The sequence below is a fragment of the Pseudomonas sp. GL-RE-29 genome, from assembly GCF_019947275.1.
Taxonomy (GTDB): domain Bacteria; phylum Pseudomonadota; class Gammaproteobacteria; order Pseudomonadales; family Pseudomonadaceae; genus Aquipseudomonas; species Aquipseudomonas fluorescens_A.
In genome coordinates this window covers 1-177,400 of the sequence record NZ_JAGYGD010000008.1, presented here as the reverse complement: position 1 = coordinate 177,400, position 177,400 = coordinate 1, and the positions used below count along the sequence as shown (strand labels likewise).

Below are 177,400 nucleotides of genomic sequence, written 5' to 3'. Positions count from 1 at the left end.
GGCGATGGTGCTCTCATTGACGCCATCGCCAGCAAGCCGGCTCCTACCTAGCCGACACGACTGTGTTGCCTGGCAACGATCGCTGCCATTTCCGGTTCATCCAGATGATCCAGCGCCTGCTCCACCAACAAATGCACACCGTCGGCCATACGACTGAGCGCCAAGGCTACGGAACGGCGCGAGCCATCCACATCGTCGGCGAGGTCGGCGGCGATGGCGCTGATGGAGAGCAGGTCTTCGGAGGCGTTGGCGAGGAGGGCTTCGGTGTTGATGTCTGGGCAGACGCTGAAGAGTTGGCCGGTGCGTTTTGTTGGAGCGGGCTTGGGTGGGGCGAGATGGTGGTCGAGGGCGCGTTCAGCGGCTTCGTGGAGTTTCGTTGAATCGAAGGATTCGTAAGGGGTTGTTGCTGGGTTTTCCGGCGGGTTAGGCGTTGGCTTGATCATAGGTGCATCCCGATATGTGTATTGAAGGGGCTGACACCGTTTCGCTTGCATTCGAAATGATGGTGGCAGCCGTACGCGGGTGTGCAAGACCGGGCATATCGGACCCCGGCAGACCCCAAAGGGACCTCCCACGCACAGCTGCCATAAAAGCGATCCAAAAAGGATTTTAATGCTCTATAGGTTGCGAGGCATCTGCGCGGCGATATGTACCGGACTTGCACGTCCGTGTCACCGTTTTTTGCGGTGACGAGCAGAGGTTATCTGCCTATTTCCAAGGCGCCTAGTTCATGGATGCCCTACTTTTCGAAGGAAAAGTCTGAGAAGGCTGAGGGGTTTTGGTGCTAAATCGCACACCACTTAAACAGCCTTGTTCCCGAAAACGACGCTCATGTCACTGATGTTCAAGTCTTTGGCCGCGTTTCAGTTAACGGAAAGGTGAATGTAGCGGGTGCGTAACAAAACCGTTTCTTAACTCACCCCCATAACCGATGAATCCCACAAGGCATACGCCTGGAGCTTCCTGTGGATGGTCTTCGGTTCGTCAGTTAAAACCAGCCTTCGGTCGTTTTCAACATGAAGTCAAACGGCACGTCGTGTCTTACAGTTAACCCATTTTATGTGGGCCAACAGGTGTAATTGAAATCTGCCTTAAAGGTCTGAAAAACTGTAGGGCTGAAGCTCAGTGATTTGAGACAGCAAAATCAGATGCTCCACCGCTTTCACTTTTTCTAGATGTTCAAGAGTGTCCGGGCCGCCGAGCATAAATGCAGGAACAAAGCCGTACATCTCGTCGTGTCGCAAAATGCCGAGCTTTTTCTTCGCGGGCTTAAATAGGTCGCCATAATTGTTGGAGTCTACCTGTCTGGACAGCAGGAAGGATCGAAGTCCTTTATCCATTTGCTCCCCTGTATATATAGACGTGTGCGTTATATACCGAGAAAGAATACTGGTGATCTTGAGCGAGGCCCCCGTTTTTTCGCCCCAAAGGTACAGGTCGCCAAAGGCACTACGAGCAATTAGGTGGTAGGTGTCGAAAGTCTTAAATTTCGTTCCTTCAAGCCAGGACGCTACTACCCCCTCGTATTCTTGCGGGTTAACTATCCAGAAAATGCCGTCACCGTAGCCGCACCAACCGTGTTGGGCCCAGTATTCCAGCAACTGATTCGGCAGCTTGCCTCGGAAGCGTTCGATACTTGAAGCCGGTACTTCCTGCCGATCAACTGGCCCACCAAATGTATCTAGAAAAATGGAAAATATCTCATCCATTGCTTTTCCCCTTAACATTTACGAAGTTTGACATTGAGATATGTATGCTCGCGTAAAGACGTTGGTATTGTTTCCGCGGCCTTTTTCAAATTTTCAGTTTTTGGCCTCCATTGTGGACCAATGCTGGAGTTAACTTGTCGATCACCAAAGTCTGCAATTATATCTTTGCCTCCTGCGCTCAAATCAGGATTATGCAGCCCCGCGAGATTTGACATTGTCTCCTTGGCTTTTTCTATGCTCTCTGCTCTCGCCGATTTGGCGCTCATCGTTTGTAAAAGCTCTTCTTGAAAGCGCTCTTGCAATTTAGCTTGTAAATCGTCCCGCGCCTGCCTGGCAGCCTTTTGGCTACGTTTCACAGGATTAGCAATATTCTCCAGATACTCATCCACCGTCAGCCGATTCAGTCCATCCTCTTGACCCTTCAACTGCCGCTCGAACTCTCTGATTTTAGACGCCGGCATCTTGTCCGCTTTGAAGCATTCAACTTGATGAAGCGGCATGGCGTTCGGTTTGTCACGGGGGGAAACTTTGTCTTTTCCAGAAGGACGATGTGCTGGCGGCGCAGGTTCCTGCGGGCCGAGTGCCCCTCGGCGTGGCTCTGAGGTTTGCAGGTCTGGTCGTTTTTTCAGTGCGTCTTCATGCTTGAGCATCCATTCGCCTAACCTCGCTCCTTTGGGGCTTGCTCGCATTTCCTGGGCGAGGACATTGGCATTGCCTCGGCCGCGCGTAAGGTGAGCAACGATGGCGCCCAGCAGCAGGGCGACAACTTCGACATGCCCCAGAGCGATGTCATTGGCAGCCCTGCGCTGGGCGGAAGGGTCGTCCTGGCTGAACGGGTTCAACCCTTCCTCGCCACGCGGGCCTTCCCACGCGATGTTGATCCCCGTCAGGTAATACTCGCCAATGCGCGGTAAACCCTCGACGAAAAACTCAGCGATGGATGTCAGGCCGAGTATCCCCAATATCCAGGTGCTGACTTGCAACCCCATTGCGGCGCCAGCGGCACCCATGGGAATGGCGCCAGCCCCTCCGAGAAACGCGCCTGTACCCGCTCCGACGGCTCCTCCGATCAACGCACCGCCGGCAACGATCATTGCCATTTGAGTGACAACTTCGATCAATTCGTTGAGGACGCTGGAGATGTCGAGGTCAGCGAAGCGTTGCCTCAATAAGCGGCCCGCTTCCCACTCGGCCAGGTTGAACGCAGATCTGACGCTGTTGATACGACGGATGTTAAGAGCGACGGAGGGAGCACGCTCGTTCAGATGCGTGCGATAGCAGGCGCCTCCTTGGTACCCCATTTCACGGGTGATTCGGTTTTCTATCTCGTGCCACGTGGGCACCATGTGCCATAAAAACATTCGAGTGTCTCCCTGACAATTCGCCTGTTAGTGCACCGATAACCCGGTGTCCATTACCGAAATACGCTAACAAGGTATTGAAAGGGCTGATGTAGGAAGGATCGCTTATCGCGGTCGGAAACTTCCCGTATTTCAAAATGTTGCATCACGTGACAAGTGACTAGAGTCAAGTGAGTCGCTGAGAAGTGGTGACTGTGCATGAAGTAAATTTTCCTACTCCAAAATGTAATTAGTATGACGATGCATGCCTTTTAATCGTTGTGTGTGAGAACTTTCAGAAGCGTCCTACATTTTTAATGTTTTATTTTTGCCATGCTTTGTCACGTCGCCGGCTACAACGACTGGCGTCATTGAACTGCAATTAGCGAACGGCCGTAATTCTTAGAAGGCTATTGATGTCTTACTCAAGCAAACTTTCCACTCATTACCTAGAGCTCGCTAAAACCTCTATTTCCAAAGAGAGTTTTGTGGGTGAGGACATTCGCTTTTCGGGCGAATACGAGGCGTTGGAAAGCGAGCTGGGCAAAGCTCAATCCATGCACGAGCGTGGTCAGGTCGACTGGTTGAAAATCCGTGAAAGCAGCGAAAACATTCTGCGAACCCAGTCAAAGGATTTGCGCGTCGGCGTCTGGCTCACCTGGGCGCTCTATCAGCGCGAATCGCTCCAGGGTCTGGTGGCTGGCCTTGGGTTGATTCATTACCTGTGCGAAAACCATTGGGCCGGGATCTACCCGAAAAAGCCCCGTACCCGTTCCGCAGCCATTAGTTGGTTGGCAACGCGTCTTGAAGGGGTGCTGAACGAAAATGTGGCGGTCAAAGAGCAACTGCCCCTGTTCCGATGCCTGGTGGATCATCTGGAACGCCTCGATGCTATTTGCACGAGGCACTTGGGTAGCGATGCACCGCTGTTGCTGCCGATTTCCCGACGTTTGAAAAACATGGTGCAACGCGCCGTCGAACATCAGCCAGCGCCGGGTGTGGTGGAGTCCGCGGTGGCTCAGGTCAAACAGGTCGCTGCGCAGTTGCTCAATCCTGAGGCACCCATCGACAACGAGAAAGATGCCAGTAAGGCATTGCGTGCCCAGCAGGACAGTGCACGGTTGCTTTGCGCCTGGTGGCTAAAGCAAAAAGCTACGGATCCGCGCGCTTTACGCCTGAATCGTACGATGCTGTGGCTCTCCATCGACACGTTGCCCGAGCGTAATACCGAGCAGATTACCGCGCTGCGCGGGCTGCCTGTCGACAAGCTCAAGTCATATCAGGAACGCTACGAGCAGGCCAGGTACGCCGACCTATTGGTGGAGCTCGAAGCCAGTGTGGCCAAGGCGCCGTTCTGGTTCGATGGCCAGCGTATGGTCTGGGAATGCCTTCAAGGCCTGAACGCAGAAATGGCCATGCGCGAGGTGGAAGTCCATTTTTCACTATTGATTCAGCGCCTCCCCGTCATCCTCGAATTGCGTTTCCACGATGGCGCTCCTTTCGCCGACCCGGCCACCCGCTTGTGGGTTGATGCCCATGTCATGCCGCATGTGCAGAACCCTGATGCACCACGCTCCGTTGAAGTGCCGGAGATTCGGTCGGCGTGGGAACTGGCCCTGGAAGAAGTCCAGCCAATTCTGCGCAAGGACGGCCTCAAGGCCGCTGTGCAATTCCTGAAGCTTGGCCTGCAAGGTGCCCACGGCGCACGCGAGCGTTTTTTCTGGCAGTTCACCCTCGCACGTTTGTGCTTCATGGCCAAAAAGTTCGAACTGGCCAAAACCCAACTTGAAACCCTTGACCAGACATTGCAGGACGCTGGGCTGCACGCCTGGGAGCCGGACCTCGCGTTGCAAGTGCTGCAATTGCTGCACAGCTGCTGCGAGGCGCTGCCCCAGAACCATGCGGTGCGCGAATGCAAGGAAGAGATTTATCGCAGGCTGTGCCATCTCGATCTCGAAGTGGCGCTCGACTAGGCCCCCGGGCCGCAACCGCAAGGAAAAAAGCCATGGCCAAAGAAGGCTCGGTAGCCCCCAAGGAACGCATCAACGTAACTTTCAAGCCCGCCACCGGCGGTGCTCAGGAAGAGATTGAACTGCCATTGAAATTACTGGCTATCGGTGATTACACCCACCGTAAGGACGAACGCAAAGTCGAAGATCGCAAGCCGATCAGCATCGACAAGATGACCTTCGACGAAGTGCTGGCCAAACAAGAATTGCAGCTGACCTTGAGTGTTCCGAACCGGCTTCAGGAAGCCGGCAGCACTGAAGATCTGGCGATGCATCTGCGCGTCGACTCGATGAAAGACTTCACCCCGGCCCACCTGGTCGAGCAAGTGCCTGAGTTGAAAAAGTTGATGGAGCTGCGCAACGCACTGGTGGCTCTCAAGGGGCCGCTTGGTAACGCGCCGGCGTTCCGCAAAGCCATCGAAGGCGTTCTCGCCGACGACGAATCCCGCGGTCGCATTTTAGGTGAGCTGGGATTGTACGCCGTAGCCCAAGACGCCTGAGTCTCCATCAGCCAAGGAAGCCAATACTATGAGCAAGAGTGCAGCACAGCAAAAGAGTAACGAGAACAGCGAGTACAGCATTCTCGACAGCATCATTGCCGAAACCCGACTCACGCCCGATGACGAAGCGTACGACATCGCCAAGCGCGGCGTGTCGGCGTTCATAGAAGAGCTGCTCAAGCCGCAGAACAGCGGTGAGCCGGTCAAGAAAGCCCTGGTTGACCGCATGATTGCCGAGATTGATTCCAAGCTTGGCCGTCAGATGGATGAAATCCTGCATCACCCCGACTTCCAGTCTCTGGAATCCTCGTGGCGTGGTTTGCAGTTGCTGGTCGATCGCACTAACTTCCGTGAAAACATCAAGATCGAGATCCTGAACGTCTCCAAGGAAGATCTGCTGGACGACTTCGAAGATTCGCCGGAAGTGATGCAGGCTGGCTTGTACAAGCACGTCTACACCGCTGAATACGGTCAGTTCGGTGGTCAGCCGGTCGGCGCGATAATCGCTAATTACTTTCTGTCACCGAGCTCGCCGGACGTCAAGCTGATGCAGTACGTATCCAGCGTTGCCTGCATGTCCCACGCGCCGTTCATTGCGGCAGCCGGCCCGAAGTTTTTCGGTCTGGAAAGCTTCACCGGCCTGCCGGATATAAAAGATTTGAAGGACCACTTCGACGGTCCGCAATTCGCAAAATGGCAGAGCTTTCGTCAATCAGAAGACGCCCGTTACTTTGGCTTGACCGTACCGCGCTTTCTTCTGCGTAACCCGTATCACCCTCAAGAAAACCCGGTGAAATCGTTCATGTACAAGGAAACCGTCTCCAACAGCCACGAGCACTACCTGTGGGGTAATACGGCTTTCGCATTTGGCACCCGGCTTACTGACAGCTTCGCCAAATTTCGCTGGTGTCCGAACATCATTGGGCCGCAAAGCGGTGGAGCAGTTGAAGACCTGCCATTGCACCATTTCGAAAGCATGGGCGAAATTGAAACCAAAATTCCAACGGAAGTGCTGGTGTCCGACCGCCGTGAATACGAACTTTCTGAGGAGGGGTTCATTGCCCTGACGATGCGCAAGGGCAGCGATAACGCAGCATTTTTCTCCGCCAGCTCCGTGCAAAAGCCGAAAAATTTTGGCATCGGCGCTGAAGGCAAGGTTGCAGAGTTGAACTACAAACTCGGCACCCAATTGCCGTACATGATGATCGTCAATCGACTCGCCCACTATTTGAAAGTCCTGCAGCGCGAGCAACTGGGTTCGTGGAAAGAGCGCACCGACCTCGAGCTGGAACTCAACAAGTGGATTCGCCAATACGTAGCCGATCAGGAAAATCCGAGTGCCGAAGTCCGTGGTCGTCGGCCACTGCGCGCAGCCAAGATCATTGTCAGTGATGTAGACGGCGAGCCTGGCTGGTATCGCGTCAGCCTAAATGTGCGCCCCCATTTCAAGTACATGGGAGCTGACTTCACCTTGTCCCTGGTTGGCAAGCTGGACAAAGAGTAAACGGAGCTACTCATGACTGGATACGGCAGCCTGTTTGAACGCCTGGGCGGCGACGCGCAAAAACGTGTCGGCTGGAACCGCGAAAGCTCCGCCTCGGCGTCTGTGGCTGCCCATCTGTCCAAGATGCTCAGCACCCGCGCGGGCAGCGTGCAGACCTTGCCCGATTACGGATTACCCGATCTGAATGACATGCGCCTGAGCCTGCACGATTCCCTGAATCAGGCACGCCTGACCATCGAGAAGTTTATCGAGGCCTATGAGCCGCGCCTGAGCAACGTTCGTGTGTGTTCCCAGCCGCGTGACGACGATCCATTGCGCCTCTCTTTCAGCATCGAGGGCCTGCTGAGCATCGAAGGTATCAAGCATTCGGTCAGTTTCGTCGCGTACCTGCATGGTAGCGGTCAGGTCAGGGTGAGTTCATGACATCGGTAATCTTCCATGTCCTTTAACCACTACTACCTAAGTGAATTGACTGCACTTCGCGAGTTAGGCCGTCGGTTCGCCGAACGCAGTCCGGCATTGGCGCCGTTCCTGGGCCAGCCCGGACGTGATCCGGATGTAGAGCGATTGCTTGAAGGTTTCGCTTTCTTGACCGGGCGCTTACGGCAGAAGCTTGATGACGAATTGCCTGAGCTAAGCCATTCGTTGATGCAGTTACTTTGGCCCAACTACATGCGACCGCTACCCGCGTTCAGCATTTTGCAGTTCGCCCCGCTGATGCGTTCGGAACCTGCGTCAATAGTCGAACGTGATACACCAGTGGAAAGTATTCCGATTGAAGGCGTGCGCTGCCGTTTCCGCACCTGTTATGCAACTGAAGTGTCAGCACTGGATCTTGTTGCGCTGAACTATTCGGTCAAGGGCAATGGTTCGCTATTGAGCCTGCGGTTGGGGATGACCGCTGAAGGTCATTTTGGCGAGTTGGAATTGAAGCGTTTGCGCCTCCACTTCGCTGGCGAGCGTTACATCAGCCAGATGCTTTACCTTGGCCTTTTACGCAACCTGGACGGCATCGAACTGATCCCGCTGGACGGTGCGGGCAAGCCTGTCGTCGGGGTAAATGATGCGCCGTTGACGTTCAAGTTATCTGGCGATCACGTGCAACCGGTAGGGTTTGCTGAAGAAGAAGCGTTGATGCCCTATCCGCTGAACACTTTCCGTGGCTATCGCTACTTGCAGGAGTATTTCGCTTTTCAGGACAAGTTTCTGTTCGTCGATATCAATGGTATCGATCTGCTCAAAACCTTGCCCGAGAACATCCTCAAGGAAATCCGTGGCCTGGAGTTGCGCTTCGACATCAACAAGATTGGAGTCCAGCGACTGCGTCCGACACTGGACAACGTGAAGCTCCATTGCACACCAATCGTAAACCTGTTCAAGCATGACGCATTGCCAGTTCGCCTCGACGGAAAGCAGGATGAGCACCTGTTGCTACCGGCCCGGTACGACCTGGAAAACTGCGGCGTGTTCTCCGTGGAGTCTGTCACGGGCTGGAGACCGGGTGGCTTGGGTTATCGAAATTATGTGCCGTTCGAATCCTTTGAGCACGATCCGAGTTTTGATGTGCCCGTCAGCAGCCCCCACTACAGCGTTCGTCAACGCTCGTCGCTATTGCACGACGGCCTCGATACCTACCTCAGCTTCGGTTTTAGTGGCGAAGTTCAGGAAACCCTGTCGATAGAGCTGATCTGTACCAACCAGAATCTGCCGCGCAAGCTAAAACTCGGAGACATCAGTCAGGCCTGCGACCAGACGCCGGCCTACCTGAGCTTTCGCAACATCACTGCGGTCACATCGTGTTTTGCGCCCCCACTGAATCGTGACTTCCTTTGGAAGTTGATCAGCAACATGTCGCTTAACTACCTGTCCCTGGCTGACGTCAATGCGTTGAAGGTGATTCTCGAAACCTATGACCTTCCGCGTTTTTACGATCAGCACGCGGAAAAAGTCAGCAAGCGGCTGCTGGCCGGACTGAAGTCGATCAAGCATCAGCACGTCGACAGATTGCATCGCGGGTTACCGGTGCGCGGGTTGCGCACTGAGCTGATCATCGATCCGCAAGGCTACATCGGCGACGGCGACCTGTTCGTATTCGCTTCGGTACTCAACGAGTTTTTCGCGCTTTACGCCAGCCTCAATTCGTACCACGAGTTGCGGGTAATCAGCACACAGGGAGAGGTATACCAATGGACGCCCCGCATGGGTATGCAGCCCCTGCTTTAAGCGGGCTGAGTCAGGTAATACGTGAGTACTCACTGTTTCAGGCCGTGCTGCTTGTGGTTGAACGGCTTAGAGAGGCGCACCCGCTCCTGAGCGAAGACGATTTGTACGACCAGCTCGAGTTCCAGGCCAATCCATGTCTTGGGTTTCCCGGCTGCGACGTGGACCGCGTGGAGTTTTTTGAAGAGCACGGTCAGATGCGCGCGAGGCTGCGATTCAATCTGATTGGCCTGATCGGTTCCAGTTCACCGCTGCCAGCTTTCTACGGTGAACAAGCTTTGGGTGATAGCGAAGATGGCAACCGGACTCGTAACTTCCTCGACCTGTTTCACCATCGTCTGCAGAGGCTGATGTTGCCGATCTGGCGCAAGTATCGCTATCGCGCAGGCTTTCAGAGCGGTGCCCTTGACCCATTTTCCGCGCAGTTGTTCGCCTTGATCGGTCTCGGCGGCGAGGAGATACGCAAGGCCGGTGAGCTGAACTGGAAGCGTCTGTTTCCTTACCTCGGTTTGCTCAGCTTGCGGGCGCACTCAGCCGCGCTGATCGAGGCTGTATTGCGGTACTACTTCAAGCACGCCGAACTGAATATCGAGCAGTGCGTGGAACGTCGCGTCGACATTCTCGCTGAGCAGTGCAATCGGTTAGGCCGAGCCAACAGCAAGCTCGGTGACGATCTGGTGCTGGGCGAACACGTCCGCGATCGCAGTGGCAAGTTCCGGATTCACATCCGCGAACTCAACTGGCAACGCTTCCACGAGTTCCTGCCGATCGGTTTCGGTTATCAGCCGCTGTGTGCGCTTGTGCGGTTCACCCTGCGTGACCCGCTCGATTACGACATTCGCCTGGCCCTGCGTCACGAAGAAATCCGTGAACTGCGCATTGGTGAACACAACGCCTGTCGACTGGGTTGGACCAGTTGGCTTGGCCGCGAACGCGCCGACGGCGTGGTGACCCTGGGTAGCAAAATTCATCAAGGACGTGACCAATGATCAACGTAGACCTGCAACAACTTATCCAGGCGCTTGACGCCGAAACCCGTCGTGATCTGGAAAGTTCTGCCGAACGTTGTGTCGCCCGCGGTGGCAGCAAGGTCCTCGTCGAAGATCTGTTGCTCGCATTGCTGGAACGACCTCACGGTCTGCTCGGCCGCGCGTTGCTAGACGCTGAAGTCGAAGCGAGTGAACTGGCTGCCACGTTGCACTCGCCGATTGAGCATAGTGCTTCGCGAAATCCGGTGTTCGCTCAGGAATTGGTGCAGTGGCTGCAGGATGCCTTGCTCGTGGGAAACCTCGAATTGGGTCAAAGTGTGGTAGGTGAAGCCGCGTTGATCCTCGCGTTGCTGCGCAATCCGATGCGTTACGCCGGCAGTCATTACCAGCCATTGCTGGCCAAGCTGAACATTGACCGACTGAAAGAATTTGCATTATCCCGAACAGAGCTGTCGTCCGCTGGCCATTCTGCTGTCGCGGGTGAAACGCTGTTGGAGCGCTTCACTCACAACCTCAGCCAACAAGCTCGCGATGGCAGACTGGACCCGGTGTTGTGCCGAGACGGTGCCATCCGCCAGATGGTCGACATTCTCGCCCGTCGTCGAAAAAGCAACCCGATCGTGGTTGGTGACGCGGGTGTCGGCAAGACTGCCGTCGTTGAAGGACTCGCCTTGCGCATTGCTGCCGGGGAGGTTCCGCCCGTATTGCAAGGCGTGGAAATATTGTCCCTGGACATGGGGTTGTTGCAGGCCGGTGCCAGTGTCAAAGGAGAGTTCGAACGGCGCCTGAAAGGCGTGATCGATGAGATCAAGGCGTCACCGAAACTGATCATCCTGTTCATCGACGAAGCTCACACACTGATCGGCGCAGGAGGGACTGCAGGCGGATCCGACGCGGCCAATCTGCTCAAACCGGCTCTGGCCCGTGGCGAATTGCGAACCATCGCCGCCACCACGTGGACTGAGTACAAACGGTACTTCGAAAAAGACCCTGCCTTGGCTCGGCGTTTTCAGCCCGTGCAGTTACACGAACCCACTGTTAACGAAGCGGTGACCATACTTCGCGGTCTGGCTCCTGTGTACGAAAAGAGTCACGGCATCTACCTTCGTGACGACGCTGTGGTAGCGGCCGCTGAATTGTCCGCTCGATACCTTGCTGGTCGTCAGCTACCGGACAAGGCAATCGACGTCCTCGACACCGCATGTGCTCGCGTTCGAATCAGTCTGGCCGCGGCCCCACAGCGCCTGGAACATTTGCGCGGCGAGCTGGCTGAGGGGGAGCGGCAACGCCAGGCTCTGTACCGTGACGCCGATGCTGGTTTGCAAATTGACCACTTGGCCCTTGAGGATCTGAAATCTCGATTGCGCGACGCTGAGGAGAAAAGGTCGGCTCTGGAGGCGCAGTGGTCTGAGCAAATGGTCCTGGCCAAGCGCCTGCTGGACTTGCGCGAGAAATTGGCCCACGCCAGGGCTGTCGATGAAACGAACGCCAAGGCTGAAGTGGGTCGGGATGACATTGGGATCGATAGCTTCGACGGGCGAGATGCCACGGCCCGGCGCGTGGAAATCCTGGAGGGCTCTCTCAACGAAACTCACCGCGCCCTGGTCGATGCGCAAGCCAAGGAACGTCTGGTGAGTTTCGAAGTGTGTCCACGGCTGGTGGCTGAAGTGATCAGCGCCTGGACCGGTGTGCCGCTGACGCAACTGGCCCGTGAGCACAATGCCCGGGTCGCCAGTTTTGCCACTGACCTGCGCCATCGCATTCGCGGTCAAGAGGAGGCCATCCTGGCACTGGATCGCTCTATGCGCGCAACCGCAGCAGGCCTGAACAAACCCGATGCGCCAGCGGGGGTATTTTTGCTCGTTGGCCCGAGTGGTGTCGGCAAGACTGAAACCGCGCTGGCGCTCGCGGACTTGCTGTATGGCGGTGATCGTTTCATCACCACGATCAACATGTCCGAGTTTCAGGAAAGGCACACCGTTTCGCGCCTGATCGGTGCGCCTCCCGGGTACGTCGGGTACGGCGAAGGGGGCATGCTGACCGAGGCCGTGCGCAAGAAGCCGTATTCCGTGGTACTGCTTGATGAAGTCGAGAAGGCCGACCCGGACGTGCTCAACCTGTTCTATCAAATCTTCGACAAAGGTGTGGTGAACGATGGGGAAGGGCGCGAGATCGATTTTCGCAACACGCTGATCCTGATGACTTCGAATCTGGGTAGCACCCAGATCAATGCGCTATGCGATAAAACCGTGCGACCCAGCGCGCCTGCTCTGGAAGAATCTATCCGCCCGATTCTAACCCAGCACTTCAAACCAGCATTGCTGGCGCGTATGCGCGTAGTGCCTTATTACCCGGTCAGTGGAGTTGTGCTGCGTGAGCTGATTGAAGTCAAACTCGACCTTCTGGGCGAGCGCCTGCACCGTCGTCAGCTCGACTTTACATACTGTCAAAGTCTCGTCGATCACCTGGTCGAGCGCTGCGTACAGAGCGACAGCGGTGCCCGACTGATCGACCATCTGCTTGAAATGCATGTACTGCCTCGGGTGGCCGACCGGTTGATCGAGGCGATGGCAACCGGGCATACACTCAAGCGCGCTCACGCGACGTTGGACTCCGATGCTTGCGTCGTCTGTGAGTTCGGCTGAGATGGGTGTGATGTTGACTCAAGTGCCGCAACCACTGGATTACGCCGAAGCCTTACTGGCGCAGTTCGCTGGATTATCACAGGCGTCGGATGGTGCTGCACTGCTCGGGGAGTTCGTGCGTGGTGTGGCGCAACTTAGTGGCTGCGAGCTGACTCAGTTGTATCTGATGGACGCGGCCCACACCTGCCTCGGTCTGAATGCCGAGTACCTGAACGGCATCCTCCAGCCTCGAGACGCTGCACATTTGCCGGTGAACTACAACGCAGAACAACTGCTGCAATTCGCGTTTTGCGAGAACCGGGTGGTGTGTCTCAGCGGATTAAGTGGCAGCTTGCACGAGACTGGTTTTTTGCCGCCACAGATCACGCCCTGGCAATCGCTGCTGTGTGTGCCGCTGCTTAATCAGCGAAAAAGGGTCGAGGGGTTGATGATCTGCGCGAGCCGACGTCATAGCGACTTGCAGGGTTTTGCCGATTCCCTCGGACAGTTGGGTTCGTTCGTGCTTGGCCAATTGCGTTTGCTGCAACGACTGTGTCGGCCGACCGGCGATGCGCAACCTGTCCCGGTCAGCGTACCGAATGCCAGCGCTTATGGTCTGATCGGCAAAAGCGCAGCCATGCGCCAAACATACTCGCTGATCAGTAAGGTTCTGCACACCTCCTACACAGTGTTGTTACTCGGTGAGACTGGTACGGGCAAGGAACTGGTCGCGCAGGCGATTCACGACGGCGGTCCACGTCGATCTCAGGCGTTTATCGTGCAGAACTGCGCGGCGTTCGCCGAAAGCCTTCTGGAAAGTGAACTGTTCGGCTACCGAAAAGGTGCCTTTACCGGTGCCGACCGCGACCGTGTCGGGTTATTCGATGCTGCCAATGGCGGCACCCTGTTTCTTGATGAAATCGGCGATATGCCGTTGTCGCTTCAAGCCAAGTTACTGCGGGTATTACAGGAGGGGGAGATACGGCCGCTGGGTTCCAACGATACCCACAAGATCGACGTACGCATTATCGCGGCTACGCATCGTGATTTGGCGCTACTCGTCAGAGAGGGCAGATTCCGTGAGGATTTGTACTACCGTCTCGCGCAGTTTCCGATCGAGCTACCGGCCCTGCGTCAGCGCGAAGGTGACATTCTCGATCTCGCTCGGCATTTCTCTGACAAGGCCTGTTCATTCCTGCAACGGGATGCAGTGCGCTGGTCCGATGCCGCGCTGAGCCAACTGGCCAGCTATGCCTTTCCCGGCAATGTGCGTGAACTCAAGGGGTTGGTCGAGCGAGCGGTTTTGTTGTGCGAGGGCGGCGAATTGTTGGCCGGGCACTTTTCTATTCCCGTGAGCGCGATCGCTGAAGACAGCAGCCTGCATCTGCGCGAACGCCTTGAGCGGGTCGAGCGCAGTCTGGTGATCGATTGTCTGCGTAAAAACAACGGCAACCAGACACTTGCGGCCCGTGAACTCGGGCTACCTCGCCGCACGCTGCTGTATCGCCTCGGGCGCCTGAATATCAGCTCTGGTGATCTCGGTGAGTAACTTCGGACTGCAAAAATTCGGTCGAGGTACCTGCCTTAACGCTCGACTCACCTCATTCACTTTGTCCTCAGGAGACTCCGGATGAACGTTCGTCACTGGCAAGCCGCCTTGCTGGCCCTCATCACTCTATGGGGCGTTGGTGGATGCGGCGGTAACTACAAATTCAACGACAACACCTATCGCCCATTGGGTGATCCGCAGGCGGTCTATCGCGGCAAGTGACCGCAAGGAGCAGCAACATGGAACTGGTTTTCGAAATGCTGAGCAGCAAGCAGTTCGTGCCGACAGATTTGTGCCACAAGACCTTCACGCAGACCGGTGGCGTGATCGGCCGTGGCGAGGATTGCGACTGGATCATTCCTGACCGCAAGCGCCATCTCTCCAGCCGCCACGCGACAGTCAGCTTCCTCGACGGCGCATTTCTTCTGACTGATACCAGCAGCAACGGTATCCAGGATGGCGTAAGCGGCGGTCGCCTGATCAAGGGCGAAGCGGTGCGTATCGAGACGGGCAGTTTTTACGTACTGGGTGATTTCGAGATCCGTGCACGACTGAGTTATGGCTCATCGTCGACCGACGTCAAATCCTCTGGGTCACGAACGGCATTCAATATCATTCCCGACGATGTATTTCTCGAACTCGATCCATTGAGCGCGTTTGATCAACAGGAAATGGTGCACTGCGAGGTCGACGAATTGTCTGCCCTCGACACACCTTATCAGCAGCCCGTGCAACGTGCTGACTTCGCACGTATCGACATGGAAAACCTGAGGGTGCCGGTCCTGATCGATGTCCCGACGGAGTCCGCGCCAACAACGAGGCCAGAAGCTACCGAAGGCCAGAATGAAGAGTTCTGGGAACACTTTGGTGCCGCTCTGGGAGTGGATCTCAAAGACCTTGATCGTGCCTCCCGCGAAACATTGGCGCTGAGTGCCGCTCGTATGCTCAAGCAGAGCATCAGCGGTTTGCAGCAGAGTCTGCGTACCCGTAACGAGCTGAAAAACGAACTGCGATTAGCTCAGACAACCGTGCAAGGCTTCCAGACGAATCCATTCAAGTTTGCCGTCGATGCAGGTGAGGCGCTGGAATTACTGTTGCTGGCCAACAAGTCGGGTCAGTTGTCCGCTGACCAAGTGATCCCCCGAGCGTTCCGTGACTTGCAGGCGCATCAAGTCGCCTTGCTTACGGCCAGCCGCGCAGCGGTACGAGGGGCTCTGGAACACTTTTCGCCGCAACAGCTGACCCTGCGCTTCGAGCGAGATAACAAGTCGCTGCTCGCCACTTCCGGCAGCCGTTGGAGGGCCTATAGCCGTTATCACCATGCGCTGCTTCAGAATGACGACTGGAGCGAGCGTTTGCTGGCACGTGACTTCGTCCAGGCTTACGAAGAACAGATTCGCCTGATTTCGATCCTCCATGCCGACTACCCAGGATGAAGCACATGTCTCCCTGCTCGACTGTTTTTCTCAAGGCGTTGGCTGTCTTGGTAGCGATGGTTTCGTTGGCCGGTTGCTTTTCGATGTCGCCCTATTCCAGCCTGACCAAACTCAATCTGCAGCTGGCGGCCAGTGATCAACTGAACCCGGATCTGAACGGTCGCCCGTCACCGATCGTCGTTCGCCTGTTTGAGCTCAGGCATCCAGTTGCGTTCGAAAATGCTGATTTTTTCAGCCTTTACGAGCGCGCCAGGGAATCCCTGGCCCCGGACCTGGTGACAAGCGAGGAGCTGGAGCTGCGTCCCGGTGAAACCGTGAGTCTCAAACTCAGCGTGAAGGAAGGCAGTCGCTATGTTGGCATTCTCGCCGCTTACCGCGATCTGCCGGAAACCCGATGGCGCTACACCGTGCCACTCACGCCGGCGGGTATCACCAACATGGACCTGACGCTCGACCAGGCCGGCATTCGCAACAGCCGTGAAACGTTAGCCAAGGTGGATGAGTGACATGAACAGCCATAAAGTCATTTGGCAGGAAGGTATGTTGCTGCGTCCCCAACACTTCCAGCACAACGATCGATACCACGACCATCAACTGAAGACTCGCACGCAATTACTGGGCAGCTACACCTGGGGTTTCTTGAGCCTGGAAGTCGATATGCAGTTCCTCAATATGGGCAAACTGGTGATCAGCCAGGCGTCGGGGATTCTGCCGGACGGCAGCCTCTTTGAGCTCGGTGGCAGTACCAAGCCGTTGGCGCTGGATGTACCTGCGAATACCGGTAAAACACCGGTCTATCTGGCTTTGCCGCTTGTGACCGGCAACCATATTGAATCCCGTCGTCCGGAGCAGGGTGACGTATTGGCACGTTACATCGCTTATGAAATGGAGGTCGCCGACTCCAGCGCAGGTGACAGCTCTGCCAGCCAAATCAGCTGCGCCCGTCCGGACTTTCGCTTACTGCTGGGCGAGCAGCAAAGTGATCAGGTCTATGTGAAGCTGAAAGTTTGCGAAGTTCTCGACACCACGCCCGATGGCGTTATCACCCTCGACCCGGATTTCGTTCCGACTTACCTGCAAGCGCATTCATCCAACTATCTGCTTTCGTGTCTTAAAGAAGTGATCAGCATGCTCGGCCACCGAGGCGACACCATCGCAGAGCGGATTCGCTCCAATGGCAAAGTGGGGGGCGCGGAAGTTGGTGACTTCATGATGCTGCAGCTAATCAACCGTACCGAGCTGCTGCTACGTCACTACCTCACTCTGGAGCAGGTTCACCCGCAAGCGCTTTACTGCACGTTACTGACCCTGCTCGGCGAACTGGCAACGTTCTCCAGTGACAGCAAGCGTCCGCGTCTGGATAGCCGTTATGAACACAGCAATCAGGGCGCAAGTTTTCGCAAACTGATGGAAGCGATTCGCCAAGTGCTTTCGATGGTGCTCGAACAGCACGCCGTCGAACTGACGATGCAAGCGCGTCAGTACGGAATCATCGTCTCGCCGTTGCAGGATCATAATCTGTTGGGTTCAGCCTCGTTCGTGCTGGCTGCCAGTGCCAGTTGCGATGGCGAAGAACTGCGCCATCGATTGCCGGCACACCTCAAGGTCGGGCCAGTAGAAAGTATTCGCCAACTGGTCAACCTCCATCTGCCGGGCATCAAGATCAAGCCATTGGCGGTAGCACCGCGGCAAATCGCTTTCCACGCGAACAAGACCTATTTCATCCTCGAACTCAGTTCCGAGGACCTGGCACAGCTCCAGCGCTCCGGTGGTTTTGCTTTCCACGTTTCCGGTGAGTTTACCGAGCTCGAACTTAATTTTTGGGCCATCAGGAACTGACCGACGTGATCAAGGACATGGATTTTTCTCAGGACGACAAAACCGTCCTGCTCGACCGTCAGGGCCATGGCCCGGCGCAGGGACCATTGACAGACTCCACCGCTCCGCCGCGTTTCGAACAGCTTGAAGAGCGCATGATTTACTCGGCCCGGCGAGGCCCGGTGGAAGCCTTCAGTATCAGTCTCAATCCTCTGGTTGCAGCGGCGTCCCGTCTGCTGTCAGAAGTGGTGCGGCTCAAGCGAAACGCCGCCAGTGAAGACTTGCCAAGTCTTAACGGGCGATTGAGCCTCGCAGTGGAAAATTTTGCAGTAAGCGCTCAGCAAAAAAGTATCGAGACCAGCCAGATGTCCACAGCACGTTACGTGCTGTGCACGGTAGTGGACGAGGCGGTGGTGACCACCGCGTGGGGTAAAGAAAGCGAATGGTCTCAGATGAGCCTTTTGAGCAAATTTCACAATGAAACGTCTGGGGGCGAAAAGTTCTTCCTTCTACTTGAGCGTCTGTCAAAGAACCCGGTCAAGCACCTGCCTGTGCTGGAGCTGATGTACCTGTGTTTATCGCTGGGTTTCGAGGGCAAATATCGCATTCAGCCGCGTGGCCTGATGGAACTCGAAAATCTTCGCGATGCCCTTTATCGGCAAATTCGCCATCTGCGCCCGGATGTACCGCGTGAACTGTCACCTCACTTGGAAGGCATTCGCACCCATCGAAAAGACTGGGTGCGTATCGTTCCATGGTGGGCGGTAGTGCTGATAACGGCGGTGTGTATGGCCGTGATGTTCTCGGGTTTTTCCTGGGTATTGAGTGAGCAGCGCGCTACGGTCTTGCAGCCCTTCCAACAGTTTGGTCAGGCAGCGGTTGAGCTGCAGTTGCAGCGGTTGTACAGGGACGCTTCATGAAAAAATACTTCAAACAAACTGGCGCATTGCTGCGTAAGACATGGCTCTGGACGCTCCTGTTGGTGTTGTTCGTGGCGCTGCTTGTATGGTGCGCCGGCCCGCTCCTGGCAGTAGATGACTACAAGTTCTGGGAAAGCCCGACCTCACGTCTGCTAAGCATCAGTGTGCTGTTCCTGGTTTGGGGCCTGGTCATGGTTTTCGTGAGCTGGCGCGCTGGCGTACGCAAACAAGTGCTGGAAAGCACCGAAGACGGACAGGCCCGCCTGCTCCGAGTAAAGAAGATCGACGAAGAGAGGAGAGAGCTTCGATTCCGTTTCAAAGACGCGCTCAAAACCCTCAAGGTTTCGAGCCTTTATCCCGATCGTAGCCAGCATTGGCGCAATGATTTGCCGTGGTACTTGGTCATTGGCCCCGAGCGTAGCGGCAAAACTGGCTTGCTGGACTCGTCAGGCCTTGAGTTTCCGCTCAACAAGATCGACCAAAAACTGATGTGCAATTCAGGGGCTACTCAGTATTGCGATTGGTACTTCGCCGAACACGGCGTGCTGATCGATACGGCCGGACGATATCTGACCCAACCGGAAATCGACGTCGACGCCAGTGGCTGGAAAACGTTGCTGGATCTGCTTCACAAGCGACGTTGCAATCGCCCGCTCAATGGCGTGCTGGTGACCCTGCCTGTCCAAACGCTGCTCACTCACAATCAAGATGCGTTGAGCACCCTGGCGCACCTGGTGCGTGCACGCCTGCACGAGGTACAGCAAAAGTTGCATGTCGACCTGCCGGTTTATTTCGTATTAACCAAGACGGATGAACAGCCAGGCTTTGACGAGTTCTTCGACCAATTGACTCGCGACGAGCGTGATCAGGTGTTGGGCGCCAGCTTTGGTGACGTGTCGCGCAGGGTTGATACGGCTGTGGTTCGTGCTGAATTCGAAACACTGCTCCATCGCCTCAACAGTCAGATCATCATGCGCATGCATCAGGAGCGGGACCCGTTGTGTCGTGGTCGTATCCTCGACTTCCCACACCAACTTGAGTTGATTGGCGAAGGACTGTGTCACTTCATCGAAGCGGCCTTCATCGGCCATCGGTACCAGCGGGTGAGCCAATTACGCGGATTCTATTTCACCAGCGCGGCTCACTTGAACAAGCCACTAGATACCAACACCAACGCCAGCAGCGGTGTGAAGAGCGGTATGTCACCTGGCCGGGGCACCATTCACTCACGATTCATAAACCATATTTTCAGTCGGATCATCTTTCCCGAGGCCGATCTTGCCAGTCTGGACAAGCGTGAGCGCAGCCGCGTTCATTGGGGTCAGCGCGCGCTATACATTGGGGCGATGGCAGGATTAAGTTTATCCGCATTGGTGTGGGCCAGCGGTTATTCGGCCAATCACGAACGGCTTGAAAGGTTGCGCGCTTTAACACAAGTCTGGACGCAGCAGCGTTCGGCGTTGACGGCCCAGGGTGATTTGCTAACGGCGCTTCAGACGATCGACAACAGCTACGCAGCAACTCAGATATTCCCTGAAAAGGGTGATATCTCCTACCACGAGCGCGGTGGACTGAATCAGGGTGACGCTGCCAATCCCGTGATCAGAAGCGCTTACCAGCGTGAGCTTGATACGCACCTGTTGCCACGGGTCGCGACACTGTTGGAAGGGCAGATTCGCACCAACATGAAGGACCGTGAGCGCTTGCTCAACAGTCTGCGTGCGTATCTGATGCTGAGCATCCAGGATCGTCGTGATTCGGCGTGGTTGAAGGAATGGGTCGCTGCTGACTGGTCTTTGCGTTATACCGGCAACACGACTGCGCAAAACAGCTTGAACGCACACTTCGAGCGATTGCTGGTGCAGCCTTTCAGTTATCCACTCAATGATTCTCTGGTGGCGCAGGCGCGTCAGATTTTGCGGAATGAAACGTTGGCCAGCGTGGTTTACCGGATGCTGCGCGATCAGGCCCGCATTCTCCCGGTGTACCGTTTGAGCCAACACTTGGGACCTCAAGGTTCACTGTTTGTCGGCACCGACTACGTCATACCAGGGTTCTATACCAAGCAGGGTTATCAGCAGTATTTTTCGGTCCAGGGCATCGCACTGGTCAGCGAAATTCTGCGTGACAACTGGGTATTGGGTGAGGGCTCGGACATCAGCGGCATGGACTTGCATCGCTTGAAGGTCGAGCTGGAGCAATTGTATTTCCGTGACTACGCCAACCTCTGGGGCGATGCAATTGGTCAGGTTGCGCTGCAACCGATCAATGATGCCGGTGAAGGCGCCGAACAACTGGCGGGTCTGACGTCTGCCCATTCGCCCGTGTTGCAACTGCTGGCGCAAGTGCGCGAACACACCCGTTTCCCGACGATCGCGGAGGGTGCGGATGATGCGGGGGTAGTCGCCCAACAGCTCGCAGAGAAGGGCGGCAAGCTCGCCGCGTTCGCAGTGCAAAAGGCACCGGCCGCACTGGCCAAGCATTTACCGGATACGGCAAGAAATGCCCTGCAACGTCGCTTCGAACCGCTGCATCGTCTGCTGGACGACAACAGCGGCCCGGCTGCTGACCTGACACCGGCGCTGCAGGCAGTCAACGATCTACAGCTGCAATTGGCGAGCCTCGCCCGTGCCAGCGCACCGGATCAGGCGGCATTCGACATGGCCAAGGCCCGCATGGGTAGCCAGCGTGATGCCCTGAGCCATCTGCGCACGGCGTCCGGTCGCTTGCCGCGCCCGGTTGGTACCTGGTTTAACGTGCTGGCCGAAGATTCCTGGCGTCTGGTGCTCAGCGATGCTTACCAGTTCCTCAATCAGCGTTATCAGAATGAGCTTTACAGCTTCTACGGCAAAGCAATCAGCAAGCGGTATCCGTTCAGTGCACACAGCGCCAGCGATGTGGCGATCAACGACTTCCGCGAGTTCTTCAAAACCCATGGGGTCGTGGATCGCTTCTTCGACAATTACATGCGTCCATTTGTCAGCGGAGCTCCAGGCAACTACCGATTGCGCACTATCGACGGGTTGAGCCTGCCCGTATCCAGGGTGTACCTCGATCAGATGGCGACGGCGCATGTCATTCGGCAAAGCTTTTTCGCCGAGAACCCCGACGAGCCGCAGGTGCAGTTCAAGCTGGAACCGTACACTCTGGATCCGATGGTCAGCCGTTCCGAATTCCGCTTTGGCGACAGGAGCATGGAGTACCGTCATGGTCCGATCGTGGCGGCCTCCTTCAAGTGGCCAGTTGACGCTGAGGGCGGGCGGACCAGTCTGGTGCTCGACAAAATGGTCGGCCGCCCGATCGGTATCGAGAAGAACAGTGGACCTTGGTCATTGTTCCGCCTGCTCGATCTGATGCAAACCGAATACCTGTCCGGTCGTGATGTATTGGTGCTCAAAGCGGATTTGGGTGGGTTGCGAGCCAACTACTTGCTGACAAGCCAGCGCACGCCGAACCCATTTGACGTGGGCGCGCTACGTACCTTCCGCATGCCGGTCCAGCTCTGATGCCGATTGACGGTTCCTGGTGTAGCGCTGCGCATACAGATCCGGGCAAGGTTCGGGTGCGTAATGAAGATGCTTTTCTCGATTGTCCACAGAAGGGGTTGTGGGCGGTCGCTGACGGCTTGGGTGGTCACCAGAGTGGCGACATGGCCAGCCAGCTTATCGTTGCCAGCCTCGAGGATTTGCCGCTACCGGAGGACTTCGACGAGCGACTTAAAAGTGTGCGTCAGTGCCTGCACTGGCTCAACCGGCGTTTGAGCCAGGAACTAACCGTCATTGCGGAACACTGTGACGCAATCATCGGCAGCACGGTGGTGGTGTTATTGGTGGATGGCAGTCGCGCGGCCTGTGTCTGGGCCGGCGACAGTCGTTGTTATTTGTGGCGCGGGCAGCGCTTGTATCAGTTGACCAAAGACCATTCGTTGATGCAGCAATTAATAAACGAACAACAGATGAGCGTCAGTCAGGCTCGCGCGCACCCTCAGGCGCAGGCATTGACCCGGGCTGTGGGAGCCAGCGAACAGCTAGCCCTCGAAGTACTGGAGCTTGAGGTTCATCCGGGAGATGCGTTCCTGCTGTGTAGTGATGGCTTGTATCAAGGCTTGAATAGCAATGCATTAGGGAGCGCATTGAGCCTGTCTGTACCGAGTATGGCGCTGGCGCGTTTGTTCGATGGTGCGTTGAACGGTCCCGCCCGGGACAATCTGACCGCCGTAGTGATCCGCTAATGATTGAGCCTGCGTTAATGCTTGACCCGTTACCAATCAGCGAAGATGAGGTAGTTGACCTGACCTATTTCGCTTTCGCCAACCCTGCCGAACCATCGCGTGAAGTACCAGCGACATGCATTCGCATTGGCGATTTGCCGCAGGTATTGGGCGGGCGTTACTGCATCGAGCGTTTGCTAGGCGCTGGCGGTATGGGTGTGGTTTACCGCGCTCGGGATCTGCTATACGAGCAGTTCGGAGATCCCGAACCGTATGTCGCGCTGAAACTCCTCAGTGAAGACTTTGCCGATTCTCCGGACGCCAGCGCATTGCTCTATAGCGAGTTTGCCCTGACCCGGCGACTGCATCACCCCAACGTGCTGCGCTTGCACAATTTTGAAGTGGACACTCAGTGTCAGCGAGCCTTCTTCACCATGGAATTAATGCATGGTCGGACGCTGGATAAATTGCTCTGCGAACACCCTTTGGGATTACCGTGGCCGGACCTGCGTGATATCGCGCATGCGTTGCTTGATGCGCTGGCCTATTCCCACAGCCGCGGCGTACTCCACGGCGATCTGAAACCGAGCAACGTGATGATTGGCGAAGATGGCCTGCGGCTGTTCGATTTTGGTCTGGGCCAGGCCGAGAAGGGCGTCCTGCCGGGACTTGCGCAACTGAGCCGGAGTCGCTTCAAGGCGTGGACTCCGGGCTACGCTGCGCCGGAATTGCTGAACGGTACGCCGCTGACAACAAGAGCCGACGTCTTCGCGGCTGCCTGTGTGATCTATGAGCTGGCCAGTGGAACGAATCCTATGCGCGGTTTGTTTTCGACTCTGTCCAGTAATGAACACCTGAGTCTTGACCTGCAAATGCCCACGAACATGCCTAAACACTGCTGGCAAGCCTTGCGAACGGCATTGGCTTTCGATCCTGCAACCAGACATCTTACGGCGTCGCACTTGCGTGACATCTTGGGAGGCTCTTCCTCTTGGTGGAGCCAATGGTTTTATCGACGCTCTGAAAGTCATGCTTCGTCAATGACTTGGTAGTCATCAGTGTCAAAAAGTGCGTCATCTTCTTCTAACGCAACTCGATAGTGGCGTTCCTGTTCGAAGTCGCTACACTGCGCCGGCCGTTCATTCTTCCTTTGAGGCTTGCGCATGAAATTTCGTTTTCTGTTGTGGATGCTGGGTTTGTTGATGGGTAAGGCCAGTCGGACCAATCCTGCGTTTCAGCAGCAGTTGGGCGACAAGGAGTTGGTGTTTCAACTGCAAACGCTGGACGGAAAAGTGGCGCGACATTTCCGCGTGAAGGATCAGCGTATAACCAGCAAGGCGGGTGTGTACGCCGAGCCTGCGTTTGCCATTGCCTTTAAAGACGCCGCGTATGGCTTTGCCACGATGCAGGCGAAGAACAAGCAATTGGCGTTCATGACGGGGATTCAGGACAAGTCGATTCAGATCAAGGGCAACCCGGCGCTGGTGATCTGGTTCCAGGGGTTGACCAAGTATTTGAAGCCGAAGAAGGCCAAGCCAAAGGTTTGAGGTTTTTTCCGGCTGACCACAAGGATTCGTCTCCGGCCTTTAGCCTTACGACTCCTGCGGGTCTGATGTGTCGAGTGATCGTGCCCTGTAAGTCTTGTATATCTGCTGGACTTCCGGATTATCCAGGTTCTCGTAGGTGATGCCTTCCTTGTCCAGGCCATCCAGGCCGCGGATGCTGCTGATGGTCGCTGGCCACTCGTCTCGACTGGCGATATCGACTACGAACGGTTGCAGGTAGTGATCGAGATGCCTCCCGCGAGGTTCTCGAATTTCATCACTGAGCGCCCGCAGGTAGTCGTCCTTGGTGGTCTTTGACCAGTCGATGGCGAACCGGGCCCGATAGCAGAGCTCCATGAAGACCAACAGGATCGTGCGGCCGTTGCCGTCGAGAAAGGGGTGTGCGAACGCTAGTTGGCCCATTACTTCGCCAGGGCGATCTCTGAAACGTTTCTGGTTGGCTGCTAGCTCAAGCGCATAGTCGACAGACATCTTGATGGAGTTCGGATGCTCAAAGACGGTGCTTCGCGGATCGCCGTGCAAGCCCTTGAAGACAGCCAAGTGCGGGACAAGCTCGCACCGATCTTTTCCTGCCCAAGGATAGAAGCCGGAGAAAAGGATCTCGTGAACTTTGAGGACTGACTTGTAATCGATTGGCTTGGTCTTGGCCAAATAGGCAAGAGCGTCTTCGATGCTCAATTCGAACGAAAAATGCTCTGATTCTTTAACTTCAGTGGGATCTTTCAGGCACAGCGAGTTTTGAAGGTAGCCAGCCGTTTCGAAATCGCCGAACGGGTCAAAAGTCATGCGCTACGTTTCTTCGAGCGCCTCTCCTGAAGGTAACGCCCTTGGAGCACCAAGGCTTCTGATTTGCTCAATGCGCCTTTTTTCTTCAGATTGACGAGCAACTGTTCAACGCCATCCAGCACGACGATATCACCCGCCAGACAGGTAATGGTCACGGCCATACGGCTCATGCCGTCAGGCTCGGCAGTGATTTTGTGTTCCTTGGCAAGCTTGCGGACTTGACTTGCAACACTGCTAGCCGCTGTTTGGGTCATCGGAAAGCCCTCTATTTGCGCTCAAATCATAGCAGTGCGCTTGCTTTCTGTCGTTGCTGGCTCGTCGGCCAATGCATGCATGACGGGGATTCAGGACGACTCGATTCAGATCAAGGGCAACCCGGCGCTGGTGATCTGGTTCCAGGGGGTGACCAAGTATTTGAAGTCGAAAAAGGCCAAGCCTAAGGCTTGAGGGCGCTTTTGCTACTTGGGCAGATATTTGGACGGATCGCCGCCGGAACAACTTTGCCTCTACAGCCTCTTGATTGAGCCATCTGTTAGTTGAAGAAATAACAAACTATTCCAATTTTTGAATTTCTGGATCGATCTCTAGGCCGAAATAATCTATTTGAATGTCATTTGTGACAGGTCACAAAAGTCGATTTCGCGTGCTCCATAGCGTTGAGTGTCACTGAACGTGCCCTTTTTACTTCAATGGAGTGCGCAAATGAACAAGGTGAACGAAGTTGCGGCAGGAACTCTTGACTCGTCGTTTGGTGATATTGGTTAAGAAATAGCTATCGAGATATGCAGGTAACAAATGATAAGAAGCTTGCTCTTGTCGGGCAGGCGAGTTTGTTGCGATACCAGACGTGAGAAGTAGAGCAGAGCTCCGATGGGAGCGTGCTCAACTGGGATCGATATGTCTTGTAGGACTCATTAGGATCATTCAGAGACCACAATCATGAAGCAAGAATCCGGGTTAAAAAACGCAGGCACTCTCGACCCAGCCTTTCATGGCGATGGCATGATGGAAATGCCGACCAGTACGACTGCAGTGGCTGCTCTGCAAGATAAAAAATTACTGGTCGCTACTGGGTGGCTAGCCGGTTCAGGGCATACCGTTTCACGATTTACCGACAAAGGAGCGTTTGACCAGTCCTTTGGAAAGGACGGCACAGTTGTGATACCGGATAGAGGCGCAGTTGCAATGTCGCCAAGCGCTGTGATTCCCCGTTCAACTGGCGGATACCTTATCAGTGGCATACAACTAGTAAGGGCCGACAAACTGTATGTCTTTGGTTTGCTGGAAGACGGTCGATTAGATGAATCTTTCGGTGATGAGGGCATGGTTACGCTTTTAGCTTCCGAACTCGGGGCCGACGCCAGGTTTGTTGATAAGGACTCGACTATCGATGCGCAGTTCTTCAGCTCCGGTTGGATGGTTGTATCCCAGCTTGATGCAAAGATCTATTTGAGCCACTCCTTTTATACTTCCAGCGGCGTCTTCAAGGGTGTTGTGTACTGCCTTAATCCAGATGGTTCAAGGAACACGAGTTTCAATGGCGGCCATGTATTTATTGAGTCGCCAGTCGCCGGAATTGCCCTCGGAGGGTTGGCAGCCGACAGGGATGGTGTGTTGGTCGGAGGTACACTTTTCGCGCCTGTCGGCACTATGGGGGACGCTTTCGTAACTCGCTATAACCAAAATGGAGCTATCGATACTTCGTTCGGTAACGGTGGGAAAGTCATCATCCCCAACGGTGAAGAGGGGCGGATGTCCTTTCTGTCCTCCACGGTGTTACGCGCAGATGGTGCGATTTTGGTGACGGGGTTCTCAAACAAGGGAGAAGGCCTGATTACCGTCCTTAACGCTAGCGGCAGCTTCAATCTGATTTTCAACAAGGGAAGACCGCTGTATGACGATTTCCGTGAAGGATTGAATTTCGCGAAATGTGTCGCGCAGCCGGATGGAAGAATCGTGGTGACCGGTTGGACTAGCGACGGTTACTTGATGGTTTCGCGTTACCAGCTTGATGGCGCTCTTGACCCTGCGTTTGGAGGCAAGGGCTGGGTCCTCTTCCCCAGTAAGGCAGAAGCGAATACGCGGCACCTTGGGAGCGAACTCACATCGGATAACAAGATTGTCATTCTGGGCCACTCTTATCATCGCTATGCGGTGCGCTACCTGACCTGAAACCGGGCTGGTTTCATCGCGAGCAAGCTCCCACAGAGATTGTGATCCTGAGGGAGCGGGCCTGTTTGCGTTTAGGCCTGGCTGAACTGCGAAGCCAGTTCGCGTAGCAGCACTTCAGCTTCCAGCACTTTGCTGACCACATCTTCAGCCTTGGCGCGGGTCAGGCCAACGCGTTCGAGCAGGGCGTCGGGGATGTCTTCATCCGGGCCCGAACCGATGCCACGGCTGCGCAGCAGGCGTACGGACAGGCACACCAGGTTCGGGTACTCGGCGTAGGCGCCGTCGTAGGTGGGGTCGTGCTGGAAGCGCAGCGCGGTGGACAGTTCTTCGGGCATGTCCCAGTAGCGCATCAGCCAGGCGCCGATCTGTTCGCGGCTGATGCCCAGCAGGTGTTGCTCGATGTAGCTGTGGCACAGGTGCGGGTTGACCTCCAGGTGGCGGCAGATCAGCGAGAAGTGCGGCGGGAACACGTGGGCCAGCAGCAAGTAGCCGAAGTTGTGCAGCAGGCCGGCGAGGTAGGTCAGGCCGGCTTCCGGGCGTTGGGCGCGCGGCATGGCGCGGGTCAGGCCTTCGATGACGGCGGCGGTGTAGATCGATTGCTGCCAGTACGGCGTGGCGTGTTGCGGGTGGTCTTTGGGCAGGCTCAGGGTTTTGCCCAGGGCCAGGCCGAGTGCCAGGTTGATCACCAGGTCGAAACCCAGCACGCGGACGATGGCGTCTTCCACTGAACGAATCTTGCCCGGCGACGCGTAGTACGGCGACGCCGCCCAGCTCACCACTTGTGCCGCCAGTGCCGGGTCGGTTTCGACCACGCTGGTGATGTCGTCGATGGTGGCGTTGGGGTCGACGCGCAGTTTGATGATCTTCTGCGCGGTTTCGGCCAGTGGCGGAATTTCGATGGTCGCTTCCAGGCGTTGCTGGATACGCCGCGCGGTGAACGCCTGAACAGCTTGGGTAATTTCCTCGCGGTCATCGTCGGGGCGGTCGAGGTTCGGGCGGATGCTGGTCAGCGCTTCGCCGAAGTTGGCGGCACTGGCTTTGTTCAGCATCGATTTGAAGGCTTCGCTGGTGATTTCCAGCAGCACGCCCGGCTCGCCCGAGTTGACCAGCACCATCGGTTCGCGCAGCAGGCTTTCTTCGTACAGGCACGGCGAACTGGTGAGTGACGGCAGGCCGGGCAACAGGCTCAGGTTGTGCTTGCCGAGCATCTTTTCCAGGCGCTCGGTGGGTACGGCGGTGAGGCGGCGACCAGTGAGTTCGGTGAGGCGATTGAGGTCCAGCAATTGGCTTTGCGGGAACAACACCATCAGCGCGCCGACAGCATCATCGAGCAGAACGGCCTGGACCTTGCGCGCCGGATTCAAGCCGTGATGGTCAAGAACCTCTTCGTAGGCAATGCCCATTTTGTTCAGTAACAGCCGAATGACCGACGGCGCGTGCGGGGTAGCGGGTGCGAGGGCAACTTCGGTCATGTTCTGTATCCGTTCTAAAACAATTGCAGGAGTATAACCAGCTTGCTCAAAGCCATCGCCCACAAACTGCGACGGTGCTCACACTTGGCCGTATTGCTGCCCATGGCGCAACCAGCGATCAAGCAGCGGGCTGACATGGTCCGGCCAGCGTTCGAGCAAGGCTTGAGCGGCGTCGCGCACGGCGGGTAGCAGGTCGGCGTCGCGCATCAGGTCGGCGACTTTGAATTGAAGCAGACCGGTCTGCCGCGTGCCGAGCATTTCACCGGGGCCGCGCAGTTCGAGGTCTTTTTCGGCGATGACAAAGCCGTCGTTTGTTTCGCGCATGATACCCAGGCGCTGACGGCCGATCTGCGACAGCGGCGGATGGTAGAGCAGCACGCAATGGCTGGCGGCGCTGCCCCGACCCACACGACCGCGCAACTGGTGCAGTTGCGCGAGCCCAAGGCGTTCGGGGTTTTCGATGATCATCAGGCTGGCGTTGGGCACGTCCACGCCAACTTCGATCACGGTGGTGGCGACCAGCAGTTGCAAGTTGCCAGCCTTGAATTCGGCCATCACTGCGGCTTTCTCAACTGGCTTCATGCGGCCGTGAATCAACCCGACTTTCAACTCGCCGAGGGCGGCGGTGAGGTCCTCAAAGGTGGTTTCCGCGGCCTGGCAGGTCAGCTCTTCCGACTCTTCGATCAGCGTGCACACCCAATAGGCCTGACGCCCTTCGGCACAGGCGCCGCGCACCCGTTCGATGACTTCGACGCGCCGGGTGTCGGTGATCAGCACGGTGTTCACCGGGGTTCGGCCGGGTGGCAATTCGTCGAGGATCGAGGTGTCGAGGTCGGCGTAGGCGCTCATGGCCAGCGTGCGGGGGATCGGCGTGGCGGTCATGATCAACTGATGCGGGCACATCCGCCCGCCGACGCCTTTCTGCCGCAGCGCCAACCGCTGTTGCACGCCGAAACGGTGCTGTTCGTCGATGATCACCAGCGCCAGGTTCTTGAACTGTACTTCGTCCTGGAATAGCGCGTGGGTGCCGACCACCATCGGCGTGCCACTGGCGATTTGTTCCAGCGCAGCTACGCGGTTTTTGCCCTTGAGTTTGCCGGCCAGCCACGCGACTTCGATGCCCAGCGGTTCGAGCCAGCGCTTGAAGGTGATGAAGTGTTGTTCGGCGAGAATCTCTGTGGGCGCCATCAACGCCACTTGGTAACCGGCCTCCAGCGCCTGCAACGCAGCGAGGGCGGCGACCACGGTTTTACCCGCGCCAACGTCGCCCTGAATCAGCCGCAGCATGGGTTCGTGCTGACTCAGGTCGTAGGCGATTTCGTTGCCGACCCGCTGCTGTGCGCCAGTCGGCGAGAAGCCGAGGTTGGCGAGGTATTTGGCTGGCAGCTTCGTGGCTTTCGGCATCGCCGGTGCGCGCAGGGAACGCATGCTTTCGCGCAAACGTTGCTGGGACAGTTGATGGGTCAGCAGTTCTTCAAAGGCCAGGCGGTGTTGCGCCCAGTGATGACCGAGGGCGAGTTCATCGACGTCGGCATCGGCGGGCGGGTTATGGAGATAGCGAATTGCATCGGCCAGTGGTGCCAGTTGATAGTCCCGCGCCAGTTCGTTCGGCAGCCAATCGGGCAGGCTGCTCGGGCCGAGCAAGGTCAGGGTTTGCATGCACAGTTGGCGCAAGCGCTGTTGCGTCAGGCCTTCGGTGAGCGGGTACACCGGGGTCAGGGTTTCATCCACGGGAGGTGGTTCGTCGCCGGTGATGGCGCGGTATTCCGGGTGGTAGATTTCCAGCCCCGAGGCACCGGGCCGCGCTTCGCCGTAGCAGCGAATCCGCGTGCCACGCTTGAGGCCTTCCTTCTGTGCATTGCTGAAATGGTAGAAGCGCAGACTGAGCCCGCCGGTGCCGTCCTGCAGGCGCACCACCAGGCTGCGGCGTCGGCCCATGACCACATCGGCGCCGCTGACGGTGCCTTCGATTACGGCGTCCTGGCCCGGGCGCAGCGCGCCGATCGGCACCACGCGCGTGCGGTCCTGATAACGCAGGGGCAGGTGAAACAGCACGTCCTGGAGATTTTCCAGGCCGACCTTGGCCAGTTTCTCGGCCATGGCTTCGCCGACACCCTTGAGTGCCGTCACCGACACTTGCGACAACTCGGTCATGACGCTTGCTTAGCCCGCCACCACCGGCGCCGATGGCTTGGCCACCGAGCACAGGCGAATGGAGTCAGCGAGGATTTCAATCGCCTTCGGACGCGGGAAGCTCGCACGCCAGGCGATGGCCACAGTGCGAAACGGCACCGGTGCCGACAGTGGCCGAACTTCGATAATGCCGGGGGCGTAGTGATGGCTGTCAACCGCCGACAGCGGCAGGATCGAAATGCCCAGGCCGGACGCCACCATGTGGCGAATGGTTTCCAGCGAGCTGGATTCCACCGTGGTGTGCTTGGCGCCGTCGTTGCCTTTGGTCAGGGTCGGGCAGGCTTCCAGCACTTGATCACGGAAGCAGTGGCCTTCACCGAGCAGTAGCAAGCTCTTGTCGTTGAGCAGGCTGGCGTCGATGGATTCTTTTTGCGTCCACGGGTGCTGGGCCGGCATCAGGACGTAGAACGGCTCGTCGTAGAGTTGCAGGGTCAGTACATCGGCTTCGTTGAACGGCAGCGCAATGATGATCGCGTCGAGTTCACCGTTTCGCAGCTTGTCGCGCAACACGTGGGTGAAGTTTTCTTCGATGTACAACGGCATCTGCGGGGCGACCCGGTGCAGTTGCGGAATCAGGTGTGGGAACAGATACGGGCCAACGGTGTAGATCGCGCCGACTTTCAGCGGTGCGGTCAGTTGGTTCTTGCCGGCCTGGGCCAGTTCGCGAATGCCTTGGGCCTGTTCCAGGACCTTTTGCGCCTGAGCCACAATGCCTTCGCCGACCGGGGTCAGGCGCACGGCGCTTTTGCTGCGCTCGAAAATCAGCACACCGAGTTCGTCTTCAAGCTTTTTCACGCCTACCGACAGGGTCGGCTGGCTGACGTGGCAACGCTCGGCCGCGTGGCCGAAGTGCTGCTCTTGGGCGAGGGTAACGATGTAGCGTAATTCTGTGAGGGTCATAGCAAGCGTCCATGAAGTTGCGGGCCAAGCATAACGCCTGCAATCGATAGACGCACGTTATCAGAGTGAGCGTGTCGAGTGACACCGGGCAATGCAGGTTTGCCGCTGGCAGATATGCAAAAGGCACCGTTCGGTGCCTTTTTAGCTTGGAGCGCGACCTTCCTGCTGGCAAAAAACTCTGTGGGAGCTTGCTCGCGATAGCGGAGTAACAGTCAACGAATAAGTTGAATGTGAGGCCGTCATCGCGAGCAAGCTCGCTCCCACAGGGATTGCCGGTGTTATCAGCGCCGGCGTTTTTCCAGCGAGTAAACAAACGGCGCAACGATTTCGATCGAGCCGTTGGTCAACATGTCGGACGGTGGCTTGGGCAGCGGTTGGGCACGGCGGATCATGTCCAGGGTAGCCCGGTCCAGATCGGCAGTGCCGGAGGGGCTCACCAATTCAAACGACAGCACGTTGCCTTCACCATCCACGACAAAGCGCAGACGGTTCAAACCTTCCTTGCCCCGCGACTGTGCGCTGGCTGGGTACTTTTTGTACTTGGCCAAATGCGCGAGCAACGTGCCTTCCCAGCTGGCCTTTGCAGCGACTTGGGCGGCCGACGGACCAGGGGCTGGCTGGGCGGATTTCTCCGTCGGTGCCGGCGTCGGTGGTGCTTCGCTCGGTTTAGCCTCGGACGGTTTTTCCTTCGGCGGCTCGGGCTTTTTCTCCACAGGCTTGGGCGGTTGAGGCTTGGGCTTGGGTTTGACCGGTTTCGGTACTGCGATCTCGGCCTTCGGCGCTTCGGCGAGCTTCGGAATCGGCAGTTCTTCTACCGGAGCCGGTGGCTGCGGCGGTGTGACGACCTTCGGCGGTGCGGGCGGTGGCGGGGCAGGAATCGGCGCCAGCTCTACCATCATTGCCTGAGGCGGCAATTCGATGGGCGGGCGAGCCGTCCAGTTCAGTGCCAGCGCAATGGCCAGCGCGTGAACGCCCAGCACCACGGCCAGGCTACCGCCGTAACGCGTCAGCTTATGGCGCGTCTTGATCATTTCTTGACTGCCGTCTCGAGTCCGACCAGACCGACCTTCAGGTAGCCAGCGGAGCGCAGATTGTCCATTACGCTCATCAGGTCACCGTAATCCACGCCTTTGTCGGCCTGGAAGAAGATCGTCGTGTCTTTCTTGCCCTGGGTCTTGGCGTCGAGCGTGGCGCCGAGTGCTTCGGCCTTCACTTCGTCTTCGCCGAGGAACAGGCGTTGGTCAGCCTTGACGCTGAGGAACACCGGTTTTTCTGGCCGCGGCGCCGGTTTGGCGGTAGACGCGGGCAGGTCGACCTTGATGTCCACGGTAGCCAGCGGAGCAGCCACCATGAAGATGATCAACAGCACCAGCATCACGTCGATGAACGGCGTGACGTTGATTTCGTGGTTCTCGGCCAGATCGTCGTCTGCGCCTTCTTTCAAATGCAGGCCCATGGCCGATTACCCCACTTTCACCATGTGCGGTTGCGAGCTGCGCTCAGGCTGGTGGTCGAGGTCGCGGCTGACCAGCAGCAGGACTTCTGCCGACGCGTCGGACACCTGCGCCTTGTAACCGGCGATGGAGCGGGCAAACACGTTGTAGATCACTACTGCAGGGATCGCTGCTACCAGACCCAACGCGGTCGCCAGCAAGGCTTCGGCGATGCCGGGAGCGACGACGGCGAGGTTGGTGGTCTGGGTTTTGGCGATGCCGATGAAGCTGTTCATGATGCCCCATACGGTACCGAACAGGCCGACGAACGGCGCGGTGGAACCGATGGTGGCGAGGACGCCGGTGCCGCTGCTCATGTTGCGACCGCAGGCAGCCACCAGGCGCTCAAGGCGGAAGCTGACACGCTCCTTGATGCCTTCTTTTTCACGGCTGCTTGCCGACAGATGCATTTCTTCCAGGGCGTCATGAACCAACAGGTTGGCGAGGGTGCCTGGCTTGGCCGCCGTAGCGCTGGCTTCTTTGAGCGTGGCAGCTTTTTTCAGGTGGACGATTTCGTTACGCAGACGACGCTTGGCGCCCATCAGCTCAAAGCCCTTGGCGATCCAGATGGTCCAGGTGATGATCGACGCGATGGCCAGGCCGATCATCACGATTTTCACGATGATGTCGGCGTTCTGGTACATGCCCCATGGCGACAGGTCGTGGGCCATGCCCAGGCTGTTATCGGCTTCGAGGACTTGCGGAACGTCCTCACCGAGGGCTTCTGGAGCCGGTGCTGCCTGGGCCGGGGCGGTCGCGGCAGGAGCTGCAGCCGGAGCTGCTTGATCGGCCGGGGCGGATGCGGCGGCCGGAGTGGCTGGCGCTTGTGCGTCAGCGAATGCGGCGGTTGGGGCCAGCATCAGGCTGAGCAGCAGGGCGGCCACTGCGCTCCAGGCGCGAGGTCGTTTGGTTGGCGAAGCGGAGAGTTGATTGCGTGTCATGCTGGCCGGACCTGAGAGAAAAAAACGGGTTATGTTCTTCCAGGCCTCGAAGGGCCGAGAACAAAAGTGGCGCGTATTATTGCAAGTAATTCTTGTTAACAGAAGTAATAGAGTCTCTTTTTTTCCTGCATTGCTAGCCGCTCGTCCATTGCCAGCGCTAGTCTGTTCGTTTCCGAGGAGAGTTTTCTGATGTCCGCGCCTTCTGTTTTGATCGCCGGTTGCGGTGATGTCGGTAGTCGTCTGGCGACGCAACTGCTGGCTTTGGGTTGGGAAGTTCATGGCCTGCGGCGCGACGTTTCACGCTTGCCCGAGGGTGTGATTGGCGTTGCTGGCGACTTGTTCAACAAAGACTGTCCGCAGACCTGGCCAATCGGTGCGGTGGATTACCTGGTGTATTGCGCTGCCGCCACCGATCACGATGAAGCCGGTTACCGCGCGGCTTACGTGGAAGGTTTGCAGCATGTGCTGGAGTGGCTGAACGACTATGGGCAGGTGCCGAATCGCATTTTGTTCGTTTCCAGCAGCAGTGTTTACGGCCAGCAGGAGGGCGAGTGGGTCGACGAGACTTCACCCGCCGTGGCGGCAGGTTATTCCGGGCGTGTGATGCTCGAAGCCGAGCAGATTGCCCTCAATAGTGGCATCCCGGCCAGTATCGTGCGCTTGACCGGCATCTACGGCCCGGGCCGTGAGTGGTTGCTGACCCAAGTCCGTCGGGGTTATCGCGTGGTAGTCGATCCACCGTTGTACGCCAACCGGATTCATGCCGATGACGCCGCAGGGCTGATGGCCTGTCTGCTTGAGGCGGATCGCCAGGGAGTGGCGCTGGATGACGTCTATATCGGCGTTGATGACGCGCCGGCAGCGTTGGCGGATGTGGTGGGCTGGTTGCGCGAGTATCTGGGTGTGACCGAATGGGCGGATGACGCCAGCGTGCGTCGTACCGGAAGCAAGCGTTGCAGCAATGCGCGGGCGAAAGCGTTGGGCTGGACGCCAAGGTATCCGAGTTTCCGCGAAGGTTATGCCGCGATTATTGAGGGGCGCTGAAAGCAAAAGATCGCAGCGTTCCGCAGCTCCTTCAGGGAATGCGTACACCTGTAGGAGCTGCCGAAGGCTGCGATCTTTTCAGCGGGTTACTGTTTTTCCAGCAACCACTTGCGATCACCCGGCGTGAACTGAGGCATTTCGTCTGCTTGCGCCGTATTTACAGCTTGGAGAATCTCCAGTTCCTTGCCTTTGCGCATAAAGATCCAGGCGTTTCCTTGCCCGTTGAGTTGCAGCCACATGTTGTCGTTGCCGCCGCTCATCGATGCGCAATCACCCGCCAAACACAGGGCGTAGCGGTCGCTGCCCGGCAAACCGGTCACCTGGCCGTCAGCCTGAAACTGCACGGTATTGCCTTCGCCGGGGCCGCTGATGACTTTCCAGTTGCCGCCCATGTAGGCCGAATACAGCGCACGTTCGAAGCTGGCGCCGAGTGGCGCGCCGTCCGGCACCTGAACCGATGCACGGTCGAAGACCTGGGCGGGTTCGTTATCGAGCGCGGCCTGGCTCAGTTGCTTGCCGTCGCGCTTCAGTTCGCTGCCGGAACTGCCATAAAAGTCGACTTTCCAGGCGCCGGACTGTTCACCCAGCAGCTTGCCGTCGACATTTTCAAAACCATTGGTGTAGCGGGCCTGACCGGCCTTGGTGTTGACGTCCCATTCCAGGTTCGGACCATAGGCCTGGAGCGCTTCACGCAGGGGAGCGCCTTTGGATGCAGCATCAATCGCCGCCTGGTTGATCCAGGTGCCGCTGATATCACGGCTGGCAGGGTCGCTGGCACATCCGCCCAAAAGCAGGGCGAGCAGCGAGAGAGCAAGCGCTTTGCGCATGGTGGAATCCTTTCAAGCTTTCTTTACAGCAGAGCAGTCGGCGCAGCCTGAGCTGCGCCGGACGCATTACTCGATGACCAGGATGGCATCCATTTCAACCTGCGAACCCTTTGGCAGGGCGGCAACGCCGATGGCGGCGCGCGCTGGGTAAGGCTGGTCGAAGTACTTGCCCATGATCTCGTTGACCTTGGCGAAGTGGCTCAGGTCGGTGAGGAAGATGTTCAGCTTGACGATGTCCTTGAACGAACCGCCGGCAGCTTCAGCCACGGCCTTGAGGTTCTCGAACACCTGGACGGTCTGGGCTTCGAAGCCTTCAACCAGTTCCATGGTTTTTGGGTCCAGGGGGATTTGACCCGACATGTAAACGGTGTTGCCAGCCTTGATCGCCTGGGAGTAAGTACCGATGGCGGCCGGGGCCTTGTCGCTGGTGATAACAGTCTTGGTCATGAATGACTCCTTGTAAGGGGCTGGCTTAAGCGCGCATGCGGGTGATGCGAATTACTCCGGTCAAGGCGCGCAGTTTCTTGATCACGCGGGCCAGGTGCACACGGTCGTGTACGCTGACCACCAGTTGGACCACGCTGATGCGACCATCGCGTTCATCCATGCTGATTTTTTCGATATTGCCGTCGGCTGCGTTGACGCTGCTGGCCAGCAGGGCGATCAGGCCGCGCTGGTGTTCCAGCTCGACGCGTAGCTCGACGTTGAATTCGCCGGTGACATCCTTGGCCCACGAGAGCTGGATGCATTTTTCCGGGTTGTGGCGGATTTCGCTGATGTTGCGACAGTTGTCCAGGTGCACAACCATGCCTTTGCCCGCGGACAAGTGACCGACGATCGGGTCGCCCGGGATCGGCGTGCAGCACTTGGCGTAGCTGAGTACCAGGCCTTCGGTACCGCGAATCGCCAGCGGACCTTCCGGGCTCGGCAACTGTTCGCCTTCGCCGAGCAGACGGCGGGCGACAACGTAGGCCATGCGATTGCCCAGGCCGATGTCTTCCAGCAGGTCTTCGATGAGTTCGAGGCGATACTCGGTGAGCATGGCCTTGACGCGCTCTTGCGGGATTTTTTCCAGCGAGCTGTCGAAGCCGTTGAGGACCTTGTTCAGCAGGCGTTCGCCGAGGCTGATGGATTCGGAGCGGCGCTGCAGTTTCAGCGCATGGCGGATGTGCGTACGCGCCTTGCCGGTGACCACGAAGTTGAGCCATGCCGGGTTCGGCCGGGCGCCTGGAGCGCTAACGATCTCGACCGTGGAGCCGCTTTGCAACGGTTCGGACAGCGGTGCGAGACGGCGATTGATCCGACAGGCAATGCAGCTGTTGCCCACGTCGGTGTGCACCGCGTAAGCGAAGTCGACCGCCGTGGAGCCCTTGGGCAGCTCCATGATCCGGCCTTTGGGCGTGAACACGTAGACCTCGTCCGGGAACAGGTCGATCTTCACGCTCTCGATGAATTCCAGCGAGTTGCCGGCGCGTTGCTGCATTTCCAGCACGCCTTTGACCCATTGGCGGGCGCGGGCGTGAGTGCCTTTTGGCTGCTCGTCGCCGCTGGATTTGTACAGCCAATGGGCGGCGATGCCGTTGTTGGCCATCTCCTCCATTTCACGGGTGCGAATCTGGATCTCGATCGGAACGCCGTGCATGCCGAACAACGTGGTGTGCAGCGACTGATAGCCGTTGGCCTTGGGGATCGCGATGTAATCCTTGAAGCGCCCCGGCAACGGTTTGTACAAATTATGCACAGCACCCAGCACGCGGTAGCAGGTATCGACCTTGTCGACGATGATCCGGAACGCATAGACGTCCATGATTTCGTTGAAGGCCCGACGCTTGCCGCGCATTTTCTTGTAGATGCCGTAGAGGTGTTTCTGGCGACCGCTGACCTCGCCCTGAATGCCGTCGACGGCCAGGCAGTGGCTGAGGGATTCTTCGATCTTGTTGACGATTTCCTTGCGGTTGCCCCGGGCGCGTTTGACCGCCTGGTAGATCCGCGCGGAACGCATCGGGTGCATGGCCTTGAAGCCGAGGTCTTCGAATTCTATGCGGATGGCGTGCATGCCCAGCCGGTTGGCGATGGGTGCATAGATTTCCAGGGTTTCCTTGGCGATGCGTCGGCGTTTCTCGCCGGACAGCACTTCCAGCGTGCGCATGTTGTGCAGGCGGTCGGCCAGCTTGACCAGGATCACGCGAATGTCGCGCGCCATGGCCATGGCCATTTTCTGGAAGTTTTCGGCCTGGGCTTCGGCCTTGGTCTCGAAGTTCATCTGGGTCAGTTTGCTGACCCCGTCGACCAGTTCGGCCACGGTTTCGCCGAACTGCGCTTGTAGCGCTTCCTTGGCAATCCCGGTGTCTTCGATCACGTCATGCAGCATGGCGGCCATCAAGCTCTGATGGTCCATATGCATGTCGGCAAGAATATTCGCAACCGCGAGTGGGTGCGTGACGTACGCCTCACCGCTACGGCGGCGTTGGCCGTCGTGGGCTTGTTCGGCGTAGAAATACGCTCGGCGGACCAGGTTGACCTGGTCTTTGCCGAGGTAGGTCGATAAGCGATCGGCGAGGGCGTCTATGCTCGGCATGATGACTCCTGCCGTAAGCTTTTATCCCGCGCCGTGCTACGTCGACCAGGCATAGGCTTAGACGGCCTCGTTGGACTCGTCCTCGAATGCAGCAAAAAGCGGTTCATCTTCAACGATTTCGGCTTCGGCGATAGCTGCGTAGTCGATCAGGCCTTCAGCGATTTCACGCAGGGCGACGACGGTAGGCTTGTCGTTTTCCCATGCTACTTTCGGCTCTTTGCCGCCGGTGGCCAGTTGACGGGCACGCTTGGTAGAGAGCATGACCAGCTCAAAGCGGTTATCCACGTGTTCTAGGCAGTCTTCAACGGTTACGCGGGCCATGGTCTTCCTCGTAGCAAATGCAATATGCGCGCTGCCCGGATGGGCGAGCGGACTCAACAGTTTAAAAAATCACCAGCGATTAGGGAAGCGCTGATTTTTTGATCAAGCCCTTCAACGCGCTGCAAGCACCAATGTAAAGCCCTTGCAGCGGTTTTGGGAAGTGCAAATCAATCGAGCAATTCAGCCAGCAATTTGCCAAAACGTTGCTGTTGGCGTTTTTGTTGCAGCTGATTGGCGCGGAAAATCGCCTGCAGGTCGCGCAAAGCGTGGGCGAAATCGTCGTTGATGATCAGGTAATCGTAGTCGACGTAGTGGCTCATTTCGCTGACCGCTTCGCGCATCCGGCCGTCGATGATTTCGTCGCTGTCCTGGCCGCGGTTGGTCAGGCGTTGGTGCAAGGCTTCAAGCGACGGCGGCAGGATGAAGATCGAGCGGGCCTGAGGCATCAGCTTGCGCACTTGCTCGGCGCCTTGCCAGTCGATTTCCAGAATCAGGTCGTGGCCTTCGTCGAGAGTCTGCTGCAGGTGGCTTTGCGAGGTGCCGTAGAGATTGCCGAAGACTTCGGCGCGCTCGAGGAAATCGCCGTGCTCGATCATCTTCACGAACTCGTTGCGTTCGACGAAGTGGTAGTTCACGCCGTTCACTTCACCGGGGCGCATGGCGCGGGTGGTGTGGGAGACCGAGACGCGAATCTCCGGATCGGCGTCGGTCAGAGCCTTGACCAGGCTGCTTTTGCCCGCGCCCGAAGGGGCGGAAATGATGTACAGGGTGCCGGTGATGTGAGTCATGTCGGGTTTGCCTTACTCAATATTCTGCACTTGTTCGCGCATCTGCTCGATCAACACCTTGAGGTTGACCGCAGCCTGAGTGCTGCGCGGGTCGAAGGCTTTGGAGCCCAGTGTGTTGGCTTCGCGGTTGAGCTCCTGCATCAGGAAGTCCAGGCGCCGACCCGCAGCGCCGCCGGACTTGAGCACCCGGCGAACTTCGATGATGTGAGTGCTCAGGCGATCCAGTTCTTCGGCGACGTCGCTTTTTTGCGCGAGCATGACCATTTCCTGCTCCAGGCGCTGCGGGTCCATCTCGGCCTTCATGTCGGCGAAGCGGTCGAGGACTTTCTGGCGCTGGGTGGCGAGCATTTGCGGAACGAGTTCACGCAGGGTCACCACGTCTTCTTCAATGGAGGTCAGGCGATCATTGATCAGCCGCGCCAGCTCCGCGCCTTCGCGCTCGCGGCCGGCCTTGAGTTCTTTCAGGCCCTGATTGAACAGCGCCAGCGCTTCGGCGTTCAAGGCTTGCGGATCGGTAGCGTCGCCCACCAGTACGCCGGGCCAGGCCAGGACTTCGAGCGGGTTTAATGCCGCAGGATTTTTGATCAGGCTGGCGATCGTCTCGGCGGCAGCAACCAATTGCGCGGCGCGCTCCTGATCCACTTGCAGCGATTTGCCGGTGTTTTCTTCGGTGAAGCGCAGGGTGCATTCGAGCTTGCCGCGCGACACGCCCTGGCGCAGGGCTTCGCGGACGGCGCCTTCGAGGTCGCGAAAGGACTCCGGCAGGCGCAAGTGGGGTTCCAGGTAGCGGCTGTTGACCGAGCGCAGTTCCCAGCTCAGGGTGCCCTGTACTCCGGCGCTTTCGACGCGGGCGAAGGCGGTCATGCTGTGCACCATGGAGGTACCTCGCAATGCAGATCGGCGCGGAACTGGCATTCCGGCAATCCGATATCAATGAATTTAAGCCGACTGGCAGCAAAGGCGCAGGATTGTAGCGCAGTGGCGCCAATGCGCCCAAACACACGGTGTGACAAACGGCTGCAGGTCTTCGGCGACGGGCTGTTCAGAGCCTTCGGTCGTCGGAGGATTTTTTTAGAAGTGCCCAGCCGTGGCTGGCGGCTCTATAATGCTCCGCAGTTTTCCGTCCCCGTACAGGTATCCCTTATGAAACGTCCAAGTGGTCGCGCTGCCGATCAGCTCCGCTCGATCCGCATTACCCGCAACTACACCAAACACGCCGAGGGATCTGTACTGGTCGAATTCGGTGATACCAAAGTCATCTGCACCGTCAGCGTTGAAAATGGCGTGCCACGTTTCCTCAAAGGCCAGGGTCAAGGCTGGTTGACCGCCGAATACGGCATGCTGCCGCGCGCCACCGGTGAGCGTAACCAGCGTGAAGCGAGTCGTGGCAAGCAAGGCGGCCGCACCCTGGAAATCCAGCGTCTGATCGGTCGTTCCCTGCGTGCCTCGCTGGACATGTCGAAACTGGGTGACGTTACCCTGTATGTCGATTGCGACGTGATCCAGGCCGACGGCGGCACCCGCACCGCATCCATCACAGGTGCCATGGTTGCTCTGGTCGATGCCCTGAAAGTGATCAAGAAGCGCGGCGGCCTGAAAGGCGGCGACCCGCTCAAGCAAATGATCGCTGCCGTTTCGGTGGGTATGTACCAAGGCGAGCCTGTGCTCGACCTCGACTACCTGGAAGACTCGGCCGCCGAGACCGACCTGAACGTGGTGATGACCAGCACTGGCGGCTTCATCGAAGTCCAGGGCACGGCTGAAGGCGCGCCGTTCCAGCCGGAAGAGCTGAACGCCATGCTGGAGCTGGCGAAGAAAGGCATGAACGAAATCTTCGATCTGCAAAAAGCCGCACTGGCTGACTGATTGTTTCGACGTCTGGCAAGGAGAGCGCCATGAGTGACGAGCAGATGCTGCTTCCCACCCCGAGCCCCGAGGCTCGCCAGTGGGCGATGTTTTGTCACCTCTCGGCGTTTCTCGGTGTCTGGTTGCCGTTCGGTCACTTGATTGGGCCGCTGATACTCTGGCAATGGAAGCGTGACACCGATCCGTTCATCGATGCTCAAGGCAAAGAAGCGCTGAACTTTCAGATTACCGTGGCTCTGGTCTCGGGCATCTGTTACCTGTTGATGCTGATCTTGATCGGGTTTGCGTTGCTGCCGCTGGTGCTGATCGGGGCGATAGTGCTGTCCATTATTGCCGGGCTCAAGGCCAATGACGGGTTGCCTTATCGGTATCCGTTTACCTGGCGGTTGATCAAATAACGATCAACACAAGTCCCTTGTAGGGGCCGGCTTGCTGGCGAAGGTGTGACAGTTGACATCAATTTCGGCTGACACCCATCGCCAGCAAGCCGGCTCCTGCAGAAAGCAGATCATCGCGCACAAAAAAGCCGACCCTGAAGTCGGCTTTTTTGTATCTGCGAAACGACGCTTAGATCGTCAGCGTCCAATCGTAGTCCACGATCAGCGGTGCATGCTGCGAGAACCGCGGCTGTCGTGGCAGGCGTGCGCTGCGAACAAAGCGGCGTAGGCCCGGTGTCAGGATCTGGTAATCGAAGCGCCAGCCGAGATTAAGCATTTCGGCCTGTTCGTTATCCGGCCACCAGCTGTACTGGTCGCCTTCACGGCTGACTTCACGCAGGGCGTCTACATAGCCCATGTTGCCGACAATCTCGTCCATCCAGGCGCGTTCAGGCGCCAGGAAGCCCGGGGATTGCTGGCTGTCGCGCCAGTTCTTGATGTCCAGCTTCTGTTGCGCCACGTACAGCGAGCCACAATAAATGTACTCGCGGCGTTTGCGCCGTTGCTTGTCCAGGTACTTGGCGAAGTCGTCCATGAGCTTGAATTTCTGGTTCAAGTCTTCATCGCCGTTCATTCCGGATGGAAGCAACAAGGTTGCAATACTGACTTTGTCGAAATCGGCTTGCAGGTAGCGCCCGTAGCGGTCGGCCGTCTCGAAACCGAGACCGCTGATGACAGCCTTCGGTTGCAACCGCGAATACAAAGCCACACCACCTTGGGCGGGGACTTCGGCGTCGCAGGCATAAAGGAAGTATCCATCCAGTTGGAAGGCTGGATCGTCCAGTTCAAAGGCGGAGGCACGGGTGTCCTGCAGGCAGATGACGTCGGCATTCTGTGCCTGCAGCCAACTGAGCAAACCTCGCTCGACTGCAGCCTGAATACCATTGACGTTCACACTGATGATCCGCATAAATGGCCCCAAAAATCGCGTGCGTGTATGATACACGGCGTCAAGCTAATTAGCTAAATCCGTGGTATTTGGGGTTTTTTTCATGCAAGCGTATCAGCGCGATTTCATTCGTTTTGCCATCGATCGCGGCGTTTTGCGCTTCGGTGAGTTCACCCTGAAGTCCGGGCGCACCAGTCCTTACTTCTTCAATGCGGGCCTGTTCAACTCGGGTTCCGCCCTGGCGCAGCTGGGTCGTTTCTACGCCGCTGCCATTGCCGAAAGCGGCATTTCGTTCGATGTGCTGTTCGGTCCGGCCTACAAGGGCATCCCTTTGGCGGCAACCACTGCCGTGGCATTGGCCGAGCATCACAACCGTGACCTGCCATGGTGTTTCAACCGCAAGGAAGCCAAGGCCCACGGCGAAGGCGGGAGTCTGGTTGGCGCACCGCTGACCGGGGAAGTGCTGATTATCGACGACGTGATCACCGCCGGCACCGCAATCCGCGAAGTGATGCAGATCATCGCTTCCCAGGACGGCGCCAAGGCCGCCGGCGTGCTGATCGCCCTGAACCGCCAGGAACGCGGCAATGGCGAGTTGTCAGCGATCCAGGAAGTGGAGCGCGATTTCGGCATTCCGGTGATCAGCATTGTTTCGCTGAACCAGGTGCTGGAATTCCTGGCGGATGACCCGCAGCTCAAGCAGCATTTGCCGGCGGTTGAAGCCTACCGCGCCCAGTTCGGCGTCTAAACACAGCCCCCCTGTAGGAGCTGCCGAAGGCTGCGATCTTTTGACTTTGGTTTTTGAAGATCAAGATCAAAAGATCGCAGCCGCGGCAGCTCCTGCAGGGGGGGCGTGGTTTGCCTTCAGTGCAGTCTCCGCCATTTTCCGATCAGTTTTAGCGCCAATCGCAGATTGAACAGCGCGAACACCAGCAATGCCAGGACGACGCACACGTACAGCGTCCGATCCACATCGAATTCCCACAGATCGAGGCTGCTGCTACGCATGATTCGAACGGCGGACGGCAGGTTGACGTAAAAAAGTACTGCGAAGGCGCATGTCAGGGGTAGGGCGCAACCGAAAAAAGTGCCTGAAACCAGCTCGCGGCTACGTTTTCTGGCCAATGGACCGGGTTGTTTTTCATCCAGCGCCAGCGCTTCAACCAGCTTGGGCCATGCCAGGTTGAACATGAAGGTGGTCAGGGTCAGCAGCAAGCCACTGACCGCGACAATGTCACTGAACGGCATTCAGACCCAGTGTCTGGCACAGTAGCGCGTGGGAATCCTCGCTGATTTCGAACTGCCCGGCACTGCCTTTGCGTTTGGTAATGGGTTTGAACGTCGGCTGGTTCTGGGTGATCAGCATGTTCAGTTCATCGCGGATGACATCCGAACTGATCACCACCAGGTACACGGTCTGCGCGTGTTCCGCAGACTCGATCACGGTTCGCATGCTGTGCTGCAGGATCTCGTCCAATTGATTGCGAAAGCGTGAAACCGTGTTTTTCAGCAGGGTTTTGCTTTGGCTCTGGGTCAGTTGGAAAATCGTCGATATCTGCGATTCGGTCGGCAGCGTCTGCCCGAAGTAGCTTTGAATCAGGTACAGCAAGCGGTCCTGTTTCGCTTCATCCGCTCGGCTCGGCATGCCGCCTTCAACCAGCATTTTCAAATATTCGGTCAGGCTCGCCTTGGCGATTCGCTGTAAGGCATGAGCAATTTCCATGTCGGAAATCTTCAGGGTCTTTTTGACCGGTTCTTTCTGTTCCTGCTCGAAAGCCTGGGCGTCGATCGTGAACGAGATCTGCATGGCTCAGTGCCTCCGTGGCTATTTTTTGATCGCATGACTGGAGGTTTCGACTTGCTTGATCCCTGCGGGGGCGTTTTTTTCCGGATATGGATCAATCACCGCGTCGCCCTGACCGGTCAGAACCTTCCAGCCTTTACGTGTGTGGGTCGAATTTTGAAACTGAGGGCACGGCGGGATCGAGGTTTTTGCCTGGTTCGAATACTGATGTCCGCAGTCCACGCATTCAAAGGTACCTGAGGAAACATCGCTGCCGTAAGGAACGTAGTTTTTTTGCATGAGGTCATTCTCCTGTGGATACAGGGGAAGATCCTATGCGGACTTATGCTGGCGGGATGTCGGACGTTTCGCTACAACAAGTCAGACATTTCCTGCGCGCATAAAAAAGATCGCCGGCTTCGTCAGCTCCTACAGATCTTTCTCACATCCGAAATTCTGCTGTTGTAGGAGCTGCCGGAGGCTGCGATCTTTTGATCTTGTTCTTGAAAAACCAAAGTCAAAAGATTGCAGCTTGCGGCAGCTCCTACAGGGATTGCAGGCAAAAAAAGACCCCGCTCAGCCTGGCCGAGCGGGGTCTTTTTTGTTTGCGCTATCGCTTAGTGACGCTTGCGATTGCTGATCAAGGTGCCCACGCCGGTATCGGTGAAGATCTCCAGCAGGATCGCGTTCGGAACGCGACCATCGATGATCAACGAGCTGCCAACACCGCCCTGGACCGCTTCCAGCGCGCAGCGGATCTTCGGCAGCATGCCGCCGTAGATGGTGCCGTCAGCGATCAGATCGTCTACCTGTTGGGTGGTCAACCCGGTCAGGACTGTGCCCGACTTGTCCATCAGGCCGGCGATGTTGGTCAGCAGCATCAGCTTTTCGGCTTTCAGCGCTTCGGCGACTTTACCGGCCACCAGGTCAGCGTTGATGTTGTACGACTCGCCGTTGGCGCCGACGCCGATGGGTGCGATTACCGGAATGAAATCGCCTTTGACCAGCAGGTTCAGCAGGTCGGTGTTAATGCCGACCACTTCGCCGACGTGACCGATGTCGATGATTTCCGGTTGCGTCATCTCCGGGGTCTGACGGGTAACGGTGAGCTTCTTCGCACGAATCAACTCGGCGTCTTTACCGGTCAGGCCGATGGCGCTGCCACCGTGACGGTTGATCAGGTTGACGATGTCCTTGTTGACCTGGCCACCGAGGACCATTTCCACCACGTCCATGGTCGCGGCGTCAGTAACGCGCATGCCGTCGACAAAATGGCTCTCGATCGACAGGCGCTTGAGCAGGTCACCGATCTGCGGGCCGCCGCCGTGAACGACCACCGGGTTGATGCCCACGGCTTTCATTAGCACGATGTCGCGGGCGAAGCCGGTTTTCAGCTCCTCGCTTTCCATCGCGTTGCCGCCGTATTTGATCACCAGCGTCTTGCCGACATAGCGGCGAATGTAAGGCAGCGCTTCGGACAGGACCTTGGCGGTGTTGGCGGCGGCTTCGCGTTCGAGGGTCATTCAGGGCTCCGGTGCTTCAATGAATCAAAACGGTAGTTGGAGATCAGGTGCAACACGCTTCAACTGGGCGTGGAAAACGTCCTTGATGCGCTGCAATTCAGCCTCGTCATCGGCCTCGAAACGCAGTACCAGCACCGGTGTGGTGTTGGAGGCGCGAACCAGGCCCCAGCCTTTGGCATAGTCGACTCGCACGCCGTCGATGGTGGTCAGGTCAGCGCCTTCGCCCCATTTCGCGTCGTGCAGTGCATCAATGATGCTGAATTTGCTCTCTTCGGTCACATGGATATTGATTTCCGGCGTAGAAATATCGTTCGGGAAGGTCGCGAACAGCTCTTCGGCCGAGGATTTTTCCTTGCTGAGGATCTCCAGTAACCGCGCGGCGCTGTAAATGCCGTCGTCGAAACCGAACCAGCGTTCCTTGAAGAAGATGTGCCCGCTCATTTCGCCGGCCAACAGGGCGCCGGATTGTTTCATCTTCTTTTTGATCAACGAATGACCAGTCTTCCACATTAGCGGACGACCACCGTATTCCTTGATCAGCGGGATCAGGCGGCGGGTGCATTTGACGTCGAAGATGATTTCCGCATTCGGGTTGCGCGCCACGACATCGCGGGCGAACAGCATCAGCAGACGGTCCGGGAAGACGATGCTGCCGGTGTTGGTCACCACGCCCACGCGATCGCCGTCGCCGTCGAAGGCCAGGCCGATATCCGCGTTGGTTTCCTTGACCTTGGCGATCAGGTCGACGAGGTTTTCAGGCTTGCCCGGATCCGGGTGGTGGTTCGGGAAATTGCCGTCGACTTCGCAGAACAGCGGGATGACTTCGCAGTTCAGCGCTTCGATCAGTTGCGGGGCGATGACGCCGGCCGCGCCGTTGCCGCAGTCCACGACGACTTTGAGGCGACGGGCCAGTTTGATGTCCTGGACGATTTCGGTGCTGTAGCGGTCGAGGATTTCGACTTTGGTGATGCTGCCTTCGCCGCTGCTCAGGTTGTTGGTCTTGAGGCGGTCATGCAGGGCCTGGATCTGTTCGTTGGCCAGGGTGTCGCCGGCGATCACAATTTTGAAACCGTTGTAGTTCGACGGGTTGTGGCTGCCGGTCAGCATCACGCCGGATTTGCCAGCCAGTACGTTGGCGGCGTAATACAGCGCAGGAGTTGGCACCAGGCCGACATCGCTGACGTGGCAGCCGCTGTCGGCCAGGCCTTGAATCAATTGCTCAACCAGTTCCGGGCCGGACAGGCGACCGTCACGGCCAACAGAAACGTTGGGCTCATTCTGGGCCAGGCTTTGGGCACCGATGGCGCGACCGAGCCAGTAAGCCGTTTCTGCGTTCAGAAATTCCGGGACGGTGCCGCGAATGTCGTAGGCGCGGAAAATGCTGTCGGGGAACTTGGGGGCAATTTTGGCCGGGGTGCTCATCTGGGGGAATACTCCATCTCGAATGTGGCTGGACCTGCCTGCGAGTGACTCGGCAGGCTCAAACTGAAGGGTATGACGGCGTTTTCCGCAGAGAGTTCGTGGTGCGAAAAGGCCATCCCAGCAATGTCAGCGGCATTCTCACCGGTCAATGCCTCGATTTTGTGGCGAGGGAGCTTGCTCCCGCTTGAGTGCGAAGCGCTCACAAAATTATTGGGGCCGCTTCGCAGCCCAGCGGGAGCAAGCTCCCTCGCCACATTGAATCTCTAACGGCTCATCGAGTACCGGTATGGCCGAAACCGCCCGTGCCGCGCTCGGTTTCCACAAATTCTTCAACCATTTCGAAGTGAGCCTGCACCACTGGCACCAGCACCAATTGCGCCAGGCGCTCGCCGACCGGCATGGTGAATTCGGTCTGGCCGCGGTTCCAGCAGGAGACCATCAATGGCCCCTGGTAATCGGAGTCGATCAGGCCAACGAGGTTGCCGAGAACGATGCCGTGCTTATGGCCCATGCCCGAGCGCGGCAGGATCAGCGCAGCGAGGTTCGGGTCGCCAATGTAGACCGACAGGCCGGTAGGGATCAGCACGGTTTCACCCGGCTTGATCACGGTGTCCTGCTCCAGCATGGCGCGCAGGTCGAGGCCGGCGGAGCCTGGCGTGGCGTATTGCGGCAGCGGAAATTCGGTACCGATGCGGGGGTCGAGGATCTTGGCTTGCAAAGCGTGCATGTAAATTAAACCTGGTTCAGACGTTCGGCGATAAAAGTGATCAGCTGGCGAGCAATCTTGCTCTTGCTGGTCTGGGCGAAAAGTGTGGCGTGAAGCTCACGGTCGATCACGCTGCAGGCGTTTTCTTCGCTGTTGAAGCCAATGGTCGGGTTGGCGACGTCGTTGGCAACGATCAGATCGAGGTTCTTGTCTTTCAACTTGCGGGCAGCGTAATCGAGCAGGTGTTCGGTTTCGGCGGCGAAACCGACACTGAACGGACGGTCGGGGCGAGTGGCGATGCTGGCCAAAATGTCCGGGTTACGCACCATTTGCAGGACAAAACCGTCGCCGCTTGTAGGGTCTTTCTTGAGTTTTTGTGGGGCAACGACTTCCGGGCGGTAATCCGCGACCGCAGCCGAGGCGATGAAAATGTCGCACGGAATCGCGGCTTCGCAAGCGGCGAGCATGTCGCGGGCGCTGACCACGTCGATGCGCGTGACCCGGTCCGGTGTCGGCAGGTGCACGGGGCCGCTGATCAGGGTGACCCGGGCGCCGGCTTCTACCGCGGCCTCGGCCAGGGCGAAGCCCATTTTGCCGGAGCTGTGGTTGGTGATGTAGCGCACCGGGTCGATGTTTTCCTGGGTTGGGCCTGCGGTAATCACCACGTGTTTGCCGGTCAGCGCTTGACGCTGGAAGCAGTCGGCGGCGAGCAGTGCGAGGTCGGTGGCTTCGAGCATGCGCCCAAGGCCTACGTCGCCGCAGGCTTGGCTGCCGGAGGCCGGGCCGAAGACCTTGATCTCACGGCTTTCGAGGGTCTGCAGGTTGGCCTGGGTCGCAGGGTCGCGCCACATGGCCTGGTTCATCGCCGGAGCGACAGCGACCACCGCATCAGTGGCCAGCACCAGCGTGGTCAGCAGGTCGTCGGCAATGCCTTGGGCCAGACGGGCGATCAGGTCTGCGGTGGCAGGGGCGATCAGTACCAGATCGGCCCATTTCGCCAATTCGATGTGGCCCATCGCGGCTTCGGCCGCCGGGTCCAGCAAATCCAGGTGCACAGGGTGCCCGGACAGGGCCTGCATGGTCAGCGGGGTGATGAACTCGGCGCCGCCACGGGTCATGACCACGCGTACTTCGGCACCCTGGTCCATCAGGCGGCGAACCAGGTCGGCGCTCTTGTAGGCAGCGATACCGCCGCCGACGCCCAGAACAATGCGTTTCCGATACAGCCGCTGCATAGGCCTGCCTTTCAATTCGTTGATGACTGCGTTGCGAAACCCCCTCCCCAGGAGTGAATTCGCCCGCAAAAAAGATGGGCTACGATATCACAGCGACCGCTACGGAACAGCGGCGCCCACAGACAGGGAGGTGCTATGAGTATTCGCGATTGGCCGGCGGCGGAGCGGCCGCGGGAGAGGTTACTGACGCTGGGGGCGGCGAGTCTTTCGGACGCCGAGTTACTGGCGATTTTTTTACGAACCGGCGTATCCGGCAAAAGCGCAGTGGATCTGGCGCGTCATCTGCTGAGCCAGTTTGGCAGCCTGCGCTCATTACTCGAGGCTGATCAGGCCACCTTCAGCGGGCATTTGGGGCTTGGGCCCGCGAAATTCGCGCAATTGCAGGCGGCGCAGGAAATGAGTCGCCGGCATTTGGCGGAACGGGCTCGCCAAAAACCGACATTGGAAAACCCGCACGCGGTTCGTGAGTACCTGAAATCGATGCTGCGCCACGAGCCTCATGAGGTGTTCGGCTGCCTGTTTCTGGACTCCAGGCATCAGGTGCTGACTTTCGAGGCGCTGTTTCGTGGCTCTATCGACAACACCAGCGTGCATCCACGGGAGGTGGTCAAGCGTGCGCTGGCGCATAACGCGGCGGCGCTGATCCTCTGCCATAACCACCCGTCGGGCAACACCGACCCCAGTCAAGCTGACAGGGTGCTGACCAAGCGTCTGCAAAAGGCGCTGGAGCTGATCGATGTGCGGGTGCTCGACCATTTCATCATCGGCGACGGCGATCCGTTGTCGATGGCCGAGTATGGGTGGATGTAGGGCTGGGAGCAGGCTTCAGTGTCGAGGAAGCTTGCTCCCGCTTGAGTGCGCAGCGCTCACAAGATCTTGAGGGCCGCTGCGCAGCCCAGCGGGAGCAAGCTCCCTCGCCACAGAAAAGCATTCCTGCAGTGGTTTATTTGAGGTTGACCTTCGAGTAGTCCTGCCGGCCAAACGGGCTGACCGAATAACCTTCAACGTCTTTGCGTGTCAGGGCGAAAGCGGTCGGATGAGCAAGCGGCAGCCACAACGCTTGCTGCTGAATCTGCGCTTGTGCCTGTTCATAAAGCTTGGTGCGCACACCTTGTTCGCCGGTGGTTTTGCCTGCGCTGATCAGCTTGTCCAGATCCTGGTTGCAGTAGCGGGCGAAGTTGGTGCCGGATTTGACCGCGGCGCAGGAAAACTGCGGCGTGAGGAAGTTGTCCGGGTCGCCGTTATCGCCAGCCCAGCCCATGAACAGCAGGTCGTGTTCACCAGCCTTGGCGCGGCGAATCAATTCACCCCACTCGATTACGCGAATTTCGGCCTGAATGCCGATTTCCGCGAGATCGGATTGCAGCAGTTGCGCGCCGAGGCTTGGGTTCGGGTTCAGCAAGCTACCTGACGGACGGGTCCAGATGGTGGTCTGGAAACCGTCCTTGAGCCCAGCCTTGGCCATCAAAGCCTTGGCCTTCTCGATGTCATGCGGATAGCCCGGCAGGTTTTTCGCGTAGCTCCAGGTGTTAGGCGGATAAGGACCGTTGGCCGCTTCGGCGGTGTCCTCGAACACGGCTTTGACGTAGTTGGCCTTGTCGAAGGCGAGGTTGATCGCCTGTCGCACTTCTGGCTTGTCCAGAGGTGGATGCTGACTGTTGATGCCCACGAACGCGGTCATGAAGGCGTCAGTCTTTTCCACTTTCAGGGTCGGCTCTTTCAGCGCGGCCTGTACGTCCAGGGGCTTTGGCGACAGGGCAATCTGGCATTCGTTGCGGCGCAACTTCTGCAGGCGCACGTTGGCGTCCGGGGTGATGGCGAAGATCAGTGGGTCCACCGATGGCTTGCCCCCGAAGTAATCCGGGTTGGCCTTGTAGCGAACCGAGGCGTCTTTCTGGAATCGGGTGAAAACGAACGGCCCCGTACCGATTGGCTGGCTGTTGAGCTTCTCCGGGGTGCCCGCCTTGAGCAATTTATCGGCGTATTCAGCCGAATAAACCGAAGCGAACCCCATGCTCAGGGTCGCGAGGAAGGTCGAATCCGGGTGGTCCAGGCTGAAGCGCACGGTCAGCGGGTCGAGGGCGTCGATCTTCTTGATCAGCGCCGGCAATTGCATCGATTGCGCATGCGGGAAGCCGCTCTGGGCGACTTTGTGCCACGGGTTGGCCGGATCGAGCATGCGGTCGAAGCTGAATTTGACGTCTTCGGCGGTCAACTCCCGGGTCGGGCTGAAATAATCGGTGCGGTGGAATTTCACCTGCGGGTGCAGCTTGAAGACGTAAATCAGGCCATCGGGGCTGACTTCCCAACTGTCCGCGAGGCTGGCGACCACTTTGCCGCTGGCGGTGTCGAATTCTACCAGGCGGTTCATCAGCACATCGGCCGAGGCGTTGGTGGTGGTCAGCGAATTGTATTGCACCACGTCGAACCCTTCGGGGCTGGCCTCGGTGCAGACGCTCAGGGCGGCGGCCTGGGCCAGTGGGCTCAGCAACAGAGGGGCAAGCAACAGCGGTAGGGCAGCGAGGCGCATGGTCGGATTCCTTTACAGATCGAAGGCCCATCTGCAAGTGCAGTCTGGAAAAGGCCTACCCTAGTGGGCTCTTTTGCAAATGACTATCCCCTTTTTCATTTTGAGGGGACTATAGGCGCCTGATTTGAGTGAGCCTTGGCTGAGAAAACCTTGGGATTAGCGTGTCGGACGTTTCTCTGCGACGAGCGGTCGGAATCGACGACAGCCTTTATCCAAAGCGCCTGGCGCGCGAAAAGTGGGGTTTTTATCCATTCAAGGCACAGCGAATGTTGTTGCTCTCCAGTCTTTCTGGTATAAAGCAGCGCTCTTTTCTAGGGGCCCGGTTCCTTCACTGTAGGTGTAGCCGGTAAGACCTCTAAAGAAACGCGGCGCCTGGCGCCAAATGACTGAGAGATTAAGCGGCCAACCCATGCCGGGTTGGGCATGTGGTTTTAGAGGGCTGAGGCATGTCTAGAGTATGTCAAGTTACCGGTAAGGGTCCGGTAACTGGGAATAACATTTCCCACGCAAACAACAAAACCCGTCGTCGTTTCCTGCCGAACCTGCAGCATCACCGCTTCTGGGTTGAAGAAGAGAAACGTTTCGTGCGTCTGCGCGTATCTGCCAAAGGCATGCGTATCATCGACAAGCGTGGCATCACTGCCGTGCTGGCCGAAATCCGCAAAGCCGGCAAGATCTAAGGGAGCTAATCATGCGTGAATTGATTCGTTTGATTTCGAGCGCCGGTACTGGTCACTTCTACACTACCGACAAGAACAAGCGTACTACTCCGGACAAAATCGAGATCAAGAAATTTGATCCGGTTGTTCGCAAGCACGTGATCTACAAAGAAGGCAAAATCAAGTAATTGATTTTTCCCTCTTACGAAAAAGGCCCGTATCGCGAGATACGGGCCTTTTTTGTTGCCAGATGATTGAGTATGCCTGGTCGTCAACCGCAGTTCATTCGAGTGATCACGTTATCCCAATCGGTAGTGATTCGGAGGCGCTCGGGTTCATATTCCTGGCTGAGCGAGTTGACGGTAACCGTGGTCGCACGCGCCTCCACGCGAGCTTGCTCCCTGACTTCCCGTGTCAGGCGCTGGCCGATGAGGAAGTCTGCCCGCTGCGCATAACATCGCGGTGGCGGCTCTTCAGCGTACGCTGGCAACGCAAAGATGAGACCAGCCAGTAGGCCAGTGCCGAGTAATGTCTTCATGGTTTCACTTCCTTGTGAAGGGATTGCAAACGTGTCAAATCAACCGAAGTAGACGGAAATGATGATGTCGCTTTCGTTGACGTTCAGGTTGATGCGTTCTGCGCGTGAGTCGTAAGTCCCCACGTAATTGCCCCAGGGGCGTGTAGGGCGACCGGTCGTGTCTTCGACCTGTTGGCGCAGTGCTTCGGAGTACGGCGAGCCGACAACAGATTTGATCAGTTCGAGGACCTGTTCGTCGGTATAGGTGGTTGCGTTAGCCATGTTGCTTCCTTGCGATGAGTTCTTGACGAGGCGCTTCTTCGATCGAAGCGCCCGCCAATGATCTGCCAGCGCAGGCTACGCAGTGCGGTAATTATTTATCGTGGTCAGGCCTTTTGTTCGAATGCCACGTAAATCTTGCGGCACGGCTCCAGCACTTCCCAAGTGCCGCGGAAACCGGCCGGAATCACGAAGCGATCACCTGCGCGCACGGTTTTGCTGTTGCCGTCGTTGTCGCGCAGTACGGAGACACCCTGGACGATTTCGCAATATTCATGTTCGGTGAAATTCACCAGCCATTGGCCAACAGCACCTTCCCAGACGCCGGCATTCAATTGGCCGCAAGGGCTGTTGAAGTGGTTGTGCACCACTTGCTCGGGGTCGCCCTTGAGGACTTTGGCCGGGTCTGGTCGATAACGCTCGGGCTCGGTGGTGGCCTGGCTGAAGTCGACGATGTTCTGGATGCTCATTGTTGTAAATCCCCCGTGATTGCGACGCGAGTGGTTGAAAGTCCCAAAGTCTATGTTTATTAAATTGAACATCGCAAGGCCGTTTGCCGGCCTTATGTCAAATATATTGAAACATGAGGGGCGGCTGGTTTAGGGTGGCGGATGCCTTGGGCCGAAAAGCAGGCTGGCCGGGCAGAATTCCTGACAGCGCCCGCGAAGATCGCGGGTGTCGTATTCAATAAGAGGAGGACACTCGCATGACCACCCTGACCCGTGCCGACTGGGAACAACGCGCCAAAGACCTGAAAGTCGAAGGCCGCGCCTACATCAATGGCGAATACACCGACGCAGTCTCCGCCGAGACCTTCGAGTGCATCAGCCCGGTCGATGGTCGCCTGCTGGGCAAGATCGCCAGCTGTGACGCCGCCGACGCCCAGCGCGCTGTTGAAAACGCTCGCGCCACCTTCAATTCCGGCGTCTGGTCGCGCCTGGCGCCGACCAAGCGCAAAGCCACCATGATCCGTTTCGCCGGCCTGCTCAAACAGCACGCCGAAGAGCTGGCCCTGCTTGAAACCCTGGACATGGGCAAGCCGATCAGCGATTCCCTGTACATCGACGTTCCCGGCGCGGCGCAAGCCCTGAGCTGGAGCGGCGAAGCCATCGACAAGATCTACGACGAAGTGGCCGCTACCCCGCACGATCAGCTGGGCCTGGTTACACGCGAGCCAGTGGGTGTGGTTGGCGCCATCGTGCCGTGGAACTTCCCGCTGATGATGGCGTGCTGGAAACTCGGCCCGGCGCTGTCCACCGGTAACTCGGTGATCCTTAAACCGTCGGAAAAATCGCCTCTGACCGCCATCCGCATCGCGGCCCTGGCCGTCGAAGCCGGCATTCCGAAAGGCGTGTTGAACGTGTTGCCGGGTTACGGTCACACCGTTGGCAAGGCCCTGGCCCTGCATAACGATGTCGACACCCTGGTGTTCACCGGTTCGACCAAGATCGCCAAGCAACTGCTGATCTACTCCGGCGAATCGAACATGAAACGCGTCTGGCTTGAAGCCGGCGGCAAGAGCCCGAACATCGTGTTCGCCGATGCACCGAACCTGCAAGAGGCTGCCGAAGCCGCTGCCGGTGCCATCGCTTTCAACCAGGGCGAAGTCTGCACCGCCGGTTCGCGCCTGCTGGTGGAGCGTTCGATCAAGGACAAATTCCTGCCGCTGGTGATCGAGGCGCTGAAAACCTGGAAGCCGGGCAACCCGCTGGATCCGGCGACCAACGTCGGCGCGCTGGTGGATACCCAGCAGATGAACACCGTGCTGTCCTACATAGAGTCGGGTCACAGCGACGGCGCCAAACTGGTCGCGGGCGGCAAGCGCATCCTGCAGGAAACCGGTGGCACTTACGTTGAGCCGACGATTTTCGACGGTGTGAGCAACGCGATGAAAATTGCCCAGGAAGAAATCTTCGGGCCAGTGCTGTCGGTTATCACCTTCGACAGCGCCGAAGAAGCCGTCGCAATTGCCAACGACACGCCTTACGGCCTGGCCGCTGCGGTGTGGACTGCCGACATCTCCAAGGCTCACCTCACTGCCCGCGCCCTGCGTGCCGGTAGCGTGTGGGTCAACCAGTATGACGGTGGCGACATGACCGCACCGTTCGGTGGCTTCAAGCAATCCGGCAACGGTCGCGACAAGTCGCTGCACGCGTTCGACAAATACACCGAGCTGAAGGCGACCTGGATCAAGTTGTAAGTCAGTAAGGGAGGAGTAGCAGGCCTCCCGAACGACACCGATCCCTGTGGGAGCGAGCTTGCTCGCGATAGCGGTGTAACAGTCGACTTCAATGTTGAATGTTGCACCGCTATCGCGAGCAAGCTTGCTCCCACATTGTTTTGAGTGTCCTGAAAAAATAACAATCCACAGGAGCGTGGAACATGCGTTGGGCGACGTATTTCGCCGTGTTGGCGTCTGTCTTGAGTGTTGGCCTGGCCCTGGGCGTCAGCATGCCGCTGGTGTCGTTTCGCCTGGAGAGTTGGGGCTACGGCTCGTTTGCCATCGGTGTGATGGCGGCGATGCCGGCCATTGGCGTGCTGCTGGGGGCGAAGATTTCCAGTCATCTGGCGGCGCGTCTCGGCACGGCCAATCTGATGCGCCTGTGCCTGTGGGCCGGGGCGGTGTCCATCGGATTGCTGGCGCTGTTGCCGAGTTATCCGATCTGGCTGGTGCTGCGCTTGATGATCGGGGTGATCCTGACCCTCGTCTTCATCATTGGTGAAAGCTGGATCAATCAACTGGTGGTCGAGGAATGGCGCGGACGCCTGGTGGCGCTGTACGGCAGCAGCTATGCCCTGAGTCAACTGGCCGGGCCGGTGTTGCTGGGTTTCATTGGCACCGAGCACGATTACGGCTTTTGGGTCGGCGTCGGCTTGCTGATGGCTGCGCCGTTCCTGTTGCTGGGCCGCAGCGGTGCGCCGAGCAGCGAGGCAAGCAGCGTGACCTTCAGGGATCTGCTCGAGTTCTGCCGTGGCCTGCCTGCGATTGCCTGGGCGGTGTCGCTGTTTGCTGCGTTTGAAGCGATGATCCTGACATTGCTGCCGGTGTACTGCCTGCGCCAGGGCTTCACCACGGAAATCGCCCTGGCCATGGTCAGTACGGTGGTGGTCGGAGATGCAGTGCTGCAATTGCCGATCGGTGCGCTGGCGGATCGCCTGTCGCGGCGATCGTTGTTCACCGGTTGTGCGGTGGTGCTGCTGGTGTCGAGCCTGGCGATTCCGATTTTGATCGACACGCTGCTGATCTGGCCGTTGTGGGTATTGTTCGGCGCCAGTGCTGGCGGATTGTTTACCTTGTCGCTGATTCTGATCGGCGAGCGGTATCGCGATGACGCGCTGGTCCGGGCCAATGCGCATATCGCGCAATTGTGGGGGATTGGGTGTCTCGTCGGGCCGTTGCTTGCCGGTGCCGGGAGTCAGTGGGTGAGCGGGCATGCGTTGCCGTGGTTGATGGCGGCGGGGGCGTTGGGGGTGCTGATCGTTGTTTCGCGGCAGGGGGCGTTTGGCAGCGTTCAGCCGGCATAGGCCGTCCAAAGATCAAAAGATCGCAGCCTTCGGCAGCTCCTACTGGGATCGTAGGCTGCGATCTTTTAAAGCATCCGCTCCAATCCGACGGTATTGCTCAGCCACGCATTGAAGCGCCGCCACCAGCTACCAGGCTCCTTGGTCAGGGTGTGGATTTTCCCGTCGTCTTCGGTGACCCAGACGATCTGTTCATTTTCCAGTTTCACCTGATAACTCAGGGGCGGCGCCATGCCCTGCAGCGCCAGTTCGCGGACGCGGGCCGCGAGTTCCGGGCTGTCGACCAGCACCCCGACTTCGGTGTTCCACAGCACTGAGCGCGGGTCGAAGTTGAATGAGCCGATGAAGGATTTCTGTTGGTCGAAAACGATGGCCTTGCTGTGCAGGCTGGAATCGGAATCCCCATACGACTTGCTGGAAAACAGCCGAGGTCCGCTACCGCTGCTGTCGCCGGGCTGACGGCGCAGCTCGAAGAGTTGCACGCCGTGCTCCAGCAGCGCCTTGCGATACGGTGCATAGCCACCATGCACCGCTGGTACGTCTGTGGCTTCCAGGGCATTGGTCAGCAACCGGACAGACACACCGGCGTCAGCGCGCCCGGTCAGGTACACCAGCCCCGGCGGGCCGGGAATGAAATAGGCCGAGATCAACACCAGCTCTTTGTTGACGCCATTGAGTGCGGGCGCCAACTGAGTCGTCAGCAGCAACTGTGGGTCAGGCTCACCGTCGGCCAACACCTTGCTCGGCGCGTCCCACAGCGCCTGGCTCCAGGCCCAGATCAGCTCACTGCGCCAGATATCCAGGCGCGGTTGCGTGGCGAAAGTCATCAGCTGCTGATAGAGCGCGTGGTTCTGTTTGCGGGATTCTTCCAGGGATTGTTCCAGCCGGGTTCGGGTGTTTTGCAGATCCTCGGCCGTCGGTTTGCTGGATACGAATTCATCGATCGGCTTGCTCAGGGCGCTGTTCCAATACTGATCGAAACTGTGGCCCAGTTGCTCGGCGACCGGGCCGACGCCGAGCATGTCGATGTCGGTGAAATTGAGGTTGGGCTTGGCATCGAAATACTCGTCCCCCAGATTGCGCCCGCCGACGATGGCCATGCTGCTGTCGGCCAGCCACAACTTGTTGTGCATGCGCCGATGTTGCTGCGACAAGTTGAACAAGCGTCCCAGGGTGCGCGTCACGCCAGTGCTGCGGCCCAGGTTCAAGGGGTTGAACACGCGAATCTGGATCTGCGGATGCGCCGCCAGGGTGGCGATGGTTTGGTCCTGGCCATCGCTGGTGGTGTCGTCGAGCAGAATGCGTACGCGTACGCCGCGGTCGGCGGCCTTAAGTAGCTCCTGCACCAGCATCCGCGTGCTGACGCCGTCATGCACGATGTAGTACTGCAAGTCGAGGCTGCTTTGGGCGTTGCGGATCAGCTCGGCGCGAGCGGTGAACGCTTCGGTGCTGTCGGACAGCAGGCGAAAACCGGATTGCCCCTGGTGCGGTGCAGCCTGGGCTTGTACCGAACGGCCGAACGCCGAATCACTCGCTGGCAAGGCCTGGCTCGATCCGCGCTGCAAATCGAAATTGGCGCATCCACTCAGGAGCGAGGCAAGTATCACAAGAGCAAGCAGGGGCTGTCTGACTCTCACGTAGGATCGTTCCGATTGGCGGCAGGCGTTGGCATATGGACGCTGGGATCCCGAGAAAGGTCAGTCACTAAGTTGATCGTTTTCCGCCAACAGTCTGATGGCTTCGGCACCGACCTTGCGCACAGCGTCTTCGATCTGTGCTGTCGGTTTGGCAGCGTAGTTCATGCGCAGGCAATTGCGGTATTTGCCCGAGGGGGAAAAGATGCTGCCGACGGCAATCTGTACGCCCTGGTCGTGCAGGGCACGATTCAGTTTCAGGGTGTCGAAACTTTCCGGCAGTTCAACCCACAGCATAAAGCTGCCTTGCGGGCGGCTGGCGCGGGTGCCCGCCGGGAAGTAGCGGCTGACCCAATCGATCATCAAGTCACGATTACGCTGGTATTGCGTGCGCATCCGCCGCAAATGGGGTTCGAAGTGGCCGCCTTTGAGAAATTCCGCGATGGCAATCTGCGGCTGCGGCGCAGTAGAGCCGGTGCTTATGTATTTCATGTGCAGCACGCGTTCCAGATAGCGGCCCGGTGCGACCCAGCCGATGCGCAGGCCGGGGGCCAGGGTCTTGGAAAATGAACTGCAGAGCAGGACGCGGCCGTCTTCGTCGAAGGACTTGATCGTGCGCGGGCGTGGATAGCTGTAGGACAGTTCGCCATACACATCGTCCTCAATGATCGCCACGTCGAAGCGCTGTGCGAGCGTCAACAACGCGCGTTTGCGCGACTCCGGCATAATGTATCCCAGCGGGTTGTTGCAGTTGGGCGTCAACTGTATGGCCTTGATTGGCCACTGTTCCAAAGCCATTTCCAATGCATCCAGACTGATCCCGGTGAGTGGGTCGGTGGGGATTTCCAGGGCTTTCATGCCCAGGCCCTTGAGCGTCTGCATGGCGCCGTGAAAGCTTGGCGAGTCCACCGCGACGATGTCTCCCGGCTCGCATATCGAGCGGATGCTGGTGGACAGCGCCTCATGGCAACCGGTCGTCACCACCAGATCGCCGGGGCTCAGTTGGCAGCCGGAATCGAGCATGAGGCGGGCGATTTGTTCGCGCAGTTCGAGGTTGCCGTGGATGTTGTCGTAATACAGGCCGGGCATGTCTTGCCGTCGGCTCAATTGCGCCAGACCGCGCAGCAGCGGTTTGAGGGTCGGGGTGGTGATGTCCGGCATGCCGCGGCCCAGTTGCACCACATCCTTGCGCGGCACGGCGCGAATGAGCTCAAGCACCTGCTCCCATTGCGAAATCTCCACCGGACGCTGGGCCGGGCGGCTGATGGCCGGCAAATCCGGCAGGTCGCGACTGACCGGTACGAAATAGCCGGACTTGGGTTTTGGCATGGCCAGTCCGTTGTCTTCAAGCATGCGGTAGGCCTGCTGCACCGTGCTCAGACTGACGCCGTGTTCGACGCTCAGCGCCCGCACCGACGGTAGCCTATCACCCGGGCGATAGAAGCCCTGTTCGATACGTGTGCCGAGTAATTCGGCAAGGTTCACATAAAGGGTCATGGCACTGCCTCGGCGCGGGTGATTGGGTTGACCAGTACAGATGTGACAAAAAATGACAATTCAGAGCCTCGAACGGCAAATCTGTATGGAAATAATACAGTCGCGTTGAATCTGTAATGCTTTTTCTTGCCCGCGCATCATGGAATCTCTGGCTACCCAAGTAAACAGGAGCGATCAAAATGAACGGCTTGAGCGATGTGCGGTTGACGTTACACAGTCAGGAACTGGCGGCAGGGCAACAAAACGGCGCACGCGCTGCGGACATGCGCCCTGCATCGTCCGGCCTGAATCGCTGGGATCTGTTCTGGCGTCGTCTGCACACACGCAAGGCGTTGCTGGAGCTGACACCGGACCAGCTCAAGGACATCGGACTGACGCGTGAACAGGCGCGGGAGGAGGGGCTAAAACCTTTCTGGCATCTGTAAGACGAAACACTTTCCCCTGTAGGAGCTGCCGCAGGCTGCGATCTTTTGATTTTGTTTTTTAAAAATCAAAGTCAAAAGATCGCAGCCTTCGGCAGCTCCTACAGGGATTTATGATCAGATCAGCTCTTTAAGTCGATGCCACAACATCCCCAATGCCAACAACGGCGAGCGCAAATGCTTGCCGCCGGGGAAGGTGATGTGTGGCACCTGGGCGAACAGATCGAAGCCACCACTGTGTTGTCCGCTGATTGCTTCGGCCAGCAGCTTGCCGGCCAGATGCGTGGCATTCACCCCGTGTCCGGAATAGGCCTGGGCGTAATACACATTTGGTTGGTCCTTGAGCCGGCCGATCTGCGGCAAGCGATTAGCGCCGATGCCGATCATGCCGCCCCACTGATAATCGATCTTCACACTATCCAGCTGCGGGAAGACGTCCAGCATCTTCGGTCGCATGTAGGCGGCGATGTCTTTCGGATCGCGCCCCGAATAGTGGCATGCGCCGCCGAACAGCAGACGCCGATCTGCCGAGAGCCGGTAGTAATCCAGCGCCACCCGTTGATCGCAAACCGCCATGTTCTGCGGCAGTAGGGCGTGGGCCAGCTCTTCGCTCAAAGGCTCTGTGGCGATGATGTAACTGCCGGCGGGCAACACTTTGCCGCTGAGTTCGGGGTTGAGCTCATTGAGGTAGGCGTTGCAGCCCAGCACCAGCGTCTTGGCACGGACCGAGCCTTGGGCGGTATGCACCTTGACCTCGGGACCGTAATCGATGCGTGTGACGGCAGACTGCTCGTACAGCTTCACGCCCAGTTGTTGCGCGGCGGCGGCTTCGCCCAGCGCCAGGTTCAGCGGGTGCAGATGCCCGGAGCCCATGTCGATCAGGCCACCGACGTAGCGGTCGGAGCCGACCACGCTGCGCATTTCATCGGGTTGCAACAATCGGGTTTCGTAGCGGTAGCCGAGGCTGCGTAGTTCTTCGGCGTCTTCGGCGAAACCTTGCAGATCGCGGGGCTTGTTGGCCAGGTCGCAATAGCCCCAGGTCAGGTCGCAGGGGATCTGAAAACGCTCGACTCGCTGTCGGACGATTTCCACCGCTTCCAGGCCCATGAGTTTCATCTGACGCACGCCGTCCACACCGATGACGTTGGCAAACTGATCAAGGCCGTGGCCGACGCCGCGAATCAACTGCCCGCCATTGCGGCCGCTGGCGCCCCAACCGATCTTGTGGGCTTCGAGCAGCACCACACTCAAACCACGTTCCGCCAGTTCCAGCGCCGTGTTCAGTCCCGAAAACCCGCCACCGACCACGCACACGTCGGTCAGCACTTCGCCTTGCAGCGCAGGGTATTCCGGCTGCGGCAGGCTGCTGGCCGCGTAGTAAGAGGCGGTGTGCTGATGGTTCGGGGCAGGCTGTTGGGCACGGACGGTCATGTGCGTGATCCTGGTTCGTGTGTTTAGAAAATTTGACGGAGCATAAGCCGGACGTTCCCGGGCGGGCAACATTGGTCGGTTGTTGCTGTCTGGATCCGGGCTTTTGCGTCAGAATCGCGCTCTAATCCGCTATCGGTCACCGCTTCGATGAGTTGCAACAGTCAGAAAATTCGCACACTGCGCCAGCAGATTCCCTCGTTCGAGTGCGTGCCCGGCTGCCATGACTGCTGTGGCCCGGTGACCACCTCGCCGGAAGAAATGTCGCGCCTGCCGCGCAAGACCCGCGCCGAGCAGGATGCGGCCATGGATGAGCTCAACTGTGTGCATCTCGGGCCAAACGGCTGCACGGTGTATGACGAGCGGCCGCTGATTTGCCGGCTATTCGGCACGACCAAAACCCTACCGTGCCCTAATGGCAGGCGTCCGGTTGAGTTGATTCATCCGCGGGTTGAGAAGCAGATTCACGAATACATGGCCAGCACCCGGCAGGTGCTGGTTTAAAAGATCGCAGCCTTCGGCAGCTCCTACATGGGATCGCGTTTCCCTGTAGGAGCTGCCGAAGGCTGCGATCTTTTGATCTTCAATCTGGAATCGGCAGGCTCAAGCTCTCTTTCACCTCTTCCATCACGATATAGCTCTTGGATTCCCGCACATGCGGCAGCTTGAGCAGGATGTCGCCCAGCAATTTGCGGTACGAGGCCATCTCGGAAATCCGCGCCTTCACCAGATAGTCGAAATCCCCTGACACCAAATGGCACTCGAGCACGTGGGGCAGCTTCAGCACCGCACGTCGGAACTCTTCGAAAGTGTCGCCGGATTTGTAGTCGAGGCTGATCTCGACGAACACCAGAAGACTGCCCTTGAGGTGCTGCGGATTGAGCCGTGCGTTGTAGCCCATGATGATCCCTTCACGCTCCAGGCGCCGGACCCGCTCAGTGCAAGGCGTGGTCGAGAGCCCGACCTTTTCCCCCAGTTCAGTGAAGGAAATTCGTCCGTCCGCTTGCAGGATCCGCAGGATGTTGCGGTCGATCTTGTCCAGTTCCCGTTTGGTTTGAGTGTTGGTACGCATAGGGGATGCGCCTCCGTGAAAAGGGTTTTTGCCGAGAATTGTCGCCAAATATAGGCGCTTATATAGTGAAAATCACTGGCTAATCTTTTTTACACTGCGCACATCTGAAGCTCTGAACAACAAACGTCAGCGGTTAGCCGCGATGAGGGATATGAAAATGCGCGTTATGGTCTTGGGTAGCGGCGTCATCGGTACCACCAGTGCTTATTATCTGGCGCGTGCCGGGTTTGAAGTAGTGGTGGTGGACCGGCAGCCGGCTGCCGCTATGGAGACCAGTTTCGCCAACGCCGGCCAGGTATCGCCGGGTTATGCCTCGCCGTGGGCCGCGCCGGGCGTGCCGCTCAAGGCCATCAAGTGGCTGCTGGAGCGTCACGCACCGCTTGCGATCAAAGCCACCGGCGACATCAGCCAATACCTGTGGATGGCGCAGATGCTGCGCAACTGCACCGCCAGCCGTTATGCGGTGAACAAGGAGCGCATGGTCCGTTTGTCCGAGTACAGCCGTGACTGCCTCGACGAACTGCGCGCCGAAACCGGTATTGCCTACGAAGGCCGCAGCCTCGGTACTACACAGCTGTTCCGCACCCAGGCTCAGCTCGATGGCGCCGCGAAAGACATCGCGGTGCTGAAAGAGTCCGGCGTACCGTTCGAACTGCTCGACCGCGAAGGCATTGCCCGCGTTGAGCCGGCACTCGCCAGCGTCACCGACATCCTCGCCGGTGCCTTGCGACTGCCGAACGACCAGACTGGCGACTGCCAGATGTTCACCACCAAGCTTGCAGAAATGGCCGCGAACCTCGGCGTGCAATTCCGTTTTGGCCAGGACATCCAGCGCCTCGACTTCGCCGGTGATCGCATCAACGGCGTATGGATCGACGGCAAGCTCGAAACCGCCGATCGCTACGTGCTGGCGCTCGGCAGCTATTCGCCGCAACTGCTCAAGCCGCTGGGGATCAAGGCGCCGGTGTACCCGCTCAAGGGTTACTCCCTGACTGTGCCGATCACCAACCCGGCAATGGCCCCGACTTCGACCATTCTCGACGAGACTTACAAAGTCGCAATCACCCGTTTCGACAACCGCATCCGCGTTGGCGGCATGGCCGAGATCGCCGGTTTTGACCTGTCGCTGAACCCGCGTCGGCGCGAAACCCTGGAGATGATCGTCAACGACCTTTATCCTCAGGGCGGCAATCTGGCTGAGGCCAGCTTCTGGACCGGCCTGCGTCCGACCACGCCGGACGGCACCCCGATTGTGGGGGCCACGCCATTCAAGAACCTGTTCCTGAACACCGGTCACGGCACACTCGGCTGGACCATGGCCTGCGGTTCCGGCCGTTTGCTGGCTGACCTGATGGCCAAGAGAAAGCCGCAGATCAGCGCCGAAGGCCTCGATATTTCCCGTTATGGCAGCAAATCCCAGGAGTCTGAAAAACATGTCAGTCCAGCGCCAGCTCACCAATGAGCGCATGAGTCAGATCGTCATCCATAACGGCACGGTGTATCTGGCCGGACAGGTTGGCGACGACATGAACGCCGGGATTGAACAGCAGACCCGTGAAACCCTCGCCAACATCGAGCGCTTGCTCGACCTGGCCGGGACCGACAAAAGCCGTCTGCTGTCGGTGACGATTTACCTGAAAGACATCGATGCGCACTTCGAAGGTATGAACGCTGTGTGGGACCAGTGGTTGCCAAAAGGCGTCGCACCGGCCCGTGCCACCGTTGAAGCGAAGTTGTGCGAACCGCAAATCCTGGTCGAGCTGTCGGTTGTAGCCGCTCTTCCATAAGCAATTGTGCAAGATCCCTCTTCCGGTGCTGCTGGCGGTTCACGCCGACAACCAGCGCCGGTTTTTCTTCCCATCGACGACCAGAAGTCTGCCGCCATGCGTCCTGCCCGTGCCCTGATCGACCTTCAAGCCCTGCGTCACAACTACCGGATTGCCCGTGAAGTCACGGGGGCCAAAGCCCTCGCGGTGATCAAGGCTGATGCCTATGGCCATGGTGCGGTGCGTTGCGCCCAGGCGCTGGAAGCCGAGGCGGACGGGTTTGCCGTCGCTTGCATTGAAGAGGCCCTGGAGCTGCGAGCGGCGGGCATTCGTGCGCCGGTATTGCTGCTGGAAGGCTTTTTCGAAGCCGATGAGCTGTCGCTGATCGTCGAGCATGATTTCTGGTGCGTGGTGCATTCGCTGTGGCAACTCGAAGCGATCGAGAAAGCTGCATTGAGCAAACCGATTGTGGTCTGGCTCAAGCTCGACTCGGGCATGCACCGGGTCGGTCTGCATCCGAAGGATTATCAGGCGGGTTATCAACGGCTGCTGGCCAGCGGCAACGTGGCGAAAATCGTGCTGATGAGCCACTTCGCCCGCGCCGATGAACTGCACAGTCAAGCCAGTGCCGAACAGGTCGCGGTGTTCGAAGCGGCGCGTCAAGGTTTGTCCGCCGAGGTCAGCTTGCGCAACTCGCCGGCGGTGCTCGGTTGGCCACAGGTGCCGAGCGATTGGGTACGTCCGGGCATCATGCTCTATGGCGCCACGCCTTTCGAAGAGGCCAACGCCGTGGCCTCGCGCCTGCAACCGGTGATGACCCTAGAATCAAAAGTGATCAGTGTGCGCGAGCTGCCGGCCGGCGAGCCGATCGGCTACGGCGCGAAATTCATCACCCCGAAGCCGATGCGTGTTGGCGTGGTGGCCATGGGGTACGCCGATGGTTACCCGCGTCTGGCACCGACCGGCACGCCAGTAATGGTCGCCGGACAGCGCAGCCAGTTGATCGGCCGAGTGTCGATGGACATGCTTTGCATCGACCTGACCGATGTGCCGCAAGCCGGCCTCGGTTCGACCGTCGAGTTGTGGGGTAAAAACATCCTCGCCAGCGACGTGGCCATCGCCGCCGGCACAATTCCTTACCAGATCTTCTGCAACCTGCGCCGGGTGCCAATGCTCTATTCCGGGAGCTGACGCCAAACCACCCGCGCCCGAAGTCGCCTCGCCAAGCGGGATTCAGGTCAAAGTGTTGTAAATACTGAACGCTGTCGCCATGATAACGCTCAATATTCCAACAACCTGAATCCCTGGAGGCTCCTGCATTGGACGTCGGTGAACGACTGCAATCGATCCGCAAGCTCAAAGGTCTTTCCCAGCGTGAACTCGCCAAACGGGCGGGCGTCACCAACAGCACGATTTCGATGATCGAGAAAAATAGCGTCAGCCCCTCGATCAGTTCGCTGAGGAAGGTGTTGGGCGGGATTCCCATGTCCATGGTCGAGTTCTTTTCCGAAGAAATCCTGCAGGAAAAACCGACTCAGATCGTCTACAAGGCTAACGAACTGATCGATATTTCCGATGGCGCAGTGACCATGAAACTGGTCGGCCGGGCACACCCGAGCCGGGCTATCGCATTCCTCAATGAAATCTATCCGCCAGGCGCCGACACCGGTGACGAGATGCTCACCCATGAGGGCGAGGAAACCGGCATTTTGGTGGAAGGGCGTCTGGAACTGGTGGTCGGGCTTGAAACATTTGTGCTCGAAGCCGGCGATAGCTACTACTTTGAAAGTACCAAGCCGCATCGTTTCCGTAATCCGTTCGATGCGCCGGCGCGACTAATCAGCGCAGCAACACCGGCAAACTTTTAACAAAAGAGGCGCCCTGCCAGCATGGCCGAGGCACCCGAGCAGTTTTACCGTTGCGCAACAAGACCCCTTCGACTTTGGGGTTGTTTCAGTGTCGCGGGCTAACCGCTATACTTGCGCCCGCCTGCGAACCGTGGCCGTAGGCGTGACTAGCCACCATTGAGGGTGAACGCGTGAACCTAATTATGAAAATGCTGGCCGTACCAGCAACCGTATTGGCCCTGTGGGCTGTCAGCGCTCAAGCTGCGACGAACGACGAAATTGCCAAGCGCCTGGAGCCAGTTGGCCAGGTCTGTGTGACGGGTCAAGAGTGCAAGGGCATGGAAGTCGCCGCTGCTACTGGCGGCGGTGGCGGTGCCAAAGCACCTAAAGACGTTATTGCAAAACATTGCAACGCTTGCCATGGTACGGGCCTGCTCGGCGCGCCGAAAATCGGCGACAAGGCCGCCTGGAAAGAACGTGCCGATCACCAGGGCGGTCTCGACGGCATCCTGGCCAAAGCCATTACCGGTATCAACGCGATGCCGCCTAAAGGCACCTGCGCTGACTGCTCCGATGACGAGCTGAAGGGCGCCATCAAAGAGATGTCCGGCCTGTAACACGCCCGTCTCTTTCGCGAAAAAGCCGCTTTCGAGCGGCTTTTTTGTGCCTGGTGGTTCCCTGTAGGAGCTGCCGCAGGCTGCGATCTTTTGATCTTGATTGATAAAAACAAGATCAAAAGATCGCAGCCTTCGGCAGCGCCTACAGGTCAGGGTGATCTTCAGAGGCTGTTCAATGCAGCAAAGACCCGGCAAGCTCGGTCCAACCCCACGTCATGGAATGGAAGGGAGGTTCGGATGGTGCAGTTGTGTTCTATCGAGCAAGCGGTTGATGATGTGTTGGCGCGATTGCCGGCGCATATTCACATGGGCCTGCCCCTGGGCTTGGGCAAACCCAACCACTTCGTCAACGCGTTGTATCAACGCATCGCGCAATTGCCCGACCGTCAGCTGACGATCTACACCGCCCTTTGCCTCGGCCGTCCTGCGTTGGGTGACGGGCTGCAAAAGCGCTTTCTCGAACCCTTTGTCGAACGGGTTTTTGGTGATTATCCGGAGCTGGATTTCCTCGCCGGCCTGCAGCGTGACAACCTGCCAGCCAACATTCACATCCAGCAGTTTTTCATGCTGCCGGGCAGCCTGCTTGACAGCGCATCGGCTCAGCAGGACTACGTCAGCAGCAACTACAGCCACGCCGCTCGGGACATCAATGCCGCCGGGTTGAACCTGGTGGCGCAATTGGTGGCCAGTCATCCCGAGCATCCAGACCGCTTGAGCCTGAGCTGCAACCCGGACATCACCCTCGACCTGTTGCCGATGATCGCCAAGCGTCGGGCTGCCGGGGAGACGATCCTGATGCTCGGCCAGGTGCATGACGATTTGCCCTACATGCCTGGTGATGCCGAAGTCGGGATCGACACCTTCGACCTGCTGATCGACGAGAAGGACAGCGCCACGCTGTTTTCCACGCCTAACATGCCGGTGGGTTTCCAGGATCACTTCATCGGTTTGCACGCCAGTACGCTGGTGCGCGATGGCGGCACCTTGCAGATCGGCATCGGTGCCATGGGCGATGCGTTGACTGCTGCGTTGTTGGCGCGTCAGGCCGACAGTGACGCTTACAAGGCCTTGCTGGCTGACGTGGATCTCAGCCAATGGGCGCAACTGATCGAGCGCGAAGGCGGCATCGAACCGTTCGCCAAAGGCCTGTACGGTTGCAGCGAAATGTTCGTCAACGGCTTGCTGGTACTGGCCGATGCCGGGATCGTGCGGCGCAAGGTCTACCCGGATGTACCGACTCAACAGCAGGCCAATGCCGGCATCCTCGACGAAGCCGCGCAAACCGACGGCATTTCGGTGCATGGCGGCTTTTTCCTCGGGCCGCGCAGCTTCTACGAACGCTTGCGCGAGTTGCCGCAAAGCAAGCGGCTCGAATTCAACATGACTCGCATCAGCTACATCAACGAGCTTTACGGGCAGGAAGAGCTGAAACGCTTGCAGCGGATTGATGCGCGGTTCATCAACACCGCGTTCACCATGACGTTGCTCGGCGCTGGCGTGGCCGATCAGCTGGAAGACGGGCGCGTGCTTAGCGGTGTGGGCGGGCAGTACAACTTCGTTGCCCAGGGTCATGCGCTGCAAGGTGCGCGGTCAGTGTTGCTGCTGCGCAGTTGGCGGGAATCGGGCGGTGAGGTCAGTTCCAACATCGTCTGGGAGTACGGGCATTGCACGATCCCGCGACACCTGCGGGACATCGTGGTCACTGAATACGGCATCGCCGATTTGCGCGGCAAGACAGATGCGGTGGTGATCGAGGCGTTGCTGAATATCAGTGATTCGCGCTTCCAGGCGGGGCTGATTGAGCAAGCACAGAAGGTTGGCAAGTTACCGAAGGAATTCCGCCTCGATCCGCGTTTCACCGATAACCATCCTGAGCGTTTGCAGGCGATTCAGGCACGGCATGCGCAGTTGTTTGCAGAGTATCCGTTAGGCTGTGATTTCACTGAAGTGGAGCGGGATGTGTTGCGCGCGCTGAACTGGCTCAAGAGCAAGTTCAAGCTGAGTGAAGTGCTGGAGTTGGGGAAGGCTGCGCTGGATGCGCCGGAGGCTTCGTCATTTCCCGAACATCTGGAGCGCATGCGGCTGACGAGCCCTCAAGGGCTGAAAGAAGATCTGTATCAGCGTTTGCTGCTCACCGGCCTCAAGGCCACTGCGCAATAACCAGGAACGACGATCCCCTGTAGGAGCTGGCTTGCCAGCGATGAGGCCATAACATTCAACATGTATGTTGGCAGTTACACCGTCATCGCTGGCAGGCCAGCTCCTACAGGGATCACAGCGTTATTCGATGAAGGTTACAACGCCATCCTTCAGCGACTGCACGCGAGCCAGCGACTCAACGCGATACCCCTGCGAATCCAGCTCCGCACGACCACCCTGGAACGACTTCTCGATCACGATCCCCAAACCGGCGACGGTGGCGCCGGCCTGCTTGATGATCGAAATCAGCGCCTGGGACGCCTTACCGTTGGCCAAAAAGTCATCGATGATCAGCACGCGGTCGCTGCTGGTCAGGTGACGCGGGGAGATGGCCACGGTGCTTTCGGTCTTCTTGGTGAACGAGTAAACGGTCGCCGACAGCAGGTTTTCAGTCAGGGTCAGGGACTGTTGCTTGCGGGCGAAGATCACCGGAACGCCGAGGTTCAGACCGGTCATGATCGCCGGGGCGATGCCCGAGGCTTCGATGGTGACGATCTTGGTGATGCCCGAGTCTTTGAACAGCGCGGCGAATTCGTCACCGATCAGCTTCATCAGGGCCGGGTCGATCTGGTGGTTCAGAAAGGCGTCGACCTTCAGGACCTGGTCGGAAAGCACGATGCCTTGTTCGCGGATTTTCTGGTGCAGTGCTTCCATGAAGCTTTCCTCTACTGGCGCGAAATACGCCTAGCTTGTCAAAAGTTGTTTGTTTGAAAATGCTTTGATTAAAAAGTGCTCAATTCTAACGCTTTAACATCGCGCGTATATCCGCCAATGCGCTATTGCCGCGAACGGCTTTGACTTCGGTCGGGGTGTCGTCGTTGCCTTCCCAGGCCAGGTCGTCCGGCGGCAGTTCATCGAGGAAGCGGCTCGGCGCGCAGTCGATGATTTCGCCGTACTGCTTGCGCTTGGCGGCGAAGGTGAAAGCCAGGGTCTGGCGCGCGCGGGTAATGCCCACGTAGGCCAGCCGGCGTTCTTCTTCGATGGTGTCGGCTTCGATGCTGGAGCGGTGCGGGAGGATTTCCTCTTCCATGCCCATGATGAACACGTAGGGGAATTCCAGGCCCTTGGAGGCGTGCAAGGTCATCATCTGCACGCCTTCGGCGCCGTCTTCCTCTTCTTGCTGGCGCTCCAGCATGTCGCGCAGGACGAGTTTGCCGATGGCGTCTTCGACGGTCATCTCGCCTTCTTCGTCTTTCTCCAGGGTGTTTTTCAACGCCTCGATCAGGAACCAGACGTTGCCCATTCGGTAGTCGGCCGCCTTGTCGCTGGAGCTGTTGGTGCGCAGCCAATTCTCGTAGTCGATGTCCATGACCATGCTGCGCAGGGCCGAGATCGGGTCTTCGCCGGCGCATTGCTCGCGAACCCTGTCCATGAAGCGCTTGAAGCGTGACAGGCGATCGGTGAAGCGGCTGTCCAGATGCTCGCCCAGGCCGATCTCGTCGGTGGCGGCGTACATCGAGATTTTTCGCTCGGTGGCGTAGTTGCCCAGTTTCTCCAGCGTCGTCGAACCGATTTCCCGGCGTGGGACGTTGATCACCCGCAGGAACGCGTTGTCGTCGTCCGGGTTCACGATCAGGCGGAAGTAGGCCATTAGATCCTTCACTTCCTGACGTCCGAAAAAGCTGTTGCCGCCGGACAAACGATACGGCACCTGATGGTGCTGCAATTTCAGCTCGATCAGCTTGGCCTGGTAGTTGCCGCGATACAGGATCGCGAAATCGCTGTAAGGGCGGTCGGTGCGCAAGTGCAGGCTGAGGATTTCCACGGCCACGCGCTCGGCTTCGGCGTCTTCGTTGCGGCAGCGGATCACCCGGATCTCGTCGCCGTGGCCCATTTCACTCCACAGCTGCTTTTCGAATTCGTGGGGGTTGTTCGAGATCAGCACGTTGGCGCAACGCAGGATGCGGCTGGTGGAGCGGTAGTTCTGCTCCAGCATCACCACTTTCAAGGACGGATAGTCTTCCTTGAGCAACATCAGGTTTTCCGGCCGCGCGCCGCGCCAGGCGTAAATCGACTGGTCGTCGTCGCCCACCACGGTGAACTGGTTACGCTTGCCGATCAGCATCTTTACCAGCAGGTATTGGCTGGCGTTGGTGTCCTGGTATTCGTCCACCAGCAGGTAGCGCACCTTGTTCTGCCATTTTTCCAGAATGTCAGCGTGTTCTTCGAACAGCTTTACCGGCAGCAGGATCAGGTCGTCAAAGTCCACCGCGTTAAACGCCTTGAGCGTGCGCTGATAGTGGGTGTAGACGATGGCAGCGGTCTGTTCCTTGGGGTTGCGCGCGTTTTCCAGGGCCTGGGCCGGCAGGATCAGGTCGTTTTTCCAGGCGCCGATCATGTTCTTGATCTCGTCGACGCCGTCGTCGCCCGAGTATTCCTTCTGCATGATGTCGGTCATCAAGGCTTTCACGTCGGTCTCGTCGAAGATCGAGAAACCGGGTTTGTAGCCCAGCCGCACGTGTTCCTTGCGGATGATGTTAAGGCCCAGGTTGTGGAACGTGCAGACCGTCAGGCCACGGCCTTCGCCGGCGCGCAGCAGGGTGCCGACCCGCTCCTTCATCTCCCGCGCAGCCTTGTTGGTGAAGGTCATGGCGACGATGTACTGGGCGCGGATGCCGCAGTTCTGGATCAGGTGCGCAATTTTGCGCGTGATCACGCTGGTCTTGCCGGAGCCAGCACCGGCGAGCACCAATAGAGGGCCGCCGACGTAGTTCACGGCTTCTTGCTGCCGGGGATTGAGTCGGGACATACGTAAATTCAGGAGTCAGTCACGAAATGGGCCGGCATTTTAACAGGCTCAGCGAATTGTGCTGCTCTGTCCGACTTGTGACGCACAACGCTATCTATATTTGCCGGTTTTGATACTTTCACGCAGGATGCGCAAGGAAATTGCGGCTAATGTTCGTAATTCCGGATACAAAGGTCTCGTTTGATAACTGATGTCATTGTCATTAGTTATCGGCACGGCATAATGCCGGTCGCCTACATCTTTGCAGAGTCTAGGGAGCTAGCTTGTCTACGCCTGTCGAACCCTTGCGTTTGCTGCTACTGGCCGAAGAGCCAGCGTGGGCAGCGTTGTTGCGCGAGTGTCTGGCTCCGATGGGGAGCTCGGCCGTGCTCATCAGCGCGCCGAGTTGGGAGTCGGTCAGCAGCCTGTTTGAAGACAACCGCAGTGCGGTGTTGTTGACGATCCCGGCACTTCAGCCGGCACCCGGCCGTTGCAGTCTGCCAACGGTGTTGTTGCTCGAACATGAACCACAGTTTGCGCCTGACGGTGTGAGCGACTGGCTGGTCCGCGACCATCTCGACCCGGGCATGCTGCGCCGGTGCCTGCGGCATGTGCGTGAACGTGGCGTGCTGGAAACCACTCTGCAACGCCTGGCCGAACAAGACCCGCTAACCGGCATCGCCAACCGCCAGGGTTTTCAGACCTTGCTGACAGCGCGACTGGCGGAAAACGAGGGGCGCGGCCTGGCACTGGGCCACCTCGATCTCGACAACTTCCGTCACGCCAACGATGCTCTCGGCCACCAGGCCGGTGATCGTTTGATCCTGCAAGTGGTTGCGCGGCTCAAAAGCCAGCTTGAGGCCGGCGATCAACTGGCACGACTGGGCAGCGATGAATTCGCCTTGCTGATCGACACCCGCCGCGCTCCACAGCGCGCCGAATGGATGGCCGAACGCATTACCGAAGCGCTGGCCGAACCCTATTGGGTCGACGGTGAAAGCCTGTTGATCGGCTCCAGCCTCGGCATTGCCCACGCCCGTGCCCAGGCCGGTGCCGATCCGTTGATGTGGCACGCACACATCGCCATGCAACAAGCCAAGAGCACCCAGGGTTGCACCTTTCACATCTTCAACGAACGCATCAACCGCAATGCCCGCAGCATCGCCGACCTCGAAACCGAGTTGCGCCGGGCGTTACGCCGCGATGAGCTGGAGCTGCATTACCAGCCACGCCTGAACCTTGAGGACGGGCAAATCGTCGGTCTCGAAGCTTTGGTGCGCTGGCGTCACAGTGAGCGCGGCTTGCTGCCGCCAAGTGAATTCGTGCCGCTGGCCGAGCAAAGCGGTTTGATCGTGCCACTCGGCTACTGGGTGATTTCCCGAGCGTTGCGCGACATGCAGGCGTTACGCGAACGCGGTCTGCCACCGTTGCACATGGCGATCAACCTGTCGTTCCGCCAGTTTCAGGACAGCCAGTTGCTCTCGACCCTGAGCCGACTGATTGCAGAGCGCGGTGTCGAGGCGCAGTGGCTGGAATTCGAATTGACTGAAACCGCGGTCATGCGCCGCAGTGATCTGGTCAAGCAGACCATGGACGCTCTGGGGCGCCTCGGCGTGCGCTTCTCCCTCGATGACTTCGGCACCGGGTTTTCATCGTTCGTGCACCTCAACAGCCTGCCGATCACCTTGCTGAAGATCGACAAGAGCTTTGTCGGCGGCATGGAACAACGGGAAGAGAACCGCAAACTGGTCCACGCCATGATCAACCTGGCGCACAACCTTAATCTGGAAGTGGTTGCTGAAGGGGTAGAAACGCCGGAGCAGCTGGACTTGTTGCGTGGGTTTGATTGCGATCAGGTGCAGGGTTACCTGATCAGCAAGCCGTTGCCGTTGGCGGAGTTGGTGGAGTACTTGACGTTCGGCAGCAGTCAGCAGGCGCCGTTGGAAATCGTGGTTTAACCGTAAAACCTGTAAGAACGCGGTTTTGTGGCGAGGGAGCTTGCTCCCGCTGGGTCGCGCAGCGACCCCAAAAGCTTTGCGACTGCTCCGCAGCCGAGCGGGAGCAAGCTCCCTCGCCACAAAAGCAAGGCGGATTTCAGTCAGGCTGGGCCATCTGGAAACCATTCTCTGCCGCCGGCTCGCGCCGAATCATCCGCTTCATCTTCCACTCAAACGCCAACGTCAGACTCACCGCCGCACACGCCAGGCCCAACGCCAACCCCCACCACACGCCCGTCGGCCCCCAATTCAAATGGAACGCCATCCACCACGCGGCCGGTGCGCCAATCAGCCAGTAACAACCCAGTCCAACGAGGAACGTGGTCTTGGCATCCTTGAGCCCGCGGATGCAGCCCATGGCGATGGTTTGCGTGCCGTCGAACAGTTCAAACCACGCCGCCACTGCCAGCAGGCTTACCGCCAGGTTGATGACGTCACGGAACGCCGGGTCGTTGTGGTCGAGAAACAGGCCGATCAACTGATTCGGCAGCAGCCAGAACACCATGGCAAAGCACAGCATCGCCGCCGCACCGAAGGCGATGCCGACCCGTCCGGCCAGTCGCGCGTCCAGCAGTTGCCCGGCGCCGTAGTGCTGGCCGATGCGCATGGTGATCGCGTAGGAAATCCCCGCCGGGACCATGAACGCCACGGAAACAATTTGCAGGGCGATCTGATGTGCCGCCAATTGCGTGCTGCCCATGGTGCCCATGCACAGCGCCGCGAAGGCAAACAGCCCGACTTCCACCGCATAGGTGCCGCCAATCGGCAGGCCCAGGCGCCACAGCTCTTTCAGGTATTGCCGGTTCAGCCGCGATAGTCCCTGACGCAGCGGATAAGCGTCATAAGCTTGATGCCGGCGAATGTGCCACGCCAGCGCCAGTGCCATGAGATTGGCCACGATCGCCGTGACCAGGCCGATGCCCATCAAGCCCAGTTTCGGCAGGCCGAACATGCCGGTGATCAATGCATAGTTGAGCAGGAAGTTGGCCACCGTACCGCCCAGGCTGATGACCATCACCGGCGTCGCGCGGCCAATGGCGCTGGTGAAGCCGCGCAAGGCCATGAAGCTGAGGTAGCTGGGCAAGGCGAACGGCAGGAAAATCAGAAACTGTCCGGCCGACTGCACGTTGCTTTCGGTCTGGCCGAACAACAGCAACACCGGTTTCAGATTCCACAACAGCAAACCGGCGACCAACGCCATCAACCACGCCAGCCACAATCCGGCCTGGGTCAACCGGGTCGCGCCGACAATGTCGCCCGCGCCCTGACGGATCGCCACCAATGTGCCGACCGCCGCAATCACGCCGATGCAGAAAATCGATACGAAGGAATAGGTCGCAGCGCCGAGACCGCCGCCGGCCAGTGCCTCGGGACTCAAGCGCGCCATCATCAAAGTGTCGGTGAGGACCATCAGCATGTGCGCCAACTGCGAGGCAATCAACGGCCCCGCCAGCCGCAGGATGGCCCAGAGTTCAATACGCGCTGGATGCTGCATGGTCATCACGCTCGATGGTCAGAGAGAACAGGAAAGCGTCGATTCTCGGCGCTCTGCGGGGTTTGCACAAAGGGATAAAAAGGATGGATGGCATGAGTCAAACTCATGCTGGCAAGTTTCTGCTAGGGTGGCCGAATTCGGTTGTAGGAGCTTTCCCAATGTCACGTCGTCTTCCTCCCTTGTATGCCCTGCGCGCATTCGAAGCAGCGGCGCGGCACAGTTCGTTCACCCGTGCCGCTGAAGAGCTGTCGATCACCCAAAGTGCGGTCAGTCGGCATATTCGTACGCTCGAAGAGCATTTTGCCTGCCGCTTGTTTCACCGCAGTGGTCGCAATTTGCAGCTGACCGAGTCAGCCCGAATGCTGTTGCCGGGCATTCGCGAGGGCTTCACTGCCCTGGAGCGAGCCTGCAATACCTTGCGCGCCGAAGACGACATCCTGCGCATGAAAGCCCCGTCGACCCTGACCATGCGCTGGCTGCTTGCGCGCCTCAGTCGCTTCCGCCATTTGCAGCCGGGCAACGAGGTGCAATTGACCAGCGCCTGGATGGATATCGATTCGGTGGACTTCAACGATGAGCCGTTCGATTGCGCAGTGTTATTGAGCAACGGACATTTCCCTCCGGATTGGGAGGCGAGTTACCTGTTCCCCGAGGAATTGATCCCGGTGGGCGCGCCCAATCTCCTGAACGATCAGCCATGGGATGTGGCGCGTCTGGTCAACACCGAACTGCTGCACCCGACACCGGACCGCCGCGACTGGCGCAATTGGCTGGAGCGCATGGGGCTCGCCGAGCAGGTGTCGCTCAAGGGCGGGCAGGTGTTCGACACGCTGGAGCTGGGCATGATCGCGGCCGCCCGAGGTTACGGCGTGTCCATGGGCGATTTGCTGATGGTGGCGGAGGATGTGGCCCAGGGACGTCTGAGTCTGCCGTGGCCGACCGCCGTTGCCAGCGGTGAGAAATATTACCTGGTCTGGCCGAAAACCCGCCCCGGCGGTGAGCGGATGCGCCGGCTCAGCGACTTCCTGCAAAACGAAGTCAGGGCCATGGAATTGCCCGATGTCGAGCACTTGAGCTGAAACGATGAAGCCGCCGCAGTAGCGGCCTTGAGCCATATCCCGGTTAATTGCTCAAGTATTCCCGCTGGCCGCCGAATATCTGCACATGGAACCTTCGTGCAGGTTCGATGCTTTCCCCATTATTAGAAATTTTGCTGAGTATGCGCTGCGATCAGGATGATCTGGCTGCTCGGCCAGGAGCTGTCATGTCTCAACCTCGTGCCCGGATCGCTTCACAGCTTGGTCTCGCGCTCGCCGTGATTCTAGCGATTGTCATCACTGGCAGTAGCGTGTTCGCCCTGCGCTCGCTGGATACCGCCAACCTCGCTACCCGCGAAGAGCACCTGGCCAGCGAGGCCCGGTTGCTGGCCGATCAATTGAGCACCTTTCACGGCACGTTGCGTGAGAGCACCCAGCGTCTCGCCGGTCTGTTCGAGAAGCGTTTCAGTGCCGGCCTGAGCGTGCACCCGGATGAGCCGGTGGCCGTCGCGGGTACTCAGACGCCGGGGCTGCACCTGGGCAGCGACGTACTGAACAATAATTTCAACGAAGTGGACGAGTTCAAGCAATTGACTGCGGGGGTGGCCACGGTATTCGTGCGCAGCGGTGAAGACTTCATTCGCGTCAGCACATCCTTGACCAAGCAGGATGGCAATCGGGCTATCGGTACGCTGCTCGATCACGCCAACCCGGCTTATGCACGCTTGATGGCGGGGCAGAGCTATGTCGGACGCGCGCTGCTGTTTGATCGTTTCTATATGACGCAATACACCCCCGTGCGGGATGGCGGCGGTAAGGTCATCGCCGTGCTGTTTGTAGGATTTGATTACACCGACGCGCAGAAAGCGCAGTTCGAAAACCTCAAGCGTTTCCGCATCGGTCAGACCGGTTCTCTGGCGTTGCTGGACGAGCAGAACAAGTGGCTGGTGCCGATTGCCGGGGTGCAAGTACCGGATCAGGCCATTGCGACCATCAACGGCTTGGCGAAAACACCAGGCAAGGGTGATTTCTGGAGCGACAAGTCCGAAGATTTCTATAGCGTGGCCGTGCCGTTCGAAGGCGGGCCGTGGTCGGTGGTGGCGAGTATGCCGAAAACCGAGATCAGCGCCGTGACCTGGAGCGTCGGCATTCAATTGGCCATCGGCAGTCTGTTGGCGATGCTGATCGCGGTGGGTTCAGCGGTCTGGTTGCTGCGCAGCAAACTCGCACCGCTGGGTGATCTGGTGCGTCAGGCCGAGGCGTTGGGTGCCGGTGATCTGAGCGTGCGCCTGAGCGTGTCGAGTAACGACGAAATCGGCCAGCTGGCCCGCGCTTTCAATCAGATGAGCCAAGCGTTGTCGACCATGGTCGAGCACATCCGTAACGCCTCGATGGAGGTCAACAGCCGCGCTCAGGCCTTGTCCGGTTTGTCCGGTGGCGCCTATGAAGGCATGGAGCAGCAATCCGGCGAAATCACCAGCATGGCTGGCGCCGTGGAAGAATTCAGCGCCACGTCCCTGAACATTGCCGACAACATGGGCAGCACCCAGCGTCTGGCCCAGGAAAACGCACAGCAAACCCAGATCGGTCGTACATCGATGGACGAAGCGTCCTCGTCGCTGGAGCAAATCGCCGGTGCGTTGAACAGCACGGCGACGGTGATCAACACCTTGGGGCAGCGCTCCCAGGAAATCGGCGGCATCGTCGGTGTGATCACTTCGATTGCCGAACAGACCAACCTGCTGGCGCTGAATGCTGCGATCGAAGCCGCTCGCGCCGGTGAGCAGGGCCGCGGCTTTGCCGTGGTGGCTGATGAAGTGCGCAACCTGGCCTCGCGGACCCGTCAGGCCACGGACGAAATTTCCGTGATGATCCAGAGCATCCAACAGGAAACCGGCAACGCCATCAGCACCATGGAGCAGGGCAATGTGCTGATGCAGGAAGGCTTGTCGCGCAATGCCAACGTGGCTTCGGCACTGGCGCGGATCGACGAACAAAGCCGCTCGGCCGGTCAGCAATTTGCTGCGATTACCACGGCGACTCAGGAGCAGAGCAGCACTGCGACTTTGCTCAGCAGCAATTTGCAGAGTATTGCCCTGGCCAACAGTGAGCAGCGTGAGGTGGTGTCCAACCTGGTGGTCACTGCTAAAGAGCTGGAGAAACTGGCGGCGGATTTGCGTTCCGAGGTTGACCGCTTCCGTTGAGGCGCGGCTGAAATCGCCATCGCGGGCAAGCCCGCTCCCACAGGGTTTGTTGGTCTGCAATCGTGTGAAGCACGCTGAACCTGTGGGAGCGTGGCTTGCCCGCGATGGGAGCGACGCGGTGTCGGCACTTATTGCGTCGCCGGCCGATACTGCAATGCTTCGGCCAGATGCTCGCGGCTGATCCCTTCGACCTGCTCCAGATCCGCCAACGTCCGCGCTACCTTCAGCAACCGGTGCGCCGAACGCAGCGAAAGGGTTAGCCGTTCACAGGCGTTTTCCAGCCAATGCTCATCGGCTGTGGATAACTTGCAGTGCCGACGAACCCCCGGCAGATCAAGGAAAGCGTTGGCGCAGCCCTGACGTTTTTGCTGTCGTTCGCGAGCCTCAGCGACCAGTGCTGCTGCGCTGGCGCTGTCCTCTCCTGGTTTCACTGCCGGATTCAACGCGGTGGCCTCCCGCGCCACGGTCAGGTGCAAGTCGATCCGATCCAGCAACGGTCCTGAGAGTTTGTTGCGATAACGCTGAACCATGTCAGGTGTGCAAGAGCACCGCCCAGTGGGTTCACCAAGATATCCACAGGGGCACGGATTCATCGCCGCCACCAACTGAAAACGCGCCGGAAACCGAACGCGATCTTTCGCCCGCGAAATCACGATATGGCCGGATTCCAGTGGCTCCCTTAAAACCTCCAGCACCTTGCGATCAAACTCTGGCAGCTCATCCAGGAACAGCACGCCATGATGAGCAAGTGTGATCTCGCCGGGTTGCGGTTTCGAGCTGCCGCCAACCAACGCCGGGCCGGAGGCAGAGTGATGGGGTTGCCTGAAGGGGCGCTGCGGCCAATGGCTCAACGGCGTGCAACTGCTGACTGACTGAATTGCCGCCACTTCCAGAGCTTCGCTTTCGCTCAGCGGTGGCAGCAATCCTGGCAGGCGGCTCGCCAGAAGCGTCTTGCCGGTACCTGGAGGCCCGCTGAACAGCAAGTTGTGCGCACCCGCCGCAGCAATCAACAGCGCCCGTTTGGCAGCTTGCTGCCCCTGTACTTCATTCAAATCGGGGTAGGGCTTGCTCGCGTGAATCAAACCATCGGAGACATACGGTTCAACCGGCGTGTGCCCGTTGAAATGGGCGACGGCTTCCAGCAGATGATCCACCGCAATCACCTTCAGTCCCGACGCGAGACAGGCCTCCTCGGCGTTCACCCGCGGCACCATCAACGAACGCCCGGCCTTGCGCGCCGCCAATGCCGCTGGCAACACCCCACGAACCGCCCGCACCGCGCCTGACAGCGCCAGTTCTCCCAGACACTCCACATCATCCAGCGTCAACGCCGGCACCTGCACACTGGCCGAAAGAATCCCCAAGGCAATCGCCAAATCGAACCGCCCGCCATCCTTGGGCAAATCCGCCGGGGCCAGATTGAGCGTGATCCGCCGTGCCGGAAATTGCAGCCCCGAATTGATGATCGCACTGCGCACCCGATCCTTGCTCTCCTTCACCGCGGCCTCGGGCAGGCCGACCATGGTCAGCGACGGCAAGCCGTTGGCCAGATGGACTTCGACGGTTACGGCGGGCGCTTCCACACCCACCTGGGCGCGGCTGTGGACGATGGCGAGAGACATGGTCGTTCCTTGAGTTGTACAGGGGGCCGCTTCCTGCGGGTTTTTCAAGGGTAGTTGGCGGGGGAGATTCTGGCGGGGCGGTTGAGGAGGCAAACCTTCACTGGATGTTGCAGGTGCTTAACCTGTAGGAGCCGGCTTGCTGGCGATGGCGACAAGTCAGTCAACATCGTTGTTGAATGATCAAACGCGATCGCCAGCAAGCCGGCTCCTGCAGTTATTCGGTTTGTGCTGGTGGGTTTAGCTTCGCTTCCATCTCAGCGACCTTGGCCTCAAGTGCCTCCAACCGTGCCCGTGTCCGCGCCAGTACGACCATCTGACTATCAAACTCTTCCCGGCTCACCAGATCCAGCTTGCTGAAGCCACTCTGCAGCAACATTTTGAACTGACTTTCGATCTCTGCTTTCGGCAGTGGGGTGTCGCCGCTGAAGAGGCGGGAGGCGGTGCCGGTCAGGGCATCGAGGAAGTCTTTGGGCGCGAGCATGGTGAATGTCCTGGAAACAATGGCGGGCAGTGTATCACGCAGTGTCTATAGTCAAATTCGCCGGCTAGGGATGCACGCTTTTCGCGCATGCAGACGGACGGCGTCGCACCGTTGTTGTGCGTAACGAGCCGGGTGTTGTTGCGAAGTGGTTACGATCAGAGGGCAAAGGCTTGAAATCAGTGAAAATTCTGGAGATGGCAAGCTTTCTGCTTAGACCCTGATGACCCATGCACTGATGCAGTCGCTGTGACGAATGCAGTGCGCCGAACGAAACGCGGGGAGTGTTTCGCAAGGAGCGGTTAGCTGGCGTCGGACGGGCAAGTAAGGCCGACGATGCGTTACAAAGCCAGGCACTGCGCTTAGACTTGAGACGGGTTTGTTTTCCTGGGGCAAGTCCACCAATTCGGGAGAGAGTTTTCATGAAGCTAGTCACTGCCATCATCAAGCCGTTCAAGTTGGACGACGTGCGCGAGTCGTTGTCCGAGATCGGCGTGCAGGGCATTACCGTTACTGAAGTCAAAGGCTTCGGTCGGCAGAAGGGTCACACCGAGCTGTATCGCGGCGCGGAGTACGTGGTCGATTTCCTGCCAAAGGTGAAGATTGATGTCGCCATTGACGACAAGGATCTCGACCGGGTTATCGAGGCGATAACCAAGGCCGCCAACACCGGCAAGATCGGTGACGGCAAGATTTTCGTGGTCAATCTGGAACAGGCGATTCGCATCCGTACCGGCGAAACCGATACCGACGCAATCTAAGCCGCCACAAACCCAACGCCCCAGGAGAAAACAATATGACTCTGCGTAAATTCGCAGGGCTAGGAGCCCTGTTGTCCCTCGTAATGCCCAGCCTGGCCATGGCGGCAGACGAAGTGGCAGCTCCAGTCCTCAACTCCGGCGACACCGCCTGGATGTTGACCTCGACAGCCCTCGTGCTGTTCATGACCATTCCCGGCCTCGCGCTGTTCTACGGCGGCATGGTTCGGTCGAAAAACATTCTTTCCGTGATGATGCAGTGCTTCGCCATTACCGGTCTGATCAGCGTCCTGTGGGTCATTTATGGCTACAGCATCGCGTTCGACACCACGGGCATGGAGCAGGGCGTCGTCAACTTCAACTCGTTCTTCGGCGGCATGGGCAAGGCGTTCCTCGCCGGTGTCACGCCAGCCAGCCTGACCGGCCCGGCAGCGCTGTTCCCTGAGGCGGTGTTCATCACCTTCCAGATGACCTTTGCCATCATCACCCCGGCGCTGATCGTCGGTGCCTTCGCCGAGCGGATGAAGTTCTCCGCGATGCTGATCTTCATGGGCATCTGGTTCACCCTGGTTTATGCACCGATCGCGCACATGGTCTGGTCCGGCAACGGCGGCCTGATGTGGGACTGGGGCGTGCTGGACTTCGCCGGCGGCACCGTGGTGCACATCAACGCCGGTGTGGCCGGTCTGATCGCCTGCCTGGTACTGGGCAAGCGTAAAGGCTTCCCGACCACGCCGATGGCGCCGCACAACCTCGGCTATACCCTGATGGGCGCGGCGATGCTGTGGGTCGGTTGGTTCGGTTTCAACGCCGGTTCCGCTGCGGCGGCCAACGGCACCGCCGGCATGGCGATGCTCGTTACACAAATCGCTACCGCTGCCGCTGCACTGGGCTGGATGTTCGCTGAGTGGGTCACCCACGGTAAGCCAAGCGCATTGGGTATTGCTTCGGGTGTGGTTGCTGGCCTGGTTGCGATTACCCCGGCGGCTGGCACCGTAGGCCCGATGGGCGCTCTGGTGATCGGTCTTGCAGCTGGTGTGGTGTGCTTCTTCTGCGCAACCACCCTGAAACGCAAACTCGGCTATGACGATTCCCTGGATGCCTTCGGCGTACACGGTATCGGCGGTATCCTCGGCGCGATCCTGACCGGTGTGTTCGCTGCACCGTCCCTGGGTGGCTTCGGCACCGTGACCGACATCGCTGCACAAGTCTGGATTCAATGCAAAGGCGTGGGCTTCACGGTGATCTACACCGCGATCGTCACCTTCATCATTCTCAAGGTGCTGGATGCCGTCATGGGGCTGCGCATCACTGAAGAAGAAGAGGCCGTCGGCATCGATCTGGCGCTTCACAACGAACGCGGCTACAACTTGTAAGTACGCGCATAAAAAATTTGCCCGGCTTGCCGGGCATTTTTTTGTCTGGAATTTGTCATCAAAGGAAGCGCTGAAAGGTTTTTTCTTACAGCTTTTACGACGTTTGCGACGAGTGTTTTTGTGCCGCCAATGGCTTACAGGATAGAAGGAATATTAGGGCCTTTGTTTTTTCCCAGAGCGCGCTAGAATGCGCCCCGAACGTGCGGAGAACTGTATGTGGCAACAGACTCTGATTACCCTGCGGGCGAGGCCCCGGGGCTTTCATCTGGTAACGGACGAGTTACTCGCCGGCCTGCCTGAACTCAAGGCGTGTCGGGTCGGTCTGTTGCATTTGTGGCTGCAGCATACCTCGGCGTCGTTGACCATCAACGAGAACGCCGATCCGGCGGTACGTCGCGACTTCGAACGATTTTTCAATCGTCTGATCCCACAAGGAACAGACGGATATGAGCATAACGACGAAGGCCTGGACGACCTCCCGGCGCACTTCAAGGCCAGCGTGCTTGGCTGTCAGCTCAGTTTGCCGATCTCGGCGGGCCGACTGGCGTTAGGGACCTGGCAAGGCGTTTATCTGGGCGAGCACCGTGATCATGGCGGTGCTCGTAAAGTCCTCGCCACCGTGCACGGTGAAGGGGCATAACCGCTGGTCAGCAGCGGTTGTTGATTTTTTTCCGGCAGCCTTCGACAGAGGGCAAAGCTGGGCTATAACTAATCTGCTTTTCGCAAGTCATGAGGTAGAACATGAGCGACGATGATCTGGAAAACGACGACCTCGAAGTAGGCGACGAAGACGAGGCCGAAGAAGGCCTGGAAGCAGCAGCGGAAGACGTTGCTGACGACGACGGCGGTGATGCGCCCGCGCCGACTGCCAAAGGCAAAGCCAAGGCAGCGGTATCGGTCGATGAGCTGCCGAGTGTCGAAGCCAAGAACAAGGAGCGCGACGCCCTGGCCAAGGCCATGGAAGAGTTCCTTGCGCGTGGTGGCAAGGTGCAGGAAGTGGAGGCCAACGTGGTCGCCGATCCGCCCAAGAAGCCGGATAACAAGTACGGTAGCCGGCCTATCTGAGGCTGCTACCTGCTTGCTGAAAAAGCCCGCCGTCGCTGCGGGCTTTTTCATGCCTCAAACAAAATCCTGCGTAACCCCTGTAGGAGCCGGCTTGCTGGCGATGGCGCCAGGTCAGGCAACATCGTTGTTGAATGATGAACCGTGATCGCCAGCAAGCCGGCTCCTACAGAGGTGATGTTGCGCTGGCATTCCAGAGCGCCAACAACGCCGGCAGTTCGGTCAGGCTGCGAATTTCCGCATCGGGCAGGCGCTCGGCTTCCCAGGTTTTTCCCGCAGGGTTGAACCAGATCGCCCGCAACCCCGCCTGCTGCGCCCCGGCAATGTCATCGCCCGGATGATCGCCGATATGCACCGCCGTCTCGGCGGTCGCACCTCCGCGTTGCAACGCCTCATGGAACAGGCGCGCATCTGGCTTGGCGACGCCGATGTCTTCCGCGCACAACGCAAACTTGAAGTAGTCCGCCAATCCCAGCCGTCGCACATCGGCATTGCCGTTGGTGACCACGCCGAGGGTGTAATGGTTGGCCAGTGCCTGGAGGGTCGGTTGCACCTCCGGGAAGATTTCCAGCTGATGCCGTGCATGCAGAAACACTTCGAAACTTTGGTCGGCCAACTCGGAAGCGACTGCGTGGGCATAGCCTGCTTCTTCCAGAGCCTGGAACAATACGCGGCGACGCAAAGCGCTGATGCGGTGCTTGAGGTTTGGCTCGATGCTCAGGATGCGTTCGCGAATGGCCCACAAATGCTCCACCGGCACCGCGCCCAAGTTGGGTGCATGTTCAGTCAGCCATTCACGCAATACGGCTTCGGCGCTGACAATCACCGGGGCGGTGTCCCACAGAGTGTCGTCGAGGTCGAAAGTGATCAGTTGGAGAGTCATGAATCATCGCCTTTAATGCGTTTGGCCCGTGGGTGAGCGCTGTCGTAGACGCTGGCCAGGTGCTGGAAGTCCAGGTGGGTGTAGATCTGGGTGGTCTTGATGTCCGAGTGGCCGAGCAATTCCTGCACCGCGCGCAGATCCTGCGAGGACTCCAGCAAGTGGCTGGCGAAGGAGTGTCGCAACATGTGTGGGTGCAGGTTTTGCCCCAGTTCGCGCTCGCCCGCTGCTTTTACCCGCAGCTGGATCGCCCGCGGGCCGAGGCGTCGACCTTGCTGGCCGACAAATACCGCGTCGTCCGCCGGGTTGGCCATGGCTCGCAATGGCAACCACAACTCCAGCGCTTCTCGAGCTTTTTTTCCTACCGGCAATAAGCGGGTTTTGCTGCCTTTGCCGAGCACTTGGACCATACCGTCCGCCAAATCAAGCTGATCGAGATTGAGCCCGGTCAGTTCCGAAAGCCGCAGGCCGGAAGAATAGAACAGCTCAAGAATCGCCTGATCCCGACGCGCGAGAAAGTCGTCTTCCACGCCACCTTCCAGCAATTGCAGGGCGCGGTCGGTGTCGAGGGTTTTCGGCAGGCGGCGTTCGCCCTTGGGCGGCGCCAGGCCGTTGGCCGGGTCGTGATCGCACAGGCCTTCGCGGTTCAGGTAGTGATAGAGCCCACGCACCGCCGACAGCAGTCGCGCCAGGCTGCGGGACGATTGACCTTGTGCATGCAGGCGAGCGATCAGGCTGCGCAGGCGCTGGATGTCCAGGGCGGCCCAACTGCCAATGTTCTGTTTGACGCACCAGCCCAGCACTTTATCGAGGTCGCGGCGGTAGGCCGACAGCGTGTGCGGCGACACCTGTCGCTCACTGCGCAGGTGTTCGCAGTAAGCGTCCAGTTGTCGTTCCATGATCAGCGAACCGAGCGCAGGGAGTTGTTGATCCGTGGCAGCACGCGGCCCATGACTTCGGCAATGTAGCTGAGGAACAGCGTGCCCACCGAGCTTTTATATTGCTGCGGATCACGGCTGGCGATAGCGAGGATGCCGTGGATGCCCTGGTGACTGATGGCGACGACGGCGGTGGAGCCGATTTGCTTGCGCTGCTCTTCGCCGAACAAGAAGTCGAGTTCATGTTCGCGCAGGCTGCCGCTGACGCTTTTGTCTTCCAGCAACAGGCCACCGATGGCCACCTGGGCGTCCGCGTGGGTCACCCAGCGGCCGACCGGCATGGCGTTGTCGCCGAGCAGGATCAGGCTGACGAAGGGCACCTGAAAGTCCTGGCGCAAACTGTCTTCGACGCACATCACCACGTCTTCCAGCGTGGCGGCGTCCATCAGTGCGAGGATCAGGCGACGGGTTTTTTCAAACAGACGATCGTTGTCGCGGGCCACGTCCATCAAGTGCGAAAGACGATGACGCAGCTCAATGTTGCGGTCGCGCAGGATGGTCATCTGCCGTTCCACCAACGACACGGTGTCGCCGCGGCGGTGGGGAATGCGCATTGCCGGCAGCAGTTCTTCGTGCTCGACGAAGAAGTCCGGATGAGCCTCCAGGTACGCGGCAATCGCCGCCGCCTCCAGGCTCTCGGACGGCGATTCGTCGGACTGTCGGGCGGGTACCTGAGGCTTATCGGTCATGGTTTTGGCTCACTCAAAGACGTACTTGTCCTTCGTATACACGGACTGCCGGGCCGGTCATCAACACCGGTTGGCCAGGGCCTGCCCATTCAATGGACAGGCGCCCGCCTGGCAGGTCGATCAACAGCGGCGAATCCATCCACCCCTGGCTGATCGCAGCGACGGCAGCGGCGCAGGCGCCGGTGCCGCAGGCCTGGGTTTCCCCGGCGCCGCGTTCCCAGACGCGCAACTGCGCGCGGCCCCGGTCGATGACCTGGAGAAAACCGACATTGACCCGTGCCGGGAAGCGCGGGTGATGTTCGATCTTCGGCCCCAGCTCATGCACCGGTGCGTTGTTGATATCGCTGACTCGCAGCACCGCATGGGGGTTGCCCATGGACACCGCGGCCAGTTCGACCGGCGTACCGTCGACGTCGACCTGATAGCTCAACGCCTGTTCAGGCGCCTGAAACGGAATATCCGCTGGCACCAGGCGCGGGGCACCCATGTTCACGCAGATCTGCCCGTCGCTGCGCACATCCAGTTCGATGATGCCGCTTTTGGTTTCGACACGGATCTGCCGTTTAGCGGTCAGGCGTTTGTCGAGCACAAAGCGGGCGAAGCAGCGCGCACCGTTGCCGCACTGTTCCACTTCCGAGCCGTCGGAGTTGAAGATCCGATAGCGGAAATCCACGTCCGGGTTGCTCGGTGCTTCGACGATCAGCAACTGGTCGAAACCGATGCCAGTGTGCCGATCGCCCCACAGCTTGGCGTGCTTGGGCAGAATGTGCGCGTGCTGGCTGACCAGGTCGAGGACCATGAAGTCATTGCCCAAGCCGTGCATCTTGGTAAAACGCAGCAGCATGGTTTTACTCCGGCAGCAGGCTTTCGCCAGCAAACAACTCGGCTACCGTTTCACGGCGACGCACTTCAAATGCCTGATCACCGTCCACCAACACTTCAGCGGCACGACCGCGGGTGTTGTAGTTGGAGCTCATGACAAAACCATAGGCGCCAGCCGAATGCACGGCCAGCAGGTCGCCTTCTTCCAGGGCCAGTTCACGATCCTTGGCCAGGAAGTCGCCGGTCTCGCAGATTGGGCCAACGATGTCGTAGGCGCGGGCAGCGGAGGTGCGCGGGCGTACGGCGGTGACATCCATCCAGGCTTGGTACAGCGCCGGGCGGATCAGGTCGTTCATGGCCGCGTCGACGATGGCAAAGTCTTTGTGTTCGGTGTGCTTGAGGTACTCGACCTGGGTCAGCAGAACGCCGGCGTTGGCGACGATAAAGCGACCCGGCTCGAACACCAGTCCCAGATCACGACCGTCGAGACGCTCGCGCACGGCCTTGATGTAGTCGGCGGCCAATGGCGGCTCTTCATCGCGATAACGCACACCCAGGCCACCACCGAGATCGATGTGGCGCAGGTAGATGCCGCAATCGCCGAGGCGGTCGACCAGGCCCAGCAGGCGATCGAGAGCGTCGATGAACGGCGGCAGGGTGGTCAGTTGCGAGCCGATGTGGCAATCGACGCCGACCACTTCCAGGTTCGGCAACTGCGCGGCGCGCACGTACACGTCTTCGGCGTCGGCGATGGCGATGCCGAACTTGTTCTCTTTGAGACCGGTGGAAATGTACGGGTGGGTGCCGGCATCGACGTCCGGGTTGACGCGCAGCGAAATCGGCGCGCGAACGCCGAGCTCGGCGGCCACCACTTGCAGGCGTTCCAGCTCGTCGGTGGATTCGACGTTGAAGCAGTGCACGCCGACTTCAAGGGCGCGACGCATGTCGTCACGGGTCTTGCCGACGCCGGAGAACACGATCTTGTCGGCGCTGCCGCCAGCGGCCAGTACGCGTTCCAGCTCGCCACGGGAGACGATGTCGAAACCGGCGCCCAGGCGCGCCAGGACATTCAGTACACCCAGGTTGGAGTTGGCCTTGACCGCGAAGCAGACCAGGTGCGGCATGCCGGCCAGCGCATCGGCGTAAGCCAGGTACTGGGCTTCGATGTGGGCGCGCGAGTAAACGTAGGTCGGTGTGCCAAAGCGCTCGGCGATGGCAGACAGGGCAACACCTTCCGCGAACAGTTCACCGTCACGGTAGTTAAAAGCGTCCATGAGGTTCCCTTATTGGTAGACGTCGTGCTTGTGTGCCTTGGACGGCTGCTTCTGCGAGGACTGGGCCTGCTCTGCAGGGTCCTGGTCTTCGTCGGGCAGGTACAACGGGCCTTTTTGACCGCAGGCCGACACAAGGCAGGCAACCGCGAGGAGCGCAGCAAGGGAAGAGATCAGGCGCTTCATGGCGAAATCCTTGAAAATGCATTAATTGCGCCGGAGTATACCGGCCACCCGGCAGCTTGCCTATGCAACGAACCGCCCGTCCGGCGGGCCTTGGCTTGATGCAGGTAAGTCGCGCGCAATCCATTGTGGTAGCGGGCTTGTGTGGCGAGGGAGCTTGCTCCCGCTCGACTGCGAAGCAGGCGCAATGCTTTCGGGGTCGCTTCGCGACCCAGCGGGAGCAAGCTCCCTCGCCACACAACCCCGCTCCCACCGGAACCGTGTTTGATGTACCTATATCGGCCCATGATCGTTATCCTTTGCAATCAGCGGGGCTCGTCCGTATCTTGCGGCGCTTGAGCCTGATCAGACACTTTTTGAGGTTGCCGTAATGAGTTTGTCCGAAGCCCGTTTCCACGATCTGGTCGATGCCACCCAGCAAACACTGGAGGACATCTTTGACGAGAGCGACCTGGATATCGATCTCGAAAGCTCGGCCGGTGTATTGACCGTCAAGTTCGAAAACGGCAGCCAGTTGATCTTCAGTCGGCAGGAGCCGCTGCGTCAGTTGTGGCTGGCGGCGGTGTCCGGTGGCTTCCACTTCGACTACGACGAAGAAAGCGAGCGCTGGATGTGCGACAAGAGCGAAGAGCAACTGGGCGAGATGCTCGAACGCATCGTCAATCAGCAGGCCGGTGTCGAACTCGATTTCGAAGGCCTGTAACGTCGTGACCCAGTCAGCACCCGTCCGCCCACCGAAGCCGCTTTACAGCAACGTCAGCCCGGCCGTCCCTTCGCCGTGCAGCGGCGTGTGCCGGCTGGATGAGCAGAAGGTCTGTCTGGGCTGCTTCCGTCATGTCGAAGACATCCGCGAATGGCGTTCGGCCGATGACGAGCGCCGTCGGGTCATCTGCGCCCAGGCCTCCAATCGCAAGGTCAACGCCAATCTTCTGTAGGAGCTGGCTTGCTAGCGATGGCGGCCAGGAGGGCGCTGTAACGTCCGGAATCCTATCGCCAGCAAGCCGGCTCCCACAGGGAGTGCGCGCTGTCTGGTGGCGGCTTGTATATTTTTTGAGCTGTGTTAGTGTCCGGATACGCCTCAACCCATCGAGGCCTTGTGAAAACCCCGCCTTTTTCTGGCGGGGTTTTGCTTTTTTCGTGCAGAAGAAAGGAGTCTGCCCTGATCATGACCGCACCTTCCATCACCCTTACCCGTCTGGACGTACAGCGTCTGGAGCGTCTGATCGACAGCCTGGATGACACGCTGCCGGGCGTTATCGCGCTGCAAACCGAGCTGGATCGCGCCGATACACTGGTCGGCCACGATGAAGTGCCCGCCGATGTCGTGACCATGAATTCCCGCGTGCACTGCCGTGAAGAAAGCAGTGGCAAGGACTATCACCTGACCCTGGTTTATCCGAAGGATGCCAACGCCGACGAAGGACGGATTTCCATCCTGGCGCCAGTGGGCAGTGCACTGCTGGGCCTGAAAGTTGGCCAGCACATCGACTGGCCGGCTCCGGGTGGCAAGACCCTGAAACTGACTTTGCTGGAAGTCGAATCGCAACCAGCCCATGGCGGCGACTTCCCAGAGTAACGAACGCTCAGACCTGCGCGAGCGCCTCGTTCAATGCGCGCTCCAGGTCGGCCTTGTAACGCAGATACAAATTGCTCGAACTCTGCCCATCACCTATCAGGCCCGACAAGTCCAGGTCGGTGATGTAGCAGCGGTAGCGCTCGGCCTCGCGGCGCTGCTCGATGATTTCCCGGGCGACCACACTGAACAGTTGGTCGCCATGTTCCAACTCTGAAAATTCCCGCTGATTGCAATACAACGTGACGTGCACCGTGCCGGGCGCCGCTTTGCCGACGATCGCCTGCACGTCGTAGAACGGCTTGTTGACCGGGTTTTGTGGTGGCGGCCTCGCGTCGACCCGACGCGCTCGGCCCGGGCCGGAAGGCAACAATTGGTAATACAGCGTCTCCAGATTCTGCGGGGAAGTCGCATCCATCGGTTGCAACGCATCGCGTCGGTACTGGATCGACTGCAGGAATCGCTGCAACGGAACCAGCAGGCTTTGCTCGTCATGCCAGGGCAAACGCTGCTGCCACAACGCGTTGAATTCATCGAGTACGTACAGATCGGCCTGGGCTTCGTTGATCCGGTAGAACACTTGAATGCAACCCGGCTGGCCCATGGGCAGAAGCATTGCCAGGTCGTGGTCTTCGAGCGCCATCGGGTCCAGGTGCAACGGGCTGTAACGAGCCTGTTCCTCACCCAGGTAATCGAATAGCGCCGGCAAGGTGGCAAGCGCAACGTGATTGACCTGGCCGGGCACCAACTCCAGCACGTGGTAATGCTGCTGGACCTGAATCAGGTAGCGGTAATTGAGTTTGCTCAGCAGCAGGTTCTGCGCAATGTCGAGGATCCCTTCGACCCGCTGGGCAATGAACTGCGCGCGGTTATGGCAGAAGCAACGCACGCGCAGTCGGGGCTGCTGCGGCCCGCTCGGCAGGTTGTTGAGGTAGTCACGCACGCAGTCGAGCAGGGCGTGTGGTCCGTCGAAGTGATTGACCAGCACTTCGTTCCAGCTATTGAGCGTGACCTGATCCAGGGTCAGCACCAGGTTTTCCCGGACGCCGGCGTAACTCAGTGAGTCGGTGCGCTCGGTGGTCATCAGGATGTTCAGGTCGCGGTGGTGCTTGAGCGGGTCGACACCGACGTTCACCAGCATCAGCACGTTGCCGGGCACGGCGGCACGCAGCAATGGTTCCTCCGCGACGGTCGGCAAGGGCAGGGGAATAGTCTGTTGCAGGCTACCGAGCAGGTTGAACAGTTCGAACTCGCTCAAGTCGCTGCTGCCGGGGTGCAAGGCGAGGCGGGTGCTGCTGTCGATCACGCCGTTGCGGTGGCACCAGGTGAGCAGTTCGAGCAGATGGCGACTGCGTTTGATCGGGGCGAAATGCTCCCACTCAAGCGCGGTCAGGCTGCCGTTGTACAAGCCCCACTGATTTTGCGTCGGCTCTTTTTTGTTCGGTGCATGGACCAGCGTCAGGGTGTCTTCGGCCAAATCCGGGGCGATGCCCGGATTGATGAACTCGACCTTGTCTGCCTTGCGCTCGAACGCCGCGTACAGGCGTCGACCCAGCACGCTGAGGTCACGCTTGTTGATCAGGCTGACGGTCTGTTCATTGCGGGCAAACTGAGTCAGGAAGCGGTAGCTGTAATTCAGTTCGTTGACCAGAGCCCGGCGCTCCGAGCTGACCTGGCGGACTTTCCATTGGCTGCGGCTGTCGAGCAGCGCCAGTTGCCGCGGGTCCCATTGCCATTCGTGGGCGAGGCGTTCAAGCAACGAGCGTTGCCAACTCTGGGTGCGGCCACTACCGACGGTGAGCTTGCGATTGACCTTCAGGTACAGCGCGCGTCGCACCAATTCCAGCCGTTCCGGCTCGTTACGGGCGATGAGGTATTCCTCGATACGCCGGTAAACCACGACGTATGGGTCCAGTTCATCGAGGTCGAGCCGATTGGCGAACACCGCTTGTTTGAAGCGCAGGCTCAGGCACTGGACCCTCGGATGTTCGCTGGCGTAAACCTCGGTCAGCAACAGCTTGAGCACCGACTTGTAAGGCGACTCGATACCCTTGAACAGCTGCCAGAGCCCGGCACCGATGAATTCGCCGGGAGGAATGTACGCCAGATTTCCCAGGTCCAGGGTTTCGTCGGTGCGGATGAAGCGCTTGGACAGCAGCGTGTGGGTGTAGCGGTCGTAATTCGCTTCCTCATAAACGGGCACCACCCACCAGATCGGCGTGCGCCCGGCGAGCCAGATCGCAGTGCGGTAGAACTCGTCCAGCAGTAGATAGTGCTGAGTGGTGCCGCAGTTTTCGGAGCTGAGTTGATTGTCGCGCTCACCCAGTACGAAGCGCGTCGGCTCGATCAGAAAGAAATGCGCCTCGGCCCCCTGGCTGGCGGCCCAGGTTTCCAGCAACTGGCACTTTTTGCGCAGTTCGGACAGCTCCTGCTCACTCAAATCGGGCGCATGACATACCCACACGTCCATGTCGCTCTGGTCGGCCTGGGCCAGTGTGCCGAGGCTGCCCATCAGGAACAGGCCGTGAATCGGGCGTGGCGGGTTGCTGCCGTGGCGCGGCTTGTAGGAAAACGAGCGGGTCAGGCGCTGGGCTTCGGCGAGGGCATTGGCGTCCGGTTCGTAGTTCGACAGTCCGGCCGGCGTGCTGCCGGAAACGTAACCCGGCAACAGCGGATGATTGACGTGGAAAAACAGCGGGAGGAGGTTCAGCACCCCTTGCTGCCGGGTCGACAATCCTTCCATGGCGCGCGCCATGCGGCCCTCGTTGAGTTTCAGGAAACGTGCGCGCAGTTGGCTGAGAACCTTGCGGTCGATTCCCTCGTCCAGATCGGGGCGGATTTCGTGGGTGCGGGTCATGTCAGCTCAAACCGGCTCGCAGGGGCTCGGAATCGGGGTTCTCGGGTATGGGGAGTGTAGCGCCTTGGTCCCGGGACTTTTAAGCTGATTTTGTTTTTCTGGCGTCAGATTTTTACCGTATGGCGACGGCCGTTGTCAGGCCGTGCCCGCGGAAATCCCGAGCCTGGGGTTTCCGTGGGCGATGCGGGGAATTCAGGCAGTTTCCTGGACGCTCAGGATGGTCAGAACGGTTTGTACATTTTGCGCAGCATCACGACCCAGGCTAGTCAGGTAGCCGCCATCGGGCTGGTCGATCAGTTCTTTTTCATGCAAGCGTTTGGCAGCGGCAATGTGTTTCGGGGCAGCGGTCTGATGAATTTTCAAACCTTCCTGGGAACTGTCCAGGTTGAAGAGTGCGAGGACTTCCAGTTCGGCAACCAACTCAGGGGTAAGCGACATAAGGACTCCAGACTTTCTAGGAATTGGACGACAGCGCCCCTAAGGTGAGCCCACTTGCCCGGCATGTCCAGTGCTCGCGACAGGGTTTTTTCGCCATGGGATGCATTCCCCGGTTGAATTCGGCGGCAGCGGGGTTGATAGAGTGTAGACCGCAAAAAAAAGATCGCAGCCTGCGGCAGCTCCTACATGAAATACGATCCCTGCAGGCGCTGCCGAAGGCTGCGATCTTTTGATCTTATTTCTTTTCCGGCGGCAATTCCGGCAACGCACGCAGTGCAGCTTCATACCATTCGGTATTGAACGCGCGGTCTTCTTCGAGGATCGCGTCGATTTCCACCGCCAAAACGTGAGCCATCAGGTTGAGGATTTCCTCGCGCTCGTAACCCACCAGTGTCAGCTTGTTGAAGGTCGCCTTGGCGGCCGGCGGGTTGTCGCTCTCAATCTGGTTTTCGATGGCCTCGATCAGCGTGTTCTCGGTGAATTCTTCTTCGTCGCTGTCGATATCTGTTGGCTCGCTCATGGCAGGCTCCTCAAGGAAAGGCGGCCAGTTTACCTGCATTCAGCGCCGTGATGCTGCTGGCAAGAACCGTCCCGGCGTTCTATAAAAGGCACTGCCAACCCCTGCACGGCCTGGAGGCTTTGTGATGCTCAAGCTTTATGGATTTTCCGTCAGCAACTACTACAACATGGTCAAGCTGGCGCTGCTGGAAAAGGGACTGCCGTTCGAAGAGGTGCCGTTTTACGCTGGCCAGGCGCCTGAAGCGCTGGTCATCAGTCCGCGCGGCAAGGTGCCGGTGCTGGGTGTCGAACAGGGTTTCATCAACGAAACCAGCGTTATTCTCGAATACATCGAGCAAAGCCAAAAAGGCACGCCGCTGCTGCCGAGCGATCCTTTCGAACGGGCGCAGGTGCTGGCGCTGGCCAAGGAAATCGAGCTGTACATCGAACTGCCGGGTCGGGCTTGCTACCCCGAAGCATTTTTCGGCATGACGCTGCCTGATGCGATCAAGGAAAAGACCAAGACCGAGCTATTGCTGGGCATTGCCTCCCTGGGCAGGCACGGCAAGTTCAGCCCTTATGTGGCGGGCGACAATTTGAGCGTGGCGGATCTGTATTTCCTGTACAGCGTGCCGCTGGCCTGTGCAGTGGCGAAAAAGCTGTTTGATATCGATCTGTTGGCCGAACTGCCGGCGGCCAAGGCGTTGCTGGAGCGTCTGGAGCAAAACCCGAACGTGCAGCGGATTGCGGCGGACAAGGAAGCGGCAATGCCGGCGTTTATGGCGATGGTCGCGTCCAAGAAGTAGTTGCGGAGGCGTCTGACGGGTGTGATCAGTACGTGTCAGGAGATTCGCAATCTCTTGTCCTACATTGCCCACACCCAAGTCGGCCAACACCTTCAGGCGATTTCGTCGTACGTGGTAATAACCAAAATCTTCCCCGGTTCTGGACAGTGTTTACCTTGAGCATCGAATCGTTTTCCGATCAGGAAACGTCGCGGTCAAGGAGACCCGGTAATGCTCAAACTTTATGGTTTTGCGGCGAGTAACTATTTCAATATGGTCAAGTTGGCACTCCTGGAAAAAGGTGTGCCTTTTGAAACCGTGCCGTTTCATGGTTGCCAGAATCCGGACATTCTCGCCGTCAGCCCCCGAGGGAAGGTTCCGGTCCTGGAGACCGAGCAGGGCTTTGTAAGCGAAACGGACGCCATCCTCGACTTCATAGAAGAGACCCAGTCAGGCAAAGCGCTATTGCCGACCGATCCGTTTGCGCGGGCAAGTGTTCGAGCACTGGCCAAAGAAATCGAGTTGTACATCGAGCTGCCGGCGCGTGTGTGTTACGTCGAAGTGTTTTTCGGCGGCAGGCCGACTCCCGAGGAGCTGAAGGCCAAGGCACAGCGGGATCTGATCAAAGGGTTTACGGCCTTGAAGCAACGTGCGCGGTTTGCGCCATATGTGGCAGGAGAGCACTTCACGCTAGCCGATTTGTATTTTCTATACAGTGTTGACCTGGCCGTAGACGTCGGAAAGCGCTTGTTCGACATCGACTTCTTGTCCGACATGCCAGGTGCCAAGGCGTTGCTGGAGCACTTGGGCGAGAATCCGAACGTGAGAATAGTCGCCGCTGACAGACAGGCGGAGGCGCCTGCTTTTCTTAAGCGGGTGCGGGCAGTGGGGAATTCGAATCGCTGAGAGGGAAAGCCCGATGGTTTTGGCCATCGGGCTTCATATTTGCTGTCGTCTTAACGGCTGGCGAGCAGCGCCTGACCGCGCGAAACGGCGGCCTTCACCTGCGCTGGCGCAGTGCCGCCGATGTGGTCACGGGCATTGACCGAACCTTCCAGGGTCAGCACGGCGAATACGTCCTGGTCGATCTGGTCGCTGAACTTGCGCAGTTCTTCCAGGCTCATTTCCGCCAGGTCCTTGCCGCTGTCCACGCCGTACTTCACCGCATGGCCAACGATTTCGTGGCAGTCACGGAACGGCAGGCCGCGACGTACCAGGTAGTCAGCCAGGTCGGTGGCAGTGGAGAAACCGCGCAGGGCCGCTTCGCGCATGATGGCGTGCTTGGGTTTGATTGCCGGGATCATGTCGGCAAAGGCACGCAGAGAATCGCGCAGGGTGTCGGCGGCGTCGAACAGCGGTTCCTTGTCTTCCTGGTTGTCCTTGTTGTAGGCCAGAGGCTGGCCTTTCATCAGGGTCAGCAGGCCCATCAAGGCACCGAACACACGGCCCGATTTGCCGCGCACCAGTTCCGGAACGTCCGGGTTTTTCTTTTGCGGCATGATCGAGCTGCCGGTGCAGAAACGGTCTGGCAGATCGATGAACTGGAATTGTGCGCTGGTCCACAGCACCAGCTCTTCGGAGAAGCGCGACAGGTGCATCATCGCGATGCTCGCGGCGGAGCAGAATTCGATGGCGAAGTCGCGATCGGACACGTTGTCCAGCGAGTTGCCGCCCACCGCATCAAAGCCCAGCAGTTGCGCGGTGTATTCACGATCGATCGGGTACGTGGTACCGGCCAGCGCGGCGCTGCCCAGTGGCATGCGGTTGGTGCGCTTGCGGCAGTCGACCAGACGCTCGTAGTCGCGGCTGAGCATTTCGAACCACGCCAGCATATGGTGCCCGAAGGTCACCGGCTGCGCGGTTTGCAAGTGAGTGAAACCCGGCATGATGCTGCCGGCTTCGCGCTCGGCCTGTTCCAGCAAGCCTTTTTGCAGGCGGGTGATTTCGCCGAGGATCAGGTCGATTTCATCGCGCAGCCACAGGCGGATGTCGGTGGCTACCTGGTCGTTGCGGCTGCGGCCGGTGTGCAGCTTTTTACCGGTCACGCCGATGCGGTCGGTCAGGCGTGCCTCGATGTTCATGTGCACGTCTTCGAGGTCGATGCGCCAGTCGAACTGGCCGGCCTCGATTTCACCCTGGATGGTCTTCAGGCCATCGATGATGCTGTCGCGCTCGGCATCGGTCAGCACGCCGACCTTGGCCAGCATGGTGGCGTGGGCGATCGAGCCCATGATGTCGTGGCGATACAGGCGCTGGTCGAAGGTGACGGAGGCGGTGAAGCGGGCGACGAAGGCGTCGACGGGTTCACTGAAGCGGCCGCCCCAGGACTGATTGGTCTTGTCAGTGCTCATGAATTCGCTCGTATCGGCTGAAAAAAGATGGCGTTGAAAGCTGCCGCGGATAATAACAGGGTTGCCAATCCTGTCGCTGGCACTGGTCGACTGGTTTTCTCATGTGGGAGCGAGCCTGCTCGCGATGGATGTTAACGATCACGCGTGCTTTTTGAATAAACCCGTGGCCCTCAGGTTCATCGCGAGCAGGCTCGCTCCAACAGTTTTCCCTATTAGTACAACGATATTTTTCATCTGAGCAATATCGTTCCGGCAACCGTCTACAGTTGGACAGTAGGATCAGCGCACTTCTCGGTGCGCGAGAGGACTATAAGAAGAGGGGGTGTTCATATTGCGTATCAGCAAACCCTGTGGCGATGTGTCGCCAAAGCGGGCCTGGGCCGCTAATCGCCCGGCAGATGAAAATTTAGCTGCCCGACCAGCGGCACTTTTTCACGCTCGCGCTAGTCTTAGCGTGGATCGCGGTGACAGACGTCACTTCCCCTGTCTACGCTATCCTTGTGCGAGACTCACGCAGGAATCCAGCGCAATATGAATGTCCTGATCGTTGATGACGACCCCCTTGCCCGCGAGCGCCTGAGCCAAATGGTTGGTGAACTCGAGGGATACAGCGTCCTGGAGCCGAGCGCCACGAACGGCGAAGAGGCGTTGGCACTGATCGACAGCCACAAACCGGATATCGTCCTGCTCGATATCCGCATGCCAGGCCTCGATGGCCTGCAAGTGGCAGCGCGACTGTGCGAACGCGAAACCCCGCCTGCAGTGGTGTTTTGCACAGGTTCCGATGAATTTGCCGTGGAAGCCTTACAGGCCAGCGCCGTAGGCTATCTGGTGAAACCTGTGAGAACTGAACATTTACATGATGCATTAAAGAAAGCCGAGCGCCCCAATCGTGTCCAACTCTCGGCTCTGACCCGACCTGCCGCAGAAAGCGGCAGTGGCCCACGCAGCCATATCAGCGCCCGAACCCGAAAGGGCATCGAGCTGATCCCGCTGGATCAGGTGGTCTATTTCATCGCCGATCACAAGTACGTGACCCTGCGCCACGAGACCGGCGAAGTGTTGCTGGATGAACCGCTCAAGGCGCTGGAAGATGAATTCGGCGACCGGTTTGTGCGCATCCACCGCAACGCTCTGGTCGCTCGCGAGCGCATCGAGCGCCTGCAACGAACGCCTCTGGGGCATTTCCAGCTGTTCCTCAAAGGCTTGAACGGTGACGCCCTGATCGTCAGCCGGCGCCATGTGGCCGGCGTTCGAAAAATGATGCAACAGCTTTAATTCGCTGCTCGCAGGCGGATTTCACACCCGATTGCCGGAGACCCGGGGCCAGGGAGGCCGAGCAGTATCTGATACAAGTCAAAGTGGATTTGGCTGAGCTGTTATTATCCGTCGTATCTATTCAGTACGGATTGATCCATGTCCTCTCGCGAAATCCGCATCGCCACCCGCAAAAGTGCTCTCGCCCTGTGGCAGGCCGAATACGTCAAAGCCCGTTTGGAGGAGGCCCACCCCGGCCTGCTCGTGACGCTGGTCCCGATGGTCAGTCGTGGCGACAAGCTGCTCGATTCGCCGCTGTCGAAAATCGGTGGCAAAGGCCTGTTCGTCAAGGAACTGGAAACCGCGCTGCTGGAAAATGAAGCCGACATCGCCGTGCATTCGATGAAAGACGTACCGATGGACTTCCCTGAAGGCCTTGGTCTGTTCTGCATCTGCGAGCGCGAAGACCCACGCGATGCATTCGTCTCCAACACTTACGCCAGCCTGGATGAGTTGCCGCAAGGCAGCATTGTCGGCACGTCGAGCCTGCGCCGTCAGGCCCAGTTGCTGACCCGTCGCCCGGACCTGGAAATCCGCTTCCTGCGCGGCAACGTCAACACTCGCCTGGCCAAGCTCGATGCCGGCGAATACGACGCCATCATCCTCGCGTCCGCCGGGTTGATTCGTCTGGGCTTTGAAGATCGCATCACCTCGGCCATCAGTGTCGACGACAGCTTGCCGGCCGGTGGCCAGGGCGCGGTGGGCATCGAATGCCGAACCGCCGACAGCGAGATTCACGCGCTGCTGGCGCCGCTGCACCACCAGGACACCGCCACCCGCGTCACCGCCGAACGTGCACTCAACAAACACCTCAATGGCGGCTGCCAAGTGCCGATCGCCTGCTACGCCGTGCTTGAAGGCGAGCAGATCTGGTTGCGTGGCCTGGTGGGCGATCCGAGTGGTGGTTTGTTGCTCAGTGCGCAGGCCCGTGCACCACGTGCCGATGCCGAAGCGCTGGGTGTGCAGGTGGCCGAAGATCTTTTGAGCCAGGGCGCCGATGACATTCTGAAGGCGGTCTATGGCGAGGCAGGTCACGAGTGACGAGCTGGCGTCTGCTGCTGACGCGTCCGGCGGATGAGTCGGCGGCGCTGAGCAGCGTTCTGGCCGAGCAGGGGATTTTCAGCAGCAGCTTGCCGCTTTTGGACATAGAGCCGATCCCCGCGACTGACACAATGCGCGGCGTGATCCGGGATCTGGCTCGTTACTGCGCAGTGATCGTGGTCAGCAAACCGGCCGCCCGGATCGCCGTCGAATTGCTCGACCAGATGTTGCCGCAAACGCCCCGTGTGAAGTGGTTCAGCGTCGGTGCGGCGACGGCGCAGATTCTCGAAGATCACCGGCTGGACACAAGCTTCCCGGCGGAAGGCGATGACAGCGAAGCCTTGCTTCAACTCCCGGCATTGCGCGAGGCTATCGCCCGACCGGATCCGCGTGTGCTGATCATGCGCGGGCAGGGCGGGCGTGAGTTGCTGGCTGAGCGTTTGCGCGAGCTAGGTGCTAGTGTCGAGTATCTGGAGTTGTACCGTCGCGAGCTGCCGCAATACCCGCCGGCAACGCTGCCTGACCGCATCAGGGCGGAACGCCTGAACGGGCTGGTGGTCAGCAGTGGACAGGGTTTTGAGCACCTGCATCAATTGGCCGGCGATGCCTGGCCGCAGTTGGCGCAGTTGCCGTTGTTTGTACCAAGCCCCAGGGTCGCCGAGCTGGCACGTGCCGCCGGGGCCCTGACAGTTGTGGATTGCCGCGGCGCCAGTGCCGCGGCTTTGCTGACGGCGTTACGGGAGCATCCCGTGGCCGTTCTCTAATGCAAAGGATGGATACGTGAGCGAAACAGCCTTGCCTAAAGATGACGTCCAGCCAGTGCTCGATGCGCCGGTTGAAACTCCACCTCCTGCCGCAGAGCAGCGCAAAGGCAATGGGCTGGCAATCGTCGCGCTGCTGCTTGGGGCTGCCGGAGTTGCCGTCGGTGGTTGGGGAGTCTGGCAGGTGCGCCACCTGCAAGCGACTAATCAACAGCAGTTGAGTCAAGTGCAGGCATTGAGTGATGAGGCGCAAAGTCTCAAGCTCAATGAACAGCGTCTGAGCGCACGCCTGGACCAGCTGCCGGCTGCCGATGTGATTGAAGAACGCAGCCGCCTGGTGGCGCAGTTGCAGGGCGATCAGCAACGCCTGAGTCAACGTCTGGAAACCGTCCTCGGCGCCAGCCGCAAGGACTGGCGTCTGGCCGAGGCCGAGCACTTGCTGCGTCTGGCCAGCCTGCGTCTTTCGGCCTTGCAGGACATCAGCAGCGCCCAGGCCCTGGTCCAGGGTGCCGACGAAATTCTCCGTGAACAGAACGATCCCGGCTCCTTTGCCGCTCGCGAACAAGTGGCGAAAACCCTGGTGGCCTTGCGCAGCACCGAGCAACCGGATCGCACCGGTCTGTTCCTGCAATTGGGTGCACTGCGAGACCGCGTGACGGGCCTGACCGAGCTGGCGCCCGAGTACAAGGACCGTGGCGAATCCTTGCTGGGCCTGACCGCCGATGGCGATGGTGCGAGTCGCTGGGCGCAATGGTGGGATCAGATTTCGCGTTACATCCGTATCGATTTCAATGCCGATAAAAATGTTCGTCCGTTGCTTGCCGGACAAAGTCTGAGCCAAGTGCGCCTCGCACTTAGCCTGGCGCTGGAGCAGGCACAATGGGCCGCGCTCAATGGGCAGGCGGCGGTTTACTCCCAAGCGTTGGATGAGGCGCGGGACGTGCTCAAGGGCAATTTCAATCCGGACAATCCGCAGAGTAAAGTGATGCTCGAGCAGGTGGCCGAATTGAGCAAACAGCCCGTCACCGTCGTCACCCCGGACCTGGCCGGCACACTGAGTGCGGTGCAGGGTTATCTGGAGCGACGTAACGTCAATGCCGAGGACTCGATCAAGCCACTGGCCAAACCTGCCGCGAATACCACGCAGGAGGCCACGCCATGAAACGCCTGTATGTGATCGTGTTCCTGGTCATCGCCGCCGCGGCCGCGCTGGGTTTGGCGATTGCCGAGCACGCCGGCTACGTGCTGATCGCCTACAAGTCCTTCCGCTACGAATCGAGCCTGTGGGCGACACTGGCGCTGATCGCCGTGCTTTGGCTGGTGATCTGGGGCATCAAGGCGTTGATCGAATTGGTGATGACGTCCAGCGGTGTGGTCAATCCCTGGTCGCGGCGCAATCGCAGCCGTCGGGTGCAGGTGGCAATCGAACACGGTCAGCTGGATCTGGCGGAAGGTCGTTGGGCCAGCGCGCAGCGTCATTTGTCTCGGGCTGCCGAAGCCGAGCATCAGCCATTGCTGTATTACCTCGGTGCCGCCCGCGCCGCGAACGAACAAGGTCATTACGAGCAAAGCGACAATCTGCTGGAGCGCGCCTTGGAGCGTCAGCCCCAGGCCGAGTTGGCGATCGCCTTGAACCACGCGCAGTTGCAGACGGATCGCGGCGATACCGAAGGCGCCCTGGCGACTCTTCAGGCAATGCACGAACGTCACCCCCATAACGCACAGACCCTGCGCCAATTGCAGCGCCTGCACCAGCAGCGCGGCGAATGGTCGGCGGTAATTCGCCTGCTACCAGAGTTGCGCAAGGATAAGGTCCTGCCACCGGCTGAACTGGCAGAGCTGGAGCGCCGTGCCTGGGGCGAGAACCTGTCACTGGCAGCGCATCAGGAAGCGGACGGAACTGTCGGCTTGCAGTCACTCAATCGCGCCTGGCAGCAACTGACTTCGAGTCAGCGTCAGGAGCCGGCACTGGTTCTCGCCTATGCCGATCAACTGCGGCAATTGGGCGCTCAAGCCGAGGCCGAAGAAGTCCTGCGCACCGCACTCAAGCGCAAGTACGACAGCCACCTGGCGCGTCTTTACGGGTTGGTGCGTGGTGCTGATCCGGCACGTCAGCTGCAACTCGCCGAAGGTTGGCTCAAGGATCATCCGGCCGATCCGAGCCTGCTGTTGACACTGGGTCGCCTGTGTCTGCAAACCAGCCTGTGGGGCAAGGCCCGGGACTACCTGGAAAGCAGCCTGCGTGTGCAGCGCAATCCGGAAGCGTGCGCCGAACTGGCACGCCTGCTGGCGCAAATGGGTGATACCGAGCGCAGCAATCAACTGTTCCAGGAAGGTCTTGGTTTGCTGGATGAGCGCTTGCTGGCGGCGCCACTGCCGGTGCCGGTTCATGCCTGAGCTGCGCAGCAACGGCTGACGAAATAACCTGTGGCCAGGGAGCTTGCTCCCGCTGGGCCGTTTTTTCAGGATAGAGGGAAGTTTGATTTCGCGACTGCTGCGCAGTCGAGCGGGAGCAAGCTCCCTCGCCACAGGCAATCTCCCTCCCCAAAAAATGTGCATTTCAATGTCGGAATTTTCCGTCCCAGACGCGTCTTCAGCAGAGTCCTACAAAGGACTACACCTGATCCTCTAGCTTCTGTCGGGAATTCCCTACACCCCTGCTGAACTGTCCCCGCCGGCCAGCCTTGAAAGGCTGTCGCGCTTTCCTCTACCGTAGCTGTCGGTCTCTTACTGTTACGGAAAAGCCATGTCTTTGGGCTGTTCACGCTCCTTGTTCTTCACGGTTTTCATTGCAGGCGCACTGGTCTTGGGCGTGTCCTATCACCTGGAGTATGCAGTCGGTCTCAAGCCATGTGGCTTGTGCCTGATGCAACGGGTTTGCCTGGCGCTGCTGACAGGAATCTGCCTGGTGGCATCGGTACATGGCCCCGGTCGCGTTGGATCTTTTTTGTATTGGTTGCTTGGCTTGGCCAGCAGCCTGGCCGGTACTGCCACGGCGTGGCGACAGGTGCTGTTGCAAAACGATCCGGTGCACCAACTAGCGTCCTGTGCGCCCAATCTGGGGGATCTGTTCGCCAGTGCGCCGTGGATGTGTGTTGTCCAGGAGATGTTCAGGGGCACCATCGATTGCGCACAGATTTCCTGGACGCTGTTCGACCTGAGCATCCCGGAGTGGAGTCTGCTGTTCTTCGTCGGGATGGTGATTCTGAGTGTTTATCAACTCTTGCGGCTTGTCTGGATCAGCTTCCAGCGACCGCTCAGCGGCGAGTCGTCGCACCAGGCCCTGGTACGCGATTAAACACTTGTATGAACTTTATCGTCTGAGTACCTTGAAGCCACCGTCGTGCGGGCATAATCTGGCCCGCACGTGTCATTGGAATTATGTTGCTCGATGACGCTCTGCCTGGCCGACTCCTGACTTCAGGATTGCGACGGGTGTAGGGCAGCATGACCCACAAGGGAAGAGAGATCGCCATGCTCGAAAGTTGTCAGAATGCTCAGGAACGTTGGGGTGGAGTACATCTGCTGATCGATCGCTGGTTGCAGGAACGTCACGAACTGGTTCGGGCTTACGATGCTCTCGGCGCCAAACCCGAGGCGCTGGGTGAAAACCGCAAGCCCTTGCAGGAGTTTTGCGGCGTGCTGGTCGACTATGTGTCTGCCGGGCATTTCGAGATCTACGAACAGCTCACCGGTGAAGCCAAGGCTTTCAATGACAAGCGTGGTCTGGAATTGGCAGAAACCATCTATCCGCGCATTGATGTCATCACCGAGAAGCTGCTCGCATTCAATGACCTGTGCGATGAAGGGAAGTGTGTAGCAGAGAAGTTCAAGGAGCTGGGCGGGCTGTTGCATGAACGCTTCGAGCTCGAAGACTGCCTGATCGAAGTGCTCCACACCGCTCACAAGGAAGAAGATCCGGTTCAGGCCTGATCCTCCGGTCCCGCAAAATCTGAAAACGGTGCGCTCTGCGCGCCGTTTTTCATTTCCGCCATTCAGCCTGCAGCGCCGCGTAATTCGACTTCAAAGACCAGAGGCGTGAAGGGTGCAATCAAGTCGCCGGCGCCCTCGGCGCCATAGGCTTGGGCTGATGGAATCACCAGTCGCCATTTTGCGCCGACAGGCATCTGCTGCAATGCACTGCGCCAGCCGCTGATCACGCTATCGAGACTGAACCACTGCGGCTGGCTGTTCTGGTCGAACACGGTACCGTCGGGCAGGCGACCGATGTACAGCACTTGAACCTTGCCGTTGGGTCCGGCTTTGGCACCGGTACCCGGCGTCAACTCTGTCAGCAAAATTCCGTCCGCCAACTCACGAACGCCGGGTTTGGTTTTTTCTGCGGCGAGAAAGCGCTGCTCGTTTTCCAGCGCCAGTTCGCTTTGCGGCGCAGGAGACTGCATCGCAATCCGGGCTTCGTGCTCGTTCAGAATCTGTTCGATCTGCTCGTCTTTCAACGCCAGTGGCTTGCCCTGATAGGCCTGTTGCAAACCTTCGACCAGCGCTTGGAGTTGCAGGTCGGGAGCCTCCTGGCGCAAGCGTTCACCAAGGCTCGCACCCAGGCTGTAAGCAAGATCGTGTGCGTCATTTCCCGGTGTTTTTTCAGCAGCGTGGGTTGCGGAAAAAATCACACACAGCGATAAAAAAAAGTAGCGCGACATGGGCACTCTCCAACCTGAGATGCGGGCGATTATGCCAGTGGGAATGCCTTCAACGGTGAACTGCTTTTGCGCAAGCGCAGAACATTTTCGCTTCGTTGCAACGCATCGCTTTCGATACTGTCAAGATGCCCTAGCGGCGGTAACAGCAGAGGTCTAGTATGAGCCGCACCCACGTCAGCCAGGAGGTAAACCATGTCGGCCACCAAGAAGCCTGTAAATACCCCGTTGCACTTACTCCAACAACTCTCGGGCAGCTTGCTCGAGCATCTGGAAACCGCTTGTTCCGAAGCCTTGGCTGATGCTGAAAAACTGCTCGCCAAACTGGAAAAGCAGCGCGGAAAAGCGCAGGAAAAATTGCATAAATCCCGCACCAAATTGCAGGACGCCGCAGCCGCCGGCAAGGCCAAGGCACAAGCCAAAGCCAAAGACGGAGTGAAGGATCTGGAAGACCTGCTTGATGCCCTGAAGGAGCGTCAGTCGGACACTCGCGGCTACATTCTGCAACTCAAGCGCGATGCTCAAGAAAGCCTGAAATTGGCCCAGGGCATCGGCCGTGTACAAGAGGCTGTCGGCAAGGCGTTGTCCCTGCGTTCGGCCAAGCCTGCTGCGGCCCCTGCGAAGAAAGCCGCAGCCAAACCTGCTGCGAAACCTGCGGCGAGAAAACCAGTCGCGGCCAGCGCTGCAAAACCGGCTGCCAGAACTGCTGCTGCCAAACCTGCTGCCAAAACAGCCGCTGCCAAAACAGCTGCCGCCAAACCGGCCGCAAGAACTGCTGCTGCGAAACCCGCCGTGGCGAAAACCGCAGCTGCCAAACCAGCCGCAAAACCAGCGACTAGAACTGCTGCTGCAAAACCTGCTGCCAAGCCGGCCGCAAAACCTGCCGCAGCTAAAACTGCTGCCAAGCCAGCTGCAAAACCAGCCGCTAAGCCAGTGGCAAAAACTGCAGCCAAACCTGCCGCAAAACCAGCTGCTAAAACTGCTGCTGCCAAGCCAGCCTCTGCTGCGAAACCTGCTGCTGCCAAGACGGCTGCCGCCAAGCCAGCCACTACCGCAAAACCTGCCGCAGCGAAACCAGCAGCCAAACCAGCCGCTGCAAAACCAGCCGCTGCAAAACCAGCTGCAAAACCAGCAACCAGGCCAGCCGTGAAAAAACCGGCCGCTGTTGCCAAGCCGACGCCGGCTCCTGCTGCCAAGCCAGCGTCGCCAGCGCCATCTGCATCGGCTGCTCCTGCGCCGACAGCAACGACCTCGACTGCTACCACTGCGCCAACGCCAGTTGCGCCGTCGAGCAACAGCACCTCCCCAACCAGCGCTTCCTAAGTGCCGGTTACCGCGACGCGCAGCTGATGCAGCGCGTCGCGGTCCAGGTGAACGGCGCCCGCCGCTACACCTTCCAGCCAGACTGAAAGATCGGTCGCGGCATCTTGCGGCCAACCCTCTGATATTCGCTCAAGTCGTAACAACAGAGTTCGCTCGGCTTCCAATTCCAGATTCTTCACCTGTTCGCGCAGCGCATTCAGATCGGCGTCCTGCGTGGCGAGGGCTTTCCATTGCATGCGCAACTCGCGCAGCGGCTGCACGACATCGGCGTCCCAAGGATCAACCACACTGCGAAGTTGCCGCAAACGTTGCTCATTGCACGCTGTTCCCCGCTGTCCCAACCAAGCTGCGCACAGCAGCAGACACACGTTGACACCCGCCGACTGCAATTGCAGACAGGCTTGTTCAACACCCGGACGGGCATAAGTCGCCAGGGAAAAGCTCCACAGGTCAGAGGACATAGTGCTACTCGCGCCAGTTGCGAGCGAAGCTGGTAGACTCCGCCGCCATTATGATTCGACTTCAGAACCTGACTTTACAGCGTGGCCCGCAACGTCTGCTAGAAGACGCCGAGCTGACGCTGCACGCCGGCCAGAAAGCCGGCCTCATCGGTGCCAACGGCGCCGGCAAATCGAGCTTGTTCGCCTTGCTTCGGGGCGAGCTGCACCCGGACTCGGGTGATTGCTTCCTGCCGGCCGACTGGCGTATCGCCCATATGCGCCAGGAGGTCGACACGCTCGAGCGCCTCGCGGTCGACTACGTGCTCGATGGCGACCTGCGCCTGCGCCAGGTGCAACGCGACCTGGCGGCAGCCGAAGCGGCCCATGACGGTGCCGCTCAGGCCCGCCTGCACTCGGAACTCGACAGCGCCGACGGTTACACCGCCGACGCCCGGGCGCGCAAGTTGTTGGCCGGCCTTGGGTTCACCAACGAGCAGATGGATCGGCAAGTAGGCGATTTCTCCGGTGGCTGGCGGATGCGTCTGAACCTGGCGCAGGCCTTGATGTGTCCATCGGACCTGTTGCTGCTCGACGAACCGACCAACCACTTGGACCTCGACGCCATCATCTGGCTGGAGGAGTGGCTTAAAAGCTATCCCGGCACCTTGATGCTGATCTCCCACGACCGGGATTTCCTTGATGCCGTGGTCGATCATGTGGCCCACGTCGATCAGCGCAAGATCACTTTGTACCGCGGTGGCTACAGCGCCTTCGAACGCGCCCGTGCCGAACGTCTGGCCCAGCAACAGCAGGCCTACGAGAAGCAGCAGGTGCAACGTGCGCACATGGAAAGCTACATCGCCCGCTTCAAGGCCCAGGCCACCAAGGCCCGCCAGGCCCAGAGCCGGATCAAGGCGCTGGAGCGCATGGAGGAGCTGACCGCAGCCCACGTCGATTCGCCGTTCGATTTCGTCTTCCGCGAATCGCAGAAGATCTCCAGCCCGCTGATCGACCTGTCTGACGCTCGCCTGGGTTACGGCGACAAAGCCGTGTTGGAGAAGGTCAAGCTGCAACTGACCCCGGGTGCGCGGATCGGTTTGCTCGGCCCGAACGGTGCCGGTAAATCGACCCTGATCAAAAACCTCGCAGGCGAGCTGTCGCCACTGTCGGGTCGGTTGACCCGTGGCGAGAACACCGTGGTTGGTTACTTCGCCCAGCATCAATTGGACTCTCTGGACTCCAAGGCCAGCCCATTGCTGCACTTGCAGCGCCTGGCACCGACTGAGCGCGAGCAGACCCTGCGCGACTTCCTCGGCGGCTTCGATTTCCGTGGTGCGCGAATCGACGAGCCAGTGCTTAATTTCTCCGGTGGTGAAAAGGCGCGTCTGGCGTTGGCCTTGATCGCGTGGGATCGGCCGAACCTGTTGCTGCTCGACGAACCAACCAACCACCTGGACCTGGAAATGCGCCTGGCACTGACCATGGCCCTACAGGAATTCAGTGGCGCGGTACTGGTGGTCTCTCACGACCGTCACCTGCTCAAAAGCACCACCGATAATTTCTACCTGGTGGCGGACGGCAAGGTCGAAGAGTTCGATGGCGACCTGGAGGACTACACCCGTTGGTTGGTGGAGTACCGCCAGCGCAACGCGCCGGTCAGCAACACACCGGTGAATCCGGACAAGACCGACAAGAAAGCCCAGCGTCAGGCCGCGGCTGCACTGCGCCAGCAACTGGCGCCGCACAAGCGCGAGGCTGACAAGCTCGAAGCCGAACTGGGCAAGCTTCACGAAAAACTGGCGAAGATCGATGCCAGCCTCGGTGATAGCGATATCTACGAACCCGCTCGCAAGAACGAATTGCGTGATTTGCTGGCCGAACAGGCCAAGCTGAAGGTGCGTGAAGCGGAGCTGGAAGAAGCCTGGATGGAAGCCCTGGAACTGCTGGAAAGCATGCAGGCGGAGCTGGAGGCGCTGTCCTGATGGACGCCTTCAAGCTGCCGTTGCCGGCGATGTGGGTCGAGCCGATTTGGCTCGGCGTGCAAATCCTGCTGATCCTGTTGGCCGGTTACATCACCCAGCGTTTCGTCGCCAAGTGCCTGACCCGTCTCGGTGAGCGCTATCCGTTTCCGCCGCAGTTGTTAATGCCGCTGCGCGGTGGTTTGCGCTGGCTGATCATGGGCAGCGCGCTGATTTTCGTGTTGGAGCGCCTCGGCGTTTCGGCCACGGTGCTCTGGACGGCGTTGTCCGGTTTTGTCGCGGTGGCGGCGGTGGCGTTCTTCGCCATGTGGAGCGTGCTCTCCAATTTGCTCTGCGCCATCCTGATTTTTACCGTCGGCCCGTTTCGTCTTGGCGATGTGGTCGAACTGGTGGACACCACCGACAAGCCTGGCGTGAAAGGCCGGGTGATCGCGATCAATCTGCTGTACACCACGTTGATCGAGGCCGAAGAGCTCGGTACGGGTAGCGCCATGGTGCAAGTGCCCAATAGCTTGTTCTTCCAGCGTTCGGTTCGGCGTTGGCGCGGGACGGATGTGTTTCCGTCGAGCGGGTTTGAGAAATAAGCCAGCTCTAGAAGCTTAAAGATCGCAGCCTGCGGCAGCTCCTACATTGGAATGCGTTCCCTGTAGGAGCTGCCGAAGGCTGCGATCTTTTGCTTTGGTTGTTAACAGTCGCCATGTCCTACAAAAAATCGGTAGTCATCGACCCAAAGCCGCATTAGCTTAGACGTCTGTCACGAGTACGAGTTGAGGTGTGCAATGGATCTTCAAACATGGCTGGCGTTTTTCGCCGCCTGCTGGGTGATCAGTCTTTCCCCCGGTGCCGGCGCCATTGCGTCGATGTCCAGCGGTCTGCAATACGGTTTCTGGCGCGGATACTGGAATGCCCTGGGCCTGCAACTGGGCCTGGCGGTGCAGATCGCGATCGTCGGCGCCGGGGTTGGCGCGATTCTCACGGCATCGGCCAGCGCTTTTTATGCGATCAAATGGTTCGGTGTGGCGTACCTGGTTTACCTGGCGATCAAGCAATGGCGTGCGCTGCCCAGCGACATGAGCGATGACGCCGCGGTGCGTCAGATTGGCAAACCGATGGCCTTGGTGTTCCGTGGCTTCCTGGTGAACATCAGCAACCCCAAGGCGTTGGTTTTCATGCTGGCGGTGCTCCCGCAGTTCATCAATCCGCACGCTCCGCTGCTTATTCAGTATGTGGTGATCGGTGTAACGATGATCTGCGTCGATCTGATTGTCATGGCGGGCTATACCGGCCTGGCGTCGAAGGTGCTGCGCTTGTTGCGTACACCCAAGCAGCAGAAACGCATGAACCGGACCTTTGCCGGCCTGTTCATTGGCGCCGCAGCGTTCATGGCAACGTTGCGCAAAGCTGCGGTATAGAGCCATCAGATAGAAAAAAGGCGACCTATTCAGGTCGCCTTTTTCGTTTAAGGCCTGATTCGGAATCCATAACAAAGCTTGAGTGAAAGTCATTGGGAGGGAACAATATGTTACTTCGTGTTTCCAATTGAGATTCATTCATGATTGCCCCGTCCCGATTCCTGGCCTGGCTGATAGCGCCGGTGTTTGCCCTGTGCAGTTTCAATCTGCTGGCCGACACGGTGGAAGGCGCACCGCAAGCTTTGCACTTACTCGACTACATCGGCGCGGACTACCCGGAAGCGGTGCAGGCAGGCAAGGTCGTCAACGAGTCCGAATACCGCGAACAGCTGGAATTCGCTCAGGCGTTGCAAGGCCTGGTGGCCGCCATGCCGGCCAAACCGGAAAAGCCAGCGCTGGAGCAGGGCATCAGTCAGCTGCGCGAGGCACTCACCGCGCGTCAGGACGGCGCGGACGTCGCCCGTCAGGCGCGGCAGCTTGGCGCGAAACTGGCCGTGGCCTATGAAGTCAGCCAGGCGCCGATCATCACCCCGGACCCGACTCGCGGCGCGCCGCTGTATGCCCAGCATTGCTCGGTTTGCCATGGCGATGCAGGCGCTGGCGACGGTCCTGCGGGCGTCGGTATGACGCCACCGCCGGCCAATCTGCGTGACAACGCGCGCCTGGATCACCTGAGTCTCTACGCCATCTACAACACCGTAGGCCTTGGCGTCGAAGGCACCGATATGCCGGCGTTCGGCGATCAACTGGATGATCGTCAGCGTTGGGACCTGGCGACCTACATTGGCAGCTTCAGCGCCGATCCGGCGACTGCCAGCGGCGAAAGGGCCTACAACATTGCCGATCTGGCCCGTCAGACCCCGGCCGAGGTGCAGGCCGCCGATGGCCCGCAAGCGGCAGCCATTTTCCGCGCACAACGGGCGCAACCGCCGCAGGTCAAGCGTGGCCCGGCGCAGTTGCTCGATTACACCGCCGCCACGTTGGACAAGAGCGTTGCGGCCTACCATGCCGGTGATCACGATCAGGCCTATGACTTGTCGGTAGCGGCCTATCTGGAAGGTTTCGAACTGGTTGAAAGCTCTCTGGACAACGTCGACGCTAACGTGCGTAAAGACACGGAAAAATCGCTGATGGCTTACCGTCAGTCGTTGCAGGACGGTTTGCCGCTGGATCAAGTTGAGCAGCGTCTGAATGACGCCAAGGCCAAGTTGAAAGCCTCCGCCGAGTTGTTGGGTAGCGATGGTTTGAGCTGGTCCCTGAGTTACATCTCCGGCTTGTTGATCCTGTTGCGCGAAGGCCTGGAAGCCATCCTGGTGCTGGCCGCCATCCTCGCGTTCTTGCGCAACACCGGCCAGCAATCGGCGGTGCGCAGCGTCAACGTCGGTTGGGGGCTGGCGCTGTTGGCCGGTCTGGCAACCTGGGCGCTGGCGGCGTATGTGATCGATGTCAGCGGCTCGCAGCGCGAATTGCTGGAAGGTGCGACGGCGTTGTTTGCCAGCGTCATGGTGTTGTGGCTCGGCGTATGGATGCACGACCGGCGTCACGCCGCGGCCTGGCAGGATTACATCAAGAGCAGCCTGGTGGGCGGTGGCGGGCGTTTCGGCTTTGCGATCCTGGCGTTCTTCTCGGTGTATCGCGAACTGTTCGAAGTGATCCTGTTCTACGAGACCCTTTGGTTGCAGGCCGGTCCTGCGGGCCATGACGCGGTGCTGGCGGGTGGTGCGACGGCCTTGGTGCTGTTGGTCGGTCTGGCCTGGGTGATCCTGCGCGGCTCGGCAAAACTGCCGCTGGCACTGTTCTTCAGCATCAATGCTGGCCTGCTGTGCGCACTCTCGGTGGTGTTCGCCGGGCATGGTGTGAAGGCGTTGCAGGAAGCGGGGATTTTCGGCACGCGGCCGGTGCCGTTCTTTGAGTTCGACTGGTTGGGGATTCATGCGGATGCGTATTCGCTGAGTGCCCAGGCGGTGGCGTTGATTGCGATCATCGTGCTGTACAGCCGTAGCCGCATGGCTGAGAAGCGGCGGGTGCAGGTTTCCTGATCGAGTGATCCTTAAAAAGATCGCGGCCTCCGGCAGCTCCTACAGGTGTAAGTTGACCCTATGTAGAAGCTGCCGAAGGCTGCGATCTTTTGCTTTAAGAGGTAAAAAAACATGCGTGTCTGGATCGATGCCGACGCTTGCCCCCGGGCGGCCAAGGATCTGGTGGTGAAGTTCGCCCTCAAGCGCCGGTTTGAAGTGGTGCTGGTGGCGGGGCAGCCACAGATCAAGCCAGGCCTGGCACTGGTGAAGTTGATCGTGGTGCCGAGCGGCCCGGATGCGGCCGACGACTACCTGGTGGAACACGCGGTCCCCGGCGAGTTGGTGATTTGCAGCGATGTGCCGCTGGCCGATCGCCTGGTGAAGAAGGGCGTCGCAGCGCTGGACCCGCGGGGCAAGGAGTTCGATGCGCAGAACATGGGCGATCGCCTGGCTGTGCGCAACCTGTTCACCGATTTGCGTGAGCAGGGGCAAATGAGCGGCGGGCCCGCGCCGTTTGGCGAGCGGGAGAAGCAGGCGTTTGCCAATGCGCTGGATCGGATTTTGACCCGCCTATCCCGTAAACCCTGAGCGAATGCAGCCTTTGTGGGGAGGGAGCTTGCTCCCGCTGGGTTGCGAAGCAACCCCAGGACCTTCCACGACAACTTTCAGAAAAGTCGCAGCAATCGTTTTTACGACTGCTGCGCAGCCGAGCGGGAGCAAGCTCCCTCGCCACCGCGAGGGATCAGGCGTCGTTTTCGTGAGTCAGTTCAAGCACACGGTCGACCAGTTTGTTGATCCCGGACGCCGCTTCGCTGATCGATTGCGCCAGCATGTAGGCCGGGGTCGTCACCAGTTTGCGTGCCTTGTCTTCGACGATGTCACCGACCGCACAATCCTTATGAGTGGCGCCCATCTTGTTCAAGGCTGCAGACGTCTCTGTGTCGTTGCCGATGGTGCAGGTCACGCCCGGCCCGTAGATCTTTGCCGCCAGCGCCGGCGAGATGCAGATCAGGCCGACCGGTTTGCCAGCCTCGGCAAAGGCTTCGGTCAATGCCAGCACATCCGGTTGTACGGTGCAGCTCGTCCCTTCGATGGCGAAGTTGGAAAGGTTCTTGGCGGATCCGAAGCCACCGGGGACGATCAACGCATCGAATTCCTCAGCGTCTGCCTCGCGGATGTCCTTGACCTCGCCACGGGCAATGCGCGCTGATTCCACCAGCACATTGCGCGACTCGGGCATTTCTTCGCCGGTCAGGTGGTTGATCACATGCAACTGCGCGATGTTCGGGGCAAAGCACTGCACCTGCGCGCCACGCTGGTCCAGACGCAACAGGGTAATCACGCTTTCGTAGATCTCGGCGCCGTCGTATACGCCACAGCCGGAAAGGATCACTGCAACTTTTTTGCTCATGGGCTTTTCTCCAGATTCATGGCGTTAAATGTCCACTAATTTGTCACTCGTTGCCATAGGGTTAATTCGCGGCTACACATAGCATCTGTCCTCAAGATTCCGATCAGGGCGCGTCATGGACTTCATTCTGTATGCGGTGCCGTTTTTCTTTGTGTTGATTGCCATCGAACTGGCGGCCGACCGCTGGCGCGGGGTGAGCAACTATCGGGTGGCGGACGCGATCAACAGCATCAGCACCGGTGTGTTGTCGACCACTACGGGCCTGCTGACCAAGGGCGTGGGCCTGGTCACTTACGCGTTTGCCCTGAAGCATCTGGCACTGTTCGAGCTTTCCGCCGAAAGCGTGTGGGTGTGGATTTTCGCCTTCGTCCTTTATGACTTCTGCTACTACTGGCTGCATCGCATGGGCCATGAACGCAACATTCTCTGGGCCGCGCATTCGGTGCATCACCAGAGCGAGGACTACAACCTCTCCACCGCCCTGCGCCAGACCAGTACCGGGTTCCTGCTGAGCTGGATCTTCTACCTGCCCATGGCCGTTGTCGGCGTGCCGCTGCTGGTGTTTGTGAGCGTCGCCGCGCTGAATCTGCTGTATCAGTTCTGGGTGCATACCCGGCACATTCCCAAACTCGGCTGGTTCGAGTGGTTCTTCGTCACGCCGTCCAATCATCGGGCTCACCATGCACAGAACGCTCTCTACATGGATCGCAACTACGGCGGGGTGTTCATTATTTGGGACCGTCTATTTGGCTCGTTCCAGGAAGAAGACGATAACGAACCGGTGATTTTCGGCGTGACCACGCCGCTGGCGAGCTGGAATCCGATTTGGGCAAACGTGCAGTTCTACGCGCAGTTGTGGGCGGACGCGCGGCGTACCGAAAGCACCTGGGACAAGCTGCGGATCTGGTTCATGCGCACCGGGTGGCGCCCGGCGGATGTGGCGGCCAAGTACCCGATGAACAAACCGGACCTGAGCCAGTTCCGCAAATTTGAAGTGCCGTTGGACGGGCGTCAGCAGCTCTACGTGGCGTTGCAGTTCTGCGTCTATATTGCGCTGGGCAGCTATTTGATGAACCTGGAGCCGAGCCTGCCGACCGCCGCCCTGGTATTGGGCTGGAGTGCGGTGGCGCTGGGTTTGTTTGTGTTGGGCGTGGCCCTGGAGAATCGCCCGTGGGCGTTAAAGCTGGAGCTGCTGCGGCTGGCGTCGAACGTGCCGCTGGTGTGGCTGGCGCCGCTGGTGGGGTTGTGGCCGGCCAGCGCGGTGGGCTGGATCGGCCTGCTCAGTTACAGCCTGCTGAGCGGTATCGGTCTCTACTGCTGCAGAAACCGCTTCACTCGACTGGCTTAGTTTCGCTGGTCTTGGCCTGTTCGGCTTTCAGGGCCTGCTCGTCGGCGTAGATCTTCTTGGCCAGGCGCGCATTCTTGAAGCGCCGGCGTAGCCACAGGCCCAGGCCCAGCACGAGGAGGGCGCCGAGGACCCACAGCTCGTACTTCTTGATGCTGCCGAGCATCCCTTCCAGCACTGCGCCAAAATGATAGGCGGCGGCCGCCAGCGCGGTGGCCCAGATCGCTGCGCCAATGCCGTTGAGCAGCAAGTAGCGACCCGGTGGATAGCCCGACAGGCCGATGGCCACCGGCATTACAGTGCGCAGCCCGTAGACGAAGCGGAAGCTCAACACCCAGATGTCCGGATGCTTGCGAATGTGTTCCAGCGCCCGGTCACCCATCATCTGCCAGCGCGGTTTACGCGCCAGCAACTTGCGCCCGTGCTTGCGTCCCAGGAAGTACCACAGCTGATCGCCGGCATAACTGCCGCAGAACGCCACGACCACCACCAGGTTGATGTCCATGTATCCACGGAACGCGAGGAAGCCTGCGAGCACCAGAATGGTTTCGCCTTCGAAGAACGTGCCGAGAAACAGGGCAAAGTAGCCGAAGTCATGCAGAAATTGTTGGAGCATTGTCTGGGTGCTGGCGAAATGAACGCGCAGCCTAACCCTTCGTACACATTCAGGAAAGTGTCCAAATGTGTCTCGACGTGAACATTTCCTACAAGGACAATGGAATGCGGCTACCTGTCGCAGCGTGCACATAAGTGTCACACGTTCGTCATAATGGCCGCTTATAACTGTTACGCTCGCACGCCAGCGGGCTCAGGAGTCTGCCGTGAGCTTTACCCCCGCCAACCGTTTGTTCCCTGCAACCCGCCTGCGCCGTAATCGTCGCGATGATTTCTCGCGTCGTCTGGTCCGTGAAAACGTACTGACTGTCGATGACCTGATCCTGCCGGTTTTTGTGCTGGACGGTGAAAACCGTCGTGAAGCGGTCGCTTCGATGCCGGGCGTCGAACGCCTGACTATCGATCTGTTGCTGGAAGAAGCGGCCAAGTGGGTCGATCTGGGAATTCCGGCGCTGGCGCTGTTCCCGGTGACGCCATCGGAACTCAAGTCGCTGGACGCCGCTGAAGCCTGGAACCCCGAAGGTATCGCCCAGCGTGCCACCCGCGCCTTGCGTGCGCAGTTCCCAGAGTTGGGTGTGATCACCGACGTCGCGCTCGACCCGTTCACCACCCACGGCCAGGACGGTATCCTCGACGAAGAAGGTTATGTGCAGAACGACATCACCGTCGACGCACTGGTCAGGCAAGCCCTGTCCCACGCCGAAGCCGGTGCTCAGGTGGTGGCTCCGTCGGACATGATGGACGGCCGCATCCAGGCGATCCGCGAGGCCCTCGAAGTGGCCGGTCACGTCAACGTGCGGATCATGGCCTACTCGGCGAAGTACGCCAGCGCCTATTACGGCCCGTTCCGCGACGCGGTCGGTTCGGCGCTGAACCTGGGCAAGGCCAACAAGGCCTCCTATCAGATGGACCCGGCCAACAGCAACGAAGCCCTGCACGAAGTGGCCGCGGACTTGTCAGAAGGCGCGGACATGGTCATGGTCAAGCCAGGCATGCCGTATCTGGACATCCTTTGCCGGGTCAAAGAAGAATTCAAAGTGCCGACTTTTGTTTATCAAGTCAGCGGCGAGTACGCCATGCACATGGCCGCGATCCAGAATGGCTGGTTGAGCGAAGGGGTTATCCTCGAATCCCTGACCGCCTTTAAACGTGCGGGCGCTGATGGCATCCTGACGTACTTTGCCGTTCGTGCCGCTCAATTGTTACGAGAGCAAAAATAGCCCTCCCAGGAACATGTGATGAATACCGAAGGACTCACTGAAGTTGCCGTAAAAGACGCTCAACCTGTGGTGGAGCAAATCGCCGAAACCCCGCCGGAGCTGGAGCCTGCTCCCCCGGCGGCGGTAACCGAGCCCGCCCCGGCGGCGCCAGCGATTGCCATTCCCGGCCTGGATGACAGCAGCCTGTACATCCACCGCGAGTTGTCGCAACTGCAGTTCAACATCCGCGTGCTGGAACAGGCGCTGGACGAGTCCTATCCGTTGCTGGAACGGCTGAAGTTCCTGCTGATCTTCTCCAGCAACCTGGACGAGTTCTTCGAAATTCGTGTCGCCGGCCTGAAGAAACAGATCACCTTCGCCCGTGAACAGGCCGGTGCCGACGGTCTGCAACCGCATCAGGCCCTGGCCCGCATCAGCGAACTGGTGCACGGTCACGTTGACCGCCAGTACGCGATCCTCAACGACATTCTGTTGCCGGAGCTGGAAAAACATCAGGTCCGCTTCATCCGTCGCCGGCACTGGACGACCAAGCTCAAGACTTGGGTCCGCCGTTATTTCCGCGACGAAATCGCCCCGATCATCACCCCGATCGGCCTCGACCCGACGCACCCGTTCCCGTTGCTGGTGAACAAGAGCCTGAACTTCATCGTCGAACTTGAAGGCATCGACGCCTTTGGTCGCGACTCCGGCCTGGCGATCATCCCGGCACCGCGCCTGCTGCCGCGGGTAATCAAGGTTCCGGAAGAGGTCGGTGGGGCTGGCGACAACTACGTGTTCCTGTCGTCGATGATCCACGCCCACGCCGATGACCTGTTCCAGGGCATGAAGGTCAAGGGCTGCTACCAGTTCCGCCTGACCCGAAACGCCGACCTGGCGCTGGACTCCGAAGACGTTGAGGACCTGGCCCGCGCCCTGCGCGGCGAGTTGTTCTCCCGTCGCTACGGTGATGCGGTGCGTCTGGAAGTGGCTGATACCTGTCCGAAACACCTGTCTGACTATCTGCTCAAGCAATTCAACCTGAGCGAGTCGGAGCTGTATCAGGTCAATGGCCCGGTCAACCTGACGCGGCTGTTCAGCATCACTGGCCTCGATAGTCAGCGCGAGCTGCAATACATGCCGTTCACGCCGCAGATCCCGAAACTGCTGCAGAACAGCGAGAACATTTTCAGCGTGGTCAGCAAGCAGGACATTCTGTTGCTGCACCCGTTCGAGTCGTTTACTCCGGTGGTTGACCTGCTGCGCCAGGCTGCCAAAGACCCGCACGTTCTGGCCGTACGCCAGACGCTGTACCGCTCGGGCGCCAACTCTGAAATCGTCGATGCACTGGTGGACGCCGCGCGTAACGGCAAGGAAGTGACCGCCGTCATCGAATTGCGTGCGCGCTTTGACGAAGAGTCCAACCTGCAACTGGCCAGCCGTCTGCAAGCGGCCGGTGCGGTGGTGATCTACGGCGTGGTCGGCTTCAAGACCCACGCCAAGATGATGCTGATCCTGCGCCGCGAGGCCGGTGAAATCGTGCGTTACGCGCACCTCGGCACCGGTAACTACCACGCCGGCAACGCCCGCCTGTACACCGACTACAGCCTGCTGACTTCCGACGACGCCTTGTGCGAAGACGTCGGCAAACTGTTTAGCCAGTTGATCGGCATGGGTAAGACGCTGCGCATGAAGAAGCTGCTGCACGCGCCGTTCACCCTGAAGAAGGGCATGCTCGACATGATTGCCCGCGAGACCCAGTTCGCCCTCGATGGCAAACCGGCGCACATCATTGCCAAGTTCAACTCGCTGACCGATCCGAAGATCATCCGTGCGTTGTACAAGGCCAGTCAGTCGGGCGTGCGCATCGACCTCGTGGTGCGCGGCATGTGCTGCCTGCGGCCGGGCATCGCCGGGGTTTCGCACAACATTCACGTGCGCTCGATCATCGGTCGTTTCCTGGAACACACTCGGGTCTTCTACTTCCTCAATGGCGGCGACGAGCAGATGTTCCTCTCCAGCGCCGACTGGATGGAGCGCAACCTCGACAAGCGCGTCGAGACTTGCTTCCCGGTGGAAGGCAAGAAGCTGATCATGCGGGTCAAGAAAGAGCTGGAGCTGTATCTCACCGATAACACCCACAGCTGGAGCCTGCAGTCGGACGGCCGTTACATCCGCAACACACCGACCGGCAACCAGAACCCGCGCAGTGCGCAGGCTACGTTGCTGGAGCGTTTGGGTAGCCCGATCCTGGCGGTGCGTTAAAAACGTCGGGCAATAAAAAATGGCGATCCCCAGGGATCGCCATTTTTGTTTCTACAGAACGATGATCCCCCTGTAGGAGCTGTCGAAGGCTGCGATCTTTTGATCTTGTTTTTAAGATCAAGATCAAAAGATCGCAGCCTGCGGCAGCTCCTGCAGGGCAGTGACTGCAGCCATCCCCGTTTCTGTGGGAGCTGGCTTGCCAGCGATGGCGATCGTCCAGTCACCGCATGAATAAGGATCGCGTTTCAGCGCACGTTCAGCACGAAATTCACGCGAGTCAGCCATTCCGCTTCGAGGGCGAAGTCGGCCTGGGTCAACTGGTTCTCTTCCAGCCATTTTTCCGGGAACAGCACGTCGAGGCTGTCGCCGTTGGCTTGCAGGACCACCTGAGGCATTTGCTGAGTGCCGCGAATGTGATGGAACAGAATCGCAAAGCGCAGCAGCACGCACAGGCGAATCAGCTTGATGCCGTCCTCACCGAAATCGGCGAACTTGTCCTTGGGAATGTTGCGGCGGTGGCCACGCACCAGCAGCGCGAGCATCAGTTGGTCTTCGCGGGAGAACCCGGCCAGGTCCGAGTGCTCGATCAGGTAGGCGCCGTGCTTGTGGTAGTGATAGTGCGCGATGTCGAGGCCCACTTCATGGACCTTGGCTGCCCAGCCAAGCCGCTCGCGCCAAACGCCGTCTTCGTCGTCCAGATCCCAATCCTTGGCCACCTGATCGAAGGCGTGCAGGGCCTTGCGTTCAACCCGCGCCGCCTGTTCCAGGTCGACGTGATAACGCTCCATCAGCGAGGTCAGCGTACGCTCGCGCACGTCTTCGTGATGGTGACGACCCAGCAGGTCGTAGAGCACGCCTTCACGCAATGCGCCTTCGCAGTGATCCATGCGTTGCAGCTCGAGGGAGTCGAAGATGGCTTCGAGAATCGCCAGGCCGGCCGGGAAAATGGCGCGACGATCCGGCTTGATGCCTTCGAAGTCGATTTTGTCGACATCGCCGAGTTTGAACAGTCTGCGCTTGAGCCAGGCCAGGCCTTCGGCGTTCACCTCACCCGCACCGTGACCGCCGGCCTTCAGGGCCAGGCCGATGGCGCGGATGGTCCCCGAGGAGCCAATGGCTTCATCCCAGGTCAGGCGGTGCAGGGCGTGTTCGATGCTCATGATCTCCAGCCGCGCCGCCGTGTACGCCTGGGCGTAGCGGGCCGGGGTGATCTTGCCGTCCTTGAAATAGCGTTGGGTGAAGCTGACGCAACCCATCTGCAGGCTTTCGCGCAGCAGCGGTTCGAAGCGCTGGCCGATGATGAACTCGGTACTGCCACCGCCGATGTCGGCCACCAGACGTTTGCCCGGGGTGTCCGCGAGGGTGTGGGACACACCGAGGTAAATCAGGCGCGCTTCTTCACGGCCGGAGATGACTTCCACCGGATGGCCGAGGATTTCTTCGGCGCGGTGGATGAATTCGTTGCGGTTACGGGCCTCACGCAGGGCGTTGGTGCCCACGATCCGCACGGCGCCGGGCGGCATACCGTTGATCAGTTGGGCGAAGCGTTTCAGGCAGTCGAGCCCGCGTTGCATGGATTCTTCGCTGAGCTTGCGCTCGTCGTCGATGCCGGCGGCGAGCTGAACCTTCTCCCCGAGACGCTCGAGAATACGGATTTCGCCGTTCTGGGCCTTGGCCACGACCATGTGAAAGCTGTTGGAGCCCAGGTCGATTGCGGCGATCAGGGACAGATTCTTGGCTTGGGATAGCGGCATGGTGTGGGGGTCTCGGTCGATAACCCTGACATCGTGCCACGATCAAACGCTGACGCCAACGCGCAGTGTTCAAAGCCTTGATCCAACACAACTCTTGTGGCGAGGGAGCTTGCTCCCGCTGGGCTGCGAAGCGGCCCTAAAGACCTACACCCCGATTTCAGCTGGAAATCGCGAGTAGAGGTTTTGCGACCGCTGCGCCGCCGAGCGGGAGCAAGCTCCGTCGCCACAGATAATTAGCCTGTTGCCTCGACGGTCCCAATGAAATTCGCCAATTCCGCCGTCTGTGGATTGGCAAACAACACTTTCGGATCGCCGACCTCATGCACCAAGCCTTGATGCATGAACACCAACTTGTCCCCAACCTCCCGGGCGAAGCGCATTTCGTGGGTGACCATGATCAGCGTCATGCCTTCCTTGGCCAGTTGCCGGACCACGCTCAGCACTTCGTTGACCAGTTCCGGGTCCAGGGCGGAGGTGATTTCATCGCACAGCAGCACTTTCGGCGACATCGCCAGGGCGCGGGCAATCGCCACTCGCTGTTGCTGCCCGCCGGACAAGCGGTCCGGGAAGGCGTCGAATTTCTCCCCGAGCCCGACCCGCTCCAGCATCTGTCGCGCCAGTTCGGCGGCTTTGGCTTTCGGGACTTTTTGCACCACTTGCGGCGCGAGCATGACGTTTTCGCCCACGGTCAGGTGCGGGAACAGGTTGAACTGCTGAAACACCATGCCGACTTTCTGCCGCAGGCTGCGCAGGTCGGCGCGGGCGGCGTCGAGGTATTCGCCGTCGACTTCGATGACGCCGTCGTTGATCGATTCCAGCCCGTTGAGGGTACGCAGCAAGGTCGATTTGCCCGAGCCGCTGCGCCCGATGATCGCCACCACCTGGCCTTCCTCGACGCTCAGGTCGATGCCTTTGAGCACATGGTGGTCGCCGTAAAATTTATGCAGAGCGGAAATTCTAAGCAGAGGCATGCAGTCTCCTTTCCAGATAGCGCGCACTGAGCGACAAGGGGTAGCAGAGCAAGAAGTAGCCGAGAGCGACGAGGCCATAGACCATGAACGGTTCGAATGTAGCGTTGGCGAGCATGCCGCCGGTCTTGGTCAGTTCGGTGAAACCGATGATCGAGGTCACGGCGGTGCCTTTGACCACTTGCACCGAAAAGCCCACGGTCGGCGCCACAGCGATGCGCAAGGCCTGCGGCAGGATCACGTAGCGCAATTGCTCCAGCGGGTTCAGCGCCAGGCTCGACGAGGCTTCCCACTGGCCATTGGGGATTGATTCGACGCAACCGCGCCAGATCTCCGCCAGGTAAGCGCTGGTGAACAGCGTCAGCGCGATCGCCGCCGCCATCCACGGTGAAATCTCGATTCCGGCCAACGCCACGCCAAAAAACACCAGAAACAGCTGCATCAAAAGCGGCGTGCCCTGGAACAGTTCGATGTAAGTCCGGGCGAAATTGCGTGGCAGGGATTTATTCGAGATGCGCATGACCATGATCAACAGGCCGATCAGCCCGCCGCCAATGAACGCCACCAGCGACAGCGCCAGCGTCCATTGCAGGCCGGTGAGCAGGTTGCGCACGATGTCCCAAAAGGTGAAATCGCTCATTGGGCACTCCTTGCAATGTAGCGGCGGCCGATCCAGTTCAGTAGTTGGCGGATCATTAGCGCCATGCACAGGTAGACCAGCGTGGTCAGGGCGTAGGTTTCAAAGGCGCGGAAGTTGCGCGATTGAATGAAGTTGGCGGCGAAGCTCAGCTCTTCGGTGGCGATCTGCGAGCAGACCGCCGAACCGAGCATGACGATGATGATCTGGCTGCTCAGGGCCGGCCAGACCTTGCTCAGTGCAGGCAGCAACACCACGTGGCGAAAGGCTTCGAAGCGCGTCATCGCCAGCGCCGCGGCGGCTTCCAGCTGACCCCGGGGGATCGCCTGGATGCCGGCACGAATGATCTCGGTGGAGTAGGCCCCCAGGTTGATCACCATCGCCAGCACGGCGGCCTGCCATTCGGAAATCTGCACGCCCAGTGACGGCAAGCCGAAGAAGATGAAGAACAACTGCACCAGGAATGGCGTGTTGCGGATCAACTCGACGTAAACGCCAAAGATGCCGGCGAACGGACGAATATTCCACGCCCGCACCAGTGCCCCAACGATGCCCAGGCCCACCCCGAGCACCGCGCCGATGGCCGTCAGCTCCAGGGTGAACAACGCACCGCGCAACAGCAGATCGGTGTTTTGCACCACCGGCAAGAAATCGAACTGATAAGCCATAACGTGTCTCCTGCGTGCCGGATCAGAGGTCGGCCGGCAGCGGTTCTTTCAGCCAGGTCATGGCGTTTTTCTCCAGGGCCCCGTCGCTCTTGGCGGTGACGAGGATCTGGTTGACCTTGTCCAGCAGTGCCGGCTCGTTCTTGTTCACACCGACGTAGACCGGCGAATCCTTGAGCTTCACTTTCAGTGCAGGCACGCGTTTCGGGCTCTTCTCGCTGATCGCCACCATCACCACGTTGCCGCTGGCGATCAGGTCGACCTGACCGGCCAGGTAGGCAGCGATGGTCGAGTTGTTGTCTTCGAAGCGCTTGATGGTCACGCCTTCAGGGGCGACTTTGGTCAGCTCGATGTCTTCGATGGCGCCACGGGTGACGCTGATGGTCTTGCCCTTGAGGTCGTCCAGGCTTTTGATGTCGGCGTCTGGCGGACCGAACACGGCGAGGTAGAACGGCGCATAGGCACGGGAGAAATCGATGACTTTTTCGCGCTCGGGGTTCTTGCCGAGGCTGGAAATCACCAGGTCGACCTTGCCGGTGGTCAGGAACGGAATGCGGTTGGTGCTGTTGACCGGGGTCAGTTCGAGTTTGACCTTGAGCTGGTCGGCCAGCAGTTTCGCGGTGTCGATGTCGAGGCCGCGCGGCTTCATGTCCGGCCCGACCGAGCCGAAGGGCGGGAAGTCCTGTGGCACGGCGACCTTGAGGACGCCGCGCTTGACCACATCCTCCAGACCGTCGGCGTGGGCGGGTGCCTGGCTCAGCATCAGGCTGGCAAACAGGGCAGCGAGGAGGGCGCTGTAACGCTGGGTCATGGCAAATCTCCGAATCGGCGAGGTGTGAATTCTGCGATTCGACAGAGCATGGGCCATGCCAACATGGGCTATTCGGGTCGGCAGGCCTCGGTTTTGCTGGCGTCTCAAGGTCTTACTGGTCTGAACAGTCAGGTGTTGTTTCGCACCTCGATAGCGCACCTGTGAAAATTCCCGAACCCCCATGGGGCACGACTTGCCGGACGCGGCGAATAGCTTTACAACTGGCCGCTCATTGGCCTGGTTCGTCTGGAAAACCATGAACTCGATCTCCCGTGCCGTACCCGAAGTGGCGCTGCAAGCCATCCGCAAACTGATTACCGAGCAGGGTTTCGGGCCGGGGGATGCGTTGCCTTCGCAACGGGACCTTGCCGTGCAATTGGGCGTCAGTCGGGCGTCATTGCGGGAGGCGTTGTCGTCGCTCAGTGCGCTGGGGGTGATCAGTATCCAACCGGGCAAAGGCGTGTTCGTGCAGGCACCGGTGGAGCTGCCGCGCGGCGATGCGGCGCCCGGCTGGCCGTTCGCGGCCCAGGCTTCGCCGCTGGATATCTTCCAGTTGCGCTATGCGCTGGAGGGGTTCGCCGCCGGATTGGCCGCCGTGACCTTGAGTACCGATGAACTCGATGCGCTGGAAGACAATGTCGCCGCGATGCGCAATGAACTGAAGTCCGGAGACTTCGATGCGGCAGCGCGCCTGGACTTCGAATTTCACCGACGCATCCTTCTTGCCAGCGGCAATCAGGCGATGCTGAGCATCCTGACTGCCAGCGCCGACATCTTCCTCGAGAGCCAGAAGCTGCCGTTCATCCGGGCAGAGCGCGCCATGGAAACCTGGCAGGAACACCGCAAAATCCTTCGGGCACTGGCCCGGCGGGCCTCCGGGGCCGCGCAGAAGGCCATGCACGAACACGTACGCAACGCTGCGCTGCGCACCGGCATTGGATTCGTCGCTCCCGCCACGGCGTGACTTGGGCTATACCCAAACTCATGGACCACCATAGCGAGACTCAATCATCTGCGGCTTCCTGAACAGGGGAAGGGCGGCTATGATGGGCCACGTTTTTTTGCTTACAACCCTGGAGAATTCCATGAGCAGCGATCTTATCAAACACGTTAGCGACGCTAGCTTCGAGGCCGACGTACTCAAGGCTGAAGGCGCTGTACTGGTCGATTACTGGGCTGAGTGGTGCGGCCCTTGCAAAATGATCGCTCCTGTTCTGGACGAAATTGCCGAGACTTACAAAGGCAAGCTGACCGTTGCCAAACTGAACATCGACGAAAACCAGGAAACCCCGGCCAAGCATGGCGTGCGTGGTATCCCGACCCTGATGCTGTTCAAGAACGGCAACGTTGAAGCGACCAAGGTCGGCGCACTGTCGAAGTCGCAGCTGGCGGCTTTCCTCGACGCCAACATCTAAGCGTCGTTGTAGCGTGTCAAAGAAAGGCCCCGCATATTGCGGGGCTTTTTCGTTATTGAGGGCTAGACGCTCCGAAACTCAGGTGTTACATTCGGCCCCGCGCTGGTTTCTCCAGTGCCCCCTGCTAGCCGTCGCCGACGCTCTCCTTTTCGAATAAGTACGCGATCCTGTCGCCTTCTCCGCGGCGCGGCCTCATTAAGCCAAAAGCTTAATTTCCCCCCTCCATAAATGATTACGTCATTCCTATATGAATCTGACTGAACTCAAGCAAAAGCCGATTACCGAACTGCTCGAATTGGCCGAACAGATGGGCATAGAAAATATGGCCCGTTCGCGCAAGCAGGACGTGATTTTCTCCCTGCTGAAAAAGCACGCGAAAAGCGGCGAGGAAATCTCCGGTGATGGCGTGCTGGAGATTCTCCAGGACGGCTTCGGCTTCCTCCGCTCTGCAGACGCCTCCTATCTCGCCGGCCCAGACGATATCTACGTCTCGCCGAGCCAGATCCGTCGCTTCAACTTGCGCACCGGTGACACCATCGTTGGCAAGATCCGCCCTCCGAAGGAAGGCGAGCGTTATTTCGCGCTGCTCAAGGTCGACACGATCAACTTCGACCGTCCGGAAAACGCGAAAAACAAGATTCTCTTCGAGAACCTGACCCCGCTGTTCCCGACTGTGCGCATGAAGATGGAAGCCGGTAACGGTTCCACTGAAGACTTGACCGGTCGTGTCATCGACCTGTGCGCCCCGATCGGCAAAGGCCAGCGTGGTCTGATCGTTGCACCGCCGAAAGCCGGTAAAACAATCATGCTGCAGAACATCGCGGCAAACATCGCTCGTAACAATCCTGAAGTTCATCTGATCGTACTGCTGATCGACGAACGTCCGGAAGAAGTAACCGAAATGCAGCGCACCGTGCGCGGCGAAGTGGTTGCCTCGACGTTCGACGAGCCGCCAACCCGCCACGTGCAGGTTGCCGAAATGGTGATCGAGAAGGCCAAGCGCCTGGTCGAACACAAGAAGGACGTGGTGATCCTGCTCGACTCCATCACCCGTCTGGCCCGTGCCTACAACACCGTGATCCCGAGCTCCGGCAAAGTGCTCACCGGTGGTGTCGATGCCCACGCCCTGGAGAAACCGAAGCGTTTCTTCGGCGCCGCGCGGAACATCGAAGAAGGCGGCTCGCTGACCATCATCGCCACCGCGCTGGTTGAAACTGGCTCGAAGATGGACGAAGTGATCTACGAGGAATTCAAAGGCACCGGCAACATGGAGCTGCCTCTGGATCGCCGTATCGCTGAAAAACGCGTGTTCCCGGCCATCAACATCAACCGTTCCGGTACTCGCCGTGAAGAGTTGCTGACCGCTGACGACGAGTTGCAGCGCATGTGGATTCTGCGCAAGCTGCTGCACCCGATGGACGAAGTCGCTGCCATCGAGTTCCTGGTCGACAAGCTGAAAACGACCAAGACCAACGATGAGTTCTTCCTGTCGATGAAACGCAAGTAAGTCGAACAGGCCAAGAAGCCGGGGAAACCCGGCTTTTTGCTATCTGATTTTTGATCAAGCGGCAGTTCGTGGTTCTGAACCGAAGGGTTCGGCGCTAAACTGCCTGCCCCGAACGCCACGGCCAACACGAGGCTTACGCATGCAGTATCGCGACTTGCGCGACTTTATCAGCGGCCTGGAACAGCGCGGCGAACTCAAGCGCATCCAGGTTCCGGTGTCCCCAGTGCTCGAAATGACCGAGGTCTGCGACCGCACCTTGCGCGCCAAGGGCCCGGCCCTGCTTTTCGAAAAGCCCACGGGTTTTGACATTCCCGTGCTCGGCAACCTGTTCGGCACCCCCGAGCGCGTAGCGTTGGGCATGGGCGCCGAAGCGGTCAGCGAGTTGCGCGAGATCGGCAAGCTGCTGGCATTCCTCAAGGAGCCCGAGCCGCCGAAGGGTCTGAAAGACGCCTGGTCCAAGCTGCCGATTTTCCGCAAGATCATCTCGATGGCGCCAAAAGTCGTCAAAGACGCGATCTGCCAGGAAGTGGTCATCGAAGGTGACGACGTCGATCTCTCGACGCTGCCGGTGCAGACCTGCTGGCCGGGCGACGTTGCGCCGCTGATCACCTGGGGCCTCACGGTCACCAAAGGTCCGAACAAGGATCGGCAGAATCTCGGCATCTACCGTCAGCAAGTGATTGGCCGCAATAAAGTCATCATGCGCTGGCTGAGCCACCGTGGCGGCGCACTGGATTACCGCGAGTGGTGCGAGAAGCATCCGGGCCAGCCGTTCCCGGTGGCCGTGGCGCTGGGTGCTGACCCGGCGACCATCCTTGGCGCCGTGACCCCGGTGCCCGACAGCCTCTCCGAATACGCCTTCGCAGGTCTCTTGCGCGGTAACCGCACCGAGTTGGTGAAGTGCCGGGGCAACGACCTGCAAGTGCCGGCCACCGCCGAAATCATCCTCGAAGGCGTGATCCATCCGGGCGAAATGGCCGATGAAGGCCCGTACGGCGACCACACCGGTTACTACAACGAAGTCGACAGCTTTCCGGTGTTCACCGTCGAGCGCATCACCCACCGGATCAAACCGATTTACCACAGCACCTACACCGGCCGTCCGCCGGATGAGCCGGCTATTCTCGGCGTGGCGCTGAACGAAGTGTTCGTGCCGATTCTGCAGAAGCAGTTCCCGGAGATCACCGACTTCTACCTGCCGCCCGAAGGCTGCTCGTACCGCATGGCCGTCGTGACCATGAAGAAGTCGTATCCGGGTCATGCCAAGCGGGTAATGCTCGGTGTCTGGTCGTTTTTGCGACAGTTCATGTACACCAAGTTCGTTATCGTCACTGACGACGATATCAACGCACGTGACTGGAACGATGTGATTTGGGCCATCACCACGCGCATGGACCCCAAGCGCGACACGGTGATGATCGAAAACACACCGATCGATTACCTCGACTTCGCCTCGCCGGTGTCCGGCCTGGGCTCGAAGATGGGGCTCGATGCCACGCATAAATGGCCGGGCGAAACCACGCGCGAGTGGGGCCGGGTAATCGTCAAGGATGATGCTGTGACCCAGCGGATCGATGCCATCTGGAATCAGTTAGGAATAGATTGATGCGTGTAACCTTGCAGCCCTCCGGCGCGGTGCTGGATATTTTGCCCGGCGAGCGGATTCTCGATGGCGCACGCCGTCTGGGCTATGAATGCCCGCAAAGCTGTCGCAACGGCAACTGCCACGTGTGTGCCGCGTTGCTGGTGGAAGGGCGCGTCGAGCAGGCGGGCAATGTGCGTGACCATGGCGAGTTCTACACTTGCATAGCAGAGCCGCTGGAAGACTGCATCGTGCTGTGGGATGGCGTGCTCGCGCTGGGAGAATTGCCGGTGCGCAGTCTGTCGTGTCAGGTCACCAGCTGCACCGACGTCGGCGGTGATACCTGGCGGGTGCGACTGCGGGCGCCGGCCGGCAAGCCACCGCGTTATCACGCCGGTCAGTACCTGATGATTCATCGGGACAACGGCGACAAGTCGTCCTTTTCCCTGGCCTCGGCGCCGTCCTCCGGGCGTGATCTGGAAATCCATGTGCTGGCGCGCGAAGCCAGTGCACTGAACCTGATCGAACAGCTGCAACGCGACACGATGGTGCGCATCGACATGCCGTTCGGTGATACGCACCTGGCCGAGTTGCCCGACGGTCCGTTGGTGTTGATCGCTGCGGGCACTGGCATGGGCCAGGTCCATGGCCTGATCGAGCATTGCCGCGCCACGGGCTTCAAACATCCGGTGCACCTGTACTGGGGCGTGCGTCGCCCTGAAGACTTTTATGAAATCGAACATTGGGACGAGTGGCTGAAGCTGCCCAACCTGTTCCTGCATAAAGTCGTCAGCGATCAATGCGGTTGGCAGGGGCGCTGCGGCATGTTGCATGAAGCCGTTTGCGAAGACTTTCCCGATCTCAAGACCTTGCACGTGTACGCCAGTGGTTCACCGGCCATGGTCTACGGCACGCTGGATGCGCTGGTCGAGGCCGGGATGGACGCCCATCAAATGCGCGCCGACGTATTTGCCTACGCCCCACGCTCCTGAACCTCGCTCTCGTGCTGCGATCCTGATGCTGTTCTCCACTGTAGGAGCGAGCCTGCTCGCGATGAACCTGAGAGCACCGCGGGGTATCAGGTTTCCATCGTAATCGTTTACGACCATCGCGAGCAGGGCTCGCTCCTACAGGTTATAACTCTCTATATAGCCTATCGGTATTTATAAAATCATATAAATGCCGGTAGGTTATATTCCAATCAGGCAATTAATTAAGAACTGTGCCATGGCACTTAAATTGCCTTAAAACATATGTGCCTTATTGTTACAGCGGTGCGTTCTATTAAGTAATTCTTCACCCGCGGGGAGCTGAACGCTAATCGCCATGAGCGCCATTGAATCGTCCATTTTGAATCTGGCTTACCCTCCGCGGCTCGATCTGGGGCCGCAGCTCACGCACGAACAATTACTCAGCTCAATGCAATCGACCATGGCGCGCCACAAGGGTGGGCCGGTGTGGTTGTTTGCTTACGGCTCACTGATCTGGCGTCCCGAGTGCACGGCGGTTGAACGGGTTCGCGGGCGGGTGCATGGCTACCATCGCGGTTTATATCTGTGGTCCCACGAACATCGCGGCACGCCGGAAATGCCCGGTCTGGTCTTCGGTCTGGATCGCGGCGGTTCATGCAGCGGGTTTGCCTACCGCTTGCCGGAAGAGCAACTGGACGCTTCGCTGTATGCGCTCTGGAAAAGGGAAATGCCATTCCCGTCCTATCGCCCGCACTGGCTCAACTGCCGACTTGAAGACGGCAGCCAGGTTCAGGCGCTGGGGTTTGTTCTGGAGCGGCATCTGCCCAGCTATGCCGGCAACCTGCCGGACCACGTGCTGAGCCACGTGTTCGAAAACGCTTGCGGGCGCTACGGCACGACTCGCGATTATGTCGAACAGACCGCCCACGCCTTGCGTAGCCATGCCATGCCAGACCGGAATCTGGAGGCGCGGCTCAAGCGCTGCAAATCAAAGGTCGAGCAAACGAGTGCTCCGCTTGTCTGAAGTGAGCGTAGGAAATGTTCACCCCATCGTTTTAATGCGCCTGAATTGTCCGAATTAAGGCGGGACTTTGGGAAATGTCCTGCGCTTTTCCCGGAAGCCATGACCTTCAGCTCCAAGCCTTCGATCTTTACCCTTTGTCCCTGCTGCCAGACATGGCATTTCAGGTGCGAAGGGGAGGGTTTATGCGGTGGTTTGTGTTGATGCTCATGCTGGCGATATCTGGTGAAATCCGGGCCGGGGAGGTTTTCCTGATACCGGAGAACAATCCCAAACCCATTTACCCGCCGGCACTGCAACGGGCCGGGATCATCGGTGATGTGCGGGTCAAATTTACAGTCAGTGCCGATGGTTCGGTGAGCAAGGTGAGCATTCTGCAAAGCGATCATCCTGACCTGGCGGAGGCGACCAGGGTTGCGATAGATCAATGGCGGTTCAAGCCATGGACGGTCGAAGGTGAGAAACCCGCCGAGCAAGAAGTGATTGCGCCGATGGTTTTTGGATACGATTGGTCGCTGCCTATTCACCTCAATAAATGGCTCAAGGAATTGAAATGTCGGGATCTCAACGAGATCACCGTTCGTACCCCGGAACTCGCTTGGGTAGACACTCCCGCGTTCCACTACACGCGTGCTTATCTGTCGAACGCGTTTTCTGTGACAACGCTGACCGATGAACGACGTCTGGCGTTGATAGCCAAGCTGAACAGAAAGGTGCCGATCATCGTCAGGGAGTGTCTGAATAACCCTGTTTCCAGGTACGTGAGGTATTTGCCGCAGGATATTCGGAAGTTGCTCTAGTCATATAAGCGAAAAGGCCAGAACAACCTTGTCAGTTGTTCTGGCCTTTTTTGTCATGCACAGATTCAGCGAACCTGAACCACCACTTTCCCGACGGCCTTACGCTGCCCCAGATCATTGATCGCCTGCGCCGCATTGCTCAGCGGGTACACCTGTGACACCAGTGGCTTCAGCTTGCCTTCGGCAAACCAGGCAAACAGTTGCTGGAAGTTCGCGGCGTTGTCTTGAGGTTGGCGTTGGGCAAACGAGCCCCAGAACACGCCGAGCACCGCTGCACCCTTGAGCAGCGCCAAATTCACTGGCAGCTCCGGGATGCGGCCGCTGGCGAAGCCGACCACCAGCAAGCGACCGTTCCAGGCGATGGCGCGGATGGCCTGGTCGAACAGGTCACCGCCCACCGGGTCGTAGATCACGTCGGCGCCCTGGCCGTCGGTCAGGCGTTTGATTTCGTCCTTGAGGCTGGTTTCGCTGTAGTTGATCAGTTCATCGGCACCTGCGGCCTTGGCCACGGCGAGTTTTTCGGCGCTGCTGGCGGCAGCGATGACGCGGGCGCCCATGGCTTTGCCGATTTCCACTGCTGCCAGGCCGACGCCGCCAGACGCGCCGAGCACCAGCAGGGTTTCGCCCGGTTGCAGGTTGCCGCGTTGCTTGAGCGCATGCATCGAGGTGCCGTAGGTCATGCTGAAGGCGGCGGCGGTGTTGAAGTCCATGGAGGGTGGAATGGGCAACACGTTGTAACCCGGTACGGCGACCTGTTCGGCAAAGCTGCCCCAGCCGGTAAGGGCCATGACACGGTCCCCGACTTTCAGGTGACTGACCTTCTCGCCCACCGCGCTGACAACACCAGACGCTTCGCCACCCGGGGAAAACGGGAAGGGTGGTTTGAACTGATACTTGCCTTCGATGATCAGCGTGTCCGGGAAATTCACCCCGGCGGCGTGCACGTCCAGCAGGATTTCGTTCTTCTTCGCGACAGGACTGGCGACGTCTTCCAGCACCAGCGATTCGGCAGGGCCGAAGGCTTTGCACAGCACGGCTTTCATCAGGGCTATTCCTTTGGGAGTGATGGCCGATAAGTGTAGGTGTGTGAGTCGATGGGTCAACGAGCATGCCCGACCCTGATAGTCAGCCATAAGCTTGTGCTTGAGCGGCGGGTCGTTATGCTAGGCCGCAAACCGGATAAGGAGCGAATTGTGAAAGCGTGGATCATGTTGATGCTGGCCCTGTCCCTGCCTGTGGCAGCGGTGGCCGAAGAGGCCAAGGAAGATGCGGCGCCGAAGGTCAATTACATAACCCTGAGCCCGCCATTCGTGGGCAACTATGGGCTGGACGGCACGCCGAAGCTCAAGGTCTACAAGGCTGATGTGGCGTTGCGGGTGACCGGTGATGAGGCGACCAAAGCAGTGAAAGCCAACGAACCGTTGATTCGCAATCAACTGGTGGCGTTGTTTGCCCAGCAGACCACCGAAACGATGAACAACGTCGAAGCCAAGGAAAAACTGCGTCAGGAAGCGTTAAAGCAAACCCAGCAAGTCATGAACGACGAAACCGGCAAGCCGGTGGTTGAGGATCTGTTGTTCAACAACCTGATCATTCAATAAGACTTACTTTGTCTGATTGAAAATCAAAAGATCGCAGCCTTCGGCAGCTCCTACAAGGTAACGCGTACTCCTGTAGGAGCTGCCGAAGGCTGCGATCTTTTGGCGTTTCAACGCAAAGCTTTAACCGCCGCCCACTGCTCAGCCGTCACCGGCATCACCGACAGCCGCGAGCCCTTCTGCACCAGAGGCATCTCAGCCAACGCCGTCTGCTGCTTGAGATAATCCAGCTTCAATATCCTGGGAAACGTCTCGACGTGCTCGACATCGATCGCGCTCCAGGCATTTTTCTCTGCAGTGGCCTTTGGATCGAAGTAATGGCTCTCGGGCTCCAGCGCCGTCGGATCCGGGTAAGCCGCCTCGACAATCTTGCCGATCCCGGCAATCCCCGGCTCGGGGCAGCTGGAGTGGTAGAAAAAGAACTCGTCTCCTACCGCCATCGCCCGCAGAAAATTACGCGCCTGATAGTTGCGAACCCCGTCCCAGCGCGCTCGGCCGAGCTTCTCCAGGCCTTTGATCGAGAGTTCGTCGGGCTCGGATTTCATCAGCCAATAAGCCATGTTTTTTGCTCCTTGCGAGGTCAGTGGGCAGGTTGTCGGGCAATTTTATGACAAACCGACAGTCGGTTGACGCCAGCATTTGCGCAGCGGTTCACGTTGCCGCAAAATGCCGGCCTTTAGAGCTTGACGCTGCTGCACGGCCTACAAAACGGAAACCGCTGCTGTCATCGTGTTGATGTGCCTTTGGGGGGCAATCGATGAAACGCAAACCGGATTTACTATGGATTTTGGTCATTTTGTTCGGCCTCGGCGTCGTAACCACTGGCTATGCCCAAAGCCTGTGGGCCAACAAGCCCGATGCACCGGTCGAAGTGGCACAGTTGCAACAGCAGTCGACCGCGTTCAAGCGCTGAGCCTTTCTTTCCGACGCCGCTGATTCCAGTGGCGTCTAGCCTGCGTAATACCAGGCCTTGTCCGTCACCGTTCCTTGCAACGGTACATCCCAGCTCGCTTGAGCCAATCGTTCCACCTTCTGACATTCATGGGCCAGCCCCAGCAACGTCGGCTTGCGCCAGTCATTACGGCGCGCCAGATAAGCCAGACTGCGATCATAAAAGCCGCCACCCATGCCCAGGCGCCCGCCAACATCGTCAAACCCTACCAACGGCAGCAGCACAAGATCCAGCGCCCAGACTTTACGTTGCCGGGCGAGGTTGTGCCGGGGTTCGAGAATGCGGAAGCGATTGGGTTTGAGTTTCTCGCCGGGACGAATCCGCTGGAACACCATTTTGGTTCGCGGCCAGGCGCTCAATACCGGCAGATAGGTGGCCTTGCCGCGACGTTGAGCGGCACGCAGCAACAGGCGCGGGTCGATTTCACCGTCGGTCGGCAAATAAAGAGAAATGTGTTTTGCGCGGCGAAACAGCGGTTGCTGGGCCAATTGCTTGTACAACCCGCGAGCAGCCTGGCGCTGTTGGCTGGGTGTCAGTGCGCGGCGGGCCTTGCGCAGCATGCGTCGAAGTTGCGGGCGAGGGAGCAGCGCAGGTTCGGTCATGGATTCGGGCTTCGGCAGGACAGGTACGGAAAGCGTATCTGTAAAAAAGCGGATCTGTAAAAACGCCGATGCCGGTATTTAAACCGGCATCGGACTGGAATCAGGCTCCCCGGATGTACCGCTGTCGACTTAGCCCTTGAACCCGAAAGTTCAAGGTGGAAGATGCAGTAGGCTTTAAGGCTTTCCGTCTAGCGGACATGCACACCAGCCCAACGTGCAACCTCCAGGGTATAGCAAATCGGCTCAGGGACATCGCCAACTGGCAAGCACCCCAGGGAGTGATGCGAGTATAACGCAAGCGGTGGCGCGAATCAGCCTTTGGTGACGTCCGGATCGGTCGCGAGCACCAGATCGACGCGATCCAGCAGGTCGCGTACCTGCTCGCGGGTCGAACCGCTGGCCTGAATATCCGGGCGTTCTTCCTTGTGTAGCAGGTCGTGGGTAATGTTCAGCGCGGCCATCACGGCGATGCGATCGGCGCCGATGACTTTGCCGCTGCTGCGGATTTCGCGCATCTTGCCGTCCAGGTAACGGGCGGCGCTCACCAGGTTGCTGCGTTCTTCCTGGGGGCAGATGATCGAATATTCTTTGTCGAGGATCTGCACGGTGACGCTATTGCTTGAACTCATGAGTCTTGCTCCAGGGCCTTGAGGCGCGAAATCATCGATTCGACCTTACGCCGGGCGATTTCGTTTTTTTCAATGAGGTGAGCGCGTTCCTCGCGCCAGGTCTTTTCCTGAGCTAGTAAGAGTCCGTTTTGGCTCTTAAGTTGCTCGACTCGGCTAATCAGCAATTCGAGTCTGGCCATCAGCGCTTGCAGGTCGGTGTCTTCCATTGTCTTCACTGTCTGATGGGGTTGGACTGTAGGAGCGAGCCTGCTCGTGATGAGCCTGAGAACGCCGCGGGGTGTCAGGTACCCGGCGTTATCGTCGACGACCATCGCGAGCAGGCTCGCTCCTACAGGGCAGTCGTTGTAGGATACAAGGCCTTCATTCTAGACATAGCGCCGTCTGGCGCCTAGCTGCCCATGCCCATTCAGAATTCCCCGTACCAAGCCTTCGCCACCCTGCTGACGTCCAGCGGTCATAACGTCTCGCCTGCCGAACTGCACGGCCTGCTGCTCGGCCGCAGCTGCGCCGGCGCCGGTTTCGACGCCGAGGGTTGGCTGATTGATGCCGCCGAACTGCTCGAAAGCGAGCCGCAGGACAACGTCCGCAACGCCCTGATCGGCCTGCAAGAGATGGTCAAGGGCGAGCTCACTGGCGACGACGTCACCGTCGTGCTGCTGTTGCCAACCGACGATGCCCCGCTGGCCGAACGTGCCGCTGCACTGGGCGAGTGGTGCCAGGGCTTCCTCAGCGGTTTCGGCCTGAACTGCCGCGACAGCAGCGCCCTCAGCGCCGAAGCTACCGAGGTGCTGCAGGATTTGGCGGCCATTTCCCAGGTGCAAGACGCACTGGAAGAGTCCGACGACGGCGAAAGCGACTATATGGAAGTCATGGAATACCTGCGCGTCGCGCCGCTGTTGCTGTTCTCCGAAACCAAGAAGCCGGACGCGCCGGCTGCCGCCAAACCGTCGCTGCACTGATCAATGCCAGGGGAACGCCATCTGCCCATGATTCATATCCCTAAATCGGAATACAGCCGTCGCCGCAAGGCCTTGATGGCGCAGATGGAACCCAACAGCATTGCTATCCTGCCCGCCGCCGCGGTGGCTATCCGCAATCGCGACGTCGAGCACGTTTACCGTCAGGACAGCGACTTCCAGTACCTCAGCGGTTTTCCCGAACCTCAGGCCGTACTGGTCCTGATCCCGGGGCGTTTGCATGGCGAATACATCCTGTTCTGCCGTGAGCGCAACGCTGAGCGAGAGTTGTGGGACGGCCTGCGCGCCGGGCAGGAAGGCGCAATCCGCGACTTCGGCGCCGACGACGCTTTTCCTATCACTGATATAGACGACATCCTGCCGGGCCTGATCGAAGGTCGCGACAGGGTGTATTCGGCCATGGGCAGCAACCCCGAATTCGACCGGCACCTGATGGAATGGATCAATGTGATCCGCTCCAAAGCCAATCTCGGCGCCCAGCCGCCGAACGAATACGTTGCCCTGGATCATCTGCTTCACGACATGCGCCTGTATAAATCGGCGGCAGAAGTGAAGGTGATGCGCGAAGCCGCACGGATTTCCGCCCAGGCGCATGTGCGGGCGATGCAGGCTAGCCGTGTCGGGTTGTATGAGTTCAGCCTGGAAGCCGAGCTCGATTACGAGTTCCGCAAGGGCGGGGCGAAGATGCCCGCCTACGGTTCGATTGTCGCGGCGGGGCGTAACAGCTGCATCCTGCATTATCAGCAGAATGACGCGGCACTCAAGGACGGCGACCTGGTGTTGATCGACGCCGGTTGTGAGATCGACTGCTACGCCAGCGACATCACTCGCACCTGGCCGGTCAACGGCAAGTATTCCACGGAACAGAAGGCGATCTACGAGTTGGTGCTGGCCGCCCAGGAAGCTGCGTTTGCCGAGATTGCCCCGAACAAGCATTGGAATCAGGCGCACGAAGCCACGGTCCGGGTGATTACCTCCGGCCTCGTCGACTTGGGACTGTTGCAGGGCGACGTTGACGAATTGATCGCGAGCGAAGCCTACAAAGCGTTTTACATGCACCGCGCCGGCCACTGGCTGGGCATGGATGTGCATGACGTCGGCGAATACAAGGTCGGCGGTGAATGGCGCGTGCTGGAAGTCGGCATGGCGCTGACGGTGGAGCCGGGGATTTACATCGCTCCGGACAATCAGAGCGTGGCTAAGAAATGGCGCGGCATTGGCGTGCGCATCGAGGACGATGTAGTGGTCACCAAAACCGGCTGTGAAATCCTGACCAAAGGCGTACCGAAAACCGTCGCCGAAATCGAGGCGCTGATGGCGCACGCACGGACACAAGCGGCATGAGTCGAGTCAATCTGGCGATTATCGGTGGCGGCCTGGTCGGCGCCAGCCTGGCGTTGGCCTTGCAGGCCGGGGCCAAGGCCCGTGGCTGGAAGATCGTACTGATCGAGCCGTTCGCTCCCGGCGATACCTATCAACCGAGCTATGACGCGCGTTCCACGGCGCTATCTTTCGGTGCGCGGCAGATTTATCAGCGCCTGGGCGTCTGGCAGGAAATCTCCCGCCGCGCCGAGCCCATCAAACAGATTCACGTCTCTGACCGTGGGCGTTTTTCCACGGCGCGGCTGTCGGCAATGGAAGAAGGCGTTCCGGCACTGGGTTACGTGGTGGAGAACGCCTGGCTCGGCCAATGCCTGTGGCAAGGCCTGGACAAGGACGTGATCAGCTGGCGTTGCCCGGCGGAAGTCACGCGCATGGAACCGCTCACCGACGGCTATCGCCTGACCCTCAACGACGAGACAACGCTGGAATGCGACCTCGCGGTGCTTGCCGATGGCGGCCGTTCAGGCTTGCGCGAGCAACTGGGGATCGGCGTCAAGAAACGCCCGTACAACCAGAGCGCGCTGATCGCTAATATCACCCCGAGCGAAGCCCACAACGGCATGGCGTTCGAGCGCTTTACCGACGACGGCCCGATGGCATTGCTGCCGTTGCCGGATAACCGCTGTGCGCTGGTCTGGACTCGTCTGGGGATGGACGCGCAACGTCTGGCGGACCTTGATGAACGGAGTTTCCTCAGCGAATTGCAGGGCGTGTTCGGTTATCGCCTCGGCACGTTGAAGCAAGTCGGCGCGCGTCACTTGTATCCGCTGTCGTTGGTGGAGGCCGAAGAGCAGGTGCGACCGCATCTGACGATCCTCGGCAACGCGGCGCACAGCCTGCATCCGATTGCCGGTCAGGGGTTCAACCTGTCCCTGCGTGACGCCCAGGCGTTAGCCGACGCGCTGCTCGTCAGTGATCAGCCGTTGGGCGATTTCGCGACACTGCAGGCCTATCGAGAACGCCAGCGTCTGGATCAGAACCTGACCGTGGGCTTCTCCGATCAGGTCACGCGCTTGTTCGGCAGCACCCAGCCACTGGTTTCCATGGGCCGCAATCTTGGGCTGCTCGGCCTCGATCTGCTGCCACCGGCCAAGCGCTGGTTCGCCCGGCAGGCCATGGGTTTGGGTACGCGTCCTGATGTTTAAGTGGCTGACCCAGACGTTCGGCAAGGCGCGGTTGATGCGTTGCTTCATGAATTTCTACCCGCCGTACCTCGGCGCCGGGGTTCGGGTGCGGCACATCAGTGATGATTTCCGTGACGTTCAGGTGTCCATGGGTCTGAGCTGGTACAACCGCAATTACGTAGGCACCCAGTTCGGCGGCAGCCTGTATTCGATGGTTGACCCGTTCTTCATGCTGATGCTGATGGAAAACCTCGGGCGCAATTACATCGTCTGGGACAAGGCTGCCGACATCGATTTCATCGCGCCGGGCAAAGGTCCGGTGTTTGCACGATTCAACATCGACGACACCTTGCTCGACGAAATCCGGCGGCAAACGGCGGGTGGCGAAAAATACCTGCCGCAATTGCAGGTCGACATTCACGACGGCGCTGGCCATCTGGTAGCGCGTGTTGGAAAAACCCTTTACGTGCGGCTCAAGCCGCAAGCGAGACAGGCTTAAAGCATGGAAATGCGCGCAGATCTGCTGATTGTCGGGGCCGGAATGGTCGGCAGCGCCCTGGCGTTGGCGTTACAAGACAGCGGGCTGGAAGTCCTGTTGCTCGACGGCAGCCCGATGAGCGTCAAACCGTTTGACGCTCAGGCGCCCTTTGAACCGCGAGTGAGCGCCTTGTCCGCCGCCAGCCAGCGCATTCTCGAACGTCTGGGCGTGTGGGAAGGCATCGCCAACCGCCGCAGCAGTCCCTACAGCGACATGCACGTCTGGGACGGCAGCGGCACCGGGCAAATCCATTTCTCGGCGACCAGCGTGCACGCTGATGCGCTGGGCCACATCGTCGAGAATCGCGTTGTTCAGGACGCCTTGCTCGATCGCTTGCACGACTGTGATCTGGGCATGCTGGCCAACGCACGCCTTGAGCAGATGCGCCGCTCCGGTGATGACTGGCTGCTGACCCTCGCCGATGGCCGCACCTTACGCGCACCGCTGGTGATCGCGGCGGATGGTGCCAACTCGGCGGTGCGTCGCCTGACGGGCGTTGCGACGCGCGAGTGGGATTATCTGCACCACGCCATCGTCACCAGCGTGCGCAGCTCAAAACCTCATCAAATGACCGCTTGGCAACGGTTCACCGACAACGGTCCGCTGGCGTTCCTGCCGCTGGAACGCGATGGGCAGCAGGATTGGTGTTCGATCGTCTGGTCGACCACGCCGAGCGAAGCCGAACACCTGATGGCGCTGGATGACGAAGGTTTCTGTCGCGCATTGGAACGGGCCTTTGAAGGTTGCCTCGGCACTGTGCTCAGCGCTGATCCGCGTCTGTGCGTGCCACTGCGCCAACGCCATGCCAAGCGTTATGTTGCCGAAGGCCTGGCGCTGATCGGTGATGCCGCGCACACCATTCACCCGTTGGCCGGGCAGGGCGTGAACCTTGGGTTCCTCGATGCCGCCGTGCTCGCCGAAGAATTGCTGCGAGCGGCGACTCGTGGCGAGCGCTTGGCGGACGAGAAAGTCCTCAGCCGTTACGAACGTCGACGCATGCCACACAACCTGGCGTTGATGGCGGCGATGGAAGGTTTTGAGCGGTTGTTCCAGGCCGACCCGTTGCCGGTGCGCTGGTTGCGCAATGCCGGGTTGAAAATGGTCGACCAGATGCCGGAAGCCAAGGCGTTGTTCGTGCGCGAAGCCCTCGGACTGATCGGCGATCTCCCCGCACTCGCCAAGCCCTGACTCGGCCCTGTAGGAGCTGCCGAAGGCTGCGATCTTTTGATTTTGCTTTTTTAAAGATCAAGATCAAAAGATCGCAGCCTGCGGCAGCTCCTACAGGGTTGCGTCGAATCCTGTGCAACATCTGGTAACTCCTCCGCGAACTGTTCGATTGAGAAGGCAAATGTGAGTCCTTATCATTTGGCCTCACTTTTTCAATCGAGAGACCGCTCCCATGTTGGCACCGAAGCGTCTACTGACCGCACTGGCCCTGACCCTGATCGGCAGCACCACCGCCCAGGCTGCTGACGAGGTGGTGGTTTATTCCTCGCGTATCGACGAGCTGATCAAACCGGTCTTCGATGCCTACACCGCCAAAACCGGCGTGAAGGTGAAGTTCATCACCGACAAGGAAGCGCCGCTGATGCAGCGGATCAAGGCCGAGGGCGAGAACGCCACCGCCGACCTGCTGCTTACCGTCGATGCCGGCAACCTCTGGCAAGCCGAGCAAATGGGCATCCTCCAGCCATTCACCTCGCAAACCATCGATGCCAACATTCCGCTGCAATACCGCGCGGCCTCCCACGCCTGGACCGGCCTGAGCTTGCGGGCGCGGACCATCGCCTATTCCACCGATCGGGTGAAACCGGGCGAACTGACCACCTACGAAGCACTGGCCGACAAGAATTGGGAAGGTCGCCTGTGCCTGCGCACGGCGAAGAAGGTCTACAACCAGTCGCTGACCGCCACCATGATTGAAGTCCACGGCGCGGAAAAAACTGAAAAAATCCTGAAAGGCTGGGTTAACAACCTGTCGACTGATGTGTTCTCCGACGACGTTGCGGTCCTCGAAGCCATCAGTGCGGGTCAGTGTGATGTTGGCATCGTCAACACCTACTACTACGGTCGCCTGCACAAGCAGAAACCTGAGCTGCCGGTGAAACTGTTCTGGCCGAACCAGGCGGATCGTGGCGTGCACGTGAATTTGTCGGGCATCGGCCTGACCAAACACGCTCCGCACCCGGAAGCGGCCAAGGCCTTGGTGGAGTGGATGACCACGCCTGAGGCGCAGAAAATCTTCGCTGACGTGAATCAGGAATTCCCGGCGAACCCGACGGTGCAGCCGTCTGCGGAAGTCGCGGCATGGGGCAAGTTCGTGGCTGACACCTTGCCGGTGGAAGTCGCAGGCAAGCGTCAGGCTGAAGCGATTCGCATGATGGATCGGGCTGGCTGGAACTAAGCCTGCTGGTTTAAAAGATCAAAAGATCGCAGCCTTCGGCAGCTCCTGCATTGGGTCGGTGATCACCCTGTAGGAGCTGCCGGAGGCTGCGATCTTTTTGCGTTTTCCCTACACTGCACGATTTTTTCGCGAGAGCTTGTCTGTGGCCCACCCCGCCCAACGACGCTGGTATCCCCTGGTCTTCGCCATCGCTGCGCTGGTCCTGCTGCCGCTGAGTGTCCTGCTGTTCTCCTGGCAAGCCATCGATCAACAGATCTGGTCCCACCTTTGGGAAACCCAGATGCCGCGTCTGTTGGGCAATACCCTGACCCTGGTGCTCGGGGTCGGTGTTGGCGTTACGGTTCTTGGTGTGAGCCTGGCTTGGCTCACCAGCCTCTGCGAATTCCCCGGCCGCCGTTGGCTGGACTGGGCGCTGATGCTGCCGTTTGCGATCCCGGCCTACGTGCTGGCGTTTGTCTTTGTCGGCCTGCTGGATTTCGCCGGCCCCGTGCAAACCCTGCTGCGCGAGTGGTTCGGGACAGGCCTGCGTTTGCCGCGGGTGCGCTCTACGGGCGGGGTGATCCTGGTTCTGGTGCTGGTTTTTTACCCCTACGTTTATCTGTTGGCACGCACGGCGTTCCTGGCCCAAGGCAAAGGCCTGATGGAAGCGGCACGCGTCCTCGGGCAATCACCATGGCAAGCGTTCTGGCGGGTGGCGTTGCCCATGGCACGGCCGGCCATCGGTGCGGGCGTGGCATTGGCGCTGATGGAAACCCTGGCCGATTTCGGCGCGGTGTCGGTGTTCAACTTCGATACTTTTACGACCGCTATCTACAAGACCTGGTACGGATTCTTCAGCCTGTCCACCGCCGCGCAACTGGCCAGCCTGTTGCTGCTGGTGGTGATGGTCGTGCTGTACGGCGAGCGGCGTGCTCGCGGTGCCAACCGGGCGAGCAACGAGCGCCCGCGGGTCAAGGCGCTGTATCACCTGCATGGCTTCAAGGCGCTGTTGGCCATGACGTGGTGCGGGTTGGTGTTCGCCTGCGCTTTCGTCATTCCGATGCTGCAACTGTTGGTGTGGTTCTGGCAGCGCGGTCGTCTGGATCTGGATGAGCGTTACGCCGGGCTGATCGTCCATACCTTGTACCTGGGCGCGATGGCGGCGTTGATCACGGTGAGCGTCGCCTTGGTGTTGGCCTTTGCCCGACGTTTGGCGCCGACCCGGGCGATCCGTTCCGGGGTCAGTCTGGCCAATCTTGGCTACGCCTTGCCCGGTTCGGTGCTGGCGGTATCGATCATGCTGGCGTTCAGTTACCTGGATCGCGAGCTGGTGATCCCGCTCTCCGGTTGGCTCGGTGGGGCTGGCAAGCCGCTGCTGTTGGGCAGCCTGTCGGCGTTGTTGCTGGCGTACCTGGTGCGCTTCATCGCCGTGGCTTACGGGCCGCTGGAAAGTAGCCTGGCGCGTATACGGCCATCTTTGCCCGAAGCGGCACGTAGCCTGGGTGTCAGTGGGCCACGACTGTTTTTCAAAGTGTATCTGCCGCTGTTGCTGCCCGGTTCGTTGAGTGCGGCGCTGCTAGTATTCGTCGACGTGCTCAAGGAAATGCCCGCGACCCTGTTAATGCGCCCGTTTGGCTGGGACACGCTGGCAGTGCGGATCTTTGAAATGACCAGCGAGGGAGAGTGGGCGAGGGCATCTTTGCCGGCCTTGACCCTGGTTTTGGTCGGGCTGCTACCGGTCATCGGATTGATCCGGCGTTCAGCGCATCGAAACAGCTAGGTGCCAGTCCTACACCTTGCGGCTACAATGCGCGGCATTCGGTGCGGTACGTCTGACAGACAAGGTTGTGAAAATCGGCTGAAGGCCTTTAATTACAAGGCTTTCACTCCAATGGCTCTCACCCGCACCTTCGCCACGCCCGGAAGGAGAAACCCATGGGACAGCGTACGCCTCTGTATGACCTTCATCTCGCCCTCGGCGCGAAGATGGTCGATTTTGGCGGTTGGGATATGCCTCTGCATTATGGATCGCAGGTCGAGGAACACCATCAGGTGCGCCGCGATTGCGGTGTTTTCGATGTATCCCACATGACCGTGATCGATGTCGTCGGTAAGCAGGCCAAAGCCTGGCTCCAGCATTTGCTGGCCAATGACGTCGAACGCCTGCACAGCCCCGGCCGTGCGTTGTACAGCAGCATGCTCAATGAGCGCGGCGGCATCGTCGACGACATGATCGTTTATCGCCTTGATGACGGTTATCGCCTGGTGGTCAACGCTTCCACCCGCAACCAGGACCTGGCGTGGATGCAGGCCCATCTCGATGGTTTCGAGGTGCAGCTCAGCGAGCGCTCCGAGCTGGCGATGCTGGCCATTCAAGGTCCCCACGCCCGGCACAAAGTGGCCGAACTGGTGACCCAGTCCCGCGCCAATCTGATCCAGCTACTCAAACCTTTCGAAGGCCTGCCCGACGGTGACTGGTTCATCGCGCGCACCGGCTACACCGGCGAAGACGGTCTGGAAATCATTTTGCCGGCCGATCAGGCACCGGGATTCTTTAACGATCTGGTGGGGGCGGGTATTTCCCCGATCGGTCTTGGCGCGCGGGATACCTTGCGGGTAGAAGCCGGCATGAACCTCTACGGCCAGGACATCAATCAAGACGTTTCACCGCTGGCCTCCAATATGGCCTGGAGCATTGCCTGGGAACCGGCCACTCGCCAGTTCATCGGCCGCAAGGCTCTGGAAGCCGAGCGCAGCGGTGGCATACAGCACAAACTGGTCGGTCTGGTCCTTGAGGAGCGCGGAGTTTTGCGCGCTCATCAAGTGGTCCGCATCGCTGATGTTGGCGAAGGAGAGATCACCAGTGGTAGTTTCTCTCCTACGCTTAGCAAGTCGATTGCACTGGCGCGCGTGCCGATGGCGACTGCCGACCGCGCAGAAGTGGAAATCCGTGGCAAGTGGTACCCGGTCCGAGTGGTCAAACCGACCTTCGTACGCCATGGCAAAACCTTGATCTAACCTTTTCTGGCGGCATCGACCGCCGACCAATTTCTTGAGGACACAGAACATGAGCGATATCCCTGCCGACCTGCGTTTTGCCGAGAGTCACGAGTGGGCTCGCCTGGAAGCCGATGGCACCGTCACCGTGGGCATCAGCGATCACGCGCAGGAAGCGCTGGGTGATGTGGTGTTCGTTGAGCTGACCGAAGTCGGCAACGTCTTTGCCGCCGGTGATCAATCCGGTGTGGTGGAGTCGGTTAAAGCCGCTTCCGACATCTATTCCCCAGTTGCCGGTGAAGTGATCGCGGTCAACGAAGCACTGAGCGCTGAACCTGAGTTGCTCAACTCCGACCCGTACGGCGCGTGGATCTTCAAACTCAAGCCAAGCAACACCGCTGACCTGGAAAAGCTGCTTGATGCAGCGGGTTACAAGGCCGCCATCGGCGAGTAAGCCTTCAGGCGTCATCCCCAAAGCCCCGACTTGTCGGGGCTTTTTTGTGGGCGCTAAAAGATCGCAGCCTGCGGCAGCTCCTACAGGGGATCGCGGTTCAATGTAGGAGCTGCCGAAGGCTGCGATCTTTTGATCTTCCATCGACTGCTATGCTGGTTTGACCGTGTTGCATCGACGCTGAGCGCCAGTCAAGAGAGAGCCCGTCATGTCCCAGTTGCCGTCCCTGAGCCAGTTACGCGATCCCAATGCTTTTCTTCGCCGCCACCTCGGCCCCGATGCCGCCGAGCAGCAGGCGATGCTCGACAGCCTCGGCCTTGGCAGCCGGGTCGAGCTGATCGAACAGACGGTGCCACCGGGAATCCGCCTGAACCGGCCACTCGACCTGCCGCCGGCCTTGGATGAAGAAGCCGCACTGGCCAAGCTGCGGGGCTACGCCGAGCAGAACCAGGTCTGGACCAGCCTGATCGGCATGGGCTATCACAACACGCTGACGCCAACCGTCATCCTGCGCAACGTGCTGGAAAATCCCGGTTGGTACACCGCGTACACACCCTATCAACCGGAAATCGCCCAAGGGCGGCTCGAAGCGCTACTGAATTTCCAGCAATTGACCATCGACCTCACGGGCCTGGAACTGGCCAACGCTTCGCTGCTGGACGAAGCCACCGCGGCGGCGGAAGCCATGGCCCTGGCCAAGCGGGTCGCCAAGTCGAAAAGCAATCTGTTCTTTGTCGACGAAAACTGCCATCCGCAGACCATTTCCGTGGTGCAGACCCGCGCCGAAGGCTTCGGTTTCGAGCTGATCGTCGACGCTGTGGATAACTTGAAACAGCACCAGGTCTTCGGCGCGCTGCTGCAATACCCCGACACTCATGGCGAGATCCGTGACCTGCGCCCGTTGATTGATCATTTGCATGCGCAACAGGCTTTAGCGTGTGTTGCTGCCGATCTGCTGAGCCTGCTGTTGCTGACCCCGCCGGGAGAGTTGGGCGCTGACGTGGTGTTCGGCTCGTCCCAGCGTTTCGGCGTGCCCATGGGTTACGGCGGGCCACACGCGGCGTTTTTTGCCAGCCGCGACGAGTACAAACGCGCGATTCCGGGGCGCATCATCGGCGTGTCAAAAGACGCCCGCAGCAACGTTGCCCTGCGCATGGCGCTGCAAACCCGCGAGCAACATATTCGCCGTGAAAAGGCCAACTCGAACATCTGCACCGCGCAGGTGCTGCTGGCCAACATCGCCAGTTTCTACGCGGTCTATCACGGCCCCGAAGGGCTGAAACGAATTGCCCAACGAGTGCACCGACTGACCTGCATCCTCGCCACCGGCCTTGAGCGCAAGGGGATTACCCGCCTCAACCAGCACTTCTTCGACACGCTGACTCTGGAAGTCGGCGGTACCCAGACCGCAATTATCGAAAGCGCCCAAGCCGCACAGATCAACCTGCGCATCCTGGGCCGTGGTCAACTCGGCTTGAGCCTTGACGAAACCTCTGACGAAACCACGGTGGCGAAACTGTTCGATGTGTTCCTCGGCGCCGATCATGGGCTCAACGTCGACGAACTGGACGCTGAAACCCTGGCTGCCGGCATTCCCGAGTCGCTGGCACGAACCTCGCCTTACTTGCGCCATCCGGTGTTCAACGCCCACCACAGCGAAACCGAGATGCTGCGCTATCTCAAACAACTGGAAAACAAGGATCTGGCGCTCAATCAATCGATGATCCCGCTGGGCTCCTGCACGATGAAGCTCAACGCCACCAGCGAGATGATCCCGATTACCTGGCCGCAGTTCGCCAACCTGCATCCGTTTGCGCCGAAGGAGCAAGCCGTCGGCTATTCGTTGATGATCGAAGAACTGGAACGCTGGCTCTGCGCGATCACCGGGTTCGATGCGATCTGCATGCAACCCAACTCCGGTGCCCAAGGCGAGTACGCCGGGCTGCTGGCGATCCGCAAATACCACGAGAGCCGCCAGGAGGGTGGGCGCGATATCTGCCTGATTCCGTCATCGGCCCACGGCACCAACCCGGCCTCGGCGCAAATGGCCGGGATGCGCGTGGTGATTGTCGAGTGCGACGAGGCGGGCAACGTCGATTTGGAAGACCTGAAAGAAAAAGCTGCGCACGCCGGGGACAAGCTTGCCTGTCTGATGGCGACCTATCCGTCGACTCACGGTGTGTACGAAGAGGGCATCAGCGAAATCTGCGAAGTTATCCACAGTCACGGCGGTCAGGTGTACATGGATGGCGCCAACCTCAATGCCCAGGTCGGGCTGGCGCGCCCGGCGGACATTGGCGCCGATGTGTCACACATGAACCTGCACAAAACCTTCTGCATTCCTCACGGCGGCGGTGGGCCGGGCATGGGGCCGATTGGCGTGCGCGCGCACCTGGCACCATTCGTGGCCAACCACCCGGTGGTGCCGATCGACGGGCCGCTGCCGCAGAACGGCGCAGTCAGTGCGGCGCCGTGGGGCAGCGCGAGCATTTTGCCGATCAGCTGGATGTACATCGCCATGATGGGGCCGCAACTGGCCGACGCCAGTGAAGTGGCGATCCTCGCCGCAAATTATCTGGCGCGGCACCTGTCCGGCGCATTTCCCGTGCTCTATACCGGGCGCAACGAGCGGGTGGCCCACGAATGCATTCTCGACCTGCGGCCACTCAAGGCGCTGACTGGTATTAGTGAAGAGGACGTGGCCAAGCGCCTGATGGACTACGGCTTCCACGCGCCGACCATGTCGTTCCCGGTGCCGGGGACGTTGATGGTCGAGCCGACCGAGAGTGAATCGAAGGCTGAGCTGGACCGCTTTATTGGCGCGATGCTGAGCATCCGCGCAGAGATTACCGAGGTGCAGAACGGCAACTGGCCGGCCGAGGACAACCCATTGAAGCGTGCGCCGCATACGTTGGCGGACATCACTGGCGTGTGGGAACGGCCTTACAGTATTGAGCAGGCGGTGACGCCGGATGCGCACACCAAGGCCCACAAGTATTGGCCGGTGGTGAATAGGGTGGATAACGTTTACGGCGACCGGAATCTGTTTTGTGCGTGTGTGCCGCTGGATGAATACCGATGAAATACACAAGTCCCTGTAGGAGCTGGCTTGCCAGCGATGAGGACGGCACATCCAACATCACCGATGACTGACACGCCGCCATCGCTGGCATGCCAGCTCCTACAAGGTTTTTGTATCGTGCATAAAAAATGCCGCTCATATGAGCGGCACTTCCGAATGGCAACCTGGCTTATTCCGAAGCCACGGCATTCTTCGCCAAAATCGCATTCGCCAATTCCATATCCGTGGCCTGCAGGCCCGGATTGTCGGCGCGGACTTTCTGCATCGCGGCTTCCAGGTACGGGCCGCGGATGCCGCCGTCACTGGCGACAAAGCTGCCAGCATCGTCCTGGGCGGCGACGATCAGTTTGTGATCCTTGAACGTCAGGTAGGTCGAACCGGTGGTTGCACCGGACGAAATGACGTTACGCCAAAAGCTATCGGCCATCGCCGAACCGACAGGCAGGGACAACAGGGCGATGGTAGCGACAGCAAATTTGAGACGCATAGGGGGTGACTCCACTGATTAACTGCGGTGTTGGATTGTCGCCCCCCCATCGAGTTCCCTGGCGGCCAAGCTACTTCTGCTCACTCTGCGGCGTCACCCGCAACACCTCCTCGATCGTCGTCAAACCCGCCGCGACTTTCTGTGCCCCCGACAGTCGCAGGCTGCGCATGCCCTCCTTGAACGCCTGGCGCCGCACCGCCAGCAAGTCGGTGTCGGGATTGATCAGCGCCTTCACGCCATCGGTCAGTTGCATGATTTCGTACACCCCGGCGCGGCCGTGATAGCCGGTGTCGCGGCATTCCAGGCAGCCGATCGCCCGTTGCGCGTTGCTGGGCGGCGGTGCTTGCCAGGGCCGGGTCAGGGTTTGCCAGTCCTCTTCGGCCAAGGCTTGCGGGGCCTTGCAGTGCGGGCACAAGGTGCGCACCAGTCGCTGGGCCATGACGCCCAGCACCGTTGCCTTGATCAGGTAATGCGGCACACCGAGTTCCAGCAGGCGGCTGATCGCGCTTGGCGCATCGTTGGTGTGCAGCGTCGACAGCACCAGGTGACCGGTCAGCGCAGCCTGAATCGCCATTTCCGCGGTTTCGAGGTCGCGGATCTCGCCGATCATGATGATGTCCGGGTCTTGCCGCATCAGTGCGCGTACGCCGGCAGCGAACGTCAGGTCGATGTTGTGCTGGACCTGCATCTGGTTGAACGCCGGCTCGACCATCTCGATCGGGTCTTCGATGGTGCAGAGGTTGACCTCCGGCGTCGCCAGTTTCTTCAGCGTGGTGTAGAGCGTGGTGGTCTTGCCGGAACCGGTCGGCCCGGTGACCAGGATGATGCCGTTGGGCTGGCGGGTCATGTCCTGCCAGCGGCGCAAGTCGTCGGCGGAGAAACCCAGCTGATCGAAATCCTTGAGCAGCACCTCCGGGTCGAAGATCCGCATGACCATTTTTTCGCCGAACGCCGTCGGCAATGTCGACAGCCGCAGTTCGACTTCGCCGCCCTCCGGGGTCTTGGTCTTCACCCGGCCGTCCTGGGGTTTGCGTTTCTCCGCGACGTTCATCCGTCCCAGGCTTTTCAGGCGACTGACGATGGCCATGGTCACTTGCGGCGGGAATTGATAGACGTTGTGCAGCACGCCGTCGATGCGAAAACGCACGGTGCCCTGTTCGCGCCGGGGTTCGATGTGGATATCGCTCGCGCGCTGCTGGAAGGCGTACTGGAACAGCCAGTCGACGATGTTGACGATGTGCGCGTCGTTGGCGTCCGGCTCCTGGTCACTGGCGCCGAGGTTGAGCAACTGTTCGAAGTTGCCCAGGGTGTTCACTTGCTGATCGGCGTTGTTCGCGCCGGTGACCGATTTGGCCAGGCGAAAAAACTCCACGCTGAAGCGCTGGATGTCCACCGGGTTGGCCACTACGCGCTTGATCGGCAGCTTCAGGACATGGGTCAGGTCGGCTTCCCAGCCGTTGACGTAGGGCTGGGCGCTGGCCACCGTCACGGCGTCGCGGTCGATGGACACCGCGAGAATCTTGTGGCGTTGGGCGAAGGCGTAGGACATCAGCGGCGTGATGGCCGCAACGTTGATCTTCAGCGGATCGATACGCAGGTAAGGCTGGCCGGCCTGTTGCGACAGCCACAACGTCAGGCTTTCGAGGTCGAGGTGTTTACCGGGGCGGCTGAGGTCGTCCAATTGTTGGCTGGCGATAAATTCCAGTGGGTGCATCTGGCCATTGGCGGCGTGGCGGCGACGGGCATTGAGCGCGTGTTCGGCGGCGTCCTGGCTGATAAAGCCTTGGGCGACCAGTTCACGCAGCAAATCATTGAGATCCAGCCAGCGGTCCTGAAGGGCGAGTTGAACGGACATGCGGGCTCCTTTTGAACAACAGTGCGCAAAGGATAGTCGTGACCCCACACACCGTTGGGCCACTACCCGACGAAGCCGTATCGGGGTTTTTCAGCCCGCCGCCTGTGCCGCTTCAGCCCACGCAGAATCAGCCGCTTGCAGATCAACCGAGCAGACGCTGATCAGGTTACGAAGTTTTTCCGCAATCACCTGGGCGCGGTGCCAGCTCAAGCCATCCATGACGATGTCGATGGTCAGCAGATCATCGTGGCGTTGCACGTTCATCTGTTCCGGCGTCAGGCACTGTAAGGCGAATAGGTTGAGTGCGCGGCACAGCAAATCCGGTTCAGCTTCGGCCAACAATTGGTAGCGAACGCGACAGTGAGTGTTGCCGGCGTTCCAGACATCGGCGCGGGTGAGCGGGGTGGTTACGGCTTCCAGATGCGGCATGGTCGGTCTCCAAACTGAGTGGAGAAATTTTTACATTCGGGGCGGGGCATTTCTTATCTATGATTGGGCGTAATGCGGCATTGCCGAATCATGTAATTCACAGAATGATCAGTTGAAGGTTTTTTTATGCAGAGCGAACTGGACAGCTACGACCGCAAGATTCTCGCGTTGCTGCAAGAGGACGCTTCGCTTTCCAGCGCGCAGATTGCCGAACAGGTGGGATTGTCGCAGTCGCCGTGCTGGCGGCGGATTCAGCGGATGAAAGAGGAGGGGATCATTCGCGGCCAGGTGACCTTGCTCGACCGCAAGAAAATCGGCCTCAAGACGCAGATCTTCGCCCAGGTAAAACTCAACGCCCACGGGCGTTCGAACTTCACCGAATTCACCGAGGCGATTCGCGGTTTTCCCGAGGTGTTGGAGTGTTATGTGCTGATGGGGGCGGTGGACTTCATGCTGCGGATCGTCGCGGCGGACATCGAGGCGTATGAGCGGTTTTTCTTTGAGAAGCTGTCGATGGTGCCGGGGATTCAGGAGGTCAATTCGATCGTGGCGTTGTCGGAGATCAAGTCGACCACCAGTTTGCCGGTGGTGCGGTAATTGCCTTTGTGGCGAGGGAGCTTGCTCCCGTTGGGTTGCGAAGCGACCCCAAAACCGGCGTTTGTCGGAATTGGGAGTCCTTCGGCCTCCAGCGGGAGCAAGCTCCCTCGCCACAGGGTTACATGCGCAGAAGCATTTTCCAGGCACGATTCTGATAAACCGCAATCGCCTGCTGCTTGCGCGCATCGAGCAGTTCATCAGTGATCGTCGGCTCGTTGGCCAGTTGCGCCAGTTTGTTCAACTCGCCATACAGGCGATCCATTTCCGGGATCTCCAGCACGTTGCGCGCATGGTGCAACCAGGCCTGGATGCGTTCGATGCGCGGCAGTTGCTCGGCGAGGTCTTCCGGCTGTTGCTGGTAGCGCTGCAATTGCAGGGACGTCGCCTCTTCACCCAGTAGACGTGGCAACCAGCTACCCAGTTGCGCGGCGCCCTGGCGATTGCCGCGAACGTTGCGGTCAGCCGCCCAGGTGCGGGCCAGCAACCAACGCGAGGTGGTCAGCGAGAACAGGCCCCAACGCGGGTCTTCGAGTTCTTCGAGGAACTGCTCCGGCGCGGCTTTGCGCACGTCTTCATCTTCCAGACCGGCCTGGACCAGCGGACGCCAGTCTTCGAGCAAGGCATCCAGCGCGACGCGCAGGTCATGGGTCGATTGACGCGGCGCGGCTTGACCGAGGCTGCTGACCAGCGCACGCAGTTCGGCGAGGTTTTCCACCCAGTCCTGCAGCAGGCGCCAGTGGCCATTGAAGCGATACTGCTCGGCCAGACGCTGACTGCTGCCCAGCAGGTGCCAGCTCAGGGCGGCGAAGGCGTCGTCCAGCGGGGTTTCAGCGGTGATCTGCGGCGCCGGCAGGCTCAGCGAATAGCTGTTGGCGTCGTACAGACGATAACCGCGCTCGGCCTTGCTGATGTCACATGGCATCAATGGCAGAGTCGCGGCCAGTTCGGCGGCCAGTTCCAGCAACGCGGCGGGTTCACCTTCGCGCAGTTCCAGTTCCAGCTCGCAGATTTCTTCTTTCTGCTTGCCGACCACCACGTGGCCCAGGTCCAGCGCGGCTTCGATGACCACTTTGGTCTTGCCACGGCCCCAGGCGATCTCCGCGCGCTCGCGGACGAAATCAGTGGTGAAGATCGGCTTGAGGGTTTTCTTGTCCAGCTCGGCCAGTTCTTCAGGCCAGCATTCGCCGTCGAGTTTCTTCACGTCGAGCTTGGCTTTGGGCAGGTTCCAGTCGTACTCGTTACGCTCGGACAGACCGGCGACGCTCTGGCCACGGGTCTTCAGCGTCTGAATGACTTCTTCACCGTCCTTGCGCAGGCGCAGGGCAACCTTGGCGCGAGCCAGGTCGCGCTCGGGCGTGTCGAAGTACTGGTTCATCAACTCACGGCGTTCCCAGCCACTTTTGTTGCGTTTTTTCAGTAACGGGTGCTCGCGCAGGGCAGCGAGGGTTTCGCGGCTGACGCGGAGTTTGATTTCGGTTTCTTTCTGCATGGCCGGAAAATCCAGGATCGGGAGCGCAGCCGGGGGAATGTGTGGCTGCCAAGGTCGTGCAGTGTACAGGACTCACCCGCGCTTCGCGCCGCAACGGTTTATTCCTGTCGCCGGATGGTTCTATGATGGACTTCAATTCGGGAGTTGGAGCCAGCGATGCCTTTGCCGTCCATGAAAGATCAGTTCGCTGCATTGATCGCTGCACCATCGGTCAGTTGCACCCAGGCGAGCCTCGATCAATCCAATCGACCGGTGATCGACCTGTTGGCCGCGTGGCTCGGCGACCTGGGTTTTGCCTGCGATATCCAGCAGGTCAGCCCCGGCAAATTCAATCTGCTCGCCAGTTTCGGCTCCGGCCCCGGCGGGCTGGTGCTGGCCGGGCACAGTGACACCGTGCCATTCGACGGCGCGTTGTGGCAGACCGATCCGCTTAAACTCACCGAAGTCGATGGCCGCTGGGTCGGCCTCGGCAGTTGCGACATGAAAGGCTTTTTCGCCTTGGCCATCGAAGCGGTCAAACCGCTGCTCGATCAACCGTTCAAGCAACCGCTGCTGATCCTCGCCACCTGCGATGAGGAGAGCTCGATGTCCGGCGCCCGGGCGTTGGCCGCGGCGGGGCGACCGCTGGGCCGTGCGGCGGTGATCGGCGAGCCGACCGGGCTCAAGCCGATCCGCATGCACAAAGGCATCATGATGGAGCGCATCGACATCCTCGGGCAGAGCGGTCATTCCTCGGACCCGCGCCTGGGCCATAGCGCTCTGGAAGCCATGCATGATGCCATCGGCGAACTGCGCGGCTTGCGTCTGGCGTGGCAGCGCGAGTTTCGCAATCCACAATTCAGCGTGCCGATGCCGACGATGAATTTCGGCTGCATCCATGGCGGCGACAACCCCAACCGTATCTGCGGTCAGTGTTTGCTGGAATTCGACCTGCGACCGTTGCCGGGCATGGATCCCAAGGCCCTGCGCGCGGCGATTCTGCAGAAGCTCAATCCGGTTGCCGAGCGCCATCAGGTCAAGATCGATTACGCGCCACTGTTTCCCGAAGTGCCACCGTTCGAGCAGGCCGAAGACGCGGAACTGGTGCGGATCGCCGAAAAGCTCACTGGTCATAGCGCCGAAGCAGTGGCGTTCGGCACCGAAGCACCTTATCTTCAGCGTCTTGGCTGCGAGACACTGGTGCTCGGCCCTGGCGATATCGCCTGCGCCCACCAGCCGGGGGAATACCTCGAAATGTCACGTTTGCAACCTACGGTGCATCTATTACGTCAGTTGATTGAACATTACTGCCTGACACCGGCCCAAACGCAACCCAACTTGTAGGAGCCGGCTTGCTGGCGATGCGGACGCTGCGGTCCATCAGAGAAACCGCGTCATCGTTTTATCGCCAGCAAGCCGGCTCCTACAGGTTTCATGTATAAATTGCCGATGTTCAAACCCGTATTCATGAGGAGAGCGCGCGTGTCGCCAAGCCTGTTCCGACGATAACCATCAGCCCGCTGTGCGTTTTCTGATCCGCCCTTTTTTTCGGCTGCTATTTATTACAGGCCCAGGTTCATGCCCGAATACGTTAATTGGCTTCGTCACGCTTCGCCTTACATCAACGCCCACCGCGATTGCACCTTTGTCGTCATGCTTCCCGGCGACGGTGTTGAACACCCGAATTTCGGCAATATCGTCCACGACCTGGTGCTGTTGCACAGCTTGGGCGTGCGGCTGGTGCTGGTTCATGGTTCCCGCCCGCAAATCGAAGCGCGCCTCGCCGCGCGTGGCCTGACCCCGCATTACCACCACGGCATGCGCATCACCGATGCTGCAACGCTTGAGTGCGTGATCGATGCGGTGGGCCAGCTGCGTATCGCCATCGAAGCACGGCTGTCCATGGACATGGCTTCGTCGCCCATGCAGGGCTCGCGCCTGCGGGTGGCCAGCGGCAACCTGGTGACCGCGCGGCCTATCGGCGTGCTCGAAGGGGTCGACTATCACCACACCGGCGAAGTGCGTCGGGTCGACCGCAAGGGCATCAATCGCCTGCTGGATGAACGCTCCATCGTGCTGCTGTCACCGCTGGGCTATTCGCCGACCGGCGAGATTTTCAACCTCGCCTGCGAAGACGTCGCCACCCGCGCGGCCATCGATCTGGGCGCGGACAAGTTGTTGCTGTTCGGCGAGGAAAAGGGCCTGATCGACGAAAACGGTCGTCTGGTTCGCGAGTTGCGTCCGCAGCAGGTGCCGGCGCACTTGCAGCGTCTGGGCAGCAACTATCAAGCGGAGCTGCTGGATGCCGCCGCTGAGGCCTGCCGTGGCGGCGTGGCCCGCAGCCATATCGTCAGCTATGCCGAGGACGGCGCGCTGCTGACCGAACTGTTCACCCGCGACGGTGGCGGTACGCTGGTCGCGCAGGAGCAGTTCGAAGTGGTGCGCGAAGCGGCCATCGAAGACGTCGGCGGATTGCTGGATTTGATCAGTCCGCTGGAAGAGCAGGGGATTCTGGTACGGCGCTCCCGCGAGGTGCTGGAGCGTGAAATCGAGCAATTCAGCGTGGTCGAACGCGAAGGCATGATCATCGCCTGCGCGGCGCTGTACCAGATTGCCGATTCGGATGCCGGTGAGCTAGCGTGTCTGGCGGTGAACCCGGAGTACCGTCATGGCGGTCGCGGCGATGAACTGCTGGAACGTATTGAAACCCGCGCGCGGGCGCAGGGCTTGAAGACCTTGTTCGTCCTCACCACCCGCACCGCCCACTGGTTCCGTGAGCGTGGCTTCGTGCCGAGCAGCGTCGAGCGCCTGCCGTCGGCCCGGGCGTCGCTGTACAACTATCAGCGTAATTCGAAGATCTTCGAAAAGACTCTTTGACGCATTGGCTTTTGTGGCGAGGGAGCTTGCTCCCGCTGGGTCGCGCAGCGGCCCCAACCCCGGCGACGCGTAATTCCTGACGCTGCGCGTTACCGTGATTGGGAGGCCTCGGCCTCCAGCGGGAGCAAGCTCCCTCGCCACAGTGGTTCGCATTTCAACCTTCGCGTGTTCCTCCAGAAACTTCGTTGCCCGAACTTGGGTGGCATCGCCGTGCGCGGAAAGAAATTTCAACGATACATAAACTGTAACAAATGGATCGGATAGTGCGCGTCTGATTGGCAGGAACCGCGTTTCGGTAAAGGAATTATTTCCGAATTGCGTCAATGCTTAACGATCTAAAAAAGGACGGAGAAATACCCTTTAGGAATTGGCTTATGAGCCGCCCGCTCTGTTCCGCGGGTCTGTAGTTGGGGAGCTAAATTCCTAAACGGTATGAGAAAAGAGATTGCAGTTTCTTTTCAGGTTTATGACGTGCTCATGACCCTGCATGGACCAAAAATCGGGGGATTAGACTATGGTCGTAGACACACATGGTTACGATTGACTTGTGGGTCACGCTACGGCGCTAATCGCGAATCTTAGGATTTTGGGCAACGACCCGAGACCAGGAACACAAGAATTAGAATCGAGAGGAGCTTCACAATGAACAAGTCCACCTTGGCTTTGGCCGTGGCCGTAGGGGTTTTGGCGCAGCAGGCAGGCGCCGCAGGTTTCATCGAAGACAGCAAGGCATCCGTCAGTTCGCGCACCTATTATTTCGATGCCGATAACCGTGAAGGCGCCAAGATTCCTGCCAACCGGCAGCGAGAGGCCGCTCAAGGTCTGAAGTTCGATTTCCTCTCGGGCTACACTCAAGGCCCCGTCGGTTTTGGTTTCGACGCCCAGGCGCTGGTGGGTATCCACCTGGACGGTGGCAAGGGCCATCACCCGGACAACAACACCTTCAGCCCAAGCGATTCCGATGGATCGGCAACGGATGAATGGAGCCGTGTGGCGGGCAACGTCAAGGCGCGCTTCTCGAAGACAGAGGCCCACCTCGGTGGCGCTCTGCAGCCGAACATGCCGATCCTGATCGCGAACGACAGCCGCGTGCTGCCACAAACCTTTGAGGGTGGCACCATCACCTCGAAGGAAATCGACAACGTGACCTTCAACGTGGGTCAGTTGGAGCACGCGGTGGGACGCGCTTCCACCAATAGCACTGGTTTGGCTGTGGCGGGTGGTACTGAGGAAAGCAACCAGTTCCGCTACGCGGGCGCTGACTGGAAGGTCACCAAAGACCTGCTGTTGCAGTACTACTACGCCAACCTGGAAAACTACTACACGCAGAACTTCCTTGGCCTGGTGCACGTTTACCCGATCGCCGCCAATCAGTCGTTCAAGACCGACCTGCGTTATTTCGACAGCGGCTCCGACGGCAAGAACGGCGATGCTGGCTACCGTTTCAACAATAACAATGGCTACGCCAAGAACCTGGGCGAGGTCGATAACCAGACCTGGAGCGCCACGTTCACCTACACCCTGGGCGGCAGCGCTTTCCTGCTCGGGCATCAGCGTGTCAGCGATGACGGCGGCTTTGTTTTCTTGAACCAGGGCAACGTTGTTGATGGCAACGGTCGTAACGAAGGTGCCGGCGGCGCCAGCTTCTACTCGTTCACCGACGCCACTGTGGGCAGCTTCATCCGTGCGGGTGAAAGCACCACGTACGGTCAGTACTCCTATGACTTCGCCTCGCTCGGTGTTCCAGGTTTGAAAGCCTCGGCTGCTTACTTGTACGGTCAGGACATCAAGGCCACGAACGGCGTGGGCAAGGACCTGAACGAGCGTGAAACCGACCTGCGTGTGGACTACGTGATCCAGACAGGTATGCTCAAAGGGTTCGGTACGACGCTGCGTCACGGCATGTATCGTGGCAACACCAGCACCGCAGACCAGGATCAGACCCGTGTAATCTTCAACTACACCTACAGCTTCATGTAAGCTGCGTCCCCGGAAAAAGCCCCGTCGACTGGCGGGGCTTTTTTTCGCGTGCGTTTTTATATTCCATAAATCGCACAGATGATTATTTTTTATTCTTTTTAGCTTTTTGCTCAAACGAATAAAGTGAGCATTCCGGCTCGCGACGAGTCCGGAAATGACGATTTCACTCCTCGGCAATGGATCAGGTTAAGGAATCAGCTTTTTAGCCGATACCTCGGATCTGTGCTGCGAAGGTATATAGCCCAAAGGCATTAAAAAGAATCTGGTAATTCTTTTGAGATTTGTGCCGAAGTGCCCCCTTTGCGGCAAGACCTGCGATTTAGAGAGGTTGACGCGATTTTTCGCGTCTGCGGATCCAGGGCAAACGACCCGGGACCAGCAACACAAAATTAGAAAACGATAGGAGCGAAACAATGAACAAGTCCACCTTGGCCCTGGCTGTGGCCGTAGGGGTTTTGGCGCAGCAAGCGAGCGCCGCCGGTTTCATCGAAGACAGCAAGGCTACTTTGGGCCTGCGTAACTTCTACATCAACCAGGACTTCCGTGACGGTAGCGCCGAGCCGAACAAGAACGAAGAATGGGGCCAAGGCTTCGATCTGCGTTTCATCTCCGGTTACACCCAAGGTCCCGTCGGCTTCGGTATTGATGCAATCGGCCTGTTGGGCGTGAAGCTGGATTCGGGCGGCGGCACCAACGGTGGTAGCGGCAACGCTTACGGCGGCACTGTGTTCCCGACCAAGTCCAACGGTGAATCGGTTGATGACTTCTCCAGCCTGGGCCTGACCGCCAAGGCCAAGGTTTCCCAGACCGAGCTGAAACTGGGCACCTTGCAGCCGAAAAACCCGGTCATCGTGACCAACGACGGTCGTCTGCTGCCGCAAACCTGGCAGGGTGGCCAGATCACTTCCGGCGACATCAAGGACTTGACCCTGGTCGGCGGTCAGATCGAGCAGGTCAAAGGTCGTAACTCGAGCAACAACCAACAGCTGTCGATCTCCGGTGCCAATGGTCGTACCGCCGCAGCACGTGACAGCAACAAGTTCATCTACGCCGGTGGTGACTACAAACTCACCAAAGACCTGACTGCCCAGTACTACTACGGCAAGCTGGAAGACTTCTACAAGCAGCACTTCCTGGGTCTGGTGCACAACTGGGCCATCGGCCCGGGCGTGTTGAAGTCCGACTTCCGTTACTTCAACAGCTCCGATGACGGCGCCAACGGTCACGATTCGTCGTACTACACCACCGGCAATTACAACGCGCCTAACGGTAAAGGCAAAGTCGACAACAACCTGTACAGCGGCCTGTTCCTGTACACCGTGGCCGGCCACACCTTCGGTGGCGGTTATCAGGTCAGCAACGGCAGCAGCGATTTCCCTTGGCTGAACCAGGGCGACGGTTCGTCGAACTACACCATCACCGACTCGCAAATCCAGAAGTTCGGTCGTGCCGGCGAGAAAACCTGGCAAGCACGCTACTCCTATGACTTCGCCAAGGTCGGCGTGCCTGGCCTGACGGCGGGTGTGGTTTACCTGCATGGTGATGACATCGACACCGTTAACGCTGCCGGTCGTCAAGCCGCCAACGGCGCTTCCGAGTGGGAACGCGACCTGACCGTGGGTTACGTTGTTCAGTCCGGCGCGCTGAAAAACCTCGGCCTGATGTGGAAAAACGCCACCTGGCGCACCGACCTGCCGAACACCCGTTCCCAGGACGAAAACCGCCTGATCGTCAGCTACTCGATCCCGCTGTTGTAACAGCTCCTACATGTGACAAAAAAAGCCCCGCCCGGCATTACGCCGGGCGGGGCTTTTGCGTTTCAAGACGGGGTCACCCCCGTAATCCCGCCTTGAAATTCCCTCTTTTGCAGCAACTCAAGGCCTTCTCGAACCTTATGGTCGATGTTCGGCGGGATGCGCAGGAGAGTCCAGTGAACAGATCTTTAATATTCTTTTTGGGTCTAAATAAATTGATATTTATTCTTTTTAATAGATAAAAAACACAGGCACAGTTGAGCTCATCAAGCACTCACAAGGAGCAGCACCATGAGCCTCAGACTCGGCGATATCGCCCCCGACTTCGAACAGGAATCCAGCGCCGGCACCATCCGTTTCCACCAGTGGCTGGGCGATAGCTGGGGCGTGCTGTTTTCCCACCCGGCCGACTTCACCCCGGTGTGCACCACCGAACTCGGCTTCACCGCCAAGTTGAAAGATGAATTCGCCAAGCGTGGGGTCAAGGCCATCGCGCTATCCGTCGACCCGGTGGATTCGCACCACCGCTGGATCGAAGACATCAACGAAACCCAGAACACCGTCGTCAACTTTCCAATCCTCGACGACGCCGACCGCAAGGTCTCCGATCTCTACGACCTGATCCATCCCAACGCCAACGACACCTTGACCGTACGTTCGCTATTCGTGATCGACCCGAACAAAAAGGTTCGCTTGACCATCACCTACCCGGCGAGCACTGGCCGTAACTTCAACGAAATCCTGCGGGTGATTGATTCGCTGCAACTCACTGACAACCACAAAGTGGCCACTCCGGCCAATTGGCAGGACGGTGATGACGTAGTGATCGTGCCATCGCTCAAGGATGAAGATGAAATCAAGCGACGCTTTCCGAAAGGCTATCGGGCGGTGAAACCGTATCTGCGCCTGACGCCGCAGCCAAATCGTTAATCACTTTTGTAGGAGCCGGCTTGCTGGCGATTAATGCAGCGCGGTGTCAGACATGGCGCCATCGCTGGCAAGCCAGCTCCTACAGGGGTTTGCACAAATCCACAAAGCAGGGGATTTCAGGCCGTTTTAACGGCCTGTTTTTTTGCCTGGAAGAAGCTGATTTTCATATCTCCTAAACGCATAACCAAATGAATAAATATGATTTATGGATATAACAATCACCTGTTAAGGTCACTCCCATCAAAGCGAGATCGCAGCCCGCGAATCGCCCACACCGTTTAAGGAAGTGTCTGAATGCTGGTCGTCTCACTCGGTGGCAGTCCGAGCCAACGCTCCCGTTCCGGGGTGCTGCTGGACCGCTCTCAACGCTGGTTGCAGGAGCAAGGTGTGGAAGTGGTGAGTTACCAGGTACGGGACTTCCCGGCCGAAGACTTGCTGCACGCACGCTTCGACAGCCCGAAGGTGATCGACCTGCTGCAACAGATTGAAAACGCCGATGGCCTGCTGATTGCCACGCCGGTTTACAAAGCATCGTTCTCCGGCGCATTGAAAACCGTGCTGGACTTGCTCCCCGAACGCGCCCTGGCACACAAAGTGGTTTTGCCAATGGCTACCGGCGGTAGCATCGCTCACATGCTGGCGGTGGATTACGCGCTCAAACCTGTGTTGTCAGCGTTGAAAGCCCAGGAAATGCTCCACGGGATTTTCGCCGTGGACAGCCAGATCGCTTATGGCGAAGGCAGTGCCCAGGCGCAGTTGGCGCCGGAGCTGGAACAAAGACTGAATGAGTCGCTGGAGTTGTTTTTCAGCGCCATGGCGCGACGGCCCAAGCCGCTCGACCCAAACCTGTTGAACGAACGTTTGTTGAGTGCTCGCTGGAGCATTTAAGCCACACCGATATTGATGTACTGGCCTTACTCGCCCGCTAACGGGCAAGCAGGTGCAGCCAACCCAACTGCAAAAAGGAGAGCGCCATGCGCCCTGTTATTTTGCGTCGTGGTCTGGTCGCTCTGTTTGCAGCGGCTGTAGCCTTCGGCGCCATTACTCAAGCTCAAGCTGAAACCCTGCGAATCGGCTATCAAAAATACGGCACCCTGGTGCTGCTCAAAGCCAAAGGCACCCTGGAAAAACGCCTCGCTGCCCAAGGCGTGGACGTGCAATGGACTGAATTCCCCGGTGGCCCGCAACTGCTCGAAGGCCTGAACGTCGGCTCCATCGACTTCGGCGTCACCGGCGAAACCCCGCCCGTGTTCGCTCAAGCGGCAGGTGCTGATCTGCTCTACGTCGCTTACGAACCACCAGCGCCGCACAGCGAAGCGATCCTGGTGCCGAAGGACTCGCCGATCAAATCGGTGGCGGACCTCAAGGGCAAGAAAGTCGTCCTGAACAAAGGCTCCAATGTGCACTACCTGCTGGTCCGCGCCCTGGAAGACGCCGGCCTCAAGTACACCGACATCCAGACCGTATTCCTGCCGCCGGCCGATGCCCGCGCTGCGTTTGAACGTGGCAGCGTCGACGCCTGGGTCATCTGGGACCCGTACCAGGCAGCCGCCGAACAGCAGCTGCACGCGCACACCCTGCGCGATGGTCAGGGCATCGTCGACAACCACCAGTTCTACCTGGCGACCAAGCCTTACGCGCAGAAAAATCCTGAGGTGATCAAGACCCTCGTGGAAGAAGTGCGCGCCGTCGGTGAATGGTCCAAGGCCAACCCGGAAGACGTGACCAAACAGGTTTCGCCACTGCTCGGCCTGCCGGCAGACATCACCCTGACTTCGGTGAAACGCCAAGGTTACGGCGCGCTGTTCCTGACCCCGGAAGTGGTCGCCGCGCAACAGAAAATCGCCGACAGCTTCTACCAGCTCAAGCTGATTCCGAAGCCGCTGAGCATCAAAGACGTGATCTGGACGCCACCGGCGGCCGTTGCCAAAGCCCAGTAATTAGAATCCCCAAGGAGACCACTCCATGAGCCTCAATATCTTCTGGTTCCTGCCTACCCACGGCGACGGCCATTACCTTGGCACCGCCGAAGGCGCTCGCGCCGTCGACCACGGTTACCTGCAACAAGTCGCGCAAGCGGCGGATCGCCTCGGCTTCGGCGGCGTGCTGATTCCTACCGGTCGTTCCTGCGAAGACTCGTGGCTGGTGGCGGCGTCGCTGATCCCGGTGACCCAGCGTTTGAAATTTCTTGTTGCCCTGCGCCCCGGGATCATTTCCCCGACGGTGGCGGCGCGTCAGGCGGCGACCCTGGATCGTTTGTCCGGCGGCCGCGCGCTGTTCAACCTGGTGACTGGTGGTGATCCGGAAGAGTTGGCCGGCGACGGACTGTTCCTCAGCCACGAAGACCGCTATCAGGCTTCGGTGGAATTTACCCGCATCTGGCGTCGCGTGCTGGAAGGCGAAACCGTGGATTACGACGGCCAGCACATCAGCGTGAAGGGCGCCAAGTTGCTCTATCCGCCGATCCAGCAACCGCGTCCACCGCTGTACTTCGGCGGCTCGTCGGAAGCGGCGCAGGACCTGGCAGCAGAGCAAGTGGAAATGGTCCTGACCTGGGGTGAGCCTCCGGCGGCTGTTGCCGAAAAGATTGAACAAGTGCGCGCCAAAGCCGCGAAGCTCGGTCGCACCGTGCGCTTCGGCATTCGTCTGCATGTGATCGTTCGTGAAACCAACGCCGAAGCCTGGCAAGCGGCGGATCGACTGATCTCGCACCTGGATGACGACACCATCGCTCGCGCCCAGGCTTCACTGGCGCGCTTCGATTCCGTCGGCCAGCAACGCATGGCTGCGCTGCACGGCGGCAGTCGTGACAACTTGGAAGTCAGCCCTAACCTGTGGGCCGGGGTCGGCCTGGTGCGCGGCGGTGCCGGTACGGCGTTGGTGGGCGATGGACCGACCGTGGCGGCACGCGTGAAGGAATACGCGGACTTGGGCATCGACACTTTTATCTTCTCCGGTTATCCACACCTGGAAGAGTCGTATCGCGTCGCCGAGTTGCTGTTCCCGCATCTGGACATCGAGCGTCCCGAGTTGCCGAAAAGCGCCGGTTACGTCAGTCCGTTCGGCGAGATGGTGGCCAACGACATCCTCCCTAAAGCCGCGTCGCAGAGCTGAGGCGCGCCATGAAGAAAATTATCCACAGCCTCGCGCCCTGGGCGTTGCCGGTGTTGCTGCTGGCGGTGTGGCAGTTGTCGGTGTCGGCGGGCTGGTTGTCGACGCGGATTCTGCCGGCACCGATCGCGGTGATCGAGGCCGGTGTGAGTCTGGTACGTAGCGGCGAAATCTGGACGCACCTGGCGATCAGTGGCTGGCGTGCCGCGCTGGGTTTCACCATCGGTGGCAGCATCGGGCTGGTATTGGGCTTCATCACTGGCCTGTCGAAATGGGGCGAACGCCTGCTCGACAGTTCGGTGCAAATGATCCGTAACGTGCCGCACCTGGCGTTGATTCCGCTGGTGATCCTGTGGTTCGGCATCGATGAGTCGGCGAAGATTTTCCTGGTGGCGTTGGGCACGTTGTTCCCGATTTACCTCAACACTTACCACGGCATCCGCAACGTCGATCCGGCGTTGGTGGAGATGTCGCGCAGCTATGGCTTGTCCAGTTTCAGCCTGTTCCGTCAGGTGATCCTGCCGGGTGCATTGCCTTCGATCCTGGTCGGTGTGCGCTTCGCCCTGGGCTTCATGTGGTTGACGCTGATCGTCGCGGAAACCATTTCCGCCAGCTCCGGCATTGGCTATCTGGCAATGAATGCCCGCGAATTCTTGCAGACCGACGTGGTGGTGCTGGCGATTCTGATGTACGCGGTGCTCGGCAAACTCGCCGACCTCGCAGCCCGTGGACTTGAACGCGTGTGGCTGCGCTGGCATCCGGCCTATCAGGTCGTCAAAGGGGGTGCCGCATGACGGCTCAACAACCTCCACGCTTGCTGCGCGGGATCCCGCTGGCAGTGCGCAATCTGCAAAAAACCTTTGGCTCGCGGCAGGTGCTGCGCGAGATCGATCTGCACATTCCGGCGGGCCAGTTCGTTGCGGTAGTCGGTCGTAGCGGTTGCGGCAAAAGCACCTTGCTGCGCTTGCTCGCTGGTCTCGATCAGCCCACCGGCGGTGAATTGCTCGCTGGTTCCGCACCGCTGAGCGAGGCGCGTGAAGACACTCGCTTGATGTTTCAGGAAGCGCGTTTGCTGCCGTGGAAAAAGATCATCGACAACGTTGGCCTCGGTCTCTCGGGCAACTGGCGGCCACAGGCGCTGGAAGCGTTGGAAGCGGTCGGCCTGGCGGATCGCGCCAATGAATGGCCGGCAGCCTTGTCCGGTGGACAAAAGCAGCGTGTGGCGCTGGCCCGTGCGCTGATCCATCAGCCGCGCTTGCTGTTGCTCGATGAACCGCTGGGCGCGCTGGATGCGTTGACGCGAATCGAGATGCAGCAACTGATTGAACGGCTCTGGCAGAAGCACGGCTTCACCGTGTTGCTGGTGACCCACGACGTCAGTGAAGCGGTGGCGATTGCCGATCGGGTGATCCTGATCGAAGACGGCGAAGTCGGCCTCGACCTGTACGTGGAACTGCCGCGCCCTCGGGTCCGCGGTTCCCATCGGCTGGCGGCGCTGGAAACCGAAGTCCTCAACCGCGTGCTGTCGCTCCCGGGTCAACCGCCGGAGCCGGAACCTGTTTCACCCTTGCCTACGCAGTTGCGGTGGGCGCAATAGAAGCAGCTGCGAGCTTCGAGCCGCAAGCTGCAAGTAGAAGTAGCTCTTTTACTTGCGGCTAGTAGCTTGCCGCTTACAGCTCATTTCGACCCCAGGAGAAATAACTATGACTATCAAAGCCATCAACGTACGCAACCAGTTCAAAGGCTCGATCAAGGAAATCGTCCTCGGCGACGTGCTGTCGGAAATCGACGTGCAGACCGCTTCCGGCATCGTCACTTCGGTCATCACCACCCGTTCGGTGAAAGAGCTGGAACTGGCGGTGGGCAGCGAAGTGATCGCGTTCGTGAAATCCACCGAGGTGTCGATCGCCAAGTTGTAAGGGCGTGGAAAGACAGTGAGACCGCGGCGCGACCATCGCGAGCAGGCTCACTCCCACAGGGTTTTGGGTTGGCCACACAATTTGTGTTCAACACCAATCCAATGTGGGAGTGAGCCTGCTCGCGATGGGGCCGGTGAGGCGGATAAAAATCAGGCAGGTTCAGCGCGCTTGTGCAGATAGGGCGGTAAGTACAAGCCGAGGTAAGCATCAAACACCCGCATCCCTTCCTCCGCCATACGCGGCGTAATCTGCCCGTGCTGCTGCACCGAGCGCGCATAAACGCGATCACCCAGTTCCATCGCCAATGCAAACACATCGACATCACCCGGCAACTTCGGCAGTTCGAAGTGATGGTCGAAGAGTTTGTGCATCAGGTCGCCGAGTTCGATGTCGTGCTGGCGGTCGGCCTGGGTGACTTCGGTCAGGCCGTGCTGGGCGAGGATCAACTGGCGGGCGGCGGCGTCTTCGCTGTAGATCGCCAGCATGCGCTGTTCCACCAGTCGCGACAGATCACGCCAGCCGCTTAGGGCGTGATGGTCGATGGGCGCTTGCAGGCAGGCGCGGAAGGCCGCGTGGACGTCGGCCGTCAAGGCTTCGAGCAGGGCCGGGACGCTGGCGAAAAAGTGGTAGACGGAGGAGGGCGGAATCTCCGCGCGCTCGGCGACGCTATAGATCGACAGACTGGCCACGCCCTCGGCGGCCAACAGCGTGCGGGCGGCATCGAGGATCGAATCGATCCGCGCCTGGCTGCGTGCGCGGGGTTTGCGAAGGGTGGCGGTGCGCGTCATTGGAGTCTCCTGCGGGGCAGGGGGCATTGTACGCAGAGCGGGCAGATGTTCCATATCTCAGGAGTGGAACATTGAACTTGTGGCGAGGGAGCTTGCTCCCGCTGGGCAGCGGAGCGGCCCCAAAACCAGTCAATGCGACATGCCTGACAGAATCGTCTCTCGAATTAACGGGAGTCCTTCGGCCTCCAGCGGGAGCAAGCTCCCTCGCCACAGGTTTTGTGTTGGCCATAAAAAAACGCCGTCGGCCTTAACAGCCAACGGCGTTCTTTTTACTGCAGCCGCTTAAACGGTATGCAGATACCAGTTGTACTCAAGGTCGGAGATGGAGTGTTCGAACTCCTCCAGCTCGCTCTCTTTGCACGCGACGAAGATATCGATGTACTTCGGATCGATGTACTTGGCCATGACTTCGCTGTCGTCCAGCTCACGCAGTGCATCGCGCAGGTTGTTCGGCAGGCTTTGCTCGTTCTGCTCGTAGCTGTTGCCTTCGACCGGAGCGCCAGGCTCGATCTTGTTGACCAGGCCGTGGTGCACGCCCGCCAGGACCGAAGCCATCAGCAGGTACGGGTTGGCATCGGCGCCGGCAACGCGGTGTTCCAGACGTACCGCGTCGGCGGAGCCAGTCGGTACGCGCAGGGCCACGGTGCGGTTGTCCAGGCCCCAGCTCGGCGAGTTCGGCACGTAGAACTGTGCGCCGAAACGACGGTAGGAGTTGACGTTCGGGCAGAGGAAAGCCATCTGCGCCGGTAGGGTCTCGAGCACACCGCCGATCGCGTGACGCAGCGCGGCGTTCTGCTCGGGATCCTCACTGGCAAAAATATTCTTGCCATCTTTGTCGAGAATCGAGATGTGGACGTGCAAACCGTTACCCGCCTGGCCTGGGTAAGGCTTGGCCATGAAGGTGGTGTCCATTTCATGGTCGTAGGCGATGTTCTTGATCAGGCGCTTGAGCAGGACGGCGTAGTCGCAAGCCTTGATCGGGTCGGCCACGTGGTGCAGGTTCACTTCGAACTGCGCCGGGGCACTTTCCTTGACGATGGCGTCGGCCGGAATGCCTTGCTCTTTCGCACCTTCCAGAATGTCCTGGAGGCAGTCGACGTATTCGTCGAGGTCGTCGATCAGGTAGACCTGTGTCGAGTGCGGACGTTTGCCGGACACTGGCGAGCGGGGTGGTTGCGGGCGACCGTTCACGTTCTCCTGGTCGATCAGGTAGAACTCCAGTTCGAACGCAGCGCAGATGGTCAGGCCCATCTCGTCGAACTTGCGCACGACATTAGCCAATACTTCCCGCGGGTCGGCAAAGAATGGCTGGCCTTCCAGTTCGTGCATGGTCATCAACAGTTGCGCGGTCGGGCGCTTCTGCCATGGCTCGTTGCACAGGGTGTCGGGGATTGGATAGCAGATTCGGTCAGCATCACCGATGTCCAGGCCCAGGCCGGTGCTTTCCACCGTAGAGCCATTGATATCCAGAGCAAATAGAGAGGCCGGCAGGTTGATGCCTTTCTCGTAAACCTTGTGGAGGCTGGTGCGTTCGATGCGCTTGCCGCGCACCACACCATTCATATCCGCAATCAGAAGGTCAACGTACAGAACCTCAGGATGTTCCTTAAGGAACGCGTTCGCTTCGTTAAGCTGAACGGCACGCGGGGGTACCGACATGATGCAACACCTTTGTTGTTAAAAATATCAATCATTGATCTCTTCGGATTCCAGTCAACCCGAACGGCATGCCGAAGTCAAGCAAGGCCTTTTTTGCCCTAAAAAAGCGCTCGCGTGGCTTTTTTGAGGCACTTTGGGGCGTTTTTATGCCCCTTGGCACTATGACGTCCGCAGGCTTGAGCGGGCCGTGTTGTATTTTTTACGGGGGTGTTGTGTAAAAAAATGAACAAGGCTAAGCTCGAATCAAACCCATAACAGCAATAATACCGGGGTGCTTCATGTCTCGCCTGCCGTTAAGCGGCGTCACCGACTGCTCTATGCAGAACGGTCTGAATGCTTATCACATCAGTGGCGACAATTCTGTTCGCGCCGTGGCCTCAATGGCTTCGGGCTCGTCGGTCATCCTCCCGTCCGTGATGGATGGACCGTCCCCGTCCGATATTCTGGACGGTTGCGAGAGCACCCCCTTTAGGGTTACTCCATTCAATATAGAACCGATTCACTATAGCGGCTTGGCTATCGCTCAGTACTCCGCTCGCGATTCTGCACGCCCGGCGTTTGGCGCGCGGTTTGGAAAAAACACGATAGCCTGTCGCATGCACGCATTTCAACGCGACGCCGATGCGTCAAACATCGCCTGACTCACGAGAGCCAGGAAACTCAAAGCCTAGAGGCATTTATGAGTCACAACCTCGACCAGCTCACCGATTGGTTGAAAGACCGCAAGATCACAGAAGTCGAATGCATGATCGCCGACTTGACCGGGATTACCCGGGGCAAGATTTCGCCGACCAACAAATTCATCGCCGAAAAGGGCATGCGCCTGCCAGAAAGTGTGTTGTTGCAGACCGTGACCGGCGATTACGTCGAAGACGACATCTATTACGAGCTGCTCGATCCGGCCGACATCGACATGATCTGCCGTCCCGACCAGAGCGCGGTGTACCTGGTGCCATGGGCCATCGAGCCGACCGCCATCGTCATCCACGACACCTACGACAAGCAGGGCAACCCGATCGAACTGTCGCCGCGCAACGTGCTCAAGAAGGTTTTGAAACTCTATTCCGACAAGGGCTGGCAGCCGATCGTGGCGCCGGAAATGGAGTTCTACCTGACCAAGCGCAGCGACGACCCGGACTATCCGCTGCAACCGCCAATCGGCCGTTCCGGACGCCCGGAAATCGGTCGCCAATCGTTCTCCATCGAAGCGGCCAACGAATTCGACCCGCTGTTCGAAGACGTCTACGACTGGTGCGAATTGCAGGAGCTGGACCTCGACACGCTGATCCACGAGGACGGCACGGCGCAGATGGAAATCAACTTCCGTCACGGCGATGCCTTGTCCCTGGCGGACCAGATCCTGGTGTTCAAACGCACCATGCGCGAGGCCGCGCTCAAACACAACGTGGCCGCCACGTTCATGGCCAAGCCCATGACCGGCGAGCCGGGCAGTGCCATGCACTTGCACCAGAGCATCATCGACCTCGAAACCGGCAAGAACATCTTCTCCAATGAAGACGGGACCATGAGCCAGTTGTTCCTGCACCACATCGGTGGCTTGCAGAAACTCATTCCCGAGCTGTTGCCGCTGTTCGCGCCCAATGTCAACTCGTTCCGCCGCTTCCTGCCGGACACCTCGGCACCGGTGAACGTGGAGTGGGGCGAAGAAAACCGCACCGTGGGCCTGCGGGTTCCGGATGCCGGGCCGCAAAACCGTCGGGTGGAAAACCGCCTGCCGGGCGCCGATGCCAACCCGTACCTGGCAATTGCCGCGAGCCTGCTCTGCGGCTACATCGGCATGGTCGAAGGCCTGAACCCGAGTGCACCGGTGGTGGGCCGTGGCTATGAACGCCGCAACCTGCGCCTGCCACTGACCATCGAAGATGCGTTGGAGCGCATGGAGAACAGCTCAATCATCGAGAAGTACCTGGGCAAAAATTTCATCACTGGCTACGTCGCGGTCAAGCGGGCCGAGCATGAAAACTTCAAGCGCGTCATCAGTTCGTGGGAACGGGAATTCCTGCTTTTTGCCGTCTGATGCGCCGGGCGCCGTTGTCTTCCGGCGGCGCCTTCACCTGGATTTTTTAGGAGATTCGTATGACCAGCAACAACCCGCAAACCCGTGAATGGCAAACCCTGAGCAATGATCACCACCTGGCGCCGTTCAGCGACTTCAAGCAGCTGAAAGAGAAAGGCCCGCGGATCATCACCAACGCCAAGGGCGTCTACCTGTGGGACAGCGAAGGCAACAAGATCCTCGACGGCATGGCCGGCCTGTGGTGCGTGGCCATCGGTTACGGTCGCGATGAACTGGCCGATGCCGCCAGCAAGCAAATGCGCGAACTGCCGTATTACAACCTGTTCTTCCAGACCGCTCACCCACCGGTACTGGAACTGGCCAAGGCCATCGCCGACATCGCCCCGGAAGGCATGAACCACGTGTTCTTCACCGGTTCCGGCTCCGAAGGCAACGACACCATGCTGCGTATGGTTCGTCACTACTGGGCGATCAAGGGCCAGCCGAAGAAGAAAGTTATCATCAGCCGCAAGAACGGCTATCACGGTTCCACCGTGGCCGGCGCGAGCCTGGGCGGCATGACGTACATGCACGAACAGGGCGACTTGCCGATCCCGGGCATCGTTCACATTGCGCAGCCTTATTGGTTCGCCGAAGGCGGCGAAATGACCCCGGAAGAGTTCGGTGTCTGGGCGGCCAATCAACTGGAAGAGAAGATTCTGGAAGTCGGCGTCGACAACGTCGGTGCCTTTATTGCTGAGCCGATCCAGGGCGCGGGCGGCGTGATCATTCCGCCAGAGACCTACTGGCCGCGCATCAAGGAGATCCTCGCCAAGTACGACATCCTGTTCGTGGCGGACGAAGTGATCTGTGGTTTCGGCCGCACTGGTGAGTGGTTCGGCAGCGATTTCTACGGCCTCAAGCCCGACATGATGACCATCGCCAAAGGCCTGACTTCCGGCTACATCCCGATGGGTGGCCTGATCGTGCGGGACGAAGTGGTGGACGTGCTCAACGAAGGTGGTGATTTCAACCACGGCTTCACCTACTCCGGTCACCCGGTGGCGGCGGCGGTGGCGCTGGAAAACATCCGCATCATGCGCGACGAAAAAATTATCGAACGCGTGCACAACGAAACGGCACCGTATTTGCAAAAGCGTCTGCGGGAACTGAACGATCATCCATTGGTGGGCGAAGTTCGTGGAGTAGGTCTGTTGGGGGCCATCGAACTGGTTCAGGACAAAGCCACTCGCAAGCGCTACGAAGGCAAGGGCGTTGGCATGATCTGCCGGCAGTTCTGCTTCGATAACGGGCTGATCATGCGCGCCGTGGGCGACACCATGATCATCGCTCCACCGCTGGTGATCACGCCGGCGGAAATCGATGAGTTGGTTGCCAAGGCGCGCAAGTGCCTGGACCTGACCCTGAGTGCGTTGCAGGGCTAAGTGCTAGGCTCTGAGCGGGAGTCATGAAACTTTCGCTCAGAGCCGTCAGAAAGGCTGGCCTTTCCTTGAAAGACCGCCTCGGATCTTGCCAGACTAGCCGCGGTTCCAGTTGTCCGGGTTCGGCCGCTGAACAAAGTGGTTCAAAAAAGAAAAATTTGGAGCATTACGCATGAAGGCATTAGGAAAAAAGCTTGCTGGCAAGACACTCCTCGCCATGTCCCTGATGGGCATTATGGCGGGTGCGGTTCAGGCGGACGACAAGGTGTTGCACGTCTATAACTGGTCCGATTACATCGCCCCGGACACCATCAAGAAGTTCGAAGACGAGTCGGGTATCAAAGTCGTCTACGACGTGTTCGACAGTAACGAAACCCTCGAAGCCAAGTTGCTGGCAGGCAAGTCCGGTTACGACATCGTCGTCCCGTCGAACAACTTCCTGGCCAAGCAAATCAAGGCTGGCGTCTACCAGACGCTGGACAAATCCAAGCTGCCTAACTGGAAAAACCTGAATACCGACCTGCTCAAAGCGGTATCGGTCAGCGACCCGGGCAACGAACACGCCTTCCCGTACATGTGGGGTTCGATCGGCATCGGCTTCAACGCCGAGAAGGTCAAGGCTGCACTGGGTGCCGATGCACCGACCAATTCCTGGGACCTGCTGTTCAAACCTGAAAACGCCGCCAAGTTGAAGTCGTGCGGTATCAGTTTCCTCGACTCGCCGACCGAGATGATTCCGGTGGCGTTGCATTACCTGGGCTATCCAACCGACAGCCAGGACAAAAAACAACTGGCTGAAGCCGAAGCGCTGTTCCTGAAAATTCGTCCTTCGGTGGGCTACTTCCACTCGTCCAAGTACATCTCCGACCTGGCCAACGGCAACATCTGCGTAGCCGTGGGCTACTCGGGTGACATCTACCAGGCCAAGTCCCGCGCGGCTGAAGCCGGTGACAAAGTTAAAGTCAGCTACAACATTCCGAAAGAAGGTGCCGGCAGCTTCTACGACATGGTCGCCATCCCTAAAGATGCCGAAAACGTCGAAGGCGCCTACAAGTTCATGACCTTCCTGCAGAAGCCGGAAATCATGGCTGAAATCACCAACGCCGTACGTTTCCCGAACGGCAACGCGGCGGCCACCCCGTTGGTTGAAAAAGAAATCACCGACGACCCAGGCATCTACCCGCCAGCGGACGTGCTGGCCAAGCTGTACGCGATTGCCGACCTGCCGGCCGCCACCCAGCGGATCCTGACTCGCAGCTGGACCAAGATCAAATCCGGTAAATAAGCCGGTTTGAGGCAATAACCTGTTGTCGCTGCCTGCGCGGTGGCGGCAACAGGATTAATTAAATGACAGAAAGTTTTGCTGGAACGGTTTTTCGAGGGTAAGTTGCGCGCCGGTTTTGTTGCCAGGCAGCCACGGCTGTCATGTAACACGGGGCAACTTGGGCCCAACTAATTTTAGAGGACCTCCACTTGCCTATTTTTTCTATGTTGCGCAATGCCATGCTGGTCGCTGCCGGGTTGACGCTTGCCGTCAATGTTCAAGCTGCCGGTACCGTGCATATTTATAACTGGTCGGACTATATCGGCGAGACCACCCTGGCCGACTTCCAGAAAGAGACCGGGATCAAACCGGTGTATGACGTTTTTGATTCCAACGAAACCCTGGAAGGCAAGTTGCTGGCCGGACGTACCGGTTATGACGTAGTCGTGCCGTCCAACCACTTCCTTGGCAAACAGATCAAGGCCGGTGCCTTCCAGAAACTCGACAAGTCCAAACTGCCGAATTACTCGAACCTCGACCCGGTGCTGCTCAAGCGCCTGGAGCAAAACGATCCGGGTAACCTGTACGCCGTACCGTACCTGTGGGGCACCAACGGCATCGGTTACAACGTCGACAAGATCAAGGAAGTGCTGGGCGTCGACAAGATCGACTCCTGGGCAGCGGTCTTCGAACCGGAGAACATCAAGAAACTGCACAGCTGCGGCGTAGCGTTCCTCGATTCCGCCGATGAGATGATGCCGACGGTCCTTAACTACATGGGCCTGAATGCCAACAGCACCAACCCCGAAGACTACAAAAAGGCCGAAGCCAAGTTGCTGGCGGTGCGGCCTTACGTGACTTACTTCCACTCTTCCAAATACATCGCCGATCTGGCGAACGGCGATATCTGTATCGCCATCGGTTTCTCCGGCGACATGTTCCAGGCCAAGAACCGCGCCGAAGAAGCCAAGAAAGGTGTGAACATCGCCTACTCGATTCCGAAAGAGGGCGGTGCGCTCTGGTTTGACATGCTGGCGATTCCAAAAGACTCGGCCAACGTCAAAGAGGCTCATGCGTTCATCAACTATTTGCTGAAACCTGAGGTGATCGCCCAGGTCAGTGATTACGTCGGCTACGCCAACCCTAACCCGGGGTCGGACAAACTGATGGAACAGGCCATTCGCACCGACGAAGCGGTTTATCCACCGCAAGCCGTGCTCGACAAGACCTACGTGTCCATCGAGTTACCACCAAACATTCAACGTTTGATGACCCGCAGCTGGACCAAGGTCAAGTCGGGCAAATAGCTTCAAGGTTCAAACTATCCAAGGTTGGCTCACCTTGAGCGAACTGCACTCTTTTTTTCTGGGAGTTTCGTAAATGGCAGTTGCCTCCGGCGCCTATAAGAAAGCCCTCGAGGGCGACCAGTCACCTAAACAGGTGCTGGTCAAAATCGACCGGGTCACGAAGAAGTTCGACGAGACGATTGCCGTGGACGATGTGTCCCTGGAAATCAAGAAAGGCGAGATTTTCGCCCTGCTCGGCGGTTCGGGATCGGGCAAGTCCACCCTGCTGCGCATGCTCGCAGGTTTCGAACGGCCCACGGAGGGGCGCATTTTCCTCGATGGCGTAGACATCACCGACATGCCGCCGTACGAGCGGCCGATCAACATGATGTTCCAGTCCTACGCCTTGTTCCCGCACATGACCGTGGCGCAGAACATCGCTTTCGGCCTCAAGCAGGACAAGCTTCCCGCTGCTGAAGTTGATGCCCGCGTGGCCGACATGCTCAAGCTGGTGCAAATGAGCCAGTACGCCAAGCGCAAGCCGCATCAGTTGTCCGGTGGCCAGCGCCAGCGTGTGGCCCTGGCCCGTTCGCTGGCCAAGCGCCCGAAGCTGTTGCTGCTGGACGAGCCGATGGGTGCACTGGACAAGAAGCTGCGTTCGCAAATGCAACTGGAGTTGGTCGAGATCATCGAGCGCGTCGGCGTAACCTGCGTCATGGTGACCCACGACCAGGAAGAGGCCATGACCATGGCCGAGCGCATCGCGATCATGCACCTGGGCTGGATCGCCCAGATCGGCAGCCCGATCGACATCTACGAAACCCCGACCAGCCGCCTGGTCTGCGAGTTCATCGGCAACGTCAACATCTTCGACGGTGAAGTGATCGACGACGCCGAGGGCCACGCGATCATCACCTGCAAGGACCTCGACCGGAAGATTTATGTGGGCCACGGCATCAGCACTTCGGTGCAAGACAAATCCGTGACCTACGCGATCCGTCCGGAAAAACTGCTCGTCACGCCGACCCAACCGACCTGCGAATACAACTGGTCCAGCGGCAAGGTCCACGACATCGCTTACCTCGGCGGCCACTCGGTGTTCTACGTCGAGTTGCCGAGCGGCAAGATCGTCCAGTCGTTCGTGGCCAACGCCGAGCGTCGCGGTGCTCGTCCGACCTGGGGTGATCAGGTTTACGTGTATTGGGAAGACGATAGCGGCGTGGTACTTCGCTCATGAACATGCGCAAATTCAAACGCCGCCTCAATCGAATAATTCCCGGTGGCCGCCAGTTGGTCATCGGGGTTCCGTTCATTTGGCTGTTCCTGTTCTTCATGTTGCCGTTCTTCATCGTCCTGAAGATCAGCTTCGCCGAAGCCGACGTGGCCATCCCGCCGTACACCGAAATCTACAGCTACGCCGAACAGAAGTTGCAGGTGCTGCTCAACCTCGGCAACTACGCGATGCTGGGCGACGACGAGTTGTACATCGCCGCGTACCTCGGCTCGTTGAAGATGGCGCTGATCAGCACCATCCTCTGCCTGGTGATCGGCTACCCGATGGCCTACGCCATCGCCAGCGCCCGTAAAGAACTGCAAACGGTGCTGGTGTTGCTGATCATGATGCCGACCTGGACCGCGATCCTGATCCGCGTGTATGCGTGGATGGGCATCCTCAGCAACAACGGTCTGCTCAACGGTTTCCTGATGACCATGGGCTGGATCGACGAACCGCTGCAGATCCTCAACACCAACCTCGCGGTGTATATCGGCGTCGTATATTCGTACCTGCCGTTCATGATCCTGCCGCTGTACGCCAACCTGGTGAAGCACGACAACAGCTTGCTGGAAGCCGCGTCGGACCTGGGCTCAAGCACGTTCAACAGCTTCTGGAAGATCACCATTCCGCTGTCGAAAAACGGCATCATCGCCGGCTGCATGCTGGTGTTCATCCCGGTGGTGGGTGAGTTCGTGATCCCGGAACTGCTCGGCGGCCCGGAAACCCTGATGATCGGTAAAGTGCTGTGGCAAGAGTTCTTCAACAACCGTGACTGGCCGGTGGCGTCTGCCCTGGCGGTGGTGATGCTGGCGATCCTGATCGTGCCGATCATCCTGTTCAACCGTAGCCAAGCCAAAGAGATGGAGGGCAAGGAATGAAGCGCTTCCGTTTCTCGAGTTTCATGCTGGTAGCGGGATTGCTGTTCATCTACGCGCCGATGCTGATCCTGGTCATCTACTCGTTCAACGCCTCCAAACTGGTGACGGTGTGGGGCGGCTGGTCGATCAAGTGGTACGTCGGCCTGATGGATAACACGCAACTGATGGGTTCGGTGGTGCGCTCGCTGGAAATCGCCTGCTACACGGCGATTGCGGCGGTGGCGCTGGGTACATTGGCCGCGTTTGTCCTGACCCGCATCACCCACTTCAAGGGTCGCACGCTGTTCGGTGGCTTGGTCACTGCGCCGCTGGTAATGCCAGAAGTCATCACCGGCCTGTCGCTGTTGCTGCTGTTCGTGGCCATGGCGCAGATGATCGGCTGGCCGCAGGAACGCGGCATCGTCACCATCTGGATCGCCCACACGACGTTCTGTGCGGCGTATGTGGCGGTGGTGGTGTCGGCGCGCCTGCGTGAGCTGGACCTGTCCATCGAAGAAGCGGCCATGGACCTTGGTGCGCGGCCGTGGAAGGTGTTCTTCCTGATCACCATTCCAATGATCGCGCCATCCCTGGGTGCCGGTGGCATGATGTCGTTTGCCCTGTCGCTGGATGACCTGGTGTTGGCGAGCTTCGTGTCGGGCCCGGGTTCCACCACGCTGCCGATGGAAGTGTTCTCGGCGGTGCGACTGGGCGTGAAGCCGGAGATCAACGCCGTGGCCAGCCTGATTCTGCTGGCGGTGTCGCTGATGACCTTCCTGGTCTGGTTCTTCAGCCGTCGCGCTGAAGAAGCGCGCAAGCGTGCAATCCAGCAAGCCATCGAAGAAAGCGCGGCCGATTCGTGGAAGCAACCGGACGTGCGTCGCGCGCAGGCGCCGGAAGCGGCCTGAACCGGAAACCTCTGTAGGAGCCGGCTTGCTGGCGATGGTGTGTCAGTCACATTGATTTCGACTGACAC

Annotated in this window: 169 protein-coding genes, 1 other RNA gene and 2 pseudogenes; 103 read left to right on the top strand and 69 right to left on the bottom strand. The window is 59.2% G+C overall.

Annotated features, from left to right (window positions below):
* Positions 1–47: 47 nt before the first annotated feature.
* The 3 genes from KGB21_RS09730 to KGB21_RS09720 form a co-directional block, all read right to left on the bottom strand.
* The gene (locus tag KGB21_RS09730) at positions 48–443 is read right to left on the bottom strand and encodes a DUF6124 family protein (RefSeq protein ID WP_223504945.1); all 396 of its coding nucleotides are present in this window, start codon (positions 441–443) and stop codon (positions 48–50) included.
* 648 nt (positions 444–1,091) lie between these two features.
* Positions 1,092–1,709 (bottom strand): GAD-like domain-containing protein, encoded by a 618-nt coding sequence (locus KGB21_RS09725; protein WP_223504943.1) that lies wholly within the window; start codon positions 1,707–1,709, stop codon positions 1,092–1,094.
* 11 nt (positions 1,710–1,720) lie between these two features.
* Entirely contained in the window at positions 1,721–3,070 is a 1,350-nt protein-coding gene (locus KGB21_RS09720; RefSeq protein ID WP_223504941.1) for a DUF6861 domain-containing protein, read from the bottom strand.
* Positions 3,071–3,465: 395 nt separating this feature from the next.
* Between KGB21_RS09720 and tssA the strand changes: the two genes are divergently transcribed.
* From tssA to KGB21_RS09635, 17 genes are all read left to right on the top strand, one after another.
* A complete protein-coding gene (gene tssA, locus KGB21_RS09715; protein WP_223504939.1) occupies positions 3,466–5,022 on the top strand; it encodes a type VI secretion system protein TssA in 1,557 nt (518 codons plus the stop codon).
* A gap of 32 nt (positions 5,023–5,054) precedes the next feature.
* The gene (gene tssB / locus KGB21_RS09710; RefSeq protein ID WP_223504937.1) at positions 5,055–5,558 is read left to right on the top strand and encodes a type VI secretion system contractile sheath small subunit; all 504 of its coding nucleotides are present in this window, start codon (positions 5,055–5,057) and stop codon (positions 5,556–5,558) included.
* 28 nt (positions 5,559–5,586) lie between these two features.
* On the top strand, positions 5,587–7,062 hold the full coding sequence (gene tssC, locus KGB21_RS09705) for a type VI secretion system contractile sheath large subunit (protein ID WP_223504935.1): 1,476 nt from the start codon (positions 5,587–5,589) through the stop codon (positions 7,060–7,062).
* 12 nt (positions 7,063–7,074) lie between these two features.
* Positions 7,075–7,485: a type VI secretion system baseplate subunit TssE gene (gene tssE / locus KGB21_RS09700; protein ID WP_223504933.1), complete on the top strand. Its 411-nt coding sequence runs from the start codon at positions 7,075–7,077 to the stop codon at positions 7,483–7,485.
* Between the two features lie 15 nt (positions 7,486–7,500).
* Entirely contained in the window at positions 7,501–9,285 is a 1,785-nt protein-coding gene (gene tssF, locus KGB21_RS09695) for a type VI secretion system baseplate subunit TssF (protein WP_223504931.1), read from the top strand.
* Entirely contained in the window at positions 9,249–10,271 is a 1,023-nt protein-coding gene (gene tssG / locus KGB21_RS09690) for a type VI secretion system baseplate subunit TssG (protein WP_223504929.1), read from the top strand. Before tssF ends, tssG begins: the two co-directional genes overlap by 37 nt.
* A complete protein-coding gene (tssH, locus tag KGB21_RS09685; protein ID WP_223504927.1) occupies positions 10,268–12,916 on the top strand; it encodes a type VI secretion system ATPase TssH in 2,649 nt (882 codons plus the stop codon). Before tssG ends, tssH begins: the two co-directional genes overlap by 4 nt.
* A 10-nt stretch (positions 12,917–12,926) precedes the next feature.
* Positions 12,927–14,444 carry a sigma-54 interaction domain-containing protein gene (locus KGB21_RS09680; protein WP_223504924.1) on the top strand — a complete coding sequence of 506 codons (1,518 nt, stop codon included), beginning with the start codon at positions 12,927–12,929 and terminating at the stop codon, positions 14,442–14,444.
* A gap of 81 nt (positions 14,445–14,525) precedes the next feature.
* Positions 14,526–14,666 carry a type VI secretion protein gene (locus KGB21_RS09675; RefSeq protein WP_223504922.1) on the top strand — a complete coding sequence of 47 codons (141 nt, stop codon included), beginning with the start codon at positions 14,526–14,528 and terminating at the stop codon, positions 14,664–14,666.
* Between the two features lie 17 nt (positions 14,667–14,683).
* Complete coding sequence (gene tagH / locus KGB21_RS09670) at positions 14,684–15,880, top strand: type VI secretion system-associated FHA domain protein TagH (RefSeq protein WP_223504920.1); 1,197 nt, start codon at positions 14,684–14,686, stop codon at positions 15,878–15,880.
* Between the two features lie 5 nt (positions 15,881–15,885).
* On the top strand, positions 15,886–16,386 hold the full coding sequence (gene tssJ / locus KGB21_RS09665; RefSeq protein ID WP_223504918.1) for a type VI secretion system lipoprotein TssJ: 501 nt from the start codon (positions 15,886–15,888) through the stop codon (positions 16,384–16,386).
* A gap of 1 nt (position 16,387) precedes the next feature.
* Positions 16,388–17,719, top strand: a complete 1,332-nt coding sequence (tssK, locus tag KGB21_RS09660; protein WP_223504916.1) for a type VI secretion system baseplate subunit TssK — start codon at positions 16,388–16,390, stop codon at positions 17,717–17,719.
* A 5-nt stretch (positions 17,720–17,724) separates the two neighbouring features.
* A complete protein-coding gene (icmH, locus tag KGB21_RS09655) occupies positions 17,725–18,618 on the top strand; it encodes a type IVB secretion system protein IcmH/DotU (RefSeq protein ID WP_223504914.1) in 894 nt (297 codons plus the stop codon).
* Positions 18,615–22,124: a type VI secretion system membrane subunit TssM gene (tssM, locus tag KGB21_RS09650; protein WP_223504912.1), complete on the top strand. Its 3,510-nt coding sequence runs from the start codon at positions 18,615–18,617 to the stop codon at positions 22,122–22,124. The genes icmH and tssM overlap by 4 nt, the downstream gene beginning before the upstream one ends.
* Positions 22,124–22,849 carry a PP2C family protein-serine/threonine phosphatase gene (locus tag KGB21_RS09645; protein ID WP_223504910.1) on the top strand — a complete coding sequence of 242 codons (726 nt, stop codon included), beginning with the start codon at positions 22,124–22,126 and terminating at the stop codon, positions 22,847–22,849. Before tssM ends, KGB21_RS09645 begins: the two co-directional genes overlap by 1 nt.
* Positions 22,849–23,880: a serine/threonine-protein kinase gene (locus tag KGB21_RS09640; RefSeq protein WP_223504908.1), complete on the top strand. Its 1,032-nt coding sequence runs from the start codon at positions 22,849–22,851 to the stop codon at positions 23,878–23,880. The genes KGB21_RS09645 and KGB21_RS09640 overlap by 1 nt, the downstream gene beginning before the upstream one ends.
* A gap of 111 nt (positions 23,881–23,991) precedes the next feature.
* The gene (locus KGB21_RS09635; protein WP_223504906.1) at positions 23,992–24,375 is read left to right on the top strand and encodes a helicase; all 384 of its coding nucleotides are present in this window, start codon (positions 23,992–23,994) and stop codon (positions 24,373–24,375) included.
* A gap of 45 nt (positions 24,376–24,420) precedes the next feature.
* On the opposite strand, the gene KGB21_RS09630 is transcribed toward KGB21_RS09635, so the two are convergent.
* On the bottom strand, positions 24,421–25,179 hold the full coding sequence (locus tag KGB21_RS09630) for a Fic/DOC family protein (protein WP_034147740.1): 759 nt from the start codon (positions 25,177–25,179) through the stop codon (positions 24,421–24,423).
* Entirely contained in the window at positions 25,176–25,433 is a 258-nt protein-coding gene (locus tag KGB21_RS09625; RefSeq protein WP_034147739.1) for a hypothetical protein, read from the bottom strand. The genes KGB21_RS09630 and KGB21_RS09625 overlap by 4 nt, the downstream gene beginning before the upstream one ends.
* A 73-nt stretch (positions 25,434–25,506) precedes the next feature.
* Between KGB21_RS09625 and KGB21_RS09620 the strand changes: the two are divergent.
* Together KGB21_RS09620 and KGB21_RS09615 are read left to right on the top strand one after the other, a co-directional pair.
* Positions 25,507–25,626: pseudogene (locus tag KGB21_RS09620) on the top strand (helicase); the annotation flags it as partial.
* A gap of 492 nt (positions 25,627–26,118) precedes the next feature.
* Complete coding sequence (locus KGB21_RS09615; protein WP_223504904.1) at positions 26,119–27,351, top strand: hypothetical protein; 1,233 nt, start codon at positions 26,119–26,121, stop codon at positions 27,349–27,351.
* 71 nt (positions 27,352–27,422) lie between these two features.
* On the opposite strand, the gene KGB21_RS09610 is transcribed toward KGB21_RS09615, so the two are convergent.
* The 6 genes from KGB21_RS09610 to exbB all read right to left on the bottom strand — a co-directional run bounded on the left by KGB21_RS09610 (position 27,423) and on the right by exbB (position 34,350).
* The gene (locus KGB21_RS09610; RefSeq protein ID WP_034147737.1) at positions 27,423–28,823 is read right to left on the bottom strand and encodes an aminoacyl-tRNA deacylase and HDOD domain-containing protein; all 1,401 of its coding nucleotides are present in this window, start codon (positions 28,821–28,823) and stop codon (positions 27,423–27,425) included.
* Between the two features lie 78 nt (positions 28,824–28,901).
* Complete coding sequence (gene recG, locus KGB21_RS09605) at positions 28,902–30,977, bottom strand: ATP-dependent DNA helicase RecG (RefSeq protein ID WP_034147736.1); 2,076 nt, start codon at positions 30,975–30,977, stop codon at positions 28,902–28,904.
* 9 nt (positions 30,978–30,986) lie between these two features.
* Positions 30,987–31,916 carry a hydrogen peroxide-inducible genes activator gene (locus KGB21_RS09600; RefSeq protein ID WP_034147735.1) on the bottom strand — a complete coding sequence of 310 codons (930 nt, stop codon included), beginning with the start codon at positions 31,914–31,916 and terminating at the stop codon, positions 30,987–30,989.
* A gap of 281 nt (positions 31,917–32,197) precedes the next feature.
* On the bottom strand, positions 32,198–32,947 hold the full coding sequence (locus KGB21_RS09595; protein ID WP_034147734.1) for an energy transducer TonB: 750 nt from the start codon (positions 32,945–32,947) through the stop codon (positions 32,198–32,200).
* A complete protein-coding gene (exbD, locus tag KGB21_RS09590; RefSeq protein ID WP_034147733.1) occupies positions 32,944–33,372 on the bottom strand; it encodes a TonB system transport protein ExbD in 429 nt (142 codons plus the stop codon). Before exbD ends, KGB21_RS09595 begins: the two co-directional genes overlap by 4 nt.
* A 6-nt stretch (positions 33,373–33,378) precedes the next feature.
* Positions 33,379–34,350, bottom strand: coding sequence for a tonB-system energizer ExbB (exbB, locus tag KGB21_RS09585; RefSeq protein WP_223504902.1), 972 nt, complete (start codon positions 34,348–34,350; stop codon positions 33,379–33,381).
* A 189-nt stretch (positions 34,351–34,539) separates the two neighbouring features.
* Here exbB and KGB21_RS09580 point away from each other — a divergent pair, with 189 nt between their 5' ends.
* Entirely contained in the window at positions 34,540–35,394 is an 855-nt protein-coding gene (locus KGB21_RS09580) for an SDR family oxidoreductase (protein WP_223504900.1), read from the top strand.
* Positions 35,395–35,480: 86 nt separating this feature from the next.
* Here KGB21_RS09580 and KGB21_RS09575 read toward each other — a convergent pair whose 3' ends face one another.
* The 6 genes from KGB21_RS09575 to KGB21_RS09550 form a co-directional block, all read right to left on the bottom strand.
* Positions 35,481–36,221, bottom strand: a complete 741-nt coding sequence (locus KGB21_RS09575) for a hypothetical protein (RefSeq protein WP_034147730.1) — start codon at positions 36,219–36,221, stop codon at positions 35,481–35,483.
* 66 nt (positions 36,222–36,287) lie between these two features.
* On the bottom strand, positions 36,288–36,668 hold the full coding sequence (locus tag KGB21_RS09570; RefSeq protein WP_003229509.1) for a RidA family protein: 381 nt from the start codon (positions 36,666–36,668) through the stop codon (positions 36,288–36,290).
* 25 nt (positions 36,669–36,693) lie between these two features.
* Complete coding sequence (gene spoT / locus KGB21_RS09565; protein WP_034147729.1) at positions 36,694–38,799, bottom strand: bifunctional GTP diphosphokinase/guanosine-3',5'-bis pyrophosphate 3'-pyrophosphohydrolase; 2,106 nt, start codon at positions 38,797–38,799, stop codon at positions 36,694–36,696.
* 57 nt (positions 38,800–38,856) lie between these two features.
* Positions 38,857–39,120: a DNA-directed RNA polymerase subunit omega gene (rpoZ, locus tag KGB21_RS09560; protein ID WP_007921129.1), complete on the bottom strand. Its 264-nt coding sequence runs from the start codon at positions 39,118–39,120 to the stop codon at positions 38,857–38,859.
* 167 nt (positions 39,121–39,287) lie between these two features.
* Positions 39,288–39,908, bottom strand: a complete 621-nt coding sequence (gmk, locus tag KGB21_RS09555) for a guanylate kinase (protein WP_034147728.1) — start codon at positions 39,906–39,908, stop codon at positions 39,288–39,290.
* A gap of 12 nt (positions 39,909–39,920) precedes the next feature.
* Positions 39,921–40,784 (bottom strand): YicC/YloC family endoribonuclease, encoded by an 864-nt coding sequence (locus KGB21_RS09550; RefSeq protein ID WP_034147727.1) that lies wholly within the window; start codon positions 40,782–40,784, stop codon positions 39,921–39,923.
* 267 nt (positions 40,785–41,051) lie between these two features.
* On the opposite strand from KGB21_RS09550, the gene rph reads away from it, so the two are divergent.
* On the top strand, positions 41,052–41,774 hold the full coding sequence (gene rph / locus KGB21_RS09545) for a ribonuclease PH (protein ID WP_034147726.1): 723 nt from the start codon (positions 41,052–41,054) through the stop codon (positions 41,772–41,774).
* A gap of 29 nt (positions 41,775–41,803) precedes the next feature.
* On the top strand, positions 41,804–42,172 hold the full coding sequence (locus KGB21_RS09540) for a DUF4870 domain-containing protein (protein ID WP_034147725.1): 369 nt from the start codon (positions 41,804–41,806) through the stop codon (positions 42,170–42,172).
* 169 nt (positions 42,173–42,341) lie between these two features.
* On the opposite strand, the gene KGB21_RS09535 is transcribed toward KGB21_RS09540, so the two are convergent.
* Entirely contained in the window at positions 42,342–43,121 is a 780-nt protein-coding gene (locus KGB21_RS09535) for an exodeoxyribonuclease III (protein WP_008062840.1), read from the bottom strand.
* A gap of 82 nt (positions 43,122–43,203) precedes the next feature.
* On the opposite strand from KGB21_RS09535, the gene pyrE reads away from it, so the two are divergent.
* Positions 43,204–43,848 carry an orotate phosphoribosyltransferase gene (pyrE, locus tag KGB21_RS09530; RefSeq protein WP_034147724.1) on the top strand — a complete coding sequence of 215 codons (645 nt, stop codon included), beginning with the start codon at positions 43,204–43,206 and terminating at the stop codon, positions 43,846–43,848.
* 116 nt (positions 43,849–43,964) lie between these two features.
* Here pyrE and KGB21_RS09525 read toward each other — a convergent pair whose 3' ends face one another.
* The 7 genes and pseudogenes from KGB21_RS09525 to coaBC form a co-directional block, all read right to left on the bottom strand.
* Complete coding sequence (locus tag KGB21_RS09525; protein ID WP_223504898.1) at positions 43,965–44,348, bottom strand: hypothetical protein; 384 nt, start codon at positions 44,346–44,348, stop codon at positions 43,965–43,967.
* The gene (locus KGB21_RS09520) at positions 44,335–44,907 is read right to left on the bottom strand and encodes a hypothetical protein (RefSeq protein WP_034147722.1); all 573 of its coding nucleotides are present in this window, start codon (positions 44,905–44,907) and stop codon (positions 44,335–44,337) included. Before KGB21_RS09520 ends, KGB21_RS09525 begins: the two co-directional genes overlap by 14 nt.
* 18 nt (positions 44,908–44,925) lie before the next feature.
* Entirely contained in the window at positions 44,926–45,183 is a 258-nt protein-coding gene (locus KGB21_RS09515; RefSeq protein WP_034147721.1) for a hypothetical protein, read from the bottom strand.
* A gap of 317 nt (positions 45,184–45,500) precedes the next feature.
* Positions 45,501–46,406, bottom strand: a complete 906-nt coding sequence (gene argB / locus KGB21_RS09510) for an acetylglutamate kinase (protein ID WP_034147720.1) — start codon at positions 46,404–46,406, stop codon at positions 45,501–45,503.
* Positions 46,407–46,430: 24 nt separating this feature from the next.
* Positions 46,431–47,834 (bottom strand): annotated as a pseudogene (locus KGB21_RS09505) (phosphomannomutase/phosphoglucomutase); the annotation flags it as partial.
* Between the two features lie 265 nt (positions 47,835–48,099).
* Complete coding sequence (dut, locus tag KGB21_RS09500; RefSeq protein WP_007975171.1) at positions 48,100–48,555, bottom strand: dUTP diphosphatase; 456 nt, start codon at positions 48,553–48,555, stop codon at positions 48,100–48,102.
* Positions 48,556–48,560: 5 nt separating this feature from the next.
* Entirely contained in the window at positions 48,561–49,769 is a 1,209-nt protein-coding gene (coaBC, locus tag KGB21_RS09495; RefSeq protein ID WP_034147718.1) for a bifunctional phosphopantothenoylcysteine decarboxylase/phosphopantothenate--cysteine ligase CoaBC, read from the bottom strand.
* 135 nt (positions 49,770–49,904) lie between these two features.
* On the opposite strand from coaBC, the gene radC reads away from it, so the two are divergent.
* The gene (radC, locus tag KGB21_RS09490; RefSeq protein WP_034147717.1) at positions 49,905–50,579 is read left to right on the top strand and encodes a RadC family protein; all 675 of its coding nucleotides are present in this window, start codon (positions 49,905–49,907) and stop codon (positions 50,577–50,579) included.
* 133 nt (positions 50,580–50,712) lie between these two features.
* On the opposite strand, the gene KGB21_RS09485 is transcribed toward radC, so the two are convergent.
* A complete protein-coding gene (locus KGB21_RS09485) occupies positions 50,713–52,299 on the bottom strand; it encodes an ABC transporter substrate-binding protein (protein WP_034147716.1) in 1,587 nt (528 codons plus the stop codon).
* A 446-nt stretch (positions 52,300–52,745) separates the two neighbouring features.
* Here KGB21_RS09485 and rpmB point away from each other — a divergent pair, with 446 nt between their 5' ends.
* On the top strand, positions 52,746–52,979 hold the full coding sequence (gene rpmB, locus KGB21_RS09480) for a 50S ribosomal protein L28 (RefSeq protein WP_034147715.1): 234 nt from the start codon (positions 52,746–52,748) through the stop codon (positions 52,977–52,979).
* Between the two features lie 11 nt (positions 52,980–52,990).
* Positions 52,991–53,146 carry a 50S ribosomal protein L33 gene (rpmG, locus tag KGB21_RS09475; RefSeq protein ID WP_007894709.1) on the top strand — a complete coding sequence of 52 codons (156 nt, stop codon included), beginning with the start codon at positions 52,991–52,993 and terminating at the stop codon, positions 53,144–53,146.
* A gap of 83 nt (positions 53,147–53,229) precedes the next feature.
* Here rpmG and KGB21_RS09470 read toward each other — a convergent pair whose 3' ends face one another.
* The 3 genes from KGB21_RS09470 to KGB21_RS09460 all read right to left on the bottom strand — a co-directional run bounded on the left by KGB21_RS09470 (position 53,230) and on the right by KGB21_RS09460 (position 54,224).
* Positions 53,230–53,496: a hypothetical protein gene (locus KGB21_RS09470; RefSeq protein WP_034147714.1), complete on the bottom strand. Its 267-nt coding sequence runs from the start codon at positions 53,494–53,496 to the stop codon at positions 53,230–53,232.
* A 39-nt stretch (positions 53,497–53,535) separates the two neighbouring features.
* Complete coding sequence (locus tag KGB21_RS09465) at positions 53,536–53,757, bottom strand: hypothetical protein (protein ID WP_223504896.1); 222 nt, start codon at positions 53,755–53,757, stop codon at positions 53,536–53,538.
* A 104-nt stretch (positions 53,758–53,861) separates the two neighbouring features.
* Complete coding sequence (locus KGB21_RS09460; RefSeq protein ID WP_223504894.1) at positions 53,862–54,224, bottom strand: cupin domain-containing protein; 363 nt, start codon at positions 54,222–54,224, stop codon at positions 53,862–53,864.
* Positions 54,225–54,460: 236 nt separating this feature from the next.
* Here KGB21_RS09460 and KGB21_RS09455 point away from each other — a divergent pair, with 236 nt between their 5' ends.
* Positions 54,461–55,954 carry an aldehyde dehydrogenase gene (locus KGB21_RS09455; protein WP_034147711.1) on the top strand — a complete coding sequence of 498 codons (1,494 nt, stop codon included), beginning with the start codon at positions 54,461–54,463 and terminating at the stop codon, positions 55,952–55,954.
* A 182-nt stretch (positions 55,955–56,136) separates the two neighbouring features.
* Positions 56,137–57,279 carry an MFS transporter gene (locus tag KGB21_RS09450; protein ID WP_034147710.1) on the top strand — a complete coding sequence of 381 codons (1,143 nt, stop codon included), beginning with the start codon at positions 56,137–56,139 and terminating at the stop codon, positions 57,277–57,279.
* A 65-nt stretch (positions 57,280–57,344) separates the two neighbouring features.
* Here KGB21_RS09450 and KGB21_RS09445 read toward each other — a convergent pair whose 3' ends face one another.
* Positions 57,345–58,913: a phospholipase D-like domain-containing protein gene (locus KGB21_RS09445; protein ID WP_223504893.1), complete on the bottom strand. Its 1,569-nt coding sequence runs from the start codon at positions 58,911–58,913 to the stop codon at positions 57,345–57,347.
* A gap of 60 nt (positions 58,914–58,973) precedes the next feature.
* On the bottom strand, positions 58,974–60,407 hold the full coding sequence (locus KGB21_RS09440) for a PLP-dependent aminotransferase family protein (RefSeq protein WP_223504891.1): 1,434 nt from the start codon (positions 60,405–60,407) through the stop codon (positions 58,974–58,976).
* 179 nt (positions 60,408–60,586) lie between these two features.
* Here KGB21_RS09440 and KGB21_RS09435 point away from each other — a divergent pair, with 179 nt between their 5' ends.
* Positions 60,587–60,832, top strand: a complete 246-nt coding sequence (locus tag KGB21_RS09435) for a DUF1127 domain-containing protein (protein WP_034147707.1) — start codon at positions 60,587–60,589, stop codon at positions 60,830–60,832.
* Positions 60,833–60,946: 114 nt separating this feature from the next.
* On the opposite strand, the gene KGB21_RS09430 is transcribed toward KGB21_RS09435, so the two are convergent.
* Positions 60,947–62,260 (bottom strand): NAD(P)/FAD-dependent oxidoreductase, encoded by a 1,314-nt coding sequence (locus tag KGB21_RS09430; protein ID WP_223504889.1) that lies wholly within the window; start codon positions 62,258–62,260, stop codon positions 60,947–60,949.
* 147 nt (positions 62,261–62,407) lie between these two features.
* On the opposite strand from KGB21_RS09430, the gene KGB21_RS09425 reads away from it, so the two are divergent.
* Positions 62,408–62,761, top strand: a complete 354-nt coding sequence (locus KGB21_RS09425; RefSeq protein WP_007894729.1) for a YkgJ family cysteine cluster protein — start codon at positions 62,408–62,410, stop codon at positions 62,759–62,761.
* A 79-nt stretch (positions 62,762–62,840) separates the two neighbouring features.
* Here the strand turns inward: KGB21_RS09425 and KGB21_RS09420 are convergent, their stop codons facing one another.
* Positions 62,841–63,329, bottom strand: a complete 489-nt coding sequence (locus KGB21_RS09420) for an Lrp/AsnC ligand binding domain-containing protein (RefSeq protein WP_003177284.1) — start codon at positions 63,327–63,329, stop codon at positions 62,841–62,843.
* A 157-nt stretch (positions 63,330–63,486) separates the two neighbouring features.
* Here KGB21_RS09420 and dadA point away from each other — a divergent pair, with 157 nt between their 5' ends.
* The 6 genes from dadA (at position 63,487) to KGB21_RS09390 (ending at position 69,719) form a co-directional block, all read left to right on the top strand.
* Positions 63,487–64,791 (top strand): D-amino acid dehydrogenase, encoded by a 1,305-nt coding sequence (dadA, locus tag KGB21_RS09415; protein ID WP_223504888.1) that lies wholly within the window; start codon positions 63,487–63,489, stop codon positions 64,789–64,791.
* Positions 64,763–65,116, top strand: coding sequence for a RidA family protein (locus tag KGB21_RS09410; RefSeq protein ID WP_034147705.1), 354 nt, complete (start codon positions 64,763–64,765; stop codon positions 65,114–65,116). The genes dadA and KGB21_RS09410 overlap by 29 nt, the downstream gene beginning before the upstream one ends.
* Positions 65,117–65,212: 96 nt before the next feature.
* Entirely contained in the window at positions 65,213–66,286 is a 1,074-nt protein-coding gene (alr, locus tag KGB21_RS09405; protein WP_034147704.1) for an alanine racemase, read from the top strand.
* 128 nt (positions 66,287–66,414) lie between these two features.
* On the top strand, positions 66,415–66,963 hold the full coding sequence (locus tag KGB21_RS09400; protein ID WP_007947433.1) for a cupin domain-containing protein: 549 nt from the start codon (positions 66,415–66,417) through the stop codon (positions 66,961–66,963).
* A gap of 182 nt (positions 66,964–67,145) precedes the next feature.
* Positions 67,146–67,559, top strand: coding sequence for a c-type cytochrome (locus tag KGB21_RS09395; RefSeq protein ID WP_034147703.1), 414 nt, complete (start codon positions 67,146–67,148; stop codon positions 67,557–67,559).
* 237 nt (positions 67,560–67,796) lie between these two features.
* Positions 67,797–69,719, top strand: a complete 1,923-nt coding sequence (locus KGB21_RS09390; protein ID WP_223504887.1) for an acetyl-CoA hydrolase/transferase C-terminal domain-containing protein — start codon at positions 67,797–67,799, stop codon at positions 69,717–69,719.
* Between the two features lie 120 nt (positions 69,720–69,839).
* Here the strand turns inward: KGB21_RS09390 and KGB21_RS09385 are convergent, their stop codons facing one another.
* Both KGB21_RS09385 and rep read right to left on the bottom strand, forming a co-directional pair.
* A complete protein-coding gene (locus tag KGB21_RS09385; protein ID WP_034147701.1) occupies positions 69,840–70,412 on the bottom strand; it encodes a xanthine phosphoribosyltransferase in 573 nt (190 codons plus the stop codon).
* 85 nt (positions 70,413–70,497) lie between these two features.
* Positions 70,498–72,507, bottom strand: a complete 2,010-nt coding sequence (gene rep / locus KGB21_RS09380; RefSeq protein WP_034147700.1) for a DNA helicase Rep — start codon at positions 72,505–72,507, stop codon at positions 70,498–70,500.
* A 263-nt stretch (positions 72,508–72,770) separates the two neighbouring features.
* Here rep and KGB21_RS09375 point away from each other — a divergent pair, with 263 nt between their 5' ends.
* Complete coding sequence (locus KGB21_RS09375; RefSeq protein ID WP_034147699.1) at positions 72,771–74,444, top strand: putative bifunctional diguanylate cyclase/phosphodiesterase; 1,674 nt, start codon at positions 72,771–72,773, stop codon at positions 74,442–74,444.
* A gap of 136 nt (positions 74,445–74,580) precedes the next feature.
* Here KGB21_RS09375 and KGB21_RS09370 read toward each other — a convergent pair whose 3' ends face one another.
* Entirely contained in the window at positions 74,581–75,978 is a 1,398-nt protein-coding gene (locus tag KGB21_RS09370; protein ID WP_223504953.1) for a NorM family multidrug efflux MATE transporter, read from the bottom strand.
* A 158-nt stretch (positions 75,979–76,136) separates the two neighbouring features.
* Between KGB21_RS09370 and KGB21_RS09365 the strand changes: the two genes are divergently transcribed.
* Complete coding sequence (locus KGB21_RS09365) at positions 76,137–77,057, top strand: LysR substrate-binding domain-containing protein (RefSeq protein ID WP_034147698.1); 921 nt, start codon at positions 76,137–76,139, stop codon at positions 77,055–77,057.
* A 185-nt stretch (positions 77,058–77,242) separates the two neighbouring features.
* Positions 77,243–79,219 carry a methyl-accepting chemotaxis protein gene (locus KGB21_RS09360; protein WP_223504885.1) on the top strand — a complete coding sequence of 659 codons (1,977 nt, stop codon included), beginning with the start codon at positions 77,243–77,245 and terminating at the stop codon, positions 79,217–79,219.
* 128 nt (positions 79,220–79,347) lie between these two features.
* Here KGB21_RS09360 and KGB21_RS09355 read toward each other — a convergent pair whose 3' ends face one another.
* Positions 79,348–80,841 (bottom strand): YifB family Mg chelatase-like AAA ATPase, encoded by a 1,494-nt coding sequence (locus KGB21_RS09355; RefSeq protein WP_034147696.1) that lies wholly within the window; start codon positions 80,839–80,841, stop codon positions 79,348–79,350.
* A gap of 214 nt (positions 80,842–81,055) precedes the next feature.
* Positions 81,056–81,322 carry an accessory factor UbiK family protein gene (locus KGB21_RS09350; protein WP_034147695.1) on the bottom strand — a complete coding sequence of 89 codons (267 nt, stop codon included), beginning with the start codon at positions 81,320–81,322 and terminating at the stop codon, positions 81,056–81,058.
* A 419-nt stretch (positions 81,323–81,741) separates the two neighbouring features.
* Between KGB21_RS09350 and glnK the strand changes: the two genes are divergently transcribed.
* The 4 genes from glnK to sutA all read left to right on the top strand — a co-directional run bounded on the left by glnK (position 81,742) and on the right by sutA (position 84,518).
* Positions 81,742–82,080, top strand: coding sequence for a P-II family nitrogen regulator (gene glnK, locus KGB21_RS09345; protein ID WP_002555808.1), 339 nt, complete (start codon positions 81,742–81,744; stop codon positions 82,078–82,080).
* 35 nt (positions 82,081–82,115) lie between these two features.
* The gene (locus KGB21_RS09340) at positions 82,116–83,453 is read left to right on the top strand and encodes an ammonium transporter (protein WP_034147694.1); all 1,338 of its coding nucleotides are present in this window, start codon (positions 82,116–82,118) and stop codon (positions 83,451–83,453) included.
* 214 nt (positions 83,454–83,667) lie between these two features.
* Entirely contained in the window at positions 83,668–84,093 is a 426-nt protein-coding gene (locus tag KGB21_RS09335) for a secondary thiamine-phosphate synthase enzyme YjbQ (RefSeq protein ID WP_007989493.1), read from the top strand.
* Between the two features lie 101 nt (positions 84,094–84,194).
* The gene (sutA, locus tag KGB21_RS09330) at positions 84,195–84,518 is read left to right on the top strand and encodes a transcriptional regulator SutA (protein ID WP_034147693.1); all 324 of its coding nucleotides are present in this window, start codon (positions 84,195–84,197) and stop codon (positions 84,516–84,518) included.
* 163 nt (positions 84,519–84,681) lie between these two features.
* On the opposite strand, the gene KGB21_RS09325 is transcribed toward sutA, so the two are convergent.
* The 6 genes from KGB21_RS09325 to lptM are packed head-to-tail and all read right to left on the bottom strand — an operon-like array spanning position 84,682 to position 89,301.
* Positions 84,682–85,398, bottom strand: a complete 717-nt coding sequence (locus KGB21_RS09325) for an HAD family hydrolase (protein WP_223504883.1) — start codon at positions 85,396–85,398, stop codon at positions 84,682–84,684.
* The gene (gene xerC, locus KGB21_RS09320; protein ID WP_034147691.1) at positions 85,395–86,294 is read right to left on the bottom strand and encodes a tyrosine recombinase XerC; all 900 of its coding nucleotides are present in this window, start codon (positions 86,292–86,294) and stop codon (positions 85,395–85,397) included. The genes KGB21_RS09325 and xerC overlap by 4 nt, the downstream gene beginning before the upstream one ends.
* Positions 86,295–86,296: 2 nt before the next feature.
* The gene (locus tag KGB21_RS09315) at positions 86,297–87,022 is read right to left on the bottom strand and encodes a DUF484 family protein (protein ID WP_034147690.1); all 726 of its coding nucleotides are present in this window, start codon (positions 87,020–87,022) and stop codon (positions 86,297–86,299) included.
* 13 nt (positions 87,023–87,035) lie between these two features.
* A complete protein-coding gene (dapF, locus tag KGB21_RS09310) occupies positions 87,036–87,866 on the bottom strand; it encodes a diaminopimelate epimerase (protein ID WP_223504881.1) in 831 nt (276 codons plus the stop codon).
* A 4-nt stretch (positions 87,867–87,870) separates the two neighbouring features.
* Positions 87,871–89,118, bottom strand: coding sequence for a diaminopimelate decarboxylase (gene lysA, locus KGB21_RS09305; protein ID WP_034147688.1), 1,248 nt, complete (start codon positions 89,116–89,118; stop codon positions 87,871–87,873).
* 9 nt (positions 89,119–89,127) lie between these two features.
* A complete protein-coding gene (gene lptM / locus KGB21_RS09300; protein WP_034147687.1) occupies positions 89,128–89,301 on the bottom strand; it encodes an LPS translocon maturation chaperone LptM in 174 nt (57 codons plus the stop codon).
* Positions 89,302–89,668: 367 nt separating this feature from the next.
* Between lptM and cyaY the strand changes: the two genes are divergently transcribed.
* From cyaY to rnk, 3 genes are all read left to right on the top strand, one after another.
* Positions 89,669–90,001 carry an iron donor protein CyaY gene (cyaY, locus tag KGB21_RS09295; protein ID WP_034147686.1) on the top strand — a complete coding sequence of 111 codons (333 nt, stop codon included), beginning with the start codon at positions 89,669–89,671 and terminating at the stop codon, positions 89,999–90,001.
* Between the two features lie 4 nt (positions 90,002–90,005).
* The gene (locus KGB21_RS09290; RefSeq protein WP_034147685.1) at positions 90,006–90,233 is read left to right on the top strand and encodes a DUF1289 domain-containing protein; all 228 of its coding nucleotides are present in this window, start codon (positions 90,006–90,008) and stop codon (positions 90,231–90,233) included.
* A gap of 230 nt (positions 90,234–90,463) precedes the next feature.
* On the top strand, positions 90,464–90,874 hold the full coding sequence (gene rnk, locus KGB21_RS09285; protein ID WP_034147684.1) for a nucleoside diphosphate kinase regulator: 411 nt from the start codon (positions 90,464–90,466) through the stop codon (positions 90,872–90,874).
* Between the two features lie 7 nt (positions 90,875–90,881).
* On the opposite strand, the gene KGB21_RS09280 is transcribed toward rnk, so the two are convergent.
* From KGB21_RS09280 to KGB21_RS09270, 3 genes are all read right to left on the bottom strand, one after another.
* Positions 90,882–93,728 (bottom strand): class I adenylate cyclase, encoded by a 2,847-nt coding sequence (locus tag KGB21_RS09280; RefSeq protein WP_223504879.1) that lies wholly within the window; start codon positions 93,726–93,728, stop codon positions 90,882–90,884.
* Positions 93,729–93,920: 192 nt separating this feature from the next.
* On the bottom strand, positions 93,921–94,166 hold the full coding sequence (locus tag KGB21_RS09275) for a TIGR02647 family protein (RefSeq protein ID WP_034147682.1): 246 nt from the start codon (positions 94,164–94,166) through the stop codon (positions 93,921–93,923).
* 235 nt (positions 94,167–94,401) lie between these two features.
* Positions 94,402–94,686 (bottom strand): hypothetical protein, encoded by a 285-nt coding sequence (locus KGB21_RS09270; protein ID WP_008024357.1) that lies wholly within the window; start codon positions 94,684–94,686, stop codon positions 94,402–94,404.
* A gap of 124 nt (positions 94,687–94,810) precedes the next feature.
* Between KGB21_RS09270 and KGB21_RS09265 the strand changes: the two genes are divergently transcribed.
* The gene (locus KGB21_RS09265; RefSeq protein ID WP_223504877.1) at positions 94,811–95,470 is read left to right on the top strand and encodes a glutathione S-transferase family protein; all 660 of its coding nucleotides are present in this window, start codon (positions 94,811–94,813) and stop codon (positions 95,468–95,470) included.
* Between the two features lie 210 nt (positions 95,471–95,680).
* Complete coding sequence (locus KGB21_RS09260; RefSeq protein WP_223504875.1) at positions 95,681–96,355, top strand: glutathione S-transferase family protein; 675 nt, start codon at positions 95,681–95,683, stop codon at positions 96,353–96,355.
* A 50-nt stretch (positions 96,356–96,405) separates the two neighbouring features.
* Here the strand turns inward: KGB21_RS09260 and argH are convergent, their stop codons facing one another.
* Positions 96,406–97,800, bottom strand: coding sequence for an argininosuccinate lyase (gene argH / locus KGB21_RS09255; RefSeq protein WP_034147679.1), 1,395 nt, complete (start codon positions 97,798–97,800; stop codon positions 96,406–96,408).
* 531 nt (positions 97,801–98,331) lie between these two features.
* Here argH and KGB21_RS09250 point away from each other — a divergent pair.
* The 7 genes from KGB21_RS09250 (at position 98,332) to KGB21_RS09220 (ending at position 104,852) form a co-directional block, all read left to right on the top strand.
* Positions 98,332–99,078: a LytR/AlgR family response regulator transcription factor gene (locus KGB21_RS09250; RefSeq protein ID WP_034147678.1), complete on the top strand. Its 747-nt coding sequence runs from the start codon at positions 98,332–98,334 to the stop codon at positions 99,076–99,078.
* Positions 99,079–99,216: 138 nt separating this feature from the next.
* Complete coding sequence (gene hemC / locus KGB21_RS09245) at positions 99,217–100,158, top strand: hydroxymethylbilane synthase (protein WP_223504873.1); 942 nt, start codon at positions 99,217–99,219, stop codon at positions 100,156–100,158.
* Positions 100,155–100,922: a uroporphyrinogen-III synthase gene (locus KGB21_RS09240; protein WP_223504871.1), complete on the top strand. Its 768-nt coding sequence runs from the start codon at positions 100,155–100,157 to the stop codon at positions 100,920–100,922. The genes hemC and KGB21_RS09240 overlap by 4 nt, the downstream gene beginning before the upstream one ends.
* Before the next feature lie 16 nt (positions 100,923–100,938).
* Positions 100,939–102,081, top strand: a complete 1,143-nt coding sequence (locus KGB21_RS09235) for a uroporphyrinogen-III C-methyltransferase (protein ID WP_034147675.1) — start codon at positions 100,939–100,941, stop codon at positions 102,079–102,081.
* Positions 102,078–103,316 carry a heme biosynthesis protein HemY gene (locus KGB21_RS09230; protein WP_034147674.1) on the top strand — a complete coding sequence of 413 codons (1,239 nt, stop codon included), beginning with the start codon at positions 102,078–102,080 and terminating at the stop codon, positions 103,314–103,316. The genes KGB21_RS09235 and KGB21_RS09230 overlap by 4 nt, the downstream gene beginning before the upstream one ends.
* Before the next feature lie 349 nt (positions 103,317–103,665).
* Positions 103,666–104,217 carry a disulfide bond formation protein B gene (locus KGB21_RS09225; RefSeq protein ID WP_223504869.1) on the top strand — a complete coding sequence of 184 codons (552 nt, stop codon included), beginning with the start codon at positions 103,666–103,668 and terminating at the stop codon, positions 104,215–104,217.
* 176 nt (positions 104,218–104,393) lie between these two features.
* Complete coding sequence (locus KGB21_RS09220; RefSeq protein ID WP_034147672.1) at positions 104,394–104,852, top strand: Rsd/AlgQ family anti-sigma factor; 459 nt, start codon at positions 104,394–104,396, stop codon at positions 104,850–104,852.
* A gap of 62 nt (positions 104,853–104,914) precedes the next feature.
* On the opposite strand, the gene KGB21_RS09215 is transcribed toward KGB21_RS09220, so the two are convergent.
* Positions 104,915–105,580 carry an FKBP-type peptidyl-prolyl cis-trans isomerase gene (locus KGB21_RS09215; RefSeq protein WP_223504867.1) on the bottom strand — a complete coding sequence of 222 codons (666 nt, stop codon included), beginning with the start codon at positions 105,578–105,580 and terminating at the stop codon, positions 104,915–104,917.
* 192 nt (positions 105,581–105,772) lie between these two features.
* On the opposite strand from KGB21_RS09215, the gene KGB21_RS09210 reads away from it, so the two are divergent.
* Positions 105,773–106,900 (top strand): AlgP family protein, encoded by a 1,128-nt coding sequence (locus KGB21_RS09210; protein ID WP_223504865.1) that lies wholly within the window; start codon positions 105,773–105,775, stop codon positions 106,898–106,900.
* Here the strand turns inward: KGB21_RS09210 and KGB21_RS09205 are convergent.
* Positions 106,897–107,361: a TIGR02444 family protein gene (locus KGB21_RS09205; RefSeq protein WP_034147670.1), complete on the bottom strand. Its 465-nt coding sequence runs from the start codon at positions 107,359–107,361 to the stop codon at positions 106,897–106,899. The two genes, KGB21_RS09210 and KGB21_RS09205, sit on opposite strands and share 4 nt — an antisense overlap.
* A gap of 50 nt (positions 107,362–107,411) precedes the next feature.
* On the opposite strand from KGB21_RS09205, the gene KGB21_RS09200 reads away from it, so the two are divergent.
* The 5 genes from KGB21_RS09200 (at position 107,412) to KGB21_RS09180 (ending at position 113,337) form a co-directional block, all read left to right on the top strand.
* The gene (locus KGB21_RS09200; protein ID WP_034147669.1) at positions 107,412–109,322 is read left to right on the top strand and encodes an ATP-binding cassette domain-containing protein; all 1,911 of its coding nucleotides are present in this window, start codon (positions 107,412–107,414) and stop codon (positions 109,320–109,322) included.
* Positions 109,322–109,903: a mechanosensitive ion channel family protein gene (locus tag KGB21_RS09195; protein WP_034147668.1), complete on the top strand. Its 582-nt coding sequence runs from the start codon at positions 109,322–109,324 to the stop codon at positions 109,901–109,903. The genes KGB21_RS09200 and KGB21_RS09195 overlap by 1 nt, the downstream gene beginning before the upstream one ends.
* A 195-nt stretch (positions 109,904–110,098) precedes the next feature.
* Positions 110,099–110,731, top strand: coding sequence for a homoserine/homoserine lactone efflux protein (rhtB, locus tag KGB21_RS09190; protein ID WP_034147667.1), 633 nt, complete (start codon positions 110,099–110,101; stop codon positions 110,729–110,731).
* 140 nt (positions 110,732–110,871) lie between these two features.
* Complete coding sequence (locus KGB21_RS09185) at positions 110,872–112,770, top strand: FTR1 family protein (RefSeq protein WP_223504863.1); 1,899 nt, start codon at positions 110,872–110,874, stop codon at positions 112,768–112,770.
* Between the two features lie 111 nt (positions 112,771–112,881).
* Positions 112,882–113,337, top strand: a complete 456-nt coding sequence (locus KGB21_RS09180; RefSeq protein WP_223504862.1) for a YaiI/YqxD family protein — start codon at positions 112,882–112,884, stop codon at positions 113,335–113,337.
* Between the two features lie 154 nt (positions 113,338–113,491).
* Here KGB21_RS09180 and elbB read toward each other — a convergent pair whose 3' ends face one another.
* Positions 113,492–114,160, bottom strand: coding sequence for an isoprenoid biosynthesis glyoxalase ElbB (gene elbB / locus KGB21_RS09175; protein WP_034147664.1), 669 nt, complete (start codon positions 114,158–114,160; stop codon positions 113,492–113,494).
* Between the two features lie 115 nt (positions 114,161–114,275).
* On the opposite strand from elbB, the gene KGB21_RS09170 reads away from it, so the two are divergent.
* Entirely contained in the window at positions 114,276–115,508 is a 1,233-nt protein-coding gene (locus tag KGB21_RS09170; protein WP_223504859.1) for a sterol desaturase family protein, read from the top strand.
* On the opposite strand, the gene KGB21_RS09165 is transcribed toward KGB21_RS09170, so the two are convergent.
* The gene (locus KGB21_RS09165; protein ID WP_034147662.1) at positions 115,492–116,121 is read right to left on the bottom strand and encodes a DedA family protein; all 630 of its coding nucleotides are present in this window, start codon (positions 116,119–116,121) and stop codon (positions 115,492–115,494) included. The two genes, KGB21_RS09170 and KGB21_RS09165, sit on opposite strands and share 17 nt — an antisense overlap.
* Positions 116,122–116,326: 205 nt before the next feature.
* Here KGB21_RS09165 and hemB point away from each other — a divergent pair, with 205 nt between their 5' ends.
* Together hemB and ppk1 are read left to right on the top strand one after the other, a co-directional pair.
* On the top strand, positions 116,327–117,340 hold the full coding sequence (gene hemB / locus KGB21_RS09160; protein WP_223504857.1) for a porphobilinogen synthase: 1,014 nt from the start codon (positions 116,327–116,329) through the stop codon (positions 117,338–117,340).
* A gap of 18 nt (positions 117,341–117,358) precedes the next feature.
* Positions 117,359–119,581: a polyphosphate kinase 1 gene (gene ppk1, locus KGB21_RS09155; RefSeq protein ID WP_034147660.1), complete on the top strand. Its 2,223-nt coding sequence runs from the start codon at positions 117,359–117,361 to the stop codon at positions 119,579–119,581.
* Between the two features lie 245 nt (positions 119,582–119,826).
* On the opposite strand, the gene ppx is transcribed toward ppk1, so the two are convergent.
* The 5 genes from ppx to KGB21_RS09130 form a co-directional block, all read right to left on the bottom strand.
* Positions 119,827–121,335, bottom strand: coding sequence for an exopolyphosphatase (ppx, locus tag KGB21_RS09150; protein ID WP_223504855.1), 1,509 nt, complete (start codon positions 121,333–121,335; stop codon positions 119,827–119,829).
* Positions 121,336–121,568: 233 nt separating this feature from the next.
* On the bottom strand, positions 121,569–122,306 hold the full coding sequence (locus KGB21_RS09145; protein WP_034147658.1) for an amino acid ABC transporter ATP-binding protein: 738 nt from the start codon (positions 122,304–122,306) through the stop codon (positions 121,569–121,571).
* A complete protein-coding gene (locus KGB21_RS09140) occupies positions 122,293–122,943 on the bottom strand; it encodes an amino acid ABC transporter permease (RefSeq protein WP_223504852.1) in 651 nt (216 codons plus the stop codon). Before KGB21_RS09140 ends, KGB21_RS09145 begins: the two co-directional genes overlap by 14 nt.
* Positions 122,940–123,608 carry an amino acid ABC transporter permease gene (locus KGB21_RS09135; RefSeq protein ID WP_034147656.1) on the bottom strand — a complete coding sequence of 223 codons (669 nt, stop codon included), beginning with the start codon at positions 123,606–123,608 and terminating at the stop codon, positions 122,940–122,942. Before KGB21_RS09135 ends, KGB21_RS09140 begins: the two co-directional genes overlap by 4 nt.
* 22 nt (positions 123,609–123,630) lie before the next feature.
* Positions 123,631–124,416: a transporter substrate-binding domain-containing protein gene (locus tag KGB21_RS09130; RefSeq protein WP_034147655.1), complete on the bottom strand. Its 786-nt coding sequence runs from the start codon at positions 124,414–124,416 to the stop codon at positions 123,631–123,633.
* Positions 124,417–124,672: 256 nt separating this feature from the next.
* Here KGB21_RS09130 and KGB21_RS09125 point away from each other — a divergent pair, with 256 nt between their 5' ends.
* From KGB21_RS09125 to KGB21_RS09095, 7 genes are all read left to right on the top strand, one after another.
* A complete protein-coding gene (locus KGB21_RS09125; RefSeq protein ID WP_223504850.1) occupies positions 124,673–125,380 on the top strand; it encodes a FadR/GntR family transcriptional regulator in 708 nt (235 codons plus the stop codon).
* Positions 125,381–125,501: 121 nt separating this feature from the next.
* Positions 125,502–125,831, top strand: a complete 330-nt coding sequence (gene trxA / locus KGB21_RS09120; RefSeq protein ID WP_003206727.1) for a thioredoxin TrxA — start codon at positions 125,502–125,504, stop codon at positions 125,829–125,831.
* A 247-nt stretch (positions 125,832–126,078) separates the two neighbouring features.
* Positions 126,079–127,338, top strand: coding sequence for a transcription termination factor Rho (gene rho, locus KGB21_RS09115; RefSeq protein ID WP_003206716.1), 1,260 nt, complete (start codon positions 126,079–126,081; stop codon positions 127,336–127,338).
* A gap of 139 nt (positions 127,339–127,477) precedes the next feature.
* The gene (gene ubiD, locus KGB21_RS09110; RefSeq protein WP_020797260.1) at positions 127,478–128,944 is read left to right on the top strand and encodes a 4-hydroxy-3-polyprenylbenzoate decarboxylase; all 1,467 of its coding nucleotides are present in this window, start codon (positions 127,478–127,480) and stop codon (positions 128,942–128,944) included.
* Positions 128,944–129,912, top strand: a complete 969-nt coding sequence (locus KGB21_RS09105) for a CDP-6-deoxy-delta-3,4-glucoseen reductase (RefSeq protein ID WP_223504849.1) — start codon at positions 128,944–128,946, stop codon at positions 129,910–129,912. Before ubiD ends, KGB21_RS09105 begins: the two co-directional genes overlap by 1 nt.
* A gap of 334 nt (positions 129,913–130,246) precedes the next feature.
* Complete coding sequence (locus KGB21_RS09100; protein WP_223504847.1) at positions 130,247–130,915, top strand: gamma-glutamylcyclotransferase; 669 nt, start codon at positions 130,247–130,249, stop codon at positions 130,913–130,915.
* A 182-nt stretch (positions 130,916–131,097) separates the two neighbouring features.
* Positions 131,098–131,712, top strand: coding sequence for an energy transducer TonB (locus tag KGB21_RS09095; protein ID WP_223504951.1), 615 nt, complete (start codon positions 131,098–131,100; stop codon positions 131,710–131,712).
* 65 nt (positions 131,713–131,777) lie between these two features.
* On the opposite strand, the gene KGB21_RS09090 is transcribed toward KGB21_RS09095, so the two are convergent.
* Positions 131,778–132,755, bottom strand: coding sequence for an NADPH:quinone oxidoreductase family protein (locus KGB21_RS09090; protein ID WP_223504845.1), 978 nt, complete (start codon positions 132,753–132,755; stop codon positions 131,778–131,780).
* Positions 132,756–132,905: 150 nt separating this feature from the next.
* Between KGB21_RS09090 and KGB21_RS09085 the strand changes: the two genes are divergently transcribed.
* Positions 132,906–133,313 (top strand): flagellar basal body-associated protein FliL, encoded by a 408-nt coding sequence (locus KGB21_RS09085; RefSeq protein WP_034147648.1) that lies wholly within the window; start codon positions 132,906–132,908, stop codon positions 133,311–133,313.
* Between the two features lie 107 nt (positions 133,314–133,420).
* Here the strand turns inward: KGB21_RS09085 and KGB21_RS09080 are convergent, their stop codons facing one another.
* On the bottom strand, positions 133,421–133,870 hold the full coding sequence (locus tag KGB21_RS09080) for an EVE domain-containing protein (RefSeq protein WP_034147647.1): 450 nt from the start codon (positions 133,868–133,870) through the stop codon (positions 133,421–133,423).
* Positions 133,871–134,067: 197 nt separating this feature from the next.
* Between KGB21_RS09080 and KGB21_RS09075 the strand changes: the two genes are divergently transcribed.
* Positions 134,068–134,223, top strand: a complete 156-nt coding sequence (locus KGB21_RS09075) for a hypothetical protein (RefSeq protein ID WP_223504843.1) — start codon at positions 134,068–134,070, stop codon at positions 134,221–134,223.
* Positions 134,224–134,258: 35 nt separating this feature from the next.
* Here KGB21_RS09075 and KGB21_RS09070 read toward each other — a convergent pair whose 3' ends face one another.
* The 4 genes from KGB21_RS09070 to KGB21_RS09055 form a co-directional block, all read right to left on the bottom strand.
* Positions 134,259–134,864 (bottom strand): 5-formyltetrahydrofolate cyclo-ligase, encoded by a 606-nt coding sequence (locus KGB21_RS09070; protein ID WP_032831317.1) that lies wholly within the window; start codon positions 134,862–134,864, stop codon positions 134,259–134,261.
* Positions 134,865–134,966: 102 nt separating this feature from the next.
* Positions 134,967–135,145: non-coding RNA, 6S RNA (gene ssrS / locus KGB21_RS09065), on the bottom strand.
* 30 nt (positions 135,146–135,175) lie between these two features.
* On the bottom strand, positions 135,176–135,493 hold the full coding sequence (locus tag KGB21_RS09060) for a cell division protein ZapA (RefSeq protein WP_008055229.1): 318 nt from the start codon (positions 135,491–135,493) through the stop codon (positions 135,176–135,178).
* Positions 135,490–135,699, bottom strand: a complete 210-nt coding sequence (locus KGB21_RS09055) for a TIGR02449 family protein (protein ID WP_007942437.1) — start codon at positions 135,697–135,699, stop codon at positions 135,490–135,492. Before KGB21_RS09055 ends, KGB21_RS09060 begins: the two co-directional genes overlap by 4 nt.
* A gap of 192 nt (positions 135,700–135,891) precedes the next feature.
* Here KGB21_RS09055 and KGB21_RS09050 point away from each other — a divergent pair, with 192 nt between their 5' ends.
* From KGB21_RS09050 to gcvP, 10 genes are all read left to right on the top strand, one after another.
* Complete coding sequence (locus tag KGB21_RS09050) at positions 135,892–136,452, top strand: YecA family protein (protein WP_034147646.1); 561 nt, start codon at positions 135,892–135,894, stop codon at positions 136,450–136,452.
* Between the two features lie 27 nt (positions 136,453–136,479).
* Positions 136,480–137,814, top strand: a complete 1,335-nt coding sequence (pepP, locus tag KGB21_RS09045) for a Xaa-Pro aminopeptidase (protein ID WP_223504841.1) — start codon at positions 136,480–136,482, stop codon at positions 137,812–137,814.
* The gene (gene ubiH, locus KGB21_RS09040) at positions 137,811–138,998 is read left to right on the top strand and encodes a 2-octaprenyl-6-methoxyphenyl hydroxylase (RefSeq protein ID WP_223504839.1); all 1,188 of its coding nucleotides are present in this window, start codon (positions 137,811–137,813) and stop codon (positions 138,996–138,998) included. Before pepP ends, ubiH begins: the two co-directional genes overlap by 4 nt.
* Entirely contained in the window at positions 138,991–139,476 is a 486-nt protein-coding gene (locus KGB21_RS09035; protein WP_034147643.1) for a DUF4442 domain-containing protein, read from the top strand. The genes ubiH and KGB21_RS09035 overlap by 8 nt, the downstream gene beginning before the upstream one ends.
* 9 nt (positions 139,477–139,485) lie before the next feature.
* The gene (locus tag KGB21_RS09030; RefSeq protein WP_223504949.1) at positions 139,486–140,703 is read left to right on the top strand and encodes a 2-octaprenyl-3-methyl-6-methoxy-1,4-benzoquinol hydroxylase; all 1,218 of its coding nucleotides are present in this window, start codon (positions 139,486–139,488) and stop codon (positions 140,701–140,703) included.
* Between the two features lie 211 nt (positions 140,704–140,914).
* The gene (locus tag KGB21_RS09025; protein WP_223504837.1) at positions 140,915–141,919 is read left to right on the top strand and encodes an extracellular solute-binding protein; all 1,005 of its coding nucleotides are present in this window, start codon (positions 140,915–140,917) and stop codon (positions 141,917–141,919) included.
* Positions 141,920–142,061: 142 nt separating this feature from the next.
* On the top strand, positions 142,062–143,678 hold the full coding sequence (locus tag KGB21_RS09020; RefSeq protein WP_223504835.1) for an ABC transporter permease: 1,617 nt from the start codon (positions 142,062–142,064) through the stop codon (positions 143,676–143,678).
* Between the two features lie 155 nt (positions 143,679–143,833).
* Entirely contained in the window at positions 143,834–144,916 is a 1,083-nt protein-coding gene (gene gcvT, locus KGB21_RS09015; RefSeq protein WP_034147639.1) for a glycine cleavage system aminomethyltransferase GcvT, read from the top strand.
* 49 nt (positions 144,917–144,965) lie between these two features.
* Entirely contained in the window at positions 144,966–145,349 is a 384-nt protein-coding gene (gcvH, locus tag KGB21_RS09010; protein WP_223504833.1) for a glycine cleavage system protein GcvH, read from the top strand.
* 205 nt (positions 145,350–145,554) lie between these two features.
* The gene (gene gcvP, locus KGB21_RS09005; protein WP_223504831.1) at positions 145,555–148,428 is read left to right on the top strand and encodes an aminomethyl-transferring glycine dehydrogenase; all 2,874 of its coding nucleotides are present in this window, start codon (positions 145,555–145,557) and stop codon (positions 148,426–148,428) included.
* 169 nt (positions 148,429–148,597) lie between these two features.
* Here gcvP and KGB21_RS09000 read toward each other — a convergent pair whose 3' ends face one another.
* The 3 genes from KGB21_RS09000 to KGB21_RS08990 all read right to left on the bottom strand — a co-directional run bounded on the left by KGB21_RS09000 (position 148,598) and on the right by KGB21_RS08990 (position 151,199).
* Positions 148,598–148,915 carry a DUF2388 domain-containing protein gene (locus tag KGB21_RS09000; RefSeq protein WP_140894871.1) on the bottom strand — a complete coding sequence of 106 codons (318 nt, stop codon included), beginning with the start codon at positions 148,913–148,915 and terminating at the stop codon, positions 148,598–148,600.
* A 70-nt stretch (positions 148,916–148,985) separates the two neighbouring features.
* Positions 148,986–150,770, bottom strand: a complete 1,785-nt coding sequence (locus KGB21_RS08995; RefSeq protein WP_223504829.1) for a GspE/PulE family protein — start codon at positions 150,768–150,770, stop codon at positions 148,986–148,988.
* A 90-nt stretch (positions 150,771–150,860) separates the two neighbouring features.
* Positions 150,861–151,199, bottom strand: coding sequence for a hypothetical protein (locus KGB21_RS08990; RefSeq protein WP_223504827.1), 339 nt, complete (start codon positions 151,197–151,199; stop codon positions 150,861–150,863).
* Positions 151,200–151,325: 126 nt separating this feature from the next.
* Between KGB21_RS08990 and KGB21_RS08985 the strand changes: the two genes are divergently transcribed.
* Positions 151,326–151,796 carry an Lrp/AsnC family transcriptional regulator gene (locus KGB21_RS08985; protein ID WP_223504825.1) on the top strand — a complete coding sequence of 157 codons (471 nt, stop codon included), beginning with the start codon at positions 151,326–151,328 and terminating at the stop codon, positions 151,794–151,796.
* 118 nt (positions 151,797–151,914) lie between these two features.
* On the opposite strand, the gene KGB21_RS08980 is transcribed toward KGB21_RS08985, so the two are convergent.
* Positions 151,915–153,285 carry an inorganic triphosphatase gene (locus tag KGB21_RS08980; protein ID WP_034147633.1) on the bottom strand — a complete coding sequence of 457 codons (1,371 nt, stop codon included), beginning with the start codon at positions 153,283–153,285 and terminating at the stop codon, positions 151,915–151,917.
* Between the two features lie 156 nt (positions 153,286–153,441).
* Between KGB21_RS08980 and argE the strand changes: the two genes are divergently transcribed.
* From argE to KGB21_RS08925, 11 genes are all read left to right on the top strand, one after another.
* A complete protein-coding gene (gene argE, locus KGB21_RS08975) occupies positions 153,442–154,608 on the top strand; it encodes an acetylornithine deacetylase (protein ID WP_223504823.1) in 1,167 nt (388 codons plus the stop codon).
* 234 nt (positions 154,609–154,842) lie between these two features.
* On the top strand, positions 154,843–156,141 hold the full coding sequence (gene argA / locus KGB21_RS08970; protein WP_034147631.1) for an amino-acid N-acetyltransferase: 1,299 nt from the start codon (positions 154,843–154,845) through the stop codon (positions 156,139–156,141).
* A gap of 642 nt (positions 156,142–156,783) precedes the next feature.
* On the top strand, positions 156,784–158,121 hold the full coding sequence (locus KGB21_RS08965) for an OprD family outer membrane porin (RefSeq protein ID WP_223504821.1): 1,338 nt from the start codon (positions 156,784–156,786) through the stop codon (positions 158,119–158,121).
* Between the two features lie 413 nt (positions 158,122–158,534).
* Positions 158,535–159,878, top strand: a complete 1,344-nt coding sequence (locus tag KGB21_RS08960; RefSeq protein WP_034147629.1) for an OprD family porin — start codon at positions 158,535–158,537, stop codon at positions 159,876–159,878.
* Between the two features lie 288 nt (positions 159,879–160,166).
* Positions 160,167–160,805, top strand: a complete 639-nt coding sequence (locus KGB21_RS08955; RefSeq protein WP_034147628.1) for a peroxiredoxin — start codon at positions 160,167–160,169, stop codon at positions 160,803–160,805.
* Positions 160,806–161,099: 294 nt separating this feature from the next.
* Complete coding sequence (ssuE, locus tag KGB21_RS08950) at positions 161,100–161,693, top strand: NADPH-dependent FMN reductase (protein WP_034147627.1); 594 nt, start codon at positions 161,100–161,102, stop codon at positions 161,691–161,693.
* Between the two features lie 86 nt (positions 161,694–161,779).
* Positions 161,780–162,745, top strand: a complete 966-nt coding sequence (locus KGB21_RS08945) for a sulfonate ABC transporter substrate-binding protein (RefSeq protein WP_223504819.1) — start codon at positions 161,780–161,782, stop codon at positions 162,743–162,745.
* A gap of 25 nt (positions 162,746–162,770) precedes the next feature.
* Positions 162,771–163,919 (top strand): FMNH2-dependent alkanesulfonate monooxygenase, encoded by a 1,149-nt coding sequence (gene ssuD, locus KGB21_RS08940; protein ID WP_223504817.1) that lies wholly within the window; start codon positions 162,771–162,773, stop codon positions 163,917–163,919.
* 8 nt (positions 163,920–163,927) lie between these two features.
* Positions 163,928–164,710, top strand: a complete 783-nt coding sequence (gene ssuC, locus KGB21_RS08935; RefSeq protein WP_223504815.1) for an aliphatic sulfonate ABC transporter permease SsuC — start codon at positions 163,928–163,930, stop codon at positions 164,708–164,710.
* A complete protein-coding gene (ssuB, locus tag KGB21_RS08930; RefSeq protein WP_034147624.1) occupies positions 164,707–165,513 on the top strand; it encodes an aliphatic sulfonates ABC transporter ATP-binding protein in 807 nt (268 codons plus the stop codon). The genes ssuC and ssuB overlap by 4 nt, the downstream gene beginning before the upstream one ends.
* Positions 165,514–165,619: 106 nt before the next feature.
* Positions 165,620–165,835 (top strand): molybdopterin-binding protein, encoded by a 216-nt coding sequence (locus KGB21_RS08925; protein ID WP_007967989.1) that lies wholly within the window; start codon positions 165,620–165,622, stop codon positions 165,833–165,835.
* A gap of 149 nt (positions 165,836–165,984) precedes the next feature.
* Here the strand turns inward: KGB21_RS08925 and KGB21_RS08920 are convergent, their stop codons facing one another.
* Positions 165,985–166,623: a TetR/AcrR family transcriptional regulator gene (locus KGB21_RS08920; protein WP_223504813.1), complete on the bottom strand. Its 639-nt coding sequence runs from the start codon at positions 166,621–166,623 to the stop codon at positions 165,985–165,987.
* A gap of 282 nt (positions 166,624–166,905) precedes the next feature.
* A complete protein-coding gene (locus KGB21_RS08915; protein ID WP_034147622.1) occupies positions 166,906–168,282 on the bottom strand; it encodes a glutamine synthetase family protein in 1,377 nt (458 codons plus the stop codon).
* Between the two features lie 278 nt (positions 168,283–168,560).
* Here KGB21_RS08915 and KGB21_RS08910 point away from each other — a divergent pair, with 278 nt between their 5' ends.
* From KGB21_RS08910 to KGB21_RS08875, 8 genes are all read left to right on the top strand, one after another.
* Positions 168,561–168,923: a glutamine amidotransferase gene (locus tag KGB21_RS08910; RefSeq protein WP_223504811.1), complete on the top strand. Its 363-nt coding sequence runs from the start codon at positions 168,561–168,563 to the stop codon at positions 168,921–168,923.
* 38 nt (positions 168,924–168,961) lie between these two features.
* Complete coding sequence (locus KGB21_RS08905) at positions 168,962–170,320, top strand: glutamine synthetase family protein (protein ID WP_223504809.1); 1,359 nt, start codon at positions 168,962–168,964, stop codon at positions 170,318–170,320.
* Between the two features lie 59 nt (positions 170,321–170,379).
* Positions 170,380–171,744: an aspartate aminotransferase family protein gene (locus KGB21_RS08900; RefSeq protein ID WP_034147620.1), complete on the top strand. Its 1,365-nt coding sequence runs from the start codon at positions 170,380–170,382 to the stop codon at positions 171,742–171,744.
* 169 nt (positions 171,745–171,913) lie between these two features.
* A complete protein-coding gene (locus tag KGB21_RS08895; protein ID WP_223504807.1) occupies positions 171,914–173,026 on the top strand; it encodes a polyamine ABC transporter substrate-binding protein in 1,113 nt (370 codons plus the stop codon).
* A 188-nt stretch (positions 173,027–173,214) separates the two neighbouring features.
* Positions 173,215–174,312, top strand: coding sequence for a polyamine ABC transporter substrate-binding protein (locus tag KGB21_RS08890; protein WP_317846718.1), 1,098 nt, complete (start codon positions 173,215–173,217; stop codon positions 174,310–174,312).
* 73 nt (positions 174,313–174,385) lie between these two features.
* Positions 174,386–175,528 carry an ABC transporter ATP-binding protein gene (locus KGB21_RS08885; RefSeq protein WP_034147617.1) on the top strand — a complete coding sequence of 381 codons (1,143 nt, stop codon included), beginning with the start codon at positions 174,386–174,388 and terminating at the stop codon, positions 175,526–175,528.
* Positions 175,529–175,563: 35 nt separating this feature from the next.
* Positions 175,564–176,445 carry an ABC transporter permease subunit gene (locus KGB21_RS08880; protein ID WP_172668653.1) on the top strand — a complete coding sequence of 294 codons (882 nt, stop codon included), beginning with the start codon at positions 175,564–175,566 and terminating at the stop codon, positions 176,443–176,445.
* Positions 176,442–177,332: an ABC transporter permease subunit gene (locus KGB21_RS08875; protein WP_034147615.1), complete on the top strand. Its 891-nt coding sequence runs from the start codon at positions 176,442–176,444 to the stop codon at positions 177,330–177,332. Before KGB21_RS08880 ends, KGB21_RS08875 begins: the two co-directional genes overlap by 4 nt.
* Positions 177,333–177,400: the final 68 nt, after the last annotated feature.

Excerpts from the sequence above, each read along its gene's own strand:
- KGB21_RS09730 (WP_223504945.1), bottom strand. The coding sequence starts at position 443 with ATGATCAAGCCAACGCCTAACCCGCCGGAAAACCCAGCAACAACCCCT.
- KGB21_RS09450 (WP_034147710.1), top strand. The coding sequence starts at position 56,137 with ATGCGTTGGGCGACGTATTTCGCCGTGTTGGCGTCTGTCTTGAGTGTT.
- KGB21_RS09625 (WP_034147739.1), bottom strand. The coding sequence starts at position 25,433 with ATGACCCAAACAGCGGCTAGCAGTGTTGCAAGTCAAGTCCGCAAGCTT.
- KGB21_RS09035 (WP_034147643.1), top strand. The coding sequence starts at position 138,991 with ATGTTTAAGTGGCTGACCCAGACGTTCGGCAAGGCGCGGTTGATGCGT.
- KGB21_RS08905 (WP_223504809.1), top strand. The coding sequence starts at position 168,962 with ATGAGTCACAACCTCGACCAGCTCACCGATTGGTTGAAAGACCGCAAG.
- tagH (WP_223504920.1), top strand. The coding sequence starts at position 14,684 with ATGGAACTGGTTTTCGAAATGCTGAGCAGCAAGCAGTTCGTGCCGACA.
- coaBC (WP_034147718.1), bottom strand. The coding sequence starts at position 49,769 with ATGCAGCGGCTGTATCGGAAACGCATTGTTCTGGGCGTCGGCGGCGGT.
- ssuB (WP_034147624.1), top strand. The coding sequence starts at position 164,707 with ATGACGGCTCAACAACCTCCACGCTTGCTGCGCGGGATCCCGCTGGCA.
- rhtB (WP_034147667.1), top strand. The coding sequence starts at position 110,099 with ATGGATCTTCAAACATGGCTGGCGTTTTTCGCCGCCTGCTGGGTGATC.
- KGB21_RS09140 (WP_223504852.1), bottom strand. The coding sequence starts at position 122,943 with ATGAGCGATTTCACCTTTTGGGACATCGTGCGCAACCTGCTCACCGGC.
- KGB21_RS09630 (WP_034147740.1), bottom strand. The coding sequence starts at position 25,179 with ATGACTTTTGACCCGTTCGGCGATTTCGAAACGGCTGGCTACCTTCAA.
- KGB21_RS09440 (WP_223504891.1), bottom strand. The coding sequence starts at position 60,407 with ATGACCCTTTATGTGAACCTTGCCGAATTACTCGGCACACGTATCGAA.
- elbB (WP_034147664.1), bottom strand. The coding sequence starts at position 114,160 with ATGAGCAAAAAAGTTGCAGTGATCCTTTCCGGCTGTGGCGTATACGAC.
- argA (WP_034147631.1), top strand. The coding sequence starts at position 154,843 with ATGCCCGAATACGTTAATTGGCTTCGTCACGCTTCGCCTTACATCAAC.
- tssH (WP_223504927.1), top strand. The coding sequence starts at position 10,268 with ATGATCAACGTAGACCTGCAACAACTTATCCAGGCGCTTGACGCCGAA.
- rph (WP_034147726.1), top strand. The coding sequence starts at position 41,052 with ATGAAACGTCCAAGTGGTCGCGCTGCCGATCAGCTCCGCTCGATCCGC.
- KGB21_RS08955 (WP_034147628.1), top strand. The coding sequence starts at position 160,167 with ATGAGCCTCAGACTCGGCGATATCGCCCCCGACTTCGAACAGGAATCC.
- tssA (WP_223504939.1), top strand. The coding sequence starts at position 3,466 with ATGTCTTACTCAAGCAAACTTTCCACTCATTACCTAGAGCTCGCTAAA.
- tssE (WP_223504933.1), top strand. The coding sequence starts at position 7,075 with ATGACTGGATACGGCAGCCTGTTTGAACGCCTGGGCGGCGACGCGCAA.
- KGB21_RS08995 (WP_223504829.1), bottom strand. The coding sequence starts at position 150,770 with ATGTCCGTTCAACTCGCCCTTCAGGACCGCTGGCTGGATCTCAATGAT.
- KGB21_RS09180 (WP_223504862.1), top strand. The coding sequence starts at position 112,882 with ATGCGTGTCTGGATCGATGCCGACGCTTGCCCCCGGGCGGCCAAGGAT.
- KGB21_RS09520 (WP_034147722.1), bottom strand. The coding sequence starts at position 44,907 with ATGCAGATCTCGTTCACGATCGACGCCCAGGCTTTCGAGCAGGAACAG.
- argB (WP_034147720.1), bottom strand. The coding sequence starts at position 46,406 with ATGACCCTCGAACGCGAAGCCGCCGCCAACACCGCCAAGGTCCTGTCC.
- KGB21_RS09540 (WP_034147725.1), top strand. The coding sequence starts at position 41,804 with ATGAGTGACGAGCAGATGCTGCTTCCCACCCCGAGCCCCGAGGCTCGC.
- gcvH (WP_223504833.1), top strand. The coding sequence starts at position 144,966 with ATGAGCGATATCCCTGCCGACCTGCGTTTTGCCGAGAGTCACGAGTGG.
- KGB21_RS09200 (WP_034147669.1), top strand. The coding sequence starts at position 107,412 with ATGATTCGACTTCAGAACCTGACTTTACAGCGTGGCCCGCAACGTCTG.
- KGB21_RS09210 (WP_223504865.1), top strand. The coding sequence starts at position 105,773 with ATGTCGGCCACCAAGAAGCCTGTAAATACCCCGTTGCACTTACTCCAA.
- KGB21_RS08875 (WP_034147615.1), top strand. The coding sequence starts at position 176,442 with ATGAAGCGCTTCCGTTTCTCGAGTTTCATGCTGGTAGCGGGATTGCTG.
- KGB21_RS09195 (WP_034147668.1), top strand. The coding sequence starts at position 109,322 with ATGGACGCCTTCAAGCTGCCGTTGCCGGCGATGTGGGTCGAGCCGATT.
- KGB21_RS08945 (WP_223504819.1), top strand. The coding sequence starts at position 161,780 with ATGCGCCCTGTTATTTTGCGTCGTGGTCTGGTCGCTCTGTTTGCAGCG.
- KGB21_RS09420 (WP_003177284.1), bottom strand. The coding sequence starts at position 63,329 with ATGCGTACCAACACTCAAACCAAACGGGAACTGGACAAGATCGACCGC.
- tssB (WP_223504937.1), top strand. The coding sequence starts at position 5,055 with ATGGCCAAAGAAGGCTCGGTAGCCCCCAAGGAACGCATCAACGTAACT.
- recG (WP_034147736.1), bottom strand. The coding sequence starts at position 30,977 with ATGACCGAGTTGTCGCAAGTGTCGGTGACGGCACTCAAGGGTGTCGGC.
- KGB21_RS09185 (WP_223504863.1), top strand. The coding sequence starts at position 110,872 with ATGATTGCCCCGTCCCGATTCCTGGCCTGGCTGATAGCGCCGGTGTTT.
- hemC (WP_223504873.1), top strand. The coding sequence starts at position 99,217 with ATGTCCTCTCGCGAAATCCGCATCGCCACCCGCAAAAGTGCTCTCGCC.
- ssuE (WP_034147627.1), top strand. The coding sequence starts at position 161,100 with ATGCTGGTCGTCTCACTCGGTGGCAGTCCGAGCCAACGCTCCCGTTCC.
- alr (WP_034147704.1), top strand. The coding sequence starts at position 65,213 with ATGCGTCCTGCCCGTGCCCTGATCGACCTTCAAGCCCTGCGTCACAAC.
- KGB21_RS08985 (WP_223504825.1), top strand. The coding sequence starts at position 151,326 with ATGCAGAGCGAACTGGACAGCTACGACCGCAAGATTCTCGCGTTGCTG.
- KGB21_RS09025 (WP_223504837.1), top strand. The coding sequence starts at position 140,915 with ATGTTGGCACCGAAGCGTCTACTGACCGCACTGGCCCTGACCCTGATC.
- KGB21_RS09070 (WP_032831317.1), bottom strand. The coding sequence starts at position 134,864 with ATGACCGAACCTGCGCTGCTCCCTCGCCCGCAACTTCGACGCATGCTG.
- KGB21_RS09340 (WP_034147694.1), top strand. The coding sequence starts at position 82,116 with ATGACTCTGCGTAAATTCGCAGGGCTAGGAGCCCTGTTGTCCCTCGTA.
- KGB21_RS09390 (WP_223504887.1), top strand. The coding sequence starts at position 67,797 with ATGGTGCAGTTGTGTTCTATCGAGCAAGCGGTTGATGATGTGTTGGCG.
- KGB21_RS08990 (WP_223504827.1), bottom strand. The coding sequence starts at position 151,199 with ATGCCGCATCTGGAAGCCGTAACCACCCCGCTCACCCGCGCCGATGTC.
- KGB21_RS08895 (WP_223504807.1), top strand. The coding sequence starts at position 171,914 with ATGAAGGCATTAGGAAAAAAGCTTGCTGGCAAGACACTCCTCGCCATG.
- tssM (WP_223504912.1), top strand. The coding sequence starts at position 18,615 with ATGAAAAAATACTTCAAACAAACTGGCGCATTGCTGCGTAAGACATGG.
- KGB21_RS08920 (WP_223504813.1), bottom strand. The coding sequence starts at position 166,623 with ATGACGCGCACCGCCACCCTTCGCAAACCCCGCGCACGCAGCCAGGCG.
- KGB21_RS09460 (WP_223504894.1), bottom strand. The coding sequence starts at position 54,224 with ATGAGCATCCAGAACATCGTCGACTTCAGCCAGGCCACCACCGAGCCC.
- argH (WP_034147679.1), bottom strand. The coding sequence starts at position 97,800 with ATGAGCACTGACAAGACCAATCAGTCCTGGGGCGGCCGCTTCAGTGAA.
- KGB21_RS08915 (WP_034147622.1), bottom strand. The coding sequence starts at position 168,282 with ATGTCGGTACCCCCGCGTGCCGTTCAGCTTAACGAAGCGAACGCGTTC.
- pyrE (WP_034147724.1), top strand. The coding sequence starts at position 43,204 with ATGCAAGCGTATCAGCGCGATTTCATTCGTTTTGCCATCGATCGCGGC.
- radC (WP_034147717.1), top strand. The coding sequence starts at position 49,905 with ATGAGTATTCGCGATTGGCCGGCGGCGGAGCGGCCGCGGGAGAGGTTA.
- KGB21_RS09350 (WP_034147695.1), bottom strand. The coding sequence starts at position 81,322 with ATGCTCGCGCCCAAAGACTTCCTCGATGCCCTGACCGGCACCGCCTCC.
- KGB21_RS09455 (WP_034147711.1), top strand. The coding sequence starts at position 54,461 with ATGACCACCCTGACCCGTGCCGACTGGGAACAACGCGCCAAAGACCTG.
- KGB21_RS08980 (WP_034147633.1), bottom strand. The coding sequence starts at position 153,285 with ATGCAGAAAGAAACCGAAATCAAACTCCGCGTCAGCCGCGAAACCCTC.
- KGB21_RS09525 (WP_223504898.1), bottom strand. The coding sequence starts at position 44,348 with ATGCCGTTCAGTGACATTGTCGCGGTCAGTGGCTTGCTGCTGACCCTG.
- KGB21_RS09370 (WP_223504953.1), bottom strand. The coding sequence starts at position 75,978 with ATGCAGCATCCAGCGCGTATTGAACTCTGGGCCATCCTGCGGCTGGCG.
- KGB21_RS09170 (WP_223504859.1), top strand. The coding sequence starts at position 114,276 with ATGGACTTCATTCTGTATGCGGTGCCGTTTTTCTTTGTGTTGATTGCC.
- KGB21_RS09485 (WP_034147716.1), bottom strand. The coding sequence starts at position 52,299 with ATGCGCCTCGCTGCCCTACCGCTGTTGCTTGCCCCTCTGTTGCTGAGC.
- KGB21_RS09610 (WP_034147737.1), bottom strand. The coding sequence starts at position 28,823 with ATGACCGAAGTTGCCCTCGCACCCGCTACCCCGCACGCGCCGTCGGTC.
- KGB21_RS09675 (WP_223504922.1), top strand. The coding sequence starts at position 14,526 with ATGAACGTTCGTCACTGGCAAGCCGCCTTGCTGGCCCTCATCACTCTA.
- lysA (WP_034147688.1), bottom strand. The coding sequence starts at position 89,118 with ATGGACGCTTTTAACTACCGTGACGGTGAACTGTTCGCGGAAGGTGTT.
- KGB21_RS09570 (WP_003229509.1), bottom strand. The coding sequence starts at position 36,668 with ATGACCAAGACTGTTATCACCAGCGACAAGGCCCCGGCCGCCATCGGT.
- KGB21_RS09060 (WP_008055229.1), bottom strand. The coding sequence starts at position 135,493 with ATGAGTTCAAGCAATAGCGTCACCGTGCAGATCCTCGACAAAGAATAT.
- KGB21_RS09315 (WP_034147690.1), bottom strand. The coding sequence starts at position 87,022 with ATGACCGATAAGCCTCAGGTACCCGCCCGACAGTCCGACGAATCGCCG.
- ssuC (WP_223504815.1), top strand. The coding sequence starts at position 163,928 with ATGAAGAAAATTATCCACAGCCTCGCGCCCTGGGCGTTGCCGGTGTTG.
- dapF (WP_223504881.1), bottom strand. The coding sequence starts at position 87,866 with ATGCTGCTGCGTTTTACCAAGATGCACGGCTTGGGCAATGACTTCATG.
- KGB21_RS08910 (WP_223504811.1), top strand. The coding sequence starts at position 168,561 with ATGTCTCGCCTGCCGTTAAGCGGCGTCACCGACTGCTCTATGCAGAAC.
- KGB21_RS09130 (WP_034147655.1), bottom strand. The coding sequence starts at position 124,416 with ATGACCCAGCGTTACAGCGCCCTCCTCGCTGCCCTGTTTGCCAGCCTG.
- KGB21_RS09030 (WP_223504949.1), top strand. The coding sequence starts at position 139,486 with ATGCGCGCAGATCTGCTGATTGTCGGGGCCGGAATGGTCGGCAGCGCC.
- KGB21_RS09550 (WP_034147727.1), bottom strand. The coding sequence starts at position 40,784 with ATGGTGCACAGCATGACCGCCTTCGCCCGCGTCGAAAGCGCCGGAGTA.
- rpmB (WP_034147715.1), top strand. The coding sequence starts at position 52,746 with ATGTCTAGAGTATGTCAAGTTACCGGTAAGGGTCCGGTAACTGGGAAT.
- KGB21_RS09270 (WP_008024357.1), bottom strand. The coding sequence starts at position 94,686 with ATGAGCGAGCCAACAGATATCGACAGCGACGAAGAAGAATTCACCGAG.
- KGB21_RS09430 (WP_223504889.1), bottom strand. The coding sequence starts at position 62,260 with ATGACCGTCCGTGCCCAACAGCCTGCCCCGAACCATCAGCACACCGCC.
- KGB21_RS09215 (WP_223504867.1), bottom strand. The coding sequence starts at position 105,580 with ATGTCGCGCTACTTTTTTTTATCGCTGTGTGTGATTTTTTCCGCAACC.
- exbD (WP_034147733.1), bottom strand. The coding sequence starts at position 33,372 with ATGGGCCTGCATTTGAAAGAAGGCGCAGACGACGATCTGGCCGAGAAC.
- KGB21_RS09260 (WP_223504875.1), top strand. The coding sequence starts at position 95,681 with ATGCTCAAACTTTATGGTTTTGCGGCGAGTAACTATTTCAATATGGTC.
- KGB21_RS09165 (WP_034147662.1), bottom strand. The coding sequence starts at position 116,121 with ATGCTCCAACAATTTCTGCATGACTTCGGCTACTTTGCCCTGTTTCTC.
- KGB21_RS09280 (WP_223504879.1), bottom strand. The coding sequence starts at position 93,728 with ATGACCCGCACCCACGAAATCCGCCCCGATCTGGACGAGGGAATCGAC.
- KGB21_RS09465 (WP_223504896.1), bottom strand. The coding sequence starts at position 53,757 with ATGGCTAACGCAACCACCTATACCGACGAACAGGTCCTCGAACTGATC.
- KGB21_RS09205 (WP_034147670.1), bottom strand. The coding sequence starts at position 107,361 with ATGTCCTCTGACCTGTGGAGCTTTTCCCTGGCGACTTATGCCCGTCCG.
- pepP (WP_223504841.1), top strand. The coding sequence starts at position 136,480 with ATGATTCATATCCCTAAATCGGAATACAGCCGTCGCCGCAAGGCCTTG.
- KGB21_RS09725 (WP_223504943.1), bottom strand. The coding sequence starts at position 1,709 with ATGGATGAGATATTTTCCATTTTTCTAGATACATTTGGTGGGCCAGTT.
- gcvP (WP_223504831.1), top strand. The coding sequence starts at position 145,555 with ATGTCCCAGTTGCCGTCCCTGAGCCAGTTACGCGATCCCAATGCTTTT.
- KGB21_RS09640 (WP_223504908.1), top strand. The coding sequence starts at position 22,849 with ATGATTGAGCCTGCGTTAATGCTTGACCCGTTACCAATCAGCGAAGAT.
- KGB21_RS09100 (WP_223504847.1), top strand. The coding sequence starts at position 130,247 with ATGAGCGCCATTGAATCGTCCATTTTGAATCTGGCTTACCCTCCGCGG.
- KGB21_RS09095 (WP_223504951.1), top strand. The coding sequence starts at position 131,098 with ATGCGGTGGTTTGTGTTGATGCTCATGCTGGCGATATCTGGTGAAATC.
- rpoZ (WP_007921129.1), bottom strand. The coding sequence starts at position 39,120 with ATGGCCCGCGTAACCGTTGAAGACTGCCTAGAACACGTGGATAACCGC.
- KGB21_RS09220 (WP_034147672.1), top strand. The coding sequence starts at position 104,394 with ATGCTCGAAAGTTGTCAGAATGCTCAGGAACGTTGGGGTGGAGTACAT.
- KGB21_RS09055 (WP_007942437.1), bottom strand. The coding sequence starts at position 135,699 with ATGGAAGACACCGACCTGCAAGCGCTGATGGCCAGACTCGAATTGCTG.
- dut (WP_007975171.1), bottom strand. The coding sequence starts at position 48,555 with ATGCACGCTTTGCAAGCCAAGATCCTCGACCCCCGCATCGGTACCGAA.
- glnK (WP_002555808.1), top strand. The coding sequence starts at position 81,742 with ATGAAGCTAGTCACTGCCATCATCAAGCCGTTCAAGTTGGACGACGTG.
- ppx (WP_223504855.1), bottom strand. The coding sequence starts at position 121,335 with ATGCCGCTATCCCAAGCCAAGAATCTGTCCCTGATCGCCGCAATCGAC.
- rho (WP_003206716.1), top strand. The coding sequence starts at position 126,079 with ATGAATCTGACTGAACTCAAGCAAAAGCCGATTACCGAACTGCTCGAA.
- lptM (WP_034147687.1), bottom strand. The coding sequence starts at position 89,301 with ATGAAGCGCCTGATCTCTTCCCTTGCTGCGCTCCTCGCGGTTGCCTGC.
- ppk1 (WP_034147660.1), top strand. The coding sequence starts at position 117,359 with ATGAATACCGAAGGACTCACTGAAGTTGCCGTAAAAGACGCTCAACCT.
- KGB21_RS09595 (WP_034147734.1), bottom strand. The coding sequence starts at position 32,947 with ATGATCAAGACGCGCCATAAGCTGACGCGTTACGGCGGTAGCCTGGCC.
- ubiH (WP_223504839.1), top strand. The coding sequence starts at position 137,811 with ATGAGTCGAGTCAATCTGGCGATTATCGGTGGCGGCCTGGTCGGCGCC.
- gcvT (WP_034147639.1), top strand. The coding sequence starts at position 143,834 with ATGGGACAGCGTACGCCTCTGTATGACCTTCATCTCGCCCTCGGCGCG.
- tssG (WP_223504929.1), top strand. The coding sequence starts at position 9,249 with ATGGACGCCCCGCATGGGTATGCAGCCCCTGCTTTAAGCGGGCTGAGT.
- KGB21_RS09105 (WP_223504849.1), top strand. The coding sequence starts at position 128,944 with ATGCGTGTAACCTTGCAGCCCTCCGGCGCGGTGCTGGATATTTTGCCC.
- KGB21_RS09575 (WP_034147730.1), bottom strand. The coding sequence starts at position 36,221 with ATGCGCAAAGCGCTTGCTCTCTCGCTGCTCGCCCTGCTTTTGGGCGGA.
- dadA (WP_223504888.1), top strand. The coding sequence starts at position 63,487 with ATGCGCGTTATGGTCTTGGGTAGCGGCGTCATCGGTACCACCAGTGCT.
- KGB21_RS09720 (WP_223504941.1), bottom strand. The coding sequence starts at position 3,070 with ATGTTTTTATGGCACATGGTGCCCACGTGGCACGAGATAGAAAACCGA.
- KGB21_RS08965 (WP_223504821.1), top strand. The coding sequence starts at position 156,784 with ATGAACAAGTCCACCTTGGCTTTGGCCGTGGCCGTAGGGGTTTTGGCG.
- KGB21_RS08925 (WP_007967989.1), top strand. The coding sequence starts at position 165,620 with ATGACTATCAAAGCCATCAACGTACGCAACCAGTTCAAAGGCTCGATC.
- KGB21_RS09410 (WP_034147705.1), top strand. The coding sequence starts at position 64,763 with ATGTCAGTCCAGCGCCAGCTCACCAATGAGCGCATGAGTCAGATCGTC.
- KGB21_RS08900 (WP_034147620.1), top strand. The coding sequence starts at position 170,380 with ATGACCAGCAACAACCCGCAAACCCGTGAATGGCAAACCCTGAGCAAT.
- cyaY (WP_034147686.1), top strand. The coding sequence starts at position 89,669 with ATGAGTTTGTCCGAAGCCCGTTTCCACGATCTGGTCGATGCCACCCAG.
- KGB21_RS09125 (WP_223504850.1), top strand. The coding sequence starts at position 124,673 with ATGAACTCGATCTCCCGTGCCGTACCCGAAGTGGCGCTGCAAGCCATC.
- KGB21_RS09580 (WP_223504900.1), top strand. The coding sequence starts at position 34,540 with ATGTCCGCGCCTTCTGTTTTGATCGCCGGTTGCGGTGATGTCGGTAGT.
- ssuD (WP_223504817.1), top strand. The coding sequence starts at position 162,771 with ATGAGCCTCAATATCTTCTGGTTCCTGCCTACCCACGGCGACGGCCAT.
- KGB21_RS09145 (WP_034147658.1), bottom strand. The coding sequence starts at position 122,306 with ATGCCTCTGCTTAGAATTTCCGCTCTGCATAAATTTTACGGCGACCAC.
- KGB21_RS09535 (WP_008062840.1), bottom strand. The coding sequence starts at position 43,121 with ATGCGGATCATCAGTGTGAACGTCAATGGTATTCAGGCTGCAGTCGAG.
- spoT (WP_034147729.1), bottom strand. The coding sequence starts at position 38,799 with ATGCCGAGCATAGACGCCCTCGCCGATCGCTTATCGACCTACCTCGGC.
- KGB21_RS08960 (WP_034147629.1), top strand. The coding sequence starts at position 158,535 with ATGAACAAGTCCACCTTGGCCCTGGCTGTGGCCGTAGGGGTTTTGGCG.
- KGB21_RS09425 (WP_007894729.1), top strand. The coding sequence starts at position 62,408 with ATGAGTTGCAACAGTCAGAAAATTCGCACACTGCGCCAGCAGATTCCC.
- exbB (WP_223504902.1), bottom strand. The coding sequence starts at position 34,350 with ATGACACGCAATCAACTCTCCGCTTCGCCAACCAAACGACCTCGCGCC.
- KGB21_RS09680 (WP_223504924.1), top strand. The coding sequence starts at position 12,927 with ATGTTGACTCAAGTGCCGCAACCACTGGATTACGCCGAAGCCTTACTG.
- tssC (WP_223504935.1), top strand. The coding sequence starts at position 5,587 with ATGAGCAAGAGTGCAGCACAGCAAAAGAGTAACGAGAACAGCGAGTAC.
- KGB21_RS09600 (WP_034147735.1), bottom strand. The coding sequence starts at position 31,916 with ATGACCCTCACAGAATTACGCTACATCGTTACCCTCGCCCAAGAGCAG.
- tssF (WP_223504931.1), top strand. The coding sequence starts at position 7,501 with ATGTCCTTTAACCACTACTACCTAAGTGAATTGACTGCACTTCGCGAG.
- KGB21_RS09075 (WP_223504843.1), top strand. The coding sequence starts at position 134,068 with ATGAAACGCAAACCGGATTTACTATGGATTTTGGTCATTTTGTTCGGC.
- KGB21_RS09615 (WP_223504904.1), top strand. The coding sequence starts at position 26,119 with ATGAAGCAAGAATCCGGGTTAAAAAACGCAGGCACTCTCGACCCAGCC.
- KGB21_RS09470 (WP_034147714.1), bottom strand. The coding sequence starts at position 53,496 with ATGAAGACATTACTCGGCACTGGCCTACTGGCTGGTCTCATCTTTGCG.
- KGB21_RS09000 (WP_140894871.1), bottom strand. The coding sequence starts at position 148,915 with ATGCGTCTCAAATTTGCTGTCGCTACCATCGCCCTGTTGTCCCTGCCT.
- KGB21_RS08885 (WP_034147617.1), top strand. The coding sequence starts at position 174,386 with ATGGCAGTTGCCTCCGGCGCCTATAAGAAAGCCCTCGAGGGCGACCAG.
- KGB21_RS09230 (WP_034147674.1), top strand. The coding sequence starts at position 102,078 with ATGAAACGCCTGTATGTGATCGTGTTCCTGGTCATCGCCGCCGCGGCC.
- KGB21_RS09325 (WP_223504883.1), bottom strand. The coding sequence starts at position 85,398 with ATGACTCTCCAACTGATCACTTTCGACCTCGACGACACTCTGTGGGAC.
- KGB21_RS09360 (WP_223504885.1), top strand. The coding sequence starts at position 77,243 with ATGTCTCAACCTCGTGCCCGGATCGCTTCACAGCTTGGTCTCGCGCTC.
- KGB21_RS09395 (WP_034147703.1), top strand. The coding sequence starts at position 67,146 with ATGAAAATGCTGGCCGTACCAGCAACCGTATTGGCCCTGTGGGCTGTC.
- argE (WP_223504823.1), top strand. The coding sequence starts at position 153,442 with ATGCCTTTGCCGTCCATGAAAGATCAGTTCGCTGCATTGATCGCTGCA.
- KGB21_RS09335 (WP_007989493.1), top strand. The coding sequence starts at position 83,668 with ATGTGGCAACAGACTCTGATTACCCTGCGGGCGAGGCCCCGGGGCTTT.
- tssK (WP_223504916.1), top strand. The coding sequence starts at position 16,388 with ATGAACAGCCATAAAGTCATTTGGCAGGAAGGTATGTTGCTGCGTCCC.
- gmk (WP_034147728.1), bottom strand. The coding sequence starts at position 39,908 with ATGACTCACATCACCGGCACCCTGTACATCATTTCCGCCCCTTCGGGC.
- KGB21_RS09365 (WP_034147698.1), top strand. The coding sequence starts at position 76,137 with ATGTCACGTCGTCTTCCTCCCTTGTATGCCCTGCGCGCATTCGAAGCA.
- rpmG (WP_007894709.1), top strand. The coding sequence starts at position 52,991 with ATGCGTGAATTGATTCGTTTGATTTCGAGCGCCGGTACTGGTCACTTC.
- trxA (WP_003206727.1), top strand. The coding sequence starts at position 125,502 with ATGAGCAGCGATCTTATCAAACACGTTAGCGACGCTAGCTTCGAGGCC.
- KGB21_RS09250 (WP_034147678.1), top strand. The coding sequence starts at position 98,332 with ATGAATGTCCTGATCGTTGATGACGACCCCCTTGCCCGCGAGCGCCTG.
- tssJ (WP_223504918.1), top strand. The coding sequence starts at position 15,886 with ATGTCTCCCTGCTCGACTGTTTTTCTCAAGGCGTTGGCTGTCTTGGTA.
- KGB21_RS09135 (WP_034147656.1), bottom strand. The coding sequence starts at position 123,608 with ATGGCTTATCAGTTCGATTTCTTGCCGGTGGTGCAAAACACCGATCTG.
- KGB21_RS09645 (WP_223504910.1), top strand. The coding sequence starts at position 22,124 with ATGCCGATTGACGGTTCCTGGTGTAGCGCTGCGCATACAGATCCGGGC.
- KGB21_RS09435 (WP_034147707.1), top strand. The coding sequence starts at position 60,587 with ATGAACGGCTTGAGCGATGTGCGGTTGACGTTACACAGTCAGGAACTG.
- rep (WP_034147700.1), bottom strand. The coding sequence starts at position 72,507 with ATGTCCCGACTCAATCCCCGGCAGCAAGAAGCCGTGAACTACGTCGGC.
- KGB21_RS09090 (WP_223504845.1), bottom strand. The coding sequence starts at position 132,755 with ATGAAAGCCGTGCTGTGCAAAGCCTTCGGCCCTGCCGAATCGCTGGTG.
- KGB21_RS09265 (WP_223504877.1), top strand. The coding sequence starts at position 94,811 with ATGCTCAAGCTTTATGGATTTTCCGTCAGCAACTACTACAACATGGTC.
- KGB21_RS09275 (WP_034147682.1), bottom strand. The coding sequence starts at position 94,166 with ATGTCGCTTACCCCTGAGTTGGTTGCCGAACTGGAAGTCCTCGCACTC.
- KGB21_RS09635 (WP_223504906.1), top strand. The coding sequence starts at position 23,992 with ATGAAATTTCGTTTTCTGTTGTGGATGCTGGGTTTGTTGATGGGTAAG.
- KGB21_RS09515 (WP_034147721.1), bottom strand. The coding sequence starts at position 45,183 with ATGCAAAAAAACTACGTTCCTTACGGCAGCGATGTTTCCTCAGGTACC.
- KGB21_RS09355 (WP_034147696.1), bottom strand. The coding sequence starts at position 80,841 with ATGTCTCTCGCCATCGTCCACAGCCGCGCCCAGGTGGGTGTGGAAGCG.
- rnk (WP_034147684.1), top strand. The coding sequence starts at position 90,464 with ATGACCGCACCTTCCATCACCCTTACCCGTCTGGACGTACAGCGTCTG.
- KGB21_RS09050 (WP_034147646.1), top strand. The coding sequence starts at position 135,892 with ATGCCCATTCAGAATTCCCCGTACCAAGCCTTCGCCACCCTGCTGACG.
- xerC (WP_034147691.1), bottom strand. The coding sequence starts at position 86,294 with ATGGAACGACAACTGGACGCTTACTGCGAACACCTGCGCAGTGAGCGA.
- KGB21_RS09080 (WP_034147647.1), bottom strand. The coding sequence starts at position 133,870 with ATGGCTTATTGGCTGATGAAATCCGAGCCCGACGAACTCTCGATCAAA.
- KGB21_RS09225 (WP_223504869.1), top strand. The coding sequence starts at position 103,666 with ATGTCTTTGGGCTGTTCACGCTCCTTGTTCTTCACGGTTTTCATTGCA.
- KGB21_RS09385 (WP_034147701.1), bottom strand. The coding sequence starts at position 70,412 with ATGGAAGCACTGCACCAGAAAATCCGCGAACAAGGCATCGTGCTTTCC.
- ubiD (WP_020797260.1), top strand. The coding sequence starts at position 127,478 with ATGCAGTATCGCGACTTGCGCGACTTTATCAGCGGCCTGGAACAGCGC.
- sutA (WP_034147693.1), top strand. The coding sequence starts at position 84,195 with ATGAGCGACGATGATCTGGAAAACGACGACCTCGAAGTAGGCGACGAA.